The following is a 230686-nucleotide window of genomic DNA, read 5'->3' on the forward strand; positions in this document are numbered from 1 at the left end:
CAATATCAGCAGGAGCCCCCGCTTCCTGCATATGATAGCCAGAAATACTGATGCTATTGAACTTAGGCATGTATTTTGAAGTATATTCAAAAATATCGGCAATGATCTTCATGGACATTTCCGGAGGATATATATATGTGTTGCGCACCATATATTCTTTTAAGATATCATTCTGGATCGTTCCAGAAAGTTTCTCCTGGCTTACTCCCTGCTCTTCCGCTGTAACAATATAAAAAGCCATGACAGGCAATACCGCTCCATTCATCGTCATGGATACAGACATTTGATCTAAAGGTATCCCATTAAACAGGGTCTTCATATCCAGGATGGAATCAATGGCCACGCCAGCTTTCCCGACATCTCCCTCGACTCTTGGATGATCTGAATCATAGCCTCTATGAGTAGCCAGATCGAAAGCGACTGATAAGCCTTTTTGACCCATTGCAAGGTTGCGCCTGTAAAAGGCATTACTTTCCTCTGCAGTAGAGAAACCGGCATACTGCCGGACAGTCCATGGCCTGTTCACATACATGGTTGAATATGGCCCTCTTGTATAAGGGGGCAGTCCAGGCTTACCGTTTAGGTGCTCCATGTCTTTAAGGTCTTCATTTGTGTACAGAGGCTTTACATTTATTTGCTCATTTGTTTCAAAGAGAAGATGATCAATGGATGAATCGATTTCTTCCTCAGCTTTTCTTTTCCAGTCATCTTTGGCTGATTGTTTTGCTTCAAGAATATCCAGGCTTTTAAAATCAGGTTTATTGGCCATTGCTTGCCGCCTCCATCTCGTTCAGCATATTTAAGAGAGTTTCATAGCAATCGCTCTTTACATGAATGTATCCGCCGATGCCAGCGTTCTCATTCCTCTCTTCGGGAAGGCCGGCTAAATAGATTTCAGCTGACGGGAAAGCTTCTTTCAATTGTTTAATTAAAGGTACAGCCATGCTATCGTATAGTTCATTTGATCCGCAAATAAAATAATGCCTGCAATTTGTTTTTTGAATAAATGCTTCAGCATCTTCAGGGTTATATACCGAACCGCTTTTAACTGCATCAACCCCTCCGGGAGCCAGGAAGCCGGAAATAAAATCAGCACGCGCCTTATGGTCTTTCAATGCTCCCAGACAGATAAGACCTGCTTCAGGACGAATGCCCTTTCCTTTTAATCTTTCAGATAAATTCCGCAAACCCTCGAAGGACTCAGAAAGACGAACCTGTGTGATAGTCTTGAGATCACTCCTGCTGTTACGGACGGTTTCCATTTCTATCTGAAGCGGCTTTTCATCAAGATTTGCATATATATTCGTTCCGATGATACTTTGTTTTCTTGTATGAACATCTTTCTTCTTCTTTTCAAGTACTTGAATAATCTGATCCTGAACCCATCCTGATTGGAGGGCATCCGCCATTCCACCCTGCTCTTCTATCTCAAGGAAAAGTTCCCAGGATTTAGAAATCAATTCATTTGTCAGATGCTCAATATACCAGGAGCCGCCTGCTGGATCAGACACCTTCAGTAAATGCGCCTCTTCCCTTAAAATCAACTGAGTATTGCGGGCAATCCGTTCTGAAAAAGGAGTTTGAGATCCTTCCGGGTCATTAAATGGGCTGACATGAAGGTATTGGACTCCTCCCAAAATTGCTGCAAACGCTTCATTTCCTGCTCTCAGCATATTCACATAGGAATCATAGGCTGACTTTGTAAAAAAGGATGTCTCTGCTGAAATGACCATTTTTTTACCGTCACCATCAGCTCCGTATGCTTCTGCCACTTTTCCCCATAAAACCCTTGCGGCACGCAGCTTGGCGATTTCCATAAAAAAGTTTGAGCCAACAGCAAACTTAAAAACCATTTTGGATAACATTTTTTCGGTACTTTTGCCTTTTTCAAGAAAATATTGCAGGTGATTTACCCCTGCTGCAAGTGAAAATGCAAGTTCCTGGACAGCATTTGCGCCGCCATTATGATAGATCGCAGAATTTACCATGATTGTTTTCAGGCTGGGCAGATTTACAGCTGCCACACTCACCGTTTCATTCAAATTTTCATATAGCTCATCGATTGAGCGGCCGTTCAGTGAATCGGCAGCAGCAATAGCTAGCGGGTCGGCGGCAATGTATCCAGAGACTTTTTCTTGTCCTTTTACTGCACTAAGACCTGCTATTAATAAGTGCTGATTTGGGCCTGCATCCACACTGAAAGGATATTTGTCATAGAGTTCGCCAACAGCCGCGCTTATCTTCTCTGGATTTTTTAACAGTTCAGGCTCGAAAGCCAGCGCTGTCTGCCCTTTATTTATGGCGGCATGGAGTTTATCTGACAGCTCTTCGGAAGTGGAAGCACTAATTTTCTGTGCAACCTTCCATTTTTCTGACAGGTATCCGGCTGCATAGGAACCTCTTCTAAAATCTTCTAAGCCCGGATACTGAGATAATGCACCAGTTCCCATGTCTTCTCTGGAATAAAGCGGTTTCAATTTTATGTTTTCATATGTATTTCGTGATAATGTTTCTAAGGATTTCCCTTTAAGAGCTTTTTCCGCATTTTGTTCCCAGTCTTGATTTGTCTGCTGCGGGAATTTTTCTTTAATCATTTTCTTTAATGACATAATTTGCTGTCCTTATAGCTGACAGCGTTCCCTCCCCTCATGCGGCAGCGGACCCGTTTCTTGTAACCAAACAATGCCGCAAGAAAATTATAATAAAATTCTAAATTCTCCATATACCTATTTTAGTATACAAAAGAGAAACAAGCAATGAACAATAAGAAACCGCTGCCCCTAAGCAGGGCAGCGGCAATTTTCTTTATTAATAAATAGTTGTATTTTCTTTAGATGTGTTCTCAAGAATTTCTTTCACGCGCTGCAGGAATCGTCCGCATACCAGGCCGTCAAGCACACGGTGATCCAGGGACATACAAAGGTTCACCATGTCACGGACAGCAATCATGCCATTGTTCATGACAACAGGACGCTTAACAATGGATTCAACCTGAAGAATTGCAGCCTGAGGATAATTGATAATGCCCATTGACTGGACAGAACCGAATGAACCGGTATTATTTACAGTGAAAGTTCCACCCTGCATTTCAGCGGAAGTCAATTTGCCTGTACGTACTTTTAATGCAAGGTCATTGATTTCACGGGCTATACCCTTAATCGTTTTTTCATCAGCTGCTTTGATGACCGGAACGAATAACGCGTCATCTGTTGCAACCGCAATGGAGATGTTGATATCCTTCTTCTGGATAATCTTATCTCCTGCCCACATGGAATTAATCTGCGGGAATTCCTTAAGGGCCTGCGCAACAGCTTTTACGAAGAAAGCAAAGAATGTAAGGTTGAAGCCCTCTTTTTGCTTAAACTCACCTTTGATGCTGTTACGGTATTCGACAAGATTTGTAACATCTACTTCCATCATTGTCCAGGCATGTGGTGCTTCATGTTTGCTGCGAAGCATGTTTGCTGCAATCGCTTTACGCACTCCAGTAACAGGGATTTCAACATCACCCGGCATTACTGGAACATTAGGTGCTGGCGCTGCCTGTTTTGGTGATGCTGGCTGGGAAGGTGCCGAAGACGGTGCCGGCGCTTCTGTCTTTTCCGGTGCTGGTGCTGATGCAGCGGCAGCAGCTGCCGCTGTAGGAATATCTCCGGACTCAATGATTTTCATAAGGTCTTTACGGGTAATTCGTCCGCCGGCGCCTGAACCTGTAACTTGATTTAAGTCAATGCCGTGTTCCTGTGAAAGCTTTAGGACTGCAGGTGAATAGCGGACTCCATTAGGAGCTTCTGATTTTGCAGGTGCCGCTTGTGCAGAAGGTGCTGACGCAGAAGGTGCATCAACTTCTTGCTTAGGCTCAGATGGAGCTGGTGCCGCCGCTGCTTCACCGCCGCCTTCAGTTTCGATTGTCAGAATAACCTGGCCAACTTCATAAGTTTCGCCTTCTTCTGCAACCAATTCTTTGATTACACCTGAGAAAGAAGATGGGACCTCCGCATTTACTTTGTCAGTCATTACTTCAGCAAGCGGATCATATTTATTTACTTTATCTCCAACGGAAACCAGCCATTTGCTGATTGTCCCTTCAGTAACACTTTCCCCAAGCTGGGGCATTTTAATTTGCTCAATAGCCATTGGGTAACCTCCTTCTAGCTGCCCGCATTTTGCGGGTCATGCAGCTGGTGCAGCTGATCCGGAATGAATTCCAGCCGGAGAGCCGCATCATCTGCGCTTTCCATTTTTATTAGCTAAGATGCCAGTTATTAAAATTCAGCCAATTCACGCATTGCTTTTTCTACTTTATCAGGGTTAACCATAAAATATTTTTCCATAGTTGGGGCGTAAGGCATTGCTGGCACATCAGGACCGGCAAGCCGTTTGATTGGTGCATCCAGTTCAAACAGGCAGTTCTCTGCAATAATGGCAGAAACTTCACTCATGATGCTGCCTTCTTTATTATCTTCAGTAAGAAGAAGCACTTTACCTGTTTTTGACGCAGCTTCGATAATTGCTTCTTTATCAAGCGGATAAACCGTTCTTAAATCAAGGATGTGCGCTGAGATGCCATCTTTGGCAAGTCTTTCAGCAGCCTGAAGAGCGAAATGAACGCATAGGCCATAAGTGATCACTGTGATATCTTCACCCTCGCGTTTGACATCCGCTTTTCCGATTGGCAGAACATAATCATCATCAGGAACCTCGCCCTTAATCAGGCGATATGCACGCTTATGTTCAAAGAATAGTACAGGATCCTCGTCACGGATTGCCGCTTTCAATAACCCCTTTACATCATAAGGGGTAGAAGGCATAACAATCTTAAGTCCCGGCTGATTCGCAAATACTGCTTCGACAGATTGGGAATGATATAGCGCTCCATGAACACCGCCGCCATATGGTGCACGAACAACAATCGGACAGCTCCAGTCATTGTTGGAACGGTAGCGGACGCGTGCCGCTTCTGAAATAATCTGGTTAACCGCCGGCATTATAAAGTCGGCAAATTGCATTTCAGCAATCGGGCGCATTCCATACATCGCTGCACCGATTCCAACCCCTGCAATCGCTGATTCAGCAAGCGGAGTATCAATTACGCGGTCTTCGCCAAATTTATCATATAGTCCTTGTGTCGCTTTAAATACGCCACCTTTTTTACCTACGTCTTCACCTAAAACAAATACCTTTGGATCTCTTTCCATTTCCTCGCGGATTGCCATTGTTACCGCATCGATATAAGAAATTACAGCCATATTCTCTCCCCCTTACTGTTCAGCATAGACATGCTTTAAAGCAGATTCCGCTTCTGCATATGGAGCGTTTTCAGCATAATCAGTTGCTTCGTTTACCAATTTCATAACCCGGTCATTAATTTCCTTTTCGATCGCATCATCCATAACGCCATTTTCTTTCAGGTATGCGCCAAAAGTAATTATCGGATCTTTTGTTTTCGCTTCAGCCACTTCATCAGGAGCACGGTAGCTTCGGTCATCATCATCAGATGAGTGAGGAGTTAAACGGTATGAAATGGTTTCGACCAATGTTGGCCCTTCTCCGCGGCGGCCTCTGTCTGCCGCTTCTTTCACAGCTTTATATACTTCAAGCGGATCGTTTCCGTCAACTGTTATACCCGGCATGCCGTATCCAATAGCTCTGTCAGATACGTTTTCGCAAGCAAGCTGCTTTTCAATCGGTACCGAAATTGCATATTTATTATTCTCACACATAAAGATGACAGGCAGCTTATGAACACCTGCAAAGTTCGCACCTTCATGGAAGTCCCCCTGGTTTGAAGAACCTTCACCAAACGTTACAAAGGTTACCAGATCTTTTCCTTCCAGCTTTCCGCCAAGAGCAACGCCAACAGCGTGAGGCACCTGTGTAGTTACAGGTGAAGAGCCTGTTACGATACGGTTTTTCTTTTGACCAAAATGTCCAGGCATTTGGCGGCCGCCTGAGTTTGGATCTTCTGCTTTGGCAAACCCTGAAAGCATTAATTCCTTTGCAGTCATGCCGAACGTAAGGACTACTCCCATGTCGCGATAGTATGGAAGAACATAATCCTTCTCGCGATCAAGTGCAAATGCAGCACCTACCTGAGCAGCTTCCTGTCCCTGACATGAAATAACGAAAGGGATTTTTCCGGCACGGTTCAAAAGCCACATACGCTCATCAATACGGCGAGCTAATAGCATGGTCTCATACATTTCAAGAACTTTCTCATCACTTAAACCTAAATCTTTATGACGGTTTTCAGCCATTTATACAACCTCCTAAGCTAATATGTATCCCGGGCTCCAAAAGTGAGCCTGGACTATTTCATTTTATTAAATTGAAACTTTATCCGTGGATAGCTTTTCCATCAACTGCAAGGGCAGCTTCACCGATTGCTTCAGATAACGTCGGATGAGGGTGGATGGTATGCGCTACTTCCCATGGAGTTGCATCAAGAACACGCGCCAGGCCTGCTTCTGAAATCATGTCTGTTACGTGCGGGCCTATCATATGGACACCCAGGATATCATCAGTATCCTTATCTGCCACAATTTTGACAAAACCGTCGGATTCACCAAATACGAGTGCCTTTCCGATAGCCCGGAATGAGAACTTGCCAGTTTTGACATTATGGCCTTTTTCTTTAGCTTCATCCTCTGTTAATCCAACGCTTGCCGCTTCAGGTGAACTGTAAATGCATTTAGAAACCAGGCTGTAGTCAATTGGAGAAGGATTCTTGCCGGCAATGTGCTCCACGGCTGCAATGCCTTCATGAGAAGCAACATGTGCAAGCTGAAGGCCGCCAATAACGTCACCAATTGCATAGATATGGGATTCCTTTGTCTGGAAGTATTCGTTTGCTAAAACAAATCCCTTTTCAATCTGAATATCAGTATTCTCAATGCCAATGCCCTCTGTATTTGCCTGACGCCCCACAGAAACAAGCAATTTCTCTGCTGAGAATTCCGCTTGAGATCCTTTCACTTCAGCTGAAATCGTAACTCCTTCGCCTTTCTGAAGGGTTTCAGGAAGCACTTTTGCTCCTGTTACAATTTTGACTCCCTTTTTCTTCATAAGGCGCTGCATTTCTTTTGAAATTTCTTTATCTTCCGTAGGAATAATGCGGTCAGCATATTCGATAACTGTTACCTCAGCACCAAAGTCTGATAACATTGATGCCCATTCGATGCCGATGACTCCGCCGCCAACAATTATAATGGAGCTTGGCACTTCTTCCAAAGCTAAAGCCTCATCCGAAGTCATTACAAGCTGTCCATCAATGTCCAATCCTGGCAGGGTACGAGGACGTGATCCAGTTGCTACAATAACATTTTTAGGGATCAGCATTTCATTTTCGTCCCCATTGTTCATTTCAACAGAAATTGTCCCTGGCATCGGAGAGAAAATAGAAGGTCCAAGTATACGGCCTGTCCCTTCGAAAACATCAATCTTGCCTTGCTTCATCAAGTGCTGAACACCTTTATGAAGCTGATCAACGATTTTGTTTTTTCGTTCCTGCACCTTACTGAAATTGATTGATACTTCACTTGTCATTACACCAAAATCTTCACTGTGTTTAGCGGTAGCAAACACTTCAGCACTTCTTAATAAAGCCTTGCTTGGTATGCAGCCTTTGTGAAGGCAAGTCCCTCCAAGTTTTCCTTTTTCAACGATTGCCGTTTTTAAACCAAGCTGTGAAGCACGGATGGCAGCTACATAACCGCCTGTGCCTCCGCCTAAAATCACCAAATCATATTCCTGTGCCAAGTTGCTTCCCCCTTCTATTTCAACGCTGCTTTGCCAGCTTTTTTCCCAGGATATTCTTTTTCAGTCTCTTCACCGCGGAGGACACGAAGAGCGCCTTCTGCGAGTGCCTGCAGTTCATTTTCACCAGGCTGCACAATAACATCTGCAATCCAGTTAATCCGCTCACTGATTTCGTTTACAAAGTCCTTGCCGTAGGCAAGACCGCCTGTAAGGATGATGGCATCAACCTTTCCGCCAAGTACTGCACTGGCAGATCCGATTTCCTTAGCCACCTGATAAGCCATTGCGGAGTAGACAAGCTTTGCTTTCTCATCTCCGCTTTCAATCATCTTTTCAACTTTTACTGCATCATTTGTTCCCAGGTAACCTACAAGACCGCCTTGTCCAACAAGCTTCTTCATCACTTCTTCACGATAAAAGCTGCCGGAGTAGCAAAGTCCCACCAAATCACCAGCAGGTACTGTACCTGCCCGTTCCGGACTGAATGGCCCGTCTCCATGAAGTCCGTTATTAACATCCACTACTCTGCCTTTTTTATGAGCGCCTACAGTTATACCTCCGCCCATATGCGTAACGATCAGGTTTAGCTCCGCGTACTTTTTGCCAAGTTCTTTGGCTACTCTCCGGGCAACAGCTTTCTGATTCAAGGCATGGAAAATACTTTTTCTTTCTATCATTGAAAAGCCTGAAATACGGGCAATTGGATCCAATTCATCAACCACAACCGGATCGACAATGAACGAAGGAATATTTAAACCCGAAGCAATCTCATATGCCAGGATTCCGCCAAGATTAGAAGCATGCTGACCAGCAAAACCGGCACGAAGATCCTCAAGCATTGCATCATTAACTGAATATGTGCCTCCTTCAATCGGTCGCAGCAAACCGCCGCGTCCGCACACTGCACTTAATTTGGAGATATTGATTCCTTCATGATCAAGTGTTTCCAGAATAGTCTGCTTGCGGAATTCATATTGATCGATAATACTTTCATAAGAGTTAATGACATCTGCATCATGGCGCAATGTCTTCTCCAGGACAGAGATCTCATTATCGAAGACTCCAATCTTAGTTGAAGTGGATCCCGGATTGATGACGAGAATTCGATGTTCTTGTTCTAGCACGTTTAAACCTCCATAAAGAGCGGAAATTTCCCTTGTAAAAGCATACTCTTACTCAGGTACTATAACTGCCGCTGCATTTTTTCTACTCTGTTTTTAAAGGCAAAGACGCTGAATATTCCATTCAGCGCTTTGCATTTCAGGAAAGATAGTCCTCCCTGAAACTTATCTGCGGCTTAGAATATGATGGCCGTTTTGGAGGAATTGTCCGCGTGAATTACGCATTCTTTCAATTCTTTCCTCAACCATGCGGTCAGCCGCTTTATATGTCGGAATTCCATCCCTTTTAGCAATCTCAATAACTTTTTCAATATTATTGTATACAGTTTCAACTTTTTTCATTGCACGTTCGCGGTTATATCCGTACAGCTCATCTGCAACATTAATAACTCCGCCTGCATTAATTACATAGTCTGGAGCGTAAACGATGCCCATCTCATGGATTAAATCACCATGGCGTGTTTCTTTAAGCTGATTGTTGGCGGCTCCAGCGATTACTTTGGCTTTCAGCTGTGGAATTGTATCATCATTAACTGTCGCACCTAGAGCACAAGGAGCATAAATATCGCATTCAACTCCATAAATTTCATTTGGTTCAACTGCTTTAGCACCGAACTCTTCAACGGCACGCTGTACAGCTTCTTTATTAATATCCGTAACAATCAGCTGTGCACCTTCTTCATGCAGATGGCGGCAAAGATTGAACGCTACGTTTCCAACACCCTGAACAGCAATTGTTTTGCCTTCAAGAGAGTCAGTTCCGAATGCCGCCTTTGCTGCTGCCTTCATTCCTCTGTATACCCCATAAGCTGTAACTGGTGAAGGGTTGCCGGAAGATCCGAAAGCAGGTGAAATTCCTGTTACATAATCTGTTTCCTCATGGATCAGGTCCATATCAGCTACAGTAGTACCCACGTCCTCAGCAGTAATATAGCGTCCATTTAAGCCTTGGATATAGCGTCCGAATGCACGGAACATTTCTTCGTTTTTATCTTTGCGCGGATCGCCGATAATAACTGTTTTACCGCCTCCAAGATTTAAACCAGCTGCTGCATTCTTATAAGTCATGCCTCGTGCAAGGCGCAATGCATCCTCAATAGCTGCTTCTTCAGATTCATAAGTCCACATGCGTGTACCGCCAAGTGCTGGGCCTAAAGTGGTATCATGAATAGCAATAATAGCTTTTAAACCTGATTGTTTGTCCTGGCAAAACACCACTTGTTCATAATCGTAAGTTTCTAGGTATTTGAAGATTTCCATGTTATAATTCCTCCCCGGATTTAATAAAAGTAGTATGTTCGTTTGGATAATAAATTTTTAATTGCGATTTATAAAAAGCTGAATGAATAATGTCTATCAGATCCATTACTTTGCTGAACATATCGCTAAAGCCAGTGAATAAACCTTGCTTTCAGCCGAATCTGCTCTTGAAGTAAGAACAATCGGAGCTTTGGCACCTGCGATAACGGCTCCTACTTTTGCTTTAGCAAAATAGACAAGTGATTTATATAAAGTATTCCCAACTTCGATAGTCGGCACTAATAAAATATCTGCCTGTCCGGCAACTTCGCTTTTGATACCCTTATGTTCAGCCGCTTCAAAAGAAATTGCATTATCCAAAGCAAGAGGACCGTCGACAAGACAATCTGTTATTTGGCCCCTTTGGTTCATAAGAGTTAATGCTGAGGCATCCAGAGTTGCCTGCATAGCAGGGTTAACAACCTCTACTGCAGCAATCGGAGCTGCAAGAGGCTTTTCTATTCCTATGCTCCTTGCAATTTCAACTGCATTTTTCAGAATTTGTGCTTTTTGGTTAAGGTCCGGTGCAATATTCATTGCTGCATCAGTGACAATTGTAAATCGTTCAAAACCTGGAACCTCAAATACGGCCACATGTGATAAAACATTTCCTGTTCTTAAGCCGAATTCTTTATTTAAGACAGCTTTTAAAATACCTGCCGTCGGGATATTTCCCTTCATCAGCACATTGGCTTTCTGCTCTTTTACAGCCCTTACTGCCAATTCTGCAGCATATGCAGACGATTCTGCATGAATGATTTCAAGCTTAGGGCTATCAGCTGCTGCGCTATGATTCTGATTTAAGATTTCGCGGATTTTTACCTGATCCCCGAATAATAAAAAGCTTGCTAAGTTCAGCTTAATTGCTTCTGCAACGGCTTCGAGAACTTCTTCGTCTTCCGCTGCGGCTACGGCTACAGTTTTCTCACCATATTGGGTTGCTTTCGTTAGAAGCGAATCCAATTTCATCTGTTCAACCCCCTTACTAGAAAAGCGCGTGCCTCACCCTCCCCGACACCTCGCGGGGGCAGGCTGCTTGTGCTAGACAATTATCGACGCCTTTCTCTTGATGTCCATCCGTTTTTTATACTTGCAAGAAGTGTGCCAACTTTAAAACGCTGTGAAAACGCTTTATTCACCGAACTAAAGTACGCAAATAATTGCACACTATGAAATTTATTGCATGCCATCTTTTGCAATATTGTATTTCTCCAGTTTATAGTAAAGATTCCTGACTGAGAGTCCAAGTAATTTAGCTGTCTTGGTTTTATTCCCATCCAGCTTGTAAAGTGTTTGTCTGATCATTTTCGCCTCATACAGCTCTATCAGCTGAGCTAAGGTTTTAGTTTGTACTTCTTCACTTGTTTCAACGATTGGCGAAGGATTATTGGCACCTATTAAATCCGGAATATGCCGTTCCTCTATTTCCGTTTCATTGTAATTCATAAAAATAATGGCTCTGCCGAGAATATTATCAAGTTCTCTGACATTTCCCGGCCAATCATAGGCCATCAGTTTATTAACAGCTTGTTCTGTTACACCTTCTACATTCCGTCCATATTCCTGGTTGATCTTTTGAATAAGCCTGCTGCATAGAAGAGGAATATCCTCCTTCCTGCGTCTTAATGAAGGAATATGTATGGGCATTCTATTCAGCCTGTAGTATAAGTCTTCCCTGAAGGTGCCGTCTGCAATTCCTTTTTCTAAATTCACATTAGTCGCAGCAATAACACGAACATCTATTGAGATAGGCTTAGTCCCTCCCACTCTTGTAATTTCATGTTCTTGAAGCACTCTGAGGAGTTTCGCCTGAGTGTTAGCTGTCAGCTCTCCAATTTCATCCAGAAATATACTGCCTTTATCAGCTTCCTCAAACAAACCACGTTTGCCGCCTCTTTTCGCTCCCGAAAATGCCCCTTCTTCATAGCCGAATAATTCGCTTTCCAAAAGAGACTCTGATAATGCGGCGCAATTAACCCTGATAAATTTGTTATATTTTCTGTCGCTTGCATTATGTATAGCGTGGGCGAACAATTCTTTTCCTGTCCCTGATTCTCCTCTAAGCAAAACGGTAGCTGGAGTTTTAGCTCCGAGTCTTGCCTGTTCAATTGCAAGCGTCATCTCTTCAGATGTTCCAATAATATCCTCGAATGAATATTTCGCTTCCAATGTACGAATAATCTGTCTTGCCCGGCTTAATTCACGGTTCAGATTCTGAATTTCCGATACGTCGTGAATAACACCCACACTTCCTTTTAACTTTCCGTCAACAATAACAGGCGCAACATTTACAATAACATCTTTTCTTTTCGGTCCGACCCTCATGGCCACACCTCTCATAGCCCTTCTCGTTTGAAGAACCTTCATATGAACACTTTCACCTTCGGAAATATCAGCTGTGGCAGGCTTCCCGATCACTTTTTCTTCTTCCAGGCCGGTAAGCCTGGAATATGCCGGATTAATTAAAATCCCTTCCCCATTTTCATCAACCACAGAAATAGCTTCCTCACTTGATTGAATAATCGCCTGAAGCATCGTCTGTATCTCTTTCAAATTCGTAATTTCTTCCGCAAGAGAGACTACTTCTGTTATGTCCTTAAAAACAGCAAATGCACCCATTAATTCGTTATTTTCTCCAAGCATCGGTATTCTTGTCGTAATAATTTTCAGGCCATTTGCCAAAGTCATTTCCTGATTCGCTTCAATTCTCCTTGTTGCCATAACTCTGGGAAGCATACTGTCTGTGATGACTTCATTAATTTTTCTTCCTAAAGCGTCTTTCCTCTTAATACCTGTCATTCTCTCCGCACTTCGATTAAAGACTGTAATCTCACTAAGGTTATTGATTACAATCATTCCGTCATCAGTTGAATTAAAAATCAAATCATGCTTATACGTTTCATTTCTGAATTTTGAAATCAGCTCTTCCTTTTCTTCAAGTAATTTCGCGATTAAAAAAGCTACACTTCCAGGTATTAGGACCGTATTTTTGCTTCTGGCTTCCCTGATGTCGATAAACACTTGTTCATTTCCGGTGACTTCAATAATGATATCAAGATCTTGATCCATAAAATGACGCCAATCAGTGCCAATCGGGATGCCGCTTTCATTGGCAATCTGAAGCCCCTCAGCATCCGGATCAATATCCACCATTGCTTTTACATCCAGAACAGCCGTTTCTTTTATTATTTTTAGGATAGCCGTACCGCCTTTTCCTGCACCGACAATCATTACTGTTTGCATCGTTTTACCTCTTTCATTGAAAATTCTTGCACACTTGACAATATTCCGTGCAACATTCTTCATGAATTTATTTTAGCATAGCAGCGGCACTTGACAAATTTATTTAATGATTTATGATTTCGGTAGGTAATTCGATTTGAAGGGGAATTTTTTATGATTAGACTAATTGCTTTATTGATTTTACTCCTGCCGGGCATATTGGCTGTCTATGGAATAAAATTAATGAGAGATATGGTCTTTGGCATACTGCAAAGCCCATTTCCATATTTATGGCTTCAATTTGTTTCAGGTTTCCTTTTCTTAATCATAGGCCTTGGCTTTATCGCAGGATTTATTCTTTATCGCGATCGAAAGAGAAACAAAGTACAGGAACGCTTTAAAACCAAATAAGTTAGTGGGGGATAAAAGTGAAGCCGCTGCAGATATCACCGGAAACAGCATTAAAGCTTGCTGAAAAACTAAATCTTCCTCTTGAGCAAATCATGCATATGCCTCAGCACATTCTGATTCAAAAGATGATGGAGCTTGAGAAAGAAGAAAAGAAATAAATTAAAAAGGTTCAGTTTGAGAAATTTCAAACTGAACCTTTTTGGTTCCGGAGTTTAAAGGATAATAAAAACGCCCCATAAGGAGCGCAGCAAAATTAATAAATGATTTTTTTATAAGTCCTTACCCTTTCAAGAAGCTTTATGCTCCAGACGCAGCTTATCTGCAACCATTGCAATAAATTCTGAGTTGGTCGGCTTTGCTTTTGTCATGCTGACTGTATATCCGAAAAGAGAGGAAATGGAATCAATATTACCGCGGCTCCACGCAACTTCAATCGCATGGCGGATTGCACGCTCCACACGGCTTGCCGTAGTATTAAACTTCTTAGCAATATCAGGGTACAGTACTTTTGTAATGGAACCGAGAAGTTCTATATCATTGTACACCATTGAAATTGCTTCACGGAGATATAGGTATCCTTTAATATGGGCAGGAACGCCAATTTCATGGATGATACTGGTGATGCTGGCATCCAGGTTCTTAGGCTTTGCTTCTGCCTGAGGACGGTAAGATGGAGCGGGTTTGCGGAGAAATGAATTTGATTTTCCGCTGACCTGACGTATATGGCTTGCCAGATTGTCCATGTCAAATGGTTTAAGGATAAAATATGAAGCTCCCAAATCCACCGCCTTCTTGGTAACGTCTTCCTGGCCGAATGCAGTAAGCATGATGACATTAGGGAGTTTATTCAAATTTAAGTTTCTCATTTTTTCGAGTACAGCAAGTCCATCCAAGTGAGGCATGATGATATCCAATACAAGAACGTCGGGCTGTGTCTGCTCTAATATTTCGAGGCAATCCTGTCCATTATGTGCAACTCCGGCAACTTCCATGTCTTCCTGGGAAGATATATATTCCTCTAAAAGCCCGACCAGTTCCCTATTATCATCCACAACACAAACTTTTATTTTCTTCACTTACTTTCCTCCTCGGTCCAATTATGGTCTCTTTAATGAATGTTCATTTTCGAACACGCTCTTTTTGATATCTATTTTCTATTCTAAATGAGAAATTCGACAATGCAACAAAAATTCCTCTACTTTTTTGAAATTTTCTTAAAAAACCAACTAAACCTCATTTATTCTTTTGTTTTCTTCTGTTTTCGACCGATTTCGTCATACTCTTTGCAATTCGTGTATTTTTGTCGAAAAATCTTTATTTTCATTTTAACATAACCAATGTCTGTTTTCCTCATAGTTTTTGTTTAGCCTGTTATGCGCCTGTTTTATTTCACTGTACAAGAATAGAAAAAAGACGGGTTTTACCCGCCTTTTAAAAGATCCATTCATTATTTAGGATGCTTTTTCTTCAGTTTTTTCATATATATCGATGCCTGCTTCATTTAGCATCCATTCAATATGGACACCATATCCTGAAGTAGGATCATTTACAAATACATGTGTCACTGCTCCAATAATTTTGCCATCCTGGATAATCGGGCTTCCGCTCATCCCCTGAACTATGCCGCCTGTTTTTTCAAGCAGCTTCTGATCCGTCACTTTTATGACCATTCCTTTTGTTGCCGGAAACTTCTGCGGAATCGTACTGACAATTTCAATATCAAACAATTGTACTTCATCATTGTCGACCACAGTTAAAATTTGAGCAGCTCCCTCTTTTACCTGATGGGATAAAGCTATTGGCATGGGTTTGTCAAAAATTCCGTTCTTCATATCCCGGTTCAATTCCCCAAATATTCCGAAAGGACTGTTTCTGACTATATTTCCTATTATTTCTTTATCTGAGGAAAATCGTGCAAGTTTTTCACCGGGATTGCCATTGCTGCCTTTTTCGATTGAAGTAACAGTCGATCTGACAATTTGTCCGTCTTCAACCACAATTGGCTTCTTTGTGTCCATATCGGAAATAACATGGCCGAGTGCTCCATATTTTTTTGATTCAGGGTGATAGAAAGTCATCGTCCCAATGCCTGCCGCAGAGTCACGTATATATAATCCAAGCTTATAGGTTTCTTCCCCGTTTTCTTTTAAGGGAGTCAGCTCAGTTTTAACCTTCCCGCTTTCCCGGCTTACAATAATTTGGAGCGGATTGCCGCTTTTGCCTGCATCTTGAACAAAGGGAGCAACATCTGACATCTTTTCTATTTTCTTTCCATTGATTTCTGTAATGATATCTCCAATCTTTATGCCGGCTGTTTCGCCTGGGGAAGCTTTTCCTTCAGCCGTATTAACCTGATGGTGTCCAACTACTAACACGCCTACTGTATTCAGTTTAACCCCAATCGATTGGCCACCTGGAATTACTTTAAAATCTTTTAAGACGTTAACATCAACTTTCTTTATCGGAAACCCTGCCAGCTCGAGAAGCATTTCATTTTTTCCATTTTCATTTGCATGAAGCGATATCGAATGGGTATCTTCCTTAAGTGAAACACTTGTATTATCTATGGACAGTCCAGCCGACACTGCTTCTGCCTTTACAATGTCCAGCTGCTGCCCTTCAAAAAGAGTAATATTTGCAGGTATTTGCAAATATTCCTGAACAGGCTTGGAAAAACCTAAAGCAATTAATGAAACAAGGAGAATTCCACCAATTATTTTGCGTAAAACATCATATGTCAAATTTTTCACTCTCCTCGCTTCTAGTCCATCCACGTCAAATGGCTACATCTTTAATTTTGCCTGCATCGAAGGCATTTATAACAGCCATTCACATAAAAAAAGCTATCCTGCTTTGGATAGCTTTTCAAGGTATTAGATCTGATAGCGCCGCCGATGGGAACAGACCTTATAATTGATCAAAATTACTTTAGCTGATTAGCCAGATGCAGCAGCTCTTTCGCATGCTCTTTTGTCAAATCAGTAATTTCCACTCCAGAAATCATACGGCCGATTTCTTTGATTTTTTCATCCTCAGTCAGCGGTTTTACTGTTGTTTTTGTCCGCCCATCCTTTGTGTTTTTAGCAATAAATAAATGAGTATCTGCCATGGCCGCAACCTGCGGAAGATGAGAGATGCACAGCACCTGTGAATCCACGGAAACGTGATGAATCTTTTCCGCGATGGCTTGTGCAACCCTGCCGCTCACGCCTGTGTCTACTTCATCGAAAATAATACTTGTGATACCCTGATGTTTTGAAAATATGCTCTTTAAAGCAAGCATGATCCGGGATAATTCACCGCCTGATGCAATTTTAGACAGCGGCTTTAGCGGTTCCCCCGGATTGGTGGATATGTAGAACTCCGCCCTGTCAACTCCGTTCTTCAGGAAGACTTCGGGATCAGAAAAGAATCTGACCTCAAAAATTGTCTTTTCCATATATAATTCCTTAAGCTCTTTATGAATTAACTTCGTTAGCTTAAGAGCAGATTTTCTGCGCAGCTTGCTCAATTCTTCCCCTTCAACCAGTAAATCTTTTTTCAAAGCAGCAACTTCCTTTTGCAGCTTATCAATATGGGTTTCTTTATTTTGCAGAGTTTCAATTTCTTCTTCTATCTTTGCAGCGTATTCCAGAACTTCTTCAACCGTTTTTCCATATTTTCTTTTTAGCCCATTAATTTCATTCAATCTGCTTTCTATTTCATTAAGCCTTTGTGGATCATATTCCATAAAGTCCATTTCATTTCGGAGTGATCTGGCTGCATCTTCAAGCAAATAAAAACTGTTTGCCACATTTTCCGCTATTTCTTTATAGGCGTGGTCCAGTTCCGCAGCATCATTCATATAGCCCATAACCATTCCGATCCAATCAAGCCCTTTTTGTTCTCCTTGAAGGGCATTATAGCCTGACTGAAGAGAATCAAAAATACGTTCATAATTGGAAAGCTTGCTCTTTTCTTCAATCAAATCTTCATCTTCGTTCAACTTCAGCTGAGCCGATTGAATTTCATCCAGCTGAAATTGAATTAAATCAAGCCGATGCGCCATTTGCTGTTCATTTTCACTTAAATTCTTAAGCTTTTTCAGAGTACCTTCATATAACCTGTAGATAGCCTGGTATTCAGTTAAGGCGGCGGATATCTTGGATCCTCCAAACTGATCAAGAAGAGGAAGATGAAAGGTTTCATCCATTAATTCCTGATGTTCGTGCTGACCATGTATATCAATAAGTGAACTTCCAATTTCTCTCAATACAGAAATAGTAACAAGTTTTCCGTTCACTCTGCAGACGCTTTTTCCTGTCTTTGATATATCCCTGCGGAGAACAATCATTCCATCTTCAATCTCAATCCCAAATTCAGCAGATCTTCTATAGCAAGGGTGTTTAGGATCATCTAGGATAAAAAGCCCCTCAATTTCAGCCTTATCTTCACCATGGCGGACAAATTCTGCTGATCCCCTTCCTCCAGCCAGCAAGTGAATGGCATCGATAATGATGGACTTTCCTGCCCCTGTTTCACCAGTTAAAACAGTTAAGCCCTTTTCAAATGAGACAGAAAGGGCTTCGATTATGGCAAAGTTTCGTATGGATATCTCGTTTAACAATCATATCACCTCATAAGAAAAGCGCAAGCGCCTTGCCCACCCCCCGACACCTCAAGGGAGCAGGCGCTGGAGCTAGACAGTTATCTAACTTCAGAATTTGTACATTCTCATCTTTTAAGAAAAGCAAAGAACGCCCGCCTGCCAGATTAAGACCTCGAAGCGTTGGCCTCTCAGCCAGAAAAATGATCTACAGCATTTCAAGAAACCTGTTTGAAATTGCTTCTGTATCTTCAGGGGTTTTACATATGATCAGGCATGTGTCATCCCCACAGATTGTTCCCAGAATCTCTTCCCAGTCAAGGTTATCAATAAGTGCGCCAATAGCCATGGCATTGCCGGGAAGAGTCTTCATTACAAGAAGATGTCCTGCCGTATCCACTCTGACAAAGGCATCCATTAAATTTCTTTTAAGCTTTTGCAGCGGATTGAAACGCTGATCCGCCGGAAGACTGTATTTGTACCTGCCGTCCATTAATGGAACTTTCACCAGGTGAAGCTCTTTAATATCTCTTGAGACAGTCGCCTGAGTTACATTAAACCCGGCATTTTTCAATTCATCCACCAGGTCATCCTGTGTTTCAATATCGTTATTTGTAATAATCTCGCGGATTTTAATATGTCTTTGCCCTTTATTCATTTTTTCACCTCTATAATCAGCCGCTTGACAGCAGGCAGAAAAAAATTAATTTAAAGTGTTTTGTACTCTAATGTTAGCTGATTTTCTCAATAAAGTACAATTTTTCCCGTATATTATTTTATATAATTCGTTGAAAGTCGACAAATTCCTTTTAAAAAAAGGAACAGGCAGTAAGCCTATTCCTCTTCTTTCCCCTGCTTCGTTTTCAGCTCGGCATGGGCTTCTTTTACAACCTCATCTGTCTGGGCTTTAAGAAGGTTCTCTCCTTCTTCTTCGCTGCCTGACCAATACAGATGGAGGAGAAATTCTATGTTGCCGTCTCCGCCTGTAATGGGTGAATAGGAAACGTCCTTGACGTCATAGCCTAGGCCCAGTGCAAATTCGATAATTTTATCAAGCACGGCTTCATGTATTTTAGGATCTCTAACAATCCCCTTTTTCCCAACCTGTTCCCGTCCAGCTTCAAACTGCGGTTTCACTAGGGCAACTGTGTCACTGCCAGGAACCAGCAGTGTTTTTAATACAGGCAAAATAAGCTTTAGAGAGATGAACGAAACATCAATTGACGCAAAATCAGGCATACCGGCTGAAAGGTCGGCTGGGGTTACATACCTGAAATTGGTCCTTTCCATTACAACTACTCGTTCATCCTGCCTTAATTTCCAGGCAAGCTGATTATATCCGACATCTAAAGCATAAGACATTTTGGCTCCATTCTGCAGGGCACAATCTGTGAAGCCCCCCGTTGAGGATCCAATGTCAAGGAGTATCTTGCCTTCGATTTCTAAATCAAAAACCTTTAGCGCTTTCTCAAGCTTTAAGCCTCCTCGGCTGACATATGGCATGACCTTCCCCTTTAAAGTGAGAGGAATATCTGCATTAACCTTCTCGCCGGGCTTATCCATCCTGCTTTCATTGCTGAACACCAGGCCGGCCATTACGGCTCTTTTCGCTTTTTCTCTTGTCTCCGCAAGACCTCTTTCAACTAATAAAACGTCTAATCGTTCTTTCTTTGTTTTCATTCTTTAAGCCCTTTTTTGTTTTTTTCTTGCCAGTTTTCCCATTCTCTCAACAGCATCTTCTGCAGTCATTCCGATTTCTTCTAATAGTTGATTTACATTGCCATGTTCAATAAATTTATCGGGTATCCCCATACGGTCGATTTCGGCATGATGGAAGCCATGCTCGTGTGCATATTCAAGAATTGCACTTCCAAATCCACCCTGCAGCACAGCTTCTTCTATAGTAAGAATAGGCATATTGACTGTGAACAATTCATGCAGTATCTTTTCATCAAGCGGCTTAATAAACCTCGCATTGATGACTTTAATGGAGTGTCCCTGCTTCTCCAGGAGCTGAGCTGCCTTCAAAGCCATTGGAATGGTTGTCCCAAAGGTTAAAATCGCTCCGTCATTGCCATCGCGCAGAACTTCCCATGTTCCGATTGGAATAGTCTTAAGTTCTGTGTCCATAGGCACTCCGATGCCATTTCCGCGCGGGAAGCGCATAGCGATAGGGCCATCATTATATTCTATAGCTGTTTTTACCATATGCTGGCCTTCATTTTCATCTTTTGGCATCATCAATACCATATTAGGCAAATGCCTTAAAAACGCAATATCGAATACTCCCTGATGAGTTTCCCCATCTGCACCTACAAGTCCTGCCCGGTCTATACCGATAAATACATTCAAGTTCTGGCGCGCAATATCGTGAACGACCTGGTCATAAGCACGCTGCAGGAAAGTAGAATAAATCGCAAGGAACGGCTTCATATTTTGAGTTGCCAGCCCGGCAGCTACCGTTGCTGCGTGCTGTTCAGCAATACCAACATCGTACATTCGATCCGGAAATTCACTTGCAAATCCTTCAAGCTTCGAGCCGACAGGCATTGCAGGAGTGATTGCAACGATTCTTTCATCTTCTCTTGCAAGCTTCCTGACGGTTTCTGAGACAAGCTTGCTCCATGCAGGCGGCGTACTTGCAGGTTTCACAAAGTCGCCTGTCTCCATTTTATATGGGCCTGTACCATGCCATGTGCCAATCCGGTCGCTTTCGGCAGGGTGATAGCCTTTTCCTTTTTTCGTTATAACATGGAGAAGCACTGGGCCTTCAGTTTTCTTTGCATAAGCAAGGTTCTCGAATAAGGCTTCATAGTTATGCCCATCAACAGGGCCCAAATAGGTAAAACCTAATTCTTCGAAGAACATGCCTGACACAAACAGATACTTTAGGCTATCTTTCAGCCTTTCAGCAGTTGAGGCCAATTTCCCCCCGACTGCCGGAACCTTTTTTAATAAATATTCAAGTTCATCTTTTACCCAATTATATTTGCCTGCAGTCCTTAACCTTCCAAGGACATTGTGAAGAGCACCAACATTAGGGGCAATTGACATTTCATTGTCATTTAATATGACAATCATATCTTTTTTTTCATGACCGATATGGTTTAAGGCTTCTAAGGCCATCCCGCCTGTTAAGGCACCATCCCCAATTACCGGAATGACATAATTATTCTCTTTTTTCAAGTCCCTGGCAATAGCCATTCCCACCGCAGCAGATAAAGAAGTGGAGCTGTGCCCCGTTTCCCATACGTCATGCTCGCTTTCAATCATTTTTGGGAAACCGCAAAGACCTTTATATTGTCTTAAAGTATCGAATTGGCACGCACGGCCCGTAAGAATTTTATGGACATATGACTGATGTCCGACATCCCAGATGATTTTATCCTTCGGACTGTCAAAACATTTATGCAATGCAACAGTCAGCTCAACAACTCCAAGATTAGGGCCAATATGCCCGCCTGTGCCTGAAAGCTTTTCTATTAGGAAAGTGCGGATATCCTGACTCAAACTTTCCAATTCTTTATTCGAGAGCCCTTTTAAAAAGGAAGGGTCTTTAATTGATAACAGATCCATACTGCGGACCACTCACTTTCGTATCTTATTCGTCCGTTTTTTTCGTAATGTTAGGCATTGCTGGCATTAGCCTCAACAAACCATAGCCTAATTATTTCAGAGTCTAGCCTGTCTAATAGATAATATCTTAAGATTACCTTATTACAGGAGATTTTCCAAATGCTTTTCAGATTAAACAGCTTTCAAAATATGCTTTCTTGATGGGTCACTGCCGCTGTCCCAATGCATGCACAGGAAAAAATGCGCAAACTCCTCCGGCAGCAATTCCTATGATACCAAAATATACACATTGAAGACCATCATTTTATTAAACAGCAAATGCCGCTGATACAAAAGTACAGCGGCAAGACCATCGTTTTTCTAATTCATTTTCGGCACCCTGACTTCCGATTTAGTGATCCCTGTTTGCAATTAAATCTGTTATTTCTTCGAGCAGCTCTGTTTGAAGGCCTGTTTCCCTCAGCTTTTCTTTTGCAGATCTGATATGTTCTTCAAGCGCCTCTTTCGCCCCGCTCATTGAAAGAAGAGATGGATATGTACTTTTATCTTTTGATTCATCACTGCCTACAGGCTTCCCGATTATCTCCTCTGTCCCTTCAAGGTCGAGGATATCATCCCTGATCTGAAAAGCCAGTCCCAGGTGATAGGCAAATTTAGATAGAGCCTGAATCGTTTCCTGACTGGCATTTGCCAAAATTGCACCTGATACAACACTGCATTCCAGCAGTTTGCCCGTTTTGTGCATGTGGATGTACTCAAGATCCTCTAAGCCCAGCTGCTTGCCTTCCCCCTTAATGTCTGCTGCCTGGCCGCCTACCATCCCCTCAGCACCGGAAGCTTTCGACAGTTCCTTGATTAAAGAAAGCTTTGTCTCAGCAGAAGCAAATTCTTCTGGCGTTTCCGCAATTGTTTGGAAGCTGTAAGTAAGCAAGGCATCGCCTGCCAGGATGGCAAATGCTTCTCCAAATACTTTATGGTTAGTCGGTTTGCCTCTTCTTAAGTCATCATTATCCATGCTTGGCAAGTCATCGTGAATGAGCGAATAAGTATGGACCATTTCAATTGCCGCCGCAGTCCATAGCCCTTTCGACGTATCCTCGCCAAAAGCAGCCAATGAAGCAAATAACAGCATTGGCCTTATCCGCTTTCCTCCGGCTTCAAGTGAATAGAGCATCGATTCCTTGATTTCAGAAGGCGCGTTTAATTTATGTACGTAATCCTTTAAATGAATTTCCAGTTTCTGTTTATGCAGTTCAGAGAAAGAGCTTAAGGATTGCTGCAAGATTATTCCTCCTCCGGAATGGCGAAGTTCGATTTACGGCCATCCTCCGTCAGTATTTCCGTAAGCTGTGATTCCACGTTTTTAAGCTTATCATGACATAATTTTGAGAGTTCCATGCCTTTTTTATAAATATTTATAGCCTCTTCAAGGGGAACATCTCCCTCTTCAAGCTTTTCTACAATAACTTCAAGTTCTTCCATTGCTTGTTCAAATGAAATTTGTTTTTCATCCGCCATGCCATTCACTCCTCAATATCCGTTACCTTGCATTCAATGGTTCCATCAGACACCTTCAATTTTATCATATCATCCGCTTTAACTTGGGACACGGTCTTTATTAGGGTTTCCTTTTCTGTATAAGCAAGGCTATAACCCCTATCCATAATTTTGAGCGGACTGAGCGCCTCGAGGGTTGAAATAACTCTCGCAAAGTCTTTTTCTTTTGCAGCCAGGATGTTTGCCATTGTTCTGTTTAACAGTTTATGAAGCCTATCATTGTTTTCTTTCGCCTGATCCTTCAGCTGCCCTGGATGACTCCGAACCAGCCTTTTTTGCAGGGTTTCTGCCTGCTCAAGCTTTAAATCGTGCAGCCTTCTTGAGCCTCTCATTAACTGTTCGGTCACTTTATCCAGCTGTTCCATTTTTTGCTCATATAATTTTTGCGGGTACCTGAAAGCGTATGATTTCTTCACCCTTAGAAGCCTTTCATTTTGCAGTGCAACTTGTTCTTTCATCGCTCTTATCAGCCGTGATTGCCTGTTGAAAAGCCTTTCCATCAAGTCATCGATATGCGGAACAGCCAATTCTGCAGCTCCCGTTGGGGTTGGGGCTCTTAAATCTGCAACAAAATCTGCTATTGTAAAATCCGTTTCATGGCCGACTGCTGAAATTATAGGTATTTCAGACTTGAATATTGCCCTGGCTACGGCTTCTTCATTAAAGGCCCAAAGCTCTTCAATGGAGCCTCCGCCCCGGCCGATGATTAAGACATCTGCATCCCTGGAAACATTAGCTTCCGTTATCGCCTTCACAATCGAGGGAGCTGCCTGGTTCCCCTGAACAAGCGCAGGGTATATAAGTATGTTTGCAATTGGATAGCGCCTTTTGAGCGTTGTCAAAATATCTCTGATTGCAGCTCCAGTAGGGGATGTGATAACCGCAACTGTTTTTGGATAACGCGGTATATCTTTTTTATGCGCAGGTGAAAAGAATCCTTCTTTCTCAAGTTTTTCTTTAAGCTGTTCATAAGCCAGATACAGTTCACCAATCCCGTCCGGCTGCATTTCCTGTACGTATATTTGATATTGCCCGCTGGATTCATAAACGGATATGGCTCCGCGAACTAAGATTTTCATGCCATTTTCCGGCCTAAATTTCATTGTCCTCGCATTTCCTGCAAACATTACGGCTAAAATTCGGGCTTTCTCATCCTTTAAAGTGAAGTACATATGGCCGCTGGAATGCTGTTTAAAGTTTGAGATTTCTCCCTTAACCAAAATATTTTGCAGATGAGGGTCGGCATCAAATTTTCTTTTTATGTATTTGGTCAGTGCGTTTACTGTCAGATACTGCTGTTCCTTCATAACAATCTCCTTTATGCTGAAGCTGCATTGCATCTGTTGCAGAGCAATAACTCAAGAAAAGCGCAAACGCCTTGCACACCCCCGACACCTTGAGGGGGTAGGCGCTCCTCCTAAAAGCTTGCGCTTTTAGTCGTGCGATGACATAGCTGTCGAAGCTTTCCTTGTGGAGCTAGACAATTATCAAAGTTCAAGATTATTCTTTCTTACCTATTAAAAAAACTGTCCTTCCACTCAGCCCGCATGCTTATACCTGCATGACAGGTTTTCCTAATTACAGGATAATGGAAATGGACAGATTTTGCATCTATGGCGGCCATTACTTTTAAATTTTGCTTTTGGAAAGCTTTGCTGCCTTTAGCGTATTATGCATTAACATGGCAATTGTCATCGGTCCCACTCCGCCTGGAACAGGAGTTATAAATCCTGCTTTTTGCCTAACTGCATCGAAATCAACATCGCCGCAAAGCTTTCCTTCCCCATCTCGATTCATGCCGACATCTATTACGATTGCGCCATTTTTAACATGGTCTTCAGTGATTAAATTCGCTTTCCCTGCTGCCGCCACCAGTATATCCGCCCTCTTTGTATATTCCTTCAGATCAGCCGTTTTCGAATGGCAGTATGTAACAGTAGCGTCTTCATTAAGGAACAGCTGCCCCGCGGGCTTTCCTACAATGTTGCTTCTCCCAATAACCACTACATGCTTTCCGGAAATGTCTGCACCAATGCTATCCAGCATTTCAATGATCCCTGCGGGAGTACAGGGTATATAAGCATCCTGAGCTGTCATCATCCTGCCAATGTTTATGGGATGAAACCCATCAACATCTTTTTCAGGAGATATGGCCTCGATGATGGCTTTTTCATTAATATGGCTTGGGAGCGGGAGCTGGACAAGGATTCCATGGATATCTTCATTTTCGTTTAACTCAGTGATTCTTATGATAAGCTCTTGCTCGCTGACGTTTTCGGAAAGTTCAATAAGCATAGAATTCATTCCCAGCTTATCGCAGGTTTTCTGCTTGTTTTTTACATATGTTCTGGATGCCTGATTATTCCCCGCTAAAATAACGGCCAGGCCTGGCGTGATCCCTTCCTCCTTCAGCTTCTGCACTTCTGAACCGATATGATCCTGTTTCTTTCTTGCAATTTCTTTTCCATCTATTAATTCTGCAGCCATTTCTATCCCCCTATCAGGAACTCGGAAGCGCCTATGATAAGGACTGCCGGCCCGCTTCCATCCGGAAAGTGCCAGCACATCCAGTGTGAGTCAGAGTTCTAATGTTTTTAAAGCTTTTCTTTTACCTTTGATAAAACACCATTAATAAACTTGCTTGATTGATCATCACCGTAAAGCTTGGCGATTTCAATTGCTTCATCGAGCACCACATTGGCTGGCACTTCCTCCGCTAAATACAGCAGCTCAAAAACGGATAAGCGCAGAAGATTGCGGTCTACAGTAGCAAGCCTCTCCAGTGTCCATTTTTCAAGAAATCCTTTGATTTCGCCATCAATTATTTCTTTATGCTGCAGGACACCTGATACTAGTTTGTTCAGGTACGCATCGCTTTTTTCACCCTCTAAAACATGTTCGATGGCGGTCTCGGGCTCTGTCTGGCTTACATCAATTTGAAATAATGCCTGCAATGCTTTTTCTCTGGCTGTTCTTCTCTTCATCTTTATAAAACCCCTTTATGGCTAACATAGTAATTTTCATTTTTGAGCATTTGCACGTCCAAAAATTGCATAAGAAGATAATAGCATAAGTAAGGAATCTTCGCACTACAACAAGAGCATTATGTTTGGACAGTAACATGAATTTAGGCTGGAAACTTATAAATTTAATTTTCCCTTTAAAAACTCCTTTATAACGTCTTGAGGAGTGAATGATGATGAGAATGAACCATGAGAAAAGCCAAAGACGAGTTTTATGTCTTTGGCTTGATGGTGAGTTACATTTCCTGTTCGTATTCAACCTCGTGCTTTTGGTTTTCAAACATGATTCCTACTACGTGAATGTTGACTTCCTGGGCGTCAAGGGCTGTCATATTCAGGAGGGCCTGACGGATGTTATCCTGAATTTTTTGGGCAACGCTTGGAATGGAGACGCCGAATTTCATCAGACAATATACATCAACTTTGATGCCTTCTTCTGTTAATTCGACTTTTACGCCTTTGCCATGGTTCTTCTTACCGAGCCTTTCAACCACTCCTGTAGCAAAGTTTCCGCGCATTTGCGCTACGCCTTCTACTTCTGAAGCAGCAATGCCGGCAATAACCTCAATAACTTCCGGTGCAATTTCCACCTTGCCAAGGCCAGAATTTTCAGGGCTCATTTCGAGAATATTATTTTCGCTCATTTTAGCACCTCCACAAGTCTTTAAGAATTCATTACATCGTGCAATTCAAGAAATTTCGTATTAAACTGCCCTTCCACAAATTTTTCGTGGTTTAGGAGCTTGAGGTGGAATGGAATTGTTGTATGAACCCCTTCCACCACAAATTCACTTAATGCCCGTTTCATTCGGGAAATGGCTTCTTCCCTAGTATTGCCGTAAGTGATCACTTTTGCAATCATTGAGTCATAATATGGAGGAATCATATAGCCCGGGTAGGCAGCAGAGTCCACTCTTACACCCAGCCCGCCAGGAGGCAGATACATATCGATTTTTCCTGCTGATGGCATAAAGTTTTTCTCCGGGTTTTCCGCATTAATTCTGCATTCAATCGACCAGCCGCTAAATGTTATATCACTCTGTGTGAAATTAAGCTTTTCACCTGAAGCAACCTTAATTTGCTCCTTGATTAAATCGACCCCTGTAACCATTTCTGTAACTGGATGCTCCACTTGAATACGTGTGTTCATTTCCATGAAATAGAATTTGCGATTTTGATAATCGTATATAAATTCTATCGTGCCAGCGCCTGTATAATCAACTGCTTTTGCTGCTTTAACAGCTGCATTTCCCATTTCTTCGCGTGTTTCACCGTCAAGTGCAGGTGAAGGCGTTTCCTCCAGCAGCTTTTGCAGACGCCTTTGTATGGAACAATCCCTTTCTCCGAGATGAACGGTGTTACCGTAATTGTCTGCAAGAACCTGGATCTCCACATGGCGGAAGTCCTCAATATATTTCTCAATATAAACGCCAGGATTTCCGAACGCAGTTAGCGCTTCCTGCTGAGTGATCGTAATTCCTTTAATAAGCTCTTGCTCATTACGTGCTACGCGGATTCCTTTTCCGCCTCCGCCGGCAGTCGCTTTAATAATTACCGGATACTCAATCTTTTCAGCAAGCTGAATAGCATCTTCTGCATCCTTTATGATTCCGTTGGAGCCAGGAACAATCGGTACTCCTGCTTCCTTCATGGTTTCCCTTGCAATATCCTTTGTGCCCATTTTGCTGATGGCTTCTGGAGTCGGGCCGACAAAGATAATATTGCATTCTCTGCAAAGTTCAGCAAAGTCCGCATTTTCAGCAAGGAATCCATAACCTGGATGAATGGCGTCACAGCCTGTAAGCTTGGCGACACTAATTATATTGGTAAAATTCAAATAGCTGTCCTTTGACGCTGTTGGGCCAATACAGTAGGCCTCATCGGCCAGCTGAACATGGAGTGCTTCCCTGTCAGCCTCTGAAAATACAGCTACAGATTCTATCCCCATCTCGCGGGCTGCCCTAATGATGCGCACCGCTATTTCTCCTCTATTGGCAATCAAGAGTTTTTTGATCATCCGTAACCGCTCCTTATTCAGGCTTTACTAAAAATAGTGGCTGGCCATATTCTACTAACTGGCCGTCTTTTACAAGCACTTCTACAATTTCGCCATTCACTTCTGCTTCAATTTCATTAAATAACTTCATTGCTTCCACAATGCAGACAATGGAATCTTTTGTAACTTTAGAGCCGGCTTTTACATATGCATCTGCATCAGGTGAAGATGATTGATAAAAGGTTCCTACCATCGGTGAGACAATCTTATGTAGATCTTCCGCGGCATCGGCCTGTGGTGCCGGTGCATGTGCTGGTGCTTCAGCTTTTGGCTCTTCCACCTTTACAGCAGCTGGCTGGACTGGCTGCGGAGCAGGAGCTAATGCTTGAACAGCTGCCGGCTGAACTTGCTGAACAACTGCTGCTTCATTGCCCTTTTTCTTCATCTTAATTTTTGAACCTTCATGCTCATATACAAATTCATCAATATTTGACTGATCAACCAATTTAATCAGTTCACGGATTTCTTGTACTTTTAACATTTTGGCACCCCTTGTTTTCTCACTGCATGACAATCCAATTAATCCGTATCCATCCCTTTGATGCAAAGAATTAGAACATACGGCAGGAATGTAATGCATGATTTAATTATGACTAGATACTAATATCATACGATAAGACCTTATAAAACTTCAACATCCTATTATGTACTGGATAATAATTTCTCTATCCACCCTTTGTTCCATTTTAATATTTTTCTAATTTTTTGTGAAATGTTAAGGATTTTACTTGAAATTCAGCCAGATTTCTATAGTAAACAGGACTTTTATATTATGCACTTATATGAAAAAGTTACCAAACATATAATAAAATTATAAAAGGGAGCCCGCAGGAATTATGCTGGCTCCCCCTATATTATCTACTTTTCAACCTGGAACTCAACGGCTACAGCCTCAAGCTGTCCAATTTCGTTCCTTACTTCCTGAATAATATTGTTTGCAGCAGAAGCTGAATGATCTTTTGCCTTAACCGTAATTTGAACCTTCTTTCCATCAGCACGGACAAGTACATCTTCATAATCCATCGCCCTTATTAATGTTTCAAGCATCGCTTCTTTTTGAGCGATTTCATTTAATTCATCAATTTGATCTTTTGCCTTCATTCTTTCTTCAGCCGGAAGATCAGTTTGACCGAGGACCTCTGTAAGATCCTCCTTCATGCGGCTGCGCTCATCGTCAAGCTGAAGGCGCAAAGTCTCAAACATTTCATCACTGGCAGTGTTTGTAATGATTGCCTTGCCATCTTCACTTTCAACTGATTCCATTTCTCCCTCTGCCTTTTCTTCCATTGCAGCAAGGTCACTGCCTTTTTGCTCCGGAGATGTTACATAATATACAGATAAGACAACCACCAAACTCAGCATTGTTAATAGCCAGACCGTTTGTTTCTTTAAAAGCATCTATTATTCCCCCTTAGTTTTTTTTGGCATTACAGATACTCTATGACTTGGAACATCAAGCGCTCTTGTTACTGCCTCTATAATCCACTTTTTCACTTGTATATTTTCAGCCCCTTTTGCCACAACCAGCACTCCCCTTATTTCAGGTTTCTTGGTTTCTATGACAATGGGAACCTCTTTTTCTCCATTTCGGACAATCACAAGCTGTTCCTCCTGTGACTGATCCTCAACCTTCCTTTTGCCGCCTTCCCGATCTGTTTCATCGGTTTTCTGTGTTTGGGTCGTTTTGTTTTTTTCAAGGACTTTCTTCTCTGTGGCATCCACATTAACCACAACAGTGGCATCTTCTACGCCGACGATTGCGTCAAGTGCCTCTTTTATTTGAGCTTCGTATGCCTTTTCATAATTGGCGATTGTGTCATTTCCTCCAGATTTCTGCTGTCCGAATACCGGCACCTCTTCTTCCTGCTTCACTTCTTCCCCATTCTTAAAAACGGATAAATCCTCGGTGGAGCCGTCATCTTGAAACAGCGTATTGCTGATCAGCATGATCGCTGCTCCAAAAAGTAGTACAAGCAGCAAATAATGGAATTTACCGGGTTTCTTATCAGACTGACCATCTTTTGAAATCAGCTTCTTTATCCATGTGAAAGGACCTTTTTCATTATCCATCCTTATCCATATTCCCCCCTTCTACCAGAACTTCGATTGAGTTTGCGTCTACATTCCATTTTTGTGCGAGAAGAGAAGCAATTCCTACTGCATCTTCATGTTCGGGCCCGCTGGATGGAAGAGGTTTCCCGGCATTGATTTCCACTGTTTTAACCACTTCTACAGCTTCAGCTTCTGCATCTTCTGCTTTGAGTTGGATCATGACCTTTTGCAGGTTATCCGGGAAGGCTTGATCACTGCTTTCATCTACTAAAATATCAATGTTAGCAATTTCCAGACCGTACTGTTCCATCAACTCCTCTTCTGCGTCCTGTTTCATGTGGACAGCCATTTGTTCTAAAATATATGCATCACTTGAGGCTTGTATTTCTTTTTTCTTCATTTCTATTAAATTTTCCATATTTTTTTCTCCGGATGCCTCAAAAACCGGCACTGAAACAAGTGCCTCTTCAAAATCACTTGATATAATTCTTAAAATTGGTGTAAGTATAATCGCAATCAGCAGCAGCCCTGTCACCATTTTTGTGTATTTCTGAAGCTTGGAACTGGGGAGGAGCATATCTATGACAGTGGCAAGCAGAACAAATAATATGATGTTCGTTACCCATTCTTTTATGAAATCCACTTCATTCCCTCCCTACCTGACCATCATGGTCAAATTACCGGCTGCTATAATAACCGTAATACTAAGGAAAAACATCAAGGAGACGATGGCCAGAGCGGCAAAAACATAGATGATGCTTTTGCTGATTATATCCAGGCAGGATATGATCGGCCCTCCCCCCAGCGGCTGCAAAATGGCTGCCGCGAATTTATATATAAACGCAATCATCAAAATTTTGATTGCAGGAAAAGCTGCGATAATAAGGAGAATGGCGACTCCTGCTATCCCAACAGTATTTTTCAATAGCACCGAAGCGCTAATTACTGTATCGGTCGCATCTGTAAACATCCTTCCAATGACCGGAATGAAATTTCCAGTAATAAATTTTGCTGTACGAATGGTAATTCCATCTGTAACCGCGGCTGAGGCTCCCTGAACTGATATAACTCCCAAAAAGACTGTTAGAAACATCCCAAGAAGCCCTATGCTCCAATTCCGGAGCAGATTCGCAAGCTGAGTTACCTTATAGTGTTCTGACAATGTGCTGACAATGCTTAACAGGGCTGATAAAAATAAAAGCGGAAGGATGACATACTGGATAAATAATCCGCTGACATTCATCAAAAATAAAATCACCGGGTGGAAAAAGCAGCGGATACCACACCTCCCGAAGAAGCAATCAGTGCAAGCAGCAGCGGTATTAGAGCCATTATGAATGACACCATGGTTGAAATGGTTTCCTGTGTGTAAGTGATCGCAACATGAAAGCTGTTCAGTGCAATAATTATTAAAACCATGAACACGATTGAGTATGCCGCTTTACTGACAGTGCTTTTTTCAAATGAATTCTGCAGAGACTGGAGGAACATGCTGAATACCGTCAGCAATATCAGGGTTCCCAGCAGCTTTCCATTTACAATGAACTCATGGAACACAAACTTCGTTGCACCGGCAGCCCACTCTTTCAGTGAGAATTCCTTTTCTCCCTTTATAAATTCATATAGACTCCCCTTTTGGCTTTCAGGCAAAAAGCCTCCATACTCAGTTGTGATTTCTTCCCAAAATCCTTTTAATTCATTAAGATCTAACTTCTCCACCTGAGATTCTACTAAATCCTCGGGAGATATCGTTTCCTCTGCTTCGCCGGTCTTAGGTGAGGCTTGTACAATTGGTGCCAGGAAAAAGAATAGAATTAAGCTGAACCATAAAATTTTCTGCATCCTTTGCTTCATTTTTTCACCTCTTTTAAAAGACCCTATCTAATACAGCAATATGTGCTTGTCCACTCCGGCGGCCTTCATATTCAGTAGACCTGAGCAAGCTAGCTCGGAATCATGCGAATGATGGTTTCGATCAATACAGTAAGGATCGGGATTGCCATGGCTAGGATAAGTATCTTCCCGCCCATCTCAATTTTTGCTGCAATGGCCCCCTGTCCTGCATCTTTCGTGATCTGGGCTGCAAATTCAGCAATATAGGCTATTCCGATTATTTTTAAAATGGTTTCAACATATACGATATTTACCTTTGCATTGACGGCAATCTTTTCAATCATATGGATAATGGCATAAATTTGGTCGACGAGAAAAAGAAAGATGGCACAGCCGACAAAAACAATCAGCAAAAAAGCAAAATTGGGTTTTTGCTCCTTAACAATCAGCGCCAGGAAAGTGGCTACAAGCGAAAATCCGACTATCTGCAGAATTTCAATGGCTGAGCCCCCCTTTTAACCCTGAAACAAAAAAACAGATTTTATTTTTTGGAACAGGTTATCTACAATGGAAGCAACCATGAACAAGATATATATAAATCCGAACAGCGTCACCCATTGTGCGTATTCCTTTTTGCCCACCTGATCAAGAATAGTATGCAAAAAGGCTACAACGATTCCGACACCTGCAATCTTAAATATGATATCTACCTCTAGGCCCATCTTTTCTCCCCCTAAGCTCTGATCAGCGTCCGGCAATTCAAGCTGCCGGCGTGTCCTACATTAGTAAAATAATTAAGAGCAATCCGGATAAAAACCCCAGACTTTTGACCATTCTCTCGTATTTCACTTGTCTGTCATGTGCATCTGCTTCTTCACGTTCCAGGTGGGAAAGGGTCAGCATGATCTGCTTTTGCTGGGATAGACGGTCATGTCTTCCAAGTGTTTCGCCAAATTGCTTCATAATCTCAAATTCCCCCTGTTTAAAAGCTGTCATTTTCCAAGTTTCCTTCAAACTTTCCTCCCAGGCGTCCTTAACGGTCGTCTCGGAATCAGTCAATTTCTTTGCAAAGGATTCAAAGAACCAGGATAGCGGCTTGGAAAGCTGGGCAGAAAGTCTTCTGGCTGCTTCATGAAGAGGCGTATGGCCATACATAATCTCAGCCTCCAGCGACTGCAGGGCCGATTTAAGCTGGCGAAGCTGGCGCGGCCTTTCGGTCAGATGCCTCGAAGCTTCAAACCCTGCCCACGTTGTAGCAATGATGATCAAAACAGCTCCAATAACCTTCATCATTTACATCACGCCCGCTTTATATGGGTATCCTGCAACGTCTGAGTTTCTAATGCACAAAATGCTGCCTGGCCCTTCTTTCCTGCCCAGTTCAATAAAACGCTGAAAAATGCCCATTTCCAGTATGGCTTGTAAAGTGGGGCGCTTCTTAATTTCTTCCAGCGAATTTCCATGTGTAGTCATTATCAGCTTTATTCCGGCATTTACAGCCTCCATTATGGCCTCTGCATCTTCATGCCTGCCAATTTCATCAACAACCAGAACCTCGGGGCTCATGGAACGAATCATCATCATCATGCCTTCAGCTTTTGGACAGGCATCAAGGACATCAATTCTATTCCCAAATGTCATTTGAGGGATCCCGTTCACACATCCTGCTATTTCGGAGCGTTCATCCACAATCCCAACCTTGCTGGCAGGAAAGTCATCATTGGGATCACCAGATGAAATGATTCTTGCAATGTCGCGCAGTAAGGTGGTTTTACCAGTCTGCGGCGGACCAATAATCATGGTATGCAGCCACCCATCATTGTAAATTCGGGGAATCAGATTCTTGGCAATGCCAATTTTCTCCCTGGCAATTCTAATGTTAAAAGAGGAAATATCTCTGATTGCCTTAACCTTTCCTTGTTCAAGAATGACCTTTCCGGCAAGCCCTACCCTATGGCCGCCTTCAATCGTGATATAACCTCTCTTCAGTTCTTCCTCCAGTGTATAAATGGAAAAATGGCTTATTTTATTCAGCAAATGCACGGCATCCTCTGACTCAACTATATAAGGGAGATAATGCGGCACCCCCCTTGCTGTCAGTTCAATGGGTCTGGAAATGCGGACCCTGATTTCCTCCAGATCGTCTAAGGTTTGCGGAGGGATTCTCAGTATTTGTTCGGCAATTTTTTTCGGCAAAAAGGCTATAATCGTTTCCATGTCTGCTCCTCCATTCATCATCTGATTTCGGACTAGCTTCTCATTATTTAAAATGTATGCCTGAGGCAAAACAATATGACTTAGATTTGCAAGCTTCTCATTTATTTAGGGACAAGCTTTTCGCCGAGTAAAAAAAATCTTTTCTCCAAAAAATAACCCTAAGAAAGTTGGTAAAGGCGGGTGTCATTATATGAAAGCTAAATGTGTTTACATTATGGTTATTTTTCATCTTTTAGTCCTTGGCTTCTTCCCTGCAGAAGGAATGGCTCATCAGAAAATTGCAAAAGGACCGCAAAATGTCATTCTGATGATTGGAGACGGAATGGGAATTGGCCAGATTGAGATTGCAAGAAAACTGGAATATGGAAAGGATGGTCGGTTGTTTCTGGAATCTCTCCCTCACACGGCATTGGTGCATACCGAATCTGCCAATAATTTTGTTACAGACTCAGCTGCCGGCGGCACTGCACTTGCAATTGGAAAAAAAACAAATAATGAGATGATCGGAGTCACTCCTGATGGTAAGGAAACAGACAGCATTCTGGATTTATTCAAGAAAAGCGGAAAAAAGGCGGGGATTATCTCTACCAATACAGTTACAGACGCAACACCTGCCGCCTTTACAGCAAGTGTTACAAACAGATGGTCTGGACAGGAGGAAATTGCACGCCAGCAGCTGAATAATGAGGTGGATGTGTTAATGGGAGGCGGGAGAGCCTATTTCAGTCAGGAAAAGCAAGGCGGAAAGGATTTAATTAAGGAGGCCAGGATGAAAGGCTATGACTATGCTAGCAATCGGGAGGAAATGCAGAAAGCAAAAGGGGGAAAACTTCTTGGATTGTTCAATAATGGATATATGAACTTTAAACTGGACCGTCCTTTAAAAAACAGCAAGGAACCAAGCTTAAAAGAAATGACTGAAAAAGCGATCAGTGTTCTCTCAAAAGGTAATCATGGATTTTTCCTTATGGCTGAAGGCGCAAGGATTGACCACGCTTCACACGCAGGCGATATTACAAGCATCTGGAAAGAAACCATTGAATTTGATGAAGCTGTCAAGTATGCGGTTGAATGGGCAAAAAAGGACAAAGAGACACTGGTGTTGGTTGCCGCTGATCACGAAACCATGGGTATATCAGCATCAGAGCCGCTGGATATACAGCAGTTAAAAGAAATCAAGGCGACCCCGCAGTATATGGTCAGCCAATTTGCCAGAGATGAAAATAGGGGCACTTACCGGTCAGAAAGCGTTAAGAATGTCTTAAAAAAGTATGCAAATATTGATTTAACCGAGCAGGAAATTGAAACATTTAATGGCAAGCTGATGAAAACAGACAGCAAGGTTTATCCTCAATATTTAGCTGCATGGGAAATAGGCAGCCTGATTGCAGAAAAATATCATGGGGGAATTTTAACGAATAAAGTAAGATCTCTCAGCTCAACCGGCGGACATACAGGCAATATGATCCCTTTATTTGCTTATGGCATTGGGAGCGAAACTTTTACAGGAGTGATGGAGAATACGGATATCCCTAAGAGAATTGCGCGGCTGTTGAATTACAGCTGGGATTAATAATGTACGCATTTTCTTTCTTTCTCCCGCGTAATTCTAGAAAGATACCTCAATGAAAGCGGGGAATGAAATCCATGTATTATTATCAGCCCTTTGTCCGCAATTCTGTGCAAACAGGAAGCCATTCCAGATCAAAGCCAAATATTTTAAGGGTTTCAGGTGAGGGGAAGCTAGCTGTACAGCCTGACCAGGCTAACATAAAGCTGGGGGTTTTAACAGAAGACCAGGAGCTTCAGAAAGCACAGGTACAGAATGCAGGTGCCATTTCAAGTATCAAAAAGGCTCTTAATTATATTGGAATAACAGAAAAGCAGATTCAAACGTCCGATTTCACCATTTTTCCGCAGTACGATTTTGTGGATGGCAAGCAAATTTTCCGCGGGTACAGGGTTGAGCATATACTAGGCATTACTGTCGATGAGATAGAAAATACGGGACTTGTAGTGGATACAGCAGTGGATAACGGCGCAAACATTGTCAGAGGAATTCATTTTGAAGCTGAAAACCAGTCAGAATTGTACCAGCAGGCATTAATTCAGGCCGTTATGGATGCCTGCAAAAAGGCAGAAACAATCGCCTCTGCACTTAGAGTACATTTGATCAGCACCCCTGTATCCATTGCGGAAAGAACTTTAGGCATAGAACAGCCTGTATCGTATCAATCCTCCACTTTTGTTAAAAGTGCCGTCAGCACGCCTATCCAGCCTGGAACCATAGACATAGAAAGCCAAATCACAGCAGAGTTCACCTATTATAGCTAAGAAATTTTCGTCTTATAATCATAAGGAAAAAGCTAATACTAATTATGTGTCACATAGTAACTTCCCGGAGAAATGAGGTTTGAGGATGAATGAGAACTTAGGAGAATTTTTAAAAAACCAGAAAAAAGGCGACAGGGCTTATCTCGGCGGAACACGCGATAATAGAAATGCCCCTGCATCTGACCCTGATTATAATAATCGCAATGATACTGACATATCCCCCGGTGCTGAAGGCAGGAAATATAAAGGATAAAAAAAAATCCCGAGAAATCGGGATTTTTTTTAAAATTATGCACGTGACACGTATGAACTATCAGTTGTATTGATAATCAGCTTATCTCCTTCATTAACAAAGAAAGGAACTTGTACAGTCAGGCCTGTTTCAAGTGTAGCAGGCTTCGTTCCGCCGGAAGCAGTATCCCCTTTAATGCCTGGTTCTGTTTCAGTCACTGTAAGCTCAACAGAGTTAGGAAGCTCAATTCCGAGAGACTCTCCCTGGTAAAGCATAATAGCAACTTCCATGTTCTCTTTTAAAAACTTTAATTCATACTCAATTGCTGATGCAGGCAGCTCGATTTGCTCATAAGACTCATTGTCCATGAAAACATGCTGATCTCCATTAGCATAAAGGTATTGCATTTTACGATTATCGATTTGTGCTTTCCCTACTTTTTCACCTGCGCGAAAGGTTTTTTCCTGAATAGCACCTGTGCGAAGGTTGCGCAATTTGGAACGTACAAATGCCGCTCCTTTTCCCGGTTTAACGTGCTGGAAATCCATTACACGCCAAATGCCGTTATCAACTTCAATCGTCAATCCCGTACGAAAATCGTTTACAGAAATCATGAGTTTGTCCTCCTAATGTGTACAATTAAAGAATAATCAATTCTTTAGTAGAGTGAGTAAGCGTTTCATTGTGATCCTTTGTAATGACTGTATCATCCTCAATGCGGACACCGCCGAGGCCCGGTATGTAAATGCCCGGCTCCACCGTTACAACCATTCCAGGTTCAAGTATAACATCAGACTTAAATGACAATGCAGGCCCTTCATGCACTTCAAGCCCGATGCCATGTCCGGTAGAATGACCAAAATATTCGCCATAGCCTTTACCAGAAATATAATCACGAGTTAAGGCATCTGCTTCTTTGCCGCTCATTCCCGGTTTGATGCCTTCCATCCCCCGCTCCTGAGCTTCCTGCACAATTGTATAGATTTCTTTCAGCTTATCTTCAGGTTCTCCAACAGCAACCGTACGAGTAATATCTGAAACATAGCCCTTATAATAAGCGCCGAAGTCCAGTGTGACAAAATCGCCTTTTTCAATAACTTTATCACTGGCGACTCCATGCGGAAGAGCAGAACGGTATCCGGATGCTACGATAATATCAAACGATGATGAAACTGCACCCGCTTTTCTCATAAAGAATTCTAATTCATTGGAAACTTCCAATTCAGTAATTCCTGGCCGAATGACATCAAGAATATGTTTAAAAGCAGCATCTGCAATGTCAGCTGCCACCTTTATTATCTTAATCTCTGAATCGGTCTTTATCAAGCGTAACTTTTCAATTGTGTCAGAAACTGGGACAAGCTCAGAGTTAACAGCTTTTTCATAGGCTTTATAGGATGAGAAAGCCAAATGATTCTCTTCAAAGCCAAGCTTTTTGATCCCAAGCTGTTCAGCCTGTTTGGCAACTTCTTCTGTAATTGCACCAGTATGCTTCACAATTTCATACCCTTCACACTGTTTAGCTGCCTGTTCTGTGTAGCGGAAATCGGTTATGAAGAGTGCTTTATCCGCACTGATTAATACCACGCCGGCTGAACCGGTAAAACCAGTCATATAACGGCGGTTGAAACTGCTGGTAATCAGCATTCCATCTATCCCAGACTCAGTAAAGCGTGTGCGTAATTTTTGTATTTTTTCCATATTATCCTCTCCCCTTTTGAAAATCCATTAATGCATGGAAAGCCAGTTCATACCCTTTAAAGCCCAGACCGACTATTTGGCCCATTGCAGCGGGTGCAATGACAGAAGTATGCCTGAATTCTTCCCTGGCATGAACATTTGAAATATGTACTTCGATCAAAGGAACCTGGATTCCTGCAACAGCATCCCTGATCGCGTAACTATAATGGGTAAATGCGCCAGGATTGAAAATAATACCCTGTGTGCCATCTTCATTGGCGAGGTGAAGCTTGTCAATGAGTTCCCCTTCATGATTTGACTGAAAACAGGTCACTTCTGTCTCATGTGAAGCACCCAATGCTTTCATATTCTGCTCCAGCTGATCAAGCGTTTCTTTTCCATAAACACCTGGTTCCCTTTTGCCGAGCAGGTTTAAATTTGGCCCATTTAACAGGAGTATTTTCCCCATGTTCAACCCCCTCTTACATAGTTGCTGACAGGCCTCTCTTTCTATTCTTGTCTACTCTCTGACAGCATCGAAAAAGAATGCCCATTAAGAACATTCTATCATAAAGCAAAATTTCATACAGTTCTGATGTATAGCGCTTTTCGCAAAATTCATCATTACTGCATAAAGATTTAACATTCGCCATTATGCTTTATCCATCAAGTTAAATCCGGATCTGTCCGGGCCTTTTTTTCATCTTCATTCTTGCCTCGGATTTCATGAGCTTCATATGATATGGAATACCCTACGAATACGCCAAATAATATATAAAAACAGATCGATGTGATAATTGTATTCCGCCCTAGATCCCAAAACGGGCTGATTCCAGGGAATATTGGGTTGAGTATAAAAAATACCAGTAAAAAAAGGGCAACTCCATAGCCAGCTCCCACGAAAATACTTTGAAATTTCCGCAGCGCTGCATAATAAATTAAGGCCGCCACAATTGAAATTGCGCCAATAAGGAAAATTGAGATCAGAGTTCCCAGCCAGCCCTCTTTCCAGGCCCCAATCGTCCAGGGTTCGAGAATGACATTAGGGCGAATTTCGGTAAAATTAAACACGTAAGCCAGATAGGCCAGGCCGCTCCAAAGAATGCCTCCAACCAGTCCGGTAATGACCACCATTGCCATAAAAGACATCGGCCTCTCCCTTTGATCCTGTTCCAAGCGCTCCTTTTCTTCTGCCACTTTGCGCCACCTCCTTTTCCTATTATGTCCACTCACATTTATTCCATTGCATCAGATTTAAAATAAATGCAGATTCGAATAACCCTCCGGCAAAGATCATTCATATTTTTTATATAATTTCCTGTTGTAGAGAGGTTTTATGAGATTTTAGGTCGAATAAAATAATTAATGATACAGTCCTTTGATTTTTGCTTATTTGAGGCAATGTGTGTTCCGGGACTGGTGTTCATAGCATAAATTTAAGTATAGGCAGCATGCGGGATACTCTTTGGTAAGTACGCAGCTATTCCTGATACTTTTTAAAAGTTAATATTCTGCTGTTTAAATTGTAAAGAAATAGGAAAAGAAAAATATGAAGACAACTTTCATTAATTATTTCGATAAACTTTAGCTTATATAGTTTAAAAGCTTATAAAATTGCTCATCATGCTTTTAGGGAGGTGGCTTTCTTGAAAAAACCATTTACATTTTATATTGTCTCCGGGCTCATTATGCTAGCTGTCATCGGAGTTGCCGTCAGCCTGATCTCTAATCCTGCCGGTTTTTTGCAGAGAATAGCTGTCATTGTCATCATTGGTGCTGTAGTATACTTTCTTTTTCAGCGCTTTAACAGATCTAATCCCTCAAAGCGGGAGCAGCGAGCTTTTATAAAGGCAGCCAAAAAATCCAAAAGGCGCTTTAACAATAATAAAGAAATGGGCTCAGCCAATGGAAGGAAGGCTTCTGTAGGTTCCCTTACTTCGATTAAAAAGTCTAAGAAAAAATCTTCTCCACACTTGACAGTCATAGAAGGCAAAAAAGGCAAAAAGAAAAATCGAGCCTCCCTTTAATTCGGGCTCGATTTTTTATTTTTGTAAGCTAAGTTCTGAATTCTGGGGGAGACTTCCGGATCAAGCTCCTTGTTTTTCCGCTTAATAGCTCCATGATGAAAAAAAGTCCTCCGCGCATTGCCTGCCGTGCTCCAGAAGGTCTCTTTTCTTCTGCTCGGTTATATTAAATTCCGCAGTCAGTACGCCATCCGTTGGAATGAAAATAATATTTTGTGCATGTTTTCTCGAAATGTACCTTGCATCATGCGCGTCCTTCATCGTTTCAAAAAGCGCCGCATACATTTGTATGGCGTTGTCGATTTTATTCGGCGGCCGTTCGCTCAGATTATGGCTTAACTTTATCCCGAGCACTGGCCTTGTCTTTTTCACATTTTCCTTATCAAATAGCCACATGGGAAAATTGCTTAGTACCCCTCCATCAACGATAACATTTGTGCTGCTGTAGCCATTCAGCTTGACCGGCTCAAAAAAATACGGGAGGCTCGGAGCTCATCCTGATAGCTTTTGCTACAGGAAATGAAGCTGGATCAATGCCATAATGCACAAGATCATCAGGCAGTACAACCAGCCTTCCGTTTGTAAGGTCTGACGCTATGACCCTCAGCGATTGCGGCGGCAAATCTGAAAATGTTCTAATCCCCCTGTCAGCCAGCTTCTGAGCCATCCAGCTTTCCAGCTCCGACCCTTTATATAATCCCAGACGCCAATACAGATTAAGCCATTTTCCGACTGCAAAGGGTATGAATGTTTTTCTTTCATCAAGAAGCTTTTTGACTTCAAATTCATCGACGAGCTGATATATTTCCTCACTTGTATAATTGGCGGCAATTAAAGCAGCCACAATGGATCCTGCACTTGTTCCAGCAACCCGTTTGAATCGAAATCCCCTTTTATGGACTGCTTCATATGCGCCGATTAAGGCAAATCCTTTGATGCCTCCTCCAGAAAAAACACCATCTATATACATGAAAGCCACTCCTGTCGATGTACTTGCTCATAGAGGAACACTTACTTATACATCTTTAATCAGGAGTTTTTTAAAATAGTACGGCTGACAAGCAGAATTTCATAATTAGGTAAAATATTGCACTTCTGCTTCTGGAAAATAAGAGTGAATATAATCCCTAATTGTATTTTCCAGATCATTTGCTTCATCAGTCGGATACACATATTTACCTATTCCATATCTTCCCCACTTATATTTGCGTTTTTCTTCATCCATTTCCAGCTTTGTTTTCGGGTAGCGTTTTTCAATTACCTTTTTGGCCGGCTTTGTAAATCTGTGCTGGATTAACTCGAAAGTTAATCCTTCCAGATTAATGCCTTCGAGTGATTTGCTTAACCTTTGAAAAAGTTCATGGTACCCTTCGCGCCAATCATCATGCATGTAAATAGGCGCCACGATAAAGCCAAGCGGGTAGCCGGCATTGGCTACTTTACGGGCAGCTTCAAGCCGATCGTCGAATGAGGAGGTGCCAGGCTCAAAGTTTTTTATTACAAACCGCGAATTAACACTAAAACGAAATCGGGTTTTCCCATTATGTTTAGCATCAAGCAAATGATCGACATGATGATACTTGGTGACAAACCGGAGCTGGCCATACTCCGTCTGGCCAATAAATTCAATTGTTTTTTTCAGGGAATGGGTCAAATGATCAATCCCTACGATATCGGAAGTACATGCAGCTTCAAATCGCGTAAGCTCCGGCTTTCTCTCTTCCATATATTTAGAGGCCTGCTCAAAGATTTCTTCAAGGTTTACATACGTGCGAATATATGGCTTGCTTCCAAGTGTAGTTTGCAGATAGCAATAATGACAGTGGCCCATGCAGCCTGTAGCAAGGGGAATGGCGTATTCTGCCGAAGGTTTGGATGTATCAAATTTCAGAGTCCGTCTGATGCCTACCACCAAAGTGGATTTCGCATTGCGGTATTTCTGCAATTCGTTATCACCCGGAATATTTCTCACCTGGTTGTGTGATGTTGTTTCCCTAATTTCCAAATTCATTTTTTCAAATTTTTCCTTCAGCTCTCTTCCCAGGGGATATTCAAGAGCTTGAGGTTCTATATAAACCAGCTGAGGGATAAATGGCTTCATTAGGCATACCTCACTTTATCAATTTGTCCAGCCAGCAAAAAAATCACCGCTGAACCCTATGAGTGTAGTATGATCCAAATGATCCAACAGCAAAAAAAGAAGATGGAACAATTATTTCCATCTTCTTTGGTCTTTTAAATTATTTTTATAAACCGCATTTCAGCTGTGCATTACAGTTAGTGCAAGTATTGCAGCCGCCGATTTCTTTGACTTTTCCTTTACGGCATACAGGACATGTATTGCCGACCTCCGAACCGATTGTTACGTCGGTTGAACGCAGGTCGCTGATTGTATCAACCAGCACTACATGCTGCTTTGATTTTTCTTTTTTGACTGTATCTGTACCGTCAAAGCTGTTCTCTTCAGCCTTCAGCGTCAATACTTGAGAATCGCGTGATCCGTCTACATAGACTGTGCCGCCCTTTGCGCCGCCGCGGTATAAGCGCTCATACACCTTCTCAACCTGTTCAACACTATAGCCCTTCGGTGCGTTTACTGTTTTACTGATCGAGCTGTCGATCCAGCGCTGAATCACACATTGAACATCTGCGTGTGCTTCCGGAGCAAGATCCATCGCCGCCACAAACCATTCAGGCAGATTATTAGGATCTGCATCCGGATTGCGGTCCAAATATTCTTGAACAATATCTGCCTTCACTTCAATGAACTTGCCTAAGCGTCCGCTTCTAAAGTAGGAGAAGGAAAAATACGGTTCAAGACCTGTAGATACTCCAACCATGGTACCTGTGGATCCGGTAGGAGCAACAGTCAGCAGATGTGAATTACGGATTCCGCTTTCTAAGATGGATCCACGGATATCCTCTGGCATTTTCTGCATAAAGCCTGTTTCTGTAAAAGCTTTGCGAAGACGATTCGTTTCCTCAGGATTGTCACCTGTTAAAAATGGGAAGCTTCCTTTTTCCTTCGCAAGCTCAACAGACGCTTTGTAAGCTGTTGCTGCGATGGTTTCGAAAACTTTATCAATCAGCACATTGCCTTCTTCAGAACCATATTCTGTTTCGCAATAGATCAGCAAATCATGAAGCCCCATAACGCCAAGACCAACACGCCGCTCGCCTAATGCCTGCTTTTTATTTTCTTCAAGGAAGTATGGTGTAGCATCTATTACGTTGTCCTGCATACGTACTCCTACTTCAACAGTACGCTTCAGCTTTTCAAAGTTAACGGTCTTATTTTCCTTATCTGCCATTTCTGCAAGGTTCACTGCTGCAAGGTTGCAGACAGAATATGGCGCGAGAGGCTGTTCGCCGCATGGGTTTGTTGCTACAACCCTTTGTCCGTAAGCCTGTGCATTGGTCATGTCGTTGGCATTATCAATAAAGAAAATACCTGGCTCTGCTGAGTATGTTGCACAGATATTAATCAGATTCCAAAGTTCTTTAGCTTTGATTTTGCGGTGAACACGGACTTTATAGCCAAGGTTTCCCCATTCTCTGACGTCACCGACTTTATGCCATTCTTCGTTGTAGGTTTTCATGGTGTCAGCATCATATGATTCAACATCTGGGAAGCGAAGCTCATATTCCGCATCATTTTCAACTGCATCCATAAATTCTTTTGTCAGGCAGACTGAAATATTTGCCCCAGTAAGGAATTCAGAATTATGAACACTGTAAGTACCGCCAGTTTCCAGTTTTTCTTCAGCATCCTTTATGATTTTATCACTGAATCCGCCGTAGCCGGGAATGCTCTTGTAATTAATAATACCCTGGTACATGGCCATTTCCTGTTCGGTAAATGGAGTGAATTTTAATTTTTCTTTAGCATATTTTTTTATTGTTTCATCATTAGTAGTTTCAAGAAGGAATCGTAAAATTCTTGGGTTCTGCATTTTCGAAATGATGAATTCGATAATGTCCGGATGCCAGTCCGCCAGCATAATCATCTGAGCGCCCCTGCGGGAACCTCCCTGCTCCACAAGGTGTGTAAGCTTCGCAATATCATCAAGCCAGGATACGGAACCAGATGACTTGCCGTTTACCCCTTTAGCCAAAGTGTTGCGCGGTCTTAGAGTTGAGCCATTTGTCCCAACTCCTCCTCCTCGGCTCATGATTTCCATTACCTGCTTGCGGTGTTCGGAAATTCCTTCACGGGAGTCCTGTACGAATGGCATTACGTAGCAGTTGAAATACGTAACATCTGTGTCGGCACCCGCTCCATACAATACGCGGCCAGCCGGAATGAAATTCAAGTTTTTCAATTCCTGATAGAATTTTTCAAACCATTCTTTTTTCTTTTCTTCGGTTTTCTCAACAGATGCCAGACCTGTTGCGTTACGCTTGGCGATTTGCTCATAGAAGATTTCAAGGGGCTTCTCGATTACATCAAGAGGCTTTGTAATAATGCCTGTTCTAGATTCTTCCGGATCATCCAGCACTCCTCTGTAATCTTCCTCTACTAAAACTTTGGCTGTCTTGTTTTCCCAATCGATATCCTGGATAAAGCCCAGGCCCCGTGCAGGAAATTTAGGATCCTCTTTGATGGTGAGAACAACGAAGTCACCATTTGTGAGTGTTACTTTTTCGGTGTCTTTGAAAGTGTAGCGGTCAAGCATAACTAAGCGGGAAACACCTTTGTGGGTCATTTTCATATCTGGGGTTACAGGATGAACCTGAGGAAAAAGACGGATGTCCTTGTTTAAACGATCAATGTTCAATTTCATTTTTTGTCCTAGAGCAACAGACATTGTTACAACTCCTTCTAAATTCAATTATCAATTAATGTGTAAACCATATGGGCAGATAGAGTATATCTATCTGTTTTAAAAGAGTACCCTAAAGTTACCATACCTCAAACCTCAAAATCAATATATAGTGTCCTAAATATTTTCGACACCACTACATATTGTGTCAGGTTCAGCTAAATGTGATTTTGTCAAACTTAAAATATACTAAAATTTAAAGAAAAACAGAGTTAATAGCCGATTTCCGACAATTAACGATAAATTTTAACATATTTTGAAGCTTGCACTTTTACAGGGCAGCAATTGGAAAATTATTCATTAAAAAAAGAGAAAAAGCGACTTTGCCGCTTTTATCTCTTATAGTTCCAGTCATCACTTTCATATCGCTCTTTTGCGATTTTTTGTACATATGCCATTTCTTCATCTGTAAGCTTATAAGGTTCAAGTTCAATATTCAAGCCTTCTTCAAATCCCTTTTTGAAAGCTGTTTTTGCTTGATCCAGGGTGATTTTTTCAGTTGTCAGCTCATTAATGGCAACAGCTTTATTTTTAAAAGCTCTTTGCATTCTTTCTTTGACTCTGTCATTCGGATACTTGAACAGGCTGAACAGCTTGTCTTCATCCAAATCAAGTAGGATGGAACCATGCTGAAGGATTACCCCTTTTTGCCTTGTTTGTGCACTTCCCGCCACTTTACGGCCTTCTACTACAAGTTCATACCAGCTGGGGGCATCAAAACAAACAGCAGATCTTGGATTTTTCAGAGAGTCCCTTTCTTCAGCTGTCTTTGGGACTGCGAAATAAGCTTCCATCCCAAGTCCGTGAAAACCTTTTAAGATCCCTTCAGAAATGACTCTGTACGCTTCTGTAACTGTATTCGGCATTTCGGGGTGGGCTTCAGGAACGATCACACTGTAAGTGAGTTCATGTTCATGAAGCACACCTCTTCCACCTGTAGGCCTGCGGACAAATCCCAATCCATGCTGCTTAACAGCTTCCATATCTATTTCTTTTTCAACCTTTTGGAAATAACCGATTGAAAGAGTGGCCGGATTCCATCCGTAAAAACGGATTACTGGTGGCATTTTGCCCTCACTGTTCCAGTCAAGCAATGCCTCATCCAAAGCCATATTAAAAGAAGGTGACCCCTCTCCTGAATCGATAAATCGCCAAACTTCTTTAGTCATATGTAGCCCTCATTTTCAGATTCTTTAACTAGTCACATGCGGTTAATAGTCTACCAAAGTTCCAGAGAAATTTAAAGCAAGTTGAATTTCCATAACAAATTTAACAGATTTCCTTTACTCCTATTAGGAAAGGCTTATATAATATTAGTTGGCTTACCTATGTGTGAAAGGAGAAAGACATATTGGAAACACTTTATTTCATTCTTATCATTTTGGGTGCAATCATTACCTATTCCGTGATAACCTGGTTTTATCAGCGCCGAATTGTTAAAACGCTTACGGAAGACCAGTTCAGAGAAGGCTACAGAAAAGCCCAATTAATCGATGTACGTGAACCAAATGAATTTGAAAACGGCCATATTTTAGGTGCCCGCAATATACCGCTTTCACAAATGAAAATGCGCATGAAAGAATTGCGTCCGGACAAGCCAGTCTACTTATATTGCCAAAGCGGCATGAGAAGTGCGAGAGCTGCCCAGTTTTTGCATCGTAAAGGCTACAAAGACCTTTCACACCTGCAGGGCGGATTTAAAAAATGGACAGGAAAAGTGAAAGCGAAAAAATAATAGCAATATTTGAAAAGACCCCGTTATCTTAACGGGGTCTCTTGATTGGGGACCCCTCAGCTAAGTTCAATCATAATCCACTCCTCACCACCGCTGTTGTTTTCTCTTTTAGCCCGATACTCTTTCCCTTGTTTTCGGATCTTTTCCCCGGAATCGGTGCATTATTCCCGAATTCCCCTATTCCTTCCCAGAGTTCACAATTAGTCTACAAGCCAAAAAAAAAGAGTGCCCTCTAAAGGACACCCTTTTCCGTTTATTGCTTTTGATAGCGAAGAACCGGCTTTCTTGCAGCCATTGTTTCATCCAGACGGCCAATTACAGTTGTGTGAGGGGCTTCCTGAACAATCTCAGGGTTTTCCTCAGCTTCTTTAGCTATTTGAATCATGGCGTCGACAAAAGCGTCGAGCGTTTCTTTTGATTCTGTTTCTGTCGGCTCAATCATAATGCACTCTTCCACGTTAAGCGGGAAGTAGATGGTTGGCGGATGGTAGCCAAAGTCAAGAAGTCGCTTGGCAATATCCAAAGTACGTACGCCAAGCTTCTTCTGGCGCTTTCCGCTTAAAACAAATTCATGCTTGCAATGTCTGTCAAATGGCAGGTCAAAGAATGGCTCAAGCCTTCTCATCATATAGTTTGCATTTAGTACCGCATTTTCCGTAACAGCCTTCAGTCCATCCGGCCCCATTGTACGGATATAAGTATAAGCCCGGACATTGATTCCGAAGTTTCCGTAATATGGCTTTACACGTCCGATTGATTGCGGGCGGTCATAATCAAATTCATATTGGTCACCATTCTTAACCAATACAGGCTTCGGAAGGAAAGGAATCAGATCCGCTTTTACGCCGACTGGGCCTGATCCCGGTCCTCCGCCGCCATGCGGTCCTGTAAAGGTTTTATGAAGATTAAGGTGAACAACGTCAAATCCCATATCTCCAGGGCGTGCTTTTGAAAGTACTGCATTCAGGTTAGCTCCATCATAGTATAGCTTCCCGCCGGCGCCGTGAACAATCTCAGCCATTTCAAGAATGTTTTCTTCAAACAAGCCTAAAGTATTCGGGTTAGTCAGCATAAGGGCAGCAGTATCCTCGCCAACCACTCTTCTTAAGTCCTCTAAATCCACTAATCCATTTTCATCCGATTTAACAGTTACTGTTTCAAAGCCTGCGACTGTCGCGGATGCAGGATTTGTTCCGTGTGCAGAGTCAGGAACCACTACTTTAGTACGCTTTGTATCGCCATTCGCTTCATGATAAGCACGGATCATCATTAATCCAGTCCATTCTCCATGTGCTCCTGCAGCTGGCTGAAGCGTCACTTCATCCATTCCCGTAATTTCAATCAGATGCTCCTGCAGATCATACATCAGTTCCAGGGCACCTTGAACAGAGCTTTCATCCTGCAGCGGGTGCAAGTGGGCAAAACCATTAAAACGCGCTACATTCTCATTGATTTTAGGGTTGTATTTCATTGTGCAGGATCCCAGTGGATAAAACCCTGAATCAACGCCATGATTGCGTTTAGAAAGTGCAGTATAATGACGCATGATATCAAGTTCGGACACTTCCGGCAGCTCTGGCTCTTCCTCTCGCAGGTAGCCTTCAGGAAGAAGCTCGACCAGGTCAATTTCCGGAATATCCATTTCAGGCAAGCTGTAGCCGATACGGCCTTCTGTGCTTAATTCAAAGATGAGTGGCTGATCTTCCTTATGCATGGTAATCCCCCATTTCTTTAACGAATGCATCGATTTCTTCCTTCGTTCTCAATTCCGTTACAGCAACAAGCATATGATTTTTAAGGCCAGCATAATCTCTGCCCAAATCGTAGCCTCCAATAATATCCTTTTCAAGAAGCTTTTGATTTACTTCTTTAACAGGCTTATTCAGCTTGATGACAAATTCATTAAATGAAGGGCCTTCAAATGGAACTTCAAAGCCTCCAGCCTTGAATTGCTGTTTTGCATAATGGGCTTTTTGCATGTTGGCAGCGGCCATATCCCTTACGCCCTTCTTGCCAAGAGCAGTCATCGCTACAGATGCCGCTAGTGCGTTTAGAGCCTGATTGGAACAAATATTGGAAGTTGCCTTATCGCGGCGGATATGCTGTTCACGTGCCTGAAGAGTAAGCACGAAGCCGCGGCGTCCCTGATCGTCTACCGTTTGTCCGACAAGACGTCCCGGCACTTTTCTCATTAGCTTGGATGTTACGGCAAAATATCCGCAATGCGGGCCTCCGAAAGCTGTAGGAATTCCGAAAACCTGGGCATCTCCTGCTACAATGTCTGCCCCGAATTTACCCGGAGGTGTCAGTGTGCCAAGAGCAAGCGGGTTGCTTGAAACAACAAACATGGATTTATGGGCATGAATAATTTCCTCAAGCTCTTTTAAAGGCTCAACTCTGCCAAAAAAGTTAGGATATTGTACAATGACAGCTGCTATGTCATCGCCAATCATTCCATTTAAAGCTTCCAGATCTGTGATCCCGTCTTTATGAGGGATTTCAATCACTTCAATATACTGGCCCTTTGCGTATGTCTTAACTACTTCTTTAGATTCAGGATGAACTGCGCTTGAGATAAGTATCTTTTTGCGGCGTGTGCTGCCTGCGCTTAGCATGGCTGCTTCGGCAAGCGCTGTTCCGCCATCATACATGGATGAGTTGGCAACATCCATTCCTGTTAACTCACAGATCATTGTCTGGAATTCAAAGATTGCCTGGAGCTCACCCTGGGAAATCTCTGGCTGATAAGGAGTATAGGCAGTATAAAACTCTGAACGGGATAAAACATGATCAACAATGATTGGCATGTAATGATCATAAACACCCGCACCAAGGAAAGATGTATTTGTGCGAAGATCAGCATTTTTCTGAGCCATTTTAGTAAGCTCTTTCAGTAAGGCTGTCTCTGATTTAGCCGGCTTGATTTTATATTCGCCCTTAAATCTTACACTTTCGGGAATATCACTGAATAGTTCTTCCACAGAACTGACGCCGATTTTTTCAAGCATTGCTTTCTGGTCAGACTCTGTCATCGGTAAATAGCGATGTTTCATCATTTTCTCCCCCCGGTTAGTTCTTTTCTCTTTTATAAAAAGGTGTTGCTGCAATCTTAGCCTTCAGTCGTTTGCCGCGAATTTCCACTTCTAATTCAGTTTCCGGCTCCGCATGCTCTTTCTTGATAAGAACAAGGCCAATGTTCTTTTTTAATGTCGGAGATTGGGTGCCTGTTGTCACTTCCCCGATCAGTTCTTCCCCTTTATATACTGGATAGCCATGGCGCGGAATGCCGCGGTCAATCATTTCAATTCCAGCCAGCTTGCGCGGAACCCCATTTTCTTTTTGATTCTTAAGCACTTCTTTGCCGATAAATTCAGCTTCTTTATTGACTTTTACAGCAAAGCCGATTCCTGCCTCAAGCGGTGTGATATCAGGTGAGAGCTCCTGGCCATAGAGTGCCAGATTAGCTTCAAAGCGAAGGGTATCCCTTGCACCAAGGCCGCATGGGAGCACGCCTTCTTCTTTGCCTGCTTCAAGGATTTCATTCCATAATGCGGCTGCATCTTTGGCATCACAGTAAACTTCAAATCCGTCTTCTCCTGTATATCCTGTTCTGGAGACCAGCGCTTTCTTGCCATTCAGATCGACATCCTGCTGGAATTTGAAAAATCCGATATCTGCCAGGTTCGTGCCAGCAAGCTTTTGGAGCACTTTTTCTGCAAGCGGCCCCTGAATCGCCAGCTGTGCCATATCTTCAGAAAGGTTTTTCAATTCCACATTCCCTTCAGCATGGTCCTGAAGCCAGTTGAAGTCCTTTTCAATATTGGAGGCATTTACAACCAGCAAATAGTGGTCATCCTCTATTTTATAGACAAGTAAATCATCAACAGTTCCGCCATTCTCATAACACATGGCTGTATATTGAGCACCTGAGTTCTTTAATTTGGAAATATCGTTCGTCATCATTTTTTGAAGGTATTTAAGGCTGTCCGTCCCCTTCACTTCGATTTCACCCATATGGGATACATCAAAAAGGCCGGCTTTTGTACGGACTGCTTCATGTTCTTCTTTAATGCTTGAAAATTGAACAGGAAGGTCCCAGCCTCCGAAGTCGATGGTTTTTGCTCCGTAATCTTTGTACACCTCGAATAAAGGCGTGCGTTTTAACTGTGACATTTACTCGTCCCCCTTATATCTTTTGAAGTTAGTTGTAGGAACATAAAAAAGGACAGAGTATCCCCTCAATTATGAGAAGATCTCTGTCCTTGCACCTGAAAGTTTACCGAAACCGGCTTTCCCCTTGGGTGGCTTATTAAAAAGCACTCTCCAGAGCTGCGTCAAACAAGAGTTCTTTTGCCTGAGAGATTCACAGATTATGCTTGCTCCTTCGGCGCTACAAATGTAGTCTCTCCCCTTGTTGTCATTCGCATTTATAAAATTTTCCAAGTTGGTCATACTTATACCAAACAGAAAAAATAAAGAATCCATTATTTCGGTTAACTAAATGTAATGTGTTAACTTTCTAAACTTTCAAAGCTATTAACATCGTACCACCTTAACAAGGTTTGGGCAATATCTTTATATAGATAAAAGGAGCTGTTTTTATGACAGTGCAAATTGGCTTTGATTCTGCCTGGCAGGATGAATTCTTAAAAAGAATTGATGACGACGGCCCATGGGGAAACTGGGAGCTATATAAACTGGCTGTAGAGGTTGAAAACCACACGACTATTCCTGATTTTGAAGGCCTTCAGGCTCCAAAGCATCTGCCGAACCTTACTCCCCTCCCCCATCAGCTGGAGGTAGCCAAGCAGGTTGTAGAAAGCATGAACGGCAAAGCGATCCTTGCTGATGAGGTCGGTCTCGGCAAAACGATTGAAGCTGGTCTGATATTAAAGGAATATATGATCAGGGGACTCGTAAAAAAAGTCCTTATACTCGTTCCTGCTTCCCTCGTTTCACAGTGGGCCCTGGAGCTCAACAGCAAATTTTTCATTCCGGCTGTGGCACAGCGAAAAAGCTATGTATGGGAACAATGCGATGTAGTGGTATCATCCATTGATACAGCCAAACGCAATCCCCATCGGGACATCATTTACAGCCTGGATTATGATCTGATCATTATAGACGAAGCTCACAAGCTTAAAAATAATAAAACCAAAAACTATGAGTTTGTACAAAACCTTAAAAAGAAGTTTTGCCTTCTTTTAACTGCTACACCCATTCAGAATCGCATCAGTGAGATATTTAACCTTGTGTCTTTGCTCAAACCTGGCCATCTGGGCAATGAATCAGCCTTTTATGAGAATTACAAAAAAGACTCGCGTTCTTTAAATGATGATGCACATCTAAAAGAACTCGTAAACAAAGTCATGATCCGCAACCGCAGGGCAGATACAGGAATTGAATGGACCAAAAGACATGTGGAAACAATACCGATTGAATTTTCAGAGGCTGAGCGCGAGCTTTATAGCGCTGTAACAGAGATGCGGGGGGAAGGTGACTGGATCAGTTCGAGCCAATTTTCAGTGATGACCCTGCAAAGAGAGGCGTGCAGCAGCAGGGAAGCTGTCTATTTTACTCTTCAGAATATGCTAAAAAGACAGGATCAGCCCTCAATAGCTTTTCAGGAACAAATACAGTACCTTGTTAAAAAAGTTGAAGCTGTCCAGCAAAATTCCAAAGCTCAAAAAGCGCTGGAATTAATACAGGCTATAAATGACAAGGTCATAATCTTTACTGAATACAGAGCAACACAAATGTATCTTCAGTGGTTTTTAAAACAATATGGTATTACATCTGTGCCCTTCAGGGGTGGATTTAAAAGGGGCAAAAAGGACTGGATGAGGGAGCTTTTCCAAAAGAATGCTCAAGTCCTGATTGCAACAGAAGCAGGAGGAGAAGGGATAAACCTGCAGTTCTGCAATCATATCATTAATTTCGATCTACCATGGAATCCAATGCGTCTTGAACAAAGGATAGGACGTATCCATCGTCTTGGCCAGGAAAAGGATGTCATGATTTATAATTTTGCCACGAAAGATACAGTCGAAGAACATGTAATGAAGCTTTTATACGAGAAAATACATCTTTTTGAAAAAGTCATAGGTGATCTGGATGATATTTTAACAAAACTAGAATTTGGAAGTATTGACGATCACCTTGTTGATATTTTCGGAAGATCAGCTTCAGAAGGTGAAATGCGAATCAAAATGGAGAATCTGACGAGCATGATTCAATTTGCTGAGGATATGAAAGAAGGTGGACTGAATGCAGCAACAGGAAATTCATAAATTCCTTGAAAGGTATTTTCACGCAAATGGATGCGAAATAATTGCTAAAGGTCCGGGGTATATAACCGTACAACTGACGATTGATTTGGATAAGGAATTAATGAATCGCCCCTTTTATTGGCATTATCTCGAAAAAACAGGCGGAGTTCCTAACCCCATGCAGCTTACACTTATTACCAACCAGCAGCTCGCCCCTGCGCATATTAAGGGGGAAGTCGTTCATTTTGGCTCTCCCAGACTTCACCAGATCTTTGATTCAGCCCGTAACCTGGCAGGCTATATACGATTATATGAAAACCACCGGCAGGCACCAGGAATGCAGGTTCCATTAAGGCCATGGCTGGGAATGAACGTCCGCGTATCTTATCAATGCGACCGAAAAAGAGATGTCTTTAAATCCATCGGCCTCCAATTAATAAATGGGCAAATGGTCGAAAGCTTTCATGACAGGTTGCTTGGCATGAGCCTTACACCAAAGATTCCCGACTACTCTTTCACTCTGTCTCCGCTCATTATGCCGGGGAGCGGTGTATTCAGGGTAGCTAATTTCATAAAGTCCGAAATTGAGCAAGAAGAACATGTATGGGCTGATGAAGCCCGTAAGCGCTGGCAAAAAGATCTCAACCTTCTTGAACATTTTTATGAAGATGCAGAAGAAAAGGGAGAAAGCTATGAAAACGAGAAAGCAGCCCTTCAAGAGCAATATGAGCCAAAGATTAATATCTCTATAATAAATGGAGGCCTCTTTTATCTGACAGACAGCGCAGTATGATATCACACAAAAAACCGGCAGACATTGCCGGTTTTTTGCATGAAGTCTATTTATGCTTTTTTCTTCTCATGCCCAAATAGAAAAGATATGAAAACATGCCAAACCACCTGAATAAAAACGGCTCCTTCATGTCCTTTTTCTGTGTTCTATGCCGTTTTCTTTCATCTTTGGGCTGATCTATATATTTTACTACTGTCTGTGTTAGATACTTTACATAATCGTTGGATTTCATTTATCATACCTGCCTTTTTCTTCACATTGCAATTACAGCTTGCTATTTATCATTTACAAGTATGTCCAACGATTTTTCAACCTAAACCATCTATTATTTCTTGAATTATTTCTGCTTTATCTTTATTAGTGGTATCAATGACCACATGGGCGGTTTCTTTATAAAGCGGCATCCTTTTTTCATAAAGTTCCTGTATCAGCTTTTTTTTATCGCCTTTCAGCAGCGGTCTGGAATGATCATTTTCAATCCGTTTAAATATTTCATCCGGCGATGCATAAAGGAAGAAAACGATTCCTTTTTCATTCAGCATTTTTCTGTTTTCAGGCTTCACCACAATTCCCCCGCCAGTAGTAACAATTCCTGCTCTATTATCAAATTCATTTAATATAAGCGTTTCAAGATTTCTGAAGTATCCTTCTCCATGCTCTTCAAAAATATCATTAATATTTTTCTTCTCCCGCTTAACTATTTCTTCATCTGTATCGATTACTTCCTGATTTAAGCAGGATGCAAGCTCTTTTCCAATTGTTGTTTTGCCGGCACCCATGAATCCGATTAAGTAAATTGGCTTCATCTTTATCCCCACTCAGTTTTTTTCAATCCATTTTATCATTTTTTGCAGATCTTTGTCATAATAAGCATATCCGGAAATTTCCTTATCAGAGCCAATTTTGGTTTTGAGGGTAATTTGAATTATGCTTGTTGCCACTGGTGAGATTTCATATGAAACAGATCCATTTCTAAACGAAAAAATTCCTGACTTATCCTGGTCTATATTTTCGCTAAGCATTTTTTCAGTTTTTTTTAAGGAACACAATAAGTAATACTCCTGCATCATGACGGTTTCAGCCTGATTCACTATCCTTTTCTCAGAAATAAACTGATCTAATTGAATCGTAAGTAGAAAGAGTGCAGCCAGAATGATTGTTAAAGTAAGAGGGTAAGAAAATCCCTCCTGATTATGGTACATCAATATCCTCCATATTCCTCAGGTAATAAAGACAGGCCGAATGCTCCTGATCAAAACTATCCGATACATTTATTACAATTCCGCCATTAATGGAACTGAATGTTATTCTATCAAGTTTCTGCAGGACAATTTCATGGCCTTTCATATCCACTCGTCTCCTCAAATTGGAACCATATTTTTCATAAATCACGCTTTTCCCGTCTATCGTTAATACAATGGAAACAGGTGAAATATCTGCAGAATCAGCAAGTCTGATCTCTTTTTTGAGCTGATTGATAAATACATGCCATTCAAGTCTTTGTGTCCTTGCTTCCATTTTCCAGTCCTGAAAGAGGAAATTAAAGCTGACCGGCAAAAAGGTAACGATCATTAAGAATATTGAAAATGCAAACAGCATTTCAAGCATGGTAAATCCATTATTATTGAAGTACTTCACACTTTTCTTTCGGTCTATCACGTATATTTTCATATTTTATACAAACCTCCCTCAATCCTGGGTTTTCTTTAGGGAATATTTCATAGACGGTTTGATTTTTTTTTATAATCTTCCCCTCAGGAAAACTCCCTTCCCAGGCTGCCTGCTGAAGACTCTCATAAAGCAGCTGTGTGCTGTCGTAATCCTGTTTTACCTCTTCAGAATGTTCAATAGCTTTAATGACAAGAGGAAACATTATGCCCGCTGCAAGCAGCATTCCTGATAAAGACAGCAAGAGCTCTGCCAAAAAGAAGCCTTCATTCCTTCTCCACATAAAATCTCCCTCTTCCGATTAAAAAGGTAATTTTGTATTGTTCATTGTCTGCTTTGACATAGAAGGTACCGAATTTATTTGTAATACCGCCTGGCCCATATAGAAAAAACAATGGCATGGTACCCTCCTTAATCTCAATGATTCCCGGATATTCTCTGCTGATGATAGGATCAGCAACAAGCTTTACCTGAGCAAAATACCGGTTCTCCTCGGGAACAATTTGAATAGCTACATCTGTCTGATGTGTTATGGCATAGTTTTGGGCATAAAGCAGGTCAGACTTAAATTGGGAAAAGAACATCATCTTTTCAAGATAGAGGAATTGCGGTTTTAGAAGGACAGCTGTAATCGTGGCAATAATAAGGAAAATACTGAAAATGAATAGAGTCTCTATAAATGTAAAGCCTTCTTTGTTTTTTATCATGATCCTGCAGATTCAACCTTCCCCTCTGCAGAAATCTTAATGGCATCTCCATTTGGACAAGAAGTGGTTTCAGCATTGAGGTATTCAGCATCCACTAAATCCTGTATATCCGAAGGAAGCTCTTTATGGTCAATTTCATATGCCTGAACCTGGGCCTGCACCATTTTAACAAACGCATCGCATCCCTTGCTGTTTATTTTAGAATTGTGTTTCGTTACATTCGGAATGGTGATGATCAAAAGCACCGAAATCACCAATAAAACAATCATCATTTCAATGAGCGTGAACCCTTTGTCATTGTTCTTTACTATGCGCCATTTCATTAAAATCCCTCCAATAGATGAAACATAGGCAGCAGAACCGCCAAATACATTGAGACAATTAAAAACCCAATAAATATATATAAAATAGGCTGAATCATTTTTAGGAGTTTTTCTGTCTTTTCCTCCAATTTTTTTAGGCAGTGACTGCTGAAAAAAGATAATTCCTGGTCCAGCCTGCCATTTTTTTGACCATGTATTATAATATTGGCCAATTCCCTTTCAAAAAAAGGATATCTCATTAGTATATCCTCAAGCCTATTCCCCTCACGGAGTTTGATTTTCACGGCTTCACCGAGGGCACTGTAAAAAGGCTGCTTATCATTTTTCTCAAAAAGACTAAACGCCTCATGTATGGATAGGCCGCCATTTAAAAGGTGACTGAGCTGTACAGCAAAGAAATGAGTGTAGTAAAGGCGAAGAAAATGGCCTCCTGCGGGAATTTTTACCATGACTTTCTTTTGCTGGATAGGGGAAAGTTTTCTGAATCTAAAAAAATAGTATATAAGCAAAGTGACTAAAACGACGAGTACAATCAGAATGAACAATGGGAGAAGGTCCCCAATCAAATATACGGCTTTTGTGAAGAAATTTGGCTGAAGGTGCATGGAAACGAATAAGGAAGAGAAACGGGGCAGCAGGACTTTATCAACGAAAACAAATAGGAATGCGGTAATGAACATCAGGAAAATAGGATAGGCCATCAGTTTTTGCAATTTTTCAATGTCCTTTCCTTTTCTCAGCACCATTTCGCTTCCTTCAAGAAATGCGGAAGCAAGGCCACCATGCTGTTCAGCAAAATAAACATAGCCAATCAGATTTTTATTAAAGTTCATGTCTGCAAGGATTTGATAAAAAGGAAAGCCTTCTTTCAACTGAGAGAGGCACTGGCTGATTTCATGTTTTCTTTTTGGCGGCAGCTGATGCATCAGTGATTCCAGTGCCTCAGATAAAGGGTACCCTCTGGACAGCAGTTCACCTGTATTTTTCAGAAACAAACCCTGTTCTTGAATGGTCCATTTATGTTTCTGCATTGTCGTGCACCCACCTGCTGTACTCAGTTTCCTTTATGTATCCAAGAACAATCCCTTTAGTTATTACCTCTTTAAGAGTGCGATACTTAACAAGGCTGATTTCACCTCTTGCCTTCTTTATGGAGGCATTAAGCGCTTTTCCTGCAAGAAGTTCAAAAACACTTGCCCTTTTCCATCTGCCGTATCCATAGCAGAATGGAGAACATTCCCCTTCACAATATGGGCAATTCAATTCGACAAGACGCTGAGCCGTGACAGCCACTAGGGTCTGCTCAATTTCCATCATATTCACCCCAAACTCAGCTAAACGATATACAGCCCCCTGAGCATCCCGAGTATGCATCGTGCTTAACACAAGGTGACCTGTGAGCGCTGCTCTAACTGCAATTTTCGCAGTTTCAGCATCCCTGATTTCACCCACCATAATGATATCGGGGTCATGGCGAAGGATTGCCTTCAAGCCTGCGGAATAAGATACGCCCGCTTTCTCATTGACTTGAACTTGAAGGACCAAGTCATTCTCTTTTTCAATCGGATCTTCCAGGGTGATCACATTGCGATGGAACATATGGGAGGTTTCATTCAGCAGAGAATACAATGTTGTGGTTTTTCCGCTTCCGGTTGGGCCTGTGAAAATAATTAATCCATGAGCATGCTTCAGTAATGCAAGCATTTTTCTGGTCATGTCTGGAAAAAGGCTGATTTGAAAAAAAGGAATTTGTTCCTGCTGGGGCAAAATTCTGATAACGAGGCTTTCACTGTGGCTTGATGGGAGGGTTGAAAATCGCAGTCCAATCATTTGTCCATCTACTTCCAGAGAATAGGCACCGCTTTGCGGCCGCCTCTTTTCACCAATGTCCATCGAAGCAGTAAATTTAAAATGAGAAATCAGTCTGTCGCACTCTTCTTTGGGGAGATACAGCCTGGGGGTCAATTGGCTGCCGAACCTCAGCTGAATCAGTGTGTCTTTTTTTCGGGGAATAATGTGGATGTCGGAAGCATGGCTTCTGACTGCGTCTTTAATAATCCTTTCTGCCATTCTTTCAATTAAACTCAACTACTTTTGCACCACCTTTTTCAATTGTTATAGATTATTATTCGACTAATCCCGAGCATTACCTCCATATTCCGGCAATACTTTTTGACGAATTTGTGAATAAATTATTTCATTCTTTTCATACTAAAAGTGTACCAAATGAATCGATGGGCTATAGCCAAGCGGTAAGGCACCGGACTTTGACTCCGTCATGCGCAGGTTCGAATCCTGCTAGCCCAGTAATCATGGAAGGACACCAGATGTTCCTTCCTTTTTCACTTCAAAAAAAGAGAATGCGCATTATATTCGCATTCCTCTTAAAATCTATTTCGCAATCTTCTTAAATGCATCCGGATTATAGCCTATGACAATTTTATCTCCGTTTGTCAGTATCGGCCTCCTCAGCAGTTTTGGCTCCTTAATTACCATTTGCACCACTTCCGATAAAGATAATTCCTCAAGGTTCTGTTCCAGTTTTTTGAAGGTTTGGCTGCGGTCGCTAGCAGCTCGTCAAGTCCGCTTGTTGTTAAGGAAAGGATTTTTAGTAATTCTCCTGGTGATGGAGTCTCCCTGAAGAGATGCCTTTCTTCAAAATCAAATGAATGTGCTGTCAGCCATTTTTTTGTCTTTCTGCAGGAAGTACAGCTGGGATATGTGAAAAATGTCAATTGGCTCATACCTCTTCACCTCACAAATTTAGTATTTCCACACTCATTGCACATTATTTGTATAAGTAATGTATACATTATTGTATAAGTAATTAAACTTCATTTGTGAACATTTTCTAAACTTATAGTGATTACAGTGTTAACCTCAATTGACTGTATTATAATGGAAGCAGGCCAGGAAGGCGCCAGCTCAATCATATAAATGACAGCTGATGACCTCGGGAATAATTTACCCTTTTGAGGTGACAATAAATGGAGCAAACATTAAAAATAACTAATGTGTTATCCGATCCAACCCGCTATTATATTTATCAATACATTACGAAAAGACATAAAGATGTGACCGTACAGGAGATTGCAGATAATTTCAGCATTCATCCCAATGTTGCAAGATTGCATTTATCCAAGCTCGAAGATGTCAATATGCTTGTATCTGAAACAAAAAAAACAGGCAAAGGCGGAAGGCCAAGCCGGTTATATCGGTTATCTGATGATGTAATTCAGCTGTATTTTCCTTACAGGGATTATCAGATGCTTGCCAAAATAGCCATGGAGACAATGCTGGAGTTAGGTGAAGAAGGCAGAACGGCACTATATTTGACAGGAAAGAAATTTGGCAGAGAACTGATCCAGCAAGAGCTTAAAAGATTTGCAGGCACAGAAAAACTTACCTTTGACCAGAAATTAAACATCCTAAAGCATGCTGCTGATATGTCAGGCTTTCACCCTGAATTTGATGCAAATGACGAAAAGACCATTATCTATTTCCAAATATATAATTGCCCATTTAAAGAGGTTGCAGCTCGGCACGCAGAGCCTGTGTGCAATATGCATTATGAATATTTGAAGGGTATGTTTGAAAGTTTGTTTGATTCTATTCAGCTGGTGGAAAAGCAAAATATGCTGACTGGGTGTGAAGCATGCTCCTACCATGCAATTGTTGGGAACTAAAGAACACCCTGAAAAAGAACCGGGCAAAAACAAGCTCAAAAAGCATAACGTTTTTTCCTGTTCTTTTCTGGACTATTTTGAAACCATTATTTACTTTTATTGAGCATTTACTTTATAATATTGTAGTGATGGACTTGTAAGGGTAAAAGGAGGGATACATATGGATCGTATGTACAGAGTATTAGGCTTCTGGACGGGAATTTTCGCCGTTATGTTTTACCTTGGCGATATGTATACAACGTCCTTGATTTTCTTCGGCCAAACAGGATTTTTCCTGCTTTTAAGCTACTTAAAGCTTTCCGAACGTATGTATATTTATGTTTTTGGAGCATACTTAACCGTTTTCTTCGTAGGCTTCACTTATTGGTCAACATTTATGATGACTCCTGGCGCGGGCGGCCACTAACAGCCGATATAAAAAAGCGATGAATCCATCGCTTTTTTATTTTTCTCATATTTTCTTTGCCTGAAGTACCAGATGAAATGCTGTACTCATGCCTGAAGGCATAATCAGACTTCTGATTGCCCGGTTTCTTTTGCTGATAGGAGAAAACGGGTTAGGATCATAATGATCTTCAAGATCCTGTAAAATGCCTGCAGACAGCAAAAATTCGTCCTGCCTCATTTTAAATTGGAAATTCAGCCCTTCCTTTTCTCCCATGCGGATCAGGGAATCGAAGTGGATATGGCTGGTTATATCCATCTCTCCTGGGTGCTCCAGTACATTATTGATTAAAGAATGCTTGTAATAACCTCTGAGACTTCCATCCCTTCTCATCGGCTCTTGCCATTCCCCATCTGTATATCCATAATCGGCAGTCAATACAATGCCTTTATCCAAAGCAGCAGACAAGCTCTGGATCATCTGTTCCATCTGCAGAGGAATTTCAATTCTTTGGCCATTGCTAAGTGACAAATCGCTTTCTTCAAGAAATAAGCAAATATCTCCATTTGTTAATGGCACAGCTTTCTCTGCAAGCTCCCCTTCTTTTATGGTTACCATAATTTCATGCAATTGATCATTCCTTTTTTCAACCACATGTACGGGCAAGGCATCAAACAGCTCATTTGAAAAAATCATGCCGCAAAAAGGGGTAATTTCATCCCAGCTAACTATTTGCCTGATATGATCAGAAAATGCAATCTGTTCCTGCTGCAGCTTCCTATGATAGGGGCTTGTTTCAAGAATGCAGTAATGAAGCTCTTCATCAGCAATAAGATTCCATTCATCAATGAAAGCTCTGGCGAAACGCCCATTTCCGCCCCCTATTTCGCAGACCTGAAAAGGCAGCTTATACTCCTTCGCCTTCTGAAAAAACCACTTTGAAATGGTCCTTCCATATATATCAGAAATGTTGCTGCTTGTTATAAAATCTCCTTCAGGCCCAATTTTTGGTGTATTTTTCATATAATAACCATATTCGGAATGATACAGAGCCTGCTGGATATATTCAGCATAGCTGATCATTTGTTGAGGAGTATTTTTTATAAAATTCATAAAAAAATCCCGCATAAGAACTCCCTTTTATAAAAAATTCTAGCTTATTGGATACAGCCAGCTCTTCTGTTTTGATCACTGTTTTCACTATTGACATAGTGTTTTCTCTGTTATATTGTTAGGGTAGTAGCTTAACTATATCCCCTCCCATTTTATATGAATAAAACATCCCCCAGAAAAGCCCTTCTCATTGGAGAAGGGCTTTTCTATTTTTCATTCAGAACCCATTCAGGAATGGATTGGAATCCATTTCCTGTCCAATTGTCGTAACCGGTCCATGTCCGGGCAGTACCTCTGTTTCTTCAGGCAATGTTAAGAGCTTATTATGTATACTTTCAAGAAGCTGCTGATGATTGCCGCCCGGCAGATCTGTGCGTCCGATGCTCCCGCTGAATAACGCATCACCGGCAACCACGAGATCAGCATCTTTAAAATACAGCGAAATACTGCCGGGAGAATGGCCTGGCGTCTCTAGAATTTTCAAATTAAATTCACCTATGCTCAACTCTTGTTCCCCTGTTATAATATGGTCGGCGGTCCTTGCTTTTATAAGCTTGCCTATTTTGAAAAGGTGAGAACCGTTTAAGGCTGGATCTGGAAGCCACGCTGCTTCTTTTTCATGTATGTATACAGGAATAGAAAATGCATCTCGTATTTCGTCTACAGCGCCAATATGATCAAAGTGGGCATGAGTAAGAATTACAGCTAAAGGATTTAGTCCCTTTTGCTCAATAATACCGCTTAGTTTTCTGCTCTCTTCACCCGGATCGAAGATTAAACAATCTTTATTTTTATTTGAAAGAACATAACAGTTTGTTTGCAATGGGCCAAGAGGGATCTGATTCCATTCCATTGCTTACACCTCCCAGTGTTGGATTAATTGTTTATTATTTTACACTATATCAGAATGGAATGCCTTAAATCTGCAAAAGGAGAATAAGATGAAAACCCTTTATGGCGTTGAAGCCAGCTATATTATTCAAGATGTGCCCGAATTCATGGATCTAATAAAAAAAGAGACTGAACTGTTCGATTTTCAGCAGAGCACTTTTCTGTTTGAGCAGATGGCTTATGCAGAATTTACAAGAAGTATACTTGCCGAAGCCGGGCTGTTCGAAGAATTTTTTACCCTCTGTTACATAAAATCTGGTGTAAAGGGAGAAACTTTTGATGACTTTGCCGTAGAAACAGACAGCGGATTCTGCTTGTACACTGAGCTCCTTAGCGCCTTTACTATAACCGGGGGCAGTGCGGAAGATATACGGATGGCTGTCTATCAATTTCAGGAACATTTAGTCTTTACGGCAAAAGAAGAAGAAATGCCATTGGTTTATTTTTCAGAACTTCACTTAAAGGATTTAATAAACGGCATTGCTGAAGCATATGACATACAAGTGTCATTTTTAGACCTCGACAAATAGAAGAAAAAAATATAAAATAAAGGACGAATGTATATACTTGGGTTTTACATAATGGGTATATAACCTGAAGAATGATTTTGATCTGGCTTTTGCCTGCTGATCACGAAATAAAGGGGGCTGTTTTAATGGGACTACCAATCATTTTTGCATTAGTCGCAGTTCTTGCAGCTTTTGGTGCGTTTAGCGCACTGAAAAACAAGAACTTCCTTGGCTTGGTTTTTGCTGTAGGAACACTTGCCGTTTTCGGATGGTTCTCTGTAATGACCATAATTAACAGTGGATATCCTGCTGTTCACTAGGCTTCAATCTTAAAGAAATAAAAGGGCTTCCCTCAATGGGCAGCCCTTTTATTTTTAGCCATTTAACTGACTTTCAACCCTTTGTACCTTTTCTTCCATTTTCCTTTTAACATCACGTCTGTCATCAATGCGAATATTGGTCGCCACCCTCATTAGGCCTTTTTCAAAAGGGACTTCATGCATTGCCTGGATGACCTCAAACAAATCAGGAAGCTCCCCTTCAATAATAGTATTCATGGGTGTCAGCTGAAATCGGATTCTGCCGCTTTCTTCATATTTTTTTAATACACGCTGAATGTCTGCCACATAACTGCTGACACTTGGCGTTTCGGTTCCAATTGGAATGACTGTAACGTCTGCAATAGCCATATTTTTACTCCTTTATCTAACTTGATTTATCATTATGTTCTATTAACCGAAAGACTTCTCTTCTGTCGGTCATTATTAATTCTTCGAGATAAAAACCCGCTAAACAGGCTGTACCATTGGGTGAGCAGCTGAGCGGCGCATTTTCCATATCTTCCAGAAGCACTTCCTTATCTCCTGTTTCACTGTCAACTGATATAAGCTGAAATCCGCCTGCATACATATCACTTTCAGCGCTATACAACGGCTGAAAAGTTATGATTCCCTGAGGAGTCCAGTCATAATACGGTACCAGCCAATCCGAAAACCTTGTCAAATGAGGTACTGAGATTGAAGATAACTTCCTGAAATCATTATCCATAAAAGTATACATAGCCTGGTCTGACTGATCTGCTGGCACAGTGATGGTCATGAACCTGTCTTTGGCCGAATCGAATTGAAAAATGTCTGTCTCAACCTGGGTTTCATTATTTCCTTCAATAGATTGTTTAACCAGCGGTGCAAAAAGTGACGGATTTTCATTGTCCCAATCAAGGAAGAAAAGATGATTTGAATCCCCCCATTTGGCAAAAGGCTCCCTTAAGTTTAATTCTTCTGATGTACCTTTTGCAATGTCGATATGGTAGGAAGTAAAATCCCAGTCTTCAGTAAATGAAGCAATTAATAATGATTCTTCATGATAAGGGTTCCACTCAACAGCGAAGTCAAAGCCTGAAATATTTTTCTCCCAAACAGCTTTACCATTTGCTTTTATAACGGTTAAAGTTCCTTCATAGGTGCCTGGTGACGTTCGAATCAGAATGTATTTGCCAGCTGGGCTGACCGTTACGGAAGCAATCGGATGTGAACTTTCATAGAGCAGATTTTGATCGCCTGAAAAGAGGTTATAGGAAAAAACCCTGGAAGCTGCTCCCTCATTTACAGTGTAAACAATTTTGTTATCGCTGAGCCAGCCATTTGCTCCCTGAAATTCCCCTTCTTTAATCCGGATAGGCTTAACACTCTTATTTTCAGCATTATCAGGTGGTGCGGACGATTCAGAGATTTCAATTTCTTGATTCTTCTTCTGCTTCATCTCAGCTTTTTCCGGCTTTACACAGCCGGTTATTAAAAATAGTGAAACCATCAGAATAAAAAATAAAAAAAGAAACTTCCCTTGATATGTAGATTGAGTGTTCAACACATCCGCACCTCCTTTTCTCCTTAAATATAAGTACGTAAACAGCATGAAAATGTTTCAAAAATAATAGAATAAATGTGTTTAATAGGAAAAAGCCGTTTTTCCGTCTTCGATTTGGAAAATCGGCTGGTTATCATCGAACTATTGGCTTTGTGAAGTTAGTATGATAGTTATTTTAATGTCTGTTTGATTAAAATACAATATAGAAACATTTTCAAGGTTATTTTTTCACATATAAAGCGATGCAAGAAAAATGCCCAGCACTTCTTCATAAATATCATCATATTGTGACAGGGGCAGCGGATTGATGCCTCTTCCAAGTTCAATTGTGAATCCCGGTCTCCGGAACTCCTGTATGAACCAATCCTTATAACCCGCAAAACTATCAATGAATTGAACTGCCTTATACCCGCTGACACGTTCGAACTCAAGCGCGAGCACCTGTGATTCCGGCGGCTCCAATCCCTCGTATCCCCAATAAAATTCTGCTCCTTGTGTATGGAAGGCAAGCATTCGATCGAATTGATTATCTCTTGCCAGTTCCGCCATTGCGATGGCTTCTGGTTCCGTTAACGGGGCTTCCCCAAGATAATCTCTTGGTGCAGGGGCATTTTGTTCAGTTCTCTCTTTCTCAAAATCCCATTTGGCAGGAAACTGATTATTTAAATCAACACCCCTAATATTAGCCTTCCAGCCTGAAAAATCAGTGCTTCCTCTATTTATAGCTATCACTTCTTCCGAGAGTTCTGGTGGTGGCCCATTTAAGACGAGATCTACTCCATCTGGGTTCACCATTGGAACTATGGAAAGGTCAACGGAATTATATAAAGGCATTGTAGAAATCCCTCTTATCGGCCGGACATTTGTTATGGATAAGAGAAAGCTGTTCAGCAAAGCCATTAATATAGGGGTGGTAATCCATTCGTTTGCATGAAATGATGCATTAATTTGCACTTTCTTATTCCCTTTTCCCAGGCGTATCTCCTGAATTGGCTTCCCAAGGACACTTCGGCCAATTGTATTTACCTTTATAAATGGATAAATATCTGACAGCATGGAAATATCAGCTGTTAAAGCTTTATAGTCATAATTTCTCCTGCCTGATACAATTGGAGATATTACCCTCCTTGGCAGCTTTATGGCTCCACCTGTGGCCAGACTGGTGGGATTAAGGGATTGATTCACCAGGAGAACAGCATCTACAGAAAGGTTTCGGGAAGAACTCAGCTTCCAAAAGGTGTCTCCTGGTCTAACCGTATAATTTTGCAATGTAAAGCCGGGAATATTAATTTCCTGGCCTATCTGCAGCGATGCAGGATTAACACCGGGATTGGAATCAGCAATGAGATTGACTGGCACCATAAAGAGCTGACTGTAATACCATAAGGAGTCTCCGGACCGGACTTTGACTTTCATCTTTATCCCCCTTTCCATCATTTCAATTTTATGAAAAAAAGAAAAAAAAATGACTGTTTACCTGTGTAAATTTGAATTGCAGATATGAAAAAGGATTCCGCAGTGTCTAAAGACTCTCACTGTTTTGAGCAATGAAAAAAGCACCTGCAAGCAATCAGGTACTTTTACTCAATTTATTTATTTTTAGCAAGCCAGGCTGCTCCAATTACGCCGGCATCATTGCCCAAAGTCGCAATATCAATGACTGTAGAATCCCTCACTCCTGGAAACGCAAATTTAACGAAGTTTTCAATAACAGGCTTCAGCAGGACATCCCCTGCTTTAGATACTCCTCCGCCTAATACTATTTTTTCCGGATTTAAGGTATTTGCAATATTTGCCAATGCCAATCCAAGGTGCATAGCTGTTTCATTGACAACCAGAAGAGATGCTTCATCCCCATTCCTTGCCGAATCAAAAACATCTTTTGCGGTGATTAACCCATTTTCCTTATACAAATTGGAAAGAACCCCTTCTCCACCCGATTTTAGGTTTTCAAGAGCCTGCCGGACAATGCCTGTAGCTGATGCTATTGTTTCAAGGCAGCCCGTTTTTCCGCAATTGCATTGAGCTCCGTCAAAAGGAACGGAAGTAATGTGGCCAATTTCACCTGCAGCTCCGCTGACTCCCTGCACAATATCTCCGTTGGCTATTACGCCGCCGCCGACACCTGTGCCAAGTGTTACACATACAAGATCTTTAGCGCCATTTCCGGCTCCCTTCCACATTTCGCCCAGAGCCGCGCAGTTAGCATCATTATCAATGATGACTGGAAGGGATGTTTCCACTTCAAGCAAATCCTTCAGAGGGTAATTATCTTTCCATCCTAAATTAACAGTGTTATATACAACACCTGTTGCCAGATTTACAGGACCTGGAGCCCCCATGCCAATGGCGATGATTTTATCCTTGCTTAAATCCAGTTCCTCCAATTTAAGATCGATGGCTTTAGCTATATTTATCGTAATATTTTTTCCTTCTTCACTATTGTCAGTGGGAATTTCCCATTTATGAATGATTTCCCCATAGTAGTTGATAAAAGCAAGTTTTGTAGTTGTTCCGCCTAAATCTACCCCAACCAGCCATTTTTCTGCCAAACTCCATCACCTTTTCTGTCTATTTTTTCTCTTTAAGATTCTGAATTTCAGTCCGTAAAATCAAGATGCTGCTCTGGTAATCTTTCACATCAATAAGCTGAGAATCATATAGCTCTTTTAATTCTGCAGCCATAAGCTCCAAATCAGCTTCACGATCCCCTATGTAGATGATTGTCCCATATTTCTTAAGAAATTGCTGTATATCATAAATGGTTTTCATTCTGTACCTCTGCCCTATCGATAAGTTTATACCTCAATAAAGTATAATCTAAATTTCCAACCTTCTCAAGATGGACAAGCTCCCGCAAATAAATAAGATTCCTGGGCTAATCTAAAAAACCCCTTCCCGGCACAGCAGCCAGTGAGGGATTTTTTAGATTTAGCGATCTGGATCTTTTGGATGCAGAAAACGCGGCCGCCTGTTCTTCAATGGTATTGGCGATCTGAGCAATACATCCCTGAATGCTCTCAAATTGAAAGGGATGAATGGCCACAGGTATGGCACTCCAAAAGACTTCATTCTTGCCAGCATGATTATCAGCAGCATGATGCCAGCTACATATCCATAAGTATGGAAAATACTTGTTGCAATCAGCAAGGCGATTCTTATCAGCCTGTTGGCCAGGCTCATTTCATAGCTTGGTGTTGAAAATGTTCCAATTGCTGCTATTGCTAAATAAAGAATTACTTCATTAATGAACAATCCAACTTCAACAGCTACCTGTCCAATCATCAGTGCAGCTACCAGTCCGAGTGCAGTGGCCAGCGCGGATGGGGTATGGATCGCGGCCATCCTCAGCATATCCAAACCGAGCTCTATCATAAGGAACTGAATGACTAATGGCAGCTGTCCTGTTTCATTCGGCCCGATATATGATAATGCATCAGGCAGCAGCTGTGGCTGTATTGCAAATAAGTACCATAAAGGCAAAAGAAAAATGGAGGCCCAGACAGCCAAAAATCGGACAAATCGCAAATATGCACCTACAAGGGGCTTATTACGGTATTCCTCAGCATGCTGCAGGTGATGCCAGAAGGTTGTCGGTGTTATGATCACACTGGGCGAACCATCGACGATAATGCATACATGCCCTTCATAAAGATGGGTTGCTGCTGTATCAGGCCTTTCGGTATACCTTACCATCGGGTAGGGATTCCAATGCCGGCCGGAAATGAATTCCTCTATTGATTTTTCGGCCATTGGCAATCCATCAGTGTCAATCTTAGAAATTGATTCCTTTATTTTTTTAACCATTTCAGGATCGGCAATGTCTTCAATATAACTGACAACAATATCTGTTTTAGAACGTCTTCCCACTTGCATATATTCCATGCGAAGTGTCCGGTCTCTTATTCTTCTCCTCGTTAAAGCAGTATTAAAAACAAGTGTTTCTACAAACCCATCCCTTGAACCGCGGACAACACGTTCGATATCAGGCTCCTGCGGGCCTCTTACCGGATATGTACGGGCATCAATGAGAATCACTTCATCGACACCATCCACAACTAAAGCAGTCGGACCAGCCAGCACCATATCCACAACTTTATCCAGATCATCAGTGGTTTCAACCTCTACGTAGGGTATATACGTTTTTATTAACCGGGAAAGTGTATCCCCTTCCAGCTGGCCTGCATCCAATCCAGCAAGCATTTTCATCAGATAGTGCAATATATCGTCTTTTACAAAGCCATCTACAAGATATAGAGCCATTTCCCTTTCTGCATATTCAACATCCAGCTGAATCACATCAAAGCTTTTTTCAACTCCAAGTGCTTCTTTAAGATATTCTATATTTTCTTTCAGTGAAACCTTTACAGGCTCTTTTCTGACTTTCTCCAAAATCCCCACCTCAGCATTCTGTTCCATTCTTTTCCTTGCATACTATTCAACATCATAGACATGCAAAAAAAAAATCATACCAATGATTGGCATGATTCAATGAAAATCCGCAGGAAATGAAGATTATATTTCCCAGGAAGTAAGCTGAAAATTCAGTATAATACCAGCTGTCTTTCTATTCTATTTGGTTTAAAAGCTTTTGATATTCTTCCTGATCCGGTTTAAGACCAGCTGCTTTTTGAGCATGATATCTTGCTTTTTCCGGGTCTTCTTCATCTAAATAGATCAGTGCAAGATTGTAATGTGCTTCGTGGAAAGCAGCTTCTTCCTTTACTACGTGGAGAAGATGATCTTTCGCATCTTCCAGTTGTCCCACCTTTATTTCCGCATATGATAACAGAAAATAAGCCTCTGGTGAGGCATTCCCTTCATTAACAAAATCAGCAAGCATTGATCGAGCCTTTTCAAACTCTTCAGCATTAATATGCTCCTGGGCCATCACCATTGCAGTCTGTTCATTTAAAAGCCTTCCTGGTTCATTGAAACCATATTTCAACAATCCAGCAGCCAGACAGAGTGATGCTGCTAAAAACAGGAACTGAAGCAATGGCCGCTTCTTCCTGGGAAAATGCACAATTCCAGTAGCAAGAAATCCGCCAATCAGCCCGCCGATATGGCCAGCGTTATCAATCCCCGGAATGGTAAATCCAAATGCAAGGTTTATGCCCAATACCACAAGTATATTAAATCCCATTGTCCGGAAGAAAAGACTAGGATAAATGAGCCCAAAATATAAAAGTGCTCCGAAACAGCCAAAAATAGCTCCGCTTGCTCCAGCTGAAAGGGTAGGGCTAAAAATGAAACTGGCTAAAGTTCCGCCAAAACCAGCAGCCAAATAAATAACTAGGAACCTTAGATTTCCATACACGCGTTCCACTGCCGAACCAAGATAAAATAAGGCAAGTGTATTCATTAATAAATGGAGCAGTCCGATATGAAGAACAATCGGGGTCAAAAACCTCCACCATTCCCCATCAAGAATTAATGGGTTAAATTTAGCTCCATACTTAATTAATGTCGATGTATCTGTGCTCCCGCCCATTGCTTCCAAAACTAAAAAAACAGCAACTTGAATAAAAATGAATATATACGTAAAAAATGGCTTCCCAAAATTAAACATTTCCTTTTCTTTCTTTGCTGTTTTCACAGCTTTAGAAAGAGCAGCATGCTTCAGAGCTTCAACATCCATTTCCGCATAATTTCCGGACAGTAGGGTTAATGGCTTTTCGAAAATGGCCTCAACCTCACTTAGGCTATCCGGTTTGCCGGACTCAATGATTAGGGTTTGGACAGAGGCTTTCGCATTTTCAGGCATGAAGGGTTCTGTAATGCGGAATTCATAGTCATCGACAGGCAGGTACTTTGTGACATAGATATTTAATACTGGCAGCTCCCTTTTACCAAGCTGCTTCCTGACAGATTCTGCTTTTTGGGAAGTAACTTCGATATCCCGCTGCATCCAATTGCTCCAGTCAAGATTATATTTTAGGAGCCTGATTGCCTTTATCGTTTTATGCTCCATCTTTTCTAGCCATAATTCATCCTGATCTCCAGATAGCTGAATCATTCTGTACCCCTGATCAGATATGAAATAATCCGCAAGTTTCCAAAATAAATAATCCTCTTGAACGGCCAATTCTTCCCCCACTCTCTATACGTTTCAATGATTACAATACTTTATTTAACTATAGGCAAAAAAGAAACCTTTTGTAAAAGAAAAAGCACCTGAATATTTATCCAAAATAAAAAGACCATTACGGTCTTTTTACTTCTTTATTGCCGCCCTTCCGAGGGCCCAGAAGAGAAAACAGAGCTCATCATCCTGTCGCGGACAAGCGGAAAACTCATTACTGAAGTGACTAGCAGTTTCCGCAAAAAGACATTCCCAAAAATAACATTAATCAATCGATAACGGTTATGATAGGCAAAATAAGTGCCAAGACCTATCATAAATATGGATAGTAATCGAGACATTAAAAATCCCTCCTCTTCCTTATTGTGAGAAGAGGAAATAATTTTTATCCATGCTTCATAACAAAATAAAATTCGCCTCCCAATGCAAGCTGGCTAATCCTTCCTTATTGGTTCCAGCGTTTTCTTGAGAACATTTACTGATTGGGTAAACTGATCCTTTTCTTCGCTGTTTAAGTCAAGTTCAACAATGGCGCGAATGCCATTTCTATTGACTATAGCAGGTACCCCAATGTAAACATCATCATGGCCATACTCTCCATCTAAGTAAGCTGACACCGTAAGGACCGAATTTTCGTTCTGAAGGATTGCTTTCGTCAGCCTGACCAGACCCATGGCTATTCCATAATAAGTGGCCCCTTTTCGCTCAATAATCTGATAAGCCGCATCTCTGACATTAAGGAATATCGACTTAAGATCGTCCTTCCTAAAATTCTCTTCTTTTCCTATCCAGTCATCAATGTTTTTCCCTGCAATATCAGCATGGCTCCATACAGGCAATTCAGTATCTCCGTGTTCACCTATAATATATGCATGAACATTACGAGTATCGACTTTGAAATACTCTCCGAGCAGAAACCTGAATCTGGCCGTATCCAGTATCGTTCCGGATCCAATTACTCTTTCTTTTGGCAGTCCGGAGAATTTCCAGACTGCATAGGTCAGAATATCTACTGGATTTGTCGCAACCAGGAAAATGCCATCAAAACCGCTGTCCATGACATGATTCACAATGCCTTTAAAGATTTTCGCATTTTTTTCCACAAGATCCAAACGTGTCTCCCCAGGCTTTTGATTAGCTCCAGCAGTTATGACAACCAAATCAGCCTCTTTGCAATCTGAATAACCTCCAAACCAGATCGATGTTGGCGAAGGGGCAAATGGCATGCCATGATTTAAGTCCATAGCATCTCCTTCAGATTTATCCTTATTTAAATCGATTAGAACCAATTCCTCTGTAACACCCTGATTTAATAGTGCAAAGGCATAGCTTGAGCCTACAAAGCCAGTTCCAATCATCACGACTCTGTTCACCCGAATTTTCATAACAACTCTCCTTTTCACTTTAAGGTAAGGAACAGCAGCAGCTCAGTCCGTCTATATCAATAGAATAAATAGAAGCAATCCCAACGAGGCTGAAGCTAAACCTGAACAAAAATTAACAAAGTCATTATCTGCAAAACGCCTTCCTTTTACCAATAAGGCCGGCTGTCCGCAATGTTCGGTTTTTTCAACATTTTCATTGCACACCAGGCACTTGTATTCAGCCTGAAAAAAAGCCCCCAATATGGAATCAATCAGATTTCCCGCAAATCCAAAGATCCCAATCAGCATAACCTCATAAAGTGAAACGCTGAACAGCATAAATGAAAGAAGTGCAATAGCAAAAGAACCTGACAAAGCTGCAATTGTGCCCAGAATGCTGACAGCACCTGAAGTTCCCGTCTCTACTGGCTTCCAGGTCCTCAACGAAATGGGGGATTTTTGACTTAATGAACCAATTTCTGATGCCCAGGTGTCCGAATTCGCTGCAGCCAGGCCAATTAGAAATGCTATTAGCCAAACCGGTGATGGATTCAGGAGATAGAGTATGCTGGAAATAGCTGCTATTCCTCCATTTGCTGCCACCTGCTGCCAATCCCTCCTTGACCCTTTTGCATGCTTATTTTCGAATGTCTCTTTTCTATGGCTTTTAAATTTTGACCAAAAGCTTGAGCTCGCAAAGAAGAACCCCAGTACAAGGAGACCGTAAAAACCAAATCCCCATCCTGTTGCCGCACCTACAATGAATGCGGCTATACTGCCTGAAAAGGTCAGTAATCGGAAATAATATCCAGCTAGAGCTGTGATCAATATAAAAATAATAATTACAATAGATTCAAGCATTGCCGGATGCCCAAACCTGCTGATCGGTAATAATCATTTCCACCGGCTTGTCATGGTTTTCCACTGGAAAGCCGTTTAAAATCTGCAGTTCAAAAGCCAGTGAGACGGTTCTTCCTTTATAGTGCTCGAGAAAACGATCATAATAGCCTCCCCCAAACCCCAGGCGAAAGCCGTTTTTCATGTATGCGAGCCCGGGAACAATTAAGGTTTCGATTTCCTCACTGCGAACTTCATCTGTCTTTTCTGGACTTGGTTCCCATAATCCATAGTACACAGACTCCAATTCCCTGAAGCTTTTCAGTTCACGGAACACCATTTGCTTTGTGTGGGGAATGCATTTCGGGACAGCAACCCTTTTTCCATCTTCCCATGCTTTTCTGATAATCTGCCACGTATCCGCTTCAGGCGGCTTTGAAACCGTTATTCCTATCGTTTTAGCTTGAAGCCATAAAGGACTGCTATAAAGGCTGCGGGCAATTTCATAGGATAGCTGTTCAAACTCAGGCTTGCTCAATTCCTTCATTCTATTCAGCATTTGCTTTCTAAGCGCCTTTTTATCCATTTCCATATCATACCCTCCAACAGAAGATGACATATGCAAATCCCCTCAATAATTTATCCAAAAAAGGGTAGTATACCCATAAAAAAAGTCAACAAAAAAAGCAGTAGGAATGATCCTACCGCTTATTTTGTTTCACGATGTGTAGTCGAACGCTTATCTCTTGGGCAATATTTTTTAAGCTCAAGACGATCTGGATTATTTCGTTTATTTTTTTTAGAAATATAGTTACGATCTCCACATTCTGTGCAAGCTAACGTAATGTTTACACGCATGTAATTTCCCTCCAAACTATGTTCAAACTAGTTCGTTCATACGACTTTTCTATAATATCACTTTTTAATTCGAAATGCTAGTACGTTTTTTTAAAAGTACCCTCTTTACCCCTGCCTATTAGCAGGTTGTTATACTGAAGGATTTCTGATTTGCTGTCTCCGTTAATAATCCATGATTCTCCTTCTATTGTCCCTCTGCCATTGAATGCTGCTTTAAGGGAGAAGACGCTTATGGCATTCCCCTGGACCATCGGATGATATTTTAAAGTTCCTTTCTTTCTGCAGTTCCAAATTTGGTCACTGTATACATTCCAGTATGGCTGAATCGTACACTCTTCCATTTTTTTGCCGTTTAGCTGGCCATTAACCAAAAACAGCTTGGAATCAGCCAAATGAAAGATGACATTTTCTGCGGGAGAAATGAACGAGAGATGTTCACGGGAAGAATAATCATGTCTGTGCTGCAATAAGAGCTTAATCATTCTGGGCTCGTCCACATGGTTTGTGATATAGCTTTTAAAATATGAAATTTTGGAGTGGATTTTTTCTGTCTTAATTTGAACAGAAATATTTTCATCAGGAAATATCTCTTTACTGCCATTCTCCATCCAGTAAGTCTTCCCGTCTATCCATAAACCCGGAATCATTTTCAATTTCCCGATCGGCGCTTTCTCCATTTCTTCATAAACATCAGATTGAATCCAATTTAATGTATTCATCTTCATGCACCTTTTTCTATAATTTTTTTAAACAAAGTCTTCTAGCTTTTGGCTGATTAGGGTTTCTTGGAATACTCTTTTGGTTTCCTCCGCAATGCGTCCCCAGCTGAATAGGCTTTCTGCGACCTTTTGACCTTGTCTGCCAATTGTAAGGGCTGCTTTTGGATCTTCAAGGAGAGCGGTAGCCTGCTCTGTGAAACTGCCAGGTTCTCCCGGTGTCATGAACAGTCCCGAATATCCATGTTTTATTATCCCCTTTAACCCGCCAGTGTTAGATACTATCGCCGGTTTCCCGGCAATCATTGCTTCGAGTGCAACAATGCCAAATGGCTCATAATAACTTGGAAAAACAGCGAACTCACACTTCAGAAAGAGAGCTACTCTTTGCATATCATTAATAAAACCCGGAAAATGAATTACATCGTCAACATTCAGTTCTTTCGCTTTTTTTCTATGTGCTTCAAGCATAGGCCCTTTGCCGGCTATAATGAAATAAGTATCCGGGTACTTTTCTTTTATAATAGGCGCTGCTTCGATCAAGGTATCAAACCCTTTTTCCCTGACCATCCGCCCAATAGAAAATATCAGTCTGCCGCCTTTTTTTACCTGCAGCCCCTCCAATAAAGAGTCAACGTCTTCAAGAAGGGGTTCCTTGCTGATTCCGTTTGCAATAACAGACATTTTTTCGTTTTCAATAGCAAATTGCTGGAGTACTTCTTCCTTCATATATTCACTGCAGACAATAACCTGATCTGATCCGAGTATCAGCTGCTCTTCTTTTCTATGGATAAACTTCTGCAATTCTGTGTAAATCCCATTATTCCTTCCATATTCGGTTGCATGTATAGTCGTAATTAAAGGACACTTTAAACTCTCCTTTAATGACAGGCCGCATGCACCCACAAGCCAGTCATGTGCGTGGATGAGCTCAAAGTGGTGGAAGGATGACAGTTCATTGGCTTTTTGCTCCATCGCCAAATTCAATCCTAAAATCCAATGCAAAAAGTTAGGATCTTTTTCATTAAGCGGCTTAACTCGATGTATATAGATACCGTCTTTACGTTCATTGCTGGAAAGATTTCCTGGATTAGCTGTCAGAATATGGACCTCATAATCATGTTTCAATCCTCCGGCGAGTCCATGGACATGTCTTGATAAGCCACCGACAACATGGGGGGGATATTCCCACGTAAGAAGAAGAATCTTAGGTAAGCCTTTATGGCAGCTTTTTTATTTGGCTCAGCAGGTACCGTTTCTATCATTCTTTACCTTCTCCTTCACTCATTGATTCATAATAAGTGTATGTACTCACATTCACTGTCCATTCAGCAGGCTGCTTCTCAGCATCGCCTTTTCCGGATGATTGATAAATCATTTCCTCAGAAGTATGAATTGCTTCTGAGCGCAGCAAAGGAAAGAAATGAGATTCTGTCAATTTTATGCCAAGCTCCACACAATACACTTTACTAGGTTTGAGCCCTTTGAAGATCCACTCTGATTGTTGGGACAGGATTACTTCATGATCAGAGACCGCATTTGCGCCATCAAAAATGATCCCCGTAACATCATAGATTCTTAAAGATTTTCTCATGGAAGAGACAGGCTCGTCCAAGTAAAGTGAAGCCATCTTCTCTTTATGACTAGATAATTTCCATTTTACTTTTACCTTATCAGCTCTTAAGCGTGTTAATATCAATTGATCTTTCATTTGTTTAGGAAGTGCATTTTCTTCAGCGGTTATTTTAATCCCGGCAGAGTCCACGCTTTTGCGTTTTTCTTTATTTTGGATAAGTTTGGTCCATTGGTATTGCACTTTTCCTACTGTTGTATCAAGCTCACTGGCAATTTTGCGAAATGAAAGCCCCCTGCGGCGAAGCTTAATAATTTCATCGATCATACCCGGCACCTCTTGTATTTATTTTCATAAGCCACTAAAAAAGGTATATATATGACAAAAAGCAAAATTTTATGACTATTTATATAGCTCAATGTTATCACTGATATGGATAGGCTACAATGAACGGAAATTGTCGCTTCTTGCGAATGCACATGCCTGCTTGAATAATAAATAAGAAAAAATTTTTCAAAGTTTGCCGGGATGCTTTTTCGACAGAGCTTCAGCGACAAAAAGCTATAATTTTCACCTGCTTGTGGATTACATATCGAAATTTGTCAATTTTGATGGTAAAATATTTCTGTTCAATGAATATGAGGTGACTTTTTTGGAATCAATCATGCTGGCATTATTGATGATATCTATAGGGCTATTTGTTCTTTCAGTGTTCTTGAAAGATCCTTATAAAGAGCTGCGCGAAGAAATGGACCAAATGTCCATGCAGCAGATTCAGGAAATGTATCAGATTAAAAAGAAATTAAAAGTATTGGAAGAAGAACTGCTGGTGGCTGACGACCCCTTTATTCAGCACGTTCCTGCAGAGTCTTCTGCTCATTCCTCAGTGAAAAGGGAAGTTCATGAAATTATAAAAAATCAGGTGATGCTGCTTACCAGGCAAGGATTGTCAGTTGAGCAGATTGCCAGACAATCATCACTCTCTCCTGATGAAGTAAGGACTATTCAAACAGAAATGAAATTTAGAGGTCATGGATATGAATAAAAGAAATACCCGGGCATTTGCATTTGGCATCCTTATGGCTGTCATAGCCTTCGGTATAGTCTATTTTTTCATTAAACCGAATCAGTCTGAAAATAGAAAAATAGATGAAGACAGCGCGAAAGAATTTCTTCAGGCGAACGGCTATACTGTTTTAACAGACAAAGAATATACTCTACTTCAGCAGCGGACTAAATCCGAAGATCCAGCAAATGAAAATACGAAAGAAAAAGAAGAACCTTCTGAGGAAGATACGGAGTTGGAAGAAGGCTCACAGGCTGCCTATCAGCTTACAATTGAGAGCGGCATGACACCTGGGGAAATCGCAGCACAGCTTGAGAAGGGAAATGTAGTCGATCAGGCAGCAGACTTCGGCAATTACCTTGAAGAATACGGGTACAGCAAAAAAATACAGCTGGGCACATTTGAGCTGACCCCTGACATGAGCTATAAAGAAATCGCTAAAGTCATAACAAAAAGCTAAAAGGAGCTGAATCCTTTTAGCTTTTTTCCTTCTGCGCTAGCGAGGCATGACGCTTCCGTTTTTCTTATTAATTATTCAAATCATACTGACGCCCTTTTACCAAGTAAAAAATATGTTCAGAGATATTGGTGACATGATCAGCTGCTCTTTCTAAATATCGGCAAACAAAAGACAGCTGAGTGATCTGAGGAAGGTATTCCGGTTTCTGCAGGTTGATTTGCAGCAGCTCTTTAATTGTTTCACCATAAAGGTCGTCTACCTGATCATCCATATCAGCTACTTTTTTTGCCTTTGTAATATCTTCTTCTGTGAAAGCTTCCAATGATAAGCGAAGCATTTCGGTGGAAATTTCGTACATTTCTTTTATATGCTCAATCGGCTTAATAAGTGGTTCTGACCCAATCCGTATTGTAGACTTCGCAATATTTACTCCAAAGTCTGCTATCCGTTCAATGTCTGTCGCGATTTTAATTGCCACAATGATGCGGCGAAGGTCAATTGCTACAGGCTGCTGTTTGGCAATTAACAGAATGGCTAAATCATTTATTTCTTCATATAAAAGATCTGCCTGGTTATCGTCATCAATGATTTCAAGTGCCAATTCTATATTTTGGGTTTCAAGCGCTTCAACCGATCTATGCAAGGCCTCTCCTGCAAAATTGCCAATTTCAATCAGTTTCTTTTGAAGCTCCTGCAAATCATATTCAAATCTCTCACGTACCACCATCAATGTAATCCCCCTTCATCCTAAAAGTAATAATTAAATCGTTGATACAAACCAGTAAAATAGATTAGCCGAATCGCCCAGTGATATAATCTTCAGTCCGCTTATCTGAAGGGGTAGAGAATATCTTATCTGTATCGGCAAACTCGATTACTTCACCGTTTAAGAAGAAAGCTGTTTTATCAGAAATACGGGCGGCCTGCTGCATATTATGAGTAACGATGATAATACTGAATTCTTCCTTAAGCTCCTGCACAAGCTCTTCTACCTTTAAGGTAGAGATAGGGTCAAGTGCAGATGTCGGCTCATCCATTAAGATGACATCTGGTTCAATTGCTAGACAGCGTGCAATGCAAAGGCGCTGCTGCTGCCCGCCTGATAAGCCATACGCATTCTGGTTCAGGCGATCCTTAACCTCATCCCAGATTGCCGCTCCCCTCAAACTCTTCTCAACAATCTCATCAAGGATCTTTTTATCGCGAATACCGTGAATTTTCGGGCCATATGCTACATTTTCATAAATGGACTTTGGAAATGGATTTGGCTTTTGAAAAACCATTCCCACATTCGTTCTTAAATCCTCCACTGTAAATGATTTATCAAGAATATTACGCTCCCGGTATAAGATTTCGCCGGAAATTTTTACTGAAGGCACAAGTTCAACCATGCGGTTTAGAGTTTTAATATATGTGGATTTACCGCATCCTGATGGTCCGATAATGGCCGTTACTTCATTTTCATTAATGGCTAAATTGATATTTTTTAACGCATGCCCTTCACCATACCAAAGGTTAAGATCTTTTGTATTATAAACAACTTTTTTGTTTTCTGTTGAATTTGGGTTTATGTTTTCTTTTTTTACATTTGGATTTGTTTTCTCTGTCACTACAGGCATTTTATAAAACCTCCCAGGCTAATATCTTTTTTGGAATTTATTCCGAATTAAGATGGCTATTGAGTTCATCGCGAATAAAACAATTAATAAAATAACGATTGTCGCAGCTGCCAGGTTTGCATATTCTGCTACTAGAGCAGAGTCGATTGTCCAATAATAAATCTGTACCGGCAAAATCGTAAATTTATCAAAGATTCCATCAGGAACAGGAATTAACAAAGCCGGTATACCGATAACAACCAATGGCGCTGTTTCGCCTATAGCCCGCGATAGTGCAAGAATAACCCCCGTAAGGATTCCAGGTAATGCTGCAGGAAGAACTACATTTTTAATGGTTTGCCACTTTGTCGCTCCCATACCGTAAGAGGCTTCTCTTAAAAATTGGGGAACAGCACGGATTGCTTCCTGGCTGGCAACAACAACCACTGGAAGAACCAGCAATGCCATAGTAAGACCGCCAGCAAGGACTACAGAACCCAAATCCAAAGCTCTTGCAAAAACAGTTAGTCCTAGTATACCAAAAACTACTGAAGGAACACCTGCCAAGTTGGAGATATTCGTTTTAATAAAAGAAGAAATACGTCCCTTGGCTGCGTATTCTTCAAGATAAATAGCCGTACCTACCCCAAGAATCATCGTAACGGGAGCAACAACAAGCATCAGCCATAGTGTTCCTGTTATTGCTCCCCAGATTCCGGCTCTTTCAGGATCTGTCGATAAGCGATTCATTAGAAAATCTATGTTTATCCAGCCTAATCCATCTGAAAGGACTCGATATATCAAGACGATCAATACTACAAGACCAAACAAGGTTGCCAAAAAGAAAATCGTTTTCGCCATATTATTGGCAAGGAGGCGGCTGCCCATTTTTTTATGCACTTGTTCTGAATCTACATATTTCATATTAATATTCCTCCCTGAACCTGCGAGAGATATACTGAGCAAGAAGGTTCATAATTAACGTAAACACAAACAATGTCATAGCAACAGCATAAAGACTGTAATATAATGTTGTACCTGCGGCTGCTTCCCCGCCTGTTACTTCCACAATATAAGCAGTCATTGTCTGCATGGATTGGGTAACATCAAATGTAAAGTTTTTCGAACTTCCGCTCGCAATGGTTACGATCATCGTTTCCCCGATTGCTCTAGAAATTCCTAACACAAACGAAGCAATGATACCTGAAATAGCTGCTGGTATAACCACTTTCCAGGTTACCTCAAGCTTTGTTGCCCCCAATGCAAGGGCACCTTCCCTCATAGCATTTGGCACAGAACTCATTGCATCTTCAGAAAGGGACGCTACCATTGGGATGATCATAATTCCCATTACAATCCCCGGGCTTAAAATATTCGTTGGTTCAAGGCCGGGAATAAAAGATCTTAGTAAAGGTGTTACAAATGTAAAAGCAAAAAATCCATAAACAATAGTAGGAATACCAGCCAGAATTTCAAGAAGCGGCTTTAAGGTTTTTCTTGTTTTTTCTGAAGCGTATTCACTTAAAAATATCGCTGTCATCAGTCCCACCGGAATGGCAACAAGCATGGCTATTATAGTGGAAATGATTGTTCCGGTCAGTAAAGGAAGAACACCAAAAACAGCATTGGCACCTAATGGCTTTAATTCAGTGCCTGTAAAAAAATCTATAAAAGGAACGTCTTTGAAAAAGGCGATTGTTTCCGTAATTAAAGTAAGTACAATTCCAATAGTAGTCAAAACAGAGATTGCTGCGATACCAAATAAAATTTTTGGAATTAACTTTTCAGTATAATTATTAACACTTCGAGATTTTTTCTTTTGTTGTATGATTTCACGTATATTCAACTTTTTGTCGTTATCGTGAACAGCGCTTTTTGCCAAGTGTAAAACCCCTTTCATCCCTCTCATCCATAGAAGAACTATTTAGCTTATAATACCCGCATAAAAACTTTTAACACTGCAAGAAGATGAGAAGTCTACCCTCTCATCTTCCCGTTTTCAACACTTCTTGAAACTTACTTCAATCCGTTCAAAGCATCTAGAGAAGCCTGGATATCTTCATCCGATAATGGAGCAAATCCAGTTTCTGCTGCAACATCCTGTGCATTTTCCATGGTATAGATAGCATAATCAAGCACTTGCGGCTTTTCTTTAGCCATATTTGTATTCAGGTATGTGAATACAGGGCGAGTAAATGGAGCATAGTCTCCGTCTTCTTTGATTGTGTCTAATGATGGTTCAACTGGTCCATTGCCAAAGTCTACTTTTACTGCCGACAATTTATCTTTGTTGCTGTCATAGTATCCATAGCCAAAGAATCCGATAGCGTTTTTATCTTTAGATACAAGATCCACTAAAGTTGAGTAGTCCTGCTGTAAGTTGATATTTTCAGGAAGGTCCTGTTCTTCAAGAATATTTTCAAACATAAATTCGTAAGTGCCATGGTTTTCATTTGGGCCATAAGTTTGAATTTCTTCATCCGGGAAGTCAGGGCGAACATCTGACCATTTTTTCTTTCCTGCACTGGCAAGGAAGATATCGACAACTTCTTGCTGTGTAAGCTCAGCAGCCCAGTCATTTTCTTTATTAATTACAATTGTTATACCATCTAAAGCAACCTTCATTTCCTGGACATCAATTCCAAGATCTTCTGCTTGTGCTTTTTCTTCATCTTTAATTGAGCGGGAAGCATCATTAAAGTCAGTTCCGTCTTCCGCAAGAAATTTCTTGAAGCCTGCTGAAGTTCCGGAGCGGCTAACTTCTACAGAGACATTTTCCTGTTCTCCCATATAGTTTTCAGCCATGCGTGCCATAAATGGATAAACAGTTCCAGAACCATCTATCACTACACTGCCTTCCAGCTCTTCACCAGTTTCGCCATTTCCGCTTGTACCTTCATTTGTATCTCCGCCTCCGCAAGCTGCAGTGAATGCCATTACAGCCGCCAGCATAAGTAAAAGGCTCATTTTTTTAAGACGTTTCATTCCTGAATTCCCCCTAAGAAAATTGGTTGTTTTGTCCTACGAGTATTAGAATAAGGGTTGACTGTTAACGCCGTTTTAACTGTTTGTAAAGCTTTTGTAAATGTGGACGATTCTTGTGTAATTATGTCGAATAAGAGGTATAACATGAATTTATCTTTCCATCATAGCCGGTTTGCAATTCATATAATGAGGTGAAATAAAAAAAACTGCCTCCCTAAATGGGAGACAGTTTAGCAACACTTATTCATCCTCTTCCTTGCGGGCATCTTCCTGTCCTTCAAGTACTTCATCTATATTTTCCACTTTTTGAACAGATTCTTCACTATCATTGCCCTTTTTTTGGCGTTCCTTTTTAAGATCAAAATAAGCATCCAAAACGCGTTCGCCAATTTCTTTATTGGCTCCGTGATCCACGCTTCCCTGGTAAGCCCATGGAACTAATACCGCCATTGCTACCTCAGGATTTTCAGACGGAGCATAGCTTACAAGACTTAGGTTCATGACCTCAGGCGGCTCTTTGCCAAACTTGCTGCGCTCTGGTCCATCGTAAAATGCCTCGGCAGTTCCAGTTTTCCCCGCCGGCTTATATTCCTTACTGCCAAACAAACCGTATGCTGTTCCGCCTTTTTCCTGCATGACTCTGCGGAAGCCTTCCTGGACCCGGTCCATCCAGCCATCTTCAAGCTCTACCCGATTAAGGACTTTCGGCTCCATTTCCTGCACAATAGGTCCAAGTTCATTATTTTCCATCAATGGCTCACGGATTTCCTTTACTATATGGGGCTCCATTCTGTTTCCGCCATTGGCTATGACCGAAACATATTGGGCAAGCTGCATATTGGAATAGGTATCGTACTGGCCAATCGAAAGGTCAAGCATAAAACCAGGAAGGTTGCTCATTCCCTTAAAGCCTGTTTGCTCATTTGGCAAATCAATTCCTGTCCGTACTCCAAGCCCAAATTGAGCGAAGGAATCCCTTACAGTACTAAAGGCTTGCTCATCTATCCACAATGGCTTTTCATACTCATATTTTCCGCCGCCGATATCGATAACAGTTTCAAACATATAAACATTCGAAGAGAATTTAAGCGCATTGATATCATCTAAAGGGCCAAAATTTCTCCAGGATTTTTTTACAGGTGTTCCTTTAATTTTTAGAGGCCGGTCATAAAAAACGGTCCCCGGAGTAATAGCACCTGTTTTATATCCGGTAAGAATTGTAGCACCCTTCACAGCAGAACCGACATTATAAGTAGTAGTGATATTGCCTAATGCATCGTCCTGCATGACTGATTGGCCTGTCTCTTTATCCTTTACAATCTTTTTGCCGGCCATTGAAAGAACCTCTCCGGTATGAGGATCCATCAGCACTACATATGCTCTGTCCAGTAGTGCAGTACCTGCAGATGCTTTTGCTTCACGCAATTCCTCTTCAATGATTTTCTCTACTTCCTTCTGAAGATCCATATCAATACTCAGAACAAGATCCTTTCCTCTTTGTCCATCAGTGATGGGAACAGTTTCAAGGACATTACCGGCTTTATCTGTAATATTTTTCACTTTTGCCTTTTGGCCGTGTAGCACTTCTTCGTATTGCATCTCAATATAACTTTTTCCTACACGGTCATTACGGCTGTAATCACGGGCCATATAGTATTCAAGCTGTTCGGCCGGCAGCCCTTCGTCAGAGCTTGTCACATTACCCAGCACAGATTTCAAAGTATCTCCGAAGGCATAATACCTTTCCCAGTCGGTTGTTGTATCAACACCCTGAAGAATTTGAAGATTTTCGCTGACAACCGCGAATTCCTCAGGAGTGACTTCTTTATTTTTGACAATTTGCGGTGTTAATGCATATCCGCTTGTAAACTCTCTGTAGATGGCAAGTACTTCAAGATCATCTTTTGACAATTCGTTTAATTCATCTTCTGTAATTCGATCCAATGTGAGCTGATACATGGCCTTGTCCAATTCTTTCTGATCGCCTTCGTACTTCTTTTCAAGCTCTTCTTTGTCTTTTTTAGAGATCTTTTTTTCAGCCTCTTCAGGATTTTTCATAATCCAGTAATCTTTCTTATCGCGTTCCTGAACTTTTTCGGTATCTTTGTGTATGAGCTTGGCCAGCCTTTCTGCCACCTCAAGCATTTCGTCCTGCTTGTATCCATTATTAGTAAATGTGATGGCATTTTGCGGTGTATTATCGACAATCACCTGGCCATTTCTGTCAAACATCTTTCCTCTCGGCACCGGGCTGTTGACTGTAACATCTTCCGTTCTTTCAATCTCCCGCTTATAATCGTCACCGTAAACAATCTGAACCATCCCAAGCCTTAGTATCAGCATGGAGAACAATAAAAACACAGCAAAGAAGAGCATATTCAGGCGGAAAGGAACATGGGTCTTCTTCTTTTTCTTCCTATTCAAAATTACGCACACTTCCTTTAAAAAAGTCTCATACTCCCATTCTAAAAGAAAATAGCAATAAATTCTATAAAGAACCCTTTTTCGACAGAGATATTTTTCTGGTAAAAAAAGAGAGAGGAATTCCTCTCTCTCTCACGCAGACTGAAATTGTATTTTCCTGACGAAGAAATAGATGACCGAATGCCCTGCACCTATGATTAAGAGCAGAATAGGAATGCTTTTTTCTTCATTGAAAAAAGATACCGCAGCTAAAAAACCTAAAATGGATACCATCCGTCCTGCATTTAAAAAGATCTCCCTTACTACGATATACTCAATTCTCATCTCTGCAGCCTTCCAGCCTCTGCCAATGACATCATATGTTAATGAGATATATGGCACAAGCAGGAGCGGATACGCAATAGCAATAGTGGCTGCATACATCAGCAGCTTTGGATACGTAACCTCAAAAACGATAAAGAATATAGCACCATACAGTAATAGCCCGCCTATAAGTATGGCCCTTTTCCGATACTCCTTCTTTAAAAGCCTTGATACAAGAAAATACCCCAAAAAAGATATACTTGAGTTGACCAATCCGTATGTACCAAGAGCCAGTTCACTGCCAGTTGAAATAAAAACATAAACTGATATGACAAAAATAAAAGTTCCCTCTCTAAGACCCTGAAAAAAATGGGCATTCGTAATCATTCGCCAGTTCAGACTGTTTTTTCGTTCTGCAAGGATTCTTCCAAATAAATACCTTCCGTCAGCCGGCCGCCTTTTAAGAAAAAAGCTTAAAAAGACAGCTATTGAAAAAAGTGTCAGGGAGATGCCGAAGATAACGGAATAGCCTGTGAACTTTTCCATCCTTGAAATAATGAAACCCGCTGCTATCGGTCCAATCATACCCCCAACGGATGTTAGTATTCCAAGGAACCCATTAAAGAAATCGCGATTCTCCGGCTCAGTTATTTCAAAAGTGAGTACATTGAAAGCAAGCCAGTAGAACCCATACCCGACTCCCAGCAGAGCCCCTAGAAGCAATAGAAATTTTGAGGCATTTGTTCCAATGAAAAGCACTGTCAGATAAAATAGTGCCAAAAAGATTACACCGATTCTCAGTACAATGACACGGTCAATTTTCTTCGCCCATCTTCCTGCCAGGATAAACGTTAAAGGCTGAAGAACCACAATGGCCAGGTTATATAAAGCAAGATCGCTGAACTCACCAGACTGCTTCCAGAGATAAATATTTACAAATGTGTTGGAAAGGGCAGCACTTAAAGAATAAAGCCCCCCTATAAATAAAAGCAATGTTAAATCTTTCGTTAAATCGACATCACCGATCAGTTTTTTAAATCTGCTCATAAAAAAACTCCCCTTTGGTTCTAAGGGTAGTCTCCTACAAAGCAAGTGCGGTTATGCAATGATTTAGAAATTAACAGAATAGCTCTTTATTCCTAAAAAAAAAGCACGGCAGATGTAAACCGCCGTGCTTTTTGATTTATTATTTTGCTGCGCTGTAACGCTTAGAAACTTCATCCCAATTAACAACATTCCAGAAAGAATTGATGTATTCAGGACGGCGGTTTTGATATTTTAAGTAGTAAGCATGCTCCCAAACATCAAGGCCAAGGATTGGAGTCTTTCCTTCCATTAATGGAGAATCCTGGTTAGGAGTGCTTGTTACTTCCAATTCGCCATTGCTTACTGCCAGCCAAGCCCAGCCAGATCCGAAGCGAGTTGTAGCTGCTTTTGCAAATTCTTCTTTGAAGCTGTCATAGCTTCCGAATTTGCTGCTGATAGCGTCTGCTAATTCACCTGTAGGCTCGCCACCGCCATTTGGAGAAATGATCTGCCAGAAAAGAGAATGGTTTGCATGGCCGCCGCCGTTGTTGCGTACCGCAGTGCGAACAGCTTCAGGTACGGCATCCAGGTTAGAAACAACTTCTTCAACTGTTTTAGAAAGAAGCTCTTCGTTTCCTTCTAAAGCATTGTTCAGGTTTGTTACATAAGTATTGTGATGCTTTGTATGATGAATATTCATCGTTTCTTTGTCGATGTTTGGCTCCAATGCATCATAAGCGTAAGGTAATTGCGGTAATTCGAATGCCATAATAAAATTCCTCCCTATGTATCTGTTTTAGTAAGCCCCTGAAACGCTCCAATCATTTATAAAATTCTGATTTTAGAATGTTTCTAAGGTCTTTAGTTTAAGATTACCAAAGTTGGTTTTTTGTTTCAAACAAAATGCTTTGCTACATATTTACAATATCCTATCTAATTTTTATTATTCCATTAAATTCAAACCTTTCAGCAGGTCCTCAAAGGACCACAAATAGAAAATAAATAATCATTATCCCTTGAATTACAGCTTTTGCTGCTGCACTGCTGACAAAGCCGATTACCGATCCGAAACCGATCTTCACTGCATCATTGAAGCTGGTCTTATTTACTGCGAGTTCCGCAATGACAGCACCCAAAAAAGGCCCGATTAATATTCCCAATACAGGGATGACAAATGGACCTGCCAGCAGGCCGATTGTGCTTCCCCAGACACCGGCTTTTGATCCGCCAAACTTTTTTACCCCAATCATATTTGCTAGGTAGTCAGCACCAAATAGCAGCAGGACAAATAGCACCTGAATTGTCCAGAAAAGCCAGTTAAAAGGTTCGAAAGAAAATAGAATTCCATACAGGATAAAACCGCCCAGCAAAAACAGAACACTTGGAATAATCGGAAATACAAGGCCCGCAAAAGCAATAATAAATAACAGAATGATCAGCGTCCAATAAATTATCTCCATGATCAGCACCCTTTCCAGAAAAGCGCAAGCGACTTGCCCACCCCCGACACCTCGAGGGCGTAGGCTGCTTGCGCTAGACAGTTATCTCACTTCAGAATATATACATTCATTATTAAAATAAATAAGCAAGGGATTTCCCCTTGCTTATTTTACCACTTATTCATCTCCTAAAACAGCTTCAGCAATATTCACAGCATGATCGCCGATACGTTCAAGGTTGCTGACAATGTCTACATACACTATGCCGGCCTGGCCGGAGCAGACTCCTTCATTCAGCCGAAGAATATGCTGTTTGCGAAGCTTTCTTTCCATTTTGTCAATCTCTTCTTCTTTTTTTACAACATGCTCTGCAGCAATTTTATCATTGTGGTCCAGTGCCTGAAGAGCTTCTTTTACAGTAGAAATAGTTAATTTGAACATTTGTTCTAAATCAGCCATAGCTGAATCAGTAATGGACACTTTATTTGCCTGTTTATAATCAATCAGTTCTATTACATTTTCGAAATGGTCACCGATTCGCTCAATATCTCTTACCGTATCCATCAGCACAGTGTGCTCGGCAGACTCATGTGCTGAAAGTGAGCTTGTAGATAACTTAATCAAATAGTCTGTAATTTTGCGGTCAAGGTTATTGATAGCGTCCTCTAACTGGTATGCACTTTCTGAATGTTTTTGATTGCCGGTTTTCAAATATTGAACCGTTTCTTCCAGTCCCCGTACTGAGAATGCTCCCATCCGAAGCACTTCTTCTTTAGCTTGTCCAAGTGCAATCGAAGGTGATTGTTCTATAAAAACAGGATCCAAATGTTTTGCTTTATATTCAGCAACAGCATCTTCTCCCGGAATAAGTTTTGTTACAATCCATGCCAGCGCTGCTACAAATGGCAGCTGAATAAGTGTATTAGTACTGTTGAAAATTCCATGTGCAAAGGCAATGGTCATTTCAGGATTTAAGTTAATTTTCACTTGCAGTGTCTCAATCAATAATGTAAAAGGCTTTAATAAAATCAAGAAGATAGTAGTACCAATTAAGTTAAACAATACATGCACGGCCGCGGCTCTTCTTGCAGCAACAGACGCTCCAATAGCGGCTAAAACAGCTGTAATGGTCGTTCCAATATTGTCTCCAAACAGAACCGGCAAAGCCGCATCCAGGTTAATCAGCTCTTCTGAAAACAAGCCTTGGAGAATACCGATTGTGGCACTTGAGCTCTGAACAATAACAGTAAACACTGTTCCGACAACCACACCCAGAATTGGATTTGAACTCATGCTTACGGTTAAGTCATGAAAAGTTTCCAATGAACGAAGAGGCTTCATTCCCCCGCTCATTAATTCAAGTCCATAGAATAATGCACCAAAGCCAAATACAATCTGACCGACATTATGGACCTTTTTGTTTTTAAAGAAAAACAATAGGATTGAACCTAAAGCAATGATTGGCAAAGCGTATTCCCCGATATCGATTCCAATGATGAATGCAGTAACCGTGGTTCCAATATTGGCTCCCATAATAACACCTATTGCCTGGCGCAATGTCATGAATCCGGCTGATACTAATCCCACTGTAATAACAGTGGTTGCAGAGCTGCTCTGTATAAGAATGGTGACAAGAATACCTGCCAGCACTCCCATTAGAGGATTCGTAGTAAATCTATCTAATAAATCCCTCAGCCGGTCACCAGCTGATTTTTGGAGCCCATCACCCATGAACTTGATTCCATAAAGGAAAATACCAAGCCCGCCCAAAAACTCAAAAAGCATTTGCTGAACATTCAGTTCCACAATTTTTCAACCCCTATAACTGTTTATTCGACATGTTTCATCAAACCCCATACAATTATTAAAGGAAACCCGCAGAAATGTAAACCTGTTATGAACTAAATTTACAATACCTTAACATTTGATCCTTATATTACAAATTTGTTACAAATGCAAAAAGGACTTGCAAACGCATTTGCTTGTAACGTCTGGATATTTGGCTAAAATATAATAGTGAATCTCAAAAAGGGTGTGTCAAAATGAATATTATTCTTCAGTTTTATAAAAGCCTGTTTTCTCCTAAAGATATCGCTTTATTTCGCCATCAGGGGATAGGAAAGACTATTTTGTATGTGTTTTTCCTTACCCTGCTATCAGTACTGCCAACCGTGTTTTATTCCGGTTCGGCAATCATTAATGGCTTAAATGCTATTGATAAAACAATTGACAGTGATCTGCCGGATTTTGAAATTACAGAAGGACAGCTTCACACAGAGGAGGAAGCCCCTGTAACCCTCAATAAAGATAACTTTACAATCATAGTTGATTCGACAGGAGCAGTTGACACTACTGTCTTATCAGATAGCGGCAATACGATTGCGTTATTAAAAAATGAGGTCTACATTCATGCTGAAGGACAGAAACAGACATATCCATACACATTGCTGACAAGCCGCACAATTACAAAGGATGACTTATCAGACTTCCTTTCTTCTGCAGAATCCCTTATGCCGATTATTATTCCCTTAATAGCGGTTGTCATTTATATTTTCGCAGCCGGCATTCGATTTATTGAGATATCCCTGATAGCACTTGCAGGTCTTCTTCTCAAAAATGCACTAAGTAAAAAACTGGAGTACCGTCATTTATGGCGCATGTCTGCGTACAGCATTACTTTGCCGACCGTTTTCTTTACTGTAATGTCAGCCCTTCAGACTGTGGTACAAAATGGGGCGATTATTAACTGGTTTGTTTCTCTTATCATTCTCCTCTTGTCCATTAAGGAAATACCATCTCATAGCTCAAAATAAAAACGTGCCAATAGCGCGTTTTTATTTTTGCAATTAAAAAGAGGAGTTATTTTATAAATAAAGCAGTTATTAATGCAGAATAATACAAATTGAGGACTTTTTTTGGTCTAATCATATTCGGACAAGCATACATATTGGGTAAACATGCTATTTGCAGGGGGTTTTGGCCAGTATGAAAAAGCTTGCGGGAGTACTGCTTTCAATCCTAGTTATATATGTAATCTATTATGACCTTGATCATGGCACATTGCCCGCTGGACAAAAGCAAGCACTGGAGGCCAGTACGCTGCCCACAGAAACAGGTGAAACCTATTTTGAAAAAAAGGTCAATCCTGGAGAGACAGTTCTTTCAATTATAGAACTGAACCTTGATGGACCAATTCCTGTTGGCATAGACCAGGTTGTGTCAGACTTCTCGGAATTAAATAATGGAATGCAGCCTGAAGACATTAAATCAGGTAAGACCTATAAATTTCCGAAATATACTCAGGACAACTAATCATCATTCTTGTCAACTTCAGCGGTTCATTGATACAATAAAGTGAACCTTCTCTAACAGCATACATCTCAGCTGTTATATGAAAAGATAAAAAGGAGCGAATCTCCATTGAGTGAAATTATAAATCGCACTAAAACAAGGCCTGTTAAAGTTGGGCCTTTAACAATTGGCGGAAGCAATGAGCTGTTCATTCAGAGTATGACCACTACGAAAACACATGACGTTGAAGCGACTGTAGCTGAAATTAAAAGGCTCGAAGAAGCAGGATGTCAAATCGTGCGTGTTGCCTGCCCGGATGAAAGAGCTGCAAATGCCATAGCAGATATTAAAAAACAAATTAACATACCGCTTGTTGTTGATATCCACTTTGACTACAAGCTGGCATTAAAGGCCATCGAAGGTGGAGCAGATAAAATCCGCATTAATCCGGGGAATATTGGTAAACGTGAAAAAGTTGAAGCAGTTGTCAAGGCCGCAAAAGAAAAAGGAATCCCTATCCGCATAGGTGTAAATGCAGGTTCTCTTGAAAAAAGAATCCTTGAGAAATATGGATATCCTACAGCAGATGGCATGGTTGAAAGTGCCCTGCACCATATCAAAATTTTAGAAGACCTTGATTTCCATGACATCATCGTTTCTATGAAAGCCTCCGATGTTAATTTGGCCATTGAGGCTTATGAGAAAGCAGCAAAAGCTTTTGACTACCCTCTTCATTTAGGTATAACAGAATCAGGCACACTTTTTGCCGGGACTGTAAAAAGTGCTGCTGGACTTGGTGCAATCTTAAGCAAAGGAATTGGAAATACGTTAAGAATTTCACTTAGTGCAGATCCCGTAGAAGAAGTTAAAGTTGCCCGCGAACTTCTTAAAGTGTTTGGTTTATCCTCCAATGCTGCAACACTGATCTCCTGTCCGACATGCGGAAGGATTGAGATTGACTTAATCAGCATTGCGAATGAAGTGGAAGAATATATTCAAAAAATTAAAGCGCCAATTAAAGTTGCTGTATTAGGCTGTGCTGTTAACGGGCCTGGAGAAGCCAGAGAAGCTGATATCGGCATTGCAGGTGCCCGCGGTGAAGGCCTCCTGTTCCGCAAAGGCCAGATTGTAAGGAAAGTTCCTGAAGAAACAATGGTTGAGGAGCTTAAGCTTGAAATCGACAAAATCGCCGAAGAATATTTTGCCAAACAGGAAGAAGAAAAAGCAAAGGCAGAAAACCTGCAGCCATAAGGTAAGGCGATTGCTGCCCGCTTTTGAGAAGTTCAAAAATCTATAGAAAAAGCCTGGCACCAAATAAATTTGGGAGCCAGGCTTTTTTTCTTCTTTTTCTAAAAAAACGGCAGAATGAACATACCGACAATAATGGAAATTGCCCCTATTGCAATCGCCCAGCCACCAAGGCTTTCTGAGCCCCTCCGGCGTGCGATAAAACCAAGGACAATTCCTGTTGCTCCAAAAAGAACCGGCAGCACAAACAAAGATAAAATGGAAAGTGCCAGGGCTGCATATCCGACACCTCTGCCGGCTGCAGCTGTTTCATTTTCTCCATCCCTGTCCACTGATCTATTATAGACACCCGGAGCTGCTATTTCGGCAGAAGTTTCCTCAGAATAATCTGCATGAACTGCAGCTTCATTTTCAACTTCCCGATCCAGCGATCTGCCGTAGACACCAGGCGCTGCTATTTCGGCAGAGGTTTCCTCAGAATAATCTGCATGAACTGCAGCTGTTTCATTTTTCTCTTCCCGATCCAGCGATCTGCCGTAGACACCTGGAGCTGCTATTTCGGCAGCAGCTTCTTCAGAATAATCTGCATCTGCTTCGCCAATCCGCTCACTGTATCGAAGGTCATACTCTTCATTCCTGCGCTCTTGGTCTGCCATCATGATCCCTCGCTTCCTTTGCTGTGTTACTAAAAAGTACTGCTTAATGGAGCATTTATAGTGTTTGCGATATAAGACTTTTTTAAGATGTAAATGTTTAACTTTCAAACCTGCTCAGGCAACACTCTTTTGCAAGGCTGGGACTTTTGTTAAGATAAGGGATATATGCATTAAAGGAGATCATAATGATGAAGAAGCGTTTTGGCATTGATATTGACGGAACGGTTACTTGCCCTGAAGCCATGGTTCCATATTTAAATGAAGCATTTAATCTGAATATTACTTTAAGTGATATTAAGCAATATGATTTAACACCCTTGGTAACGATATCAGAAGAGCAATTTGCAGATTGGTTTTATGAAAATGAGCCCATTATATACAAAGAATCTCCCATTGCAGAAGGCGCAAAGGAAGCTTTGACAAACTGGAAACGCAAGCATGAATTGTATTTTATAAGCGCCAGGGGTTCTCACCTGCAGCAAATAACAGAGGAATGGTTTCTAGAGAACACATTGGAGTTCGATCATATTGAACTGATCGGGAGCCATGATAAAATCGAAGCTGCAAAAAAATATGAGGTGGATATCTTTTTTGAAGACAAGCATGATAATGCAGTCATGATTCACGAGGCCTGCGGAATTCCTGTCATCCTATTCGATACACCCTATAACCAGGAACCCCTTCCCAAAGGCGTCATTAGAGTCAGAAACTGGCAGGAAGCGAATACATGGGTGGAAGACTGGCTGCAGGAACAAAAGCGGAAGGATCAGATGAACTCCAACTAAAAACGCCATGTCCTGTGGCGGACATTGGAGCCAGCATATCCTATTTGCAAAAAGAAGCATGAGGCTATAATAAATAGCTCCATGCTTCTTTTTTATTACTTTATTGAAAACATTCCGGGCACTTCCCATAAATTTCGAACTTATGTCCAGATACATCATAACCCCTCAGATTTTCCTGAACCTGTTTCATGGGACAAACTTCGATTTCTTTCGTCTTGCCGCAATCCAGACATATAAAATGATGATGATGGTGTTCATGTGAGCAAGTAAAGCGGAAGTGTTTTTCTCCTGATAGCTCTGTCATTTCAAAAATATCCAGATCCACGAATAAAGATAAGTTTCTGTAGATGGTATCAAAGCTGAGTCCAGGGTAGTTATCCTTCATTTTTTCCAGAACATCTTTGGCCGTTAAATACTTATCACTGTCAGCAAATAGCTGAAGCATCTCTTCTCTCTTCCCTGTATGCTTATAGCCTTTATCCTTCAAAAGCTGCATGGCTTCATCAACATTCATTTTTTACACCTCATTTTTTGCTCTGAGTTAATCTCGGATAGAAGTCATTTACATTTTTGCCGGCCTCATGCCTGCAATTTTTTTAAGCAAGATTGTCACAATCAGTATTAACACGGCAATCATGACGATTGTTCCGCCTGGAGCTAAATCTATATAGTAGGAAATCGTCAGTCCGCCTAAAACTGAAATTTCACCGAAAAGCATGGACAGGAAAATTGTCTGTTTGAATCCTTTTGCAATTCTGATACTTGCTGCAACCGGCAAAGTCATTAGCGATGAAACCAATAAAATTCCCACTATTCTCATGGAAGCAGCTATTACCAGAGCCACCATGACAATAAATATGAAGTGGACACTTTTAGCAGCTATTCCAGATGCCTTGGCATGCTCTTCATCAAATGACAGCAGAAATAACTCTTTATAGAGCAGCACCACAAGTGCAATAACAAACACGCTGATGATTAAAATCGTCCATAAATCCAGCCGGCTGACTGCACTGACACTGCCAAACAGATAACTGAATAAATCAGTATTGAACCCGTCAGCGAGTGAAATGAATATTACACCGAGCCCAATGCCTCCAGATAAAATAATAGGAATAGCAAGCTCCTGATAATGTTTATAAACAGCCCTCAGTTTTTCAATAAACAATGACCCGGCTACTGAAAAGGCCATCCCCATATATAACGGATTCAACCCGCTCAGTCCGATAAATTTCTTTTCAAGCAGCAGGCTTGCAGCGATGCCGGCAAGTGTTACATGACTTAAAGCATCGGCAATTAAAGACAGCCTTCTGACAACAATGAACACACCCAGGAGAGGAGCAATGATTCCGATAATAATTCCAGTTAAAAAAGCATTTTGTAAAAATTCATATTGAAGGATTCCTGCAATCATCTGCCTGCTCCTTTATCGTGGTGATGATGGTCATGATTATGTGTCAGAACATGTACATCGTGCCCGTAAATCTCTGACATTTCATTAATATTTAAGCTTTCAAATTCTGATGTATTTCCATGGAAATGCAAATTCTTATTCAGGCAAGCCACATGGGTAACTTTATCAGAAATTGTGCCAATGTCATGTGTAACCAGCAATAGTGTAATGCCAAGCTTCTTATTTAAATCATCTAGCATCCCGTAGAAAGACTGGACATTTTTCACATCTACGCCTACTGTCGGCTCATCCAATATTAATAATTTTGGGTCGCTTACCAATGCGCGGGCAATGAAAACCCGCTGCTGCTGCCCTCCTGAAAGCTCGCCTATATTGCGTCCGGCAAACTCTTGCATGCCAACAGATTCAATAGCATGAAGAACTTTTGCCTGATCTGCCTTGCCCATAAATTTAAAAAGACCCAGCTTCTTTGTAAGACCGCTTGAAACGACTTCAAAGACCGTTGCCGGGAATCCTGTATTAAATGAATTTGCCTTTTGAGAAACAAACCCAATGTTCTGCCAATCCTTAAAACGGCTTATTTCCTGGCCAAACAGTTTGACGCTCCCCTTCTGCACTTTAAGCAAATTCAGTACAAGTTTTAGCAGGGTTGATTTACCTGACCCATTCGGACCGACTATTCCGAGGAAATCCCCTGAATTAATGGTCAGATTAATATCCTCAAGGACATTTTCTTTCTCATATCTATAAGAAACATGATCTATTTCAATAATTGGCTGTGCCATTTTTATCACCTTACATATTAAGAATCATTACGATTTACTAACACAGTATACAGGAACCTTCATTTAATGTAAAGGTACATGCTTATTTATGGGGATTTCAAAACTTATTGTCACTATTCACATCCTTAGCTCATAAAGTACTGAGGAGGAGTGATGAACATGAAAATATTCGAAAACATCATTAATCACAAATTAAGCAATATTACAGCAGATGAATTATTAAAATATGGAGAGCAGTTTAACATCATGATTACAAAAGCGCAGGCGCAGAAAATTGCAGACCATTTGAGAGGCAAGCAAGTAAACATCTTTGATGATCGGGAACGGACTAAAATAATCAAGGAAATTGCCAGGATTGCCGGCCCGGAAACTGCAAGGGAAGTAAATAGGCTTTTTTTGCAATTTACAAAATAGGCTTAGCTTATAATACTTAATTTCTCAAGCAAAAAGCTGTGCAATCTCGGGCACAGCTTTTTGCTTTGATTATCCAGCCATAATGGCTTCTAATAGATTTTCATTGAATTCCTGGTCTGCGCCATATTAATTTCATGCTTATAAGGCGCTTTTTTATTGTTTTTATCTTCACCAACATAAGGAGTCTCCAGAATTTTAGGGACATCCTGTAATTGCGGATGATGAACAATGTAGTTTAGAGCACTGAAGCCAACGTGGCCAAATCCGATATTCGCATGACGGTCTTTACGCATTCCGCGTTCATTCTTACTGTCATTAATATGCAGCACTTTCAGGCGGTCAAGACCAATAATCTTATCGAATTGTTCCAATACACCATCGAAATCATTCACAATATCATATCCTGCATCATGCGTATGGCAAGTATCAAAGCATACAGATAAATGGTTGTTATAATGGACTCCCTCTATAATCATAGCCAGTTCTTCGAAGGATTTTCCGCACTCCGAACCTTTTCCGGCCATGGTTTCAAGTGCGATCTGTACGTTTTCTTCGCCATTTAAGACTTCATTCAAGCCTTCAACGATTTTTTTGATGCCTTCCTCTGTTCCTGCTCCTACATGTGCACCAGGATGAAGAACAATCTGCTTAGCTCCAATTGCTTCGGTGCGGTCGATTTCAGAGCGAAGGAAATTAACGCCTAATTCAAAAGTTGAAGGGTTTGAAGTATTCCCGATATTGATAATATATGGAGCATGTACAACAATATCAGCAATCCCGTTCTCTGCCATATGCTTCAGCCCGGCCTCAATGTTCAGATCTTCAATTTTTTTTCTTCTTGTATTTTGAGGGGCTCCTGTATAGATCATAAATGTATTGGAGCCATATGAAACAGCTTCTTCACTTGCTGCTAAAAGCATTTTTTTTCCGCTCATGGACACATGTGATCCAATTTTCAGCATGACGATACCTCTCCCTTTTACAATATTATTTACGCTTTATTCTTCTTTCGCGTTTTTTTATTTTGTCCATTTCCCATTTCATTTTCTTTTTGTAGCCAGGTTTTACTTTTTTCGGTTTCTTTACTAGTGATGCAGCTTTTTTATCAATGTCATCTGTTTGTTTCTGTCTTGTTTTTCGCTTATTGCGATTATCCAGGTCTGTCCATTCACCTTTTTGCAAGTCTTTGTGCTGAAATTCTAATCCCATTTTTTCAAGTCTGTTCAATGCGTCTTCATCGGAAGTCTCATATACCGTCAAAGCAATTCCCGAGAATCCCGCACGCGCTGTCCGGCCAACCCGGTGTATATAAAAATCAAGATCCGTCGGAAGTTCATAGTTGATTACATGGCTGATCCCCTGTATATCAATACCGCGGGCTGCCAGGTCTGTTGCCACAATATATTGAAACTCAAGGTCTAGAATCTGCTTCATCATTTTCTTCCGTTCACGAGGGTTGAGGTCTCCGTGAATGCGTCCGACTTTTAGGCCTTTGCTGATTAATCCATCTGCCACTTCATCTGCCTTTTTCTTGGTGTTCGTAAAAACAATGGCTAGGTACGGATTAAATGAAGTCAATGCCTGATAGACAAGTTCCACTTTGTTCCGGTGTCTGGACGGCAGAAGCCAGTGCTCGATATTGGCTGCTGCTGCCTGCTTCGGCTCAACGTGAACAAATTTTGGATTTTCCATATATTTTTTCAGGAAAGGCTTAAGCTTCTCTGGAATGGTAGCTGAGAATACAAGCATCTGCAGCTTTTCCGGCATCCTTGCTGCAATCTGATCAACATCTTCAATGAATCCCATATCAAGCATTAAATCTGCTTCATCCACTATGAGAATTTCAGCAGTATGCACAAACAATGCCTGTTCTTTTACAAGATCATTAATCCTTCCCGGTGTGCCTACAACCACATGAGGCTGTTTTTTCAGTTTTTCAATGGTTCTCTGCTTATCCGTTCCGCCAATATAGCAGCGTGCAGTTATTTCTTCTCCTTCGGGACAATGCTCTGTAACTTTGAGAATTTCATGATAAATCTGATTGGCAAGTTCTCGGGTTGGAGCTGTAATAATAGCCTGAACCTCCTGGCGGGAATAATCAACCTTTTGGAGGATAGGAAGCACATATGAGTGGGTTTTTCCTGTGCCTGTCTGAGACTGGCCTATTGCGCTTTCACCCTTCAGCACGGCAGGAATCATTCTTTCCTGGATTTCTGTCGGTTCGTAAAAGCCAAAATCTTTAACCGCTTCTATAATAAATGGCTTTAAGTTAAATCGGTCAAATTTCGTTTCGTTCATATAAAAACTCCTCAATTATTCAGATTCACCTCAGTTCAGGTTTCATCCGATACATTTATTAGTCAAGTAAGATCTACTAGTTTCAACTGACAACTTGCTGGTTCCGAGCTTTTCTTACATCCTGTTATTATAATAAAGTTTCCTGCAAATAACCACTCATACAGGCATTTATATTTTTATGATAAGCTTTTTTGGCGATTTTAATAAATAAATTGGTTTCTTCTGCTTTATGCCTAAACCAAAATGGGATAAACGCATACTTTATTATATGAAAATTTATTATGAAGCAGAAATGTGCAATGAAAGGAGGCAAATGGATATGATGCCAGGATCAAGACGCCCGATGCGCGGAGGAATGCCTCCCCATCCTTTTATGACCCCGATGCAGGGCAGACCTCCCATGGGACCAATGATGGGCGGTCCTCAGGGAATGAAACGCGGTGGAGGCGGGGGCGGATTGCTCTCAAAAATATTGGGAAAAGGCAATGCTCAGCCTTCAGCTGGGATGGGGGCTGCCAGAGCTGCAGGAAGCTCCCCCGCAGGCGGAGGCATACTGCAGGCAATAAGTAATCCTTCTTCCATAAACGGCTTTTTAACGAACACTCAAAAGGTTCTAAATACAGCACAGCAAATTGGGCCAATGGTTCAGCAATATGGTCCGCTGGTCAGGAATCTTCCTGCTATGTGGAAACTTTATAGAGGTTTGAAAGATGCCCCAGAAGCTGATGAGGCTGCTTCTGAATCAAATGAGAAATCCAATCAGGCCAAAGCAGAGAAAAAGAAGCCGGTTTCACAGGGCAAAAAAATAAAAAAGGCACCTGTCGCTGAAAAGCCAGCCGCCAAATCATCTTCAGCAGAAGGTATTTCCAAACCGAAATTATATATTTAAAGAAAAGGATGCTGAGGCATTCTTTTTTTGCTTTTCATTAAGAAGAATTACTCCTTTTGTAATATCGGTTTATCTCTTATATAATAGAGATGCAATATGGGGTTTTTTGCGCATTAGAAATAGAACTCACTTCAATTCAGATATAAGCTTTCATTAGGGAGGATAAACAGATGAATGTCATAAAAATCTCTCCTCGGGGCTATTGTTACGGTGTGGTGGATGCAATGGTTATTGCGAGAAACGCTGCACTTGATCCATCATTGCCAAGACCCATCTATATTTTGGGTATGATTGTTCATAACAAACATGTAACAGATGCTTTTGAAGAGGAAGGAATTATTACACTTGATGGGAAAGACCGCAAAGAGATCTTAGATAAAGTCGATAAAGGCACTGTCATTTTTACAGCACATGGCATCTCTCCTGAAGTGCGTGAAGCTGCCAAACAAAAAGGCCTTGTGACAATCGATGCTACGTGCCCTGACGTAACAAGAACACATGATTTAATCAGGGAAAAGGAAAAGGAAGGTTTTCAAATTATTTACATCGGCAAAAAAGGCCATCCTGAACCTGAAGGTGCAGTAGGTGTAGCTCCTGATGCAGTCCATTTAGTGCAGACCATTGAGGATGTGAATGAACTTAGCATACAGGCTGATAAGATACTTGTGACTAATCAGACTACAATGAGTCAATGGGATGTCGTACATGTAATGGATCAGATAAAGGAGAAATATCCTCACGCTGAGTTCCACAAAGAAATCTGCATGGCTACTCAGGTGCGCCAGGAAGCTGTTGCAGAACAAGCTGGCCAGGCTGACGTTTTAATCGTTGTGGGGGACCCGAAGAGCAATAACTCTAATCGTCTTGCACAGGTATCAGAAGAAATTGCCGGTACAAAAGCCTACCGCATTGCTGATATAACTGAACTGGATGTGAATTGGATTAAAGATGCATCGACAGTTGCAGTTACAGCAGGAGCCTCTACACCGACACCGATCACAAAGGAAGTCATCACATTCCTGGAACAATTTAATCCCGGTGATGAATCCACATGGTCACGCGAGAAAAAAGTGCCGTTAAATAAAATACTTCCTAAAGTAAAGAAGCCTGCAAAGCTATAATCAAAAGAACCGGTCCCATTGGTAGACCGGTTCTTTTTGAGTCAAACAAACTGAAATGGATCCGTATGAATTTCAGAAGGAAAAATGGATACGCTATACCCTTTTTCAGAACACATCTGTGCTAATTTTTGGGTAACTCCTTTTTTCATTACTTTTTCAACATTATGACCGGGGTCGACAATGTTAAGGCCCATCATCATAGCATCATGAGCCACATGGTAATACATATCCCCCGTTACATATACATCTGCACCTTTCATCTTTGCTGACATGAAGTATTTATTTCCATCTCCGCCCAAAACAGCGACTTTCCTGACCATTGACGAGAGGTCACCTACTACCCGAACTCCATCCACTTCAAGTGTATGTTTTACATGCTCCGCAAATTCCTTTAGAGTCATCTCGCTGACTTCTCCAATTTTGCCAAGCCCCAGAACTTCCCCCTTATTTTCAAGCTTATAAATATCATAGGCAACTTCTTCATAAGGATGGTTTTTGAACAGGGCAGACAGCACTTTCTTTTCTATATGTTCAGGATAAATAGTCTCAATGCAGACTTCTTCAACTGTCTCGAGCTTACCCTGCTGGCCGATATGCGGATTAGCTTTCCCATTAGGTTTAAACTGCCCCGTTCCACGGGAGGCAAACGAACAATGACTGTAATTGCCAATTGAACCTGCCCCTGCGTTTCCAAGCGCTTGCCTTAGTGACTCAGCATTTCCTTCAGGTACAAAAACAGCGAGCTTTTTCAATTCAGTTTCATATGTCGGATATAATACTTCTGTATCGGTTAGCTTCAGTGCATCAGCAAGCATATCATTGACCCCGCCTTTGGCGATATCCAAATTGGTATGTGCTGCATACACGGCTATATCATGTTTGATAAGCTTTTCAATAATTCTTCCTGACGGAGTATCCGTTGAAATTTTTTGCAGCGGCCTGTAGATTAACGGATGATGAGCAATAATCAGCTGCACCTTCTTTTCAATTGCCTCATCAACGACTTCTTCCAGCACATCAAGAGCAATCATGACATTTTCAACGGGGGTGTTAAGCCTTCCGATCTGCAGGCCGACTTTGTCTCCTTCCATCGCATATGCTTTTGGGGAGAACTGCTCAAATAATTGGATAATCTCATGTCCATTTATTTTTTTCACTGTTCGAGTACCTCCTCAGCCATTTTAATTTTCTCTTTTAACTCCTGTTTTCTCTTTTCTGTTTCGCTGGAGTGTGCGGCTTTATCAAGCTGCAAAAGGATTCTCTCCCAATTTTTCATTTCACCGAGCCACTTGTTTTGAAACACTTCGGATTTTTGCTCCATAAGAAAAGGGCCCATCAGCAAACCTTGTTCTATATTTTTGTAAGGTTTCAATGGCTCTCCTTTTTCAGCTGCAAGGATTTCATAGATTTTTCCATCTTCTTCAAGAATTTCTTCGGCTATTAGCTCCCAGCCATTTGCAATCAGCCAGGTTCTAATCGAGATGGCACTTAAATTCGGCTGGAGGATAAGCCTCTGCACTGAAGCAAGTTTGCTCTTCCCATCTTCAAGTATGCTCGCAATTAAAGCGCCTCCCATGCCCGCAATGGTAATGCAGTCAACTTCACCTGGACTAATTACTTCAAGGCCGCTCCCTTTTCTTACGGAAATCTGATTTTCGAGGCCTTCCATTTTTACCTGTTTTTTGGCTGATTGATACGGCCCTTCCACAACTTCGCCAGCAATGGCAAAAGGGACAATGCCTTTCTTTATTGCATAGCATGGCAAATACGCATGGTCTGAGCCTATATCAGCTATTCGTGCGCCATGGGGGATATAATTTGTTACAGCTTCAAGCCGATTTGATAATTTCTCTGTATTCATTCTGTCACCACTTATTTATGTATTGTAAAAAGCACATAGCGCATGCCTATCTGCTCTTCCTGCGAGAAAAGCTAAAAAAGCTATCGTAAATTGCGATAGCCCTTCTTATAGTATAAAAAAAGTCCTTTACATATGCAAAGGACTTTCATTATAGGTATTACTTAAGGCCTGCTAACCATTCAGCCATTTCGGCAGCTTTGTCCTGAGGCACTAATCCTGGAGGCATTGAGCCTTTACCGTTTACTACGATATTCGCGATATCATCTTGTGATAAACGATCGCCTACACCTGTTAGAGCAGGACCGACTCCACCTTGATATTGGTCACCGTGACATCCGATACAGCTCTTCTGGTAAATTTCTTCAGGGGTTGCAGCTGCAGTTTCTTCAGTTTCAGCACCGCCGCCTTCCTGTTCTTTTGCAAGCTCTTCCATATCGCCAAGACCTTTAAAAGATACAAGGAACATTGCTACCACACCAAAAACCATAATTAACACAAATGGAATGATTGGATTGCGATTCATGATTTAACCTCCCTTATGTAAGCACATTCAGTTTAAGTAAGTATACAAACAATCTCTATTTTACTTTAAAAAAGGCAGAAGGAAAAGCCCTATTGTAAACTTTGTCAAATCTTGTTCATAAAATGGACAAAAACTCCATCCTGAGGGTGGAGTTTTTTGTTAATTATTTTAACCGCATGACCAAACAAATTCGGTATTAGCACCCAATAAGGCGTGCAATGACCATTCTTTGAACTTCTGAGGTGCCTTCACCTATTTCCGTGAGCTTTCCGTCTCTCATGTAGCGTTCTACATGGTAATCTTTCATGTAGCCGTATCCGCCGTGGATTTGGACGGCCTGATCGGCGATTTCCATACATATTTCAGAGGCATAGAGCTTGCACATGGAAGCTTCTTTTGCGAAAGGTCTTCCCTGGTCTTTCAGCCATGCTGCTTTGTAGACCATATTTCGTGCCAATTCAATTTTCATTGCCATATCTGCAAGTTTAAATTGGATAGCCTGGAAGTTTGAGAGAGAACGGCCAAACTGCTGGCGTTCCTTTGCATATTGAAGTGCCTTTTCGTAGGCAGCCTGAGCTATCCCTAGAGCCATGGCCCCAATCCCAATGCGCCCTCCATCCAATGTGATTAAGAATTGTTTAAAGCCCTCTCCTTTTTTGCCGAGCAAGTGCTCAGTCGGAACACGCACGTCTTCAAGAACCAGTTCAGTAGTATTTGAGGCGTTGAGTCCCATCTTTTCGTAATTATCAATCACTGTAAATCCTTCTGCATCCGTTGGTACAATAATCGCACTGATTTCTTTTTTGCCGCCCGCTTCACCGGTGACAGCAGTCAATGCTAAATGCTTAGCATAGCTGGCATTTGTAATGAAGCATTTATTACCATTAATAATGAATTCTCCATCTTTTTCGACAGCTGCTGTTCTCGTACCGCCTGCATCAGAGCCTGCATTAGGTTCTGTTAGCCCGAAAGCTCCAAACGACTCACCTGTACAAATTGGCACCAGATATTTTTGCTTCTGCTCTTCGGTTCCGAATAAAAAAAGCGGTGCTCCGCCAAGAGATATATGCGCCGAGTAAGTGATCCCGGTAGACGCACATGCTTTGCTCAACTCTTCTGTTACAATAGCGAAGCTTACAGTATCTGCCCCTGCCCCGCCATATTCTTCAGGGAAAGGAAGTCCCATCAAACCAAGGTCTGCCATTTTTTTGAAAACTTCTATTGGGAACTCTTTTGTACGGTCCCTTTCCAAAGCCCCTGGGGCCACTTCTTCCTGAGCAAATTCCCTTATTGTTTTAAGGATCATATTCTGTTCGGCAGTCAAATCAAAATTCATTTACATCCCCCTCAAACACAAATGTTGTATACGCTTTCATTACTATTATATAAGGGATGTAAGAGTTTTCTCAACATTTAAAAACTTTTTAAAATATTTTATTATACAAATATAGAGATAATTATTAAAAAGCAACCTAGTGTCCCTGAAATCCATAAATATTGAAACTTAAATTTTAAACCCGCAAACAGCCAAAGAACACAATTGATCACTAGGGCAGCATAGAGTACTTTCTGGTTTTCAGGATATATCTCGGATACAAGCCCAACAGCTCCCATCAGTAATATTAAAGCTGCTGAGATGATGGGAATATGCATCAATTTTGCTTTACTGGAAAAATAAAAAACAAAGAAAATACACGCGAAAATAAAAAGAATTAAAATGGCGGTTTGCAAAATAATAGACAATTCAGTAAAATAAATTAATAAAGCAGAAATTGGAATAAGCAGCAAGAAAATAAGGTTGGCAAGATATAACACCATTTTATTTTTATGCTTTTTTATTTCCTTCAGCTGACTTCCTTCCGTATAAAGAGCCAGCAGGTAGTCGCAATATCGATCAGGAAGCATTCGGCTTTTCTTCCAATATAGAATTTCGTTAACAATGACCTTTTTTCTGTTTTCATCCAACCAAAGCACATCCAGTCAAAAAAAATAGTTTACTTCCATTTTAAGAAGTAAACTATCCACTGGCAATTATTTTTTACTCTAAGAAGTCTTTTAACCGTTTGCTTCTGCTGGGATGACGCAGCTTTCTTAAGGCTTTGGCTTCAATTTGACGTATACGCTCCCGGGTAACGCCAAATACCTTGCCAACTTCTTCTAAAGTCCTGGTTCGGCCGTCGTCCAGTCCGAATCGAAGACGAAGAACATTTTCTTCACGGTCAGTAAGTGTGTCAAGAACATCTTCAAGCTGTTCCTTCAGGAGCTCATATGCCGCATGCTCTGATGGAGAAGTGGCATCCTGATCTTCAATAAAGTCACCTAAGTGAGAGTCATCCTCCTCACCAATAGGTGTTTCTAATGAAACAGGTTCCTGTGCAATCTTAAGAATTTCTCTTACTTTGTCCGGAGTTAAATCCATATCTTCAGCAATTTCTTCTGGTGTTGGTTCACGGCCAAGATCCTGGAGAAGCTGACGCTGGACACGAATCAATTTATTGATGGTTTCAACCATGTGCACAGGAATACGAATGGTCCTGGCCTGGTCAGCAATTGCTCTTGTGATAGCCTGGCGTATCCACCATGTTGCATACGTACTGAACTTAAATCCTTTGCGGTAGTCAAATTTTTCAACCGCTTTTATCAGTCCCATATTTCCTTCCTGAATAAGGTCAAGGAACAGCATCCCGCGTCCCACATACCTTTTGGCAATACTTACAACCAATCGGAGGTTAGCTTCTGCCAGGCGCCTTTTTGCTTCTTCATCGCCTTCCTCAATTCGATTGGCAAGTGCGATTTCTTCCTCTGCAGAGAGTAAATCAACACGTCCAATTTCTTTTAAATACATACGGACAGGATCATTAATTTTCACACCTGGAGGGACACTTAAATCATTAAGGTCAAATTCCTCTTCATTTTTTGCAAGCTCCTGTACATTTGGATCGTCATTTTCATTATCTCCGACTAATTCAACACCCTGATCTCCGAGGAATTCATAGAATTCATCCATTTGGTGGGAATCGAGTTCAAATTGAGACAACCTTTCTGCTATATCATCATAGGCAAGGACACCTGTCTTTTTTCCTATTTCAACTAATTGATCTTTTACTTGTTCAAGGGTCAACTCTGTATCAACCTCTTTTGAACGGGCCGACTTTTCAGCCATATGTCCCCCTCCTTCCAAAAATCACACACATTCTTAACACATCTTGCAAATGGAACTATTCCTTAGGAGACGCTTAATCCCCAAAAACATTTATTAAGGCACACAGCCTTCTTATAGTGACTTACGCAAATGAAGGATCTCCATTGCAATTAAAGCCGCTTTAGCATAATCCTTTTGTCGTTCTGCTTCTTTTTCTTCCTTTAGTTTTTCTTTTATTTTTAACATCTTTTGATAATTCAACACCTGTTTGAGATAATCTGATAATTCCTGTTCGCTTATTTCATCGTTTATGGACATCATTTCTATATCCACCACAATGCGCTTAAGCTTTTCATCTTTTATAAAATTTATAAATGCACTCGGATCAGGCGTATGGCCTTTTTCGTAGAAACCTAAAAGATAGGTAATAATTGCCTGGTGCTCATCGATGTTAAATGTGTTTCCCTGAAGCATATCCTGAACTTTAAATGCTATGTCACTATTCCTGAGCATGTGGGCGATTAGCCTTCTCTCCGCTGTATGGTAGGCGGGTTTAAGACTGTCAGCCCTTTTTGGTGTCTGCAGCCGTTTTTGAGGTTCGAAAGTACCTTTCCCCTTCTGGCTATTCCTTCGCTTCTCCGTATAAAAGACCTGTTTTTGCTGCTCTTTCAAGGCTTCCAGAGAAAGGGAGAATTCATTCGCAAGCTGGCGCAGATAATGATCTCTTTCCACTGCTTTATCCAGCTGGCTGATTTCCTTTAATACCTCTTCGATATAAAGGAGACGATCTCCTTCATTTTGAAGCCTTTTGCCCCTGCGGAGGTAAAGAAGCTTAAATGCCATAAAGGTTATGCTGGACTCGATTACATCATGACGAAATTTTTCTTCGCCGAATTCATTAATATAATCATCCGGATCATATCCATCAGGCATGAGCGCTACTCTGATCTGGCAGCCTGCTTCCATTAGCAGGTTTGCTGCCCTGTATGCGGCTTCAATACCCGCATTATCGGAATCATAACAGATCGTGATTGATTGAACATTTCTTCTTAAAGAAGCAACATGTTCTTCCGTTAAAGCAGTGCCCATCGTACCAACGCCATTGCCGACACCAGCGCGATCAGCGGCGATTACATCTGCAAACCCTTCAAAAAGAACGGCCCTCTGCAATTTTTTAATCTGTGGTCTCGCCAAATGAAAATTATATAAAGTTTTGCTTTTATTGAAGATTGCAGTTTCAGGGCTATTTAAGTATTTGGGCTCATCGTCCCCAAGTGATCTTCCCGAAAAAGCAATCGTATTTCCGCTGCGGTCAAAAATCGGGAACATGATTCTATCTCTGAAGCGGTCAAAATAGTTCCCATCTTTCTCCCTTTTGATAATCAGTCCAGCTCTTTCCATAACATCTGCCGGGAATTTTCTTTTAGTCAGAAACTTGAAGACAAAATCCCAGGACTTCAATGAATAGCCGATTTGAAATTTTTCGATCGATTCCATTGTAAAGCCTCTATTAAGCAAATATTCAAGTGCATGCTGACCATCTTTTGTGTTTACGAGCAGATGGTGATAAAATTTACGTAGAAGCTCATGCGCTTCCATCATCTGCTGTAAATCTACTGGCATTGATTTTGCTGATGCTGCAGATGCCGCATCAATTTCAAGCTTGATATTTCCTTTTTCAGCGAGTTTTAAGGCAGCTTCCTGAAAGGAATATCCTTCTAATTCCATTAAGAAAGAAAATGCATTACCTCCAGCTCCGCATCCAAAGCAATGATAGATTTGCTTTTCGGGTGATACAGAAAAGGAAGGAGTATTTTCGCCATGAAAAGGACAAAGCCCAAAGTAGTTGCGTCCTTGCTTGTTTAATTGAATATAGTCGCCAATGACATCAACAATATCTATAGCTTGCCGAATTTCATTTACTTTCTCCTCGGCGATCCGTTCTGCCATATGAACAACTCCATTACTTACTCAGGTATTCGATAAACCTTATTGAATTCCTTCAAGATTCGACAAAATCTTTGTCAATTTCTGCACAAATCTGGATCAATCCTCTCGGCTATATGGTTTTGGGCCTTTCCCATAAACACCTCTTCTTCGCGCTTTCGCTGAAAGATGCCTCATTTCAAGCGCGGTCCGAATTTCATTTTCTTCAAATAAAATTCCCCTGGGAGAAAGGACATAAACACCATTCAGCAAAAGAGTTGAGGCCAATCCAATATCTTGAGTTACCACTACGTCTCCTGATTTCACATAATTCATTATGAATAAATCAGCAGCTTCCTTACTGCTGTCAACAAATTTCCAGACAGCCCCATTTAGGTCATTTTTCATATGGGCATAAGAAGCAACAAACACTGCATCCATTGTAAAGGAATTGGCTATTTCGACAATTTCTTCTTTTACGGGACAGGAATCAGCATCCACAATAATGTTTGGTTTGCCTAATGTTCTAATAATTCTACATCACTCCGCATTATCCTTCTTTGCATGAATAACTTTTGCATAGTGAGATATGTCGAATTTTTTCTTGGACGAAAGCTTGACATGCCACAATAAATAGTTTATTCCTTCGCAATGAACTCTAAACCTATTCGGGTACATTTTTATCACAATTTTTTATTATAGTACATTAATCTCTATTTTGCCATTATTTTATCTGGAATGAATATAATTTAATTTCCTGGTTTTTTTGTTAAAATCCCATCTTAGAATTGATCATATTTACATTAAGCTAATCAGCCTTCATGCCGCACCACAAAAAGAAAAGGCACATAAAAAATTTATGTGCTAGCTTTTCGGAAAGCTTTTACGGTATTGATTTAAGATCATATTGGCTGTTTCCTCTACTGCCTTATTCGTAACATCTATTACCGGGCATTTAATTTTGGAAACGATTTTCTCAAAGTAACCTATTTCTTCTTTGATTCTCTCTATATTTGCATAGCTGGCATTATCGCTTAAACCTAGCGATATTAGACGTTCTCTTCGGATAAAGTTTAATTTCTCAGGACTGATTTTCAGACCGAAGCACTTATCCGGCGGGACCAGAAACAGCTCTTCAGGAGGATCAACTTCAGGAACAAGGGGAACGTTAGCCACTTTAAGGCGCTTATGTGCAAGATATTGAGAAAGAGGTGTTTTTGATGTCCTTGAAACGCCTATTAACACTATATCTGCTTTTAATATTCCACGAGGGTCTCGGCCATCATCATATTTCACAGCGAACTCGATAGCCTCAATCTTTTTAAAATAATCCTCATCAAGCTTTCTGACCAGTCCAGGTTCAAAGAGCGGAGTAATGCCGCAGGCTCTTTGAATTTGATCCATTAAAGGGCCGACGATATCAAAAGCATATATCCCTTCTTCTGCAGACCTCTGGTTAATATATTTCCTCATATCCGGCTTAACCATTGTATAGGCTATCATCCCATTATCCAGCTTTGCCAGCGATATGACTTCATCAATATGTACTTTTTCTTCAACATATGGAAAGCGTTTAATAAATATATCACTGCCATTAAACTGACTCGTGGCAGCTTTTGTTACAAGTTCAGCCGTTTCTCCCACTGAGTCCGAAACGACGTAGATGATCGGCAATTTTTCCATTCTTCAACACCATCTCCTTCTTACTTTGCTACTTTTCTCCGGCCAGGGCCAAGAATGCTTTTGTCAGGTTTGTTTTGGTTATCCTGCCGTTAACTTCAAACCCTTTCTCCGTCTTTTTTACAACAGGAAGGGCATCGATTTGCTTTTCAATCAGCTTTTTAGCAACTTCTATGAGCAAATCATCTTTTTCACACATTGTAATATTAGGCATTCTTGTCATAATGATATTAACAGGGATGGAATTAAGCTCCTGCTTGCCAATACTTGCCCGAAGCAAATCCTTCCTTGACAAAACCCCTACAAGCAGTGAACTCTGGTCCACTACAAATAGCGTGCCGACATCTTCCAGAAACATAGTCACAATTGCATCATAAACCGATACATTCTCATTAACAACTACAGGAATGGATTGATAATCTCTTACATAAAGCTTCTGAAGGTTTTCTGTCAACAGCTGTGCCCCGGTTTTCCCTGTATAAAAATAGCCTACACGCGGACGGGCATCCAAATAGCCTGCCATCGTTAAGATAGCCAGATCCGGCCTTAGTGTCGCCCTGGTTAAGTTTAGCTGTTCCGCTATACTCTCACCAGTGATCGGCCCGTTTTCCTTTACGATTTCTATGATCTTTTCCTGCCTTTTATTTAATTCGATCTTCCTCACCACCTAATCTGAAAAAGGTATGCTAATGGCACTCATTTCCCACTATAATAAGGTTATACTTTTATATAATTATTATATACTATTTGTCATAAATGAAAAGATGTGTTTCATATATAGTTTTCTTTACTTCACCTGATATGTGCAAAATATGAAAGAGCCCGTCAGCAATATAACAGGCTCTTTCCTGACAGCCATAGCAGCTGTCTTCCCTCTTAAAATTTAATCCTATTCCAGCATAAAACGCAAAATTTAAGCTCGTTACTTAACTATAATTTCGTTCATATTTGCAAATTCCTTTATCACATCAGCCAGATTTGCCATCTGGTGCAGCCTGTTGCTGCGAATTTCCTGATTCTCATCCATAACCATAGTATGCTCGAAGTATTGATCAATTTCAGGTTTCATGCTTATTAGCAGGTTAAAGGCAGCTTCTTCTGTAACCTCTTTTCTTAATTCCTCGTTCACTGACAAATATTTGTTGAACAGAGCTTTTTCGTATTCGTTTTCAAATAAGCTGCTATCTATGTCACCTTTATTCTCAGCCTTAGAAGCAATGTTGATAACTCGGCTAAGAGCTTCAATGCTTTCCTTGAAACCTTCAGCATCCTTTTGGGATTCCAATACTTCAGCTCTTTTTACAAGTGAAGGCACGGAACGGATTTCACTGCCTAAAACAGCTTCAATTAAGTCATAGCGCACTGCCTTTTCCTGGAGCATATATTTAATTCTTAATTTAAAGAAAGAAACCAGTTCCTGCATTAATTCACCTTTTGATTTCTTTCCAATCTGAGAATTAAGAACAGACTCAGTAGATAATGCAATCAATTCTTCGAGTTTCAAATCCCAGTTTTTTGCCAATAAAGTCTGGATCACACCCGTTGCCTGCCTTCTTAAAGCATATGGATCCTGTGAGCCGCTTGGGATAATCCCTATTGCAAAGGAAGACACAATTGTGTCCAGCTTTTCAGCAATAGACAGTACTGCACCAGCATCACTTGCAGGCGTCTGGTCCTCTGCATTGCGCGGCATATAATGTTCATTGATTGCACGCGCCACAGCTTCCTTTTCACCTTTTTGCATGGCGTATTTTTCCCCCATAAAACCTTGCAGCTCAGGAAATTCATAAACCATATGCGAAACAAGGTCGAACTTGCTGATTTCAGCAGCCCGGTCTGTCACGGCCTTTGCTTCATCACTGAAATGAAGATTCTCACTCAGTTTAGCTGCCAGCTGGCGAACACGGTCCACCTTCTCAGCAAGAGTTCCAATTTCTTCATGGTAAACAATGTTTCTAAGTTTTTCCAGCGATACCGCAATTTCCGTTTTTTGGTCTTCCCTGTAGAAGAAAGCTGCATCAGAAAGTCTTGCCCGTAATACTTTCTCATTTCCTTTAGCCACTTTCTCCAAGTGTTCATGTGATCCATTTCGGACAGTAACAAAGTAAGGAAGCAGCTTGCCCTCTTTGGATTTTACCGGAAAATAGCGCTGGTGTTCCTTCATGGAAGTAATTAAAACCTCTTCCGGAAGCTCCAGGTATTCCTCTTCAAACTGGCCATATAATGCTGTCGGGTACTCAACAAGATTGTTTACTTCTTCCAATAAATCTTCATCGACAGGGATCACCCAGTCATTCTCTTCTTCAATTTTTTCCAATTGTGATAGAATAGCACTTTTTCTTTCCTGAGGGTTAGTTATCACATATTGCGACAGCAGGGACTTTTCATAATCAGAAGGATTGTTAATTTCAATCTCTTCACCCAGAAAACGGTGGCCCCTAGTAAGGTTTGAAGTCTGAACATTCGTGATTGCAAAAGGAATGACTTCATTTCCGAATAATGCCATAAGCCATTTGATCGGCCTGATAAAACGCAGTTCCTGGTTTGCCCAGCGCATATTCTTTGGGAATGATAACGAGGTAACAATCTGCTGGAGTTCCGGCAGCAGGGCTGCTGTTTCTTTCCCTTTAATAAATTTGCTGACATGGGCATATTCAACCCCATTAATTTCTTTAAAGAATATATCTTCAACAGAAGCCCCCTGGCCCCGGCTGAATCCAACCGCAGCTTTAGACCATTCTCCATCCTCGGTTAAGGCGATTTTTTTTGCAGGTCCTTTCGCTTCCTCATTTATGTCCTCCTGGGCGGTATCTACTCCCGTTACAAGAACAGCCAAACGGCGTGGAGAAGAGAAGGCGCTGATATCGTCAAAGGATATTTTCTTATCCAAAAGCCATGATTTCACTTTATCTGAAAGCTGATTCATTGAATTAGTGACAAATCTGGCAGGCATTTCTTCGAGTCCAATTTCCAGCAGTAGATCTTTCTTATTCATGAGATCCTTCCTCCTTATCCTTTAAAATTGGGAAGCCAAGTTTTTCTCTCTCTTCATAAAAAGTTTTGGCTACTTTTCTGGCCAGATTTCGGCATCGTGCGATATAGCCTGTTCTTTCTGTTACAGAAATCGCTCCCCTTGCATCAAGCAGATTAAAAGTATGGGAGCATTTTAATACATAGTCATATGCTGGGTGCACAAGTCCTTCATCCATTTGTCTATGTGCTTCTTTTTCATAAATATTGAACAAATTAAAGAGCATTTCCTGATCAGACGTTTCAAATGTGTATTTCGAATGCTCGAACTCAGGCTGCAGGAAAATATCTCTAACCGTAAACCCGTCAGTCCATTCAAGGTCAAACACATTTTCCTTGTCCTGAATGTAAGATGCGAGCCTTTCAATTCCGTATGTAATCTCAACAGATACAGGCTTACATTCCAATCCGCCTACCTGCTGGAAATATGTGAACTGCGTTATTTCCATGCCATCAAGCCAAACTTCCCATCCTAAGCCTGCACAGCCCAGAGAAGGATTTTCCCAGTTATCTTCTACAAACCGGATATCATGTTCAAGCGGATCAATGCCCAACGCTTTCAATGAATCAAGATACAGCTCCTGAATATTATCCGGCGATGGCTTCATGATCACCTGAAATTGATGATGCTGATAAAGCCGGTTTGGATTCTCTCCATAGCGCCCATCGGCCGGACGGCGTGAAGGCTCTACATAAGCCACATTCCAAGGCTCTGGTCCAATCGCCCTTAAAAATGTATACGGGCTCATTGTACCTGCCCCTTTTTCAGTGTCATAAGCCTGCATCAAGATACAACCCTGTTCAGACCAATGTTTTTGAAGTGTTAATATCATGTTTTGAATATTCATAGGACACCTCTTTCTTATTTGTTTTAAAGTAAAGCTTTATGGACTTAGCAGCTGTCTACCTATTGCGCTTCCGCCTTTCTGTGAACATAAAAAACTCCCGTCTCTATGCCCAATGGCATAGGGACGAGAGTTTACCCGCGGTTCCACCCTATTTGCTGCGATTTTGACCGCAGCCTCTTTTGTTGTCAATAGACAATATTGCTCTGGAACGCCCTTCCTTAACCATCTATGCCCGGCTCCCACTATCCCGGGTTCGCTTTAATTAGAAAATGTTAAGTACTCTTTTCCTTCACAGCAATTATATTTTATTAATTTGAATCATAGCGGAATGGATTTAAATTGTCAATAATAACAAAAGCCGAAACGCTATGCTTATAAAGAAACTCATTTCATTAAATCATTGAACTTTGCCATTTGATTCAAAAATTTTTTTGTCTTCAAGTTTAAGCCTGAATACTCTTCATAATAGGCAGAAATAATCTTTTTCAATTCAGCTTTGGTTTCAGGTTTGACAGAGATATTGCCGAGGCGGGACAAGTCAAAAAAGTAAAACAGGCGAAGCAGCTTAATTGTCGCCTGCGACACTTTAAAATGATAAGGATCCTTATCAAGGCAGCGGTGACAAATCAGGCCGTTTTCCCGGATAGAAAATGCAAAATGTCCGTCAGTGCTTCCGCAGACAGAACATTGATCAAGTACCGGATATAAACCCAGAGCATTCAGCATTTTCATTTCATAAATGTTTGTGAGAATTTCAGGGTCATATCCTTCGTTTATTAAATTTAGCGTTTGATGCAGCAATTCGAATAAAAATGGGTTAGGCTTCCTATCCTCGATGCTTTTATCAGTCAAATCGACAATATAGCTTGCATAAGCTGTCAGAAAAATATCTTCTTTAATGGACCGCATGGATGAAATCATGTCCCCCTGCTGCAGGGTACCCAAACCGCTTCCACGCTGAACTAAAAAATTCCCGTATGTAAAAAGCTGGGTGACAGCAGCAAGTCTGCTGTTTGGCTTTTTCGCACCTCGTGCCATCACACCAACTTTTCCCCATTCACGGGTATATAAAGTAACAATCTTATTTGTTTCACTATAGTTAGTTGTCCTGATGACGATGCCTTCACATTTATCAAGCAACTGTGACACCATCCCTGTCTTTCGACAAACCTATGAGATGGGAAAATCAGCTTCTGCTAGCTCTTCATCATTGCTGCCGGGTATATCCTGAGTTTCCTTTTCTAGCTCCTTGAAGAGAAGATATGTGTCAATATTTCCTGTCTGGGAAAACACTCTCCAGGTAAAATCCATCATCGAAAACCCCACCTTTCAGTTATTCAACTAGCAATTTCTTTTATCCCAATACATTTATCTATATCATAGCCTGTCTTTGTAAAATCATGAGACGAAAATATTGTCAATCACCTGTATGCATATAAACCAGAAATGAATAATACTTTAATTAGGGCCGGGTTTAGTACTCATCATCACGGAAGCCAAAGTCACGGAGCTGGGACATTTTATTCCGCCAGTCTTTTTGGACTTTGACCCAAAGCTCCAGAAAGACCTTTGACCCAAGAAGATTCTCAATATCAACCCTTGCTCTTTTTCCGATTTCCTTGAGCATTTTGCCTTGCTTTCCAATCACAATGCCCTTTTGGGAATCACGTTCCACAATGATAGTAGCCATTACATGAACGACATCCTTATCTTCGCGGCGCTCCATTTTATCAATGGTTACAGCAAGCGAGTGCGGTATTTCTTCTCTTGTTAAATGCAGCGCTTTTTCCCTGATCAGTTCGGAAACGATAAATCTCTCCGGGTGATCCGTTACTTGATCAGCCGGATAAAACTGCGGCCCTTCCGGAATATATTCTTTAATCTGTCCTAACAGCGTCTCAACATTATTGCCTTCTAAAGCAGAAATAGGGATAATTTCGCTGAACCCGTACTTTTCCTTGTAAGACTCAATAATTTTAAGTAGTTCATCTGGATGTACCTGGTCAATCTTATTGATTACAAGGAAAATCGGTGTACGGACTGACTGAAATTTCTCAAGTATGAATTCTTCACCGCGTCCAAAGCCTTCCTGTGCATTTACCATAAACAGGATGACATCCACTTCTTTAAGTGTATTTTGGGCAACTTTCATCATAAAGTCTCCCAGTTTATGCTTTGGCTTATGGATTCCTGGCGTATCGATAAAAATATATTGTGCGTCATTGGTTGTCAGGACACCCTGAACTTTATTCCGCGTTGTTTGCGGTTTATCGCTCATAATCGCAATCTTCTGCCCAATTACGCGATTTAAGAACGTTGACTTTCCTACGTTCGGTCTGCCGATTATGGAAATAAACCCTGATTTGTGTCCTTTTGGTGTCGTAGTGTTATTCATGTAAATCCTCCGGTGAAAATGCTCCTGGCAGTAATTCTTCAACTGTTAATTCCTTAATATCCCCTTTTAAATTGGTTAAAACCACTTTCATTTCAGGCGGACATAATTCGGCTATTACCTGTCTGCATGCACCGCATGGGGGAACAGGACGGTCTGTGTCAGCAACTACAGCTATGGCTGAAAAACTTTTTACGCCATCAGAATACGCTTTAAAAAGCGCAGTCCTCTCAGCACAATTACACATGCTGTACGCAGCATTTTCGATGTTGCAGCCATGAAAGACCTGCCCGTCACTGCTTAGTAGTGCTGCTCCTACTTTGAATTTTGAATATGGCACATATGCTCTATCTCTTGCAATCTTTGCTTCTTTTATTAGTTGATCGCTGTTCACAAATATTTCTTCCTTTCCTGTAAAGCGAGTTGCTCCCCACGCCATTAATAACCAATATTTGGAACTGTAATGGGCCTAGTTAGATTGAGCAGAGACGCTCAATAGCTTCTTCTGTAAGAAGCAGCCGCTTCTCTTTTATTTTACAACATTTTACTTTGATTTTCATCGTTTGTAGCAAAAACGTAATAAAAAAATTGAATTTTCTAAAAATATATAGGCTGATTAAATTTTGAACCAAGCCACCATTCTCAATGAGATTCCACAACATCTCCCCAGCCTGCAATATTAACTGCTGTTCTGTCATTTTAGCGGATTCAGTTGGCGTTTTCAAACACATGCTTATTTATTTCTGCAGAATCCTGTCAGGCTTTGCTGTTTATATGGAAAAAGCCAAAAAGCAAAGCTGCCCATCAGGACAGCTTCACATTACTGCAAAACATGAGAATTTTAGGAAGAAATATAACCCCGCCTATAATTACACTTACAATTGCATACACCAATACTGCTCCAGCAGCAATGTCCTTCGCTTGCTTTGCAAGGGGATGATAATCTTCTGTTGCCAGATCCACAACCCTTTCAATGGCTGTGTTCAGCAGTTCGAGTGAGAGCATGCCCCCGATGGCCAGGAGAATGATCATCCATTCAAAGCTGGAAATGCCAAAGAATACCCCAAAAATAATAACAGCTATCGACACCGCCAAGTGTATCTGCAGATTCCTTTCATCCAATATTGCTGTTCTAATGCCGGAAAAAGCAAACGAAAAGGATCTGAGGACACTATGTTTCCGGACCTTTCTATCTCGTGAGCCCGAATTCATCTAATATATCCTTTTGGCGGGAAAACATTTTTTTCTCATCTTCTGGATTTTCATGATCATAGCCAAGAAGATGAAGGAAGCCATGGACCGCCAAAAAACCAAGCTCCCTAATAAAAGAGTGTCCATACTCCTCCGCCTGCTCCTTCGCCTTCGCAACGGAGATAATTATATCCCCCAGGACTCTGGGCATATCGGCCCCTCTCAGTTCGATTTCACCTTCACCCAATTCTTCCATTGCGAAAGAAATAACATCTGTCGGCCGATCTTTATCCCGATACTCCCTGTTAATTTCGCGGATGCGCTCATTGGTCACAAATGTAATGGATACTTCGCTTCCCGGCTCCACAGATTCTTTAGAGGCAGCAAAATTAATAAGCTCTTCAATTTTGGCTATTTCATTTTCCTGAAGCTCATTTGTCTCATCCAAAAAGTCAATATTTAAATTCATGCCTGTTTCACCTTCTGTTTTGTCATTTCAGGATACTCTATACGTGAATGGAAAATTCCGTTTAACGTTTCGCAGAACGAGTGTGAAACGGTTTCCAGCTCTTTTAAGGTTAAATCACATTCATTCAGCTGTCCATCCTGAAGCCTGTCTGCGATAATCTTTTTGACCAGTTCCTCAATTTGTTCTGTTGTAGGGTGCGCCATGGAACGGACTGCGGCTTCTACACTATCAGCAATGCCGATTACTGCCGACTCTTTTGATTGCGGTTTTGGTCCCGGATAGCGGTAGTCCTCTTCCTTTACTTCCAGCCCATTCTGTTTTGCTTTGTAGTAAAAATATTTAAGCAATGTTGTTCCATGATGCTGCTCGGCGATATCTACTATCTCCTTCGGCATCTTATGCTTCCTCAGCATTTCAGCACCATCTGCAGCATGGGCGATAATAATATTCTTGCTTGTCTGCGGAGGGAGCCGATCATGCGGATTTTCAATATTAACCTGATTTTCGATAAAAAATTGAGGCCGCTTTGTTTTTCCGATGTCGTGATAATAGCAGCCCACCCTTGCGAGAAGGCCATTTGCACCAATAGCTTCACACGCTGACTCAGAAAGATTGGCAACCATTACACTATGATGGTAAGTTCCTGGAGACTCAGTCAGGATCTTTCTCAGCAGGGGATGATTAGGATTGGATAGCTCGATCAGCCTCATAGTAGACAATATTCCGAAGCCTGCCTCGAAATACGGCAGCAGGCCAATTGCCAGCACTGCAGACGAAATGCCTGAAATCAGAGCGATTACAAAGTAAAATCCATATTCAATCGTATCATAGTGACCGTTTCTTAAGAAAAGCATTGAAAAGATAACAAGTATGTTTACTGCAGATACAAATAAACCAGCCTGCAATATTTTGGAACGGCGATTCTGCTTGCTCAGAAACAATATGGCAGCCAAGCCGCTGCAGAGGATATAAATGGCTGATGTCAGCTGAAATGTGCCAGTGACACCTTCATTAAAAATTACGCTTCCTGTGATAGCCATAATGATCGTATAGTACATGGCAAGCTTTTCATCAATTAGTATTTTGATCAGCATAGCTCCCATAGCTGCAGGGTAAATGTATCCTATCTCTGAATAATCAGCATATTGGAATAGGCTGATGACCTTCATCAGCAATATGGATAAGATAAAAATAAGGCTAAACAGCAATAAATAACTTTGTTTTAATTCCCGCTGCACGTTCATTTCATGGAAATAATAATAAAGGGCCGATAAGACAATGACGATTATGAGCGATAATCCGATAAAAGGCTGAATCGAATTAACACTGTCAAGGAGTCCTACAAGTTCCAGCTGCCTGTATATGTCCCTGCTGATCAGCTGATTTTCTTCTACAATAATCTGTCCCTGCAGGATTTTAACCGGCTCGACACTCTCAACAGTCTGCTGCCGTAATTCTTCCGTGGCAGCAGGATCATAAAATTGATTTTGATATATAGCATAACGTCCCAGTTCTATTGCAGCTTTTTTCAAATCTGAATTTAAACTGGTAAACTTTAGTTCTTCTTCAACACGCTTTTTCGCGTTCTCCACTTGTTCAGCCGGAATTTCATTATTCATAATTTTATTGATGGCCGTTACCGTAAGGTCTTTTGCAATGCTCAGCTCTCCTTCCTTTGCCTGCAGCAAAGAAAGGAAAACACCATCTGATACCTCTCTTGTTACGTCATCAGTGAGCTTTTCTTTAACCATGGCCAATTTATCTTCAGGACCAGGGTCTGCAGGGTCTGGTGCCCCTGCCTCTTTATCAGCCTCATTTGAAGCAGCTTTCTCTTTCTTTTCCATCTCTTCTTTTACTTCATCGTTCACTTCCGATACGGAACCGAAAATGGAGGTAACCAGGTCAACTCTGTTTTGTGCAATCTCTTTTTTAACAACGTAAATATCCTTAACGTTATTTTCTGCTTCTTTTCTCTTTCTTTCTGTGCTTGCTTTATCCTCAACTGTTATCGGTGACCTTATAGTCTGTTCAGCAACAGAGAACAGGCCTAAATCCAGCTTTTCAGGCTTTACATTGCTATACATGGAAAAATACATAACAATACCCAAGAGAATAAATAAGAGAACACGAAAAAAGGTCATATTAAGCAAATTTCTGATTGTAGTCATACTCTGCTGAAGGTTTGGCACATTTACCCCTCCTGTCCTGGGTAAAAAAATTCCAACAAACTTAAATATGCATTTCAGTATTAATTATGTAAAATCATATCAGTTTTTCTAAAGGTTTTCACCAAGAAAAAGGCCTATCTATTAACAGGTTACCTAAACATTTCATTAATAGCAAATAATTCCATGGTGATTCCTGTTATTCATTTATTCCGCTGAATTATTTTACTCAATGAAAAAACCGCCAAAGTCGGCGGCTTAACGGTTCACTGATGATTTTCTTTTTCGTATGCCTGGATAATCCTGGCCACAAGCGGATGCCGAACAACATCACTCTGTTCCAAATGAACGAATGATAGCCCGCTTACACCCTTGAGAATATCTTCAGCCATTATCAGGCCGGATTTTACTCCCTTTGGAAGGTCAACTTGCGTTTTGTCTCCAGTAATAATCATTTTTGAGCCGAAGCCCAGCCGGGTTAGAAACATTTTCATCTGGGCTTGAGTGGTATTTTGCGCTTCATCCAGGATCACAAAGGCATCATCTAAAGTTCTTCCGCGCATGTACGCCAGCGGTGCAATTTCAATCGTGCCTCTTTCAATCATTCTTTGTGTATGCTCTGCACCTAAAATATCATGCAAAGCATCATACAATGGCCTTAAATAAGGATCGACTTTTTCCTTTAGATCCCCCGGCAGAAACCCAAGGCTCTCGCCCGCTTCGACTGCAGGACGGGTTAGGATAATCCTTTTCACATTCCCATTTTTCAAAGCATTTACGGCCATGACAACAGCCAAATAGGTCTTGCCTGTTCCTGCCGGACCTATGCCAAAAACCAGGTCATTTCTGCGGATTGCTTGAATATATTGACGCTGGCCTAATGTCTTAACACGAATGGACTTGCCTTTTGCATTTTTTGTAATTTCTTCTTCATATAAATCACTGAAGTACTCAAGTGTACCCTTATGAGCCATTTGAAGAGCATACATAACGTCTCTCTGACTTATATTTATCCCTTTCCGGATTACATAAAGCAGTTTATCCAGAACCTTTCCAACCAGTTCTACCTTGTCCATTTCTCCAGACACAAAAACAGATTCTCCTCTGGTTACAATGGAAACATTCAGTTCTTGCTCAATAATTTTTAGGTTTGCATCCGAATTTCCCAATAGGGCAATTGCTTCGTTTGGGTCTTCCAGCTGCAGGTTCATTGTTTTCAAGTCTTCTGTCATTCCGAATCTCCTTGAATAATTGGTTGTCCTTCTGCAATATTCTCAATAATTTGGAAATGTATTGCTATTGTTACTTTACCATTGTCAATTGATTGGTGCAAAACTTTTTCTCCCATAACTTTAGCATTTTCATCTAAGCTGCTTTTTATTTTTTTTCTTGCCAAATCTTTCGCTGCTTCAAATGCCTCTTTATTGGAATATATTCTTGTGACTTGCTCCCTTTCACGGAACGTTTTATTCACATATGAAATAGGTAGCTCCCACTTCAGGAATTTTACTCTTTTTTCATTTTCCTCTAACTCATACTCTTCAAACTCCGGGCTCCCAAATCCCCATATTGGAATTTCAAGGTTTCCGACCGTAAGTGCATGCTTGACTTTTTCATTGCCGCTGAAGACTTTGAAAGTGCTCTTAAGCGGAAGAATGACTTCAGATTTATACCATGTCTCCCCAAAAATCTCCCCTTTCGAAGGAACAGTCTCTGTTTGGCCCTCTTTCCCGATTATCCCTGAGACCAAAAGCTGTCCTGGCTGAACATGATCGTGTATATCAACGACTGGACGCCCTTCTTCGACAAACATATCTACAATGACTGCTTTCTTCTTCGCTACCAAATGACGCGGACTTAAATACTCAGGCTTATTAGGCTCATTTTTCTCTACGACCTGCAAATGGTAGGTTGTCCCTTTTAACTCCACACCGACCCAAGTAATGGCTTCAATATTGTTTGAAAGATTACGCTGGATAGATTCCACATTATCTACAAAGAACTGCAGCTTTCCTTTCTTAACCCCCATCTTGTCCAATTCTTTGATGATCTGATATTCAGTAGCAGGATTTGCACCCTTAATCTCTATTCCCCAAACCATATTGGATAATAGGAGAATGACTGCAAAAAACGCGAGGGCACCAGCAGCAAATCCACTGTTTTTAAGCAGCCTTTTCACAAGGAATGGAGCTCCTGCCCGCTGCAGGAACTCGATTCTGCAATCGCTGTTCCTGGCGTGGCTCCTTATTTTTTTGGCATCTTCCAATTTCATTTTGAAGGTGACTGATTGTGTTCCATGGTTTTTCACATTCCAGATATTGATTCCGCTGCGGGTAAGCGCATTAATGAATCTTTCTATTCCCTTCCCGCTTGCTTTAACTGTTACAAGGCCCCTGTAAAATTCGATCCACTGGTTCTTCATTTCCTTCCCCCTGAATTCTTAATCAGTGTCTGTAATATAAGTAACTGAGTCAATTTTCCCCTCCAGCAATATTTCTTCTGGCAGTATCGTTTTTATAACGAAAGCTTTCCCTCTAATTAAAAGCTGCCCCTGTTTCAAAAGCAGTCTTAATTCCTTATCTGAAAAAGCCAATAATCCCCTGTGGTTCTCTATATAGATATGGATTTGCCCAATCATAGTGATGCGGGGCAAATCCATCATGACATCTTGAGGAAGCTCCATATTTTTAGTCATCCAGCCGCGGACGAATTGTCCCCACTTTTTTGCCATAAAAAAAGAACCCCCTTTCATCTCATATTTATGAAATGAAAGGAGGTTCTAGCACTTATTTTTGATAAGAATAGAATGTATCAATTCTGAAATTAGATAACTGTCTAGCGCAAGCTGCCTGCCCCCCGAGTTCATTGTCGGGGATGGGCAAGGCGCTTCCGCTTTTCTTATTGCTTCCTGTTCAGGGATCGGTGAGGATTTTTTGATCTTGGAGGTCCAAGGATTTCAGACCAGATAATTCCGTCAACAAGCGACTGTTTCCGAGGCTCCAAACTCCTTGCTCCTGAGGCTTCCTTTGGGTACTCTGCGTTTTTATTGGAAGCTGATTGCGCTAATGCATTTGTTTTTCTTTCGGCAGCTCTCCGCTGATTCTGAAGAGCTTTCATGCTTTCTTCAGCCTTCTGTTTACGCTGCCTGTATTCTTCTTCTATTCTTCTGGCTTTCTCTGCCTGCTGCCTTTTTTCTTCTTTTAGCGCTTCGGCCAAAGCAGAATCTGCAGAAGTTCTTTCTGCCTGTGTCCGCTGCTCCTGCTGTACTGAACGGGGAGTCTGTTTAACAGGCTTTTCCTCCTTCTTTTTTTTGAAAAAGGAGGAAATAAAAGCGATTAGGGCAATGAGAATAAAAGGATTCTCCAATAAGAATTCCAAGAGAGTTTCCTCCCTTCTCCCAATAGGGGATCATTTAGTCATTTTTGCGGCCATTTTTGCCGTCATCACTCATATTGCCGATTGAGTCCCTCATTTCGGTATCAGCTGAGATGTTTTGGATATTCATATAATCCATTACACCAATATTTCCGGAACGGAGCGCTTCTGACATGGCAAGCGGCACCTGAGCCTCTGCTTCCACAACCTTCGCTCGCATTTCTTCAACGCGAGCCTTCATTTCCTGTTCTTGAGCTACCGCCATTGCACGTCTTTCTTCCGCTTTAGCCTGGGCAATCTTCTTATCCGCCTCTGCTTGTTCAGTCTGAAGTTCCGCACCGATATTTTTACCGATATCCACGTCCGCGATATCAATGGAAAGGATTTCAAAGGCAGTCCCAGCATCCAGGCCTTTCGAGAGAACCGTCTGAGAGATCATATCAGGATTTTCGAGTACTTTCTTATGGTCAGTCTGTGAACCAATTGTAGAGACAATCCCCTCACCAACACGCGCCACAATTGTTTCCTCTCCGGCTCCCCCGACTAGACGGTCAATATTTGCCCGGACGGTAATTCGCGCTTTCGCCTTCACTTCAATACCATCCATCGCCACACCTGCAATGAAAGGAGTTTCAATTACTTTTGGGTTAACGCTCATCTGAACAGCTTCCAACACGTCACGCCCTGCCAAGTCGATGGCAGCGCTGCGTTCAAAGCTTAAATCAATATTTGCACGGTGTGCTGCAATTAATGCATTGACAACTCTATCAACATTTCCTCCTGCCAAGTAATGGCTTTCCAGCTGGTTTGTTGATACATCAAGCCCTGCCTTATGTGCTTTGATTAACGGGTTAATAACACGGCTTGGTATAACCCGGCGAAGCCTCATTCCTATTAATGTAAAGATACTGACTCTGACACCGGCAGCCAATGCTGAAATCCACAGCATTACAGGTACAAAGGTGAATAATATCCCAAGTAAAATGACACCCAGTACAACGGCAACCAGAACAAATACTGTCCCTGCTTCTAACATATTCCTACCTCCTGATGATTTTATTTATCTAAATCAAGATTAGATACTTCCCTTACAACAATACGTGAGCCTTCTGCTTTAACAACTTTTACTTTTGCCCCTTTAAGGATAAAGCCTCCCTCACTGACAACGTCAATCCGCTCATCCGCGATGACAACTGTACCAGATGGCCTTAGGGCTGTAAGTGCATAACCCTCAAGGCCAATCAGTTCAAGTCTGCTCTTATTTGAAATATAGCCTTTTTCTGTATTTGTGCTATCGGTTAATATTATTTTTTTGAAGAATTTCATTTTTTTACCAAACACCTTTATCATTAATATAGATGCCAATATTGAAACTCCCATAGCAATTAAAATAGACATTCCCATATGGGCTGCATTGTCAGCAGCCAGGAACAGGCTGCCCAGTACTGCTGCTATTCCAGCTATTCCTGCAACTCCTCCAGGAAGGAAAAACTCAGCTATTATTAAACCTATACCTATTACAAACAAAATTAAAGTTTCATATCCTGCCAGGCCGGCCACCATATGGCCATAAAAGAAAAGGAGCAGAGCCGATAACCCCATGAACCCAGGAATGCCGAAGCCCGGTGAATACAGCTCCAGAACAAGCCCGAGGCTTCCGATAGATAATAGAATTGGTATAACGACAGGATGGGTAATAAAACGGGCCACCTTTTCTGCAAAGCTTTCATCAATTGTCTGTATAGCAGCTCCCTCAAACCCGAGCACTTTCAGTAAATCCGCTCTTGAATCTACTGTGCCCTCCGAATAACCCACCTCTTTAGCCTGTTCAGCTGTTAGGGTAAGAAGCTTTCCCTTCGGCGCTCCTAAATCTGGCAGATCCACCGATTCATCTGCCATAGCAAGTGCATAAACAGGATCTCTATCCGTTTGTGAGGCAGCACTCTGCATAGCTGCAAACCAGTATGATTCCGCTTTCTTGCCAGCCGTATTACCCTGCTGGTCAATAATCGCTGCTGAACCCATTGTTGAACCCGGGACCATGTATATTTCATCCGTATTCAATGCTATATAGGCACCTGCGGATAAGGCCTGCTTATTAACAAAAGATATTGTTTTTACATTTGTCGAGGTTAACAGCCTTCCGATTTGCCCGGCTGCATCCACTGCCCCTCCGGGTGTATTTATTTCAAATATTATGGCTGAGGCATTTTCTTCTTCAGCTGTGTGGACCGCTCTATTTAAAAATGCATAAAGCCCTTTTTCCACAGTTTCTTCAATAGGAACAATCAGCACTTTTTCATTATTGGCTTTTCCTTGAAAAGGGCTTCCCAAAAGCAGCAGAGCAAAGAACAATGAAAAGGCGGTTATTGCTCTTCTGGCAATCAAAACATTCCCCCCTTTAACCGCAAAATTGATTCTATATGTATTTACGATTCAATCATTAAAAAGTTTCATTTTTATTTTTCAATATAATTAGTATTTACAAAGCGGCTGCATTATAAGTATAACCAAGAAATGAACGTAAATCATTCCAGCAGTGTTTAGGCTTTCATAGACTAAAGGATACGAATAAGATAAGTGAACACCAAATAAAAAAGACCGTCAGCCAATGGCTTTCGGTCTTTTATTGCATAGTTTTATGAAAGGTGTTGTTGTACAAGTTTATTTACAAGTGAACCATCTGCTTTGCCTTTTACCTTAGGCATAATAGCAGCCATCACTTTTCCCATATCAGCTTTTGAAGAAGCACCCGTTTCAGCAACCGTTTCTGCAACAATTTTTGAAACTTCATCTTCTGAGAGCTGTTTTGGCATATATAATTCGACATACTGAAGTTCAGTACGAATTTTTTCAACAAGATCTTCACGACCTGCTTTTTCAAATTCATGGAGGGAATCCTTGCGTTGTTTAACTTCGCGAGAAAGGACAGTCAGCTCCTGTTCTTCGTTAAGCTCTTCACCAAGCTTGATTGCTTCGTTTTGAAGCGAAGCTTTAATCATACGAATGACAGTTAGCTTTTCTTTTTCTTTATTCCTCATCGCTTGTTTCATATCTTCATTTAAACGCTCGAGAAGACTCATTACATACACCCTCTCTTACCACTTACGCTTTCTAGCAGCCTCAGACTTTTTCTTACGTTTAATACTAGGTTTTTCGTAGAATTCGCGCTTTCTTGCTTCCTGCAAAGTACCAGTTTTTGATACTGAACGTTTGAAGCGACGAAGAGCATCTTCAAGCGATTCGTTTTTACGAACGACGGTTTTAGACATTCTCTTTCCCTCCCTCCGAGCACAACACACTTACATCAACAACATGGTTTATTCCATGTACCTTGCAATTATAATATAACAGCTTATCGAGGTCAACAGTAATTAGCCTGCTATAGGATTAGTTTTTATTTGGTTGTGATTGTTTTATACCCCGTTCATGACAAGCTAAACAATTTATCGCACTTAAGCATGTCCCAGCATGCTGTCCCATAGTATTAAATATAGGGGGTGTATGCTTGGTCCAGCTGTTATTATTTTTTCTGCTAATCGGGTTATTTATTTATGGTATGACACTTTTAAGATCAGGTCTATTTAATTTATCTGCCGATTCATTAAAAAAATGGCTGGCAGTGATGACAAATTCCCCCTGGAAAGGCCTTGTTATTGGGACAATGGTTACAGCTGTCCTGCAGAGCAGTTCAGCGGTAATGATTATTACAATTGGAATGGTTTCTGCACGGATGCTTACTTTCCCCCAGACAATCGGCATCATTTTAGGCACCAACATCGGGACAACATTTACGACAGAATTAATCACTTTTAATATAGAATCTTATATTATTCCGCTTGCTGCTGCCGGAAGCATCCTGGCTGTATTGAAGAAAAACAGCATGCGAAGCACCGGTCTTGCATTGTTGGGTTTATCTGCAGTTTTCGCAGCAATGCGCGGATTTGAATATCTGGCCGGTTCAGTTAAAGATAATGATATAGTCAATCACTGGCTGCTCACTTTGGATGGGAATTACATGTTCGCAGTAGCTGCTGGAATTGTCCTTACTGCGATTATCCAATCAAGCACCGCAACAACTGGCATTATCATGGGATTTTTAACTGCAGGAGCAATGGATCTGGATACCGGCATTGCCATAATGCTTGGATCGAATATCGGAACATGCGTAGACGCTTATTTAGCATCCATAGGTTCCGGAAAAGAAGCAAAGCTGACTGCCTTTGCCCATATCTGGCTGAACTGCCTGGGTGTCGCAGCCTTCTATCCCTTTATTCATGCTCTTGCTGTTTTTGGGCAAAATGCAGCCAGTTCCCCGGATGTGCAGCTTGCACATATCAGTGTTTTATTTAATGTACTATCCTCACTGCTTGTTCTTCCAGTTGCAAATCAGTTTGGAAGGTTTGTCATTAGGTTTCATGACCGATAAAACAATAAAAAATGCCGAAAAATCCCGGCATTTTCTTACAGCAAGTATAATAATTTGAATTTCGATAACTAATCCAGCTCCAGGTGCCGATAAACGGGCGCCTTCCGCTTTTCTTAGTAATCCGAATCGCTTGTTAAGCCGTTGACAATAGCAGCGCCAGAACTTGCTCCAATTCTCGTTGCACCTGCATCAATCATTTTCTGTGCATCTTCAGCGCTTCTTACTCCGCCTGAAGCTTTAACACCGATTTCCGGGCCGACAGTTTTTCTCATCAAAGCGATGTCTTCAGCAGTTGCTCCGCCTGTTGAAAATCCTGTAGATGTTTTAACAAAGTCAGCACCTGCTTTTACAGAAAGTTCACATGCTCTAACTTTTTCTTCTTCAGTAAGAAGGCAAGATTCGATAATAACCTTTGTTAATGCTTTTCCTTTGGCAGCTTCAACAACCGCACGGATGTCTCTTTCAACAAGCTCATTGTCTCCGCCTTTTAAAGCGCCAATGTTAATTACCATATCTACTTCTGTTGCCCCGTTTTCAATGGCATTCTTTGTTTCAAATGCTTTTGTTTCAGGTGTGGAAGCTCCCAGAGGGAAGCCGATTACTGTGCAGACTTTCACATCAGTGCCGTTTAGCAATTCGCTTGAAAGTTTGACCCATGTCGGGTTTACACATACTGACGCAAAATTGTATTCTTTAGCCTCGGCACAAATTTTTTCTATTTGTTCTTTTGTTGCATCGGCTTTTAGTAATGTATGGTCGATCATTTTTGCTACATTATTTGTCATTTTAACTACTCCTTTTCAAAAACAGTTGTACGTACCTCTTACATAATATCACTTAGATAATAAAATATCGAGCAATAATTAAGTTTTTTGTAATCGTTTTCGAAAGTAGTTTTTCCCAAAAGATATTAATAAATTTATCAAGATGTTTTGCTTATGAATTCAGCTCGTTGATTTCCGCTGCGGGCACTTGCTTTCCGCGGGGAGGAACGGGAGCCTCCTCGGCTTCGCCTGCGGGGTTTCCCACTTCCCTCTCCTCCCGCAGGAGTCAAGTACCCTCCACTCCAATCAACTCAGTAAATAAACAAAGTTATTAAAAAGAAATAAACTTAAATAAAAGCTAATAAAAAAGGAATTACCATTAGGTAATTCCTTTAAACTGCGGCCTCTTCTGTTTCATTCAATTCATCAAGGACTCTTACAAATTGACCTTCATTGTAAGGGTAGCCAGCTTTTGTAATTTTAACTTTTACAATCTGGCCGACCATTTCTTCGGCAGCCGGGAAGACAACTTTCAAGTAATTATCCGTGTAGCCGACAAATAAACTGCTGTTACTGCTTTCCTTAAAGCTTTCCTCTGGAATTACTTCAAGAACTTCGCCTTCATACTGAGATGCGTATTCTTTTGCAAGCTGATCTGATAAGGCAATCAGGCGATGGACACGCTCGTTTTTAACCTCTTCATCAATCTGGTCGTCCATTCTCGCTGCAGGTGTTCCTGTACGCTTTGAATAAGGGAATACATGAAGCTCGGAAAATTTATGTTCTTTAATAAAGTTGTAGGTTTCCATAAATTCTTCTTCTGTTTCTCCCGGGAAGCCAACGATAACATCTGATGTAACAGCCAGACCTGGGAGAGCTTCCTTCAAGCGTTCAAGACGCTCAGCAAAAAACTCCATAGTATACTTGCGGCGCATTCTCTTAAGGACAGTGTTTGAGCCTGACTGAAGAGGAATGTGCAAGTGCCTTACAACAACCTTGGACTGATCCATAACTTCAATAACTTCATCGGTAATCTGGCTGGCTTCAATTGAAGAAATTCTTAAACGCTTAAGACCTTTTACCTGAGCTTCCAGATCCCTAAGAAGCATAGCCAGATTATAATCTTTCATGTCCTCGCCATAACCGCCTGTATGGATTCCAGTCAGAACGATTTCTTTATAGCCGGCATCAACCAGCTGCTGGGCCTGGCGGATTACTTCTTTCGGATCCCTGGATCTCATTAAACCGCGCGCCCAGGGGATAATGCAAAATGTACAGAAGTTATTGCAGCCTTCCTGAATTTTAAGGGAAGCTCGTGTCCGATCTGTAAATGCCGGAACATCCAGCTCTTCGTAGACACGATTCTTCATGATGTTACCAACACCATTGATCGGCTGCCGTTCTTGTTTATACTGCTCGATATACTCAAGCATCTTTACTCGATCCTGGGTGCCAACAACGATATCCACTCCAGGAATAGCCATAATTTCAGCCGGTGAGGTTTGTGCATAACAGCCCGTTACACAGATAACCGCATCAGGATTTTTCCTGATTGCCCTTCTGATTACCTGGCGGCTTTTCTTATCACCAGTATTTGTAACGGTACATGTGTTAATCACATATACATCTGAAACGGATTCAAAGTCTGTCCGTTCATAGCCAGCTTCTTTGAACAGCTGCCAAATGGCCTCTGTTTCGTAATGATTGACTTTGCAGCCAAGTGTATGAAATGCAACTTCAGGCATCTAATTTCACCCCATTAATTCAAAATGATAGGAAACAGCTGACAGCAAATAGAGAGGTGCTGTCTCTGTTCTTAAAATACGCGGCCCCAACCCGCAGGCAAGAAAGCCTGCTTCCTGCAGCAATGAAACTTCATTGTCAGAAAGCCCGCCTTCAGGCCCGAATACAACTATAAGTGATTGTCCTTTATTCATAGAAGAAAGTGTTTTATAGAGCACAGAGTCCTCTCCCTGCTTCGCCTCTTCCTCAAAGGCAATCAATTTATATGAATACTCTCCAGATAATTTCAGCAATGACTTCAAATCGAGAGGTGCAAACACTTCAGGCACCATGGTCCTGTGTGATTGTTCAGCAGCTTCTTTAGCAATCTTCTGCCATCTCTCTGCTTTTTTCACAGATTTCTTAGCATCCCATTTTACTACTGAACGGGCTGAAGTAAAAGGGATAAAACGATGTGCTCCCAGCTCAGTGCCTTTTTGAATGATCCACTCCAGCTTATCCCCTTTAGGCAGTCCGCTCACAATAGTAATATCTGCAGGCAGCTCAGAAGCCCCTTCAATCCATTGTACAACTTCTGCAGCCACATGTTCATCGGTAATTTCTGCAATTGAGCAAAGTGCGCTATTTTGGGATAGATCGACACAGATAATATTGTCGCCTTCTTTCATGCGCATTACTTTCACAATATGATGGCGGTCTTCCCCTTTAATTTGAAAGACATTTTCATTTACTGCATTCTCTGTGAAATATCGCTGCACAACCTGCACCCTCTTTCTTGCCTGTCCAAAATTCTTTCAACTGTAAAAGGGGGGTAAGTTGATTACCCCCTTTTTCACATTATTGCTTTCTCTTTGCTACAATAGCAACCCAATCTTCCATTTGAATGGTCTCTTCAACTTCAAATCCTGCAGAGGAAATAGCATCTCTTACTTCCTGTTTCTTCTGCTGGATAATGCCTGAAGCGATAAAGTATCCGCCTTCCTTTACGACTGATGCCACATCGTCAGTAAATCGGAGAATCACTTCTGCAAGGATGTTGGCAACGACCACATCAGCTCCCTCGCTGACACCATCGAGCAGATTTCCTTGTGATACTTCCACAATATCCTGCACTTTATTCAGCTTAATATTTAATTTAGCTGAATTTACTGCCACTTCATCAAGATCAAGTGCTTTCACCTTCTCAGCACCCAGCATAGCTGCAGCAATGCTTAACACACCCGATCCTGTTCCTACATCTACAACTTTATCACTCTGTTTTACTGTTCTTTCAAGTGCTTGTATACACATCACCGTAGTGGGGTGTGTACCCGTTCCAAAAGCCATGCCAGGGTCAAGCTCAATAATAAGCTCATCACTGCTGACAGGTGTGTAATCCTCCCAGGTTGGGACAATGGTAAAGCGTTCTGAAATTTTTACAGGGTTATAATATTTTTTCCAGGCAGTAGCCCATTCTTCTTCATTTACTTCGCTAATGCTGACTTTATTTGCCCCGATGTCAATATTAAATAAAATAAGATTATTGATTGCTTCTTTTATTTCATCAACTGTTTCACCTAGAAAACTGTTTACTGGCAAGTACGCTTTTACAATTACGCCTTCTTCAGGATAGTCCTGCGGATTGAGCTGGTAGATTTCACCGAATTGGTCCTTTCTTTCTTTTACAAGTTCTAAAGGATCCTCTATAACAACTCCGCTTGCTCCGGCTTCATGCAAAATATTCGAAATCGGTTCAACAGCTTCATTTGCAGTATGAATACTGATTTCTGACCATTTCACTACTACCAACTCCCATTCCTTTATTCACCTTTAAAGGCTCGTTTTACTTTAGAAAAAAAGCTTTCTTCCTGTTCTCCCTGGGGAACTGTTCCGCTGACTTCAGCAAATTCACTTAAAAGCTGTTTTTGTTTTTCTGTCAGCTTTGTAGGAGTAATAATGCGTACAATAATATGCTGATCCCCTGTTCCGTATCCTCTTACATTTGGTACACCTTTTCCTTTGAGGCGGAATTTGGTTCCTGTTTGTGTGCCTGATGGGACTTTAAGTTTTACTTTTCCATGGAGTGTCGGAACTTCAATTTCATCGCCAAGGGCTGCCTGCACAAATGTTATAGGCATCTCGCAATAAACGTCATCTCCATCACGCTCAAAGAATTCATGTGAACGAACATGGAAAACAACATAAAGGTCTCCAGGAGGGCCTCCATTAACACCGGGTTCCCCTTGGCCCGCCACGCGGAGCTGCTGGCCATCATCAATGCCCGCAGGAATTTTCACGTGTATCTTCCTGCGTTTTTGCACTTTACCGGTTCCACGGCAAGTAGTACACTTCTCTTTGATTTCCTTGCCGGTCCCATTACAGTAGTGGCAAACCCTTCTATTTACTATCTTGCCAAATGGCGTATTTTGTTCAACATTCAGCTGACCCGATCCGTGGCAGTGACGGCATGTTTCCGGCTTAGTCCCTGGCTTCGCGCCTGAACCGCTGCAGGTATCACATGTCTCTTCACGAGGAATTTCAATATCGGTCTCTTTGCCAAATACTGCTTCCTCAAAGGATAAGGACATGGTGTACTGCAAGTCTGCACCCTGCCTTGGAGCATTAGGGTCACGACGGCGGGAGCCTCCTCCGAAGAAGGTGCTGAAAATATCTTCAAATCCTCCAAAACCATCAAAACCGGCTCCGCCAAAGCCCTGATTAGGGTCCGTATGGCCGAATTGATCATAGTGGGCCTTTTTCTGATCGTCGCTGAGGACTTCATATGCTTCTTTAACTTCCTTGAACTTCTCGTCTGCATCAGGCTCTTTATTAATATCAGGATGATATTTTTTTGAAAGCTTTCGATAAGCCTTCTTAATTTCATCCTTGGACGCACCTTTGCTGATTCCAAGAACTTCATAGTAATCCCTTTTACTCATGATTACCACTCCCCGATTCATTTCACATAAAGATTATTGTATCAAAAATAAAAGCCAAAGCCAAGAAAGACCTGACTTTGACTTTAAAGATTCAGAGGTTATTTATCGTCTTTAACTTCTTCGAACTCAGCGTCTACGACATTATCGTCGTCATTTTTGCTTTCAGCGCCTTCTGCACCTTGTGCAGCCTGAGCAGCTTGTGCCTGCTCATAAAGCTTCATTGTTAAGGCCTGGACAACCTCCTGTAAAGCATCTTTCTTCGCACGGATCTTATCCAGATCGTTCTTTTCAATTGCAGCCTTCAGGGCATCTTTAGCTTCATTTGCTTTGTTCACTTCAGCTTCATCCACTTTGCCTTCAAGATCTTTTAGAGTCTTTTCAGTAGTGAATACAAGCTGGTCCGCTTCATTGCGGAGTTCAACTTCTTCTTTGCGCTGCTTATCTGCTTCTGCATTTTCTTCAGCTTCTCTTACCATTTTTTCGATTTCTTCATCAGATAATCCTGTTGATGATTTAATCGTAATGGCCTGCTCTTTATTTGTGCCCAAGTCTTTAGCGCGTACGTTTACGATACCATTTTTGTCGATATCGAATGAAACTTCGATTTGAGGCACTCCACGAGGAGCAGGAGGAATGTCGCCAAGCTGGAAGCGGCCCAGTGTTTTATTATCTGCAGCCATCGGGCGTTCCCCTTGAAGCACATGGATATCAACAGCTGACTGGTTATCAGCAGCAGTTGAGAACACTTGGGATTTTGATGTTGGGATGGTTGTATTGCGTTCAATCAGCTTAGTGAACACTCCGCCCATTGTTTCAATTCCAAGAGACAAAGGAGTTACGTCCAGCAGGACAACATCTTTAACGTCACCTGTGATTACACCGCCCTGAATGGCTGCACCCATTGCAACAACTTCATCAGGGTTAACTCCTCTATGCGGTTCTTTTCCTGTTTCTTTCTTGATTGCTTCCTGTACGGCAGGAATACGAGTTGAACCGCCGACAAGGATAACTTTATCAAGTTCTGAAGGAGATAATCCAGCATCCTTTAACGCCTGGCGTGTAGGTCCCATTGTGCGTTCTACAAGATCTGCAGACAGCTCTTCAAATTTAGCTCTTGAAAGTGTAACTTCAAGGTGTAAAGGTCCTGCTTCCCCAGCCGTGATAAACGGAAGCGAGATTTGCGTTGAAGTTACTCCTGAAAGATCTTTTTTCGCTTTTTCAGCTGCATCTTTTAAACGCTGAAGAGCCATTTTATCTTTGGCAAGATCAATGCCATTCTCTTTTTTGAATTGATCAACCAGGTAGTCAATAATTACTTGGTCAAAATCATCTCCGCCAAGACGGTTATCCCCCGCAGTGGATTTTACTTCAAATACTCCATCGCCAAGTTCAAGGATAGACACATCAAAAGTACCGCCGCCAAGGTCATAAACAAGAATTGTCTGGTCTTCATCCATTTTATCAAGACCATACGCCAAAGCTGCAGCAGTAGGTTCGTTGATGATTCGTTCAACTTCCAGGCCGGCAATTCTGCCCGCATCCTTTGTAGCCTGACGCTCGGCATCATTAAAATATGCCGGAACTGTGATTACTGCTTTAGTAACTTTTTCTCCAAGATAGTCTTCTGCATAAGATTTCAAATATTGAAGAATAATAGCAGAAACCTCTTGAGGCGCGTATTCTTTTCCTTCAATTTCAGTTTTATGATCCGTACCCATGTGGCGTTTAATGGAAATGATGGTGTTCGGGTTTGTAATAGACTGGCGCTTTGCCACCTCACCGACCTGGCGCTCGCCATTTTTAAACGCAACAACTGAAGGTGTTGTACGGTTGCCTTCCGGATTTGGAATTACTTTTGGTTCGCCGCCTTCAAGGACAGCGACACATGAGTTTGTTGTACCTAAATCAATTCCGATAATTTTGCTCATGTTCTTTACCTCCCCAAATATGTAATTATTGATTTACTTTAACCATTGATGGACGAATGACTCTGTCCTTTAACTTGTAGCCTTTTTGGAACTCTTCAACCACGATATTGGAATCAAAATTCCCATCTTCCACCTGCATCACAGCCTGGTGTAAATGAGGATCAAATTCTTTCCCAACTGCTTCAATCTGCTCTGCACCTTCTTTTTTTATAGCCTCCAGCAAACTTCGGTAAACCATTTCCATACCTTGAAGGATAGATTTAGCCTGTTCATTTTCAGCTTCCATCTGAAGTGCTCTCTCAAAATTGTCAATTGCAGGCAGCAAATCGGAGATTAAGCTCTGTGCTCTATATTTTTCAGACGCTTCAAGGTCAAGCCTCGCACGGCGCCGGGAATTTTCAAAATCAGCCTGAAGGCGGTAGATGCGATTTTCTTCCTCTTCCAGCTTCCCTTCCAATTCAGCAATTTTCGCTTTCGCTGCAGTAAGCTCTGCATCAGTGCTTCCCTCACCAGTACCAGCTTCTGCTTCTGCAAATACCTCTTCAATAGGTGCCTCATTTTCAGTTCCTTCAGGTTCGTTTGTTTGTTCATTTAATTCTTGGTTTAGTGTTTCTTTCTCTTCTGCCAACATGTTCACCTCCCTTAAAGAATGGATGGTTCTTCGAAATAATAACCATAAGGAAAGGAGTGGAAAGGTATTTCCACCCTTAATCAATATTTCCACCATCACCTGTTTTGATACAGTTTAGATAAAACAGCTGATAGGTCTGCACTGATATAGTTTAATAAGCTAATGACTCTCGAATATTCCATTCTGGTCGGCCCAAGAATGGCGATAGTACCGAGCTGTTCGGTCCCGATTGAATAGCTTGCTGTTATCAGGCTGCAGTTTTCCATTGCTGAATTATTATTTTCCCGGCCGATTTTTATATTGATTCCTGACTTATTTTTACGAATTAAATCATATATGCCTTCTTCCTGCTCGATCATATTCATAAGGTTTTTAACCTTTTCAATATCATGAAACTCTGGCTGGCTGAGCATATTTGTTTTACCGCCGAAGAAAAGCTTATCATAGGCCGGTATCTTGATTGTATCGGCAATTGAATTCAGCATTAGATCATAATTATTGATATGGTGCCTTAAAAGAACGGCAACCTCTTTATATAACTTATTGTTCAGACTTTCCAATGGTGCACCGGCAAGCCGGTCATTAAGAATATTGACTACCTTCTCCAAATCCCCAGCATCAATACTTTCAGGCAAGTGGAACATCCTGTTCTCGACATGGCCTGTATCTGTGACAATAATTGCTATCGCTGTTTCTTTATTCAAGGGAACAATCTGAATTTTCTTCAGCTTGTTATCCCTTACTGCAGGCCCGAGGACAATGGATGTATAATTTGTCAGCTCAGAAAGAATTTTTGCCGATTTTTGAACGATTTTCTCCAGCTCATAGAGTCTCTCCGCAAAGATTGATTGTACTTTGTGGATATCATGCTGATTTAATTTTTGCGGGGATAAAAGGTGATCCACGTAGTAGCGGTACCCCTTTTCAGATGGAATCCTCCCCGATGAGGTGTGTGTTTTTTCAATAAACCCAAGTTCCTCTAAATCAGCCATCTCATTTCTGATCGTTGCGGAACTAAAAGAAATTTTATCTTTTTTCGACAAGGTTCTCGATCCGACAGGCTGTGCAGTTTGAATAAAATCATCAACAATTACTTGAAAAATTAATAATTGACGATCTGTTAACACAGGTATCACCTCTGTTAGCACTCTTTGTTCCTGAGTGCTAATTCTACTAATAAATTATCAAATCAAACGTGCAGTGTCAATAATTTGGCTTTCTTTTTTCCCGACGCTATACCCATGCCAGATTACCCTATAAACGATTGGAATACTTCATTTCCAAGAAAACGTCCTTTTTTTGTCAATTTAATATGCTCTTCCCCTGCAATAATTAATTCTTTTTCAGTATGCTGTTTAATTTGGACTTCAAACAGATCAAGGGGATCTTTGCCAAATTTCTCTTTAAAGCGACTTATTGAGACACCTTCCGTTTTTCTCAGTCCAAGAAACATTTCCTCTTCCATCTGTTCACTCAAGGTCACTTTATGCTCTTCCAGGATCGGAAGCTGTTCGTTTTCAATAGGCTCCATATATTTTTTCAAGGGTCCGTGATTGGAACGGCGAAGCCCTTTTACATAGCCATGTGCACCGGCTCCAAAGCCAAAGTACCATTCATTATCCCAATAAGTGATGTTATGCCGGCTCTCAAAGCCTGGTTTTGCAAAATTGCTGATTTCATATTGAGCAAAGCCGTGTTTCTCCATTTGTTCCATTAATAATTCATACATCTCAGCTTCCACATCTTCTCCAGGAGTAGGCAGCTTCCCTTTCCTCATCAGATTATAGAATACCGTTTTGGGTTCAATGATCAGCGAATAGCCCGAATAATGGACAATATCCAGGGTGAATGATGTTTCGAGTGTATCTTGAAAATCCTGAAGTGTCTGACCCGGAAGACTGTAGATAAGATCGATGCTGATGTTATCAAAACCGACTTTTTTTGCAGCTTCAATTGATTGAAAAACGTCTTTTGCTCTGTGCGACCTTCCTATTCTTTTTAAGAGTTCATCGTTGAAGGTCTGAACGCCAAAGCTAAGCCGGTTGACTCCAGCATCATGCAATATTTGAAGTTTTTCTATAGAGAGATCTCCAGGGTTAGCTTCGAAGCTAAATTCTGTGAAAGAGTCATAGGGAAGCTGCCGTTTGATTGTGCCGCAAAGCTGTTCAAGCTGTTTCTCGTTAAGCGCAGTTGGCGTACCGCCCCCGACAAAGATGGAGTCTAGACGGGATGCAGGTGTTTCTTTCAAAGCAAGATTCATCTCTTTATCAAGAGAGTCCAGATATTCTCCTACTGGCTGGTTCTTCAAGAATACTTTATTAAAATCACAGTAATGACAAATATGTTCACAAAATGGGATGTGTATATAAGCTGCTTTAATCATTTATTTCACTACTTTCATCATTCAATCAACGTTCATAAACAGCGGATTCCTAAATAAAAAGAGGCTAGTGCTGTTATTATTATGACAGCATATCTAACCTCTTAAAACAAAGCAAATATTTTACTTTTTAGGGCTGTTATCGTCCATCTTCAAAACTGCCATGAAGGCTTCCTGCGGAACTTCAACAGAACCAACCTGTTTCATCCGCTTTTTACCTTCTTTCTGCTTCTCCAATAATTTGCGCTTACGGGAGATGTCTCCGCCGTAACATTTCGCCAATACATTTTTGCGAATGGCTTTAATGGTTGAGCGGGCTACAATTTTCTGGCCAATCGCCGCTTGAATAGGAACCTCAAACTGCTGACGGGGAATTAGGTCTTTTAACTTCTCAACGATTATTTTTCCTCTTTCATAAGCAAAATCCTTATGAACGATAAAGCTCAATGCGTCTACCTTTTCTGCATTTAACAGAATATCCATTTTAACAAGTTTTGATGGCTTGTACCCTATTAATTCATAATCAAAAGAAGCATATCCTTTTGTATTGGATTTCAGCTGATCAAAGAAATCATAAACAATTTCCGATAAAGGAATTTCATATATAATGTTTACTCTGGTTTCATCCATGTATTGCATATCAATAAAGATGCCGCGTTTTTGCTGGCAAAGTTCCATGATGGCTCCCACATAATCATTCGGCGCCATCATTGTAGCTTTTACATAAGGTTCTTCGACACGGTCAATCTTTTGCGGATCAGGCATATTTGATGGATTATCCACTTTAACCTCTGTGCCATCAGTCAGTATGACATCATAAATAACACTTGGTGCTGTTGTAATCAAATCAATTTTGAATTCGCGCTCAATGCGCTCCTGGATGATTTCCATGTGAAGCAATCCAAGGAAACCGCAGCGGAATCCAAAGCCAAGCGCTTGCGATGTTTCAGGCTCAAACTGCAGGGCAGAATCATTCAGTTCCAGCTTTTCTAGCGCTTCACGCAAATCATTGAACTTGGCGCTGTCTATTGGATAAAGTCCGCAATAAACCATCGGATTCATCTTTCTGTACCCAGGAAGAGCTTCGGCTGCACCATTTTTCGCACTCGTGATGGTATCACCTACACGTGTATCGCCAACATTTTTGATAGCAGCAGTCAAAAAGCCGACGTCTCCAACTGACAATTCAGCCAATGGAGTGGATTTAGGAGTAAACACTCCAACCTCAGTAACTTCAAACTCTTTGCCAGTTGCCATCATTTTAATTTTATCCCCTACTTTAACCGTACCTTCCACCACACGGATGTAGGCTACTACACCGCGGTAGGCATCATAAAGGGAGTCAAATATAAGCGCCTTTAAAGGGGCTTCAGGATCACCTACTGGAGCGGGCACTTTTTCAACGACCTGTTCAAGGATTTCTTCAATGCCGATCCCTGCTTTTGCTGAAGCAAGTACCGCTTCAGAAGCATCCAGGCCGATGACTTCTTCGATCTCATTGCGCACCCGTTCCGGATCTGCACTTGGAAGGTCAATTTTATTGATGATCGGAAGAATCTCAAGATCATTATCCAAAGCCAGATAAACATTTGCAAGAGTCTGTGCTTCAATACCCTGAGCCGCATCTACAACCAGGATTGCGCCTTCACAGGCTGCCAGACTTCGGGATACTTCATATGTAAAATCGACGTGTCCCGGGGTATCTATTAAATGAAAAGTGTATATCTCTCCATCTTTAGCTTTATATTTTAGCTGAACGGAATTAAGCTTGATCGTGATGCCGCGCTCTCTTTCGAGGTCCATTGAATCAAGGAGCTGATCCTTCATTTCGCGCGATGTCAGCGCATTGGTTTTTTCAAGGATTCTGTCCGCCAAAGTCGACTTGCCATGGTCTATGTGGGCGATAATGGAAAAATTCCTAATTTTCTCTTGCCTTTTAAGTCTTTCTTCTCTGTTCATTATTTATAATTCAACTCCTACTATAAGAAAAGCGCAAGCGCCTTAATACAGGCGCCTGGAGCCAAGTGTGGTCAATTTAAAATAGTCCTTTTAGTTTATACACTATTTTTGATTATATCAGTACGTATGTGAAGATTCAATGCTAAGCTTTACGTCTCTAACTGTTCAAAAAAAAATAAGACTGCTTCATGAGCAGCCTATTTTCCGGTTATTAAGTCTGTGATCAATGCGACCGTTTTTTCTGTCAGCTCTGATAAGCCTTCGGAGATGCCTTTTCCCACAGATGAAAAGAAATTATATGCCTTCATTTCTTCAAGCTTTTCTTTTTTCTGCTGAAGATCATGGCTGGACACATCATTACCCAGGACAGAAGCCTGCACTTCACCTTCATTGGTTTCATTTAAGGTTAAGGCACTTTTGAAATCTTCGTCATGGAAACCCTTCATTCTGTGGATTCCATCATTTGCCTGCTGCATTCCAAATAATACTGAGACAAACATAAACGCTGCCAGAAAAAGAGCTTTTAGCATAAATATTTTCATTCCGCATCATCCTAATACTATTTCTTTTCTGATTCACCGTCAGCTGGTGAATTCACTTCCTCGGCCTGCCAATAATATTCACTGAACACTTCTGCGAGTGCTTCAGCCGAACGGTTTAATTCTTCAAACGTATTATCAACTCCGCCAAATTCAATGAGGATAGCATTTCCCGATAAATCCTGATTGAAGTTTCCATTTGTCCCAGCGCCTTCTTTTTTCATGATTCCCCTGCTTAACCCTTTGTACTTAACGTTCAACCTATCATGCAGCTCTTTCGCAAATTTTAAGTTCTCTTCGTAATTCGGGTTATTTCCACCAATAATGAAAGCTAGTTTGGCATAAGACTCTCCGTTTATTTCTTTCGTTGTGTCTTTTTTTCTTTTTGAATCACGGTGAATATCGATTAAGTAAGACAAATCCCGGTTTGACGTAATTGCAGCCTGGACAACTTCTCTGGATTCCTGATAGGAACGTCCATACGTTAATCCTTTTTTGCTTAAATTCCCCTGGATATCCGTTTTGTCAACAAAGGTCCCTATTCCTTTGCTTTCCATCTCTTCCTTAAGCTTATCACCAATCTTAGTAACGTTAATTTTGGAATGAAAGGCTGCATCAGGATTGGTTACACCCTTCAGATAAGGAAGATAGGATTCCGTATTATGAGAAAAATAAACATAGACTGGTTTTTTATCACCCGTAGACATCGGCGGTGTTTTGGACTGTTTCGTATCACCATCCGGCTCAAGTCCTTCGGTGTTTTGCAGGGCTGCCTCCTGTTCTGCCATCAGCACTTCGATAGGAGGAGAAGATTCCACAGGCATGTTTGTATAATCCGTTCCTTCACCAGCAACAAGGATTTTACTGTCATAAATAGAGAAAAATGGAAGCTCCCTTCCCAGAAGGCTTCTGGGATCATCCAAATTGACATTTGTGGATAGCTTAAAAACCAAATTGGCAAATCCCGGGGGAGAACTGTTTTCAGAAACCCCCTGGAGAAATGCGTGGTTTTCCCATCCGAGAAAATGGTAAAGCATTTCTCCTGTAAGGCTGTTCGCAGCAGAATTAACTGAAGAGGAGCTGATTCTGTATTCCGGCTTTAATGAAGTTAATGCTCCGCTTATTGAAAATATCATAAATAGAAAAAGCAAAAATCCGCCTATGGCTTTCAGTAAGCTTGTCCCTTGAATGGTTACTACAAGTCCGTTCGATTTAAAAGGTTTCATTGCTCCACCTCTCCTTGCTAGTCTAGTAAATGTTATGACTTTGCTAGAGAAGATAGAACAGTTATTTCCTATCTGGTATAAAAACCGGCATTATCCTGATTCACTTTTTGATGAAGTGCTGCGTTCAAACCGTTAGCAAGTAAATTGGACATATCTTCAATAAATACATCCACTTCCTTTGGAGTCACCATAAGGTTGTGGCCCAAAGGAGACAGAACTTCATAAATAAGCTTCCGCTTCTCCTCTTCAGGCAAGGTTCCAATCATGCCAAGAAAGGTTTTTCTATGATGTTCCTCCGGCAGATCATCATCTGTAAGCTTTCTTTTCTCTCCAAAAGTCATTCCTGCAGGAGCAAGAGCACGTGATGGACGGCCGCCTTCTTTCATTTCCTTCCCGAAATGCTTCAGGATGTAATCAATTGTATCGCTTGTGATGGATACGGCATCGACAACCGTTGGGATGCCAATCGCTATGACAGGTATCCCTAAAGTCTCTTTGCTGATTTCTTTTCGTTTATTCCCGACACCAGAACCAGGGTGAATCCCTGTATCCGAAATTTGAATAGTAGAATTGACTCTTTCAATTGATCGGGAAGCAAGTGCATCGATTGCAATGACAAAATCGGGCTTTGTTTTTTCAACAATGCCATAAATAATGTCACTTGTTTCTATCCCTGTCAGGCCCATTACTCCCGGAGAAATAGCACTTACTGGCCGATAGCCTTCTTCAACGCTTTCAGGCTGCAGCTGATAGAGATGTCTTGTGATAAGCAAATTTTCGCAAACTTGCGGACCAAGTGCATCGGGAGTCACATTCCAATTTCCCAGGCCGACAATTAAACAGGATGCATCTTCATTGATTCCCAGCTGTTTTATAAATTGGGAGAATTCACTTGCAAATACAGACTCCACTTTGTGCTGCAGCTCCGTATCCTGCTGGCGTATGCCCGTCACTTCAAGGGTCAGATATTTTCCCTCTTTTTTCCCCAATGCCTCTGCACCTTCTTTTGTTACTTCAACAAAAGAAATTTTTATATCATTTTCTTCTTTTTCTTTAATTATTACGCCTTTTATTTGGGAAAGATTCTCCTGCTGATGAATATTGTCTTTCTGCCTGTCAGAAATAACCATTTCCCTGGCTTCAATGGCAAGGTCCGTTCGGACTGAGTACTGGCTTAAATCTATTGATTCCTTCATAACTTATCCCTCACATTCTCAGCTTTTTAGGTTATTGGAAAATACCACACAATATACTAAAATTCGGATATATTCTATCATTGCCTTTTAAGTCCAAAAACATGCAGAATAAGAATTAACTTCCCTAATAATGGGTGTCAGTAATTTTGATTACAGAGTATTGCATTATGCCCCCGTGTTTGATAAAATATCACTTGTTCTTAATTATTGTTAATGAATGTGAATGTCGAGTTATAGAATCTCGATGCTTTTTCAGGAGGTGAATGGAATGCCAAACATTAAATCTGCTATTAAGCGTGTTAAAACTAGCGAAGCTCGCAACGCTCATAACGCTACAGTTAAATCAGCAATGCGTACAGCTGTTAAGAAAGTTGATGCTGCGGTCGTAAACAACGATTCTGCTGCTGCAACTGCATCTTTCGCTGATGCTGCTCGTAAACTAGACAAAGCAGCTGCAAAAGGTCTTATCCACAAAAATGCTGCTGCCCGTAAAAAGTCTCGTTTAATGAAAAAAATGAACTCTTTAAACGCTTAATGTTTGAAGATATCGGCTATCTTAAGGGATAGCCTTTTATTTTACATAAAAAAGCGGTCCAATTGGACCGCTTTTTTATGTAATCAGATTTCATAATTTTGTCACAGCCCTCAAGGTGTCAGAGGCGGAAAAAACCTATCTCTTAAGGATTTTTTCTAAGAGCCTGACTTTGCAGACGAAACAGGAACATTTCAATCAGCATGGTTTTATTCATGCCTCCAGTTTTCATTTGGTAATCTGCATCAGCAAGCAAGCTTATGATCGCTGCAAGTTCTTCGTCTGCAAAAAGCTGCGCATGTCCAGCCGCCAGTTTCACCCGGAAAGGATGAATTTTCAAATAGCCGGCAATCTGCTGCTGGCCGTAGCCTCTCCTTGCAAGCTCCTTCACCTGATAAATTAATCTGAACTGCCCAGTAATAACAGATAAAATCTTAATTGGTTCTTCATTTTGCTTTAATAAATCATAATAAATTCTCAGGGCTTCTTCTATTTTGCGGTGAACAACCTTGTCTACAAGGGAAAAAATGTTTTGCTCCAATGACCTTGATACCATTTTCTCTGCCATTTGTTCATCGATTCGCTTCGTGTCATTCGCATATAAAGCTAATTTATCGATTTCGTTTGTCAAGATAAATAGGTTGGTGCCTGCCAATGTCAATATTAGCTCAACTGCCGATTCATCAATCTGCACGCCGTTAAGTGCTGCCCGTTCCCTGATCCAGGCTTTCAATTCACCTTCATTTAGTTTCTTTGCTTCAAGGACTGCAGCCGTTTTTTTCAATTGTTTAGTTATTTTTTTCCGGTCATCCAGCTTTTCTGCAGTTGAGGAGAATACCACCACTGAATACGGGGCAGGCGCTTTAATATAGGCTTCCAGCTTAGACAGGTTATGCTCCTGCTTAGCTTTCGATTTTTCAGATGTTAAAAATACTGGGTTATGTAAAAAGATCAGTCTTCTTTCCCCCATAAACGGAAATGTCTCCGCATCTTCAAGTGCTGTATCGATTGGGGTTTCCTCAAGGTCATAAGAGGATAAATTAAAATCAGCTTCATCTTCGCTTAGCACATTGTTGATTAGAAGCTGCTTCGTTTCGTTTATAAGATAGGGTTCTGTTCCATATAATAAATAAATAGGAGCAAAACTTTTCGCTTTTATCTGCTTCCAAATATCAAAAACCAATTTATTTCTCTCCGTTCGCCTTACATTGTATTCACTTTATCGCAGTCTAACGGGCAGTAAGCCCCCCTCTTCAAGACTCATAGTAAGCAAAGAGGGATAAGTGGGGGGAAACTGACCGTAAAGGCCCGATTGGTTCAGCTAACAATCAGTGGGGGATAACCCCCCACTGATTGAAGTTTCACTTTATATCCTAAAGAAGCAGCGGCAATTTGACAAGACATAAGAAATTGGCGCCCGTAAGAACGCCAATTTCCAATCTATATAGAACGCTGCCGCCTGAGGCCCGGGATACTCAGGAAGCTGCGGTGCACCTTTGTTCTATTATTTTCCCCTTGATGTGCCGGCATATTTGTGACAACTCCTGCTATTGCAGGAAAAGGGCAGGGGAACTCTAGATTTTTTTATTTGAATGACTTATACTATATAGGAAATAGGAGGGGTAGACTGTGAACGAATTTGAAAAGAACGTCCAAAGCAAACGTAATGATGCCATCGACTCTGGAGTAGGATTCATCGTATCATTCGGTTTCTTCGCAACGTTATTTGTTATTGCAACAGTCATTAAATTTTTAGGAGCTTAATGGCTACATACAGTAAGTAATAGTGTCTCAATACTTCTGACACACCGAGGCTGCCTCAGCAGTCTCTTTTTTTGTAGCTGTAAGTGATAGGCATTGAGAGTATAGTAAGGAAGCTGAAGCATTTCTAACATATACTATGGAAGCTGAACGGAAAAGGTTCCTGAATTCCCTTTAAAAAAGTAGGTAACCGCCCCTTGCTCATCGGTTCTCAGAACATGCACATTAAAGTCTTTAAGCCTGTCCATTACATCATTATGTGGATGCCCATACCTGTTGTTTCTGCCTGCAGAAATAACGGCAATCCTCGGCTTAACAGCAGCCAGAAATGAATCTGTTGTGGAGGTTTTGCTTCCATGATGTGCAATTTTTAAAACATCAATTTTTAAATTGGAATAAGATCTTATAAGCTGACTTTCCCCCGTTTCCTCCAAATCTCCGGTAAACAGCCAGTTGAGGCCACCCACTTTGGCAAAAAGGACAATCGAGCTATCATTTTTCCCTGTATACACGTCCTCCGTCTGATCTCCAAATGGAGACAAAACTTGAAATGCGGAATCCCCTTTTGACCAGTTTTCTCCAGATTTAGTGAATACAATATTGCATTTTTTTAATTTAGCCTGAACAATCAAATCCTTCTCCTCCTCTGAGAGTTCCGCTCCCTGTGAAAAAACAACAGACTTTACCCTCATTTCCCTAATCACAGCTGATGCTCCTCCAATGTGATCCATATCCCCGTGAGTCAAAAAAAACTTATCTATTTTACTTATCCCTTTGCTTTTCAGAAAAGGCACTACCGTGTCCTTTCCAGTTTCATAAGGATCGCTTCTCATCCTCCAATCCTCAGTGTCAAACGTAAGCGTCCCTCCTGCATCTATCAAATAATTCCCTCTTCCATATGGAAGCTTTATCAGAATACTGTCACCCTGCCCAACATCAATAAATGTAATTTCACCGGCAGGAGTAAATACATTCGATAAGTAATGAATTAATATTGCAAGGATTGGGAGCACACCGCTTTTGATTAGAACCTTTTTATTTTTTGACCTCTCCCAGCCGGCAAAGAATGCGGGTATCAGCAGCAGATATACAATCAGCATAATCAGGGATGGCCTGCCAAGGACAAGGGTCGAGTTAGGAATGGCCGAAAGCACTTCAGCAATCCAATTTAGAAAACTGATGAGGTTTTCAAATACATTGAGCAAGAAATCAGCTTTCCCCCCTGATAATAAATCAAGAATGAAAAGAATCAACACCACCGGAAGGATTATGGAAGAATATAAAGGCACAAAAATAAGATTGGCAATTATGGAAATAATCGATACCTCATAAAAATGCCACAGAAGGATCGGAATGGCAGCCATCTGGCAAACAAAAGAAACTGTCAGGATAGCAGCGTATGATTCAGAAAATCTTCTGAGGATGATGGGTGCTGAGAGAATAAGCGATAAGGCGACAGTAAACGAAAGCTGAAACCCGGCATTATAGATGATATAAGGAGAGATAAAAAGGTAGCCAATAAACACAATAGAGATAACATCAGCTAATTGAACAGGGAATTTCAGCTTCTTTGCCAGCAAAACAAGAAGCATCATAAACACAGCCCGCAGAACAGATGGTGCTGCTCCTGTCAGGATTGCATATAAAGGCAAAACCAATAATAAGATGCTGGTCATTTTTTCTCTGGTGATTCCGGCACGTATACCAGCAAGAAAGAACATCCCGGCAAGCATTCCTACATGAAGGCCGGATATCGCAAGCAAATGGATAATTCCAATTTTCTGATAAGAAGCAATGGTATTCTGCTCAATAAAATCACGATTGCCGAAAACAAGAGCAATAGCAAGTGGAGCTGTCTGTTCAGGGAAATGGTCCAGGATATAATGAATTCCCGTCTCTCTTATTTTTAAAATGGTTAATGTGGGGCTGTTTTTACGGTAACTGCAATCAGAGAGGTTTAACTGTTCCAATTCGAGGATCCAAAAGATGCTGTTGTGGTTTAGATATTCCTGATAGCTGAAGGAATTAGGATTGGTGGAGGTTGAAGGAGTCTTTAAGGTGCCTTTTACCCGGCATGTCATCCCTGTTCCCAGATGGTCTGCAAGGAACTTTTTTTCTGTTTCCGATTTAATTTTATACCTTGCTGCCAGCTTTTCTTTTTTATCGGCTAATTCAATTAAGACTGAAAGAAGGTCTCCATCTATCCTTGCAGATTCTTTCATTGTTATTTCGAAATCACGCTCATTTCCTTCAAGGCTTGTCCTGTTGTGTTCGGATGCAAATTCACTTCGCATGATGAAGGCAAGGAAAATCATTAACAGGATGGCTGCGTTTTTGAACGATAAAATATTTCTTTTTAGGAGGAAAAAAGTCAGAAGAAAAAAAACAATAGCAATAGCCGGATGAAAAAAAAATGTCAAATTTCCCAGCAGTGAGGCAGCAGCTGCATAGATCCATCCGCCTTTCATAACATCTGCTCCTTTAGTTTTGTGGAGAGGAGTAAGGCCTTATCATTTCAGGTGTTACTCCTCAATGGGTTAATTCTGAAAAAGCTTGTCCTTTGTTTCTTTATAGCTTTTTACCAAGTCACGATCTTTTCCGCTTTTTTCTAGCTCATTTATTAATTCTTCTATAAAATCACGTTTTTCTTGTTTGCTGTCATCAAAGGACACTTTTTCTGCTATTACCTGCACAGTTTTCACTCCAGCCTTCTCAAAGAGTTCAATTCCATAAGGGTGATTTTTATAGTCCTGTGCGTAATATACTGTTTTAATGCCTGCCTGTATAATCGCTTTGCAGCATTGGAGGCATGGAAAATGGGTTACATATAATTCTGCATCACTTGTAGGCACCCCGAATTTTGCACACTGTAAAATTGCATTCATTTCCGCATGAATGGTTCTGACACAATGGTTATCAATAACATAGCAGCCTTCATCAATACAATGTTCACCGCCGGCAATCGATCCATTATAGCCGCCGGCAATGATCCTCTTATCCCTTACAATAGTTGCCCCAACAGCAAGCCTTGTACAAGTGCTCCTCAAAGCAAGCAAATGACTTTGTGCCATAAAATATTGGTTCCAGGAAATCCGATCCATTTTTGCAGTCTCTCCCCTTCCGTCTTTTCCGCAGGCGTATGTGCCCAGAGTTCAAAAACATAGCTTTTTCTCTCAATAAGTGTAAGCCTCATGCTCGTTAAGGTCAATGGAATGAAATTATTTTACACTAATTTGTTCTTTGAGTTTTTCATAGGTTTTCTCTCCTATCCCTGATATTAATTTCAAGTCCGCAATATCCTTAAAGGATCCGTTTGTCTCGCGGTATTCAATTATGGCTGCGGCCTTGGACGGCCCGATTCCAGGCAATGTCTGCAATTCCGATTCATCAGCTTGGTTTAAATTTATCTTTCCGTTATCTTGCTGTCCCCTCTCCTCGAAATTTCCACCCGCTGCGGCCTCCTCGAGAACTTCTCCCTTTTCCGGAACATATATGACCATTTCATCCGTAATATTGAGGGCAAAATTGATTTTAGCTCCATCTGCTTTATCCGTCAGTCCGCCTGCTTTTTCCAGCAGGTCGATCACCCTGTCACCTTCAGCCGCTTCGTACACTCCCGGCTTTTGTACAGCACCTTTAATATCTGCCTTCATTGGCTGTGGCTTCTGTCCAGCCGGTCCATCACCTACTATTTCTAATTCTTTATCACCACCTTCAATTTCATTTAATGGAACTGGCTGTTCAATCTCATGAAATACTTTATTCTCTTGAACAGGCATGAAGAAATAATAGACGAATGCAGCCAGTGCAATGGCGGCTCCTGCTAAGTAAGTTTTATGTGTTTTTATCCATTCAGGCATTAAGGATCGATCCTTTCTTTTTGGAATAAATGTTTTTTTGATACATATCGTTATATGAGAGAGCTTGCTTTTAAAGGAGGGATGATGCAATGAAAATCGGAATTATTGGCACAGGTAACATGGGGAGGATACTGACCGAGGCTTTCCTCGATGGAGGAACCGTTTCCCCATCCTCCATGACGATTACCAATCGGACAGCGGCAAAAGCGATGGAAATAAAGGAAACTCATCAGGATATTACTGTTGTAAAGAATGCAGAAGAGGCTGCACATCGATCTTCGCTTATCTTTATTTGTGTAAAGCCTCATGATGTGTATAATGTCGTTCAGGATATTTTGCCGTTCCTGTCAAAAGATAAATGTGTAGTTTCAATCACCAGCCCTATTAGTGTAAAACAGCTTGAATCTATACTGCCTTGTTCAGCAGCCAGGGCGATTCCAAGCATAACAAATCGGGCCTTATCAGGGGTTTCGCTATTATCATTTGGTGAACAGTGCAGCGAGCAATGGAAAGGGATACTTAATAAGCTTTTTGAAAGCATCTCCACGCCTGTCTTTATCGAGGAAAACATAACCCGGGTTTCGTCGGATATTGTCAGCTGCGGACCTGCCTTTTTCAGCTATTTGACGCAGCGGTTCATCAATGCGGCAGTTGCAGAAACGGAGATTGATAAAGAGACAGCTACAAAGCTTGCAGGAGAGATGCTGATCGGACTTGGGGATTTACTGAAAAAGGGTTTTTATACATTGCCGACATTACAGGAGAAGGTATGTGTAAAAGGAGGAATTACAGGAGAGGGAATAAAAATTCTTGAAAGCGAGCTTGGTACAATATTTGAGCACTTATTCCAGGCAACACATTCCAAGTATGACGAAGACCTTGTTGAGGTAAAAAAACAGTACTCTCTCCATTAGCTATTCGATGCTAATGGAAATAATCCTTCTTATTTCTAAAAAAACAGCCGGATTGCTTCAGTCAATCCGGCTGTTTTATATATTAGTTCCTTTTCTTTGCAATAAAAATGATTCGTTCAGCCTGACTGCCTGGAGGGCCCTCTTCAAAATCTGCTGAAATCTCAAGCAGTTCAAATCCGCATTCCCTAAGCCAGCTTTCATATTGATCAATAGGATAAGTGCGCTGGAAGTGAAGCTCGTCATAGCGGTCATACTTTCCAGTTTCTTCTTCCAGGACAAAAAATGAAAGATCATGCTCCACAGAATTAGGATATTCACCCTGATAGCTGTGCCAGATATATGAAATTTCCTCATCATTTTCAGCAAATGTCTGGTTCATGAATATCTGCATGATTTTATAAATGGAGTGGACATCAAAAATAAAAAGACCATCACTTCTCAAATGACTGTGGACCCGCTTGAAGGTGTCTTTTACTTCTGGTTCTGTCTCCAGATAATTCAAAGAATCACAAAAGATGCCAATAATATCAAATTCATTGAACCCTTCAAGCTCTGCCATGTTCTGCAGGTAAAAGGGGATTTGAACACCGTTCTGTTCTGCCTTTGTCTGTGCTACAGCCAGCATATCCTCTGATAAGTCCACACCAGTAACCTCATACCCCTGTTTACTTAGCCTTATGGAAAGCTGCCCGGTGCCGCAGGCAAGGTCCAGCAGTTTTTTTCCGGGTACATTAAATTCCGCATGCTTTTCATTGACCAATTTAATCCAGCTGTCATAAGGGACATCTTCCATCAGCCTGTCATAAAGATAAGCGAACTTTCCGTAGCTCATTGGTTAAGCATGCCTTGAACGTTCTCGACCGGCGCATCGCCCCAAAGTCTTTCCAGATTATAGTAGCTTCTTTCATCCTTATGGAAAATATGAGCAACTATATCACCCATATCAACTAAAATCCACCTTGCTTCATCAAAACCTTCCATTCTTTTTACAGTAAACCCATGTTCTTCAGATTTTTCTTTCATTTCACGAGCTATGGCCTGCACTTGTTTATCAGAGTTGCCGTGGCAAATTACAAAGTAATCTGAAATCAGGGAAATGCCTTTCATATTAAGTACCGTTATATCTTCAGCCCGTTTATCATCCGCTGCTTTAACTGCCGTCACCAGCAATGTATTTTCATTCATTTAATCAATCCTCCTTATTCATTACAAGGTCATTATAAGTTTGGAAGGACGCTGGAAAAACCGGCTGCCCTTTTTTCATTAAAAACATGACGGTATTTTGGACAGCCTTGATTAAGGCCTTGTCCAGATTCGTCTGCGCTAAATCACGAACTTCATCAACACCCGGAAAACGCCTTCCAGGTTCAATATAATCCGCTAGATAAATGATCTTTTCAAGAAGTGCCATTCCCGGCCTGCCGGAAGTATGGTATCGTATAGCATCTAAGACCTCTTTATCATTAATTCCCACTTCTTTCTCAGTCAGAAAAGCACCGACAGGAGCATGCCAAAGTTCACTATTGTACTCCAGAAGCTCACTTGGCATTCCTTCCTTAATGATAATTTCCCTCATTTCTTCCTTAGGACGGAACTTAGCATAATCATGAAAAATGGCCGCCAGTTCCGCTTTTTTTATATCAGCACCATATTCCGCTGCGAGGCTGATGGCTGTTTCCATCACTCCTACTGTATGAAGGTAGCGATGTTCAGTCAGCTGTTCCTTTACGATTGCAAGAGCCTGTTCACGATTCATATAAATGATTCTCCTTTATATAACTCCTTATAGCATCCGGTACCAGATAGCGAATAGTTCCGCCTTTCTTTACACGGCTTCTGATCATACTGGAGGATATCCCCATTTCCGGCACGTCAGCATAAAGAATCGGATACGGAGTCTGCAAATTGTAAGATGGCCGCCTCACTCCTATAAAGGTAATCAATTCAAGAAGTTTGTCAATGTTATGCCACTTGGGCAGATACTCAACCATGTCAGCACCAATAATAAAATAAAATTGCGTTTGAGGATAGTTTTCCTTCAAAATCCTGATTGTATCGTAGGTAAATGAAGGACCTTCGCGCTCCAGCTCAATCAATTCCAATTTAAAACCGGGTTGACTCTGCAATGCCAGTTTCAGCATTTCCGTACGATCGCTGCTGCTGACATTATCAGACCTTTTTTTATGGGGAGGTTCCTGGTTCGGCATAAACCAGACTTCATCCAAACCATGGGAAGACATGACCTCATTCGCGATGATGAGATGGCCTAAATGAGGCGGATTAAAGGTCCCTCCGAGTATGCCTACTTTTTCCATTTACACTCCTCCATACATCCAGTTTTACAATTAAGAAACTTACGGCAAGTCGATTTGTTTGTTTTCTTTCGATTCTTTATATAAAACAATTATATTTCCGATGATTTGTACAACATCAGCCTTTGCGCCTTTTGACAGCTCTGCGCCACCGTATCCCTGTCTTCTTCACAGTTTTGAAGGATTGAAACCTTTAATAATTCACGGGATTCCAGCGCTTCTCCTACTTGCTTAATCATATTTTCATTTACTCCGCCCTTTCCCACTTGGAAAATCGGGTTTAAATGATGGGCTTTTGATCGTAAAAAACGTTTTTGCTTTCCTGTTAGCATGATAAACCTCCCAGTTGATTTAAAACTTTATGTCTCATTCTTTCAATTTCAGGTTCAATGCCAGTCCACATCTCAAAAGCAAGTGCTCCCTGATATACAAACATGTCAATACCATTCTGAATTCCCGCACCCTTTGCAGCAGCTTCCACCAGAAGCCTTGTTTCAAGCGGATTGTATATGATATCACTGACAAAGGCTTCCGGCTTTAGCTTATGTACTGAAAGCGGGCTTTGGCCAATTTCAGGATGCATCCCTATCGATGTAGTCTGAACAATAAGATCGTATGTCCCCAGGCTTTCCTCTGCGTCCATTCTGTTCAGCACCCGCGCAGGAACCTGAAAGGGGCAATCATTAATAATATGTTCGGCCCTTAGTGGAGTCCGATTGCAAATATCCAGAAGCTCAGGACCTTCTTTGGCAATTGTAAAATAAATGGCTCTCGCAGCTCCGCCTGCCCCCACTATGAGCACTTTTTTGTCTTTAATTGATTGTTTTTGATTCAGAAGGCCCTTTACATACCCGCTCCCATCCGTATTAAAGCCTATTAGCTTTCCAGCATGATTGACCACTGTATTAACTGCTCCAATAGCCTCTGCCAGGGGATCCAGTTCATCTATTAGAGGGATAATAGCCTCCTTATGCGGTACTGTAACATTAAAGCCCGCAATACCCATTGCCCTGAACCCTTTAATAGCATCAGAAAGATTTTTCCTGGATATATGGAATGGATGATAATGAGCATCAAGACTGTAAGCGTTAAATAAATCATTATGCATAGCTGGGGACATTGAATGGGAAATCGGATCTCCAATCACCCCAAACAGCTTTTTCAAAATTCCTCACCCCTTTTGAAAAGCGTAAGCAGCTGCAGGTTCGCAGCCTAAATTAAAGACTTCCTTATCATAGCATGGACACCTTTAGGAACATAAGCAGCTACTTTGGCTCCGCCTTCATTTACAGTAATCCATCCAAGCCCTGAAAATACTATATCTGTTTTTGGTTCTTTTATTGTGAATTCATGTTTCACAAGCTCTGGGAAGGTTTCCATCTGTTCTTCCCTTGGAGGTGTGAGCATCTCTCCCGCATGATTCCGATACAGCTCATCCGCCTTTTCTGTTTTAGTGCGGTGAATAGTTAGTTCATTGGAGAAATGGCAAACAAATGAACGTCGTCCCCCGGCAATGTAATCAAATCTTGCCAGTCCGCCAAAGAATAGAGTCTGCTCTTCATTCAGCTGGTAAACCTTAGGCTTTATCTCCTTTTTAGGTGTTATAACCTTTAAATCCCTTTTATCTACATAATGGGCCATTTGATGATGGTTTATTATACCTGGAGTATCTACTAAGGCTTTTCCGTCAGATAAAGGTATTTCGATAATATCAAGAGTTGTGCCAGGGAAGTGGGAAGTTGTTATGACATCGCCTTCACCTGTTACTTCCTTTAATATACGATTGATGAATGTGGATTTACCTACATTCGTACACCCTACTACATACACGTCTTTTCCTTCCCGGTAATGGTCGATAGCTGCTGCTATCTCGTTAATGGAATACCCTTTCGCAGCACTTGCCAGATAGACTTCTTCCGGTTTCAATCCCAGCTGTTTGGATTCCTGCTTCATCCAGTTAATCAGCTTGTTTGTTTTCACCGACTTTGGAAGAAGGTCAACTTTGTTCCCGACAAGCAGAATTTTATTGCTGCCTACAAAACGATGAAGCCCCGGAAGCCAGCTCCCGTTAAAATCAAAGATGTCCACAATTTTCACGATAAGTGCATCACTTTGTCCAATTTCATTCAGGATCTTAAGAAAATCATCATCAGTCAAGCTTACATCCTGAACTTCATTATAATGTTTCAGCCTAAAACAGCGCTGGCAAATAATCGTTTCCTTCTGCAGAGCTGATTGAGGAGCATAGCCCAGCTCCTCAGGATTTTCTGTTTGAACTTTTACTCCACAGCCTATGCAAACAAATTGCTCTTCACTCACTTTTTAATCCTCCCACTGAATCATTCCCTTTTTTCTGAACCAATTTAATATTCGTCTTTCCACCAGCCGGTTAAATTTTGTAAAAAATCCGTCAGTTTGAGCAACAGGCACGACCAAAATAGTATGGAAGCCGCTTCTGTTTCCCCCCAGGACGTCAGTCAGCAATTGATCACCAATCACAACTGTTTCTTCTTTTCTCAGCCCCATCTCTGATAGAGCTCTTCGGAAGGCCCTGCCCATTGGCTTTCTAGCCTGGTAAATAAATGGAATTTTAAGGGGGTCGGAAAAAGCCTTTACCCGATTTTCATTATTATTTGACACAATGGTAACCTTGATGTTGCTTTGCTTCATTTCTTCAAACCAGCTAATCAGCTTCGGCGTTGCATTTGGCCTGTCCCATTCGACTAATGTATTATCCAGGTCCGTGATAATGCCTTTAACTCCCTTTTCCTGTAAACTGTGGGGAGTAATTTCAAATATACTTTTAACATGCTGATCAGGCAAAAAATGCTTTAACACTATATTTACACCTCAATCATTTATTCATATGGTCCAGCAATATTTATTCTCAGCTATCAAATACCTCACGGGCTTTATTAATAACCAGCTTCAGAAGTGTTCCCACGATAAAAAACACCGATTTCATCATACCCAATTTCATCCGCTCTTTCAAAATAAAAACTGGAGGATACAATCCAGCTGTTCTATTTTATACGATTCCACAAAATGGGGTAAGACACTCAAAACTCAGTAAATTTCCATGGAATAGGCGTATTTTATGCTTAAAATAAAAATTTTTCGACAAAAAGCTACTGCTCTTCCACCCTGTGGATAACTTTATGCACATAATCCAATATGATTTTTATACTTTTTCCCTTTTTATAAACAAAATAATCACAGGTTATCCACGGTTTCCTGTGGATAAGAGAACAGTTGTTCTAATCGTTTAATTTTGCTAGAGTAGGGGTACAACATAAAATCTTACATTATATGTATAAAATAATTCTTTTAGAACTTAAATATCAAGTACCTGGAGGTGGGACAGGAATGCGTAAACTGTCAGATGATTTACTAATCGAATCATATTATAAAGCAAAGGAACTGCAGCTTAGCAAAGACTTCATTCGTTTAATCGAAACAGAAATCCACCGTCGCTCACTATCAAACAGAATAAAAGTAACTTCTTAAAAATGGACAAGCCCTAAATAGGGCTTTTTTTATTCTCCGTATTCCTTATAAACCGAAATAACTGGACCATACATTCACATTAGAGTTCCAATCCGCTCCCCTACTTTAATGTGAGCAGGAGTCCTGATTGACTTTTCAAGTTCGAATTTACCTTGCTCAAACAGGAGAATGACAGTAGAGCCGAAGGTAAAATAGGCCATTTCCTTTCCTTTTTCAAGCTGATCCCCTTTATGAGTAAGCTCAATGGAATTTACAAACATAGCACCAACCTTCACAATCGCGATTGCTGCATCTCCATGCCTCACTTCAGTTATGCTCCGATAATTTTTGGAAAGTGTGTCTCTTCCATATTTTAATCCCCATTTGTTGACCGGAAAAGACTTCAGCCCAAGAATCCATTGATCTGCTACCTTTCCAGTGACAGGGCTGTGTATCCTATGATAATGGCTCGGACTTAAATAAAAGATCATATAAGTGCCGCCCGCATATTTTCCTGCTTTATTTTCACCCAGCATCTCAGAGATTGAATAGTTTTTTCCTTTTACTGTAATCATACGATCCTCACGGATGCTCCCAACATCTTCGATTACCGCATCTACCGGGCTTACTGCCGAGTCAGGGCTCACATCTGTTACTCTTGCACCTTCTTTTAGCCTTCTAATGAAAAACTCATGAAGTGTTGGATATTCATGGAGTTTTTTTTCCATTTCACTCTCATTTATATTATAAATCCTTGTAAAAGATGGAATGACCCGCCTGCTCAAATTTGATTTAGCAAATTTCTGCAGCATCCCGGATGACCATCTTCCATTTGTCAATTCAATCAGCAGGCGATATACAGGTTTTAACAAATGACATGCCCCCTAAAAAATATGTTCTTTACGAACAGGCATAAAAAGCATAGAATAAAATATTATTATATAACATATAAAACTAAGTTTGCCATAGACTTCCTCAGATTTGACGCTTTTTTTATTTTTGGCTTTCTTGAAATACTGTGGTTTACATATTATTTTCCCTTCCATATAATTCCCAATTATCAGTAAATTTTAACACATTGCCCATAAGAAAAAACTTCTTATAGTCTGCAAGCTGTGATTCCCAGGTGCAAGGAGTGTTTGACATGTTTTTACAGGATGTTCTTGACTTAACCATTAAGAAGCTAAAGGCACAGACAGCCAATATCTTAACTCTGTCTAACCTGTTCTTAGGGTGCTTTGCTATTTTATTTTCTATTAATGATAATTTGAAATTGAGTGTGCTGCTGATCTTTATCGCAGCTCTTGCTGACCGTTTTGATGGGATGGCAGCAAGAAAAATGAATATTGAATCGGATTTAGGAAAACAGCTGGATTCCATGAGTGATATTATTTCTTTTGGTGTTGCTCCTGCACTGCTCCTATACATAGGCGTCCTTTATGATTTTGGGGCACCAGGAGCCTTCTTAACTGCTCTATATATCGGATGTGGAGCTTTGCGGCTGGCCCGTTTTAACATCTGTGAAAATAATGGCTATTTTACAGGCTTGCCGATAACGGCTGCCGGCTGTCTGGCCACTTTATGCTTTCTCGCAGTTCCATATTGGCCTTCGCCATTATTTCTCTTTATCATGTTGACACTTTCCATTTTAATGATAAGCCCTTTCAGGCTGAAAAAAGTGTAAAAAGAGCCGTGCTCAAAAGAGCGCGGCTTCTATTTTTATTAGTTTGCTGTTAATGCCAGGAACTCTTCCACATCGTCCATGCATAATTGAACGGCACTTTCCCAGAACTCAGGTTTTGTTAAATCGGCATTTAAATGCTTCATAGCCAAATCTTCGACTGTCATCGATGCTGTATCCTTCAATAATGCTATATATTTTTCTTCATACCCTTTTCCTTCTTTAAGAGCCTGTGCATAGATTCCAAGCGAGAACAAATATCCGAAAGTATATGGGAAATTATAAAACGGCACGCCAGTAATAAAGAAATGGAGCTTTGAAGCCCAGAAAGATGGATGATACTCATCAAGGGCGCTGCCATAAGCTTCTTTTTGGGCACCCGTCATGATTTCATTCAGACGGTCCGCACTTACATTTCCCCGTTTTCTTTCTTCATAGAATCGTGTTTCAAACAGGAATCGTGCATGTATATTCATTAGCAGCGCAACAGACCTTTGCACTTTATCTTCTAAAAGCGCCAGTTTCTCTTCTTCTGATCCTGCATTTTTCACTGCTGCATCAGAGACAATCATTTCTGCAAAAGTAGAAGCTGTCTCAGCAACATTCATGGCATAGTTTCGATTAAGCAAATGAAGATCCCTCATTGCGTATGTATGAAAACCATGCCCCAGTTCATGTGCCAGGGTTGAAACATTGGATGGTGTCCCTGAGTATGTCATAAAGATCCTTGATTGGCTGCTTTCAGGGAAGTAGGTATGGAATCCGCCAGGCGCCTTTCCTGGACGATCTTCTGCTTCAATCCATTTTTCTTCAAACGCTTTTTTAGAAAAGGCAGTCATTTCTTCTCCAAAGTGAGCAAACTGCTCAAGGATAAAGTCAGCACCCTGCTGATAGGTTAATTTTGTTTCTGACTTGGAGAGCGGGGCATCCAGGTCATACCAGCTTAATTTTTCTAAGCCTAGAAGCTCAGCTTTTCTCTCCAAATATTTAACTAGAGGTGCTTTATTTCTGGAGATTACATCCCACATTGTATCCAGAGTTTCTTTTTTCATCCTGTTTATGTCCAGAGGTTCTTTGAGGAAGTCATTCCAGCCTCTTAATTTATAAACATTTAATCTAAAACCGGCTAAATGATTTAAGGTTTTAGATAAATAGTCAGACTGGCCGTTCCATGATTTTTCCCAGTTATCAAAAACTTCCTTGCGCAAAGTTCTGTCAGGACTTGAAAACTTATTAGCAGCCTGTCCAACTGAAAGCTGCTTTATCTCGCCATCTTCAGTGTAAGGAATTTTTAAATTTCCTACTATTACGTCATACATCTGGCCCCATCCGTGGTAACCATCAACAGAAAGGGCATTTATGACAGTTTCTTCCTCTTGCGGAAGTCTTTCTGAGGCATTTTCGCGTCGTTCGTTTAATACAAATGATAGTTCATTTAATAAATTATTATTTATAATTTGCTCCCAAGAACTTTGTTCTATACTTGCAAGCTTCTGATCAAATACAGTTAAAGCGTTTTGAAAAGCTGCACTAAGTTCCGTAGTTGCCCCTCTAAGGTCTTTCGCTTTCTTATCCCCGGTATTCTGGGCCTGAAGACAGCTTACAAAAGCACCAGCCTGTCGCACTTTTCTTGCTGTCTGCTGGAAAAGCTCAATGATTTCACTTATTTCAGCTGCATCTTCAGCTGAATTAACAGGCTGCCATTTATGTATTTGATTAAAAAATGAATCAATATGCTTTCTTGTCTCCTGTAAATGCTGATCAAATTCTGCTGAGTCGCTTCCACCCTTAAAAAAGACATTCAAATCCCATACTGACGAATAGGCTGTTACAGTCATATGATCCCCCCATAAAAATTTCGATTACAGAAATATTATACCGTGATTTTTCCGAAATTTCTATAAAATACTCTATATAAAAAGAAGCCCACACCTTGAGGTATGAGCCAACTGCTGGTTACATCTACCTGAAATAGCCTCCGCCATAGTATGCAAATCCTCCAAATACAAGCAGCAGGATCAGCAATACAACGACGAGGGCAAGCCAGAATCCTCCGCCTCCATAATAACCGCATGGATAAGGAGGGGGAACTGGATAACCGCCATAACCATAAGGCATATCCTTTACCTCCCTTCGCCTTCTATTACTAAGATATGTAATTAAAGGACCAGCGTTTAGGCTTTTGCACTAAAATAACGGTGAAAAATCGGTAATTTCTTAGCACCGCTATTAGAATAGTTCATAGAATATACTAGAAGGAATTTTATGGGAGGAGTGTTAAATGAAGATTATCTCAATCTGCAAGATATGCAAAGGCACAGGCAGCATTAGAGCATGTAAATTCATAAAGAAATCCTGCCCTGCCTGCAAGGGATACGGCAAAGTGACTAAACACCTTTCCGATTTCAAAAAAGAGGAACGGAATAAGTTTTTTCTTCACTCTTAACACGGAACACGGAGCAATTTATATGAACCCTTCCACAGGCAAGGGTTTTTTATTTTACGCTGAAATACTATATAATGACATCGATAATGATCATAACCATTGAACTGATATGAATTGGAGTGAAATGAATGAAACAAGGCAGAACGATTTTGGCAGTTCTCCTGTTATTGCTCGCAGCTGGCTGTACTGCTGAAGGAGAGCAAAGTAAAAAAACTGCTGAGGAACCTTCAAGTACTTCAGAAGAGGCTGACTATTCTATTATTGAGGCATCAGCTCAGCAAATCGACCATATCCAAGGAATCGGATACCCGGGAAATGATACTGGACTCTACCTATCATCCAGCGATGGCTTAAAGTTTTTTAAAGAAGGCATTTGGCATGAGGCCACTTCCGCTAACCATGACTACATGGGTTTTCAGGCAGTCAAAGATGGATTTATTGTCAGCGGCCATCCCGATAAGAACTCTGTCATAAAAAACCCTCTTGGTATTGTGAAAAGCACTGATAAAGGAGCTTCCTTCAAGAAACTGGCTTTTAGCGGAACAAGTTCCTTTCCTTTTTTGGCTGCCGGCTATGAAACAAATATTATCTATATGATCAATCAGGAAAAAAGCGACGAGCTTGAAGCAGGTGTCTACCGATCACAGGACACAGGAAAAACATGGGATCCAGTCAGCTTAAACGGGCTTGAGGCCGACACACTTGGTATGATTGCGGCACATCCAACTCATCCGGAAATAATGGCCATGTCCACAAGAAGCGGCATCTTCTTATCACAGGATAAAGGTGAAACCGTGAAATTAGTATCTGAGCCAATCATGGCTACAGCTCTCACTTTCACGGAAAATAGCCTGTACTACGCGTATGCAGATCAGGAAAAGGTTCAGATGAGCAAAATCGATCTTAAAACGATGGAAAACTCACAAATCAAAATTCCTTTTCTCAGCTATGACAACCCTATTACATACATTTCTGCCGATAATAAATCTAAGGGAAGGCTTGCTATTTCAACCTATCTCAAGGATTTATATGAATCCGCAGACAGCGGTGTGAACTGGCAGCTTTTATTAAAAAATGGAAGAATAGAATAACCAAAGGGACAGTAGAACTGTCCCTTTAGCTGTTATTTTTCCTTTTTTCTTTTTCCGCCCGATAAAACTCATGGAACATTTTCATCAGTGCCCTCTTTTCAATCCGGGAGACGTAACTTCTTGAGATTCCAAGCTCCTTGGCAATTTCTCTTTGTGTTTTTTCTTTTTGCAGGTCAAGCCCGAACCTTCCCACAATTACTTCTTTTTCTCTGTCATCTAAAACATCAACATACTCCTTCACTTTTTCAAGCTCCATATTTAACTGAATCGTATTAATAACATCCTCAGATTCCGACTTAAGAACGTCAATAAGGGATATTTCATTCCCTTCTTTGTCCTGCCCGATGGGATCATGAAGGGATACATCTTTTTTCGTCTTCTTCAGTGCACGCAAGTGCATAAGTATCTCATTTTCAATACAGCGGGCTGCATACGTGGCAAGCTTTGTGCCTTTTCCTTCCGAATAGCTCTCGATTGCCTTTATCAGTCCGATTGTCCCTATTGATATCAGATCTTCAGAGTCCTCGCCTGTGTTTTCGAATTTCTTAACAATATGGGCGACCAGTCTTAGATTATGTTCAATAAGCATATTACGGGCATGCGCATCGCCTGCAGCCATCAATCGCAGGTATTTCTTTTCATCTGCAGGAGACAGCGGTTGAGGAAATGCATTATTTTTTACATAAGATACAAGAAACACAATCTCCTTAACCAAAAACCCGAGTGCAGTTAAAATACCGGACATCGTTCCACCCCCGCTTAGAATGCGTTCAAAAATGTCTATAACTAATTCCTATGTATGGATGGAGTTGTTTTTGTCTGTCCAATAGAGATATTTTCTTCAGAAAATATTTCGTTCTTCATTTTCTCTGCAATTAGACAAGCTTTCTGTCATGATAATAAGATATAATCATTCATGTACTAAATAATTATCGCTGGTATCCCTAATACATAGCTTTGGAAGAAAGAGGTTTTGAAATTTGAATGCCCAGAGAATTATTTTAGCTCTCGTTTTTTTTATTGTTCTGCTTGACAGCGTTGCCAAATTTATTTTCGAAGGTTTTTCTTTAAAGACCTTGCTGATATTGCTTGCAGTTTCTGGAATCGTTTTATTTCTCTGGATTTTCCCAAACAAAAAGGACTGACTTTTCAATCCCAAAAGTCAGTCCTTTTTGTTTTATTGCAAATTACTCTGTTACGCTCACCTCAGCCGATATGATGCAGCCGATAGTGGCGCACACAACCAATCCCATTACGATCCAGAACATCCTTCACACCTCTATAAAATTCCTTATTTTCTTTAATGTAACATGGTTTTTGCTTCAGAAAAGAAGAGGAATGTGAACATTCTGTTAATCCGGATCAAGTGGATCAGTTCCTTTTTTTGCGGAATTTAAGAGTTAAAATTAAAATATGCAAAGACATGCACCATCCCTCCTAACCGGTTACAGCTTCGTTAGGTGGAATCTTTCTCCACCCAGAAAATTGCCTGACGTCCTTGTAAAATGTAAAACATTTAGCAAACCACCTTTCCTAATTTTTATCACTGAAATTAAAATGGACGGTAAATAGAGAATTGACGATCACGGTTTTGATCGATAATTTTTTTAGCCATTTGTTCACGAACAACATCTTCTGCTGATAATTGACGTTTTTTAATCGTGACTGTCAAAAAGAATATATTTAATGTCATTAGATATTCCACCTCCTCGTTCATATCCAGCCTGAAGGCACAAAAAAGCCGCAAAGAGATACACTCCCAGCGGCCTGGCCATAAGGCATAAAAAACCGCAGGGCACAATTCTCCCTGCGGCATGGATATGTAATGTCAATTAAGCAAATCTAAGCGATCCATTCCATGTAGGTCGAATTTGTAAAATATTTATTTAACTGTGCTTCTACTACAATTGCCTTTAACATCATTTCATTCGACCTCCTTTTTAGAATATTTTCACTTACATTGGTAATTATATCCACAATTATATAGTTTGTAAACCTTTTTTGATCATTTTTATTATATTTTTTATATTTAAAAAAAACGCCCGGAAATCCGGACGTTCATTTTATTTATTTTCTCATTAGGAATTCCTGGCCTTCATCCGTTTCATTCAATTTACTTCGGCATCGTTTTGAAAAGAGGAAGAAAAGGATTGAGCCAAGCAGGAAAGCTGAAGAAGATCCAGCCATTATATATAAATCAGAAACTGTATTTGCAGTGTCAGGGATAATCAAACCAATGTAAAAAAATGATCCGACAGCAAGCATAGAAATTGCAAAACGCTTGAAATCCACCATTTTTTCAAATAAATGCTTTGCTTCATTCTTCATTTATTATCACCTTCTATGGAATAGATCTATTAAGACTATAATCCTACTTTAACATATATGGCAGAAGTGAAGGTTATGTAAATAATGTAAGCGAGGGAAAACCTCCAAATTAAGAAAAGACGGCTCCCCATGATGGAAAGCCGTCCAGTATGACGTCGCTATCTTTTATTATTGCTTAGGGCATCCACAATCTTCATTACCAGCGTAGCGGAATGAAGTGCCGCCTTCTCCAAAAATTGCTCAAATGAAACATCGGATTCTTTTCCAGCAATATCAGAGAGTGCACGAATGACAACGAAAGGAGTCTTAAATTGATGGGCCACCTGTGCCACCGCCGCTGCTTCCATTTCTACTGCCTGCAGGTCTGTAAATTTATCACGGATATAATCCACTCTTGCGGGATCATTCATGAAGGAATCACCTGTTGCAATTAACCCTCTGACAACCTGGATATCCCCGATTTCCTTTGCACACGCTTCAGCGATCTGCACCAGACTGCCGTCTGCTTCAAAAGCAGGCGGCAATTGCGGCACCTGGCCATATTCGTAGCCAAAAGCGGTAACGTCTACATCATGATGCCTAACCTCTGTTGAGATTACCGTATCGCCCACATTCAATTCAGGATTAAAGCCTCCAGCAGAACCGGTATTGATTACATAATCCGGCTTATATCTCTCCAAAAGAATAGCAGAGGACATGGCTGCGTTTACTTTGCCTATGCCTGAACGGAGAAGCACCACTTCCGCGCCATTCATTTTCCCTGCTGTATACTCGCACCCGGCGATCGTTTCCTGGCTCTTATCTTCTATTTTATCTCTAAGTAACGTTACTTCCTCTTCCATTGCTCCAATAATAGCTATTTTCATTATAAAACCTCTTTCTCATTTTTCTAAGCTTTTGATTGCATTCATCAGGATTAGAATGCCCATATGCAGTATTCAAAATCTATTCTACCACCTTAGACGGGATGTTTGCCATATTCGAAAATCTATCCATATATACCCCTTCCAGATTAGAAAGTTGCCAGACTAAAATGGACCCCATAAAATAAATATTATAAAACTGTATTGAAAGGAAGGGAATCACAATGAATTTTCAGTTCGATATGATAGAAGATAAAGTTGAGTTCTATGAGGCTCCTGATGTAAAAGAGCTTGAAAAGAAAATAAGTGCACAGATTGAGCATAATAAAGCAATCCTTTTATCTGTACATCACGTTTCCCATCAAATGCATCTTGATGAGAATGGAAGAACTTATTACTCGGCGATGGTACACTATAAGGTAAAAAAATAAGGACGCCAAGGCGTCCTTATTAATTGATTTCATTTAATACTTCTACTTTGGATGGTTTCCAGCCTTCACCGTCAACCCAGTCTATATAGACACGGTACTTTTCGCTCTGATCCTTTGTGGAAATTGTCCCGACAGAGCTGTTTGGCCCATTATTGCCAAGAAACCATACAGTCATATTGCCCTGATCAACTCCAGTAGCATAGGTAATGGCATTGAGCATTTCCTGCCAATCAGCAGAATTTTGATCATAAACAGCAGTATGTTCTCCGGATTGAGATGTACCGACTGGTTTCCATGCTGGATTTTCGATCGTTTTTTCCACATCAGGCGCACTTCCGCCTTCTGTTACAACTTGTTCTTTTGCTTCATCAGATTCCTCTTCTTCTTCATTTTCATCGGCTTCATTCTCTTCTGCCTCTTTTTCATCTTCCTCGGAATCTTTATCTACATTGTCTTTATCTTCCTCTGCTTCTTTGTTTTGATTATCCTCGCTCTTTTCATTCTGTTTGGAGTTATTTTCAGACGCGGTCTGTTCATCTGCAGGCAATGCCTGGTCATTATTTCCGCCAAAGAATATTTTTGCAGAAACAAAGATAATCAAGATAATAACAAGTGCAATAAGGCTATTTAAAATGACGTTTGTTTTTTTTCTTTTTTCCCTTTTCCCAAAACGGGATTCTCTACTATTCCCTTTCAAGGCTTTCTCCTCCCCAATCTGTCAGGATTACAGGTAAAAATATTAATAAATGATTAGAAATTATAAATCCTGCCGCAAACAGATATGCTATTACCCAAACAGCGGCTGTCAACATTCTAACATGGAATCAGGTTATCTTAAAAGAATTAACCTATGGACTCAGGTACTGCCAGCAATTAAATGGACGACGTCAGCATGCGGAAAGTTATACTATACCATATTTAATTAAGAGTCTGCAGAGTCAGATGGAGGATTTTCTTTTTTATGATTATTGTTATAGATTTCTTTCACAATATCAGCAAAAAGCGGATTTACCCCTCCTGTGTCTTCAGTAACTTCCAGGTTTACCGCTACAAGGGCATATTTTGGATTTTTATAAGGGAAATAACCAGCAAACCATTTATTGTGAAGCTGTTTTCCATCTGCCATTATGCCTGTTTCTGCAGTGCCCGATTTACCTGCAACTTCGTATGGAAGTTCTTTAAACCAGCGGCCGGTCCCATCTTCATTAATTACTACTTCCCTAAGCAGCCTTTGAAGCTTCATAGCAGTATAAGGGGCAATAATATCTCCATCCAGCTTCTGCTTTTTGAATTCTATAAGAGATGTACTGTTTTTATATTCTATTTCAGAAGCAACCCGGACCATTTCTTTTTCGCCTCCTCTTGCTATAGTTGCCATCATGTTGGCAACAGCAAGCGGAGTGGCTCTCACTTCATGCTGCCCAATCCCTGTCAGGCCTGCAAAATTACTGTCTTTTTTTGCCTCTTCAGTCAAAAACACTCGTCCTTTTTCTTCGTCTTGAAGCTGTTTGAAATCGTTAAAATGATAAATATTCCCCTGCCAGCTTACAGGACCCGTTAATGAAAGTTTCTCTGCATACTCCTCAAGAAGATCGGGATTTATATCTTTAAGCTCCTTAGCAATGGTAGCAAATGTATTATTGCAGCTTCTGGCAAAGCTATCATTAAAATTCAGCATCCCATGCTGGTATTTAAGGTCAGGCTCCCCGTTAATTTTCCTGCTGCAGTCAAATTGCCTTTGTGGATCGTCCAGACCATGATCAATTGCCGCAGCTGCCACCACTGTTTTAAAAACCGATCCCATAATTTGCTGTTTAATCATATGATTTACTGTCCCGCTGCTTTCTTCATCAAAAGGATTATCTTTATTAATGGATGGACGCGACACCATTGCCAAAACCGAATTTGTCTCTATATCAAGGAGGGCAACTCCCCCTTTTTTTATCCCATGCTGATCAGCCAATTTTTCGGCCATCATCTGCAAATCGTAGTCCAAGGTTGTTTTAATATTGACCGGATAAAAGGGGTTTGCTGGCTCAACATATTTTACATCAATCCCAAACAGCGGTCCGCCTGTCCCATCCACATGATAGACAAGTTTTGATGCCCCTTCAGGAAGCAGAAACTCATCAAAGCTTTTCTCCATGCCGGTAATGCCAATCATTGTGTCAGAAGACAGATCTTTGTCCGGATACCTTTCATTCAAAACATTCTGATTTTGCCCGGTAATTCCAATTAGCTGAGAGGCAGGTTTCTCAGAACGGCTGTATTTCTTCTCAACAGCAAAGACACCCGGAATTTTCAATGCATTGATGTCCTCCATCTGATCGAATGACAACTGTATTGGCTCTGGGGTTCCAAAGGCAAACGGCTCTTTTGCATTCTCAACTGAATGTCGCAATGAATACTCCGAAGCACCCGTAATTTCAGATATCTTCTTTATATCCCACTCCATTCTTGCAAGGAAGGGGAATAATATAAGGACAGATTTATTTTCAAATGTCATTGGATTTCCGCTGCGATCCAGGAAGTTTCCTCTCCCGGCATCAATAATCATCTCCTGGGACCGCTGACGGACACTCGCTTCCAATAGATTAATTTCTCTGCCTGTAAAATGCTCTGTTGAAACAAGCTGCAGCTGTATCAATCTGCCCATAAGAAAACAAAGGACCATAAAACTAACGATAAGCCAGCCAACTGCTCTTTTTCTCCACATAAAAAACACCTCGTCAAAAGTCTTGACGAGGTTTTCTGATTTCAAACCAGCTATTCTTATTTAATGGAAACAATGCGTACGTTCATTTCACCACCAGGAGTCTGAACAGTCACTTCGTCTCCAACTGTACGGCCAATCAGGCTTTTTGCAATAGGTGAATCATTTGAGATTTTTCCTTCAAAAGGATCTGCCTCTGCACTTCCCACGATGGTGTAAGTTTCTTCGTCTCCATCTGGAAGCTCTACAAAAGTAACGGAGCGGCCAAGTCCCACAATATCTCCGGCCATTTCTTCCTCTTGGATTATCTTTGCATTGCGGATCATATTTTCAAGAGTGGTAATCCGGCCCTCAACAAATGCCTGCTCTTCTTTCGCTGAATCATATTCTGAGTTCTCGGAAAGATCTCCAAAGCTTCTTGCGATTTTTATACGTTCAACCACTTCTTTGCGTTTAACCGATTTTAAATATTCAAGTTCCTGCTCAAGTTTTTCTTTACCTGCTTGTGTCATTGGGAAAACCTTTTCTGTAGCCAAAACCTTCACTCCTTCGAATTACACATTCTTTAAAAGTATGTGTTCTATAATGTATGTACTTCTTTTTATCATATTTTTAGGAAAATGAACAGGAGCGCGTCCTTTGTTAAAGGGCGCGCAGATCATCTTTTTATGTTGACTGGCTCTGGAAGATTTTGACTGACGGGCTAAAGCTGGAATCAGCATCAGATCTTAACACAGCCATTCGGTAAAAGGATAAGTCCTATAGAACATTTTCAATGCTATTGTTTCATAAAAATGACTTTTGTTCAAGAATTGTTTGAATTTTTGTGACCATTAAATCTATGGCAACATAATTATGCCCGCCTTCTGGGATAATGATGTCAGCATATCTTTTGGTCGGCTCAATAAATTGATTATGCATTGGCCGTACCACATTTACATATTGTTCTATGACGGAATCCATGGTGCGTCCCCGTTCTTTTATATCCCTGAATAAGCGGCGGATAATACGCAAGTCGGCATCCGTATCTACATATAATTTCATATCCATCAGATTACGGAGCCTCTCATCCTCAAGGATCAGAATGCCTTCTAAGATGATGACATCCTTTGGTTCGACTTCAATTACCTCTTCTGACCTTGTATGCATGGCATAATCATATACAGGCTTGTCAATCGGTTCATATCTTAGCAGGTTTTCAATATGTTCAATTAGCAAATCGTTATCAAATGCAAGCGGATGGTCATAATTCGTTTTCAATCTTTCTTCAAAAGGCAGATGAGTTTGATCCTTATAATAATAGTCCTGTTCGATCATAAGGATTGAATGCCCTTTGAAACGGTCATAGATCGCTTTGGTTACGCTCGTTTTTCCTGAGCCGGAACCGCCGGCCACCCCAATTACAACGGGTTTGCGTTTCATTGATTAGAGCTCCTTTCGCATCATGTTGTTAGGGTATACCGGCGTATCCACCTTAAATTGAACAATTTGAAGCGGATGGCGCGCTGCATCCAGTTCATTGCCTTTTTCGTCCCATATTTTATCGATGACTTGTGTAAAATTGTCAATTTCAGGACCGAAGAATTCAACTTCTTCTCCAGGCTGAAATTTGTTTCTCTGCTGAAGGGTAACAATTTTTGTATCCGGATTGTATTCCAGTACAAGCCCGACGAAATCGATATTCGTCTTTTTGCTATGATTTCCAAACATTTGCTCTTTATACCCAGGAACCCCTTCAAAGAAAGCGGGAGCTGTTTCGCGGTTTGCACACTTATCAAGCTCTTCAAGCCATTCCTGCTTAATCTTGAAGTTATCTGGATCTGCACAATAGGCATCAATGACTTTACGGTATACGCTGACTACTGTTGCAATGTAATGAATGGATTTCATGCGTCCTTCTATTTTTAAGCTGTCGATTCCCAGTTCAATCATACGGGGAATTGATTCAATCAGCTTAAGATCTTTCGGACTCATAGCAAAAGGAGCATCTCCTTCGCTGTATAAAGGAACTTCATTCCCGTCTTCAAGCTGGTATAAGTCATAATCCCAGCGGCAGGATTGACAGCAGCCGCCCCTGTTGGAATCACGGGCTGTCATATGATTGCTGAGTGTACAGCGTCCTGAGTAGGCAATACACATTGCCCCGTGGATGAAGGTTTCAATTTCAATGTCTACCTTCTCCTTCATTTCTTTGATTTCCTCCGCACTTGTTTCACGCGCAAGGACGACACGCTCCAAGCCTTCTTCTTTCCAGAACTCGACTGCCTTCCAGTTGGATAGGGATTGCTGCGTGCTTAAATGGACTTCTATCTCCGGTGCAACACGTCGGCAGGTTTCAATGATAAGCGGATCTGCTACAATGATTCCTGCTACTCCTGCTTCTTTAAGGCCCAGCAAATACTCCTCAAGACCATCAATATTTTCGTTATGCGCGAAAATGTTGGTTGTGACATAAATCTTAGCTCCGTATTTTTTGGCGTATTCCACGCCTTCTTTCATTTCTTCAAAAGTGAAGTTGCCTGCGTTCGAACGGAGGCCATATTCCTGTCCGCCGATGAACACGGCGTCTGCACCATAGTGGACGGCAATCTTCAGCTTTTCAAGGTTTCCTGCCGGAGCAAGCAGTTCAGGCTTCTTTACAATAACCCTTTTGCCGTTGACAATTTCGGAAATTTTCTCTTTTACCGCTGCCATAAAGCTTCCTCCTCTTTCTTTATAATATAATCATCAGTAGACGGTTTCTTTAAAGAAGAACCCAGTATCCAGCTTTCGGTTCGCCGGCTGAATTTCTTCAATTTCAGCGAGAAGGCCATCTTTTATATCATCATATTGTTCCGGGTCTTCGACACATAGATCAATAGCTCTTCTGTAGAGTTTAGTGACTTCGATAATATAGTCCGGGCTTTTTAATACTCCATCAATTTTAAATGAATCAACGCCTGCTTCAATCATCTCCTGCAGTTCATCTATAATGCAGATGTCATTAGGGCTCATGATATGAGTGCCATTTTCATCTTCGAAGATCGGGTATTTATTTTCCCGTTCCTTATCGTGAAGGAACATATTCTTTTCCTGTTTGCGGTTTTCAACTTCAAGGGCTTTTCCCTGGTACTCATAATAATTGCCAAGCAGGGAACGCTTTGACTGGAACATTGCAGTCATGCCATGAACCTGCACTTCAATTTCCACTTCAGCATTTTCTTTTATTTCGATGATGGCATCCATATTAATCTCTCTTGCCAGAACAGCGCGTTTAGCACCCTTTCTGCCCCAGTAATTGCATGTATACCAGTTTGTTGCAGTCGTTTCGGTATTCCAATGGAGCTTCATGTCAGGGGCCGCGGAACGGGCTGCCATTAATACAGCAGGATCCCCGAAGATAACAGCATCAGCATTTATTTCTTCTAAGAAACTGATGTAGTCCTCAAGCTCAGGCACTTTATCATTATGAAATAAAGCATTCATCGCCACAAACACTTTTTTTCCATGCTTTTGGGCAATTTCCACCGCTTTTTTCACATCTTCCCTTGTGAATTCTCCTGCAAGCCTCAGTCCATAACGCTGTTCACCTACAACAAAGGCATCTGCACCAGCCGACACAAGCTGCTCGATATCTTCAACTCTTGTGGGTGTTACTAACAGTTCAGGTTTTTTCATTATTTTCACCTCTTTTTACTAATTGCCACGCCATCCCCAACAGGCAAAATAACTGTGTGATATTCAGGATGACTCATTAACCATTTATTAAACGCATCAATTTTTTTAACCAGATTCCGGATACGTTTATTTTCTATATCAGATTCACACACAAGTCCTTTAAAAAGGACATTATCTGTAATGATTACACCGTCATTAGAGAGGCAGCGGGAATATATTTCAAAAAACCGCTGATATTGTCCCTTTGCTGCATCTATAAAAATTGCATCATAGGGTCCGTGTTTTTTGACGTCCTCCTCAACTTCCAGTGCATCTCCCTTTATGATGAAGATTTGCTCCTTTTTTTGGGCTTCATCTATATATTGCTCGGCAAGCTGGTACCGTTCCGCATCGCGTTCAATTGTAACAATTTTCGCTTCAGGAACTGCGAATGCCATTCTGAGTGCAGAATAGCCAATTGCCGTACCTACTTCTAAAATTCTTTTCGGCTTTTGGATGCGCAAAAGCTGAAGCATCGCCTCGATTCCTGCCAGTTCCATGATCGGAACATTATGTTCTTTGGCGTATTGCTCCATTTTGCTCAGCAGATGGGGTCTTTCAGGTATTATTTCCTCTATATATGCATGCAGCTTATCGTTCATCAAGCTGGCATCACCTCGATCAGACGGAATTTTATTGTCCAGCTGCGGCTCTCAGGACGCTCCTGTCTAAGCCGTTTCCCTCCAGAAGAAAATATGCCTTCTTACAGGAATCATCTTAATCTTGTCGTCCCTATCCGCTATTCTATTTAGACATGAAAAAATAGCGTTCACAGATAGGATGTGAAAATGCACTGTTTGGCATTCCGGCTTGAGTTAGCCTGTATCCATGCTTGTCCGTGATTTACGCTATCGCAAAGCTTGTATTAAAACACCTGATCTATTTTACCATAATTAAAAGGGGAATGCTATATCGCACATTCCCCTTTTTGCTGACTAATTATTTGTAATATGCTGTGCTTTCTTTTGGTTATGCTCATCCAGAGTTTTTGAGAAAAGCACTTCTCCTGTAGATGTTGCCAGGAAGTACAGGTATTCTGTCTCTGCCGGCACCAATGCTGCTTCAATTGATGAAACGCCTGCATTTGCGATTGGTCCGGGCGTCAAACCAGGATACTTATATGTGTTGTATGGCGAGTCAATCTCCAAGTCTTTATATAGGACCCTTGATTTATGTTCTCCATGCGCATACAGGACAGTTGGATCTGTCTGCAGCGGCATTCCTGTGTCTATCCGATTGTAGAAAACACTCGCAATCTGATCACGGTCTACTTTCGCTGTTGCTTCTTCCTCTATGAGCGATGCCATTGTCAATAATTTGTGCGGGGTGTATTCCCTCTGCTCCATGTCGCCTCTATACTCTTTAATAACTGATGCCGTTTTATCGAGCATAACTTTGACAATTTCCTCTATAGTCGGATCTTCTTTGTAAAAAGGATAGGTTGCCGGGAATAAGTATCCTTCAAGAGGATACTTAATATTCTCTGCAAGGATTTCCTTTGTCAGCAATTCAGGATATTCTGCCATTAAAGACTCTATAAAAGCCTTATCATTGAGTTTCTTCAAAACGTCTTCAGGTTTTTTATCAGTCTTTTCGGCAATAATTCCTGAGATTTGCTCAAGCTGTTTTCCCTCCGGAATGGTGATCTTAAAAGCCATTTCTTCCATAACCTTACCTGTTTTCAAGCTATCCAGGATTTCTTTCATGTTCATGGAAGGCTTCAATTCATATTCTCCTGCCATGAATCCAGCTTCATTTTTAAATTTCACATAATATTTAAAGACACGCGCATCCCTGACAATTCCATTTTCTTCAAGAACAGTGCCGATTCCTGTAACAGATGAACCGATTGGTATTTCTACTTTCTTTGGCTTATCATTGTCGGGATCAACAGGCTTTAAAGCTGAATTAATATAAAAATATCCGCCGCCAATTACTGCAGCAGCTGAGATTAATAATATGATTGCAACTATCATGACAATTTTCCGGACTACTTTCGCTTCCCCTTGGCGCTCAATCATTTTTTCGCGTATTATTTCTTTTTTTCCTTTTTTATCGTCTGCCGACATCACATATCCCCTCCGTTCCAAAGACGTTGGCTTCTTTTGCAAAAGACAGGCTAATAGCATGATGTTATCCAGTAAATTAACCAGTTTGCTTGCTTGCCAACAAGCCTAAGTATAACTTCGCATCATCATTTTTGTTTCCTGATACATCTCGGCTTATTATACTATATTTTCTTTTGGAAGTCGCAGGATATTACAAAAACCAAAAAGAAACGCCAATAATTTCAACGATTTTCACTTTTGGTTTTAATGATTTTAGGCCTTTTGAACCTATATCAGAAATCGGGGAGAAAAATAAAAAACTGGCCCGGGGGCCAGTTTTATTAATCTTCTTGCTCATCAAGGAATGTGTTAAGCATTTCTTCAATTAAATCCCATTCCTCTTCTGTTTCGATTGGCTGCAGTTCGCCGTCCTTGCTGTCTTCGCTTGGGCTGAATGCAGATGCATGAATTTCAATTTCTTCATCATCATTTTCATCTGCTCCCACTGGGTAGTACAGGACATATGACTTGCCGAATTCTTCGGAATCAAACGTGAACAATACTTCACAAAGCTGCTCGTTGCCTTCCTCGTCAATTACAGTAATGTTGTTATCTCCATGGTTCATTTCTGTTCACCTCATTAAATTTGGCTATTTAAAAAGCCTTGTAAAATCATGACGGCTGCCATTTTATCAATGACCTTTTTCCGTTTCTTGCGGCTGACATCCGCTTCAAGCAAAACTCTTTCAGCTGCCATTGTAGAGAGACGCTCGTCCCATAATACGACCGGAAGACCAAATAGCTTTTCCAGCTCCGAAGCATAAAACTGGCTTGCTTCACCGCGGGGGCCAATGGTTCCATTCATATTTTTAGGCAAGCCGACAACAATTTTACTGACTTCATGCTCTTTTATTATTTCACTAATTCTTTCAAAACCAAACTCTTTTTCTTCCTCGTTGATTTTGATGGTTTCCAAGCCCTGCGCTGTCCATCCAAGCGCATCGCTCAGAGCGACGCCGACTGTCTTAGAGCCGACATCCAGTCCCATAGTCCGCATGTTTACCCCTCACGCTGCTGTTTTAAGTATGATTTAACCAATTCTTCGATGATCTCATCCCGTTCAAGTTTACGGATGATATTGCGGGCATCCTTATGGCGGGGAATGTAAGCTGGATCCCCGGACAGCAGGTAACCGACAATTTGGTTAATAGGGTTATACCCTTTTTCCTGGAGGGCCCCATAAACTTGAAAAAGAACTTCATTCACATCTTGTTCGATTGGTTCTTCAGGAAAATTGAACCTCATTGTTTTATCAAATGAGCTCATATCTTACACCTCGCTTTTCTGAATGAAGGATGAGGATAGCTTATATGTGCCGGACCTGAAATCCGGTAAACAGCCAGCTTATCCAGCTCTTCATAACGGTTTGGCCTGCCGCCTGAATAAACAGAGCGATCAATAAATGATCTTGTTCCTGACAGGAAAACATGGTGAAGAACAAGCTGTTTCTTCCTGATGATGAACAATCTCTCTTGGTTACCTTCATTTTACACTACTTTTCAGGGATATCAAACGGATTTAACCCATTCTTCCACAAATTGCAGAGCACTTTCAAGTTTTTCCGGGTCTTTTCCGCCAGCCTGGGCCATATCCGGACGGCCGCCACCGCCGCCACCGCATTTTGCAGCGACTTCTTTGACCGCTTTGCCCGCATGGTAGCCTTTTTTGATCAGATCATCTGTTACCCCTGCTATAATATTCACTTTACCCTCATTTACACTGCCTAATACCACAACTGCAGATCCAAGTTTTTGTTTTAAATCGTCGACCATATTGCGCAGATTATTCATGTCTGACGCCTGAACCTTTTCAGCAAGAACAGTAACGCCGTTGACTTCTTTTGCCTTTGATACCAGGCTCCCTGCTTCAATATTGCCCAATTTTGCAGCTAAAGATTCGTTTTCGCGCTGGAGCTGCTTCATTTCTCCAAGCAGCACATCAATTCTTGCAGACAAATCTTTTGGATTGGTTTTTAATTTGCCTGAGGCTTCTTTTAGAACATGAATCTGGTCATTCATCAGCTTATATGCAGCCTCGCCTGTTACAGCTTCAATTCTGCGTGTTCCAGCCCCAATTCCGCTTTCCGATTGAATCTTAAACAATCCGATAGAAGAAGTGTTCGGAACATGGCACCCGCCGCAAAGCTCAAGACTGTAATCCCCAACCTGAACAACACGGACAATCTTGCCATATTTCTCACCAAATAGTGCCATAGCCCCCATTGCCTTTGCCTCGTCAATATCTTTGAAATTGATATCAACATCAAGGCTTTGCCATATTTGTTCGTTGACAATAGCCTCAATCTTCTCAAGTTCTTCAGAGGTAATTTGCCCGAAATGAGAGAAGTCAAAGCGAAGGCGATCAGGGCCTACCAGGGATCCAGCCTGGTTGACATGGCTTCCCAGTACATCTTTTAAAGCCTGATGAAGCAAGTGAGTTGCAGTGTGATTCTTGATTACCTTAGAACGGATTTGCTCATTTACAGAAGCCAGTACAGATGCTTCAGCCTTCAGCGTTCCTTCTTCAACGACAGCTCTATGAAGGTTTTGTCCATTTGGCGCTTTTTGAACATCCTTAATTGAAACTTTTAAACCCTCTGCTTCAAGAGTTCCCTGGTCCGCAATTTGTCCGCCGCTCTCTGCGTAAAATGGTGTTTCATTCAGAATCAGCTGGACTTCTTCACCAGCATGGGCTTCATTAATTAACTGCCCGTCTTTTACGATGGCTGCTACTTTAGCTTCTGTCTGAAGCTTATCATACCCAACAAATTCGCTTTCAGTTTTAAGCTCACCTAATACGCCGCCTTGGACCTGCATGGAATCTACATCCTGACGAGCTGAACGTGCACGCTCGCGCTGTCCTTCCATTTCCTTTTCAAATCCGGCATGATCCACCTTCATACCTTCTTCTTCCGCATATTCTTCAGTTAATTCTACCGGGAATCCATACGTGTCATAAAGTCGGAAGACATCTGCCCCCTGAATCGTAACACTGCCTTTTTCCTTTTCTTTCTTAATAACAGAAGACAGGATGGCAAGACCTTCATGAAGTGTTTCATGGAAACGTTCTTCTTCGTTTTTGATGACCTTTTGGATAAATTCTGTTTTTTCTTTTACTTCCGGATAGAAGTCATGCATTATTTCCCCTACTACCGGCACCAAATCATACATGAATGGCTCATTTATATTGATTTGCTTGGCATATCTGACTGCACGGCGAAGCAATCTTCTCAATACATAACCCCGTCCTTCATTGGAAGGAAGCGCACCATCCCCCACTGCAAATGCTACTGTGCGGATATGATCTGCAATAACTTTAAATGCAACATCCGTTTCTTTAGAAGCTCCATAATTCTTGCCTGAGATTTCTTCTGTTCCGCTGATAATTGGCATAAATAGATCTGTATCAAAGTTGGTAGGCACATTTTGAACGACAGATGCCATCCGTTCAAGCCCCATCCCGGTATCAATATTTTTCTTTGGAAGAGGCGTATAGGTGCCATCCGGATTATGGTTAAATTCAGAAAACACAAGGTTCCAAACTTCTAAATACCGCTCGTTTTCACCGCCGGGGTATAATTCAGGATCTTCCGGGTCATTTCCATACTCAGGTCCGCGATCATAGAAGATTTCTGTATTTGGACCGCTTGGGCCTTCTCCAATATCCCAGAAATTCCCTTCCAGGCGTATAATTCTTTCTTCCGGAACTCCCACTTTTTCCCGCCAGATTTTGAAAGCTTCGTCATCTTCGGGGTGAATCGTAACAGATAGCTTTTCTTCTTCAAACCCAATCCAATTTTTATCAGTCAAAAACTCCCAAGCCCAAATGATGGCTTCTTCTTTAAAATAATCACCAATTGAAAAATTGCCCAGCATTTCAAAAAAAGTATGGTGCCTTGCTGTTTTGCCTACATTTTCAATATCGTTTGTCCGGATGGATTTTTGGGCATTTGTAATCCTTGGATTCTCAGGGATGACGCGGCCATCAAAATATTTTTTCAGAGTGGCGACACCACTATTAATCCAGAGCAGAGAAGGGTCTTCGTGCGGAACCAGGGAAGCGCTGGGTTCAACAGCGTGTCCTTTCTCCTTGAAGAAGTCTAAAAACATTCGGCGTATTTCAGCACCTGATAATTGTTTCATTCTAACCAGCCTCCTAAAATTATGTAATAGCTTTAAAAACAACAAAAAAAGCCCTCATCCCTGGACAGGGACGAGAACTTGCTCGCGGTACCACCCTGATTATGGAAGGTTAAAACAATGACCAGAACTTTATCCAGCATTAATTAATCTCCCATCTCTCAGATCCATAACGCGGATAAACGGCAGTGATTAGCTGCACACTCGGGATTAGCTTTCTGTTATCCTTCATCTGGGAGTTCTTTCAGCCTGGGAACTCCCTCTCTTTTATGAATGCAATACCAGCATTTCACGCAGATGGCCTATAACATACTTATTCCGTCAACATGTTTAATATAGCTTTATAGAGGAATTATAGCGATTTATCTTTATTGTTGTCAACATCATGATGGAGTTCCCGTGATTTTTGGCTGTTTATTTTTTGTAAAGTGTTTTTTCGCATGTATAATGCTTACTTTAATGACAGCTAAAATCGGAACTGCAATGATTAAGCCCAGTATCCCTGCCGCTTCCCCGCCAGCCAATAAGGCCAGCATAATGAGAAGCGGATGCATATGAAGGCTTTTTCCAACAATCAGGGGTGAAAGAACATTCCCCTCCAGAAACTGAAGAACTATAATGATGCCAATTGTAATCACAATCATCTTGACTGATAAAGCAGAGGCAATGATTACAGCCGGGACCGCTCCTATAATTGGGCCAAAATAAGGGATTACATTTGTAACTCCAATTATAGTGCCAAGTAAAAGAGGATAGCGCATATCAAAGATCCAGAAAAGCAGCGAGGATATGGCCCCGATGGCTGCACATACCAGAAGCTGGCCTCTAATATAGCTTCCCAGGGACTTATCTACATCCCTTAAGAATAAAACGCCTTCCTTTCTCCATTTCCTTGGAGTCAAATACCAGGCAGCCTTTTTCATAATCGAAAAATCTTTAAGGAGATAAAAAGAAATGAAGGGAATTACAGCGATAATCACCGCATAATTCAATACATTAAGAAAAAATGTGATTACCTTCGTTAAAAGATTATTTAACCGGTTCTCAACCGCTGCAATGACTTCATCTATCCTAGTTTGCAGGCCATCAGGCCATGTTGATGTTTTACTCTGAATAAGGTCGATCCATTCCCGGTATTGATTGGCAAATTGAGGAGCATTTTCTGAAAGATCACGCAATTGATGAATAAAAGCCGGAATCCCTTTATATAAAGCTAGTCCGATCCCCCCGAAAAATAAAAAATAAATAATAAAAACGGCAAGACCCCTATGAAGGCCCGTTTCATTCAATTTTTCCACAATCGGGTGAAGGAGATATGTAATAAAGGCTCCAATGACAAAAGGAATGAATACTGCTAATAATATCTCCAGAACAGGCATCCATAATGCCTGAAGCTTTAGGAAGACTAAAATCACAATAAACAAGAGAAGCAGAAATCCAAGCCGGTAGTACCATTTCATTTGAATATTCAATATGGACCGCCTCCTTGTTTTTATTGTGATTGCTTCGTGGGGAATTATGCATTGTACGTAATAAGATAAGCGCGAATGCCTTTTCATGGGAAAGGAGCTCAAGCATTCATTCCACAAAAAAGCTGGTCCTTTAAAAAGAACCAGCCTCAAAGTAATTTTAAAATAAAGCTTTCGTTATTCTTTTTTGCATACGTTTCATTTTTCGGCCTGATATCATATTATTCTTTTGCGCGTAATTATAAGCAGCCATGCCTGCCCCAAGCATCATTGCAGAGGTTAATATTTTATTCAAACTGGCTCACCTCTTTCGTCAATAATTACGAAAGAAACCGGCGCTCATCTTCTTCAAATAAATCATCAAGGGAGCTAAGTGTACCATCTTCCTCTACTTGATGGGTGTTAATGACCCCTTTGGACAAGGAAAGTTCTATAAAGCAATTCCAGCAGTAAAATTGATTAATTCCAATTTTTCCAATATCTTTGCTCTGGCAATTTGGACATTTCAGCACGGAAAAGACACCTCACTATTTTACATTTACAATTATGGCATCTTTTCCAATTGCAGGCGGGTCATCGGTTTTTATGACACGTTTTCCTTCCAGCACATCTGAAAAGAAGCCATCCGACAGTTCGTACCCTACAATCGTGCCCAATTCTTCCTTGAAATATACATCCTCAAGTAAGCCAAGCCGTTCACCTTCCTGGCTCATAATCATTTTCCCAGTTAACCGGTTATGGTTCTCACATGTATAATCCTCATATTTTGGAATTGCTTGCAGAACAGAGGAATCTTCAATCATTACCCCATCCCAGCCAAAAGATGCCACGTCCTCAATATTGATGATATATGTCTTTTTCAGAAGAGCGCCCTTTCGCAGCAGTAATCCCTGTACTTTACCATTGCCTGAAATGGATAAATCACAAATATCGCCTGCTTTATTTCCGGTTTTCAATTCAAAAACCGGCAAACCTTTTAATAAAGAAAATGTCCGCAAAGAGAATCCCGCCTTCCCGAACATTTTTAGTTTTCACTGTCCCCTAAAAAACATGACGAAAAACCTTTGCCATGGGAGCCAAAAAATTTTTTCTTTCCCTTTTACTTGCCAGTATATCTCGGCTTATTAAAGCGCTCATTACGCTCTCCACCATCCGAAAGTTCCTCTGAAAATTCATAATCCGGCTGCTGCGGCTTTTTACGCCGTTTCACACCATGGAGATTGAGAAGAGAGGTTCTGCTTTTATTATTCATGTTCACTGCTCCTATATATAAATTTATAATCAAACGACTACACAGTGCTTCTATTGCCAGGATTATTTAATTCCCCTTTGGCTGAATCTTTCTTAGTATCCCCTTTAACCAGGTCAGCGCCGGAGGTTAGATTGGAGCCTGCCAGCTCTTCTGAAGCCATATTGTTGTTTGGTGCAGCTTCTTCATTCCACTTTCCCATGAAATCCCCCTTCGAAATCTGATGGTATACAAAAAGAACAGTCTGTTATTTAGACTGTTCTTTTTAGCTATATTCTTTTTCCATAAAATCATACGGTGTTATATTTCCCATTCCTATCATGGGATCGGCTTGGAGAAGCCTTTCTTCGAGGGTTAAGGGTTCAGGCAGGGATAACTCAGCTGTATCTTCCTGTATTGTTTCACCGTTTAATGGAATGGCATCTCTAAGCTTTTCTGAAAGAGTTGTCAGTCGGGCCTGTTCATCCGCACGTTCCACACCGATCTTCAACGCATCTTCTTCACCGCACAGTATCAAAAATTGTCTGCTGCGGGTAATGGCGGTATAAAGAAGATTCCTTCTAAGCATCCTGTAATAGCTTTTAACAACAGGCAAAATGACAATAGGGAATTCACTTCCCTGGGATTTATGAACTGAACAGCAGTAGGCATGTGTGATCTGATTAAGATCCTGCCTTGTGTATGTAGCTTCTGCACCATCGAAGGATACGACAATCATATCCTGTTTTTCCGTATTTTCCTTTGCGTAAAAAATGGAAACAATCTCACCCATATCCCCATTAAACACATTATTCTCAGGCTGATTGACAAGCTGAAGGACTTTATCGCCGATTCTGTATTTCACATCACCGAAGGACAGCTCTTTTCTCGTTCCATCAGGATTTGGATTTAGTATTTCCTGCAATATTTCGTTTAGCCTGTCAATGCCTGCAGGTCCGCGGTACATAGGGGCAAGCACCTGAATATCTTTTGAAGAATAACCTTTCTTCTTGGCATTCAGTACAACCTTTTCAACAACATCCGCAATTTGGCCCGGCAGGCATTTGATAAAGGAACGATCTGTCTGCTGTGCAGAAATGTTCGCCGGAAGTTTGCCTTTTTTCATTTCATGAGCCAATTCAATGATTGAGGATCCTTCAGCCTGTCTGTAAATATCTGTTAAACGAACGGTAGGAATACATTCTGAACGCAAAAGATCTTTCAAAACCTGGCCTGGACCCACTGAAGGCAGCTGATCTTCGTCCCCCACAAGGATCACCTGCATATTTTCAGGGAGAGCCTTAAAAAGCTGATTAGCAAGCCAAACATCAACCATTGATGTCTCATCAACAATTAAAATCCTGCCTTCCAATGGACTCTCTTCGTGCCTGTCAAACCCTTCAGTCCCATTCCAGCCAAGCAGTCGGTGAATGGTTACAGCGGGCAGCCCAGTTGACTCGGCCATCCGTTTTGCAGCCCTTCCTGTAGGCGCAGCCAGCAGGAAGGGAAAAGGCTCTTCCTTTTTATAGTCTTTCGGTTCAAGAGAGCAGCCATGCAGCTCGGCATATAATTCAACAATTCCCTTTATAACAGTTGTTTTTCCGGTACCCGGGCCGCCAGTCAGTATCAGCATAGGAGACATAAGAGCTGTTTGAATGGCTTCCTTTTGGGTTGGGGCATACTGAACACCAAGACGTTCCTCCAGATTGCCAAGGGCCAAAAGAAATTCCGACTCCGGGAACTGTTCATCATACTGTGTTTGCTTAAGGATCCGTTTGATATTAGTTACAAGTCCCTTTTCAGAAAAATAAAGGGATGGAAGGTATATTTTTTGGCTTTCAGCCATGATCTTCCCTTCCTCTTCAAGCTTAATCAGTTCATTGGAAATATCCCTGTATTCAATGGTATCACGCTTGTTTTCTTCTAAAAGCTTTTTCACACCTTGCAGAAGAGGTTTTGCTTCAATATAAACATGGCCTGCCTGCATGCTTTCCATTTCAAGTATGTAAAGGCAGGCTGCTTTAATCCGATCAGGGTGATTACCTGAAATGCCGATTTGATATCCCAGTTCATCTGCACGGCCAAAGCCGACTCCTTCTATATCCTCAACCAGCCTATAAGGATTGCTTTGGACGACTTCAATCGTCATTTCTTTATACACTTGATAAATTCTCATGGAAAGCTGCGGGCCAAAACCATATTGATTTAGTGCAATCATGGCTTGCTCAAGGCCCTGATGTTCCATAAGCGTGTCGTAGAGCAATTTTGCTTTTTCAGGTGACAATTTTGGGATCTTATCGAGAAGAGACGGCTGATTTAGAATGCGTGTAATCGCATCTTCTCCAAGTGTCTCAACGATTTGCTCGGCGGTTTTCTTTCCAATCCCTTTAAATAATTCGCTTGATAAATAATTGGCTACACCCTGTTTGGTCTGGGGAAGATCTTTCCTGTAATGGCTTGCATGGAATTGGACGCCGAACTTAGGGTGATCCTTGAATTCACCGTAGAAAATATAAGTTTCATGTTCATGCATCTTTGGCAGATAGCCTGTAATGACCGCTTCTTTTTCATCATATGAGTCATTCGTTTCATCAACCCGAATGCGTACAACCGTATATAAGTTTTGCTCATTATGAAAAATAGTGACAAGATGTCTGCCCTTTATGAACTTTCCCTGTTCGGCAAAAAGATCCAAGGAATCCTGTTTCTCCATTTCCATATCCTCCCCATAATACAACTTTTAGCTCAAGTCACTGCCGCCTTTTTCGATCAGCTTTTTTCCATACCCGGCAAGCATATGGTCCGGCTGAATTTCCAGTGCCCTATTAAAGTATGAGAGTGCTTCGTTCTCCTGTTCTTTAAATCCATAAGCTACTCCAAGGTTGTAATAGGCATCTGCATGCTCCGGTTCAATTTCAATGCACTTTTTCATCTGCTGGATTGCTTCATCAATATAATCCAGCTGCGCCAGACATAATCCGTATTGAAAATGTGCTTCGGCATCACTTTCATTCAGTTCCGCACTGCGCTGCAAATAAGGCAAAGCCAGTTTCCCCTGGTCAAGGGCTGTTAGGGACATGCCAAGCATGAAGAAGTTATCTCCGGTTTCCAGGCCTTTTCTCAATGCTGTTTCAAACATCTTTTTTGCTTCGTCAAACTGCTGCAATTCATAATATAAGTTTCCCGCACTATAATAAGCAGCACCCGCGTTTTCATCAAGTCCTATTGCTTTTTCATAGAACTTCAGCGCTTTTTCGTTTTCCCCTACAGCTGATAGCACATTTCCAAAATTAATATAGGAAACAGGATCAGAGGGATTTTCTTCAATTGCTTCCATAAAAACCTTCGATGCTTCTTCCCATTTTCCTTCTTGCATATATTGAATACCCATTTGGTTCTTATCCATTATTTATCACTCCATTCAAATCAAAGTATAGCATATTTGAATTTTCCATTTCTGCTGACAGCTATTCCCATAATAAAACCCCGATTCTATGTAAGAATCGGGGCCCCGTCTTTTCTTAACCCACATAATCCAGCTGTTTGCCATCTTTGAATATTTTATCAATTGTTCCGCCGCCAAGACACTCGTCTCCATTATAAAAAACAACTGCCTGCCCCGGGGTAACAGCTCGGATTGGCTCGTCAAAAATAACTTGTACTTTTCCATCTCCAAGGATCTGAACCTTTACTCTGCTATCAGCCTGACGGTATCTGAACTTGGCCGTACATTCAAATTCCTGCGGCAGTTCTGTATGGGAAACCCAGCTGGTATTAACAGCAATAATGGAGTCTGAATAGAGCATTTCATTGTGAAAGCCTTGTCCAACATACAAGACATTCCGCTTCAGGTCTTTGCCAATTGCAAACCATGGTTCACCTGCTCCGCCAATGCCCAGTCCATGTCGCTGCCCAATGGTATAATACATCAGGCCATCATGCTTGCCGACAACCTTTCCGTCCATAGTTTCCATGTTCCCTGGCTGAGCTGGAAGGTAATTCCCAAGGAACTCCTTGAAGTTACGCTCACCTATAAAGCAGATGCCCGTGCTGTCTTTCTTTGCTGCAGTTGCCAAACCGGCTTCCTTTGCAAGTTCACGCACTTTTGATTTTTCAATGTCGCCAATAGGAAACATAACTTTTTCGAGCTGATCCTGTGTTAACTGATTCAGGAAATACGTTTGATCCTTATTATCATCAAGGCCTCTTAGCATTCTGTATTCGCCATCCCTGAATTCCACGCGTGCATAGTGGCCAGTAGCCAGGTAGTCTGCGCCAAGGCTCATAGCGTGTTCAAGAAAAGCCTTAAATTTAATTTCCTTATTGCACATAACATCAGGATTGGGTGTTCTTCCTGCCTTGTATTCTTCAAGGAAGTAGGTAAACACCTTATCCCAATATTGCTTTTCAAAGTTAACTGCATAATAAGGAATTCCGATTTGGTTGCATACCCGGATGACATCATTGTAATCCTCTGTAGCGGTACAAACACCGTTCTCATCGGTATCATCCCAGTTTTTCATAAAAATCCCGATCACATCGTACCCCTGTTCCTTCAAAAGCAGGGCAGCAACAGAAGAATCAACGCCTCCGGACATTCCAACCACTACCCGGGTATCCTTTGGATCTTTTTTCATCTCTATTTCACCTCAATTCTAATCGCTTAGACTTGCATTTTTTCAAATATCCTATCTATTTAGCCAGCCGCTTCACGATTTTGGCTGTATGTTCTGCAGCTCGTTCAGCTTGTTCCTTTGTATTAAAGAGGCCGAAGCTGAAACGGATGGAATTTTGCAGTTTGTCTGATCCTTTTCCAAACATGCTGACAAGGACGTGGGATGGATCGATGGAGCCTGCAGTACAGGCCGACCCGCTTGATGCTGCTATACCAGCCAAATCAAGATTAACCAGCATGGCTTCAACATTTGTTCCGGGGAAGCTTAAGTTTAAAACATGAGGCAGGGAATAATCAAGTGATCCGTTCAGTTCAAAAACAGCATCTTCCTGCTTCAGTTTATTCATGAACAGCATCTTAAAAGAATGCAGCTCCTCCCGCTTAGTTTCCATCTCCTTCTGAGTGATCCGAACTGCCTCCTGGAAGCCTGCAATAGATGGAACATTTTCAGTTCCCGCCCTGCGCTTCCTTTCTTGTTCACCGCCAAAAAGCCGGGAAGAAAGTTTCACATCAGGATGGGCATATAAAAAGCCGATCCCTTTTGGTCCATTAATTTTATGGGCGGAGACGGAAAGCAAATCCACTTTCAATTCCTGTACATCAATTTTTTCAAGGCCGTAAGCCTGAACAGCATCAGTATGGAATTTAGCAGGATGCTCCGCCAATAACTCGCCTATTTCCTTAATCGGCTGAAGGGTTCCTATTTCATTATTTCCGTACATGATGGTTACAAGAATGGTATCCTCCCGCAAAGCAGCTTCTACATCCTTTACCGAAACACGGCCATTTGGATCAACAGGCAAATACGTTACCTCAAAGCCCTGTTTTTCAAGTTCTTCACATGCATGCAAAACCGCATGATGTTCAATTTGGGTTGTGATGATGTGTTTGCCCCTATGGCGGGAGGATTCAGCTGTTCCAAAAATCGCATGATTATCAGCTTCTGTTCCCCCGCTTGTAAAAATAATGTCATTGGCTTTTGCACCAATACTGTTTGCTAAAGCAGATCTTGCTTCATCGACAATATGGCGTGCACCCCGCCCGAAATAATGAATGCTGGAAGGATTTCCAAATTCAGATTTCATGATTTCAGTCATCCGTTCAATCACTTCCGGATGCATTGGCGCAGTTGCCGCATGGTCAAGGTATATTCTTTCCAATCTATTTCACCTACTTCATTTCATCCTGCTGTTTGCTTTTTTACATATGAATTATCCCCTGATAAAGGACTAAATATAAAACATATAAGCATCCGATTCGCCTGTATCAGTATGGCTGGCAAGGTCTTCGAGTGTTGTATTATCAAGCACATCTTTCACGGCATCACGAATGCGCATCCACAGTTCTCTCTTTGCAGGCTCTTCATCTTCAATGCCTTCCACCGGGCTGATCGGCCCTTCAAGCACTCTGATAATATCACCGGCAGTAATTTTTGTCGGTTCTTTCCCTAAAATATATCCGCCGTATGCACCTCGGATGCTTTTTACAAGACCGGCATTCCGGAGGGGAGCTATAAGCTGCTCAAGATAGTGCTCAGACAGATCATTCGTCTGGGCAATCGACTTTAACGATGTAGGACCTTCCCCATGCTTTTTAGCTAATTCAATCATTATAGTTAAACCATAACGGCCTTTAGTAGATATTTTCATCAGCTTGCACCTCTATCCTTTTCTTTAAGCATTTGATTCGCATAAACATCCTTTTCTTTAAGCTTTGCCAAAAATCGGTCAGTTAAAGCCTGGCACTGCGGCAAAGCTGCTCCGACAATTGGCCCGACTGCCAAACTGAGCACAATGGTTCCCCAAAAAACAGGTCCTCCTAGCTGCCATCCAACAGTCAGCACAGCAATTTCCATTAAGGCTCTCACATTTCTAACCTTCCAGCCGGTTTTTGCTGTCAATGCAATCATCAGGCTATCCCTCGGACCTGCTCCGAGCTGCGCCGAAATATATAGCCCCATCCCATAGCAATAAACAACTATGCCAAAACCGAACATGGCTATTTTCCCCGCCAGCCCATTTGGTGTCTGCATAAACGGCAAAAGCAAATATGCGTCAATAAACAGACCAATCAGTATCATATTCAAGAATGCACCGGCCTGTGGAAATTCCTTTGAAATCAGTGCTGCAGCAGCTAATATGAAGATCCCGACAATGATGGACCAGCTGCCTATTGTCAGTCCAAGCTGGTAGTACAGCCCAACATGCAGAACATCCCAGGGAGTTGCCCCTATATCAGCTAATATTAACAAAACTATACCCAGGCTCATGACAAGCAGCCCTGTTAGATACACCATAAACCTGGGACCGATTTGCCCTTTATTTTTCAATAACATGTGCCCAACGCTCCCTGCAAGAACAGCATTAATATATGAAGATTAAATCCTTAGTAATATTATAGACTTTTGACATTATAGCATATTTTAGGAGGAAAAGGAGCGGGCCGGGATTGAACTTAGGACAAAGCAGCCTGTGGCCTAATTGATTTCACTGCAGGAAATGTTATGGTATCTTAAATAGAAAGCGAAAACTTTGTTAAAAAGTGATGGGCAGGGCCTAAGTCTGCCTGCATAAGGCTGGAGTGATAACTTTGAACATTAAACCTCTTGCATTCCGGATGAGGCCGAGAACGATTGATGAAATCATTGGCCAGGAGCATCTTGTTTCAGAAGGAAAAATTATTTATCGCATGGTGCAGGCTAAGCAACTGTCATCGATGATTCTGTACGGACCCCCAGGTATAGGCAAAACTTCGATTGCAAGTGCCATTGCAGGGAGCACCAAATACGCTTTCCGTACCTTAAATGCTGTAACCAACAATAAAAAAGATATGGAAGTGGTAGCGGCAGAGGCCAAAATGTCCGGAAAGGTTATTCTGCTGCTCGATGAAGTCCATAGACTTGATAAAGGCAAACAAGATTTCCTGCTGCCCTATCTGGAAAATGGCAGCATCACTTTAATTGGCGCCACAACCAGCAATCCTTATCATGCAATTAACCCGGCTATCAGAAGCAGGTGCCAAATTTTCGAACTAAAGCCGCTGTCAGCTGATGAAATAAAAAAAGCACTGACAAGGGCATTGCTGGATAAGGAACGAGGTCTTGGCAATAAACAAACTAATGTTACTGATGAAGCGCTGACGCATCTTGCCACCGCTTCAAATGGTGATGTCAGAAGCTCGCTAAATGCATTGGAACTGGCTGTGCTTTCTACAAGAGAAGATGAAGAAGGAATCATCAAGATTGACTTGTCTGTTGCCGAAGAATGCATTCAGCGAAAAAGCTTCACACACGATAAAGATGGAGATGCCCATTACGATGTCTTATCCGGTTTTCAAAAGTCCATCCGCGGAAGCGATGTAAATGCAGCATTGCACTATTTAGGAAGATTAATTGAAGCAGGCGACCTGCAAAGCATAAGCAGAAGACTTTTGGTTATCGCCTATGAAGATATCGGACTGGCATCGCCGCAAGCGGGAGCCAGAACCCTTGCAGCCATCGAAACAGCTGAAAGGATTGGATTCCCGGAAGCAAGGATTCCGCTTGCAAATGCGGTCATTGAGCTCTGCCTTTCTCCAAAATCCAATTCAGCATACACAGCATTGGATTCCGCAATAGCGGATATCCGCGCAGGCAAAAGCGGTGAAGTGCCCGATCACTTGAAGGACGCCCACTACAAAGGAGCAAAGGAGCTTGGCAGAGGCATCGGCTATCTGTATCCTCACGATTATGAAACAGGCTGGGTCAAACAGCAGTACTTGCCTGACAGAATTAAAAACAAGGTGTATTATCAGCCTAAGAAAACAGGCAAATTCGAACAGGCATTAGCATCTGTCTATGAAAAACTCCTTAAATAGCAAAAGGTCCGGCACAATGCCAGACCTTTTGCTATTTGCGCTTTTAAGCTGAAACATCCCTTTTATTAAACACATAAAATGCAAGCACCTGGAAAAGGAGGAAGTATATAAATATAATCATGATGGAAAATCCAATCGTCATCCCCTGAACCATTGGCATTCCTTCAAAATATTGAAGAAGGTCTGTATTGGCAAAAAGGCTATACCTGGCCCAGTCATATTTCATTGCAATCAGCCTTGTAACCTGCCCTCCCATAAACATCAGAAACAGGGAAAGTCCGATCGCCAGCGAGCTATTCCTGAAAACAGCTGAAATCATAAAAGCCATGGTTGCAAGCATAAGCATATTAACGGATTTAAGGCCATAATAAGCTATCAGATGAAGTCCCATGCTCTGTTCTGTCACTGTTCCATTGTAATAATATAAATAAGGAATTGCTTTTTCAGGAAATCCAAAGAGGAGTCCGCCAAGAAGTGCTGAATATCCGAAAAGGACGGCAAGTACCATCAGGCCGAATAAAATCACTGTAATATATTTTGCTCCCAGGATTTTAACTCTTTTGATAGGCCTAATCAAAAGAAGTTTGATGGTTCCCCATGTAAACTCACTCGCCACGATTCCCCCGGCAATGATAATCGTAAACAGGCCGGCAAATTCAATCAGCTGAGAGGTATCTGAAACAAATCCCCAGACCGAGTATTCCTGATTCGGTGAAATATCATTCTTAATTCTGTATTCGTTAATGGCAATCTCCCTCTGATACTGTTCCTTCATTTCTCTGGGAGCCATTTCCCCCATCTCCTCAAGCTGTTTTTGATAGCTTTCGTTCTGGGTCTGCAGTCCTCTCTTCCATTCCGTATTATCCGGGACAGTCCCCCCGCTTTCCTGATATTTTATAAAGGCGCCTGCAACAGTCGTCATAATTAAAAGAAGTCCGATCATGACATATGTACCCGGCCGCCTAAAAATCTTCATCCATTCATTTTGAATCAGTCCGAGCATCACCTGCACCCCCTTTGTACTCTGTTACTTCCAGAAAACGGTCTTCCAATGTTTTGGTCACTTCACGGACTGCAAATATTTTCATTTCTTCTCCGACAAAAGCTTTTATCATTTCAGGTATGTCTTCCCGGACAAGCGGAAGTATCACGCTATTTTCTGTGAGCTGTACAGGCAAACCAGGCTGTGCACCCTGTAAAATTCTATTTGCTTTTTCAGGATCATCCACTTCTACTTCATAAACCTTTTCTTTCCCCTGTACAAAATCACTGATGTGCTGAACATCAATCAGTTTCCCGTTTTGAATGATGCCGATTCTGTCACACATCATTTCCATTTCAGATAGTAAATGGCTGGAAACAATGACAGCCATTTCTCTTTCTCTCGCAAGCATCCTCAGGTGATCCCGAATCTCCCTGATCCCTGCAGGATCAAGCCCATTCGTAGGTTCATCCAGAATGAGGATTTTGGGATCATGCAAAAGACACTGTGCAAGACCTAGCCTCTGCCTCATGCCAAGAGAGTATGTTCTGACTTTATCATGAATCCGATCCGCCAATCCTACAAGCTCAACCGTTTCATCAATTTTTTCTTTCGTTACACCTTTTGACATTCGTGCATAATGGACCAGATTTTGATACCCTGACAAAAACTTATACATCTCAGGATTTTCTACAATGGCTCCAATATGGGAAACCGCCTTTTCAAAATCGGTTTTGATGCTGCTGCCAAGAATTTTAATGTCCCCGGAAGTAATGCCGATCAAGCCCACCAGCATTCGAATAGTGGTGGTCTTACCTGCACCGTTTGGGCCAAGGAAACCGAATACCTCTCCCTTTTTCACCTCAAAGCTGACAGAATCAATAATCGTTCTTCCTTTTATTACTTTTGTAACGTCCTGTATTTCTACAAGAGTATCCATATAGGTATCCTCCTCCCATCTATTAAAGTCCAGCTCTTTGCAGACGCCTTTAATGTAGGGATTATTATTTGACTTACACTTTGTTATTTTACCTTTCAACAACTGAGAATGGAATATTTTCATCTTTTAGGGTGACGATAATCCTAACAATCGTATTTTCCAAGGTGGTTAAAAGAATGAAGGAACGGAAAGACTCATGGAAACCGGAAGATGATCAATTACTCGAAGAAACAGTGCTTGAATACACTTCAAACGGGGATACAAAAGCATCAGCTTTTAAGAAGGCAAGTACTGAACTCGGCCGTACAGTTTCAGCATGCCAATACCGCTGGAACACGGTCATAACAAAAAGGGCAGATGATGGATCCCCAAAAACCTTAAGCAATAAAGCAGCCAGTCAAACCCATGGCACTGTTCCCCCTTGCAATTTGGCTCAAGTTATACACTTCTTAAGGAATTTTGCGAAAACACAGCCTGATTCAGAGCAAATGAGGGAAAATAAACGTCTGCACGAATACCAAGTGCACTTAAAACTTCAAAATGAGCAGTTAATCAGAAGGTTGAAGGATAAAGAAGCGGAATTTAAAAATCAGCTTATGCAATATGAGGAAATGGCAAGCATTCTGAAAGAAGCCGACCAGCTGCTGAAGCATGAATGTAAAGAAGAGAAAAGAGCTGTTCATTGATTGGAGAGATTCCAGGACTTTATATGCGAAAGACCGGCATGCAGCCGGTCTCTTTTCAGTCATTTACACGTGTAATTTTAATATCGCTTAATAGTTCTTTAACTACATAGCTGGCCATGATTAAACCTGCAACTGAAGGAACAAATGCGTTTGAAGATGGCGGCATTTTGGCCTTTCTGATTTCAGCATCATCTTTCCCTACTGTTTTGCGGACATCCTCCCGGATAACGATCGGGCTTTCATCCGAGAATACAACCGGAACGCCTTTTCTGATTCCCTCTTTTCTCAGGCGTGTGCGGATAACCTTAGCGATCGGGTCAGTATGAGTTTTGAAAATATCAGCAATCTGGAACCTGGTCGGATCCATTTTATTTGCAGCACCCATGCTTGAGATCATTGGAATCCCTCTGTTCAAGCATTCCTTCATTAAATGAATTTTATAAGAAATCGTATCGGAAGCATCAACTACAAAGTCGAGACCATAATCAAAGAATTGCTCATAGGTTTCTTCCGTATAAAACATTTTTAAAGCAATTACTTCACATTCAGGATTGATATCCTTGATTCTTTCTTTCATTAAATCCACCTTTGGTTTCCCGACAGTAGATAATAAAGCGATAACCTGTCTGTTTACATTTGTAATATCAACATCGTCTTTATCAACCAGCACAAGCCGGCCAACACCGGAACGCGCCAATGCTTCCGCTGCAAAGGAACCAACTCCGCCTATGCCCAATACTGCAACGGTACTATTTTTCATTTTTTCAAGGCCTTCTTTGCCAATAGCCAATTCATTCCTGGAAAATTGGTGAAGCATATATATATCAACCCCATCAGATGTTATTTAGAAAGCATGTATTATCTTATACCCGATAATGAATATATCATACTTGAATTTTAAAGCAAGTAGTTCTATAGGATTAATGACATTAAGATTTTAAGCAATAATTAAGCCGCAACTTTCTCTCCAATAGTGTTAACAGCACTAAAATATTTAATCCTTATCACATTTCAGCAATAGCTCAGCTCCGGGTATGATCATATTGAACAGGACAACAAAAAATCCATGCTCACAAGCATGGATTTTTACAATCGTATGTACTAAAGAGTCCCAATCGTGCCGTCGCTGTTGATGCCCTCGTTTTGAACCCGCACTCAGCAGGTGGGTGTCCTGTTTCCTGCGTTTGTAAGTCCTCATCCATGAGGCTTTTACGCTGCGGGAAAACTCCGGACTCCCGAAGGAATAATGTTGGTCAAAATTTCAGGTTTTACAACGAACACATCAGGACTCTTTATTTATTGATATGATCATATCACACGGTTTCTTCTTTTTCAAGCTGATGAAATGGAGCTAATTTGAACATTTTTATCCATTTTCTTCCTTGAAATTATAGAACTTGCCTTAAAATCAGGAGTTACTTCCCAGTTTATTTTTCTGAAAAATGTGTTTTTTTCACCATTTAATCATTATATAGGAAATTACTCACTTTTTTTCAAATTAAGCGCTAAGTGCAAATCATTAAGCTGGGACTGGCTAACTTCACCAGGGGCTTCTGTTAGCACACAGCTCGCACTGGCTGTTTTAGGGAAGGCAATCGTATCCCTCAGATTCGTTCTGCCAGCCAATAGCATTACAAGTCTGTCTAATCCAAGGGCAATTCCGCCATGCGGAGGAGTGCCATATTCAAATGCTTCAAGCAGGAATCCAAACTGTTCAACAGCTTCCTCTTTTGAGAAGCCAAGCACACTGAACATTTTCTCTTGAACGTCTCTTTCGAAAATACGCAATGATCCGCCGCCAAGCTCGTAGCCGTTTAATACAAGGTCATATGCTTGTGCACGGACTTGAGCAGGGTCTTTATCAAGAAGATCTAAATCTTCTCTGGCAGGCATTGTAAAAGGATGATGGGCTGCATAATAGCGGCCTTCTTCCTCATCGTATTCCAGAAGCGGCCAGTCTGTAACCCAAAGGAAGTTAAACTTGCTTTGATCAATCAGATCAAGCTCTTTTCCAAGCTTTAATCGCAGAGCGCCGAGTGCATCTGCCACAACATTTTTCTTATCAGCCACAAAGAGGAGCAAGTCTCCTGGTTCTACTGACAGAGAAGCATAGAATGCTTTTTGCTCATCCTCAGTCACAAACTTGGCAATCGGACCTTTTAAACCGTCTTCTTCCGCTTTTAACCATGCAAGCCCTTTTGCACCATAAACAGCAGCAAACTCTGTTAGGGCATCAATATCTTTTCGTGAATACTTTCCTGCACCATTTTTTACATTAATAGCCTTAACCTGTCCCCCGGAAGCTACTGCTCCGGCAAATACTTTGAAGCTTGACTCTTTTACTATTTCCGATAAATCCGTCAATTCCATCCCAAAGCGTGTATCCGGCTTATCAGATCCAAAACGGTCCATCGCTTCCTGATAGGTCATGCGCGGGAATGGAAGCTGGACATCCAGGCCCTTCACTTCTTTCATGATCTTTTTCATCATGTTTTCCATCAGGCCGATGATTTCCTCCTGGCTCATAAAACTCATTTCGATGTCGACCTGAGTAAATTCAGGCTGGCGATCTGCACGCAGGTCTTCATCACGGAAGCATCGTGCTATTTGGTAATAGCGTTCAAATCCGCCTACCATTAATAACTGCTTAAAGATTTGAGGTGATTGTGGAAGAGCGTAGAATTCACCCGGATGAACACGGCTTGGAACTAAATAGTCACGGGCTCCTTCCGGTGTGCTCTTCGTTAAGATCGGTGTTTCAACATCAAGAAATCCTTCGCTGTCCAGATAATCCCTCATCGCTTTTGTTACTTGATGACGCATCTTAAAGGTATCAAACATAATAGGGCGTCTCAAATCCAAATAGCGGTATTTGAGGCGGACATCTTCGGAAACATCCGCTTTATCATCAATGACAAAAGGAGGTGTTTTGGCTTCATTGATGATCGTCACTTTCTCTGCTTTAATCTCAATGCGCCCTGTTTCCAGGTTCTCATTGATGGTGCCTTCTTCGCGCGCAATTACTTCTCCCTCTATATCAAGAACAAATTCATTGCGGATCTTTTCAGCTGCTGCAAGAGCTTCAGGGGAAACTTCCGGATTGAATACCACCTGAACAATGCCAGTGCGGTCACGAAGATCCACAAAGATCAGCCCGCCTAAATCCCGGCGCTTTTGTACCCAGCCTTTTAAGCTTACTTTTTCTCCTATAGCTTTTTCCGTTACTTCCCCGCAAAAATACGTTCGCCCAAACATTCTAATTCCTCCCAAATATAAAGCAGATTTATAATTGATAAAGCTCTGTAAATTTTCCAATAAAAGAATCAAGATCAAGCTCTGTTTGTTCTCCCGATTCCATTGATTTCACATTAATTTTGTTCGCTTTAAGTTCATCTTCACCCAAGACAGCAACGAATTTTGCATTCGACCGGTCTGCCGCCTTAAACTGAGCTTTAATTTTTCTGTCCAGATAATCTCTTTCAGCAGAATATCCTGCCATTCGAAGTTTTTGAAGAAGGCCGACTGTATAATCCTTTGCTTCCTCTCCAAGGGATACAAGGTAGCAATCAATGCCTTTATTAAGAGGCAGATCCACCTTCTCTGCCTCAAGAGCAGCGATGAATCGCTCGATACTTAAAGCAAAACCTATTCCCGGAGCTTCAGGACCGCCAATTTCCTCAGTAAGGCCATTGTATCGTCCGCCGCCGCAAAGAGTTGTTATAGCGCCAAATCCTTCAGAATCACTCATAATTTCAAAAGCAGTATGATTGTAATAATCCAGGCCTCGAACCAGATTTGGATCGACTGTAAATTCAATATCCAGGTTCTTTAAATACTTTTGAACCTTCTCAAAATAGGCTTTTGAATCATCATTTAAATAATCAATGATGGATGGGGCCGATTTCATAAGCTCATGTTCACGATCCTGCTTACAGTCCAGGATGCGCATTGGATTTTTCTCAAGGCGATTCTGGCAATCCTGGCAAAACTCCGCGATCCGCGGCTTGAAATGGTTGACCAGAGCCTCTCTGTGTGCCGAACGGCTTTCTTTATCTCCAAGGCTGTTCACAATCAATTTAAGCTTTTGCAGGCCCATGCTTCTATAAAGTGACATTGCCAGTGCGATAACTTCCGCATCAATTGCCGGATCCGCGCTGCCGATTGCTTCGACGCCAAATTGGACAAACTGGCGGAAACGTCCTGCCTGGGGGCGTTCATAACGGAACATAGGTCCCATATAATAAAGCTTTACAGGCTGGCTCGCATCACCGTACATCTTATGTTCAACGAATGATCTTACAGTCGAAGCTGTTCCTTCAGGGCGAAGCGTCAGGCTTCGTCCGCCGCGATCTTCAAACGTGTACATTTCTTTTTGAACAATATCCGTCGTGTCTCCAACACTGCGCAGAAATAATTCTGTATGTTCAAAAATAGGTGTTCTGATTTCACGATATTGAAACTTCTCACAAAGTTCCCTGGCCTTTTCTTCTATCAATTGCCATTTTTCAACTTCCCCCGGCAGAATGTCCTGCGTTCCCCTCGGTATTCGGATAGACATGAAAATTACCTCCTAATGCAAAATGATATCTATGTACAAATTATTGATCCTTTACGCTCTAGCCAATAAATCAGACATGATCGCAAGCATCGCCAAAATAAAAAAACTCCCGCCTCCTTGTATATTAAATACAAGGGACGAGAGTTTGTTTTTCCCGTGGTGCCACCCTAGTTGAAGCCAATAAATAAACTTCCTCTTTTACAGTTAACGCCTGTTAACGTTCAGCTCCTACTAAAGATCACGACTTTTTCAGAGAGAAACCTACGAAGTGTTCTTTCGTTAAATCATCATGTGAGAATGCTTTCAGCCGGGCGGCACTCTCTCTCTTTTCATGTGGGGTTTAACTACTCTTCTCCATCAATGGTTTATCGAAAAGCAGAAACGCCTTGGTCAGGCGCTGCAGCTAGACATTTAATTGTATTTGTCATTTTATTTATATTATAATACGGAGCATTTTCATCAATGTCAAGACTAAAACATGTTATGATCGTTCCAGCTTTTTTTTCAGTTTCCTGACATCCTTGAGAGATAGTCCAAACTCTGATGCGAGTTCAATCATGTTTGAGTTTTGTTCTCTTTGTATAAAGTCATGAAAATCTACCCCGAACAGCTGATTTTCACCGGATTGTGCAGACATCCCTTTTTCTCCAAATCTCATAGTGCTCACCCTTTATATTTAGTCTGTTCTATTATTTCCATTTTCAGATGAAATGTTTCATAACAGGACAAATTTTATTCCAGCTAAAAATGATTGCTGATTAACCGATATTAGAAGGGAAATTGCACAAGATGCAGAAGTATTCTAGGACCAAAGTTATCTTGACTGCCGGCACCTTGTTTGTTTTTCTTTTAATAAGGATTTAATTATGAAAGGAGGCGGCCTGTTGAAGAAAAGAAAATCACTTATTCTCGTAATATGTCTTATGCTTTTGGCTGGCATAACACAGGAGGAAACACAGGTTAAAGCTGAAAATAGTTCTGTAACAATCACTACAAATAATCTTAACGTACGTCAAGGCCCAGGCTTAAGCTACCCCATTCTGGGACAAGCCCAGAAAGGAGATCACTTTAACGTTCTTTCCAGTGAAGGAGATTGGATTAAAATTAATTTCCAGGGTGAAGACGGCTATGTGGCCAGCTGGCTTGTTTCCGATATGACCACCAATCAGACAGGAGAAAAAGCAGTTAGTACAAATTCCCAGGCAATCATCACAACAGATGGCCTGAGGGTGAGAAAGGGACCTGGTACAAGTTACGGTGTTCTGGGGACAATACAGAAAGGAACAGCCTATAAGGTCAAGAGTACAGAAGGAAGCTGGGTTAAGATCCAAACACCTTATGGAGACGGGTGGGTCGCAAATGAATTCGTCCAATACAGCGGCAGCAAAAAGAAAAATTCACTAAGCAGCAGCAAAACCGGGAAAATCACAGCAAACTCCCTAAATGTGAGAAACAAGCCATCGCTTCAAAGTGACATCATCGGCAAACTAAATTCGGGGGAGACAGTAGCTGTTCTTTCTCAAAATGACAGCTGGACAGAGATCTCTTTCTCGGGCAATACCGGGTGGATCAGCAGCCAATATATTGCTGTTCAATCCTCACCATCAGAAAGCAAACCAAAGCAGTCAGCATCCGGGAAATCCGGCACTGTTACAGCAACCTCTTTAACCGTTAGAAATAAAGGATCGTTAAAGGGGAAAGCAATTGGTTCTGTTACAAAAGGCCAGACTTTTCCTATTCTTGAACAAGCTGATAATTGGGCAAGGATAGAGTATCAGCCTGGTTCTTATGGATGGGTGGCAAGCTGGTTCATAGACATAGCAGCCGAGAAGCATTCCGGATCTTCCCAGCAAAGTGTAAACGGCAGTTCAGCAATTATATTACATAACGGATCAAATATTAGAAAAAAAGCGGGCACCCAGTCATCTGTCATTCACAGGGCAAATAAAGGGGATAGCTTTGAAATTATCAGTCTGAATAACGATTGGTACGAAATTCGCCTGCCAAACGGCGGCCACGGTTTTGTTGCCGGATGGATCGTCACCGTTGAGGGATCTGCACCTGCTATAACTAAGCCTGGGGCTGAAAAACATCTGAAAAATAAAACAGTTGTCCTTGATCCGGGTCACGGAGGCCGGGATAACGGGACCACAGGAGCCAGAGGGACCCGTGAGAAGGATATTACGATCAGAACCGCTCAATTGCTTGCCGAAAAACTAAGGACTGCAGGAGCCAATGTCATTCTGACCAGGAACGGAGATACCTATTTGCCGCTTCCTTCCAGAGTAGGCATTTCACATTATCATAATGCAGATGCTTTTATCAGCATTCATTATGACAGCACGCCAGATCGGACTGCAAGAGGAGTGACTACCTATTACTATCATTCTTTTCAAAAGGAACTTGCAGCCAATATTCACTCCAATGTAACAGCAATGACCAACCTGAGAGATCGGGGCTATAGAGTCGGAGATTACCATGTAGTAAGAGAAAATAAACGCAATGCTGTACTGATTGAACTTGGATATCTGAGCAATCCGGCTGAAGAAACCCTAATTGCTTCTGCACAGTATCAGCAATCAGCCGCTGCAGGAATTTATCAGGGACTTGCCCGCTATTTTAAAAATTAGCAAAAGCCCCGGCACCCAAATGGGATGCCAGGGCTTTTTGCATTATTAAAAACCTTACTTGCTTTCTAAAATTAACGTTACGGGTCCATCGTTGATTAATTGAACATCCATCATGGCTCCGAATTCACCTGTTTCTACTTTCAGACCTTTAGCTTCTAAAAACCGGTTAAAAGCATCGTAGATTTTTACAGCATGCGCAGGGCTGGCCGCTTCCATGAAATTGGGCCGTCTGCCCTTTCGGCAATCTCCATATAAAGTAAATTGGGAAACCGAAAGAATTTCACCTTCCTGATCGAGCAGTGATAAATTCATTTTGCCATTTTCATCTTCAAAGACGCGAAGATTGGCAATCTTATCAGCCAGAAAAGCCGCGTCCTCTTCCTTATCTTCATGGGTGACTCCAACGAGCAAAACAAACCCCTTTTTGATGCTTCCGACGGTTTTTCCGTCCACCGTTACACTGGCTTCTTTGCTTCGCTGCACTACAACACGCATTCTATCTGCTCCCTTTAGTTCATAATCCTTCTTACTGCATAAATATCAGGAATTTGTTTGATTCGTTCCACAACCTTTTGCAGGTGGCTGACATTGTGTATGGCAATGGACATATTAATTGTTGCTGATTTATTGCGGTCCGAACGTCCTGATACGGCTGAGATGTTGGTTTTCGTTTCATTAACAGCCTGAAGGACCTCGTTCAATAATCCCCTGCGGTCATAACCGGTAATTTCAATTTCAACATTATATTCTTTCCGATCATTTAGGGCTGTTTCCCACTCAACCGGGATGAGCCTTTGTTTTGCATCATCCGTTTCTATATTAGGACAATCATCACGGTGTACAGAGACTCCTCTGCCCTTTGTAATAAAACCGACGATCTCATCACCCGGGACAGGATTACAGCAGCGGGAAAGGCGAATCAGCAGGTTATCAATACCTGAAACCCGGACACCGGATTCACGTTTTTTTGCAGATGGAAAAGTCTTCAGTTCCGAAACAGCATTTGTAATATCTGAGGTTTGTTCGAGATCGCGTTTCTTGCGCCATTTTTCTGTCAGTCTGTTGGCTACCTGAAGTGCCGTTACCCCGTTATAGCCAACGGCGGCATACATATCTTCCTCTGTGGCAAAATTGAATTTCTCTGCGACCCTTTTAACATTATCAGATGTCAAAATTTCCTTCAGGTCAAAATCCATATTACGAATCTCCCGCTCAACAAGCTCTTTCCCTTTTTCCACATTCTCTTCTTTTCGTTGCTTTTTGAAGAAAGTCCGGATCCTATTTTTTGCCTGTGAAGTCTGAGCAAGCTTCAGCCAATCTTTGCTTGGTCCATAGGAATGCTTGGATGTCAGAATTTCGATGATATCGCCGGTCTTCAATTTGTAATCAAGCGTGACCATTTTCCCGTTGACTTTGGCACCGATTGTCTTATTTCCAATTTCCGAGTGAATACGGTAAGCAAAGTCAATTGGAACGGAGCCGGAAGGAAGTTCGATGACATCCCCTTTAGGAGTAAATACAAACACCATATCGGAAAACAAATCGATCTTCAGTGATTCCATGAACTCTTCAGCATTTGCAGCATCATCCTGAAACTCCAGAATTTCACGAAACCAGGTCAGCTTCTCCTCAAAAGAAGAGCCCTCATTCACTCTTTTTCCTTCTTTATAAGCCCAATGGGCAGCAATACCAAACTCTGCAATTCTGTGCATATCCATGGTACGGATCTGGACTTCCAGCGGGTCACCTTTTGGCCCGATAACCGTAGTATGGAGAGATTGATACATATTCTGTTTAGGCATGGCAATATAATCTTTAAAACGGCCGGGCATCGGTTTCCAGCATGTATGAATAATCCCGAGAACCGCATAGCAATCTTTAATGCTGCTTACAACAATGCGTACAGCAAGCAGATCATATATCTCATTGAATTGCTTATTTTGAAGCGCCATTTTTCGATAGATACTGTATATATGCTTAGGGCGGCCGGATATCTCTGCTTTAATTGAAACCTCTGACAGTCTGCCCCGCATGACATTGATAACATCATCTAAATACTCTTCCCGTTCCGCTCTTTTTTTCTTCATCAGGTTCACAATCCGATAATATTGCTGCGGATTCAGATACCTTAGAGCCGTATCTTCAAGCTCCCACTTAATCTTTGAAATTCCAAGCCTATGGGCAAGAGGCGCAAAAATTTCCAGCGTTTCGTTTGATATGCGGCGCTGCTTTTCAGCTGGCAGATGCTTAAGTGTCCGCATATTATGAAGACGGTCAGCAAGCTTAATTAAGATTACACGGATGTCCTGAGCCATCGCCACAAACATTTTCCGATGATTTTCAGCCTGCTGCTCTTCCTGTGATTTATATTTAATTTTCCCCAGTTTTGTTACACCATCGACAAGCATTGCCACTTCTGAATTGAAGGCTTCCTCGATATTCTCTAATGAGACTTCGGTGTCTTCAACCACATCGTGAAGAAAGCCGGCAGCAACCGTTGATGGATCCATCTCCAGATCAGCAAGGATGCCTGCCACTTGAATTGGATGGATAATGTATGGTTCACCGGACTTTCTATATTGTTCACGGTGGGCATGCTTGGCAAACTCATACGCTTTCTTTACAAGCTCTGCATGCTCATCGTTTAAATATTCTTTTGCTCTGTTGATGACTTGCTCGGCGGTCAGAACTTGATCGTTCGCCATGGAATCACCTTTATCTCCCTAAATTTTATGCATTTGCATAATATAATAATTTTGAAATTGGATTTACAACAAGTTATAAAAAAAATTAATATTGCTACTATTATCGAAAAAAAAAGGGAAGATGTAAAGGGATAGACTGTTATTTTTATGGGAATAACAAAAATTTTGTCGTTTTTTGTCCGAATTTCGTTATTGTTTTTCCATAAATGGTTTTGGAAGCACTTTATAGTCTATTTTCACAAATAAATTAAAAAGAGCGCCATTTCATCTGGCGCTCTCCTGGTATGAAAAAATTAATACTGCATCAATGTCAAAATATCGTAATCGTCAAGCTTTTTGCGGCCGTCAAGGTATGTTAATTCGATAAGGAATGCAATGCCTGCCACTACTCCGCCAAGTTCTTCAACCAGCTGGATAGTTGCATCAATTGTTCCGCCTGTCGCAAGGAGGTCGTCAGTGATCAGAACTCTTTGTCCAGGTTTGATGGCATCTTTATGAATGGTTAAAACATCTTTTCCATATTCCAGTCCATAATTAACCTTGACTGTTTCACGGGGAAGTTTTCCTTCTTTGCGGACAGGGGCAAAACCTACACCTAATGAATAAGCAACAGGGCAGCCGATGATGAATCCACGCGCTTCCGGGCCAACAACCAGGTCAATTTTCTTTTCACGGGCATATTCAACAATTTGGTCAGTCGCATATTTATACGCTTCACCGTTGTCCATAAGTGTTGTAATATCTTTAAATTTTATGCCTGGCTTCGGCCAATCTTCCACAATTGTTATATACTGTTTTAAGTCCATTTTTCTTCCTTTGCCTCCTCAAGTTTTACAGCCCCTTGCATAGCTTCATCAAACCAGTCTTTGAGCTGCTGAAAGGATGAATAGAGCAAATCGCTCTCAAGAGTGTATTGTGCCTGTTTAAGCTGATAAGTTCGCGAATCAGCTAAATCACGTTTAACAGATGTATTATTTAACGAAATGACACCATTATTTATTTTAACAAAATCCAATTCAAAAAACACTTGAGACATAAAATCTACCGTTTCCCTGCTCCAGCCCTTATGCTTGGCTATGTCATTTCCATGACGCCTGATATCGATCGAGCCTTTCTTAGCAATCAGGGCAAAATACCACTTAAAATGATCTCTTGTTGGAATAGTGCTGAAATAATCACTGTCCTCTTTATAAAAATGAGCATAAATTCTGGCAGGTTTTTTTCCAGAGAATACATGAGCAAGCATTTCCTTTGAAGGCGGCAAATCAGCAAGCACAATGTTTGAGCCTTCTAGTTTTATAGCTTCAGCATCCTCTTCAGATGTTATTTTCACCATGTTTTCCCCTGCATATGTCCTGAACTTGGATATATGTTCCTCATTAAAAAATATCCATGTTGTGTTTTCCAAAGGAATGACGCTTTGAAGCCTTTCGAGCCGCTTTAAACTCCGGATATCGAATAGCTGCCAGGAGTTCACTGCCATATCCTGCAGGAAGATTTGCGGTTTTTTATTATTATTCCATTCATTAATGGATAATTCGCCAATAACCGATAGCTTGGAATATGGTGAAATATGCTCATGCAAATGTCCGAGGCCAAAGCCTATCCCATCAAGGGAAGATCCATCATTCTCGATGGTGATCTTTATATGAGTTTGATCAGATCCGATTTTTCTCATAGCGGCAATATTGGCATCTTTTATCATGACTTTCGGTTTTGGATTTCCCATTCCAAATGGAGCGAGCAGATGCATTTCTTCAATAGAAGAGAGGCTGATATCTTTTAGATGGAAGACACCATCAATGCTGGTTACGGGAATAAAATCTTCCTCGGTCAGCTGTTCATTTGCAAAAGTATTCAGTCTATCCCTGAGGTCATCGACCGATTCAATTGACAAGGTCATTCCTGCCGCCATTGGATGCCCTCCAAAGTGAGGAAGGATATCCCGGCATTCAGAAAGATTTTTGAACAGATCAAAACCTTCTATGCTTCTTGCTGATCCCTTTGCCAGCCTTTTTTCACTGTCATAACTGAGAACAATGGCCGGGCGGTAAAACTTTTCAACAAGCTTCGAAGCTACTATTCCGATTACACCGGCATTCCAGCCTTCTTTGCCTACAACAATTACTGAATTCTCACTGATTGGAAAATTTATTTCGACCTCTTTAACCGCTTGTGCTGCAATGTCATTGACAATAGCTTGCCTTTCCTTATTTAACATTTCAATTTCTTCGGCAATGGCTTGTGCTTCATATGGATCTTTTGTCAGGAGCAAATCCACTGCAGGATCCGCACTTTCAAGCCTGCCGGCCGCATTGAGTCGAGGCCCGATTGTAAAGCCGATTGTTTCTTCACTAATGGATGGAAGTTCGATTCCTGCCGCTTTAAACAAGGCATTCAAACCTGTATTCTTAGTTGATTTCAGCTTTTGAATCCCGCGCTTGGCAATAAGCCTGTTCTCTCCTGTTAAAGAAACAAGGTCGGCAATTGTGCCAATAGCAGCTATTTCCAAAAGGTGGTCTGGCATTTCACCATACAGCGCATGTGCAAGCTTAAAGGCTACTCCAACACCAGCCAGTTCCCGGAATGGGTAACTGCTGTCCGGATGCTTAGGATGCACAATTGCCCATGCCTCAGGAAGCTCCGGGCCAGGCTCATGATGATCTGTAATAATCAAATCCATTCCAAGCTCTTTTGCAGCCTTTGCTTCGTTTACGGCCGAGATCCCTGTATCTACAGTAATAATTAAACGGATGCCTGTATCAGCGGCATGTTCAAAAGCCGGGATATTTGGTCCATAGCCTTCAGTAAATCGATTCGGTATATAGAATTGGACGTCAGCACCGAGATCTCTAAGTGCCATCATCATGACAGAAGTGCTTGTCACTCCATCCGCATCATAATCACCAAAAATTAAGATAGGTTCCTGTTTTTCAATTGCTTCTTTTATTCTGGAAACAGCTTTTTCCATATCTGTCATTAAAAAAGGATCATGAAATTCGTGGTCTTTATCGAATAAAAAATACCGTGCTGAATCAACGGTATCCATTCCGCGATTCATTAACAGCGATGCTGCAAGAGGAGCAATGTTCAATTCCTTTGAAAGCTGCTGCACCTTATCCTCCTGTGTTTGCCGAACAATCCATCGCGTTCTTGAATGTAACATACGTTCACCCCTCAGCTTATTAATTATACAAGAGGGGGACATGTGTTTCAATAAGTTAAAACCGGGATATTCCATACAGATTTGGAAAGAAAGATATTAATTGCCGGTCACCTTTTGCGGGCAAAAGAAAAACTTGAGCAAAAGCCCAAGTCTGCTTTATTTTAATGTATATCCCTATCCAGCTCTTTTTCAACTTCTTCGTTATCGGCATTATCCTTTGCCGCATTTCCTGAATTCAGCTTTTCATTTTCCTTTTTTAGTATTTTCACTTTCCTTTGGAGTGAGTAGATTCGAACAAGGCCTACAGAACCGACAATCAGTCCTCCCATAAGAACTGATCCTAAAATTACAAGAATGAGCGGCCACTGGCTTTCCCCAAACAAGTAGTTTACCGTTACATTATCAACATTGATTACTGCAAAAATAGCAACTATTAGTGCAAATAAAAAACCAAATAATAAAGCCCATTGAAATTTCATACAATCCTCTCCCAAATAAATTCTCTAATTTATGCGCTCTTCCCTATAAGGATTAATGTGCACAAATACATTTTGCACATTTTCCAAACCAAGCAGTTTGCGTTTCACTTCTTTACCCACCCGATGGCCATCCTCAACAGTCATATTCGGATCCACCGAAACTTTAATATCTACAATTACATAATGTCCGTGTTCCCTGGCGTGCAATTCATCAATCCTCTTAACCTGTTCAACGGATTCAGCAGTTCTGCGCATCTCAAGTGTATCTTCTTCATGAAGAACATGATCAAGTGTGCTATGAATAGATTCTTTACCCAGCCGCCATGCCATCTGGAGAATCATAATGGAAACAATGAGGCCAGCAACAGGATCTGCATACTCAAGCCATTCGATCCCCATTCTTCCGCCAATAATCGCACATCCAATGCCTATTAAAGCTGCAATTGATGAATATACATCTGAACGGTGTTCATAGGCATTTACAATTAAAGCATCACTGTTAAGTTTCTTTCCCAAATTATACTTATAACGAAACATTGCTTCTTTCACAATGATAGAAACCAGCACTGCCGCAATCGCAATTGCTTTTGGAGGTTCAATTGGCGAAAAAAATGACTCAAATGATGATTTGCCGATTTCAATTCCCACTAGGAACAGCAAGACCGCAACAATTATGGCTGCAATCAATTCAGCCTTTCCATGACCATATGGGTGATCCTCATCCGGCGGCTGTTTTGCAGCTCTAAGCCCCAAATATACAGCAAAGGACCCGGCTACATCTGAAGCAGAATGGACCGCATCCGCCACGAGCGCTTTACTCCCTGAATATACGCCTATCGCCCATTTGATGGCAGCAAGAATAATATTGCCCACGATGCCAATTATAGCTGCAAATTCAGCTTTCTTAAAACGATCGTTATTTTCCAAAGCGATACTTCCTTCCTCCCTGAACTTGTTTTTAGTTTATCCTATTTCCAGGAATCATTAACCTTATTTGTAAAATAGACGGCATTAAGTTTTTCAGTTTAATAAAAAAACTCAGGCATTCGCCTGAGTTTTTAAAAGTATTATACTTGAGGTTCGTCACTGACTTTGCGTTTTTCTTTAACGGTATTAATAACGCCTTTTTCTTTCAGTTCTTTGCCTTTCCATACTGCCCACAACTGCGCAGCAAGGAATATAGAAGAATAAGTACCTGCAATTAAACCGATCAGAAGTGCAAAGGAGAAATTTCTGATTGACTCACTTCCAAACACCAATAGCGCAACGACAGTAAATACAACAGTTAAAACAGTATTCACAGAGCGGCCAAGCGTTTGGCGAAGACTTTTGTTTACAACATCAGCAATATCTTCGAATGATTTGAGCTTTTTCTTTTTCTGCATATTTTCACGCATCCGGTCGAACGTAACAATGGTATCGTTGATCGAATAACCGACTACTGTCAGCACTGCCGCAATGAAGGTAATGTCCACTTCAAGACGCGTGAAGCTAAATACAGCAATGATAAAGAAAGCATCATGAAGCAGCGCGAGAACTGCCGGTATGGCCATCTTGATCTCAAAGCGAATGGTTACATAGATGATAATGCCTACCGAGGCTATGGCAAGAGCTTTCAGTGCATTTTTAGCGAGCTCTTTTCCTACAGTCGGTGAAACAGTGCTGACATTCGGATCTTGGCCGAAGTTTTCATGAAAATGAGTTTTAACTTCTGCTATTTCATCTTTAGTTAAAACATCTTTAAATCTAGCAACACCGATATCTTTATTATCACCAGAGATGACAATATCATCCGTCTCAATTCCAAGCGCTGATAATTCAGCTTGAAATTTTTCTTTTGTTAAAGGTTCACTTGCCTGCTGCTCAATGCGGGTACCGCTGACAAAATCGATTCCTAGATTTAAGCGGAAAATAGAAACAACAATGATTCCTACTGCAATTAATACAGCAGATAGAATAAAAAACTTCTTGCGGTTCCCTACAAAGTCAAATTTATCGAACCTGGTCGGCAAATCAAGTGTATCGTAGTTTTCAGCAATATTTTTGATCTCACTTTTCTTAACGCCAAACCAGCCTGGCTTTTTATTCAGAGCTTTACTATGGACCCAAAGACCCATAAGAAGCCTTGTACCGTAAACAGCAGTAATAAAGCTTGCCAGGATGCTTATAATAAGCATGGTAGCAAATCCTTTTACAGAGCTTGTCCCATACAGGAATAAAACGGCTGCTGCTAAAATGGTTGTGATATTTGCATCAAATATGGTCGAAAGTGAGTTTTTCTCACCGGCCTGGAAAGCTGATTTGATTGTCCTGCCCACTTTTATTTCTTCGCGGATTCTCTCATAGGTTATGATATTTGCATCAACAGCCATACCAACACCCAGAATGAGCGCAGCAATACCAGGAAGCGTCAATACGCCATTCATCCAGTCAAATACGAGTAAAATCAGATAAATATAGAAAGATAAAGTAACTGTCGCTATAATACCAGGGAAACGGTATACCGCAATCATGTAGATAAATATAATGGCAATTCCAATGATACCGGCAAGAATAGTCGTTTCCATTGCCTGCTCACCGAATTTCGCACCTACAGATGTCGAATAAACTTCATCGAGCTGTACAGGCAGGGAACCGGCATTCAATAAATCCGACAGTGTCTGTGCTTCTTCTATCGTAAAGTTCCCAACAATGGACACGGTATCCTGATTAAAAATCTGGCTTACCTGTGGAGCAGATAAGTATTTTGGATCTTCTTTTGCTGATTCTGCCTGGAATGAATCCTGGCCATCTTCAAAATCAAGCCAAATGACAAGCAGGTTATTTGGCGCTCCCATATTGACAATTTTTTGAGTTACATCTTTAAATTTGCTGGCACTCTTCAGCTTTAATGAAACACTTGGCTTTCCGTTTTCATCGAAGGTCTGCTTTGCTCCATTTTCAGCAAGGTCTGAACCATCCATCATCAATTGATCATTTACATCCCTAAATGATAAATTAGCTTCTGTGGACAGAATTTCCCTTGCCTTATTCTGATCTGTTACACCAGCAAGCTGAACACGGATCCTCTTATCTCCCTCAATCTGGATATTCGGCTCACTGACTCCAAGTACATTGATCCGCCTATCCAGTGCTTCGGCAGTACTGGCAAGGACTGCTTTATCAACCTTCTGGCCATCTTTTGGCGTTACCTGATAGAGGACCTCAAACCCGCCCTGCAAATCAAGTCCAAGCTTAATATTTTTTAAGATGTTATTTGTCGTTGCACCTGCTAAGCTTCCCAATAATACAACAATCAGGAAAAAGGCAACGATACGGCTGCGCTTTACCATTATGAATAAATCCTCCTTAGCTATCGCCCGGTATTTGAAATAACCACATCAGCATCTGATGCATTATTTGCCATACAGGCATGCGTCGGAAAGCTGCATAGCTGTTAAGCAGCCTCCCGTTATAAGACTTTCGTTTGAACCCTAGCCGGCTTTTACCATTCGTTCTTAAATTTCAATCTATGTATGAACAATGACATGAAAAAGACCGTTTACTCCGCTTTTCATTATGAAACAGATTGTAAAACCTGTCAATTTGTCTTATATCATGTTATTTTTCGCAAAAAAAATGGAAATATAATTACTTTAATAGTTCCCTTCTTTCTTTTTCATTATCGAAAGCAAAGTCTGCCTCTATAAAAGCCTCGATGGTAGCATAGTGAATGTATTCACTCACTTTTACCTCCATTATTTCTTCCACAATTTCAAATAGCCTGACATTTTCTTTTGGCTTTTTCCACTTTTTCTTTGTCAGGAATCCCCAGAGCTCCTGCTCAGTCACTCTTTTATATCCCAGCAGCCGAAATTCATCCAGTTTGCTTTCCAATGCAGGTTTTACCGTAGTGCGAAAATAATCATATTCATGGCCGATTTTCACTTTCAGCCGCCTCCCCGCCATTATTCACATGGAAATTATGATAGCTTGTCATGCTTTGTCCTCTATCTTGCATATAGATAATTGTATATGATAATACCCATTTTGAGAAGGCAGGGAGTTGAATGTCCAAATTTCTGAAAGGTACCATGATCCTGCTTGCTGCAGGCCTGGTGACCAGGGTCCTGGGCTTTATAAACAGAATTGTCATTGCCCGATTTATTGGCGAAGAAGGCGTTGGCCTTTATATGATGGCTTTTCCCACCATGATTCTTGTCGTCACCATCACACAGCTTGGGCTGCCGGTTGCAATTTCTAAGAATGTGGCAGAGGCGGAGGCAAGGGGAGATACAGCAAAAATCAAGAAAATATTAGTTGTTTCCTTAGCGACGACTATCTCACTTTCAATTGTTTTCACTCCTGCTTTAATTTTGCTTGCTCCATTATTATCAGATACACTCTTTACTGATGACCGCACACAGCTGCCATTGATGGCAATCGCTCCTATCGTGCCGATCATTGCAGTTTCTTCTGTCATCCGGGGTTATTTCCAGGGCAGACAGAATATGAAGCCTGCTGCCTATTCCCAGATGATTGAACAGATAGTCCGAATCAGCCTGATCGCTTTGATGACAAAATCATTTCTGCCATACGGAATTGAGTATGCGGCAGCAGGAGCCATGCTGGCAGCTGTCATTGGAGAGCTTGCATCATTGCTTTATTTAATGACCACATTTAAGCTTAAGAAGAAATTCAGAGTCAGGAAACAATTTTTTCAATTTGTTTCTTCCGGAAAAAGTACATTTAACGAATTGATGACCGTTGCCCTTCCAACGACAGGCAGCAGAATGATCGGTTCAGTCGCCTGGTTTTTTGAACCGATTGTGGTAGCGCAGAGTCTTGCACTTGCAGGGGTGGCGGCAGCGGCGGCTACAAAGCAATATGGTGCTCTTACCGGCTTTGCCATGCCTCTTCTAATGCTTCCATCGTTTATTACTTATTCTTTGTCAACATCTCTTGTTCCGGCTATCAGCGAAGCAAATTCCCAAAATAATATGCGCCTGATCGAATACCGGCTTCAGCAGGCACTCCGGTTTGCATTTATTACTGGCGGCCTGGCAGTGGTGGTTCTTTATGTCCTTTCCGATCAATTGATGGAAGTAATGTACGGCTCCTCAAGCGGTTCTCATTTTATTAAATTGATGGCCCCTTTTTTTCTGTTTTATTATTATCAAGGACCTCTTCAGGCAACTTTACAGGCATTAAATCTGGCCCGTGCCGCAATGATCAACAGCCTGATTGGCGCTGTCGTTAAAACGGCAGTCATCTTTCTTCTTGCCAGCCAGCCTGCATTTGGCATCAATGGTGTTGCGATGGGAATTCTCACCGGCACAGTCCTGGTGACAATGCTTCACTTTGCAACAGTACTGAAAGCTATTTCGTTTACTTTTTTCGTCAGGGACTATCTAAAGACGTTTATTGCCATGTTTTTGTCAGGAGGCATTGGCTTCTGGATGCTCAGAGATTTACTTTCGCCTGACTTGAATACAGCAATAAGGGTTATTGTGATTTCTTCCGCCATCACTGCTGCATATATAATTTTCTTATTATTTTTTAAGCTCATTAAAAAGAATGATTTAATTCGGATTCCATGGATTGGCAGGCTGTTATCAAGGTTTGCATTTAGATAAATTGCCTTTATCAGCAGGGTCAGCTCAACAACTGGCATATCTTGAGCTGACCATTATTTATTTCCTTTCGTCAAGCAGATCTACATAAAATTGGCCATTTTCATAGCTGCAGAATGATATATTGGATAACTCTTTATACCCCTCTTTTCTAAGCTCCTGACGCAGCCAAAAGTCACTTTTATTTATCGTTTCCAAATTAGTTTTCTGAATTGTGCCATCTATAATTAGAGGGATCGTAATCCCCCCCTCTTTGCTGTCCTTTTTTTCAAACACTGATAAAGTACCGGAAGATTCAAGGATGGCAAATTCAACATCAGAGATTTTGGCAATATCTTTTTCTCTTAACTGCAGGAGCAGGTCATCAAAGTTATACCGCTGTTTCCGCATGGCATTTTCATCAATTTTTCCTTTATTAATAATAATGGTCGGTTTGCCATCAACGACATCCCTGAACGTTTTGCTCTTCAGGGAAAATAGGGCCAGCACAATCTGCACAACCATCAAAAGGAGCATCGGCAGCACATTCTTTAAGATTTCTGAATCCGGAGTTTCAATCGCCACTACTGCAAGTTCAGCAATCATGATATAGACGACTAAATCCAGGATGCTTAATTCACCAATTTCTCTTTTGCCCATTAGTCTAAAAATGAGAAGAATGACTGCATAGAGAAATAATGTTCTTCCTACAATGATTAGATATTCTTCCACTTTTACAGCACTCCTTTTGATGCAATCCTTTATATCCTGCCGCATATTGGAACTTTTATGATTTTATCAGATTTTTTCTTTGAACATTTTCGATTCTATTTTTTCATTGTGTGAATATGCTTGTACTAAGGATTAAGCTGAATAGCCTCTGGGTAAAAGCTGTTCCTATTTACTGATTCAGAAGGGAGAGGATCAATATAGAAGAGTCAAAGAACTTCGGGAGCGCCGTACTTTATGGAATTATCGCCATTTTTGCCATTGCTGTAGCGGGCAGTCTCGTTTTTTCACTGCTGCTGCGGTTTACCTCGCTGCAGGAGTCTTCCCTGCAGTATATTATTACTGCTGTTTCGTTTGTTTCTCTTTTTGCGGGCGGGTTCATATCCGGAGGTAAAGGGAAGCAAAAAGGCTGGCTGCTTGGAGGCTTGACCGGCCTAATTTACTCAATTGTTATTTTTCTATTTCAATATTTGGGACATGACAGTTTATTTGATATGGAGCAAATGATATACCACACCTGTTTCACGCTGACAGCGATGATGGGCGGTATATTGGGAGTAAATCTCAACAACAGAAGAACAGCTTAAAAAAGAAGGTCCTGAAATTCAGGACCTTCTTTTTTTGATATTAAGATTTTGCTAATGCATCGCCAGTTGCCTGCGTTACTTCGCGGATCGCTGCACGATCGTATGTAAGACGGCTTCCGTCACCACATTTAATAACCACTTTGTCTTCGTCGATGGCATCAACGAATCCATGAAGGCCGCCGATTGTAACAACCTTATCTCCCTTTTTCAAATCACTCTGCATTTGCTGAACCGCCTTTTGGCGTTTCTGCTGCGGACGAATTAACAGGAAATAGAATAAAACAAACATCAGCAATAATGGTCCTAATGTTCCTAAAAGCTCCATAGTTTTCCCCCCTTTCAAAGATTGTCTGACTTTAAGGAAGAGCTGCTCCTTAAATGAACTCTCTTTTTTTATTAAAAGTTCTTCGCGTTAGGCTTATTGAATCCATACCTTTCGAAAAACTCTTCTCTAAAGTCACCCAAACGATCATCTCTGATCGCCTGTCTTACCTGTTCCATTAATTTTAGCAGAAAATATAGATTATGGTAAGTTGTAAGCCTGATTCCAAATGTTTCGTCACAGCGGATCAAATGCCTGATGTAAGCACGGCTGTAATTTCGGCATGTATAGCAATCGCAATTCTCATCAATAGGGCCAAAATCTCTTGCAAATTTTGCATTCTTAACAACCAGTCGGCCATTACTTGTCATCAATGTACCGTTTCTGGCAATCCTTGTAGGAAGAACACAGTCAAACATATCAATCCCTCTGATTGAACCATCAATCAGAGAATCCGGAGATCCTACTCCCATAAGGTATCTTGGCTTATCAGACGGCATAAGCGGTGTTGTGAATTCAAGCACACGGTTCATTACATCTTTAGGCTCGCCCACAGATAAACCGCCAACAGCATACCCTGGGAAATCAAGAGAAGTTAAGTCTCTCGCGCTTTGTTTGCGCAGCTCCTCATATTCTCCGCCCTGTATAATTCCGAAGAGTCCCTGATCATTCGGGCGTTTGTGTGCTTGTAAGCAGCGCTCAGCCCAGCGGGAAGTCCGCTCTACTGACTTCTTCATATAGTCGAAGGAGGCTGGATAAGGAGGGCATTCATCAAATGCCATCATAATATCTGAACCAAGCGAATTTTGAATATCCATTGCTTTTTCAGGTGATAAAAATAGCTTGTCGCCATTTAAGTGATTTCTGAAATGAACGCCTTCTTCTTCAATCTTACGGAATTCACTAAGGCTGAACACTTGAAACCCGCCGGAATCTGTCAAAATGGCCCGATCCCAATTCATAAACTTATGCAGCCCGCCTGCTTCTTCCACGATTTCATGACCCGGTCGAAGCCACAGGTGATAAGTATTGCTCAGAATTATGCCAGCTCCCATTTCCACTAATTCTTCCGGAGACATGGTTTTTACTGTAGCGAGTGTTCCCACGGGCATGAACACAGGGGTTTCAAAAGATCCATGCGGCGTATGGACCCGTCCCAGACGGGCACCAGTTTGCTTACATGTTTTAATTAATTCATAACGAATTGCAGTCAAGTTTCAGTTCTCCTTCCATTTAAAGCGCAGAGCGCCCGCTTATCGGCGCTCGGAGCTAGACAGTTATCGAAGTTCAGAGATAACCTATTTATTAAATAATGAGCATAGCATCTCCAAAGCTGAAGAATCGATAACGTTCCTCCACCGCCTGATTATAGGCATTCAGAACGTTCTCACGGCCTGCCAGTGCACTTACAAGCATAATCAAGGTCGATTTAGGCAGATGAAAATTCGTAATCATGCCATCAATCGCTTTAAATTCATAGCCTGGATAAATGAAAATATCTGTCCAGCCGCTTGCTTCCTCAAATCGGCCATTATGCATGGAAGCAATGGTTTCTAAAGTTCTCGTGGATGTAGTCCCCACACTGATAATTCTTCCTCCCTGCTCACGCACTTCATTCAATAGCCGTGCAGTTCCTTCTGTTACCTGGTAAAATTCAGCGTGCATTTCATGCTTATTCAAATCCTCCACACTCACCGGCCTGAAAGTTCCCAGACCAACGTGCAGAGTAATAAAAGCAATATGCACACCCATTTCCTTAATCTCTTCAAGGAGCTGTTCAGTAAAATGAAGGCCTGCTGTTGGAGCTGCAGCAGAACCGCGCTCCCGGGCAAATACAGTCTGATAACGGTCACGATCATCTAGCTGCTCCTTAATATAAGGAGGCAATGGCATTTCTCCCAATTGCTCCAGCACCTCATAGAATATCCCGTCATACTTAAACTCCAGTACCCTGCCGCCATGATCTGAAACTCCAGTGCAAACAGCAGTCAAATTGCCGTTTCCAAACGTTATCTCTGTCCCTTCTTTCACTCTCTTGGCTGGCTTGACCAGCGTTTCCCATACATCCCCTTCAAGCTGTTTGAGAAGAAGCACCTCTATTTTCGCACCAGTGCCTGTTTTTTCTCCAAACAGCCTGGCAGGAAGGACCTTTGTGTCGTTCAGCACAAGACAATCTCCAGCTTTGAGATTATTCTTAATATCTTTAAAAACACTATGCTGAATATTTCCGGTTTTTTTATCGAGGACCATTAGCCTGCTGCTTGTCCGATCAGCCAAAGGCGTTTGTGCAATTAATTCCTCAGGCAAATGAAAATCAAACCAATCTACTTTCATGATGTCACCCTCTGTTATTCATATAGACTACCGGAACCTGCCAATAAAATAAAAGATGGCAGAAAGGATAACACTGATCAAAATCGATGTAACGACTGGAAAATAAAATGTCGTATTGCCTTTCTTGATCACTATATCCCCCGGCAGCTTGCCAATATTAATAAACTGGCTTATAAATCCGATGGCAAAAATGATGGCACCAATGACCATCAGCCACTTTGATATGCCGCTCAATCAGCAGGCACCTCCATCTGAAAATGGCGGTACACCAGGTCCGTTACAATTCTTCCTCTTGGTGTCCGCTGAAGAAACCCAATCTGCAATAAATATGGTTCATAAACATCTTCAATCGTGTGCGCTTCTTCTCCAATGGTTGCTGCAATTGTTTCAAGGCCAACAGGTCCGCCGCGGAATTTTTCTATAATCCCTCTTAATAATTTATGGTCAATATGGTCAAGGCCTAAACGGTCAATCTGCAAAAGCTCCAAAGCTTCCCTGGCCAGCGTTTCATCAATCCGGCCATCTGCTTTGACCTGGGCAAAATCCCGGACTCTCCGGAGGAGCCTGTTTGCAATTCTAGGCGTGCCTCTTGACCTTCTGGCCACCTCAATAGCGGCTTGTATATCTATACCTGTATCAAGAACCTCAGCTGTGCGGACAACAATATCCGTCAGCTGCTCTTCTGAGTAGTATTCAAGTCTGCTGAGAACTCCAAAACGGTCCCTTAACGGAGCCGATAACGACCCTGCCCTTGTAGTCGCGCCAACCAGTGTAAAAGGCGGCAAATCCAGTCTGACTGATCTGGCACTTGGCCCTTTTCCGATTACAATATCCAGACAAAAGTCCTCCATTGCCGGATAAAGAACTTCTTCAATCGAACGCGGCAAGCGATGAATTTCATCAATAAACAGGACATCACCCGGTTCCAAAGCCGTCAGGATCGCCGCCAAATCACCAGGCCTTTCAATGGCGGGGCCTGCAGTGGTTCTGATATTTACGCCCATTTCATTGGCAATAATGGCAGCCAGTGTAGTTTTCCCCAATCCAGGCGGTCCATATAGAAGGACATGATCTAAGGTCTCCTCGCGTATTCTCGCAGCTTTGATAAAGATCTCGAGGTTCTCCTTTACTTTATCCTGTCCAATATACTGCTTTAGTGTCTGCGGGCGTAGACTCTGTTCGAATGAAAGATCCTGAAGACCGGCTTCACCGGATATTATCCGCTCTTCCATACATAATCACCTTCTTAATATCAGCTTAAATGAATCGGACTCTTCCAATAAATTATAGTTTTAAAAGCTTTTGCAGAGCCTTCTTTATGTATTGGTCCGTTGTAAGCTTTTCCTTCTTCAGTTCCGGCGTAATCTTTTTCAGTTCCTTATCTGAGTATCCCAGCGCTTTTAATGCAAGCAAAGCTTCTTCCAGGTCCCCCGCAGGCCCGCTTTCATCCTGAAGTTTATCCGGTGAAAACAGATTAGGGAAAAAGTCAGGTACAATATCCGGCAGCTTCCCTTTAAGATCAAGAATCATTTGTCTCGCTGTTTTCTTTCCGACTCCAGGAAACTTAACGAGGAATGCTTCATCTTCATTTTCAATCGCCTGCACCACCTGTTCCGGTTCACCCGAAGCAAGAATTGCAAGAGCTCCCTTCGGCCCAATGCCGGTAACATTCAGCAGCTTGGTAAACAGAGTCTTCTCCTCCCGAGTCTGAAAGCCGTACAATGCCATAATATCTTCCCGTACATAATGATACGTGAATATCCTGACCTCCTGCCCGAACTCCGGGGTATAGCTAAATGGATTTGGCGTTAATATCTGATAGCCAATACCATTGTTTTCAATAACCACATATTCCGGTCCGATAAAATCCAGCTTGCCTCTTACAAATTCAAACAATGCCTTTCTCTCCTCTGATTTAACTGTACCTCATTGTACCATATTATATTTAGGCACGAAGAATAAAACGCTGAAGGAGGCGGGGACAGCTGCGGCTGAAGTCTGCACGATGCAGTACGCCCTAAATCAGCCAATCCCTTTAACTCATTCTATAAATTAACGTCCACTTTTATCAATTGCTTCCCGCCTTTTTCAATGCCAAGATAGCGCAGGGTTTCAGCGGAAGAGTGATGATTATAAATGGACATAATGATTGAAATGGCAATTCCTTTTCTATATGCATGATAGCCAAATGTTTTTCGAAGTGTATGTGTTCCAATTTTCCCGGGAATTCCAGCTTCCTTTGCAGCATTATTAATGATTCGATAGGCCTGCTGGCGGGTAATGGGCTGGTTATTCTTTTTGGATTTGAAAATATAATCACATTCGGAGAAATCATGCTGAGAAAAATATTTTTTCAGTTCTTTTTTCACGCTGTTATTTAAATAAAATGCATTATTTTCATTGCTGTTGAGATCGTTCAAATAAATAAACTCTCTTATCTCCTTCCCATCCCAAACATCACTAATTTTCAGAGATAGCAAATCACTTACCCTTATGCCTGTATTTATGCCTAATACAAAAAGCAAAAGATCCCGCTGTGACTGCTGTCTTAATATCTCTTTAATTTTATTTATGCTTTTGATGTCCTTGATAGGATCAACATATTCCACAAGATTCCCTCCTGCAACTAATGTTACATAAGTATAAGCTATCAAAAAATAAGTAACATTACAAATGATTATTTGGAGTTCATTAAAAATAGAAACATGCAAGAGAATTCGATTCCCTTGCATGCTTCACAGCTAATTCAATTCGCTTGCTTTTCACCGGCAGTATAGCTTTTAAATGTCTCCAGAACTTCCACATATCGATCTTTTGTTACAATAGGGATTCCTTTTTTTAATTCTTCACATTTTGTGCTTTCTAATTTCCCTAAATCGATTTGAAAGAAAGACTGAATGATATTTGTTTTTTGCGGCCTTCCATTGAAAATGGTTAATGTGCCGTCCTCAGTTACACCGAAGTACCCATTTGCTTTTAATAATGGCGATATATCATCCATTTTCATGCGGAACACCATATAATCTATATCCATATCAACAAGCTGCCATTGCTCATATTTAGACCAGAAATCTTCAAGGGTCCATATGGTTTCCTCTATCGTTTCCTGGCTCACTTCCCCATCCATATATTCTCTCTCCAAAATGACTTCCATCTTAAGCGGACCTTCAATGTGTTTTTCTGCTGCCTCAGCATATATAGAAGTATCCATAGATAAAAAGTTGAATGCATCTGTCTGGAAGAAGGGATAAAAGGAAGCAGCTACTATTAATAGCAAGCCCCATATGGTTCTCATGATCGATCACCTCGATTAAATAGTAACTTCTGCACCATCCGCCTGAGCCTGTAATCCCAGATCTTTATAAGTAGTGTCACCAATATTTTCATGTTTATCCTGAAATAATTTAATTATGTAAAAAGGGGCAAAGCCCAGCAGCTTTGCCCTCTTTGCTAATTCTTTATTTTTCCCTGCGGAACAAACTTTTTAAATCCCAATCAATTTGCTCCCGCGGTCCGCCATCCCGAAGATTGTTATCAATGTTTCTTAAACGGCTAAACGTTCCTTCGTCTGTTACCACCGTGGCAGATCTCCCGCGCAAATATGGCTGAACAGCTTCATGAATCGCTTTTTTCGTCTGTTCTTCCTTATCATAATCATCTAAATCTACAGCAATCAAAACATCGCTTCCATAAGTAACAGACCTGACATCTTCAACGTTTGGAACTGAAGCTGCAACGTCGCCAATTTTTTCAGCAAGCTCACCCTCATAAGCCTGATAATAAGAATTTTTGGCTTGTCGTGTATTGTCATCGAGATGCCCATGATAATTTGCATCGCTATGGCTAAAACGATTATCTCTCCGGATAAAGCTGCGATCCCTGTCAGCAAGAGGAACAGTAGGGTTTCCTGTATTTTCATTTCTGACTCTTCTTGCATTATTGTCCATTCGGTTGTAGCCGTTATTTTTTCCCTCTCCGCCCAGAGTATGATCCATCATTTCTGTCAGAGGCCCATCATTATCTGTACCATCTTCGACCCGGACATTTCCACCGCGGTTTCCGTGATTTTCATTTGAATAATACCCCATAGGCTGACCAATTTCATTCTTACGATCAACAGATGCATCTTCATTCGTTCCGCATCCTGCCAATCCCATCGTCATGATGGCAGCCATCGGCACTGCAATTAATTTCTTGTGCAAGCGAAAAACCCCCTCGCTAATATTACAAGCCCTGAGCATTTCTGCTCTTTCTTAGCTTGTGAGCGAAAGAAGGCTTTCATTCTGTCCATTTACGTCCAATTTTTTTGTGCATTATTTGTTTTTCTCATTGGCAGCATATTTAAGAGCTTTAATAAAACGCTGTCTCTCAGCAAACTGTCCTACAGTTAAATCCAAAACAGGACGAATCTTTACAGAATCAAGATATGTCCTATCCCTTATTACACGGTTCCATTCCCTGAATATATCAGTTGGAAATGCCAATGCATGAAGAAAAGCCTTTTCTTCAAGATTGGATTTGAACATTGGATATTTTCCCAAATCGTCAAATGACCATCTCATTAAAGGGAGGATGCGATTTGCATACTGAAGGTAATCGGAATAAGGAGTGCCTATTGCTATCAGGTCAAAATCAAGTAAATATAAAGATTGATTTTTTGCTCTGAGAAAATTATGATGTGCTACATCACCGTGCAGAATAACCTTCCTACCGGATTGAAAAAACCAGGCTTCCTCTTCAATGCCTTTTAAGGACCAATCTGCCCAGGCTAATAATTCATTAATAATTTCTTTTTGGACAAAATATCTTATTACAGGGAGATTATTAAGGAATAGGGTCGCTCTTTCTCTCCACTTGTCTGCCTGCCGATATGCAGGCACAACTGTTTGGTAACGGCTTACAAGCTTCTCTGTAGTATCGTGGAAATTCTTCAGCAAATTCAGTCCTTCCAAACGGTCACTCTTCAAAAAATAGGTGAACACTTCTTCCGAAGGCGGAATGTACTCCATACACCCAAAATATGTCCGGTCAAAAAACAAAGGAGGTTCTTTCGCAACCTCATAAAAAATATATGTTTTTGCAAATCCTTCATTCATTAATGATGATGTAAATGCCTCCTGAAGCTTTAGCCGATGATAGGATGAGAATCCTTTCAATATAAAGGCCCGTTCCTGCGTCCTCAGTAAATAAACCTTCTTTCTGATCGGCTTTAACTCTTCAATTTTAAAGGGCAGCTGATCTTGCAAATAGGAGAAGAGACGATTTTGAACTAAATCGTCTCCTCCATGATTAACCGTCGTATTCACTGCTTTCGTCAAAGCTTCTTGGCATTCCAAATGCCTCTCCGCCCATTGGGCCAAAACCTGGACCGAATCCTGGTCCTGGGCCATAGCCGAATCCCGGACCATATGCCTGCCCTGGACCGTGTCCTGGTCCCGGACCGTAGCCTCCCGGAGCAAATTGCGGTCCTCCACATCCGCAATCATTGGAAGCACCCATTACTGAACCAGGCATTAATGGCTTTTGAGACATCCCTGGAGATTCCTCCATTCCCTGCACCTGCGGCATCTGATGCGGCATTTGCATTCCCATGTCTTCCGCACCCATTACACCTGATGGCATTTGATGCGGCATCATCGCTCCTTGCACTTGATGTGGCATCTGATGCGGCATTTGCATTCCCATATCCTCTGCACCCATCACTCCGGATGGCATTTGATGCGGCATCTGCGGCATCATCGCTCCTTGCACTTGATGTGGCATCTGATGCGGCATTTGCATTCCCATATCTTCTGCACCCATCACTCCGGATGGCATTTGATGCGGCATCTGAGGCATCATTGCTCCCTGTACCTGTGGCATTTGATGCGGCATCTGAGGCATCATTGCTCCCTGTACCTGTGGCATCTGATGCGGCATCTGCGGCATCATTGCTCCCTGTACCTGTGGCATCTGATGTGGCATCTGATGCGGCATCTGAGGCATCATTGCTCCCTGTACCTGTGGCATCTGATGCGGCATCTGCGGCATCATTGCCCCTTGCACTTGATGCGGCATCTGCTGTCCCATATCTTCGGCCCCCATCACACCTGACGGCATTTGAGCCATTGGCATGAAAGGCGAAGATTCATCATAATCCGGACTTTCAACTCCAGCCATCATACCCATATGAGGCATTTGATGCTCCGGCATCATGGCTCCCTGTACCTGCGGCATCTGGTGCGGCATTTGCGGCATCATCGCCCCCTGAACCTGGTGTGGCATCTGATGCGGCATCTGCGGCATCATCGCTCCCTGTACCTGGTGTGGCATTTGGTGCGGCATCTGCGGCATCATCGCTCCCTGTACCTGATGTGGCATCTGGTGTGGCATTTGCGGCATCATCGCTCCCTGTACCTGGTGTGGCATCTGGTGCGGCATCTGCGGCATCATCGCTCCCTGTACTTGAGGATAAGGCATTTGCGGGTAACATGGGTTAAAAGGAAACATTGGCTGATATTGACCTCCTTGATGTGTATATAAAGATGATTCGCTTTCCGGCGATTCAGGGCTTTCTTGATTCGAAGCCGGCTTAACCTGCGGAAGGATATTGACTGGTTTAGGCGGGAGCTGGGGCTGTGGCTTAGATTCTGATATAGGCAGTGGTTTTTGCTGTGGTTTTGTTTCTGCAGGCTTCACTGGTTTTTCCTTCGCTTTTACCTCTTTTGCCGGAAGCGGCTTTTGCTGCTGCGGTTTAACCTCTTTTGCTGGAAGTGGCTTTTGCTGCGGAGCCGGCTGCTGAATATTCATCATATAATAATTATTTATATCAATTTCAGGCATAATAGGCTTTGGCATTTTTGGCGTATAAGGTTTTTTGGGAACTTCTTTTGGTGCAGGTTTTGGCATTTCTTTCGGGATTTCAACTTTTGGCGCCGTTACTTTTGGCATTTCCTTTTTCGGTGCTTCTTTTACCGGCTTCCCCTTAGGTGCTTCAGCTGATGGCATGGTAATAGGTTTCTCTTTGGCAAAAGGTTGTTCTGCTTTTGGCATTTCCTTTTTGGCACCCAAATTTATTTTTGCTTCCGGTTTTCCTCCAATAGGAGCCTCTTTTTTTATTGAGCCCCCGCTTGCAGGAACTTTTATTTTCATACCGGGCATAATCATATCAGGGTTGCTGAGCTGTGTATTCATCTTTTTCAGCTCTTCAAAATTCACGCCGTACTTTTTGGCAATCTTCCAAAGAGTATCCCCTTTCTGTACGATATGGATTTTCACTCTGAATTCCCTCCTATGCGTAAGGTGATACTTCCATCAGTGATGGCTAGTAGAACCAATCGGGCATTTACGGGCATTTCATCCATTTATTTGAAAGGTGCAGATTAGTGCCCGTTAATCGCGATGAGTCCATATAGTGTATGAAGAAATGGGCAAATTGCTAACAATCTACACAAAAAGATATGCATTTTTCCCAGGAATTATGAATCAGCGTTTCTTCTAATCCTAGTAACAGCAAAGGTCAGCAAGGCAATAAAAAAATCCTCCCGGCGGGGAGAATTTTTTTATTAGCCTAAGTTCACTCTGACTGTTTCTGAATACTGCGCGTAATTTCCGCTGATTTAGAGACCGGCAAACCTTATGCAGACGCTCATGGACGTTCGAGCATCCTATTTAATGCCAATTTAGCAAATGCTGCTGTTTGTTCTTCAACCTGAATTAAATTTTGGCTTTCGCCCTGCTCGATTGCTTCAAGACACCAAACAAGGTGCGGTAAATCGATCCGGTTCATGGTCAGGCAAGGACACATATGAGGGTTAAGTGAGATGATTTTTTTATCTGAATGCTGGTTGATAATCCTTTTAACCAAATTCATCTCTGTACCAATCGCCCATTCAGACCCAGGTTCTGAATGGGCGATTGCATCTATAATATAATTGGTTGACCCGGCCATATCGGATAGTTCCACGACTTCCCTTCTGCATTCCGGATGGACAATAACCTTCATTTCCGGATATTGTTCGCGAACTTCTTTGATGTTTTCAACAGTAAAGTTTTCATGAACAGAACAATGACCTTTCCAAAGAATTACTTTAATTTCCTCAAGCGGCCCTTCATATTCAAGCTGATCCGTAATGGGATTCCATACAGCCATTTCCTCAAGCCTAATTCCCAGGTTATAAGCCGTATTTCTACCAAGATGCTGGTCAGGCAGAAATACAATTCTCGTCTTCTGCTCAAACGCCCAGCTCACCATTTTTTCAGCATTCGAAGAAGTAACTGTTGCTCCTCCATGACGGCCTACAAAAGCCTTGATGGCCGCAGTAGAGTTTACGTATGTTAAAGGAAGCATTGTATCGCCAAACATGGTATGCAGCTTCGTCCAGGCTCTTTCTGTTTGGCTGATATCAGCCATATCGGCCATGGAGCAGCCTGCGCGCATATCAGGCAATAGCACCTTTTGATCAGATCCTGTTAAAATATCTGCCGTTTCAGCCATAAAGTGAACTCCGCAAAACACAATATATTCAGCCTCTGAATTTTCCTGTGAAAGCTGGGCAAGCTTTAGTGAATCACCAGTAGCATCCGCAAACTGGATGACCTCATCCTTCTGATAATGATGACCCGGTATGAACAGCTTATTTCCCAGCTTATCTTTTATTTCTCTTGCTCGATCCTCCAGTTCCTTTACAGTCATCATTCGATATTTTTCCGGAAGAATATTTGTTTGTTTTTCTGCTGTCTGAAAAATATTCATTTCCTCCATACCCCTTTGCCAATTTATTCAATAGTAACCTTCACACTTATATCAAGTGATTTCACAGAATGTGTAAGAAAACCCAGTGAAATAAAGTCCACTCCTGTATCGCTGTATGCTGACAGGTTATCCAGCGTGATTCCGCCGGAAGCTTCAGTCAGGATCCCCTTTGGCACGCTCCTGATCCACTCTTTAATTTCTTCAGGGCTCCTATTGTCAAACATGATTACATCTGCACCTGCCTTAACTGCTTCAAGGACCTGATCTTTTGTTTCCGTTTCGACTTCAACTTTTACCATATGCCCAATTTTTGACCGCACTTCTTCCACAGCTTCCGAAATTGAGCCTGCAAAAGAAATATGGTTATCTTTAATCATGACTGCATCATAGAGGCCATATCGATGATTAAATCCCCCTCCGCATCTGACTGCATATTTTTCAAGCATTCTAAGGCCAGGAGTAGTTTTTCTTGTATCGCAGATTTTCGTATATGAACTATTTAAGACCCGGACAGCCTCATTAGTTTTTGTGGCAATACCGCTCATTCTCTGGAGCAGATTTAAGATCACTCTTTCACCGTTTAATAAATCGGATACAGGACCAGTAGCTGCAGCAAGGACTTGACCTTTCTCAATCCACTCTCCATCCTTTACTTTTATATTGACTTCAGCCGCTGGGTTCAGCACCTTATATCCTGACCTGATTATTTCTTCTCCGCAAAAAATGCCATTGTCTTTTGCCAGGAAAACGACCTTTCCTGTCTGATTCTCACCAAAAATAAGTCCGCTTGTCAGGTCGCGGTCACCGATATCCTCGAGAAAAAACTGTTCAAGTTGCAATCGCAGCTTTAATTTGTTCATGTTTACCATCCTTTTCAGATTTTCGGGATTGAATAATTCTTTTTCCAAGCCATTCATGACTTTCGAAAGGATAATCCTGCCGGAAATGACCACCCCGGCTCTCTGTCCTCCTTAATGCAGAATCTGTTATCAGATAGGCTGTGATAAGCATGAAAGCCCGTGTTACTTCTTCTATTGAAAGGTCATCTAATTCTGCTTTAATCCATTCTTTAATTTTGCAGCCTTTAAGCCAGGCAAGCTGATCTAAAAGCCCTTCTTTTGTTTTGATAATCCCTGCATTTTTCATCATTCTCATTTTAATTTCTTCAATTGAAGGCAAACTTTCTTTGGTTAGACAACTGATTGCCTCGGAAAATATCAGTTCTTTTGCAGGTCTGCTTGACGGCTGTTCATTAAGCCACTCTGCAAGCCTTTTGCCCACATATAAACCTTCCAGAAGAGAATTGCTTGCAAGCCGGTTAGCGCCATGTACACCTGTGCATGCAGCTTCACCAATCGCATACAGGCCTGGAATACTGGTGCGGCCAAATAAATCAGTTTTAATTCCTCCCATTAGAAAGTGGCTTCCGGGCGAGACTGGAATTTTCCCAGTGCTTAAATCTACTCCGTTTTGTTCACAGATTTTTGTTATCGTCGGAAACCTGGATTTAAAGTTTTCAATTGAGGAGATATCCAGGAATACAGCTTTTCCTCCCTCTAGAGAATGAAAAATTGCCTGTGATACAACATGTCTTGGCGCTAAATCTCCCTGTGGATGAAGTCCTGCCATTAATGGTTTCCCGTCTTCCGTAATGAGCCTGCCTCCCTCTCCCCTGACAGCTTCAGAGATTAGCCCCAATGCTTTTCTGTCTTTATAGAGAAGGGTGGGATGAAATTGGATGAACTCCATATCCGCAATCTCCGCACCTGCTCTGTACGCTAAAGCAATGCCATCTCCTGTCACGGTATCGGCATTGGATGTATATTCATATAGCTGGCCGCATCCCCCTGTTGCAAGCACAACATGAGATGAAAAGAATACATGAATTACACCATTGGAATCTTTTCCTTTTACCCCTATACAACTGCCGTCCATGTCATTTATCAGCAGTTCAAACACGAGAACATTTTCCATGATTCGAACGTTTTGGTTTTTCTTTGAGAGCATAAAATCAATGACTGTTTTTCCAGTACTGTCCCCGCCTCCATGAACAATTCTGTTTTCTGAATGAGCTCCTTCCCTGCCTAACGCAATTGCGCCTTCAGAATTCATATCAAACCGGCATCCCTCTTGATTAAGCTCTTTTATCAGGGAGGGTGCTTCACTGGTCAGGGACAGCACTGCATCACAATCATTATGAAACCTTCCTGCTTCGAGTGTATCCATGTAGTGCTTTGATGGGTGATCATTTACTCCCATGGCAGCCGCAATGCCGCCCTGTGCCATATATGAGTTTCCATTTTTTATGGTTGACTTTGTGAGAATAATCACATTCAAGTCCTGTCGCAGCTTCTTTGCCAACTGCAAAGCGGCTACCCCGCTTCCTATAATCAAAACGTCGGCATTCATTATTTTTTACCTCCTGTTTTTACAGGTGTCTTGACACCTATATTTACACAGATTTAGAATTATGACAAGAGGTTTTCATAGTTTAAGAGGAACTTCTGTGCTTTTCGAAGGTTTTATTTAAAAAGAGAGAGCAGGTGAGAACATGAAATATTTCGATTATGCAGCATCATGTCCGCTCGATCCGGAAGCGGCAGATGCCTATATAAAAGCCTCAGCTGAATACTTTGGCAACTCCCGCAGCCTTCATGATACCGGGAGCGCAGCAGAGGGTGTACTTGAAAATTGCCGGAGAGAATTGGCAGTAATTTTAGGAGTTGAGAGTGAAGGAATCTACTTTACCAGCGGAGGTACAGAAAGCAATTTACTCGCAATATTTGCCTTGCTGTCTGGCTCTGAAACATCGGGAAAACATATTATAGCGGGAATGGCTGAACACTCTTCTATTCATAGTGTTTTAGAGAAATTACGCCTTGAAAAAGGCTATGAAATTACTGAAATCCCTTTTGGAGCGGATGGCCGTATTGACCTAAAAAAATTAAGTTCGGCCATCAAGGATGATACCGTCTTAATTACCATACAGCATGGAAATCCCGAAATCGGCACATTGCAGCCTGTCCTTGAGATCAGTCAGCTTTGCAGGCAAAGACAAATATTGCTGCATAGTGATTGTGTCCATACTTTCGGCAAATCAGACTTAAAAGAAATTACCCGCTTTGTTGATAGCCTGTCCTTTTCTGCCCATAAATTTTACGGGCCAAAAGGGGTTGGAGGGGTTTACCTTAAACCCGGCAGGCGGTGGAGCTCCTTCTTACCAGGCGTATCCCATGAAAAAGGTTTCAGGCCAGGCACCGTGAACCTCCCGGGAATTGCAGGAATGACAGTGGCTGCTCAGAAAGCTTATGTAAATTTAAACAGACATAACAGCCATTTCAAAACACTGCGTGAAGCACTGCTGAAGGAGCTTGAGTCTTTACAGGAGAAATTTGTGTTATACGATTTTGCAGAATCTCACCAGCTTCCATCTACATTGGGGCTTCGGCTAAAAGGGGTAGAAGGGCAATATATCATGCTTGAATGCAACAGACACGGCTATGCCGTATCTACAGGAAGCGCATGCAGTACTGGCATGAAAACTGTTTCTAAAACGATGGAGGCCCTGGGGGTTCCAGAAAAAAAAGGCAAGGAATTTATCCGGATTTCCTTCGGGTGGAATACTGCTGTTGAGGATGCAAAGTCACTGGGGGAAAAGCTGGCAGAAATGGCCCGGGAACTCGTACCGCTCTAATCTTTTATCATCTGCCGTTTCTTATGTTAGAATGAGACATTATCGGATTATAAGGGTGAGGAAAAATGAAGGAACAAAAAAAGGTGCTCGGAGAGGAGCGGAGGAACTTTCTGCTTCAGCTTCTTAAAGAAAGCGGACAGCCCATTACAGGGGGCGACCTTGCAGCAAAAACAAATGTAAGCAGACAGGTGATTGTTGGGGATATCACCCTTCTAAAGGCAAGAAAAGAGCCAATCATTGCCACGAGCCAAGGTTATATGTATCTTCATCAGGCTTCTCCTGCAACAGCAGCCGAGCGGGTCATTGCCTGCCATCATGACCCTGCGAGGACTGAAGAAGAATTGAATCTGCTTGTCGATCATGGGGTTACAGTAAAAGATGTAAGAATTGAACATCCTGTTTATGGTGACTTAACTGCTTCGGTTATGGTATCAACCCGTCAGGAAGTCAAGCAATTCATGGATAAAATTAAAGCCACAAAAGCTTCCTTCTTATCAGAACTGACAGATGGCATTCATCTTCATACTCTTTCTGCAGCCTCAGAACGGAAGCTCGATGAAGCTGAGAGATTATTAAAGGAAGCTGGATTTCTTATTGACCAGGAATAGAGTTATTCTTTTTTATTTTCAAATAAGAAAAGGATCCGGATATGTTTTCACCGGATCCTTTTCTTTTTTTTAATCCTGAAGAACTTTGGTATTTTTATTGCGAAGCTGAAAATATGGATAGCTCCCCAAAACTTTAACGCTGCATCCCAATGCTTCCAATTCGGCAACTGCACCGGGGATAAGGACATCATCCTGCTTCATATCAACGTCAATGATAAAGAAATAATTTCCCAACCCTGTTTTCATCGGCCTTGATTCAATCTTAGTCAAATTGAGCTTCCTCCAGGCAAATGCCGAAAGTACTTGATGAAGTGCCCCTGACCGGTCAGCCGGCAGCGTCACCATAACTGTCGTCTTGTGCCCGGCAAACTCTTTGCGGTCTTCATTGATTGACAGCTCTTTATTGGATAAAACTATGAATTTGGTATGGTTAAAATCAAAATCATGGATATCCTCTTTTACGATCGCCAGTCCATACACTTCTGCCGCTAATTCATTAGCTATGGCGCCCGCCCGCAAGTCCGGATTTTCTCTTACATATTGAGCAGCTGCTGCAGTTGAAGTAGTGCTTTCACAAGGGATTCCTTTCAGCTCTTTATGCAGAAATTTATGGCATTGTGCAATAGCATGGGAATGGCTATAGACTGCATCAGTTTTATTCCATTCCTTAACATGATCTGGGTGGACCATAAAATGCTGGCGAATTGGAGCTGTCAGTTCCCCGATAATAGGAAAATCAACTTCGTGGATTAAATAGTCCAATGTAATATTCACTGAGCCTTCCAATGCGTTTTCAAGAGGAACTACCGCCAGCTCTATTTCATTCTCATTTAATGCATCAAAACAAGCAGGTATCGTTGGGTAGGCAACGGCTGTCTCATTCGGGAATAAACTCCTCGCAGCAATATCTGTAAAGGTGGCTTTCGGGCCCAAAAATCCTATCTTCACGGTAATTACCTCCTTTTTCGTCAGACTTATCTTAAATCACTGAAAATTATCTTTATACTTTACTACTTTAACATATGTATGTAATTTACAAAATAAAAAACTAAAAAAGGGCAGGGTACAAAGCGCATTTTCTCACGCACCCGTTCCCAGCACCTCTACTTTTTCTACAAATTCCAATTTTCGAAGCCTTGCCAAGAGCTCCTCAATCTCGATGCCCATTTCAGTTACATTCAGGGAAAGCGTGACATTTGCCCTTCCCTGAAGTGGAATGGTCTGGTGTATGGTTAGGACATTGCACCCCGATGAAGCTACAACGCCCAATAAATGTGATAAAGTCCCTGACCTGTCTTCCAAATGAAAGAATAAAGTGATCAGCCGCTCTTTAACAACAGTATGGAAAGGGAACACAGTGTCTCTATATTTATAAAAGGCACTTCTGCTCAAATCTACTTTTTGGACAGCATCCCAAACCGATTCGGCTTTTCCCCTTTCGATCATTTCCTTCGCATCCAATGTTTTCTTCATCGCTTCAGGCAAAACATCTTCGCGAACCAAATAAAATTTCTTATCGAATCTATCTTTTCTCATTTCTCCACCCCGTCAATCGAGAAGGTTAGTCAATAAACTCGAATTCATAATCAAGCAGCTTAACGGTATCACCGTCTTTTGCTCCTTTTTCACGAAGAGCATCATCCACACCCATTCCGCGCAGCTGTCTGGCAAACCTGCGTACAGATTCATCTCTTGAGAAATCAGTCATCTTAAAGAGCTTCTCAATAGCATCGCCTGATACGACGAACACTCCTGCAGGATCTCTAGTAATGACAAATTCGGTCTGTTCAGCCTCATGCTTGTAAAGAACGCGGTGCACACCAGTGTCTTCTTCTTCTTCATGTGACAGTGGAAATTCAGGTGTTTCTTCAAGCTTATCTGCAACGGCAAATAATAGGTCCCTTAACCCTTTTCTTGTTAAAGCTGATATTGGGAAAATCGGATAATCTTCTTCAATCTGTTCTTTAAATTTCTTAAGATTTTCCTCTGAATCAGGCATGTCCATTTTATTGGCCACAATGACTTGAGGCCTTTCAGTGAGTCGAAGGTTATACTCTTTTAATTCTTTATTGATGGTTAGATAGTCTTCAAAAGGATCCCTGCCTTCAACAGCAGCCATATCGATAACATGAACAATAACTCTTGTTCTCTCAATATGCCGTAAAAATTGATGTCCCAGGCCAACTCCCGAATGGGCACCCTCAATTAATCCAGGCAAGTCTGCCATGACAAAGCTGCGGCCGTCTTCAGTCTCAACCATTCCCAGATTGGGAACAATCGTCGTAAAATGGTATTCCGCAATCTTCGGTCTTGCTGATGATACAACCGACAGGAGCGTGGATTTACCGACGCTTGGGAAACCGACTAAACCAACATCAGCTAAAAGCTTGAGCTCCAGCACAACATCTCTTTCCTGGCCCGGTTCGCCATGTTCGGACAATTCTGGAGCAGGATTAGCCGGTGTGGCAAAGCGGGTATTCCCTCTGCCTCCGCGTCCTCCGCGGGCTATAACAGCTCTTTGCCCGTGCTCCGTCAAATCTGCGATTACTTCCCCTGACTCGGCATCTGATACAACTGTTCCCGGCGGCACCTTTACAATCATGTCTTTCGCATTTCTTCCATGCTGATTCTTAGACATGCCATGCTCACCGCGGGGAG

The 230686-nt window shown here is 41.5% G+C and carries 234 protein-coding genes, 1 tRNA gene, 1 other RNA gene, 5 pseudogenes, 1 riboswitch and 2 other annotated features (2 of these 244 cut by a window edge); of the genes and pseudogenes, 38 read left to right on the plus strand and 203 right to left on the minus strand.

Annotation, left to right across the window (positions count from 1 at the left end; all coding sequences use genetic code 11):
* The 10 genes from scpA to ACXAD1_RS17715 all read right to left on the minus strand — a co-directional run.
* Positions 1 to 769: the 5' end (the start) of a methylmalonyl-CoA mutase gene (scpA, locus tag ACXAD1_RS17670; protein WP_474910674.1), read on the minus strand. The gene continues 1424 nt to the left of window position 1, outside the view; only the first 769 of its 2193 coding nucleotides appear in the window; it begins with the start codon at positions 767 to 769; the stop codon falls past the left edge of the window.
* Positions 759 to 2609 carry a methylmalonyl-CoA mutase family protein gene (locus tag ACXAD1_RS17675; RefSeq protein ID WP_474910675.1) on the minus strand — a complete coding sequence of 617 codons (1851 nt, stop codon included), beginning with the start codon at positions 2607 to 2609 and terminating at the stop codon, positions 759 to 761. The genes scpA and ACXAD1_RS17675 overlap by 11 nt, the downstream gene beginning before the upstream one ends.
* 199 nt (positions 2610 to 2808) lie before the next feature.
* Positions 2809 to 4137 carry a dihydrolipoamide acetyltransferase family protein gene (locus tag ACXAD1_RS17680; protein ID WP_370224753.1) on the minus strand — a complete coding sequence of 443 codons (1329 nt, stop codon included), beginning with the start codon at positions 4135 to 4137 and terminating at the stop codon, positions 2809 to 2811.
* Positions 4138 to 4265: 128 nt separating this feature from the next.
* The gene (locus ACXAD1_RS17685) at positions 4266 to 5249 is read right to left on the minus strand and encodes an alpha-ketoacid dehydrogenase subunit beta (protein ID WP_113884415.1); all 984 of its coding nucleotides are present in this window, start codon (positions 5247 to 5249) and stop codon (positions 4266 to 4268) included.
* A gap of 12 nt (positions 5250 to 5261) precedes the next feature.
* Positions 5262 to 6257, minus strand: coding sequence for a thiamine pyrophosphate-dependent dehydrogenase E1 component subunit alpha (locus ACXAD1_RS17690; protein ID WP_206838453.1), 996 nt, complete (start codon positions 6255 to 6257; stop codon positions 5262 to 5264).
* 79 nt (positions 6258 to 6336) lie between these two features.
* Positions 6337 to 7758 carry a dihydrolipoyl dehydrogenase gene (gene lpdA, locus ACXAD1_RS17695; protein ID WP_474910676.1) on the minus strand — a complete coding sequence of 474 codons (1422 nt, stop codon included), beginning with the start codon at positions 7756 to 7758 and terminating at the stop codon, positions 6337 to 6339.
* 14 nt (positions 7759 to 7772) lie between these two features.
* Positions 7773 to 8882, minus strand: a complete 1110-nt coding sequence (gene buk, locus ACXAD1_RS17700; protein WP_206838458.1) for a butyrate kinase — start codon at positions 8880 to 8882, stop codon at positions 7773 to 7775.
* Between the two features lie 162 nt (positions 8883 to 9044).
* Complete coding sequence (gene bcd, locus ACXAD1_RS17705; protein ID WP_009332881.1) at positions 9045 to 10139, minus strand: branched-chain amino acid dehydrogenase; 1095 nt, start codon at positions 10137 to 10139, stop codon at positions 9045 to 9047.
* Positions 10140 to 10244: 105 nt separating this feature from the next.
* Positions 10245 to 11147 carry a phosphate butyryltransferase gene (gene yqiS, locus ACXAD1_RS17710; RefSeq protein ID WP_206838460.1) on the minus strand — a complete coding sequence of 301 codons (903 nt, stop codon included), beginning with the start codon at positions 11145 to 11147 and terminating at the stop codon, positions 10245 to 10247.
* 207 nt (positions 11148 to 11354) lie between these two features.
* Complete coding sequence (locus ACXAD1_RS17715; protein ID WP_206838464.1) at positions 11355 to 13421, minus strand: sigma-54 interaction domain-containing protein; 2067 nt, start codon at positions 13419 to 13421, stop codon at positions 11355 to 11357.
* A 153-nt stretch (positions 13422 to 13574) separates the two neighbouring features.
* Between ACXAD1_RS17715 and ACXAD1_RS17720 the strand changes: the two genes are divergently transcribed.
* Both ACXAD1_RS17720 and ACXAD1_RS17725 read left to right on the plus strand, forming a co-directional pair.
* Positions 13575 to 13811, plus strand: coding sequence for a DUF2627 domain-containing protein (locus ACXAD1_RS17720; protein WP_019380202.1), 237 nt, complete (start codon positions 13575 to 13577; stop codon positions 13809 to 13811).
* Positions 13812 to 13828: 17 nt separating this feature from the next.
* Positions 13829 to 13969: a YycC family protein gene (locus tag ACXAD1_RS17725; protein WP_113884408.1), complete on the plus strand. Its 141-nt coding sequence runs from the start codon at positions 13829 to 13831 to the stop codon at positions 13967 to 13969.
* A 129-nt stretch (positions 13970 to 14098) separates the two neighbouring features.
* Here ACXAD1_RS17725 and spo0A read toward each other — a convergent pair whose 3' ends face one another.
* The 22 genes and pseudogenes from spo0A to spoIIIAA all read right to left on the minus strand — a co-directional run bounded on the left by spo0A (position 14099) and on the right by spoIIIAA (position 34710).
* A complete protein-coding gene (spo0A, locus tag ACXAD1_RS17730; protein ID WP_206838467.1) occupies positions 14099 to 14887 on the minus strand; it encodes a sporulation transcription factor Spo0A in 789 nt (262 codons plus the stop codon).
* A gap of 375 nt (positions 14888 to 15262) precedes the next feature.
* Positions 15263 to 16552 carry a SpoIVB peptidase gene (spoIVB, locus tag ACXAD1_RS17735; RefSeq protein ID WP_206838468.1) on the minus strand — a complete coding sequence of 430 codons (1290 nt, stop codon included), beginning with the start codon at positions 16550 to 16552 and terminating at the stop codon, positions 15263 to 15265.
* A gap of 182 nt (positions 16553 to 16734) precedes the next feature.
* On the minus strand, positions 16735 to 18417 hold the full coding sequence (gene recN, locus ACXAD1_RS17740) for a DNA repair protein RecN (protein ID WP_370224747.1): 1683 nt from the start codon (positions 18415 to 18417) through the stop codon (positions 16735 to 16737).
* 187 nt (positions 18418 to 18604) lie between these two features.
* Positions 18605 to 19054 (minus strand): transcriptional regulator AhrC/ArgR, encoded by a 450-nt coding sequence (gene ahrC / locus ACXAD1_RS17745; RefSeq protein ID WP_009332889.1) that lies wholly within the window; start codon positions 19052 to 19054, stop codon positions 18605 to 18607.
* A 176-nt stretch (positions 19055 to 19230) separates the two neighbouring features.
* Positions 19231 to 20076 carry a TlyA family RNA methyltransferase gene (locus ACXAD1_RS17750; protein WP_474910677.1) on the minus strand — a complete coding sequence of 282 codons (846 nt, stop codon included), beginning with the start codon at positions 20074 to 20076 and terminating at the stop codon, positions 19231 to 19233.
* 3 nt (positions 20077 to 20079) lie between these two features.
* Positions 20080 to 21972, minus strand: coding sequence for a 1-deoxy-D-xylulose-5-phosphate synthase (dxs, locus tag ACXAD1_RS17755; RefSeq protein WP_474910678.1), 1893 nt, complete (start codon positions 21970 to 21972; stop codon positions 20080 to 20082).
* Between the two features lie 391 nt (positions 21973 to 22363).
* The gene (locus ACXAD1_RS17760; protein WP_474910679.1) at positions 22364 to 23254 is read right to left on the minus strand and encodes a polyprenyl synthetase family protein; all 891 of its coding nucleotides are present in this window, start codon (positions 23252 to 23254) and stop codon (positions 22364 to 22366) included.
* A gap of 2 nt (positions 23255 to 23256) precedes the next feature.
* Entirely contained in the window at positions 23257 to 23490 is a 234-nt protein-coding gene (gene xseB / locus ACXAD1_RS17765) for an exodeoxyribonuclease VII small subunit (RefSeq protein WP_474910680.1), read from the minus strand.
* Between the two features lie 5 nt (positions 23491 to 23495).
* Positions 23496 to 24836, minus strand: a complete 1341-nt coding sequence (xseA, locus tag ACXAD1_RS17770) for an exodeoxyribonuclease VII large subunit (protein ID WP_370224743.1) — start codon at positions 24834 to 24836, stop codon at positions 23496 to 23498.
* A 322-nt stretch (positions 24837 to 25158) separates the two neighbouring features.
* Positions 25159 to 26016, minus strand: a complete 858-nt coding sequence (folD, locus tag ACXAD1_RS17775) for a bifunctional methylenetetrahydrofolate dehydrogenase/methenyltetrahydrofolate cyclohydrolase FolD (RefSeq protein ID WP_206838481.1) — start codon at positions 26014 to 26016, stop codon at positions 25159 to 25161.
* A 107-nt stretch (positions 26017 to 26123) separates the two neighbouring features.
* Positions 26124 to 26513 carry a transcription antitermination factor NusB gene (gene nusB, locus ACXAD1_RS17780; RefSeq protein WP_206838484.1) on the minus strand — a complete coding sequence of 130 codons (390 nt, stop codon included), beginning with the start codon at positions 26511 to 26513 and terminating at the stop codon, positions 26124 to 26126.
* A 275-nt stretch (positions 26514 to 26788) separates the two neighbouring features.
* On the minus strand, positions 26789 to 27196 hold the full coding sequence (locus ACXAD1_RS17785; protein ID WP_009332897.1) for an Asp23/Gls24 family envelope stress response protein: 408 nt from the start codon (positions 27194 to 27196) through the stop codon (positions 26789 to 26791).
* A gap of 20 nt (positions 27197 to 27216) precedes the next feature.
* The gene (gene accC / locus ACXAD1_RS17790) at positions 27217 to 28569 is read right to left on the minus strand and encodes an acetyl-CoA carboxylase biotin carboxylase subunit (RefSeq protein ID WP_474910681.1); all 1353 of its coding nucleotides are present in this window, start codon (positions 28567 to 28569) and stop codon (positions 27217 to 27219) included.
* Positions 28570 to 28582: 13 nt separating this feature from the next.
* The gene (accB, locus tag ACXAD1_RS17795; RefSeq protein ID WP_370224740.1) at positions 28583 to 29089 is read right to left on the minus strand and encodes an acetyl-CoA carboxylase biotin carboxyl carrier protein; all 507 of its coding nucleotides are present in this window, start codon (positions 29087 to 29089) and stop codon (positions 28583 to 28585) included.
* Positions 29090 to 29466: 377 nt separating this feature from the next.
* Complete coding sequence (locus ACXAD1_RS17800) at positions 29467 to 30006, minus strand: SpoIIIAH-like family protein (protein WP_206838491.1); 540 nt, start codon at positions 30004 to 30006, stop codon at positions 29467 to 29469.
* 3 nt (positions 30007 to 30009) lie between these two features.
* Positions 30010 to 30678 (minus strand): stage III sporulation protein AG, encoded by a 669-nt coding sequence (spoIIIAG, locus tag ACXAD1_RS17805; RefSeq protein WP_206838493.1) that lies wholly within the window; start codon positions 30676 to 30678, stop codon positions 30010 to 30012.
* Entirely contained in the window at positions 30671 to 31303 is a 633-nt protein-coding gene (spoIIIAF, locus tag ACXAD1_RS17810) for a stage III sporulation protein AF (RefSeq protein ID WP_206838495.1), read from the minus strand. Before spoIIIAF ends, spoIIIAG begins: the two co-directional genes overlap by 8 nt.
* A gap of 12 nt (positions 31304 to 31315) precedes the next feature.
* Positions 31316 to 32514: pseudogene (gene spoIIIAE, locus ACXAD1_RS17815) on the minus strand (stage III sporulation protein AE).
* 89 nt (positions 32515 to 32603) lie between these two features.
* Positions 32604 to 32993, minus strand: a complete 390-nt coding sequence (gene spoIIIAD, locus ACXAD1_RS17820; RefSeq protein ID WP_172581968.1) for a stage III sporulation protein AD — start codon at positions 32991 to 32993, stop codon at positions 32604 to 32606.
* 15 nt (positions 32994 to 33008) lie between these two features.
* Positions 33009 to 33215, minus strand: coding sequence for a stage III sporulation protein AC (gene spoIIIAC / locus ACXAD1_RS17825; RefSeq protein ID WP_009332905.1), 207 nt, complete (start codon positions 33213 to 33215; stop codon positions 33009 to 33011).
* A gap of 55 nt (positions 33216 to 33270) precedes the next feature.
* Positions 33271 to 33786, minus strand: coding sequence for a stage III sporulation protein SpoIIIAB (gene spoIIIAB / locus ACXAD1_RS17830; protein WP_206838499.1), 516 nt, complete (start codon positions 33784 to 33786; stop codon positions 33271 to 33273).
* Positions 33787 to 34710, minus strand: a complete 924-nt coding sequence (gene spoIIIAA / locus ACXAD1_RS17835) for a stage III sporulation protein AA (RefSeq protein ID WP_474910682.1) — start codon at positions 34708 to 34710, stop codon at positions 33787 to 33789. It abuts the gene before it with no gap.
* A gap of 190 nt (positions 34711 to 34900) precedes the next feature.
* On the opposite strand from spoIIIAA, the gene ACXAD1_RS17840 reads away from it, so the two are divergent.
* The 3 genes from ACXAD1_RS17840 (at position 34901) to ACXAD1_RS17850 (ending at position 37297) form a co-directional block, all read left to right on the plus strand.
* Positions 34901 to 36283 (plus strand): alkaline phosphatase, encoded by a 1383-nt coding sequence (locus ACXAD1_RS17840; protein WP_474910683.1) that lies wholly within the window; start codon positions 34901 to 34903, stop codon positions 36281 to 36283.
* Between the two features lie 74 nt (positions 36284 to 36357).
* Complete coding sequence (locus ACXAD1_RS17845; protein ID WP_474910684.1) at positions 36358 to 37044, plus strand: SIMPL domain-containing protein; 687 nt, start codon at positions 36358 to 36360, stop codon at positions 37042 to 37044.
* 85 nt (positions 37045 to 37129) lie between these two features.
* Positions 37130 to 37297, plus strand: coding sequence for a hypothetical protein (locus ACXAD1_RS17850; RefSeq protein WP_206838509.1), 168 nt, complete (start codon positions 37130 to 37132; stop codon positions 37295 to 37297).
* Between the two features lie 35 nt (positions 37298 to 37332).
* Here the strand turns inward: ACXAD1_RS17850 and efp are convergent, their stop codons facing one another.
* The 4 genes from efp to ACXAD1_RS17870 all read right to left on the minus strand — a co-directional run bounded on the left by efp (position 37333) and on the right by ACXAD1_RS17870 (position 40153).
* On the minus strand, positions 37333 to 37890 hold the full coding sequence (efp, locus tag ACXAD1_RS17855) for an elongation factor P (protein ID WP_370221955.1): 558 nt from the start codon (positions 37888 to 37890) through the stop codon (positions 37333 to 37335).
* Positions 37891 to 37915: 25 nt separating this feature from the next.
* A complete protein-coding gene (locus tag ACXAD1_RS17860; protein WP_206838512.1) occupies positions 37916 to 38977 on the minus strand; it encodes a M24 family metallopeptidase in 1062 nt (353 codons plus the stop codon).
* A gap of 1 nt (position 38978) precedes the next feature.
* Positions 38979 to 39425 carry a type II 3-dehydroquinate dehydratase gene (gene aroQ, locus ACXAD1_RS17865; RefSeq protein ID WP_206838513.1) on the minus strand — a complete coding sequence of 149 codons (447 nt, stop codon included), beginning with the start codon at positions 39423 to 39425 and terminating at the stop codon, positions 38979 to 38981.
* A gap of 197 nt (positions 39426 to 39622) precedes the next feature.
* Positions 39623 to 40153: a YqhR family membrane protein gene (locus ACXAD1_RS17870; RefSeq protein ID WP_206838515.1), complete on the minus strand. Its 531-nt coding sequence runs from the start codon at positions 40151 to 40153 to the stop codon at positions 39623 to 39625.
* 440 nt (positions 40154 to 40593) lie between these two features.
* On the opposite strand from ACXAD1_RS17870, the gene ACXAD1_RS17875 reads away from it, so the two are divergent.
* A complete protein-coding gene (locus ACXAD1_RS17875) occupies positions 40594 to 40983 on the plus strand; it encodes an SA1362 family protein (RefSeq protein ID WP_312886149.1) in 390 nt (129 codons plus the stop codon).
* An 81-nt stretch (positions 40984 to 41064) separates the two neighbouring features.
* On the opposite strand, the pseudogene ACXAD1_RS17880 reads toward ACXAD1_RS17875, so the two are convergent.
* From ACXAD1_RS17880 to ACXAD1_RS17895, 4 genes and pseudogenes are all read right to left on the minus strand, one after another.
* Positions 41065 to 41950, minus strand: a pseudogene (locus ACXAD1_RS17880) (patatin-like phospholipase family protein).
* A 105-nt stretch (positions 41951 to 42055) separates the two neighbouring features.
* Positions 42056 to 43081 (minus strand): spore photoproduct lyase, encoded by a 1026-nt coding sequence (gene splB / locus ACXAD1_RS17885; RefSeq protein WP_206838522.1) that lies wholly within the window; start codon positions 43079 to 43081, stop codon positions 42056 to 42058.
* A gap of 145 nt (positions 43082 to 43226) precedes the next feature.
* Positions 43227 to 45788: a vitamin B12-dependent ribonucleotide reductase gene (locus ACXAD1_RS17890; protein WP_206838525.1), complete on the minus strand. Its 2562-nt coding sequence runs from the start codon at positions 45786 to 45788 to the stop codon at positions 43227 to 43229.
* Between the two features lie 347 nt (positions 45789 to 46135).
* Positions 46136 to 46972 (minus strand): lipoate--protein ligase family protein, encoded by an 837-nt coding sequence (locus ACXAD1_RS17895; protein WP_206838528.1) that lies wholly within the window; start codon positions 46970 to 46972, stop codon positions 46136 to 46138.
* Between the two features lie 182 nt (positions 46973 to 47154).
* Between ACXAD1_RS17895 and ACXAD1_RS17900 the strand changes: the two genes are divergently transcribed.
* Positions 47155 to 47538: a rhodanese-like domain-containing protein gene (locus tag ACXAD1_RS17900; protein WP_009332920.1), complete on the plus strand. Its 384-nt coding sequence runs from the start codon at positions 47155 to 47157 to the stop codon at positions 47536 to 47538.
* A 253-nt stretch (positions 47539 to 47791) separates the two neighbouring features.
* Here the strand turns inward: ACXAD1_RS17900 and gcvPB are convergent, their stop codons facing one another.
* The 3 genes from gcvPB to gcvT are packed head-to-tail and all read right to left on the minus strand — an operon-like array spanning position 47792 to position 51711.
* Positions 47792 to 49252 carry an aminomethyl-transferring glycine dehydrogenase subunit GcvPB gene (gene gcvPB, locus ACXAD1_RS17905; RefSeq protein WP_206838532.1) on the minus strand — a complete coding sequence of 487 codons (1461 nt, stop codon included), beginning with the start codon at positions 49250 to 49252 and terminating at the stop codon, positions 47792 to 47794.
* Complete coding sequence (gcvPA, locus tag ACXAD1_RS17910) at positions 49245 to 50591, minus strand: aminomethyl-transferring glycine dehydrogenase subunit GcvPA (RefSeq protein ID WP_474911329.1); 1347 nt, start codon at positions 50589 to 50591, stop codon at positions 49245 to 49247. The genes gcvPB and gcvPA overlap by 8 nt, the downstream gene beginning before the upstream one ends.
* Positions 50592 to 50607: 16 nt before the next feature.
* Positions 50608 to 51711: a glycine cleavage system aminomethyltransferase GcvT gene (gcvT, locus tag ACXAD1_RS17915; protein ID WP_206838536.1), complete on the minus strand. Its 1104-nt coding sequence runs from the start codon at positions 51709 to 51711 to the stop codon at positions 50608 to 50610.
* A 159-nt stretch (positions 51712 to 51870) separates the two neighbouring features.
* A riboswitch (glycine riboswitch) is annotated at positions 51871 to 51959 on the minus strand.
* A 180-nt stretch (positions 51960 to 52139) separates the two neighbouring features.
* Between gcvT and ACXAD1_RS17920 the strand changes: the two genes are divergently transcribed.
* Both ACXAD1_RS17920 and ACXAD1_RS17925 read left to right on the plus strand, forming a co-directional pair.
* Positions 52140 to 53828 (plus strand): DEAD/DEAH box helicase, encoded by a 1689-nt coding sequence (locus ACXAD1_RS17920; RefSeq protein ID WP_474910685.1) that lies wholly within the window; start codon positions 52140 to 52142, stop codon positions 53826 to 53828.
* Positions 53806 to 54600 carry a YqhG family protein gene (locus ACXAD1_RS17925; RefSeq protein WP_206838541.1) on the plus strand — a complete coding sequence of 265 codons (795 nt, stop codon included), beginning with the start codon at positions 53806 to 53808 and terminating at the stop codon, positions 54598 to 54600. The genes ACXAD1_RS17920 and ACXAD1_RS17925 overlap by 23 nt, the downstream gene beginning before the upstream one ends.
* Before the next feature lie 46 nt (positions 54601 to 54646).
* On the opposite strand, the gene ACXAD1_RS17930 is transcribed toward ACXAD1_RS17925, so the two are convergent.
* From ACXAD1_RS17930 to comGA, 9 genes are all read right to left on the minus strand, one after another.
* The gene (locus ACXAD1_RS17930) at positions 54647 to 54832 is read right to left on the minus strand and encodes a YqzE family protein (RefSeq protein WP_370221962.1); all 186 of its coding nucleotides are present in this window, start codon (positions 54830 to 54832) and stop codon (positions 54647 to 54649) included.
* A 76-nt stretch (positions 54833 to 54908) separates the two neighbouring features.
* Positions 54909 to 55406, minus strand: coding sequence for a shikimate kinase (locus ACXAD1_RS17935; protein WP_206838544.1), 498 nt, complete (start codon positions 55404 to 55406; stop codon positions 54909 to 54911).
* 12 nt (positions 55407 to 55418) lie between these two features.
* On the minus strand, positions 55419 to 55802 hold the full coding sequence (comGG, locus tag ACXAD1_RS17940) for a competence type IV pilus minor pilin ComGG (RefSeq protein ID WP_370221964.1): 384 nt from the start codon (positions 55800 to 55802) through the stop codon (positions 55419 to 55421).
* Positions 55792 to 56271 carry a competence type IV pilus minor pilin ComGF gene (comGF, locus tag ACXAD1_RS17945; RefSeq protein ID WP_244671124.1) on the minus strand — a complete coding sequence of 160 codons (480 nt, stop codon included), beginning with the start codon at positions 56269 to 56271 and terminating at the stop codon, positions 55792 to 55794. Before comGF ends, comGG begins: the two co-directional genes overlap by 11 nt.
* Complete coding sequence (locus ACXAD1_RS17950) at positions 56222 to 56551, minus strand: phosphatase (protein WP_206838548.1); 330 nt, start codon at positions 56549 to 56551, stop codon at positions 56222 to 56224. The genes comGF and ACXAD1_RS17950 overlap by 50 nt, the downstream gene beginning before the upstream one ends.
* Positions 56535 to 56975, minus strand: a complete 441-nt coding sequence (gene comGD, locus ACXAD1_RS17955; RefSeq protein ID WP_370221966.1) for a competence type IV pilus minor pilin ComGD — start codon at positions 56973 to 56975, stop codon at positions 56535 to 56537. Before comGD ends, ACXAD1_RS17950 begins: the two co-directional genes overlap by 17 nt.
* On the minus strand, positions 56972 to 57298 hold the full coding sequence (gene comGC, locus ACXAD1_RS17960; RefSeq protein WP_206838552.1) for a competence type IV pilus major pilin ComGC: 327 nt from the start codon (positions 57296 to 57298) through the stop codon (positions 56972 to 56974). Before comGC ends, comGD begins: the two co-directional genes overlap by 4 nt.
* Positions 57298 to 58329, minus strand: coding sequence for a competence type IV pilus assembly protein ComGB (gene comGB / locus ACXAD1_RS17965; protein WP_206838554.1), 1032 nt, complete (start codon positions 58327 to 58329; stop codon positions 57298 to 57300). Before comGB ends, comGC begins: the two co-directional genes overlap by 1 nt.
* Positions 58316 to 59386: a competence type IV pilus ATPase ComGA gene (comGA, locus tag ACXAD1_RS17970; protein WP_474910686.1), complete on the minus strand. Its 1071-nt coding sequence runs from the start codon at positions 59384 to 59386 to the stop codon at positions 58316 to 58318. Before comGA ends, comGB begins: the two co-directional genes overlap by 14 nt.
* 147 nt (positions 59387 to 59533) lie before the next feature.
* Between comGA and ACXAD1_RS17975 the strand changes: the two genes are divergently transcribed.
* Positions 59534 to 59605: transfer RNA gene (locus tag ACXAD1_RS17975), tRNA-Gln, on the plus strand.
* 84 nt (positions 59606 to 59689) lie between these two features.
* Here the strand turns inward: ACXAD1_RS17975 and ACXAD1_RS17980 are convergent.
* A pseudogene (locus tag ACXAD1_RS17980) lies at positions 59690 to 60042 on the minus strand (Spx/MgsR family RNA polymerase-binding regulatory protein).
* Positions 60043 to 60285: 243 nt separating this feature from the next.
* Here ACXAD1_RS17980 and ACXAD1_RS17985 point away from each other — a divergent pair.
* Both ACXAD1_RS17985 and ACXAD1_RS17990 read left to right on the plus strand, forming a co-directional pair.
* The gene (locus tag ACXAD1_RS17985; RefSeq protein WP_206838690.1) at positions 60286 to 60984 is read left to right on the plus strand and encodes a helix-turn-helix transcriptional regulator; all 699 of its coding nucleotides are present in this window, start codon (positions 60286 to 60288) and stop codon (positions 60982 to 60984) included.
* A 160-nt stretch (positions 60985 to 61144) separates the two neighbouring features.
* Complete coding sequence (locus ACXAD1_RS17990; RefSeq protein ID WP_009332938.1) at positions 61145 to 61390, plus strand: DUF2626 domain-containing protein; 246 nt, start codon at positions 61145 to 61147, stop codon at positions 61388 to 61390.
* A gap of 45 nt (positions 61391 to 61435) precedes the next feature.
* Here the strand turns inward: ACXAD1_RS17990 and ACXAD1_RS17995 are convergent, their stop codons facing one another.
* Both ACXAD1_RS17995 and ACXAD1_RS18000 read right to left on the minus strand, forming a co-directional pair.
* Positions 61436 to 62497 carry a class I SAM-dependent methyltransferase gene (locus tag ACXAD1_RS17995; protein WP_474910687.1) on the minus strand — a complete coding sequence of 354 codons (1062 nt, stop codon included), beginning with the start codon at positions 62495 to 62497 and terminating at the stop codon, positions 61436 to 61438.
* Positions 62498 to 62699: 202 nt separating this feature from the next.
* Complete coding sequence (locus ACXAD1_RS18000; protein WP_370222058.1) at positions 62700 to 63335, minus strand: MBL fold metallo-hydrolase; 636 nt, start codon at positions 63333 to 63335, stop codon at positions 62700 to 62702.
* An 88-nt stretch (positions 63336 to 63423) separates the two neighbouring features.
* Between ACXAD1_RS18000 and ACXAD1_RS18005 the strand changes: the two genes are divergently transcribed.
* Together ACXAD1_RS18005 and ACXAD1_RS18010 are read left to right on the plus strand one after the other, a co-directional pair.
* Positions 63424 to 63903, plus strand: coding sequence for a hypothetical protein (locus tag ACXAD1_RS18005; protein WP_474910688.1), 480 nt, complete (start codon positions 63424 to 63426; stop codon positions 63901 to 63903).
* A gap of 125 nt (positions 63904 to 64028) precedes the next feature.
* Entirely contained in the window at positions 64029 to 64202 is a 174-nt protein-coding gene (locus tag ACXAD1_RS18010) for a DUF2759 domain-containing protein (protein ID WP_009332942.1), read from the plus strand.
* Between the two features lie 54 nt (positions 64203 to 64256).
* Here the strand turns inward: ACXAD1_RS18010 and ACXAD1_RS18015 are convergent, their stop codons facing one another.
* From ACXAD1_RS18015 to ACXAD1_RS18085, 15 genes are all read right to left on the minus strand, one after another.
* Entirely contained in the window at positions 64257 to 64571 is a 315-nt protein-coding gene (locus ACXAD1_RS18015) for an MTH1187 family thiamine-binding protein (protein WP_370222062.1), read from the minus strand.
* Between the two features lie 16 nt (positions 64572 to 64587).
* Entirely contained in the window at positions 64588 to 65751 is a 1164-nt protein-coding gene (locus tag ACXAD1_RS18020; RefSeq protein WP_474910689.1) for a YqgU-like beta propeller domain-containing protein, read from the minus strand.
* Positions 65752 to 65976: 225 nt separating this feature from the next.
* Positions 65977 to 67164: a M14 family metallopeptidase gene (locus ACXAD1_RS18025; protein ID WP_206838722.1), complete on the minus strand. Its 1188-nt coding sequence runs from the start codon at positions 67162 to 67164 to the stop codon at positions 65977 to 65979.
* A 173-nt stretch (positions 67165 to 67337) separates the two neighbouring features.
* The gene (locus ACXAD1_RS18030) at positions 67338 to 68300 is read right to left on the minus strand and encodes an ROK family glucokinase (RefSeq protein ID WP_206838723.1); all 963 of its coding nucleotides are present in this window, start codon (positions 68298 to 68300) and stop codon (positions 67338 to 67340) included.
* A gap of 19 nt (positions 68301 to 68319) precedes the next feature.
* Positions 68320 to 68520, minus strand: coding sequence for a YqgQ family protein (locus ACXAD1_RS18035; RefSeq protein WP_206838724.1), 201 nt, complete (start codon positions 68518 to 68520; stop codon positions 68320 to 68322).
* Between the two features lie 159 nt (positions 68521 to 68679).
* A complete protein-coding gene (locus ACXAD1_RS18040; RefSeq protein WP_244671127.1) occupies positions 68680 to 70167 on the minus strand; it encodes a spore germination protein in 1488 nt (495 codons plus the stop codon).
* Positions 70168 to 70315: 148 nt separating this feature from the next.
* A complete protein-coding gene (locus ACXAD1_RS18045) occupies positions 70316 to 71836 on the minus strand; it encodes a rhomboid family intramembrane serine protease (protein WP_474910690.1) in 1521 nt (506 codons plus the stop codon).
* A 137-nt stretch (positions 71837 to 71973) separates the two neighbouring features.
* A complete protein-coding gene (locus tag ACXAD1_RS18050) occupies positions 71974 to 72174 on the minus strand; it encodes a hypothetical protein (RefSeq protein ID WP_053434403.1) in 201 nt (66 codons plus the stop codon).
* 93 nt (positions 72175 to 72267) lie between these two features.
* Positions 72268 to 73218 (minus strand): L-lactate dehydrogenase, encoded by a 951-nt coding sequence (locus ACXAD1_RS18055; RefSeq protein ID WP_474910691.1) that lies wholly within the window; start codon positions 73216 to 73218, stop codon positions 72268 to 72270.
* A gap of 51 nt (positions 73219 to 73269) precedes the next feature.
* A complete protein-coding gene (locus ACXAD1_RS18060; protein WP_206838731.1) occupies positions 73270 to 74058 on the minus strand; it encodes a DUF92 domain-containing protein in 789 nt (262 codons plus the stop codon).
* On the minus strand, positions 74051 to 74626 hold the full coding sequence (locus tag ACXAD1_RS18065) for a 5-formyltetrahydrofolate cyclo-ligase (protein ID WP_206839297.1): 576 nt from the start codon (positions 74624 to 74626) through the stop codon (positions 74051 to 74053). Before ACXAD1_RS18065 ends, ACXAD1_RS18060 begins: the two co-directional genes overlap by 8 nt.
* Before the next feature lie 116 nt (positions 74627 to 74742).
* Complete coding sequence (gene rpmG / locus ACXAD1_RS18070) at positions 74743 to 74892, minus strand: 50S ribosomal protein L33 (RefSeq protein ID WP_009332954.1); 150 nt, start codon at positions 74890 to 74892, stop codon at positions 74743 to 74745.
* Between the two features lie 77 nt (positions 74893 to 74969).
* Complete coding sequence (locus ACXAD1_RS18075) at positions 74970 to 75611, minus strand: hypothetical protein (protein ID WP_474910692.1); 642 nt, start codon at positions 75609 to 75611, stop codon at positions 74970 to 74972.
* Positions 75612 to 75638: 27 nt separating this feature from the next.
* Positions 75639 to 76814 carry a glycosyltransferase family 4 protein gene (locus tag ACXAD1_RS18080; RefSeq protein WP_474911330.1) on the minus strand — a complete coding sequence of 392 codons (1176 nt, stop codon included), beginning with the start codon at positions 76812 to 76814 and terminating at the stop codon, positions 75639 to 75641.
* 55 nt (positions 76815 to 76869) lie between these two features.
* Positions 76870 to 77508 (minus strand): DUF4912 domain-containing protein, encoded by a 639-nt coding sequence (locus ACXAD1_RS18085; protein WP_474910693.1) that lies wholly within the window; start codon positions 77506 to 77508, stop codon positions 76870 to 76872.
* A gap of 316 nt (positions 77509 to 77824) precedes the next feature.
* Here ACXAD1_RS18085 and ACXAD1_RS18090 point away from each other — a divergent pair, with 316 nt between their 5' ends.
* Entirely contained in the window at positions 77825 to 78226 is a 402-nt protein-coding gene (locus tag ACXAD1_RS18090; RefSeq protein ID WP_474910694.1) for a hypothetical protein, read from the plus strand.
* A complete protein-coding gene (locus tag ACXAD1_RS18095) occupies positions 78219 to 78707 on the plus strand; it encodes a hypothetical protein (protein WP_474910695.1) in 489 nt (162 codons plus the stop codon). The genes ACXAD1_RS18090 and ACXAD1_RS18095 overlap by 8 nt, the downstream gene beginning before the upstream one ends.
* A gap of 67 nt (positions 78708 to 78774) precedes the next feature.
* Here ACXAD1_RS18095 and phoU read toward each other — a convergent pair whose 3' ends face one another.
* The 10 genes from phoU to ACXAD1_RS18145 form a co-directional block, all read right to left on the minus strand.
* A complete protein-coding gene (phoU, locus tag ACXAD1_RS18100; RefSeq protein WP_206839299.1) occupies positions 78775 to 79434 on the minus strand; it encodes a phosphate signaling complex protein PhoU in 660 nt (219 codons plus the stop codon).
* A gap of 64 nt (positions 79435 to 79498) precedes the next feature.
* The gene (gene pstB / locus ACXAD1_RS18105) at positions 79499 to 80326 is read right to left on the minus strand and encodes a phosphate ABC transporter ATP-binding protein PstB (protein ID WP_206838739.1); all 828 of its coding nucleotides are present in this window, start codon (positions 80324 to 80326) and stop codon (positions 79499 to 79501) included.
* Between the two features lie 18 nt (positions 80327 to 80344).
* The gene (gene pstA, locus ACXAD1_RS18110) at positions 80345 to 81229 is read right to left on the minus strand and encodes a phosphate ABC transporter permease PstA (RefSeq protein WP_206838741.1); all 885 of its coding nucleotides are present in this window, start codon (positions 81227 to 81229) and stop codon (positions 80345 to 80347) included.
* A 1-nt stretch (position 81230) separates the two neighbouring features.
* Complete coding sequence (gene pstC / locus ACXAD1_RS18115; protein ID WP_474910696.1) at positions 81231 to 82205, minus strand: phosphate ABC transporter permease subunit PstC; 975 nt, start codon at positions 82203 to 82205, stop codon at positions 81231 to 81233.
* A gap of 116 nt (positions 82206 to 82321) precedes the next feature.
* Complete coding sequence (locus ACXAD1_RS18120; RefSeq protein ID WP_206838745.1) at positions 82322 to 83290, minus strand: PstS family phosphate ABC transporter substrate-binding protein; 969 nt, start codon at positions 83288 to 83290, stop codon at positions 82322 to 82324.
* 240 nt (positions 83291 to 83530) lie between these two features.
* Positions 83531 to 85714: a peptidoglycan D,D-transpeptidase FtsI family protein gene (locus ACXAD1_RS18125; RefSeq protein WP_474910697.1), complete on the minus strand. Its 2184-nt coding sequence runs from the start codon at positions 85712 to 85714 to the stop codon at positions 83531 to 83533.
* Positions 85715 to 85846: 132 nt separating this feature from the next.
* Positions 85847 to 87064, minus strand: a complete 1218-nt coding sequence (locus tag ACXAD1_RS18130) for an MFS transporter (RefSeq protein WP_206838748.1) — start codon at positions 87062 to 87064, stop codon at positions 85847 to 85849.
* A gap of 139 nt (positions 87065 to 87203) precedes the next feature.
* Entirely contained in the window at positions 87204 to 87812 is a 609-nt protein-coding gene (locus tag ACXAD1_RS18135; protein ID WP_206838750.1) for a superoxide dismutase, read from the minus strand.
* Positions 87813 to 88020: 208 nt separating this feature from the next.
* On the minus strand, positions 88021 to 88503 hold the full coding sequence (locus ACXAD1_RS18140) for a DUF456 domain-containing protein (protein ID WP_206838752.1): 483 nt from the start codon (positions 88501 to 88503) through the stop codon (positions 88021 to 88023).
* Positions 88504 to 88659: 156 nt separating this feature from the next.
* Positions 88660 to 90267: a Na/Pi cotransporter family protein gene (locus ACXAD1_RS18145; protein WP_211202507.1), complete on the minus strand. Its 1608-nt coding sequence runs from the start codon at positions 90265 to 90267 to the stop codon at positions 88660 to 88662.
* A 257-nt stretch (positions 90268 to 90524) separates the two neighbouring features.
* Here ACXAD1_RS18145 and ACXAD1_RS18150 point away from each other — a divergent pair, with 257 nt between their 5' ends.
* The 3 genes from ACXAD1_RS18150 to ispG all read left to right on the plus strand — a co-directional run bounded on the left by ACXAD1_RS18150 (position 90525) and on the right by ispG (position 93024).
* Entirely contained in the window at positions 90525 to 91295 is a 771-nt protein-coding gene (locus ACXAD1_RS18150) for a DUF1189 domain-containing protein (protein ID WP_206838757.1), read from the plus strand.
* Between the two features lie 172 nt (positions 91296 to 91467).
* The gene (locus tag ACXAD1_RS18155; protein ID WP_206838758.1) at positions 91468 to 91794 is read left to right on the plus strand and encodes a hypothetical protein; all 327 of its coding nucleotides are present in this window, start codon (positions 91468 to 91470) and stop codon (positions 91792 to 91794) included.
* Between the two features lie 117 nt (positions 91795 to 91911).
* Positions 91912 to 93024, plus strand: coding sequence for a flavodoxin-dependent (E)-4-hydroxy-3-methylbut-2-enyl-diphosphate synthase (gene ispG / locus ACXAD1_RS18160; RefSeq protein WP_370222091.1), 1113 nt, complete (start codon positions 91912 to 91914; stop codon positions 93022 to 93024).
* Between the two features lie 98 nt (positions 93025 to 93122).
* Here ispG and ACXAD1_RS18165 read toward each other — a convergent pair whose 3' ends face one another.
* Entirely contained in the window at positions 93123 to 93449 is a 327-nt protein-coding gene (locus ACXAD1_RS18165; protein WP_370222092.1) for a hypothetical protein, read from the minus strand.
* 416 nt (positions 93450 to 93865) lie between these two features.
* Here ACXAD1_RS18165 and ACXAD1_RS18170 point away from each other — a divergent pair, with 416 nt between their 5' ends.
* Positions 93866 to 94462, plus strand: a complete 597-nt coding sequence (locus ACXAD1_RS18170; RefSeq protein ID WP_474911331.1) for a 5' nucleotidase, NT5C type — start codon at positions 93866 to 93868, stop codon at positions 94460 to 94462.
* Positions 94463 to 94562: 100 nt separating this feature from the next.
* On the opposite strand, the gene zur is transcribed toward ACXAD1_RS18170, so the two are convergent.
* Genes zur through ACXAD1_RS18185 form a run of 3 tightly spaced genes read right to left on the minus strand, consistent with a single transcriptional unit; the run spans position 94563 to position 96658 of the window.
* The gene (zur, locus tag ACXAD1_RS18175) at positions 94563 to 94976 is read right to left on the minus strand and encodes a zinc uptake transcriptional repressor Zur (RefSeq protein ID WP_206838764.1); all 414 of its coding nucleotides are present in this window, start codon (positions 94974 to 94976) and stop codon (positions 94563 to 94565) included.
* A gap of 48 nt (positions 94977 to 95024) precedes the next feature.
* Complete coding sequence (locus tag ACXAD1_RS18180; protein WP_370222074.1) at positions 95025 to 95873, minus strand: metal ABC transporter permease; 849 nt, start codon at positions 95871 to 95873, stop codon at positions 95025 to 95027.
* Complete coding sequence (locus ACXAD1_RS18185; protein ID WP_474910698.1) at positions 95870 to 96658, minus strand: metal ABC transporter ATP-binding protein; 789 nt, start codon at positions 96656 to 96658, stop codon at positions 95870 to 95872. The genes ACXAD1_RS18180 and ACXAD1_RS18185 overlap by 4 nt, the downstream gene beginning before the upstream one ends.
* Positions 96659 to 96817: 159 nt before the next feature.
* Between ACXAD1_RS18185 and ACXAD1_RS18190 the strand changes: the two genes are divergently transcribed.
* On the plus strand, positions 96818 to 97072 hold the full coding sequence (locus ACXAD1_RS18190; RefSeq protein WP_474910699.1) for a DUF2624 domain-containing protein: 255 nt from the start codon (positions 96818 to 96820) through the stop codon (positions 97070 to 97072).
* A gap of 69 nt (positions 97073 to 97141) precedes the next feature.
* On the opposite strand, the pseudogene ACXAD1_RS18195 reads toward ACXAD1_RS18190, so the two are convergent.
* Together ACXAD1_RS18195 and ACXAD1_RS18200 are read right to left on the minus strand one after the other, a co-directional pair.
* Positions 97142 to 98034 (minus strand): annotated as a pseudogene (locus tag ACXAD1_RS18195) (deoxyribonuclease IV).
* Positions 98035 to 98059: 25 nt separating this feature from the next.
* Entirely contained in the window at positions 98060 to 99370 is a 1311-nt protein-coding gene (locus ACXAD1_RS18200) for a DEAD/DEAH box helicase (RefSeq protein WP_474910700.1), read from the minus strand.
* Between the two features lie 319 nt (positions 99371 to 99689).
* On the opposite strand from ACXAD1_RS18200, the gene vrrA reads away from it, so the two are divergent.
* Both vrrA and ACXAD1_RS18210 read left to right on the plus strand, forming a co-directional pair.
* Entirely contained in the window at positions 99690 to 100259 is a 570-nt protein-coding gene (gene vrrA, locus ACXAD1_RS18205) for a VrrA/YqfQ family protein (protein WP_474910701.1), read from the plus strand.
* 170 nt (positions 100260 to 100429) lie between these two features.
* On the plus strand, positions 100430 to 101380 hold the full coding sequence (locus tag ACXAD1_RS18210) for a 4-hydroxy-3-methylbut-2-enyl diphosphate reductase (protein ID WP_474910702.1): 951 nt from the start codon (positions 100430 to 100432) through the stop codon (positions 101378 to 101380).
* A 41-nt stretch (positions 101381 to 101421) separates the two neighbouring features.
* On the opposite strand, the gene ACXAD1_RS18215 is transcribed toward ACXAD1_RS18210, so the two are convergent.
* The 27 genes from ACXAD1_RS18215 to rpsU form a co-directional block, all read right to left on the minus strand.
* Positions 101422 to 102537, minus strand: coding sequence for a Nif3-like dinuclear metal center hexameric protein (locus ACXAD1_RS18215; RefSeq protein WP_474910703.1), 1116 nt, complete (start codon positions 102535 to 102537; stop codon positions 101422 to 101424).
* Entirely contained in the window at positions 102534 to 103241 is a 708-nt protein-coding gene (locus ACXAD1_RS18220; protein WP_206838778.1) for a tRNA (adenine(22)-N(1))-methyltransferase, read from the minus strand. Before ACXAD1_RS18220 ends, ACXAD1_RS18215 begins: the two co-directional genes overlap by 4 nt.
* Positions 103242 to 103398: 157 nt before the next feature.
* Positions 103399 to 103764 (minus strand): cytochrome c550, encoded by a 366-nt coding sequence (cccA, locus tag ACXAD1_RS18225; protein WP_009332985.1) that lies wholly within the window; start codon positions 103762 to 103764, stop codon positions 103399 to 103401.
* A 196-nt stretch (positions 103765 to 103960) separates the two neighbouring features.
* A complete protein-coding gene (locus ACXAD1_RS18230; protein ID WP_474910704.1) occupies positions 103961 to 105100 on the minus strand; it encodes an acyl-CoA dehydrogenase family protein in 1140 nt (379 codons plus the stop codon).
* Positions 105101 to 105201: 101 nt separating this feature from the next.
* Positions 105202 to 105729 (minus strand): hypothetical protein, encoded by a 528-nt coding sequence (locus tag ACXAD1_RS18235; RefSeq protein WP_474910705.1) that lies wholly within the window; start codon positions 105727 to 105729, stop codon positions 105202 to 105204.
* Between the two features lie 73 nt (positions 105730 to 105802).
* Complete coding sequence (rpoD, locus tag ACXAD1_RS18240; protein ID WP_206838784.1) at positions 105803 to 106927, minus strand: RNA polymerase sigma factor RpoD; 1125 nt, start codon at positions 106925 to 106927, stop codon at positions 105803 to 105805.
* 111 nt (positions 106928 to 107038) lie between these two features.
* Entirely contained in the window at positions 107039 to 108856 is a 1818-nt protein-coding gene (gene dnaG, locus ACXAD1_RS18245; RefSeq protein ID WP_474910706.1) for a DNA primase, read from the minus strand.
* Between the two features lie 96 nt (positions 108857 to 108952).
* Positions 108953 to 109273 carry a DUF188 domain-containing protein gene (locus tag ACXAD1_RS18250; RefSeq protein WP_474911332.1) on the minus strand — a complete coding sequence of 107 codons (321 nt, stop codon included), beginning with the start codon at positions 109271 to 109273 and terminating at the stop codon, positions 108953 to 108955.
* Between the two features lie 423 nt (positions 109274 to 109696).
* Positions 109697 to 110515: a pyruvate, water dikinase regulatory protein gene (locus tag ACXAD1_RS18255; protein ID WP_206838787.1), complete on the minus strand. Its 819-nt coding sequence runs from the start codon at positions 110513 to 110515 to the stop codon at positions 109697 to 109699.
* Between the two features lie 28 nt (positions 110516 to 110543).
* Positions 110544 to 111179 (minus strand): transcriptional regulator CcpN, encoded by a 636-nt coding sequence (ccpN, locus tag ACXAD1_RS18260; RefSeq protein WP_009332992.1) that lies wholly within the window; start codon positions 111177 to 111179, stop codon positions 110544 to 110546.
* Between the two features lie 255 nt (positions 111180 to 111434).
* The gene (gene glyS, locus ACXAD1_RS18265; protein WP_474910707.1) at positions 111435 to 113507 is read right to left on the minus strand and encodes a glycine--tRNA ligase subunit beta; all 2073 of its coding nucleotides are present in this window, start codon (positions 113505 to 113507) and stop codon (positions 111435 to 111437) included.
* Positions 113500 to 114390 carry a glycine--tRNA ligase subunit alpha gene (gene glyQ / locus ACXAD1_RS18270; RefSeq protein WP_113882800.1) on the minus strand — a complete coding sequence of 297 codons (891 nt, stop codon included), beginning with the start codon at positions 114388 to 114390 and terminating at the stop codon, positions 113500 to 113502. Before glyQ ends, glyS begins: the two co-directional genes overlap by 8 nt.
* A 116-nt stretch (positions 114391 to 114506) precedes the next feature.
* Positions 114507 to 114692: a binding site (T-box leader), on the minus strand.
* Between the two features lie 82 nt (positions 114693 to 114774).
* Positions 114775 to 115530, minus strand: a complete 756-nt coding sequence (gene recO, locus ACXAD1_RS18275; RefSeq protein ID WP_206838790.1) for a DNA repair protein RecO — start codon at positions 115528 to 115530, stop codon at positions 114775 to 114777.
* A 30-nt stretch (positions 115531 to 115560) separates the two neighbouring features.
* A complete protein-coding gene (locus ACXAD1_RS18280; RefSeq protein ID WP_009332996.1) occupies positions 115561 to 115704 on the minus strand; it encodes a YqzL family protein in 144 nt (47 codons plus the stop codon).
* Positions 115705 to 115864: 160 nt separating this feature from the next.
* Entirely contained in the window at positions 115865 to 116785 is a 921-nt protein-coding gene (era, locus tag ACXAD1_RS18285) for a GTPase Era (protein WP_206838791.1), read from the minus strand.
* A complete protein-coding gene (locus ACXAD1_RS18290; RefSeq protein ID WP_211202479.1) occupies positions 116778 to 117221 on the minus strand; it encodes a cytidine deaminase in 444 nt (147 codons plus the stop codon). Before ACXAD1_RS18290 ends, era begins: the two co-directional genes overlap by 8 nt.
* 365 nt (positions 117222 to 117586) lie before the next feature.
* The gene (locus tag ACXAD1_RS18295; RefSeq protein WP_206838794.1) at positions 117587 to 117994 is read right to left on the minus strand and encodes a diacylglycerol kinase family protein; all 408 of its coding nucleotides are present in this window, start codon (positions 117992 to 117994) and stop codon (positions 117587 to 117589) included.
* Positions 117972 to 118442: an rRNA maturation RNase YbeY gene (ybeY, locus tag ACXAD1_RS18300; protein WP_206838795.1), complete on the minus strand. Its 471-nt coding sequence runs from the start codon at positions 118440 to 118442 to the stop codon at positions 117972 to 117974. The genes ACXAD1_RS18295 and ybeY overlap by 23 nt, the downstream gene beginning before the upstream one ends.
* The gene (locus tag ACXAD1_RS18305; RefSeq protein WP_206838796.1) at positions 118439 to 120631 is read right to left on the minus strand and encodes an HD family phosphohydrolase; all 2193 of its coding nucleotides are present in this window, start codon (positions 120629 to 120631) and stop codon (positions 118439 to 118441) included. Before ACXAD1_RS18305 ends, ybeY begins: the two co-directional genes overlap by 4 nt.
* Before the next feature lie 242 nt (positions 120632 to 120873).
* Positions 120874 to 121839, minus strand: coding sequence for a PhoH family protein (locus tag ACXAD1_RS18310; protein WP_206838798.1), 966 nt, complete (start codon positions 121837 to 121839; stop codon positions 120874 to 120876).
* Entirely contained in the window at positions 121836 to 123029 is a 1194-nt protein-coding gene (gene yqfD / locus ACXAD1_RS18315) for a sporulation protein YqfD (protein WP_206838800.1), read from the minus strand. Before yqfD ends, ACXAD1_RS18310 begins: the two co-directional genes overlap by 4 nt.
* An 18-nt stretch (positions 123030 to 123047) precedes the next feature.
* On the minus strand, positions 123048 to 123338 hold the full coding sequence (gene yqfC, locus ACXAD1_RS18320) for a sporulation protein YqfC (protein ID WP_035331147.1): 291 nt from the start codon (positions 123336 to 123338) through the stop codon (positions 123048 to 123050).
* A gap of 167 nt (positions 123339 to 123505) precedes the next feature.
* Positions 123506 to 123985 carry a hypothetical protein gene (locus tag ACXAD1_RS18325; RefSeq protein ID WP_474910708.1) on the minus strand — a complete coding sequence of 160 codons (480 nt, stop codon included), beginning with the start codon at positions 123983 to 123985 and terminating at the stop codon, positions 123506 to 123508.
* A 34-nt stretch (positions 123986 to 124019) separates the two neighbouring features.
* Positions 124020 to 125018: a flotillin-like protein FloA gene (floA, locus tag ACXAD1_RS18330; RefSeq protein ID WP_206838804.1), complete on the minus strand. Its 999-nt coding sequence runs from the start codon at positions 125016 to 125018 to the stop codon at positions 124020 to 124022.
* A gap of 20 nt (positions 125019 to 125038) precedes the next feature.
* Positions 125039 to 126370 carry an NfeD family protein gene (locus ACXAD1_RS18335; protein WP_206838805.1) on the minus strand — a complete coding sequence of 444 codons (1332 nt, stop codon included), beginning with the start codon at positions 126368 to 126370 and terminating at the stop codon, positions 125039 to 125041.
* Positions 126371 to 126621: 251 nt separating this feature from the next.
* Positions 126622 to 127065, minus strand: a complete 444-nt coding sequence (locus ACXAD1_RS18340; RefSeq protein WP_206838806.1) for a GatB/YqeY domain-containing protein — start codon at positions 127063 to 127065, stop codon at positions 126622 to 126624.
* Between the two features lie 15 nt (positions 127066 to 127080).
* A complete protein-coding gene (gene rpsU, locus ACXAD1_RS18345) occupies positions 127081 to 127254 on the minus strand; it encodes a 30S ribosomal protein S21 (RefSeq protein WP_009333009.1) in 174 nt (57 codons plus the stop codon).
* A gap of 236 nt (positions 127255 to 127490) precedes the next feature.
* Here rpsU and ACXAD1_RS18350 point away from each other — a divergent pair, with 236 nt between their 5' ends.
* The gene (locus ACXAD1_RS18350; protein WP_474910709.1) at positions 127491 to 128411 is read left to right on the plus strand and encodes a Na/Pi symporter; all 921 of its coding nucleotides are present in this window, start codon (positions 127491 to 127493) and stop codon (positions 128409 to 128411) included.
* Between the two features lie 113 nt (positions 128412 to 128524).
* Here the strand turns inward: ACXAD1_RS18350 and deoC are convergent, their stop codons facing one another.
* The 13 genes from deoC to gpr all read right to left on the minus strand — a co-directional run bounded on the left by deoC (position 128525) and on the right by gpr (position 143695).
* The gene (deoC, locus tag ACXAD1_RS18355; RefSeq protein WP_474910710.1) at positions 128525 to 129196 is read right to left on the minus strand and encodes a deoxyribose-phosphate aldolase; all 672 of its coding nucleotides are present in this window, start codon (positions 129194 to 129196) and stop codon (positions 128525 to 128527) included.
* 371 nt (positions 129197 to 129567) lie between these two features.
* The gene (gene mtaB / locus ACXAD1_RS18360; protein WP_206838809.1) at positions 129568 to 130920 is read right to left on the minus strand and encodes a tRNA (N(6)-L-threonylcarbamoyladenosine(37)-C(2))-methylthiotransferase MtaB; all 1353 of its coding nucleotides are present in this window, start codon (positions 130918 to 130920) and stop codon (positions 129568 to 129570) included.
* Positions 130921 to 130926: 6 nt separating this feature from the next.
* Complete coding sequence (locus ACXAD1_RS18365) at positions 130927 to 131676, minus strand: 16S rRNA (uracil(1498)-N(3))-methyltransferase (protein WP_370224098.1); 750 nt, start codon at positions 131674 to 131676, stop codon at positions 130927 to 130929.
* 79 nt (positions 131677 to 131755) lie between these two features.
* On the minus strand, positions 131756 to 132697 hold the full coding sequence (prmA, locus tag ACXAD1_RS18370) for a 50S ribosomal protein L11 methyltransferase (RefSeq protein WP_474910711.1): 942 nt from the start codon (positions 132695 to 132697) through the stop codon (positions 131756 to 131758).
* A 20-nt stretch (positions 132698 to 132717) separates the two neighbouring features.
* Positions 132718 to 133836: a molecular chaperone DnaJ gene (gene dnaJ, locus ACXAD1_RS18375; RefSeq protein WP_206838813.1), complete on the minus strand. Its 1119-nt coding sequence runs from the start codon at positions 133834 to 133836 to the stop codon at positions 132718 to 132720.
* 98 nt (positions 133837 to 133934) lie between these two features.
* Positions 133935 to 135764, minus strand: coding sequence for a molecular chaperone DnaK (dnaK, locus tag ACXAD1_RS18380; protein ID WP_474910712.1), 1830 nt, complete (start codon positions 135762 to 135764; stop codon positions 133935 to 133937).
* 25 nt (positions 135765 to 135789) lie between these two features.
* Positions 135790 to 136395, minus strand: coding sequence for a nucleotide exchange factor GrpE (gene grpE, locus ACXAD1_RS18385; protein WP_206838817.1), 606 nt, complete (start codon positions 136393 to 136395; stop codon positions 135790 to 135792).
* A gap of 95 nt (positions 136396 to 136490) precedes the next feature.
* Entirely contained in the window at positions 136491 to 137522 is a 1032-nt protein-coding gene (gene hrcA / locus ACXAD1_RS18390) for a heat-inducible transcriptional repressor HrcA (protein WP_474910713.1), read from the minus strand.
* A gap of 122 nt (positions 137523 to 137644) precedes the next feature.
* Positions 137645 to 138778 (minus strand): radical SAM family heme chaperone HemW, encoded by a 1134-nt coding sequence (hemW, locus tag ACXAD1_RS18395; protein WP_474910714.1) that lies wholly within the window; start codon positions 138776 to 138778, stop codon positions 137645 to 137647.
* A 120-nt stretch (positions 138779 to 138898) separates the two neighbouring features.
* Positions 138899 to 140734, minus strand: a complete 1836-nt coding sequence (gene lepA / locus ACXAD1_RS18400) for a translation elongation factor 4 (protein WP_474910715.1) — start codon at positions 140732 to 140734, stop codon at positions 138899 to 138901.
* A gap of 197 nt (positions 140735 to 140931) precedes the next feature.
* Positions 140932 to 141276 carry a YqxA family protein gene (locus tag ACXAD1_RS18405; protein ID WP_474910716.1) on the minus strand — a complete coding sequence of 115 codons (345 nt, stop codon included), beginning with the start codon at positions 141274 to 141276 and terminating at the stop codon, positions 140932 to 140934.
* Positions 141277 to 141293: 17 nt separating this feature from the next.
* Positions 141294 to 142499, minus strand: a complete 1206-nt coding sequence (gene spoIIP, locus ACXAD1_RS18410) for a stage II sporulation protein P (RefSeq protein WP_370224093.1) — start codon at positions 142497 to 142499, stop codon at positions 141294 to 141296.
* Positions 142500 to 142567: 68 nt separating this feature from the next.
* Complete coding sequence (gene gpr / locus ACXAD1_RS18415; RefSeq protein WP_206838822.1) at positions 142568 to 143695, minus strand: GPR endopeptidase; 1128 nt, start codon at positions 143693 to 143695, stop codon at positions 142568 to 142570.
* A gap of 268 nt (positions 143696 to 143963) precedes the next feature.
* On the opposite strand from gpr, the gene rpsT reads away from it, so the two are divergent.
* The gene (gene rpsT, locus ACXAD1_RS18420) at positions 143964 to 144230 is read left to right on the plus strand and encodes a 30S ribosomal protein S20 (protein WP_474910717.1); all 267 of its coding nucleotides are present in this window, start codon (positions 143964 to 143966) and stop codon (positions 144228 to 144230) included.
* A 142-nt stretch (positions 144231 to 144372) separates the two neighbouring features.
* On the opposite strand, the gene holA is transcribed toward rpsT, so the two are convergent.
* Positions 144373 to 145410: a DNA polymerase III subunit delta gene (holA, locus tag ACXAD1_RS18425; protein ID WP_474910718.1), complete on the minus strand. Its 1038-nt coding sequence runs from the start codon at positions 145408 to 145410 to the stop codon at positions 144373 to 144375.
* A gap of 446 nt (positions 145411 to 145856) precedes the next feature.
* On the opposite strand from holA, the gene ACXAD1_RS18430 reads away from it, so the two are divergent.
* Positions 145857 to 145991: a YqzM family protein gene (locus ACXAD1_RS18430; protein ID WP_019382872.1), complete on the plus strand. Its 135-nt coding sequence runs from the start codon at positions 145857 to 145859 to the stop codon at positions 145989 to 145991.
* 134 nt (positions 145992 to 146125) lie between these two features.
* Here ACXAD1_RS18430 and ACXAD1_RS18435 read toward each other — a convergent pair whose 3' ends face one another.
* The 3 genes from ACXAD1_RS18435 to ACXAD1_RS18445 all read right to left on the minus strand — a co-directional run bounded on the left by ACXAD1_RS18435 (position 146126) and on the right by ACXAD1_RS18445 (position 149848).
* Positions 146126 to 148456, minus strand: coding sequence for a DNA internalization-related competence protein ComEC/Rec2 (locus ACXAD1_RS18435; protein ID WP_474910719.1), 2331 nt, complete (start codon positions 148454 to 148456; stop codon positions 146126 to 146128).
* 69 nt (positions 148457 to 148525) lie between these two features.
* Positions 148526 to 149089, minus strand: a complete 564-nt coding sequence (locus tag ACXAD1_RS18440; RefSeq protein WP_370224088.1) for a ComE operon protein 2 — start codon at positions 149087 to 149089, stop codon at positions 148526 to 148528.
* 117 nt (positions 149090 to 149206) lie between these two features.
* Complete coding sequence (locus tag ACXAD1_RS18445) at positions 149207 to 149848, minus strand: helix-hairpin-helix domain-containing protein (RefSeq protein WP_474910720.1); 642 nt, start codon at positions 149846 to 149848, stop codon at positions 149207 to 149209.
* Positions 149849 to 149937: 89 nt separating this feature from the next.
* Between ACXAD1_RS18445 and comER the strand changes: the two genes are divergently transcribed.
* Positions 149938 to 150762 carry a late competence protein ComER gene (gene comER, locus ACXAD1_RS18450; RefSeq protein ID WP_370224085.1) on the plus strand — a complete coding sequence of 275 codons (825 nt, stop codon included), beginning with the start codon at positions 149938 to 149940 and terminating at the stop codon, positions 150760 to 150762.
* A gap of 82 nt (positions 150763 to 150844) precedes the next feature.
* On the opposite strand, the gene ACXAD1_RS18455 is transcribed toward comER, so the two are convergent.
* The 8 genes and pseudogenes from ACXAD1_RS18455 to ACXAD1_RS18490 all read right to left on the minus strand — a co-directional run bounded on the left by ACXAD1_RS18455 (position 150845) and on the right by ACXAD1_RS18490 (position 155912).
* The gene (locus ACXAD1_RS18455; protein WP_474910721.1) at positions 150845 to 151594 is read right to left on the minus strand and encodes a class I SAM-dependent DNA methyltransferase; all 750 of its coding nucleotides are present in this window, start codon (positions 151592 to 151594) and stop codon (positions 150845 to 150847) included.
* Positions 151591 to 151947, minus strand: a complete 357-nt coding sequence (rsfS, locus tag ACXAD1_RS18460) for a ribosome silencing factor (protein WP_474910722.1) — start codon at positions 151945 to 151947, stop codon at positions 151591 to 151593. Before rsfS ends, ACXAD1_RS18455 begins: the two co-directional genes overlap by 4 nt.
* Before the next feature lie 4 nt (positions 151948 to 151951).
* Complete coding sequence (gene yqeK, locus ACXAD1_RS18465) at positions 151952 to 152518, minus strand: bis(5'-nucleosyl)-tetraphosphatase (symmetrical) YqeK (RefSeq protein ID WP_474910723.1); 567 nt, start codon at positions 152516 to 152518, stop codon at positions 151952 to 151954.
* Positions 152508 to 153077, minus strand: coding sequence for a nicotinate-nucleotide adenylyltransferase (locus tag ACXAD1_RS18470; protein WP_474910724.1), 570 nt, complete (start codon positions 153075 to 153077; stop codon positions 152508 to 152510). Before ACXAD1_RS18470 ends, yqeK begins: the two co-directional genes overlap by 11 nt.
* A 39-nt stretch (positions 153078 to 153116) precedes the next feature.
* A pseudogene (yhbY, locus tag ACXAD1_RS18475) lies at positions 153117 to 153406 on the minus strand (ribosome assembly RNA-binding protein YhbY).
* Positions 153400 to 154239 carry a shikimate dehydrogenase gene (aroE, locus tag ACXAD1_RS18480; protein WP_474910725.1) on the minus strand — a complete coding sequence of 280 codons (840 nt, stop codon included), beginning with the start codon at positions 154237 to 154239 and terminating at the stop codon, positions 153400 to 153402. Before aroE ends, yhbY begins: the two are co-directional and overlap by 7 nt.
* Before the next feature lie 47 nt (positions 154240 to 154286).
* Positions 154287 to 155393 (minus strand): ribosome biogenesis GTPase YqeH, encoded by a 1107-nt coding sequence (gene yqeH / locus ACXAD1_RS18485; protein ID WP_474910726.1) that lies wholly within the window; start codon positions 155391 to 155393, stop codon positions 154287 to 154289.
* Positions 155394 to 155396: 3 nt separating this feature from the next.
* On the minus strand, positions 155397 to 155912 hold the full coding sequence (locus tag ACXAD1_RS18490) for a YqeG family HAD IIIA-type phosphatase (protein WP_474910727.1): 516 nt from the start codon (positions 155910 to 155912) through the stop codon (positions 155397 to 155399).
* Positions 155913 to 156440: 528 nt separating this feature from the next.
* On the opposite strand from ACXAD1_RS18490, the gene ACXAD1_RS18495 reads away from it, so the two are divergent.
* Positions 156441 to 156581: a sporulation histidine kinase inhibitor Sda gene (locus ACXAD1_RS18495; protein ID WP_009333041.1), complete on the plus strand. Its 141-nt coding sequence runs from the start codon at positions 156441 to 156443 to the stop codon at positions 156579 to 156581.
* Between the two features lie 74 nt (positions 156582 to 156655).
* Here the strand turns inward: ACXAD1_RS18495 and ACXAD1_RS18500 are convergent, their stop codons facing one another.
* A complete protein-coding gene (locus ACXAD1_RS18500; RefSeq protein ID WP_474910728.1) occupies positions 156656 to 157432 on the minus strand; it encodes a phosphatidylserine decarboxylase in 777 nt (258 codons plus the stop codon).
* 272 nt (positions 157433 to 157704) lie between these two features.
* Between ACXAD1_RS18500 and pssA the strand changes: the two genes are divergently transcribed.
* Complete coding sequence (gene pssA, locus ACXAD1_RS18505) at positions 157705 to 158244, plus strand: CDP-diacylglycerol--serine O-phosphatidyltransferase (protein ID WP_206838844.1); 540 nt, start codon at positions 157705 to 157707, stop codon at positions 158242 to 158244.
* Positions 158245 to 158282: 38 nt separating this feature from the next.
* On the opposite strand, the gene ACXAD1_RS18510 is transcribed toward pssA, so the two are convergent.
* Together ACXAD1_RS18510 and ACXAD1_RS18515 are read right to left on the minus strand one after the other, a co-directional pair.
* Positions 158283 to 160079, minus strand: coding sequence for a M3 family oligoendopeptidase (locus ACXAD1_RS18510; RefSeq protein ID WP_206838846.1), 1797 nt, complete (start codon positions 160077 to 160079; stop codon positions 158283 to 158285).
* A 124-nt stretch (positions 160080 to 160203) separates the two neighbouring features.
* Positions 160204 to 160359: a hypothetical protein gene (locus ACXAD1_RS18515; RefSeq protein WP_009333045.1), complete on the minus strand. Its 156-nt coding sequence runs from the start codon at positions 160357 to 160359 to the stop codon at positions 160204 to 160206.
* Positions 160360 to 160815: 456 nt separating this feature from the next.
* On the opposite strand from ACXAD1_RS18515, the gene ACXAD1_RS18520 reads away from it, so the two are divergent.
* The gene (locus tag ACXAD1_RS18520) at positions 160816 to 161778 is read left to right on the plus strand and encodes a F510_1955 family glycosylhydrolase (protein ID WP_474910729.1); all 963 of its coding nucleotides are present in this window, start codon (positions 160816 to 160818) and stop codon (positions 161776 to 161778) included.
* Between the two features lie 25 nt (positions 161779 to 161803).
* Here the strand turns inward: ACXAD1_RS18520 and sigK are convergent, their stop codons facing one another.
* The 4 genes from sigK to mtnN form a co-directional block, all read right to left on the minus strand.
* Positions 161804 to 162523, minus strand: coding sequence for an RNA polymerase sporulation sigma factor SigK (sigK, locus tag ACXAD1_RS18525; protein ID WP_206838850.1), 720 nt, complete (start codon positions 162521 to 162523; stop codon positions 161804 to 161806).
* Between the two features lie 807 nt (positions 162524 to 163330).
* Entirely contained in the window at positions 163331 to 163525 is a 195-nt protein-coding gene (locus tag ACXAD1_RS18530; protein WP_244671131.1) for a YrzI family small protein, read from the minus strand.
* A gap of 320 nt (positions 163526 to 163845) precedes the next feature.
* Entirely contained in the window at positions 163846 to 164106 is a 261-nt protein-coding gene (locus ACXAD1_RS18535; protein WP_474910730.1) for a YrhC family protein, read from the minus strand.
* Between the two features lie 158 nt (positions 164107 to 164264).
* Positions 164265 to 164972 (minus strand): 5'-methylthioadenosine/S-adenosylhomocysteine nucleosidase, encoded by a 708-nt coding sequence (mtnN, locus tag ACXAD1_RS18540; RefSeq protein ID WP_474910731.1) that lies wholly within the window; start codon positions 164970 to 164972, stop codon positions 164265 to 164267.
* A gap of 221 nt (positions 164973 to 165193) precedes the next feature.
* Here mtnN and ACXAD1_RS18545 point away from each other — a divergent pair, with 221 nt between their 5' ends.
* Positions 165194 to 165400, plus strand: coding sequence for a YrzA family protein (locus ACXAD1_RS18545; protein ID WP_474910732.1), 207 nt, complete (start codon positions 165194 to 165196; stop codon positions 165398 to 165400).
* Positions 165401 to 165419: 19 nt separating this feature from the next.
* Here ACXAD1_RS18545 and ACXAD1_RS18550 read toward each other — a convergent pair whose 3' ends face one another.
* The 25 genes from ACXAD1_RS18550 to ACXAD1_RS18670 form a co-directional block, all read right to left on the minus strand.
* Positions 165420 to 166097, minus strand: a complete 678-nt coding sequence (locus ACXAD1_RS18550) for a YrrS family protein (protein ID WP_206838859.1) — start codon at positions 166095 to 166097, stop codon at positions 165420 to 165422.
* 225 nt (positions 166098 to 166322) lie between these two features.
* The gene (locus ACXAD1_RS18555; protein WP_206838861.1) at positions 166323 to 168116 is read right to left on the minus strand and encodes a peptidoglycan D,D-transpeptidase FtsI family protein; all 1794 of its coding nucleotides are present in this window, start codon (positions 168114 to 168116) and stop codon (positions 166323 to 166325) included.
* Between the two features lie 56 nt (positions 168117 to 168172).
* Positions 168173 to 168649: a transcription elongation factor GreA gene (gene greA, locus ACXAD1_RS18560; RefSeq protein WP_009333053.1), complete on the minus strand. Its 477-nt coding sequence runs from the start codon at positions 168647 to 168649 to the stop codon at positions 168173 to 168175.
* 250 nt (positions 168650 to 168899) lie between these two features.
* Positions 168900 to 169535: a uridine kinase gene (udk, locus tag ACXAD1_RS18565; RefSeq protein ID WP_206838862.1), complete on the minus strand. Its 636-nt coding sequence runs from the start codon at positions 169533 to 169535 to the stop codon at positions 168900 to 168902.
* A gap of 3 nt (positions 169536 to 169538) precedes the next feature.
* Positions 169539 to 170807 carry a peptidase U32 family protein gene (locus ACXAD1_RS18570; RefSeq protein WP_474910733.1) on the minus strand — a complete coding sequence of 423 codons (1269 nt, stop codon included), beginning with the start codon at positions 170805 to 170807 and terminating at the stop codon, positions 169539 to 169541.
* 33 nt (positions 170808 to 170840) lie between these two features.
* On the minus strand, positions 170841 to 171770 hold the full coding sequence (locus tag ACXAD1_RS18575) for a peptidase U32 family protein (RefSeq protein WP_474910734.1): 930 nt from the start codon (positions 171768 to 171770) through the stop codon (positions 170841 to 170843).
* Positions 171771 to 171775: 5 nt separating this feature from the next.
* Complete coding sequence (locus tag ACXAD1_RS18580; protein ID WP_244671142.1) at positions 171776 to 172411, minus strand: O-methyltransferase; 636 nt, start codon at positions 172409 to 172411, stop codon at positions 171776 to 171778.
* 333 nt (positions 172412 to 172744) lie between these two features.
* Entirely contained in the window at positions 172745 to 173878 is a 1134-nt protein-coding gene (mltG, locus tag ACXAD1_RS18585; protein WP_206838869.1) for an endolytic transglycosylase MltG, read from the minus strand.
* A 320-nt stretch (positions 173879 to 174198) separates the two neighbouring features.
* On the minus strand, positions 174199 to 174483 hold the full coding sequence (locus ACXAD1_RS18590) for a DUF1292 domain-containing protein (RefSeq protein WP_009333059.1): 285 nt from the start codon (positions 174481 to 174483) through the stop codon (positions 174199 to 174201).
* A 14-nt stretch (positions 174484 to 174497) separates the two neighbouring features.
* Entirely contained in the window at positions 174498 to 174914 is a 417-nt protein-coding gene (gene ruvX / locus ACXAD1_RS18595; protein ID WP_206838870.1) for a Holliday junction resolvase RuvX, read from the minus strand.
* 2 nt (positions 174915 to 174916) lie between these two features.
* Positions 174917 to 175183 (minus strand): IreB family regulatory phosphoprotein, encoded by a 267-nt coding sequence (locus tag ACXAD1_RS18600; protein ID WP_009333061.1) that lies wholly within the window; start codon positions 175181 to 175183, stop codon positions 174917 to 174919.
* Positions 175180 to 175383 carry a hypothetical protein gene (locus ACXAD1_RS18605; RefSeq protein WP_206838871.1) on the minus strand — a complete coding sequence of 68 codons (204 nt, stop codon included), beginning with the start codon at positions 175381 to 175383 and terminating at the stop codon, positions 175180 to 175182. The genes ACXAD1_RS18600 and ACXAD1_RS18605 overlap by 4 nt, the downstream gene beginning before the upstream one ends.
* A 42-nt stretch (positions 175384 to 175425) precedes the next feature.
* Positions 175426 to 178059, minus strand: coding sequence for an alanine--tRNA ligase (alaS, locus tag ACXAD1_RS18610; RefSeq protein WP_474910735.1), 2634 nt, complete (start codon positions 178057 to 178059; stop codon positions 175426 to 175428).
* A 380-nt stretch (positions 178060 to 178439) separates the two neighbouring features.
* Positions 178440 to 179528: an AI-2E family transporter gene (locus ACXAD1_RS18615; RefSeq protein WP_206838873.1), complete on the minus strand. Its 1089-nt coding sequence runs from the start codon at positions 179526 to 179528 to the stop codon at positions 178440 to 178442.
* 157 nt (positions 179529 to 179685) lie between these two features.
* Positions 179686 to 179820 (minus strand): YrzQ family protein, encoded by a 135-nt coding sequence (locus tag ACXAD1_RS18620; RefSeq protein ID WP_206838874.1) that lies wholly within the window; start codon positions 179818 to 179820, stop codon positions 179686 to 179688.
* A gap of 25 nt (positions 179821 to 179845) precedes the next feature.
* Positions 179846 to 180037 (minus strand): hypothetical protein, encoded by a 192-nt coding sequence (locus ACXAD1_RS18625; RefSeq protein ID WP_289439768.1) that lies wholly within the window; start codon positions 180035 to 180037, stop codon positions 179846 to 179848.
* A gap of 15 nt (positions 180038 to 180052) precedes the next feature.
* Positions 180053 to 180523: a PRC-barrel domain-containing protein gene (locus ACXAD1_RS18630; RefSeq protein ID WP_474910736.1), complete on the minus strand. Its 471-nt coding sequence runs from the start codon at positions 180521 to 180523 to the stop codon at positions 180053 to 180055.
* 101 nt (positions 180524 to 180624) lie between these two features.
* Positions 180625 to 180777, minus strand: coding sequence for a hypothetical protein (locus ACXAD1_RS18635; RefSeq protein ID WP_009333066.1), 153 nt, complete (start codon positions 180775 to 180777; stop codon positions 180625 to 180627).
* A 37-nt stretch (positions 180778 to 180814) separates the two neighbouring features.
* Positions 180815 to 180976, minus strand: a complete 162-nt coding sequence (locus ACXAD1_RS18640) for a hypothetical protein (protein WP_474910737.1) — start codon at positions 180974 to 180976, stop codon at positions 180815 to 180817.
* A 63-nt stretch (positions 180977 to 181039) separates the two neighbouring features.
* Positions 181040 to 183466, minus strand: coding sequence for an SF1B family DNA helicase RecD2 (gene recD2, locus ACXAD1_RS18645; RefSeq protein WP_474910738.1), 2427 nt, complete (start codon positions 183464 to 183466; stop codon positions 181040 to 181042).
* 27 nt (positions 183467 to 183493) lie between these two features.
* Entirely contained in the window at positions 183494 to 184159 is a 666-nt protein-coding gene (locus ACXAD1_RS18650; protein WP_474910739.1) for a tetratricopeptide repeat protein, read from the minus strand.
* A gap of 115 nt (positions 184160 to 184274) precedes the next feature.
* Positions 184275 to 185390, minus strand: coding sequence for a tRNA 2-thiouridine(34) synthase MnmA (mnmA, locus tag ACXAD1_RS18655; RefSeq protein ID WP_474910740.1), 1116 nt, complete (start codon positions 185388 to 185390; stop codon positions 184275 to 184277).
* 55 nt (positions 185391 to 185445) lie between these two features.
* Positions 185446 to 186588 carry a cysteine desulfurase family protein gene (locus ACXAD1_RS18660; protein ID WP_474910741.1) on the minus strand — a complete coding sequence of 381 codons (1143 nt, stop codon included), beginning with the start codon at positions 186586 to 186588 and terminating at the stop codon, positions 185446 to 185448.
* Between the two features lie 69 nt (positions 186589 to 186657).
* A complete protein-coding gene (cymR, locus tag ACXAD1_RS18665) occupies positions 186658 to 187077 on the minus strand; it encodes a cysteine metabolism transcriptional regulator CymR (RefSeq protein WP_009333072.1) in 420 nt (139 codons plus the stop codon).
* Positions 187077 to 187763, minus strand: coding sequence for a YczE/YyaS/YitT family protein (locus tag ACXAD1_RS18670; RefSeq protein ID WP_474910742.1), 687 nt, complete (start codon positions 187761 to 187763; stop codon positions 187077 to 187079). Before ACXAD1_RS18670 ends, cymR begins: the two co-directional genes overlap by 1 nt.
* 254 nt (positions 187764 to 188017) lie before the next feature.
* Here ACXAD1_RS18670 and ACXAD1_RS18675 point away from each other — a divergent pair, with 254 nt between their 5' ends.
* On the plus strand, positions 188018 to 189283 hold the full coding sequence (locus ACXAD1_RS18675) for a replication-associated recombination protein A (RefSeq protein WP_370223435.1): 1266 nt from the start codon (positions 188018 to 188020) through the stop codon (positions 189281 to 189283).
* A 43-nt stretch (positions 189284 to 189326) separates the two neighbouring features.
* Here the strand turns inward: ACXAD1_RS18675 and ACXAD1_RS18680 are convergent, their stop codons facing one another.
* A complete protein-coding gene (locus ACXAD1_RS18680; RefSeq protein WP_474910743.1) occupies positions 189327 to 190286 on the minus strand; it encodes an ABC transporter permease in 960 nt (319 codons plus the stop codon).
* A complete protein-coding gene (locus ACXAD1_RS18685; protein ID WP_370223433.1) occupies positions 190264 to 191205 on the minus strand; it encodes an ABC transporter ATP-binding protein in 942 nt (313 codons plus the stop codon). The genes ACXAD1_RS18680 and ACXAD1_RS18685 overlap by 23 nt, the downstream gene beginning before the upstream one ends.
* A 176-nt stretch (positions 191206 to 191381) precedes the next feature.
* On the opposite strand from ACXAD1_RS18685, the gene ACXAD1_RS18690 reads away from it, so the two are divergent.
* Positions 191382 to 191891: a hypothetical protein gene (locus ACXAD1_RS18690; protein WP_474910744.1), complete on the plus strand. Its 510-nt coding sequence runs from the start codon at positions 191382 to 191384 to the stop codon at positions 191889 to 191891.
* Positions 191892 to 191946: 55 nt separating this feature from the next.
* On the opposite strand, the gene ACXAD1_RS18695 is transcribed toward ACXAD1_RS18690, so the two are convergent.
* From ACXAD1_RS18695 to ACXAD1_RS18715, 5 genes are all read right to left on the minus strand, one after another.
* The gene (locus ACXAD1_RS18695; RefSeq protein ID WP_206838888.1) at positions 191947 to 192708 is read right to left on the minus strand and encodes a tRNA threonylcarbamoyladenosine dehydratase; all 762 of its coding nucleotides are present in this window, start codon (positions 192706 to 192708) and stop codon (positions 191947 to 191949) included.
* Positions 192709 to 192995: 287 nt separating this feature from the next.
* Positions 192996 to 193183: non-coding RNA, 6S RNA (gene ssrS, locus ACXAD1_RS18700), on the minus strand.
* A 187-nt stretch (positions 193184 to 193370) separates the two neighbouring features.
* Positions 193371 to 195146 (minus strand): aspartate--tRNA ligase, encoded by a 1776-nt coding sequence (gene aspS, locus ACXAD1_RS18705; protein WP_258757285.1) that lies wholly within the window; start codon positions 195144 to 195146, stop codon positions 193371 to 193373.
* Positions 195147 to 195174: 28 nt separating this feature from the next.
* Positions 195175 to 196449 (minus strand): histidine--tRNA ligase, encoded by a 1275-nt coding sequence (hisS, locus tag ACXAD1_RS18710; protein WP_474910745.1) that lies wholly within the window; start codon positions 196447 to 196449, stop codon positions 195175 to 195177.
* A gap of 130 nt (positions 196450 to 196579) precedes the next feature.
* Positions 196580 to 196819, minus strand: a binding site (T-box leader).
* Between the two features lie 111 nt (positions 196820 to 196930).
* Entirely contained in the window at positions 196931 to 197107 is a 177-nt protein-coding gene (locus tag ACXAD1_RS18715) for a hypothetical protein (RefSeq protein WP_026041802.1), read from the minus strand.
* 226 nt (positions 197108 to 197333) lie between these two features.
* Here ACXAD1_RS18715 and ACXAD1_RS18720 point away from each other — a divergent pair, with 226 nt between their 5' ends.
* Positions 197334 to 199079 (plus strand): SH3 domain-containing protein, encoded by a 1746-nt coding sequence (locus ACXAD1_RS18720; protein ID WP_474910746.1) that lies wholly within the window; start codon positions 197334 to 197336, stop codon positions 199077 to 199079.
* Between the two features lie 54 nt (positions 199080 to 199133).
* Here the strand turns inward: ACXAD1_RS18720 and dtd are convergent, their stop codons facing one another.
* From dtd to ACXAD1_RS18760, 8 genes are all read right to left on the minus strand, one after another.
* The gene (gene dtd, locus ACXAD1_RS18725; RefSeq protein ID WP_206838895.1) at positions 199134 to 199574 is read right to left on the minus strand and encodes a D-aminoacyl-tRNA deacylase; all 441 of its coding nucleotides are present in this window, start codon (positions 199572 to 199574) and stop codon (positions 199134 to 199136) included.
* Positions 199575 to 199588: 14 nt separating this feature from the next.
* Positions 199589 to 201784, minus strand: coding sequence for a RelA/SpoT family protein (locus ACXAD1_RS18730; protein ID WP_206838897.1), 2196 nt, complete (start codon positions 201782 to 201784; stop codon positions 199589 to 199591).
* Between the two features lie 293 nt (positions 201785 to 202077).
* Positions 202078 to 202590, minus strand: a complete 513-nt coding sequence (locus ACXAD1_RS18735; RefSeq protein WP_174749983.1) for an adenine phosphoribosyltransferase — start codon at positions 202588 to 202590, stop codon at positions 202078 to 202080.
* Complete coding sequence (gene recJ, locus ACXAD1_RS18740) at positions 202581 to 204950, minus strand: single-stranded-DNA-specific exonuclease RecJ (protein WP_474910747.1); 2370 nt, start codon at positions 204948 to 204950, stop codon at positions 202581 to 202583. Before recJ ends, ACXAD1_RS18735 begins: the two co-directional genes overlap by 10 nt.
* Positions 204951 to 205111: 161 nt before the next feature.
* A complete protein-coding gene (locus ACXAD1_RS18745) occupies positions 205112 to 205429 on the minus strand; it encodes a LapA family protein (protein WP_206838901.1) in 318 nt (105 codons plus the stop codon).
* 24 nt (positions 205430 to 205453) lie between these two features.
* A complete protein-coding gene (locus tag ACXAD1_RS18750) occupies positions 205454 to 206356 on the minus strand; it encodes a cation diffusion facilitator family transporter (protein WP_206838902.1) in 903 nt (300 codons plus the stop codon).
* 140 nt (positions 206357 to 206496) lie between these two features.
* Positions 206497 to 208761, minus strand: coding sequence for a protein translocase subunit SecDF (gene secDF / locus ACXAD1_RS18755; RefSeq protein ID WP_206838903.1), 2265 nt, complete (start codon positions 208759 to 208761; stop codon positions 206497 to 206499).
* 298 nt (positions 208762 to 209059) lie between these two features.
* Positions 209060 to 209356, minus strand: a complete 297-nt coding sequence (locus ACXAD1_RS18760; RefSeq protein ID WP_474910748.1) for a post-transcriptional regulator — start codon at positions 209354 to 209356, stop codon at positions 209060 to 209062.
* A 122-nt stretch (positions 209357 to 209478) separates the two neighbouring features.
* On the opposite strand from ACXAD1_RS18760, the gene spoVB reads away from it, so the two are divergent.
* Positions 209479 to 211044, plus strand: a complete 1566-nt coding sequence (spoVB, locus tag ACXAD1_RS18765; protein WP_370223422.1) for a stage V sporulation protein B — start codon at positions 209479 to 209481, stop codon at positions 211042 to 211044.
* 57 nt (positions 211045 to 211101) lie between these two features.
* On the opposite strand, the gene ACXAD1_RS18770 is transcribed toward spoVB, so the two are convergent.
* Positions 211102 to 211752 (minus strand): DUF421 domain-containing protein, encoded by a 651-nt coding sequence (locus ACXAD1_RS18770; RefSeq protein ID WP_206838906.1) that lies wholly within the window; start codon positions 211750 to 211752, stop codon positions 211102 to 211104.
* A gap of 197 nt (positions 211753 to 211949) precedes the next feature.
* Here ACXAD1_RS18770 and ACXAD1_RS18775 point away from each other — a divergent pair, with 197 nt between their 5' ends.
* Positions 211950 to 212336, plus strand: a complete 387-nt coding sequence (locus ACXAD1_RS18775) for a TIGR04086 family membrane protein (RefSeq protein ID WP_206839308.1) — start codon at positions 211950 to 211952, stop codon at positions 212334 to 212336.
* A 40-nt stretch (positions 212337 to 212376) separates the two neighbouring features.
* On the opposite strand, the gene yajC is transcribed toward ACXAD1_RS18775, so the two are convergent.
* From yajC to nadB, 14 genes are all read right to left on the minus strand, one after another.
* Positions 212377 to 212661: a preprotein translocase subunit YajC gene (yajC, locus tag ACXAD1_RS18780; protein ID WP_009333093.1), complete on the minus strand. Its 285-nt coding sequence runs from the start codon at positions 212659 to 212661 to the stop codon at positions 212377 to 212379.
* Between the two features lie 71 nt (positions 212662 to 212732).
* A complete protein-coding gene (gene tgt, locus ACXAD1_RS18785) occupies positions 212733 to 213872 on the minus strand; it encodes a tRNA guanosine(34) transglycosylase Tgt (RefSeq protein ID WP_206838907.1) in 1140 nt (379 codons plus the stop codon).
* Positions 213873 to 213963: 91 nt separating this feature from the next.
* Positions 213964 to 214992: a tRNA preQ1(34) S-adenosylmethionine ribosyltransferase-isomerase QueA gene (gene queA / locus ACXAD1_RS18790; RefSeq protein ID WP_206838908.1), complete on the minus strand. Its 1029-nt coding sequence runs from the start codon at positions 214990 to 214992 to the stop codon at positions 213964 to 213966.
* A gap of 27 nt (positions 214993 to 215019) precedes the next feature.
* The gene (locus ACXAD1_RS18795) at positions 215020 to 215226 is read right to left on the minus strand and encodes a DUF2905 domain-containing protein (protein WP_206838910.1); all 207 of its coding nucleotides are present in this window, start codon (positions 215224 to 215226) and stop codon (positions 215020 to 215022) included.
* Positions 215223 to 216224, minus strand: a complete 1002-nt coding sequence (ruvB, locus tag ACXAD1_RS18800; RefSeq protein ID WP_474910749.1) for a Holliday junction branch migration DNA helicase RuvB — start codon at positions 216222 to 216224, stop codon at positions 215223 to 215225. The genes ACXAD1_RS18795 and ruvB overlap by 4 nt, the downstream gene beginning before the upstream one ends.
* Positions 216225 to 216276: 52 nt before the next feature.
* A complete protein-coding gene (gene ruvA / locus ACXAD1_RS18805; protein WP_474910750.1) occupies positions 216277 to 216888 on the minus strand; it encodes a Holliday junction branch migration protein RuvA in 612 nt (203 codons plus the stop codon).
* Between the two features lie 149 nt (positions 216889 to 217037).
* On the minus strand, positions 217038 to 217601 hold the full coding sequence (locus ACXAD1_RS18810; protein ID WP_206838915.1) for a tyrosine-type recombinase/integrase: 564 nt from the start codon (positions 217599 to 217601) through the stop codon (positions 217038 to 217040).
* Positions 217602 to 217738: 137 nt separating this feature from the next.
* Positions 217739 to 218287 carry an intercompartmental signaling factor BofC gene (locus ACXAD1_RS18815; protein WP_206838916.1) on the minus strand — a complete coding sequence of 183 codons (549 nt, stop codon included), beginning with the start codon at positions 218285 to 218287 and terminating at the stop codon, positions 217739 to 217741.
* 163 nt (positions 218288 to 218450) lie between these two features.
* Positions 218451 to 219194: a YhcN/YlaJ family sporulation lipoprotein gene (locus ACXAD1_RS18820; RefSeq protein WP_206838917.1), complete on the minus strand. Its 744-nt coding sequence runs from the start codon at positions 219192 to 219194 to the stop codon at positions 218451 to 218453.
* Between the two features lie 111 nt (positions 219195 to 219305).
* On the minus strand, positions 219306 to 220328 hold the full coding sequence (locus ACXAD1_RS18825) for a phosphotransferase (protein ID WP_244671132.1): 1023 nt from the start codon (positions 220326 to 220328) through the stop codon (positions 219306 to 219308).
* Entirely contained in the window at positions 220282 to 222249 is a 1968-nt protein-coding gene (gene safA, locus ACXAD1_RS18830; RefSeq protein ID WP_474910751.1) for a SafA/ExsA family spore coat assembly protein, read from the minus strand. Before safA ends, ACXAD1_RS18825 begins: the two co-directional genes overlap by 47 nt.
* Before the next feature lie 370 nt (positions 222250 to 222619).
* Positions 222620 to 223726 carry a quinolinate synthase NadA gene (gene nadA, locus ACXAD1_RS18835; RefSeq protein WP_474910752.1) on the minus strand — a complete coding sequence of 369 codons (1107 nt, stop codon included), beginning with the start codon at positions 223724 to 223726 and terminating at the stop codon, positions 222620 to 222622.
* 23 nt (positions 223727 to 223749) lie between these two features.
* Positions 223750 to 224586: a carboxylating nicotinate-nucleotide diphosphorylase gene (gene nadC / locus ACXAD1_RS18840; RefSeq protein WP_474910753.1), complete on the minus strand. Its 837-nt coding sequence runs from the start codon at positions 224584 to 224586 to the stop codon at positions 223750 to 223752.
* Complete coding sequence (nadB, locus tag ACXAD1_RS18845) at positions 224555 to 226135, minus strand: L-aspartate oxidase (protein ID WP_474910754.1); 1581 nt, start codon at positions 226133 to 226135, stop codon at positions 224555 to 224557. The genes nadC and nadB overlap by 32 nt, the downstream gene beginning before the upstream one ends.
* Before the next feature lie 142 nt (positions 226136 to 226277).
* Here nadB and ACXAD1_RS18850 point away from each other — a divergent pair, with 142 nt between their 5' ends.
* Both ACXAD1_RS18850 and ACXAD1_RS18855 read left to right on the plus strand, forming a co-directional pair.
* Positions 226278 to 227420 carry an IscS subfamily cysteine desulfurase gene (locus tag ACXAD1_RS18850; RefSeq protein WP_474910755.1) on the plus strand — a complete coding sequence of 381 codons (1143 nt, stop codon included), beginning with the start codon at positions 226278 to 226280 and terminating at the stop codon, positions 227418 to 227420.
* A 65-nt stretch (positions 227421 to 227485) separates the two neighbouring features.
* Positions 227486 to 228028, plus strand: a complete 543-nt coding sequence (locus tag ACXAD1_RS18855) for a 3H domain-containing protein (RefSeq protein ID WP_474910756.1) — start codon at positions 227486 to 227488, stop codon at positions 228026 to 228028.
* Positions 228029 to 228097: 69 nt separating this feature from the next.
* Here ACXAD1_RS18855 and pheA read toward each other — a convergent pair whose 3' ends face one another.
* The 3 genes from pheA to obgE all read right to left on the minus strand — a co-directional run.
* Positions 228098 to 228976 (minus strand): prephenate dehydratase, encoded by an 879-nt coding sequence (gene pheA, locus ACXAD1_RS18860; RefSeq protein ID WP_206838925.1) that lies wholly within the window; start codon positions 228974 to 228976, stop codon positions 228098 to 228100.
* 132 nt (positions 228977 to 229108) lie between these two features.
* Positions 229109 to 229564, minus strand: a complete 456-nt coding sequence (locus tag ACXAD1_RS18865; protein WP_053434259.1) for an ACT domain-containing protein — start codon at positions 229562 to 229564, stop codon at positions 229109 to 229111.
* 25 nt (positions 229565 to 229589) lie between these two features.
* Positions 229590 to 230686 carry the 3' portion of a GTPase ObgE gene (obgE, locus tag ACXAD1_RS18870; RefSeq protein WP_474910757.1) on the minus strand. It continues 196 nt past the right edge of the window, so 1097 of the gene's 1293 nt are visible here — the last part of the coding sequence; the start codon falls outside the window, past its right edge — the gene reads right to left on this strand; its stop codon occupies positions 229590 to 229592.

Source organism: Cytobacillus sp. ABV4_503, assembly GCF_056158445.1.

Bases quoted from the DNA above. Each gene is read 5' to 3' on its own strand.
- ACXAD1_RS17675 (WP_474910675.1), bottom strand. From the start codon at position 2,609: ATGTCATTAAAGAAAATGATTAAAGAAAAATTCCCGCAGCAGACAAAT.
- ACXAD1_RS17680 (WP_370224753.1), bottom strand. From the start codon at position 4,137: ATGGCTATTGAGCAAATTAAAATGCCCCAGCTTGGGGAAAGTGTTACT.
- ACXAD1_RS17685 (WP_113884415.1), bottom strand. From the start codon at position 5,249: ATGGCTGTAATTTCTTATATCGATGCGGTAACAATGGCAATCCGCGAG.
- ACXAD1_RS17690 (WP_206838453.1), bottom strand. From the start codon at position 6,257: ATGGCTGAAAACCGTCATAAAGATTTAGGTTTAAGTGATGAGAAAGTT.
- bcd (WP_009332881.1), bottom strand. From the start codon at position 10,139: ATGGAAATCTTCAAATACCTAGAAACTTACGATTATGAACAAGTGGTG.
- yqiS (WP_206838460.1), bottom strand. From the start codon at position 11,147: ATGAAATTGGATTCGCTTCTAACGAAAGCAACCCAATATGGTGAGAAA.
- ACXAD1_RS17715 (WP_206838464.1), bottom strand. From the start codon at position 13,421: ATGCAAACAGTAATGATTGTCGGTGCAGGAAAAGGCGGTACGGCTATC.
- ACXAD1_RS17720 (WP_019380202.1), top strand. From the start codon at position 13,575: ATGATTAGACTAATTGCTTTATTGATTTTACTCCTGCCGGGCATATTG.
- ahrC (WP_009332889.1), bottom strand. From the start codon at position 19,054: ATGAATAAAGGGCAAAGACATATTAAAATCCGCGAGATTATTACAAAT.
- ACXAD1_RS17750 (WP_474910677.1), bottom strand. From the start codon at position 20,076: ATGAAAACAAAGAAAGAACGATTAGACGTTTTATTAGTTGAAAGAGGT.
- dxs (WP_474910678.1), bottom strand. From the start codon at position 21,972: ATGGATCTGTTATCAATTAAAGACCCTTCCTTTTTAAAAGGGCTCTCG.
- xseB (WP_474910680.1), bottom strand. From the start codon at position 23,490: ATGGCGGATGAAAAACAAATTTCATTTGAACAAGCAATGGAAGAACTT.
- xseA (WP_370224743.1), bottom strand. From the start codon at position 24,836: ATGAAGGAACAGCAGTATCTGACAGTAAACGCACTGACCAAATACATA.
- folD (WP_206838481.1), bottom strand. From the start codon at position 26,016: ATGGCTGCAGAATTAATAGATGGAAAAGAAATTGCAAGAAAGAAACAG.
- nusB (WP_206838484.1), bottom strand. From the start codon at position 26,513: ATGAAGAGAAGAACAGCCAGAGAAAAAGCATTGCAGGCATTATTTCAA.
- ACXAD1_RS17785 (WP_009332897.1), bottom strand. From the start codon at position 27,196: ATGAGCGAAAATAATATTCTCGAAATGAGCCCTGAAAATTCTGGCCTT.
- accC (WP_474910681.1), bottom strand. From the start codon at position 28,569: ATGATCAAAAAACTCTTGATTGCCAATAGAGGAGAAATAGCGGTGCGC.
- accB (WP_370224740.1), bottom strand. From the start codon at position 29,089: ATGTTAAAAGTACAAGAAATCCGTGAACTGATTAAATTGGTTGATCAG.
- ACXAD1_RS17800 (WP_206838491.1), bottom strand. From the start codon at position 30,006: ATGCTTTTAAAGAAACAAACGGTCTGGCTATTAACAATGCTGAGTTTG.
- spoIIIAG (WP_206838493.1), bottom strand. From the start codon at position 30,678: ATGGATAATGAAAAAGGTCCTTTCACATGGATAAAGAAGCTGATTTCA.
- spoIIIAC (WP_009332905.1), bottom strand. From the start codon at position 33,215: ATGGGCCTAGAGGTAGATATCATATTTAAGATTGCAGGTGTCGGAATC.
- spoIIIAB (WP_206838499.1), bottom strand. From the start codon at position 33,786: ATGATGAAGGTTATTGGAGCTGTTTTGATCATCATTGCTACAACGTGG.
- spoIIIAA (WP_474910682.1), bottom strand. From the start codon at position 34,710: ATGGAAACGATTATAGCCTTTTTGCCGAAAAAAATTGCCGAACAAATA.
- ACXAD1_RS17840 (WP_474910683.1), top strand. From the start codon at position 34,901: ATGAAAGCTAAATGTGTTTACATTATGGTTATTTTTCATCTTTTAGTC.
- ACXAD1_RS17845 (WP_474910684.1), top strand. From the start codon at position 36,358: ATGTATTATTATCAGCCCTTTGTCCGCAATTCTGTGCAAACAGGAAGC.
- ACXAD1_RS17850 (WP_206838509.1), top strand. From the start codon at position 37,130: ATGAATGAGAACTTAGGAGAATTTTTAAAAAACCAGAAAAAAGGCGAC.
- efp (WP_370221955.1), bottom strand. From the start codon at position 37,890: ATGATTTCTGTAAACGATTTTCGTACGGGATTGACGATTGAAGTTGAT.
- ACXAD1_RS17860 (WP_206838512.1), bottom strand. From the start codon at position 38,977: ATGGAAAAAATACAAAAATTACGCACACGCTTTACTGAGTCTGGGATA.
- aroQ (WP_206838513.1), bottom strand. From the start codon at position 39,425: ATGGGGAAAATACTCCTGTTAAATGGGCCAAATTTAAACCTGCTCGGC.
- splB (WP_206838522.1), bottom strand. From the start codon at position 43,081: ATGAAGCCATTTATCCCTCAGCTGGTTTATATAGAACCTCAAGCTCTT.
- ACXAD1_RS17890 (WP_206838525.1), bottom strand. From the start codon at position 45,788: ATGTCTGTTGCTCTAGGACAAAAAATGAAATTGAACATTGATCGTTTA.
- ACXAD1_RS17895 (WP_206838528.1), bottom strand. From the start codon at position 46,972: ATGACTAAAGAAGTTTGGCGATTTATCGATTCAGGAGAGGGGTCACCT.
- gcvPB (WP_206838532.1), bottom strand. From the start codon at position 49,252: ATGCATAAGGAAGATCAGCCACTCATCTTTGAATTAAGCACAGAAGGC.
- gcvPA (WP_474911329.1), bottom strand. From the start codon at position 50,591: ATGAAACATCGCTATTTACCGATGACAGAGTCTGACCAGAAAGCAATG.
- gcvT (WP_206838536.1), bottom strand. From the start codon at position 51,711: ATGTCACAGTTAAAACGCACGCCTTTATTCGAGGTGTACAAAGATTAC.
- ACXAD1_RS17920 (WP_474910685.1), top strand. From the start codon at position 52,140: ATGACAGTGCAAATTGGCTTTGATTCTGCCTGGCAGGATGAATTCTTA.
- ACXAD1_RS17925 (WP_206838541.1), top strand. From the start codon at position 53,806: ATGCAGCAACAGGAAATTCATAAATTCCTTGAAAGGTATTTTCACGCA.
- ACXAD1_RS17930 (WP_370221962.1), bottom strand. From the start codon at position 54,832: ATGAAATCCAACGATTATGTAAAGTATCTAACACAGACAGTAGTAAAA.
- ACXAD1_RS17935 (WP_206838544.1), bottom strand. From the start codon at position 55,406: ATGAAGCCAATTTACTTAATCGGATTCATGGGTGCCGGCAAAACAACA.
- comGG (WP_370221964.1), bottom strand. From the start codon at position 55,802: ATGTACCATAATCAGGAGGGATTTTCTTACCCTCTTACTTTAACAATC.
- comGF (WP_244671124.1), bottom strand. From the start codon at position 56,271: ATGAAAATATACGTGATAGACCGAAAGAAAAGTGTGAAGTACTTCAAT.
- ACXAD1_RS17950 (WP_206838548.1), bottom strand. From the start codon at position 56,551: ATGTGGAGAAGGAATGAAGGCTTCTTTTTGGCAGAGCTCTTGCTGTCT.
- comGD (WP_370221966.1), bottom strand. From the start codon at position 56,975: ATGATAAAAAACAAAGAAGGCTTTACATTTATAGAGACTCTATTCATT.
- comGC (WP_206838552.1), bottom strand. From the start codon at position 57,298: ATGAAATGGCGCATAGTAAAGAACAATGACAAAGGGTTCACGCTCATT.
- comGB (WP_206838554.1), bottom strand. From the start codon at position 58,329: ATGCAGAAACATAAATGGACCATTCAAGAACAGGGTTTGTTTCTGAAA.
- ACXAD1_RS17985 (WP_206838690.1), top strand. From the start codon at position 60,286: ATGGAGCAAACATTAAAAATAACTAATGTGTTATCCGATCCAACCCGC.
- ACXAD1_RS17990 (WP_009332938.1), top strand. From the start codon at position 61,145: ATGGATCGTATGTACAGAGTATTAGGCTTCTGGACGGGAATTTTCGCC.
- ACXAD1_RS17995 (WP_474910687.1), bottom strand. From the start codon at position 62,497: ATGCGGGATTTTTTTATGAATTTTATAAAAAATACTCCTCAACAAATG.
- ACXAD1_RS18000 (WP_370222058.1), bottom strand. From the start codon at position 63,335: ATGGAATGGAATCAGATCCCTCTTGGCCCATTGCAAACAAACTGTTAT.
- ACXAD1_RS18005 (WP_474910688.1), top strand. From the start codon at position 63,424: ATGAAAACCCTTTATGGCGTTGAAGCCAGCTATATTATTCAAGATGTG.
- ACXAD1_RS18010 (WP_009332942.1), top strand. From the start codon at position 64,029: ATGGGACTACCAATCATTTTTGCATTAGTCGCAGTTCTTGCAGCTTTT.
- ACXAD1_RS18015 (WP_370222062.1), bottom strand. From the start codon at position 64,571: ATGGCTATTGCAGACGTTACAGTCATTCCAATTGGAACCGAAACGCCA.
- ACXAD1_RS18025 (WP_206838722.1), bottom strand. From the start codon at position 67,164: ATGAAAGTCAAAGTCCGGTCCGGAGACTCCTTATGGTATTACAGTCAG.
- ACXAD1_RS18035 (WP_206838724.1), bottom strand. From the start codon at position 68,520: ATGAAAACCATTTATGATATACAGCAATTTCTTAAGAAATATGGGACA.
- ACXAD1_RS18040 (WP_244671127.1), bottom strand. From the start codon at position 70,167: ATGGAACAGAATGCTGAGGTGGGGATTTTGGAGAAAGTCAGAAAAGAG.
- ACXAD1_RS18050 (WP_053434403.1), bottom strand. From the start codon at position 72,174: ATGTCTCGATTACTATCCATATTTATGATAGGTCTTGGCACTTATTTT.
- ACXAD1_RS18055 (WP_474910691.1), bottom strand. From the start codon at position 73,218: ATGAAAATTCGGGTGAACAGAGTCGTGATGATTGGAACTGGCTTTGTA.
- ACXAD1_RS18060 (WP_206838731.1), bottom strand. From the start codon at position 74,058: ATGCTTGAATCTATTGTAATTATTATTTTTATATTGATCACAGCTCTA.
- ACXAD1_RS18065 (WP_206839297.1), bottom strand. From the start codon at position 74,626: ATGGAAATGGATAAAAAGGCGCTTAGAAAGCAAATGCTGAATAGAATG.
- rpmG (WP_009332954.1), bottom strand. From the start codon at position 74,892: ATGCGTGTAAACATTACGTTAGCTTGCACAGAATGTGGAGATCGTAAC.
- ACXAD1_RS18075 (WP_474910692.1), bottom strand. From the start codon at position 75,611: ATGAATACATTAAATTGGATTCAATCTGATGTTTATGAAGAAATGGAG.
- ACXAD1_RS18085 (WP_474910693.1), bottom strand. From the start codon at position 77,508: ATGATCGATGAAATTATTAAGCTTCGCCGCAGGGGGCTTTCATTTCGC.
- ACXAD1_RS18095 (WP_474910695.1), top strand. From the start codon at position 78,219: ATGAATAAAAGAAATACCCGGGCATTTGCATTTGGCATCCTTATGGCT.
- phoU (WP_206839299.1), bottom strand. From the start codon at position 79,434: ATGGTGGTACGTGAGAGATTTGAATATGATTTGCAGGAGCTTCAAAAG.
- pstB (WP_206838739.1), bottom strand. From the start codon at position 80,326: ATGCCTGTAGTGACAGAGAAAACAAATCCAAATGTAAAAAAAGAAAAC.
- pstA (WP_206838741.1), bottom strand. From the start codon at position 81,229: ATGAAATATGTAGATTCAGAACAAGTGCATAAAAAAATGGGCAGCCGC.
- pstC (WP_474910696.1), bottom strand. From the start codon at position 82,205: ATGAAAGGGGTTTTACACTTGGCAAAAAGCGCTGTTCACGATAACGAC.
- ACXAD1_RS18120 (WP_206838745.1), bottom strand. From the start codon at position 83,290: ATGAAACGTCTTAAAAAAATGAGCCTTTTACTTATGCTGGCGGCTGTA.
- ACXAD1_RS18130 (WP_206838748.1), bottom strand. From the start codon at position 87,064: ATGAGCAGATTTAAAAAACTGATCGGTGATGTCGATTTAACGAAAGAT.
- ACXAD1_RS18135 (WP_206838750.1), bottom strand. From the start codon at position 87,812: ATGGCATTCGAATTACCGCAATTACCTTACGCTTATGATGCATTGGAG.
- ACXAD1_RS18140 (WP_206838752.1), bottom strand. From the start codon at position 88,503: ATGGAGATAATTTATTGGACGCTGATCATTCTGTTATTTATTATTGCT.
- ACXAD1_RS18145 (WP_211202507.1), bottom strand. From the start codon at position 90,267: ATGCTTTTTGAGTTTTTGGGCGGGCTTGGTATTTTCCTTTATGGAATC.
- ACXAD1_RS18150 (WP_206838757.1), top strand. From the start codon at position 90,525: ATGAATATTATTCTTCAGTTTTATAAAAGCCTGTTTTCTCCTAAAGAT.
- ACXAD1_RS18155 (WP_206838758.1), top strand. From the start codon at position 91,468: ATGAAAAAGCTTGCGGGAGTACTGCTTTCAATCCTAGTTATATATGTA.
- ACXAD1_RS18170 (WP_474911331.1), top strand. From the start codon at position 93,866: ATGAAGAAGCGTTTTGGCATTGATATTGACGGAACGGTTACTTGCCCT.
- zur (WP_206838764.1), bottom strand. From the start codon at position 94,976: ATGAATGTTGATGAAGCCATGCAGCTTTTGAAGGATAAAGGCTATAAG.
- ACXAD1_RS18180 (WP_370222074.1), bottom strand. From the start codon at position 95,873: ATGATTGCAGGAATCCTTCAATATGAATTTTTACAAAATGCTTTTTTA.
- ACXAD1_RS18185 (WP_474910698.1), bottom strand. From the start codon at position 96,658: ATGGCACAGCCAATTATTGAAATAGATCATGTTTCTTATAGATATGAG.
- ACXAD1_RS18190 (WP_474910699.1), top strand. From the start codon at position 96,818: ATGAAAATATTCGAAAACATCATTAATCACAAATTAAGCAATATTACA.
- ACXAD1_RS18200 (WP_474910700.1), bottom strand. From the start codon at position 99,370: ATGAACGAAACGAAATTTGACCGATTTAACTTAAAGCCATTTATTATA.
- vrrA (WP_474910701.1), top strand. From the start codon at position 99,690: ATGATGCCAGGATCAAGACGCCCGATGCGCGGAGGAATGCCTCCCCAT.
- ACXAD1_RS18210 (WP_474910702.1), top strand. From the start codon at position 100,430: ATGAATGTCATAAAAATCTCTCCTCGGGGCTATTGTTACGGTGTGGTG.
- ACXAD1_RS18220 (WP_206838778.1), bottom strand. From the start codon at position 103,241: ATGAATACAGAGAAATTATCAAATCGGCTTGAAGCTGTAACAAATTAT.
- cccA (WP_009332985.1), bottom strand. From the start codon at position 103,764: ATGAATCGCAATCCAATCATTCCATTTGTGTTAATTATGGTTTTTGGT.
- ACXAD1_RS18230 (WP_474910704.1), bottom strand. From the start codon at position 105,100: ATGAATTTTGATTTGACTGCCGAACAGAATATGATCCTTAAAACAATA.
- rpoD (WP_206838784.1), bottom strand. From the start codon at position 106,927: ATGGCTGAAAAGTCGGCCCGTTCAAAAGAGGTTGATACAGAGTTGACC.
- dnaG (WP_474910706.1), bottom strand. From the start codon at position 108,856: ATGGCAGAACGGATCGCCGAGGAGAAAGTAAATGAAATTCGGCAAGCT.
- ACXAD1_RS18250 (WP_474911332.1), bottom strand. From the start codon at position 109,273: ATGGATGCAGTGTTTGTTGCTTCTTATGCCCATATGAAAAATGACCTA.
- ACXAD1_RS18255 (WP_206838787.1), bottom strand. From the start codon at position 110,515: ATGGAAAAATTGCCGATCATCTACGTCGTTTCGGACTCAGTGGGAGAA.
- glyS (WP_474910707.1), bottom strand. From the start codon at position 113,507: ATGAATAAGAAAGATCTACTGCTGGAAATTGGACTCGAAGAAATGCCT.
- glyQ (WP_113882800.1), bottom strand. From the start codon at position 114,390: ATGAATATTCAAAACATGATATTAACACTTCAAAAACATTGGTCTGAA.
- ACXAD1_RS18280 (WP_009332996.1), bottom strand. From the start codon at position 115,704: ATGATGGATTTTACCTGGAGAGTGTTTTCCCAGACAGGAAATATTGAC.
- era (WP_206838791.1), bottom strand. From the start codon at position 116,785: ATGAATAACACTACGACACCAAAAGGACACAAATCAGGGTTTATTTCC.
- ACXAD1_RS18290 (WP_211202479.1), bottom strand. From the start codon at position 117,221: ATGGCGTGGGGAGCAACTCGCTTTACAGGAAAGGAAGAAATATTTGTG.
- ACXAD1_RS18295 (WP_206838794.1), bottom strand. From the start codon at position 117,994: ATGAATTCGGGCTCACGAGATAGAAAGGTCCGGAAACATAGTGTCCTC.
- ybeY (WP_206838795.1), bottom strand. From the start codon at position 118,442: ATGAATTTAAATATTGACTTTTTGGATGAGACAAATGAGCTTCAGGAA.
- ACXAD1_RS18310 (WP_206838798.1), bottom strand. From the start codon at position 121,839: ATGACAGAAGACTTGAAAACAATGAACCTGCAGCTGGAAGACCCAAAC.
- yqfD (WP_206838800.1), bottom strand. From the start codon at position 123,029: ATGAAGAACCAGTGGATCGAATTTTACAGGGGCCTTGTAACAGTTAAA.
- yqfC (WP_035331147.1), bottom strand. From the start codon at position 123,338: ATGGCAAAAAAGTGGGGACAATTCGTCCGCGGCTGGATGACTAAAAAT.
- floA (WP_206838804.1), bottom strand. From the start codon at position 125,018: ATGTTAGAAGCAGGGACAGTATTTGTTCTGGTTGCCGTTGTACTGGGT.
- ACXAD1_RS18340 (WP_206838806.1), bottom strand. From the start codon at position 127,065: ATGAGTCTTCTCGAGCGTTTAAATGAAGATATGAAACAAGCGATGAGG.
- rpsU (WP_009333009.1), bottom strand. From the start codon at position 127,254: ATGTCTAAAACCGTCGTTCGTAAAAACGAATCGCTTGAAGATGCTCTT.
- deoC (WP_474910710.1), bottom strand. From the start codon at position 129,196: ATGACAAATAATGTAGCAAAAATGATCGACCATACATTACTAAAAGCC.
- mtaB (WP_206838809.1), bottom strand. From the start codon at position 130,920: ATGCCTGAAGTTGCATTTCATACACTTGGCTGCAAAGTCAATCATTAC.
- dnaJ (WP_206838813.1), bottom strand. From the start codon at position 133,836: ATGAGTAAAAGGGATTACTATGAAGTTCTTGGAATCAGCAAAGGTGCG.
- dnaK (WP_474910712.1), bottom strand. From the start codon at position 135,764: ATGAGCAAAATTATCGGAATTGATTTAGGTACAACAAACTCATGTGTC.
- grpE (WP_206838817.1), bottom strand. From the start codon at position 136,395: ATGTTGGCAGAAGAGAAAGAAACACTAAACCAAGAATTAAATGAACAA.
- hemW (WP_474910714.1), bottom strand. From the start codon at position 138,778: ATGATTAAAGCAGCTTATATACACATCCCATTTTGTGAACATATTTGT.
- lepA (WP_474910715.1), bottom strand. From the start codon at position 140,734: ATGAACAGAGAAGAAAGACTTAAAAGGCAAGAGAAAATTAGGAATTTT.
- ACXAD1_RS18405 (WP_474910716.1), bottom strand. From the start codon at position 141,276: ATGAAAATATTTATGCTAAAAGCTCTTTTTCTGGCAGCGTTTATGTTT.
- spoIIP (WP_370224093.1), bottom strand. From the start codon at position 142,499: ATGAAACCTTTTAAATCGAACGGACTTGTAGTAACCATTCAAGGGACA.
- gpr (WP_206838822.1), bottom strand. From the start codon at position 143,695: ATGAAGGAATCAATAGATTTAAGCCAGTACTCAGTCCGAACGGACCTT.
- rpsT (WP_474910717.1), top strand. From the start codon at position 143,964: ATGCCAAACATTAAATCTGCTATTAAGCGTGTTAAAACTAGCGAAGCT.
- ACXAD1_RS18435 (WP_474910719.1), bottom strand. From the start codon at position 148,456: ATGAAAGGCGGATGGATCTATGCAGCTGCTGCCTCACTGCTGGGAAAT.
- ACXAD1_RS18440 (WP_370224088.1), bottom strand. From the start codon at position 149,089: ATGGATCGGATTTCCTGGAACCAATATTTTATGGCACAAAGTCATTTG.
- ACXAD1_RS18445 (WP_474910720.1), bottom strand. From the start codon at position 149,848: ATGCCTGAATGGATAAAAACACATAAAACTTACTTAGCAGGAGCCGCC.
- comER (WP_370224085.1), top strand. From the start codon at position 149,938: ATGAAAATCGGAATTATTGGCACAGGTAACATGGGGAGGATACTGACC.
- ACXAD1_RS18455 (WP_474910721.1), bottom strand. From the start codon at position 151,594: ATGAGCTACGGAAAGTTCGCTTATCTTTATGACAGGCTGATGGAAGAT.
- rsfS (WP_474910722.1), bottom strand. From the start codon at position 151,947: ATGAATGAAAATACATTGCTGGTGACGGCAGTTAAAGCAGCGGATGAT.
- yqeK (WP_474910723.1), bottom strand. From the start codon at position 152,518: ATGAATCGTGAACAGGCTCTTGCAATCGTAAAGGAACAGCTGACTGAA.
- ACXAD1_RS18470 (WP_474910724.1), bottom strand. From the start codon at position 153,077: ATGGAAAAAGTAGGCATACTCGGAGGGACCTTTAATCCGCCTCATTTA.
- ACXAD1_RS18495 (WP_009333041.1), top strand. From the start codon at position 156,441: ATGCGTAAACTGTCAGATGATTTACTAATCGAATCATATTATAAAGCA.
- pssA (WP_206838844.1), top strand. From the start codon at position 157,705: ATGTTTTTACAGGATGTTCTTGACTTAACCATTAAGAAGCTAAAGGCA.
- ACXAD1_RS18510 (WP_206838846.1), bottom strand. From the start codon at position 160,079: ATGACTGTAACAGCCTATTCGTCAGTATGGGATTTGAATGTCTTTTTT.
- ACXAD1_RS18515 (WP_009333045.1), bottom strand. From the start codon at position 160,359: ATGCCTTATGGTTATGGCGGTTATCCAGTTCCCCCTCCTTATCCATGC.
- ACXAD1_RS18520 (WP_474910729.1), top strand. From the start codon at position 160,816: ATGAAACAAGGCAGAACGATTTTGGCAGTTCTCCTGTTATTGCTCGCA.
- sigK (WP_206838850.1), bottom strand. From the start codon at position 162,523: ATGTCCGGTATTTTAACTGCACTCGGGTTTTTGGTTAAGGAGATTGTG.
- ACXAD1_RS18535 (WP_474910730.1), bottom strand. From the start codon at position 164,106: ATGAAGAATGAAGCAAAGCATTTATTTGAAAAAATGGTGGATTTCAAG.
- mtnN (WP_474910731.1), bottom strand. From the start codon at position 164,972: ATGAAAATAGCTATTATTGGAGCAATGGAAGAGGAAGTAACGTTACTT.
- ACXAD1_RS18545 (WP_474910732.1), top strand. From the start codon at position 165,194: ATGAATTTTCAGTTCGATATGATAGAAGATAAAGTTGAGTTCTATGAG.
- ACXAD1_RS18555 (WP_206838861.1), bottom strand. From the start codon at position 168,116: ATGTGGAGAAAAAGAGCAGTTGGCTGGCTTATCGTTAGTTTTATGGTC.
- udk (WP_206838862.1), bottom strand. From the start codon at position 169,535: ATGAAACGCAAACCCGTTGTAATTGGGGTGGCCGGCGGTTCCGGCTCA.
- ACXAD1_RS18570 (WP_474910733.1), bottom strand. From the start codon at position 170,807: ATGGCAGCGGTAAAAGAGAAAATTTCCGAAATTGTCAACGGCAAAAGG.
- ACXAD1_RS18575 (WP_474910734.1), bottom strand. From the start codon at position 171,770: ATGAAAAAACCTGAACTGTTAGTAACACCCACAAGAGTTGAAGATATC.
- ACXAD1_RS18580 (WP_244671142.1), bottom strand. From the start codon at position 172,411: ATGAACGATAAGCTGCATGCATATATAGAGGAAATAATACCTGAAAGA.
- mltG (WP_206838869.1), bottom strand. From the start codon at position 173,878: ATGTCGGCAGACGATAAAAAAGGAAAAAAAGAAATAATACGCGAAAAA.
- ACXAD1_RS18590 (WP_009333059.1), bottom strand. From the start codon at position 174,483: ATGAACCATGGAGATAACAACATTACTGTAATTGACGAGGAAGGCAAC.
- ruvX (WP_206838870.1), bottom strand. From the start codon at position 174,914: ATGCGGACTATGGGACTGGATGTCGGCTCTAAGACAGTCGGCGTCGCT.
- ACXAD1_RS18600 (WP_009333061.1), bottom strand. From the start codon at position 175,183: ATGAGCTCATTTGATAAAACAATGAGGTTCAATTTTCCTGAAGAACCA.
- alaS (WP_474910735.1), bottom strand. From the start codon at position 178,059: ATGAAACAATTATCAGGTGCTGAAATACGCCGAATGTTTTTAGACTTC.
- ACXAD1_RS18635 (WP_009333066.1), bottom strand. From the start codon at position 180,777: ATGAATAATAAAAGCAGAACCTCTCTTCTCAATCTCCATGGTGTGAAA.
- ACXAD1_RS18640 (WP_474910737.1), bottom strand. From the start codon at position 180,976: ATGGGAAAGTGGAATGAAGAAGCTGCACCAAACAACAATATGGCTTCA.
- recD2 (WP_474910738.1), bottom strand. From the start codon at position 183,466: ATGGAGAAACAGGATTCCTTGGATCTTTTTGCCGAACAGGGAAAGTTC.
- ACXAD1_RS18650 (WP_474910739.1), bottom strand. From the start codon at position 184,159: ATGGATAAGAACCAAATGGGTATTCAATATATGCAAGAAGGAAAATGG.
- mnmA (WP_474910740.1), bottom strand. From the start codon at position 185,390: ATGAAAAAAGATCCAAAGGATACCCGGGTAGTGGTTGGAATGTCCGGA.
- cymR (WP_009333072.1), bottom strand. From the start codon at position 187,077: ATGAAAATATCTACTAAAGGCCGTTATGGTTTAACTATAATGATTGAA.
- ACXAD1_RS18670 (WP_474910742.1), bottom strand. From the start codon at position 187,763: ATGTTATTGAAAAATAAAGGGCAAATCGGTCCCAGGTTTATGGTGTAT.
- ACXAD1_RS18680 (WP_474910743.1), bottom strand. From the start codon at position 190,286: ATGCTCGGACTGATTCAAAATGAATGGATGAAGATTTTTAGGCGGCCG.
- ACXAD1_RS18685 (WP_370223433.1), bottom strand. From the start codon at position 191,205: ATGGATACTCTTGTAGAAATACAGGACGTTACAAAAGTAATAAAAGGA.
- ACXAD1_RS18690 (WP_474910744.1), top strand. From the start codon at position 191,382: ATGAAGGAACGGAAAGACTCATGGAAACCGGAAGATGATCAATTACTC.
- ACXAD1_RS18695 (WP_206838888.1), bottom strand. From the start codon at position 192,708: ATGCTTCACCAATTTTCCAGGAATGAATTGGCTATTGGCAAAGAAGGC.
- aspS (WP_258757285.1), bottom strand. From the start codon at position 195,146: ATGTTTGGGCGAACGTATTTTTGCGGGGAAGTAACGGAAAAAGCTATA.
- hisS (WP_474910745.1), bottom strand. From the start codon at position 196,449: ATGTCTATCCGAATACCGAGGGGAACGCAGGACATTCTGCCGGGGGAA.
- ACXAD1_RS18715 (WP_026041802.1), bottom strand. From the start codon at position 197,107: ATGAGATTTGGAGAAAAAGGGATGTCTGCACAATCCGGTGAAAATCAG.
- dtd (WP_206838895.1), bottom strand. From the start codon at position 199,574: ATGCGTGTTGTAGTGCAGCGAAGCAAAGAAGCCAGTGTAACGGTGGAC.
- ACXAD1_RS18730 (WP_206838897.1), bottom strand. From the start codon at position 201,784: ATGGCGAACGATCAAGTTCTGACCGCCGAGCAAGTCATCAACAGAGCA.
- ACXAD1_RS18735 (WP_174749983.1), bottom strand. From the start codon at position 202,590: ATGGACTTAAAACAGTATATAACAATTGTGGAAGATTGGCCGAAGCCA.
- recJ (WP_474910747.1), bottom strand. From the start codon at position 204,950: ATGTTACATTCAAGAACGCGATGGATTGTTCGGCAAACACAGGAGGAT.
- ACXAD1_RS18745 (WP_206838901.1), bottom strand. From the start codon at position 205,429: ATGAAATTTCAATGGGCTTTATTATTTGGTTTTTTATTTGCACTAATA.
- secDF (WP_206838903.1), bottom strand. From the start codon at position 208,761: ATGGTAAAGCGCAGCCGTATCGTTGCCTTTTTCCTGATTGTTGTATTA.
- spoVB (WP_370223422.1), top strand. From the start codon at position 209,479: ATGTCCAAATTTCTGAAAGGTACCATGATCCTGCTTGCTGCAGGCCTG.
- yajC (WP_009333093.1), bottom strand. From the start codon at position 212,661: ATGGAGCTTTTAGGAACATTAGGACCATTATTGCTGATGTTTGTTTTA.
- queA (WP_206838908.1), bottom strand. From the start codon at position 214,992: ATGAAAGTAGATTGGTTTGATTTTCATTTGCCTGAGGAATTAATTGCA.
- ruvB (WP_474910749.1), bottom strand. From the start codon at position 216,224: ATGGAAGAGCGGATAATATCCGGTGAAGCCGGTCTTCAGGATCTTTCA.
- ACXAD1_RS18815 (WP_206838916.1), bottom strand. From the start codon at position 218,287: ATGAGAACCATATGGGGCTTGCTATTAATAGTAGCTGCTTCCTTTTAT.
- nadA (WP_474910752.1), bottom strand. From the start codon at position 223,726: ATGAATATTTTTCAGACAGCAGAAAAACAAACAAATATTCTTCCGGAA.
- nadC (WP_474910753.1), bottom strand. From the start codon at position 224,586: ATGAACAAATTAAAGCTGCGATTGCAACTTGAACAGTTTTTTCTCGAG.
- nadB (WP_474910754.1), bottom strand. From the start codon at position 226,135: ATGAATGCCGACGTTTTGATTATAGGAAGCGGGGTAGCCGCTTTGCAG.
- ACXAD1_RS18850 (WP_474910755.1), top strand. From the start codon at position 226,278: ATGAAATATTTCGATTATGCAGCATCATGTCCGCTCGATCCGGAAGCG.
- ACXAD1_RS18855 (WP_474910756.1), top strand. From the start codon at position 227,486: ATGAAGGAACAAAAAAAGGTGCTCGGAGAGGAGCGGAGGAACTTTCTG.
- ACXAD1_RS18865 (WP_053434259.1), bottom strand. From the start codon at position 229,564: ATGAGAAAAGATAGATTCGATAAGAAATTTTATTTGGTTCGCGAAGAT.